Origin of the sequence: Limnobacter thiooxidans (genome assembly GCF_036323495.1) — a bacterium.
In the GTDB taxonomy this organism is placed as follows: Bacteria; Pseudomonadota; Gammaproteobacteria; order Burkholderiales; family Burkholderiaceae_B; genus Limnobacter; species Limnobacter thiooxidans.
The window spans coordinates 686188-916873 of sequence record NZ_AP028947.1 but is presented as its reverse complement, the minus strand read 5'-3'; the positions used below and the strand labels follow the sequence as shown (position 1 = coordinate 916873).

Annotated in this window: 211 protein-coding genes, 3 tRNA genes, 3 rRNA genes and 1 riboswitch (2 of these 218 running past the window's edge); of the genes, 115 read left to right on the top strand and 102 right to left on the bottom strand. The window is 53.5% G+C overall.

Annotated elements, in window-relative coordinates; all coding sequences use genetic code 11:
• Positions 1-312: the 5' portion of an S-(hydroxymethyl)glutathione dehydrogenase/class III alcohol dehydrogenase gene (locus RGQ30_RS04150; protein ID WP_338284875.1), read on the bottom strand. The gene continues 798 nt to the left of window position 1, outside the view; 312 of the gene's 1110 nt are visible here — the first part of the coding sequence; the start codon lies at positions 310-312; the stop codon falls past the left edge of the window.
• Between the two features lie 168 nt (positions 313-480).
• Between RGQ30_RS04150 and RGQ30_RS04145 the strand changes: the two genes are divergently transcribed.
• Together RGQ30_RS04145 and RGQ30_RS04140 are read left to right on the top strand one after the other, a co-directional pair.
• A complete protein-coding gene (locus RGQ30_RS04145; RefSeq protein ID WP_130558191.1) occupies positions 481-1062 on the top strand; it encodes a sigma-70 family RNA polymerase sigma factor in 582 nt (193 codons plus the stop codon).
• A complete protein-coding gene (locus RGQ30_RS04140; RefSeq protein ID WP_130558192.1) occupies positions 1059-1694 on the top strand; it encodes an NrsF family protein in 636 nt (211 codons plus the stop codon). The genes RGQ30_RS04145 and RGQ30_RS04140 overlap by 4 nt, the downstream gene beginning before the upstream one ends.
• 6 nt (positions 1695-1700) lie before the next feature.
• Here the strand turns inward: RGQ30_RS04140 and RGQ30_RS04135 are convergent, their stop codons facing one another.
• From RGQ30_RS04135 to RGQ30_RS04100, 8 genes are all read right to left on the bottom strand, one after another.
• On the bottom strand, positions 1701-2363 hold the full coding sequence (locus RGQ30_RS04135; RefSeq protein ID WP_130558193.1) for a 2OG-Fe(II) oxygenase: 663 nt from the start codon (positions 2361-2363) through the stop codon (positions 1701-1703).
• A 54-nt stretch (positions 2364-2417) separates the two neighbouring features.
• On the bottom strand, positions 2418-3329 hold the full coding sequence (locus RGQ30_RS04130; RefSeq protein ID WP_338284777.1) for a chemotaxis protein: 912 nt from the start codon (positions 3327-3329) through the stop codon (positions 2418-2420).
• A gap of 122 nt (positions 3330-3451) precedes the next feature.
• Positions 3452-4384 carry a hypothetical protein gene (locus RGQ30_RS04125; protein ID WP_130558195.1) on the bottom strand — a complete coding sequence of 311 codons (933 nt, stop codon included), beginning with the start codon at positions 4382-4384 and terminating at the stop codon, positions 3452-3454.
• A gap of 45 nt (positions 4385-4429) precedes the next feature.
• Positions 4430-5413, bottom strand: coding sequence for a M14 family metallopeptidase (locus RGQ30_RS04120; protein ID WP_298215470.1), 984 nt, complete (start codon positions 5411-5413; stop codon positions 4430-4432).
• Between the two features lie 127 nt (positions 5414-5540).
• The gene (locus RGQ30_RS04115) at positions 5541-7907 is read right to left on the bottom strand and encodes an efflux RND transporter permease subunit (RefSeq protein ID WP_130558197.1); all 2367 of its coding nucleotides are present in this window, start codon (positions 7905-7907) and stop codon (positions 5541-5543) included.
• Between the two features lie 14 nt (positions 7908-7921).
• Positions 7922-9082, bottom strand: coding sequence for a WD40/YVTN/BNR-like repeat-containing protein (locus RGQ30_RS04110; RefSeq protein WP_130558198.1), 1161 nt, complete (start codon positions 9080-9082; stop codon positions 7922-7924).
• Positions 9083-9185: 103 nt separating this feature from the next.
• Complete coding sequence (locus RGQ30_RS04105; RefSeq protein WP_130558199.1) at positions 9186-10529, bottom strand: DUF1329 domain-containing protein; 1344 nt, start codon at positions 10527-10529, stop codon at positions 9186-9188.
• Positions 10530-10553: 24 nt separating this feature from the next.
• The gene (locus RGQ30_RS04100) at positions 10554-12536 is read right to left on the bottom strand and encodes a DUF1302 domain-containing protein (protein WP_130558200.1); all 1983 of its coding nucleotides are present in this window, start codon (positions 12534-12536) and stop codon (positions 10554-10556) included.
• A 254-nt stretch (positions 12537-12790) separates the two neighbouring features.
• Between RGQ30_RS04100 and RGQ30_RS04095 the strand changes: the two genes are divergently transcribed.
• Entirely contained in the window at positions 12791-13666 is an 876-nt protein-coding gene (locus RGQ30_RS04095) for a methylated-DNA--[protein]-cysteine S-methyltransferase (RefSeq protein ID WP_130558201.1), read from the top strand.
• 8 nt (positions 13667-13674) lie between these two features.
• Here RGQ30_RS04095 and RGQ30_RS04090 read toward each other — a convergent pair whose 3' ends face one another.
• Positions 13675-14736: an SDR family oxidoreductase gene (locus RGQ30_RS04090; protein ID WP_338284772.1), complete on the bottom strand. Its 1062-nt coding sequence runs from the start codon at positions 14734-14736 to the stop codon at positions 13675-13677.
• An 86-nt stretch (positions 14737-14822) separates the two neighbouring features.
• On the opposite strand from RGQ30_RS04090, the gene RGQ30_RS04085 reads away from it, so the two are divergent.
• Both RGQ30_RS04085 and RGQ30_RS04080 read left to right on the top strand, forming a co-directional pair.
• The gene (locus tag RGQ30_RS04085; protein ID WP_338284771.1) at positions 14823-15749 is read left to right on the top strand and encodes an alpha/beta hydrolase; all 927 of its coding nucleotides are present in this window, start codon (positions 14823-14825) and stop codon (positions 15747-15749) included.
• Between the two features lie 96 nt (positions 15750-15845).
• Positions 15846-17105 (top strand): serine hydrolase domain-containing protein, encoded by a 1260-nt coding sequence (locus tag RGQ30_RS04080; RefSeq protein ID WP_130558202.1) that lies wholly within the window; start codon positions 15846-15848, stop codon positions 17103-17105.
• 108 nt (positions 17106-17213) lie between these two features.
• Here the strand turns inward: RGQ30_RS04080 and RGQ30_RS04075 are convergent, their stop codons facing one another.
• From RGQ30_RS04075 to RGQ30_RS04050, 6 genes are all read right to left on the bottom strand, one after another.
• Positions 17214-20885, bottom strand: a complete 3672-nt coding sequence (locus tag RGQ30_RS04075; RefSeq protein WP_130558203.1) for a Mur ligase family protein — start codon at positions 20883-20885, stop codon at positions 17214-17216.
• 114 nt (positions 20886-20999) lie between these two features.
• Positions 21000-21112 (bottom strand): 5S ribosomal RNA (gene rrf, locus RGQ30_RS04070).
• Positions 21113-21355: 243 nt separating this feature from the next.
• Positions 21356-24238 (bottom strand): 23S ribosomal RNA (locus RGQ30_RS04065).
• A gap of 427 nt (positions 24239-24665) precedes the next feature.
• Positions 24666-24741, bottom strand: a tRNA-Ala gene (locus RGQ30_RS04060).
• A 30-nt stretch (positions 24742-24771) separates the two neighbouring features.
• Positions 24772-24848, bottom strand: a tRNA-Ile gene (locus tag RGQ30_RS04055).
• A 161-nt stretch (positions 24849-25009) separates the two neighbouring features.
• Positions 25010-26538 (bottom strand): 16S ribosomal RNA (locus RGQ30_RS04050).
• The 16S, 23S and 5S rRNA genes sit together here with 2 tRNA genes alongside, the layout of an rRNA operon.
• A gap of 270 nt (positions 26539-26808) precedes the next feature.
• On the opposite strand from RGQ30_RS04050, the gene RGQ30_RS04045 reads away from it, so the two are divergent.
• From RGQ30_RS04045 to RGQ30_RS04030, 4 genes are all read left to right on the top strand, one after another.
• Positions 26809-27645, top strand: a complete 837-nt coding sequence (locus RGQ30_RS04045; protein ID WP_130558204.1) for a pseudouridine synthase — start codon at positions 26809-26811, stop codon at positions 27643-27645.
• Positions 27646-27769: 124 nt separating this feature from the next.
• A complete protein-coding gene (efp, locus tag RGQ30_RS04040; protein WP_130558205.1) occupies positions 27770-28330 on the top strand; it encodes an elongation factor P in 561 nt (186 codons plus the stop codon).
• 65 nt (positions 28331-28395) lie between these two features.
• Positions 28396-29466, top strand: a complete 1071-nt coding sequence (earP, locus tag RGQ30_RS04035) for an elongation factor P maturation arginine rhamnosyltransferase EarP (RefSeq protein ID WP_130558206.1) — start codon at positions 28396-28398, stop codon at positions 29464-29466.
• A gap of 72 nt (positions 29467-29538) precedes the next feature.
• Complete coding sequence (locus RGQ30_RS04030; RefSeq protein ID WP_130558207.1) at positions 29539-30198, top strand: hypothetical protein; 660 nt, start codon at positions 29539-29541, stop codon at positions 30196-30198.
• Between the two features lie 10 nt (positions 30199-30208).
• On the opposite strand, the gene RGQ30_RS04025 is transcribed toward RGQ30_RS04030, so the two are convergent.
• From RGQ30_RS04025 to RGQ30_RS04005, 5 genes are read right to left on the bottom strand one after another with little or no spacing between them, the layout of a single operon-like run.
• Positions 30209-31105, bottom strand: a complete 897-nt coding sequence (locus tag RGQ30_RS04025) for a tyrosine recombinase XerC (RefSeq protein ID WP_130558208.1) — start codon at positions 31103-31105, stop codon at positions 30209-30211.
• A complete protein-coding gene (locus RGQ30_RS04020; protein ID WP_130558209.1) occupies positions 31066-31713 on the bottom strand; it encodes a DUF484 family protein in 648 nt (215 codons plus the stop codon). The genes RGQ30_RS04025 and RGQ30_RS04020 overlap by 40 nt, the downstream gene beginning before the upstream one ends.
• Entirely contained in the window at positions 31710-32585 is an 876-nt protein-coding gene (gene dapF / locus RGQ30_RS04015) for a diaminopimelate epimerase (RefSeq protein WP_130558210.1), read from the bottom strand. Before dapF ends, RGQ30_RS04020 begins: the two co-directional genes overlap by 4 nt.
• Positions 32586-32624: 39 nt before the next feature.
• On the bottom strand, positions 32625-33500 hold the full coding sequence (locus RGQ30_RS04010) for a lysophospholipid acyltransferase family protein (RefSeq protein WP_130558211.1): 876 nt from the start codon (positions 33498-33500) through the stop codon (positions 32625-32627).
• Positions 33497-34357, bottom strand: a complete 861-nt coding sequence (locus tag RGQ30_RS04005) for a lysophospholipid acyltransferase family protein (protein ID WP_130558212.1) — start codon at positions 34355-34357, stop codon at positions 33497-33499. Before RGQ30_RS04005 ends, RGQ30_RS04010 begins: the two co-directional genes overlap by 4 nt.
• A 178-nt stretch (positions 34358-34535) precedes the next feature.
• On the opposite strand from RGQ30_RS04005, the gene metK reads away from it, so the two are divergent.
• The 4 genes from metK to metF all read left to right on the top strand — a co-directional run bounded on the left by metK (position 34536) and on the right by metF (position 38977).
• Positions 34536-35702, top strand: a complete 1167-nt coding sequence (metK, locus tag RGQ30_RS04000) for a methionine adenosyltransferase (protein ID WP_130558213.1) — start codon at positions 34536-34538, stop codon at positions 35700-35702.
• A gap of 77 nt (positions 35703-35779) precedes the next feature.
• Positions 35780-35861: riboswitch (S-adenosyl-L-homocysteine riboswitch) on the top strand.
• A 31-nt stretch (positions 35862-35892) separates the two neighbouring features.
• Positions 35893-37320, top strand: a complete 1428-nt coding sequence (gene ahcY / locus RGQ30_RS03995) for an adenosylhomocysteinase (RefSeq protein WP_130558214.1) — start codon at positions 35893-35895, stop codon at positions 37318-37320.
• An 18-nt stretch (positions 37321-37338) separates the two neighbouring features.
• Entirely contained in the window at positions 37339-38136 is a 798-nt protein-coding gene (locus RGQ30_RS03990; protein WP_130558215.1) for a TlyA family RNA methyltransferase, read from the top strand.
• A gap of 19 nt (positions 38137-38155) precedes the next feature.
• Positions 38156-38977: a methylenetetrahydrofolate reductase [NAD(P)H] gene (metF, locus tag RGQ30_RS03985; RefSeq protein ID WP_130558216.1), complete on the top strand. Its 822-nt coding sequence runs from the start codon at positions 38156-38158 to the stop codon at positions 38975-38977.
• On the opposite strand, the gene RGQ30_RS03980 is transcribed toward metF, so the two are convergent.
• Complete coding sequence (locus RGQ30_RS03980) at positions 38971-39543, bottom strand: 5-formyltetrahydrofolate cyclo-ligase (RefSeq protein ID WP_130558217.1); 573 nt, start codon at positions 39541-39543, stop codon at positions 38971-38973. The genes metF and RGQ30_RS03980 overlap by 7 nt on opposite strands.
• Before the next feature lie 10 nt (positions 39544-39553).
• On the opposite strand from RGQ30_RS03980, the gene RGQ30_RS03975 reads away from it, so the two are divergent.
• The 6 genes from RGQ30_RS03975 to RGQ30_RS03950 all read left to right on the top strand — a co-directional run bounded on the left by RGQ30_RS03975 (position 39554) and on the right by RGQ30_RS03950 (position 47534).
• Positions 39554-41533 carry a lytic transglycosylase domain-containing protein gene (locus tag RGQ30_RS03975; RefSeq protein ID WP_338284766.1) on the top strand — a complete coding sequence of 660 codons (1980 nt, stop codon included), beginning with the start codon at positions 39554-39556 and terminating at the stop codon, positions 41531-41533.
• Positions 41534-41552: 19 nt separating this feature from the next.
• Positions 41553-42527: a complex I NDUFA9 subunit family protein gene (locus RGQ30_RS03970; protein WP_130558219.1), complete on the top strand. Its 975-nt coding sequence runs from the start codon at positions 41553-41555 to the stop codon at positions 42525-42527.
• 124 nt (positions 42528-42651) lie between these two features.
• Positions 42652-43833, top strand: a complete 1182-nt coding sequence (locus tag RGQ30_RS03965) for an aspartate aminotransferase family protein (RefSeq protein ID WP_420915165.1) — start codon at positions 42652-42654, stop codon at positions 43831-43833.
• 37 nt (positions 43834-43870) lie between these two features.
• Positions 43871-44782 (top strand): ornithine carbamoyltransferase, encoded by a 912-nt coding sequence (gene argF / locus RGQ30_RS03960; RefSeq protein ID WP_130558220.1) that lies wholly within the window; start codon positions 43871-43873, stop codon positions 44780-44782.
• 34 nt (positions 44783-44816) lie between these two features.
• Positions 44817-46046: an argininosuccinate synthase gene (locus tag RGQ30_RS03955; protein ID WP_130558221.1), complete on the top strand. Its 1230-nt coding sequence runs from the start codon at positions 44817-44819 to the stop codon at positions 46044-46046.
• A gap of 129 nt (positions 46047-46175) precedes the next feature.
• Positions 46176-47534, top strand: a complete 1359-nt coding sequence (locus RGQ30_RS03950; protein WP_130558222.1) for a hypothetical protein — start codon at positions 46176-46178, stop codon at positions 47532-47534.
• Between the two features lie 10 nt (positions 47535-47544).
• On the opposite strand, the gene murB is transcribed toward RGQ30_RS03950, so the two are convergent.
• The gene (murB, locus tag RGQ30_RS03945; protein ID WP_130558223.1) at positions 47545-48564 is read right to left on the bottom strand and encodes a UDP-N-acetylmuramate dehydrogenase; all 1020 of its coding nucleotides are present in this window, start codon (positions 48562-48564) and stop codon (positions 47545-47547) included.
• A 51-nt stretch (positions 48565-48615) separates the two neighbouring features.
• Here murB and RGQ30_RS03940 point away from each other — a divergent pair, with 51 nt between their 5' ends.
• The 4 genes from RGQ30_RS03940 to RGQ30_RS03925 are packed head-to-tail and all read left to right on the top strand — an operon-like array spanning position 48616 to position 53506.
• Positions 48616-49101 carry a YajQ family cyclic di-GMP-binding protein gene (locus tag RGQ30_RS03940; RefSeq protein WP_130558224.1) on the top strand — a complete coding sequence of 162 codons (486 nt, stop codon included), beginning with the start codon at positions 48616-48618 and terminating at the stop codon, positions 49099-49101.
• A gap of 42 nt (positions 49102-49143) precedes the next feature.
• Positions 49144-49758: a UreE family protein gene (locus tag RGQ30_RS03935; protein ID WP_130558225.1), complete on the top strand. Its 615-nt coding sequence runs from the start codon at positions 49144-49146 to the stop codon at positions 49756-49758.
• A gap of 33 nt (positions 49759-49791) precedes the next feature.
• The gene (pepN, locus tag RGQ30_RS03930) at positions 49792-52506 is read left to right on the top strand and encodes an aminopeptidase N (RefSeq protein ID WP_130558226.1); all 2715 of its coding nucleotides are present in this window, start codon (positions 49792-49794) and stop codon (positions 52504-52506) included.
• Positions 52507-52537: 31 nt separating this feature from the next.
• On the top strand, positions 52538-53506 hold the full coding sequence (locus RGQ30_RS03925; RefSeq protein ID WP_298219177.1) for a class 1 fructose-bisphosphatase: 969 nt from the start codon (positions 52538-52540) through the stop codon (positions 53504-53506).
• Positions 53507-53529: 23 nt separating this feature from the next.
• Here the strand turns inward: RGQ30_RS03925 and RGQ30_RS03920 are convergent, their stop codons facing one another.
• Positions 53530-55071 (bottom strand): M48 family metallopeptidase, encoded by a 1542-nt coding sequence (locus RGQ30_RS03920; RefSeq protein WP_338284762.1) that lies wholly within the window; start codon positions 55069-55071, stop codon positions 53530-53532.
• 230 nt (positions 55072-55301) lie between these two features.
• Between RGQ30_RS03920 and moaC the strand changes: the two genes are divergently transcribed.
• Entirely contained in the window at positions 55302-55775 is a 474-nt protein-coding gene (gene moaC / locus RGQ30_RS03915) for a cyclic pyranopterin monophosphate synthase MoaC (RefSeq protein WP_130558229.1), read from the top strand.
• Here moaC and RGQ30_RS03910 read toward each other — a convergent pair whose 3' ends face one another.
• From RGQ30_RS03910 to miaB, 14 genes are all read right to left on the bottom strand, one after another.
• A complete protein-coding gene (locus RGQ30_RS03910; protein ID WP_338284760.1) occupies positions 55776-56309 on the bottom strand; it encodes a pilin in 534 nt (177 codons plus the stop codon).
• A gap of 173 nt (positions 56310-56482) precedes the next feature.
• On the bottom strand, positions 56483-57370 hold the full coding sequence (gene sucD, locus RGQ30_RS03905; protein WP_130558231.1) for a succinate--CoA ligase subunit alpha: 888 nt from the start codon (positions 57368-57370) through the stop codon (positions 56483-56485).
• An 88-nt stretch (positions 57371-57458) separates the two neighbouring features.
• Positions 57459-58625: an ADP-forming succinate--CoA ligase subunit beta gene (gene sucC / locus RGQ30_RS03900; RefSeq protein WP_130558232.1), complete on the bottom strand. Its 1167-nt coding sequence runs from the start codon at positions 58623-58625 to the stop codon at positions 57459-57461.
• A 268-nt stretch (positions 58626-58893) separates the two neighbouring features.
• Positions 58894-59454 carry a regulatory protein RecX gene (locus tag RGQ30_RS03895; RefSeq protein ID WP_338284759.1) on the bottom strand — a complete coding sequence of 187 codons (561 nt, stop codon included), beginning with the start codon at positions 59452-59454 and terminating at the stop codon, positions 58894-58896.
• The gene (gene recA / locus RGQ30_RS03890) at positions 59432-60511 is read right to left on the bottom strand and encodes a recombinase RecA (protein WP_130558234.1); all 1080 of its coding nucleotides are present in this window, start codon (positions 60509-60511) and stop codon (positions 59432-59434) included. The genes RGQ30_RS03895 and recA overlap by 23 nt, the downstream gene beginning before the upstream one ends.
• 61 nt (positions 60512-60572) lie before the next feature.
• The gene (locus tag RGQ30_RS03885) at positions 60573-61070 is read right to left on the bottom strand and encodes a CinA family protein (RefSeq protein ID WP_130558235.1); all 498 of its coding nucleotides are present in this window, start codon (positions 61068-61070) and stop codon (positions 60573-60575) included.
• A 17-nt stretch (positions 61071-61087) separates the two neighbouring features.
• Positions 61088-61555 (bottom strand): phosphatidylglycerophosphatase A family protein, encoded by a 468-nt coding sequence (locus RGQ30_RS03880; protein ID WP_130558236.1) that lies wholly within the window; start codon positions 61553-61555, stop codon positions 61088-61090.
• Positions 61556-61590: 35 nt separating this feature from the next.
• The gene (gene thiL, locus RGQ30_RS03875; protein ID WP_338284756.1) at positions 61591-62670 is read right to left on the bottom strand and encodes a thiamine-phosphate kinase; all 1080 of its coding nucleotides are present in this window, start codon (positions 62668-62670) and stop codon (positions 61591-61593) included.
• 19 nt (positions 62671-62689) lie between these two features.
• The gene (nusB, locus tag RGQ30_RS03870; RefSeq protein WP_130558722.1) at positions 62690-63178 is read right to left on the bottom strand and encodes a transcription antitermination factor NusB; all 489 of its coding nucleotides are present in this window, start codon (positions 63176-63178) and stop codon (positions 62690-62692) included.
• Positions 63171-63677 (bottom strand): 6,7-dimethyl-8-ribityllumazine synthase, encoded by a 507-nt coding sequence (gene ribH, locus RGQ30_RS03865; RefSeq protein ID WP_130558238.1) that lies wholly within the window; start codon positions 63675-63677, stop codon positions 63171-63173. Before ribH ends, nusB begins: the two co-directional genes overlap by 8 nt.
• Complete coding sequence (gene ribBA, locus RGQ30_RS03860) at positions 63674-64798, bottom strand: bifunctional 3,4-dihydroxy-2-butanone-4-phosphate synthase/GTP cyclohydrolase II (RefSeq protein ID WP_130558239.1); 1125 nt, start codon at positions 64796-64798, stop codon at positions 63674-63676. Before ribBA ends, ribH begins: the two co-directional genes overlap by 4 nt.
• A gap of 24 nt (positions 64799-64822) precedes the next feature.
• Complete coding sequence (gene lnt / locus RGQ30_RS03855) at positions 64823-66355, bottom strand: apolipoprotein N-acyltransferase (protein WP_130558240.1); 1533 nt, start codon at positions 66353-66355, stop codon at positions 64823-64825.
• The gene (locus RGQ30_RS03850) at positions 66355-67272 is read right to left on the bottom strand and encodes an HlyC/CorC family transporter (RefSeq protein ID WP_130558241.1); all 918 of its coding nucleotides are present in this window, start codon (positions 67270-67272) and stop codon (positions 66355-66357) included. The genes lnt and RGQ30_RS03850 overlap by 1 nt, the downstream gene beginning before the upstream one ends.
• A gap of 90 nt (positions 67273-67362) precedes the next feature.
• Positions 67363-68703, bottom strand: a complete 1341-nt coding sequence (gene miaB, locus RGQ30_RS03845; protein WP_130558242.1) for a tRNA (N6-isopentenyl adenosine(37)-C2)-methylthiotransferase MiaB — start codon at positions 68701-68703, stop codon at positions 67363-67365.
• A 219-nt stretch (positions 68704-68922) separates the two neighbouring features.
• Here miaB and coq7 point away from each other — a divergent pair, with 219 nt between their 5' ends.
• Positions 68923-69543 carry a 2-polyprenyl-3-methyl-6-methoxy-1,4-benzoquinone monooxygenase gene (gene coq7, locus RGQ30_RS03840; RefSeq protein ID WP_298219176.1) on the top strand — a complete coding sequence of 207 codons (621 nt, stop codon included), beginning with the start codon at positions 68923-68925 and terminating at the stop codon, positions 69541-69543.
• On the opposite strand, the gene RGQ30_RS03835 is transcribed toward coq7, so the two are convergent.
• Entirely contained in the window at positions 69540-69962 is a 423-nt protein-coding gene (locus RGQ30_RS03835) for an OsmC family protein (RefSeq protein WP_130558244.1), read from the bottom strand. The genes coq7 and RGQ30_RS03835 overlap by 4 nt on opposite strands.
• Positions 69963-70497: 535 nt before the next feature.
• Between RGQ30_RS03835 and rplM the strand changes: the two genes are divergently transcribed.
• The 7 genes from rplM to RGQ30_RS03800 all read left to right on the top strand — a co-directional run bounded on the left by rplM (position 70498) and on the right by RGQ30_RS03800 (position 74988).
• Positions 70498-70926 (top strand): 50S ribosomal protein L13, encoded by a 429-nt coding sequence (gene rplM / locus RGQ30_RS03830; RefSeq protein ID WP_008251461.1) that lies wholly within the window; start codon positions 70498-70500, stop codon positions 70924-70926.
• 8 nt (positions 70927-70934) lie between these two features.
• A complete protein-coding gene (rpsI, locus tag RGQ30_RS03825; RefSeq protein ID WP_105027036.1) occupies positions 70935-71327 on the top strand; it encodes a 30S ribosomal protein S9 in 393 nt (130 codons plus the stop codon).
• 100 nt (positions 71328-71427) lie between these two features.
• The gene (argC, locus tag RGQ30_RS03820) at positions 71428-72471 is read left to right on the top strand and encodes an N-acetyl-gamma-glutamyl-phosphate reductase (RefSeq protein WP_130558245.1); all 1044 of its coding nucleotides are present in this window, start codon (positions 71428-71430) and stop codon (positions 72469-72471) included.
• Positions 72472-72620: 149 nt separating this feature from the next.
• The gene (locus RGQ30_RS03815; protein WP_298219106.1) at positions 72621-73208 is read left to right on the top strand and encodes a DUF6776 family protein; all 588 of its coding nucleotides are present in this window, start codon (positions 72621-72623) and stop codon (positions 73206-73208) included.
• 12 nt (positions 73209-73220) lie between these two features.
• Positions 73221-73622 carry a bactofilin family protein gene (locus tag RGQ30_RS03810; protein ID WP_130558247.1) on the top strand — a complete coding sequence of 134 codons (402 nt, stop codon included), beginning with the start codon at positions 73221-73223 and terminating at the stop codon, positions 73620-73622.
• 21 nt (positions 73623-73643) lie between these two features.
• A complete protein-coding gene (gene erpA, locus RGQ30_RS03805; protein WP_130558248.1) occupies positions 73644-73997 on the top strand; it encodes an iron-sulfur cluster insertion protein ErpA in 354 nt (117 codons plus the stop codon).
• Positions 73998-74082: 85 nt separating this feature from the next.
• On the top strand, positions 74083-74988 hold the full coding sequence (locus RGQ30_RS03800; protein ID WP_130558249.1) for an AEC family transporter: 906 nt from the start codon (positions 74083-74085) through the stop codon (positions 74986-74988).
• Positions 74989-75692: 704 nt separating this feature from the next.
• On the opposite strand, the gene miaA is transcribed toward RGQ30_RS03800, so the two are convergent.
• Genes miaA through tsaE form a run of 4 tightly spaced genes read right to left on the bottom strand, consistent with a single transcriptional unit; the run spans position 75693 to position 80475 of the window.
• A complete protein-coding gene (miaA, locus tag RGQ30_RS03795) occupies positions 75693-76652 on the bottom strand; it encodes a tRNA (adenosine(37)-N6)-dimethylallyltransferase MiaA (RefSeq protein WP_130558250.1) in 960 nt (319 codons plus the stop codon).
• A 16-nt stretch (positions 76653-76668) separates the two neighbouring features.
• Entirely contained in the window at positions 76669-78579 is a 1911-nt protein-coding gene (gene mutL / locus RGQ30_RS03790) for a DNA mismatch repair endonuclease MutL (RefSeq protein WP_130558251.1), read from the bottom strand.
• A gap of 30 nt (positions 78580-78609) precedes the next feature.
• Positions 78610-79962: an N-acetylmuramoyl-L-alanine amidase gene (locus RGQ30_RS03785; protein WP_130558252.1), complete on the bottom strand. Its 1353-nt coding sequence runs from the start codon at positions 79960-79962 to the stop codon at positions 78610-78612.
• A 3-nt stretch (positions 79963-79965) separates the two neighbouring features.
• Positions 79966-80475, bottom strand: a complete 510-nt coding sequence (tsaE, locus tag RGQ30_RS03780) for a tRNA (adenosine(37)-N6)-threonylcarbamoyltransferase complex ATPase subunit type 1 TsaE (protein WP_130558253.1) — start codon at positions 80473-80475, stop codon at positions 79966-79968.
• Here tsaE and queG point away from each other — a divergent pair.
• From queG to RGQ30_RS03765, 3 genes are all read left to right on the top strand, one after another.
• Positions 80474-81562: a tRNA epoxyqueuosine(34) reductase QueG gene (queG, locus tag RGQ30_RS03775; RefSeq protein WP_130558254.1), complete on the top strand. Its 1089-nt coding sequence runs from the start codon at positions 80474-80476 to the stop codon at positions 81560-81562. The genes tsaE and queG overlap by 2 nt on opposite strands.
• A 182-nt stretch (positions 81563-81744) precedes the next feature.
• Positions 81745-82161, top strand: a complete 417-nt coding sequence (locus RGQ30_RS03770) for a hypothetical protein (RefSeq protein ID WP_338284751.1) — start codon at positions 81745-81747, stop codon at positions 82159-82161.
• Between the two features lie 2 nt (positions 82162-82163).
• The gene (locus RGQ30_RS03765; RefSeq protein ID WP_130558256.1) at positions 82164-82658 is read left to right on the top strand and encodes a hypothetical protein; all 495 of its coding nucleotides are present in this window, start codon (positions 82164-82166) and stop codon (positions 82656-82658) included.
• A 99-nt stretch (positions 82659-82757) separates the two neighbouring features.
• On the opposite strand, the gene purM is transcribed toward RGQ30_RS03765, so the two are convergent.
• Positions 82758-83798, bottom strand: a complete 1041-nt coding sequence (gene purM, locus RGQ30_RS03760; protein ID WP_130558257.1) for a phosphoribosylformylglycinamidine cyclo-ligase — start codon at positions 83796-83798, stop codon at positions 82758-82760.
• 231 nt (positions 83799-84029) lie between these two features.
• Between purM and RGQ30_RS03755 the strand changes: the two genes are divergently transcribed.
• From RGQ30_RS03755 to panD, 8 genes are all read left to right on the top strand, one after another.
• Positions 84030-84725, top strand: a complete 696-nt coding sequence (locus RGQ30_RS03755) for an HdaA/DnaA family protein (RefSeq protein ID WP_338284749.1) — start codon at positions 84030-84032, stop codon at positions 84723-84725.
• Positions 84706-85371 carry a histidinol-phosphatase gene (locus RGQ30_RS03750; RefSeq protein WP_130558259.1) on the top strand — a complete coding sequence of 222 codons (666 nt, stop codon included), beginning with the start codon at positions 84706-84708 and terminating at the stop codon, positions 85369-85371. The genes RGQ30_RS03755 and RGQ30_RS03750 overlap by 20 nt, the downstream gene beginning before the upstream one ends.
• A complete protein-coding gene (gene pcnB, locus RGQ30_RS03745) occupies positions 85368-86825 on the top strand; it encodes a polynucleotide adenylyltransferase PcnB (protein WP_130558260.1) in 1458 nt (485 codons plus the stop codon). The genes RGQ30_RS03750 and pcnB overlap by 4 nt, the downstream gene beginning before the upstream one ends.
• Positions 86822-87304: a 2-amino-4-hydroxy-6-hydroxymethyldihydropteridine diphosphokinase gene (gene folK, locus RGQ30_RS03740; protein ID WP_338284748.1), complete on the top strand. Its 483-nt coding sequence runs from the start codon at positions 86822-86824 to the stop codon at positions 87302-87304. Before pcnB ends, folK begins: the two co-directional genes overlap by 4 nt.
• A 73-nt stretch (positions 87305-87377) precedes the next feature.
• The gene (locus tag RGQ30_RS03735) at positions 87378-88019 is read left to right on the top strand and encodes a deoxynucleoside kinase (RefSeq protein WP_130558262.1); all 642 of its coding nucleotides are present in this window, start codon (positions 87378-87380) and stop codon (positions 88017-88019) included.
• A 35-nt stretch (positions 88020-88054) separates the two neighbouring features.
• Positions 88055-88885: a 3-methyl-2-oxobutanoate hydroxymethyltransferase gene (panB, locus tag RGQ30_RS03730; protein WP_130558263.1), complete on the top strand. Its 831-nt coding sequence runs from the start codon at positions 88055-88057 to the stop codon at positions 88883-88885.
• Positions 88886-88892: 7 nt separating this feature from the next.
• Positions 88893-89744: a pantoate--beta-alanine ligase gene (gene panC / locus RGQ30_RS03725; protein WP_130558264.1), complete on the top strand. Its 852-nt coding sequence runs from the start codon at positions 88893-88895 to the stop codon at positions 89742-89744.
• Positions 89744-90124 (top strand): aspartate 1-decarboxylase, encoded by a 381-nt coding sequence (gene panD / locus RGQ30_RS03720; protein WP_130558265.1) that lies wholly within the window; start codon positions 89744-89746, stop codon positions 90122-90124. The genes panC and panD overlap by 1 nt, the downstream gene beginning before the upstream one ends.
• Before the next feature lie 10 nt (positions 90125-90134).
• Here the strand turns inward: panD and RGQ30_RS03715 are convergent, their stop codons facing one another.
• The 9 genes from RGQ30_RS03715 to RGQ30_RS03675 all read right to left on the bottom strand — a co-directional run bounded on the left by RGQ30_RS03715 (position 90135) and on the right by RGQ30_RS03675 (position 99169).
• Positions 90135-90752, bottom strand: a complete 618-nt coding sequence (locus RGQ30_RS03715; RefSeq protein ID WP_130558266.1) for a DUF1989 domain-containing protein — start codon at positions 90750-90752, stop codon at positions 90135-90137.
• Positions 90749-91534 carry a guanitoxin biosynthesis heme-dependent pre-guanitoxin N-hydroxylase GntA gene (gene gntA / locus RGQ30_RS03710; RefSeq protein ID WP_130558267.1) on the bottom strand — a complete coding sequence of 262 codons (786 nt, stop codon included), beginning with the start codon at positions 91532-91534 and terminating at the stop codon, positions 90749-90751. Before gntA ends, RGQ30_RS03715 begins: the two co-directional genes overlap by 4 nt.
• A 158-nt stretch (positions 91535-91692) precedes the next feature.
• Positions 91693-92742, bottom strand: coding sequence for an L-threonylcarbamoyladenylate synthase (locus RGQ30_RS03705; protein ID WP_130558268.1), 1050 nt, complete (start codon positions 92740-92742; stop codon positions 91693-91695).
• Positions 92729-93904 carry a 5-(carboxyamino)imidazole ribonucleotide synthase gene (locus RGQ30_RS03700; protein ID WP_130558269.1) on the bottom strand — a complete coding sequence of 392 codons (1176 nt, stop codon included), beginning with the start codon at positions 93902-93904 and terminating at the stop codon, positions 92729-92731. The genes RGQ30_RS03705 and RGQ30_RS03700 overlap by 14 nt, the downstream gene beginning before the upstream one ends.
• Before the next feature lie 17 nt (positions 93905-93921).
• The gene (purE, locus tag RGQ30_RS03695; RefSeq protein ID WP_130558270.1) at positions 93922-94443 is read right to left on the bottom strand and encodes a 5-(carboxyamino)imidazole ribonucleotide mutase; all 522 of its coding nucleotides are present in this window, start codon (positions 94441-94443) and stop codon (positions 93922-93924) included.
• A 4-nt stretch (positions 94444-94447) separates the two neighbouring features.
• The gene (locus tag RGQ30_RS03690) at positions 94448-95344 is read right to left on the bottom strand and encodes a phosphoribosylaminoimidazolesuccinocarboxamide synthase (RefSeq protein ID WP_130558271.1); all 897 of its coding nucleotides are present in this window, start codon (positions 95342-95344) and stop codon (positions 94448-94450) included.
• A gap of 89 nt (positions 95345-95433) precedes the next feature.
• Positions 95434-96498, bottom strand: coding sequence for a class II fructose-bisphosphate aldolase (fba, locus tag RGQ30_RS03685; RefSeq protein ID WP_130558272.1), 1065 nt, complete (start codon positions 96496-96498; stop codon positions 95434-95436).
• A 35-nt stretch (positions 96499-96533) separates the two neighbouring features.
• Positions 96534-97988 carry a pyruvate kinase gene (pyk, locus tag RGQ30_RS03680; RefSeq protein ID WP_420915164.1) on the bottom strand — a complete coding sequence of 485 codons (1455 nt, stop codon included), beginning with the start codon at positions 97986-97988 and terminating at the stop codon, positions 96534-96536.
• Positions 97988-99169, bottom strand: a complete 1182-nt coding sequence (locus RGQ30_RS03675) for a phosphoglycerate kinase (protein ID WP_298219063.1) — start codon at positions 99167-99169, stop codon at positions 97988-97990. Before RGQ30_RS03675 ends, pyk begins: the two co-directional genes overlap by 1 nt.
• A 67-nt stretch (positions 99170-99236) precedes the next feature.
• Here RGQ30_RS03675 and RGQ30_RS03670 point away from each other — a divergent pair, with 67 nt between their 5' ends.
• Entirely contained in the window at positions 99237-99812 is a 576-nt protein-coding gene (locus RGQ30_RS03670) for a rhomboid family intramembrane serine protease (RefSeq protein ID WP_298219061.1), read from the top strand.
• Here RGQ30_RS03670 and RGQ30_RS03665 read toward each other — a convergent pair.
• From RGQ30_RS03665 to tkt, 3 genes are all read right to left on the bottom strand, one after another.
• Complete coding sequence (locus RGQ30_RS03665; RefSeq protein ID WP_130558274.1) at positions 99766-101772, bottom strand: S8 family peptidase; 2007 nt, start codon at positions 101770-101772, stop codon at positions 99766-99768. The two genes, RGQ30_RS03670 and RGQ30_RS03665, sit on opposite strands and share 47 nt — an antisense overlap.
• A gap of 155 nt (positions 101773-101927) precedes the next feature.
• A complete protein-coding gene (gap, locus tag RGQ30_RS03660) occupies positions 101928-102938 on the bottom strand; it encodes a type I glyceraldehyde-3-phosphate dehydrogenase (protein ID WP_130558275.1) in 1011 nt (336 codons plus the stop codon).
• A 39-nt stretch (positions 102939-102977) separates the two neighbouring features.
• Entirely contained in the window at positions 102978-104978 is a 2001-nt protein-coding gene (gene tkt / locus RGQ30_RS03655; RefSeq protein ID WP_338284743.1) for a transketolase, read from the bottom strand.
• A gap of 137 nt (positions 104979-105115) precedes the next feature.
• On the opposite strand from tkt, the gene RGQ30_RS03650 reads away from it, so the two are divergent.
• The 14 genes from RGQ30_RS03650 to ruvB all read left to right on the top strand — a co-directional run bounded on the left by RGQ30_RS03650 (position 105116) and on the right by ruvB (position 118406).
• Positions 105116-105892 carry a 16S rRNA (uracil(1498)-N(3))-methyltransferase gene (locus RGQ30_RS03650; RefSeq protein ID WP_130558277.1) on the top strand — a complete coding sequence of 259 codons (777 nt, stop codon included), beginning with the start codon at positions 105116-105118 and terminating at the stop codon, positions 105890-105892.
• A gap of 21 nt (positions 105893-105913) precedes the next feature.
• Positions 105914-107380 carry an NAD-dependent succinate-semialdehyde dehydrogenase gene (locus tag RGQ30_RS03645; RefSeq protein ID WP_130558278.1) on the top strand — a complete coding sequence of 489 codons (1467 nt, stop codon included), beginning with the start codon at positions 105914-105916 and terminating at the stop codon, positions 107378-107380.
• Between the two features lie 89 nt (positions 107381-107469).
• Positions 107470-108396 carry a glycine--tRNA ligase subunit alpha gene (gene glyQ, locus RGQ30_RS03640; RefSeq protein ID WP_130558279.1) on the top strand — a complete coding sequence of 309 codons (927 nt, stop codon included), beginning with the start codon at positions 107470-107472 and terminating at the stop codon, positions 108394-108396.
• Positions 108397-108401: 5 nt separating this feature from the next.
• Positions 108402-110486, top strand: coding sequence for a glycine--tRNA ligase subunit beta (gene glyS / locus RGQ30_RS03635; protein WP_130558280.1), 2085 nt, complete (start codon positions 108402-108404; stop codon positions 110484-110486).
• Between the two features lie 27 nt (positions 110487-110513).
• Positions 110514-111077, top strand: coding sequence for a D-glycero-beta-D-manno-heptose 1,7-bisphosphate 7-phosphatase (gene gmhB / locus RGQ30_RS03630; RefSeq protein WP_130558281.1), 564 nt, complete (start codon positions 110514-110516; stop codon positions 111075-111077).
• Positions 111078-111102: 25 nt separating this feature from the next.
• A complete protein-coding gene (locus tag RGQ30_RS03625; protein ID WP_298219053.1) occupies positions 111103-111870 on the top strand; it encodes a lysophospholipid acyltransferase family protein in 768 nt (255 codons plus the stop codon).
• A 2-nt stretch (positions 111871-111872) separates the two neighbouring features.
• A complete protein-coding gene (locus tag RGQ30_RS03620; protein WP_130558282.1) occupies positions 111873-112622 on the top strand; it encodes a M48 family metallopeptidase in 750 nt (249 codons plus the stop codon).
• Positions 112619-113005 carry a lactoylglutathione lyase gene (gloA, locus tag RGQ30_RS03615; RefSeq protein WP_130558283.1) on the top strand — a complete coding sequence of 129 codons (387 nt, stop codon included), beginning with the start codon at positions 112619-112621 and terminating at the stop codon, positions 113003-113005. Before RGQ30_RS03620 ends, gloA begins: the two co-directional genes overlap by 4 nt.
• Positions 113006-113192: 187 nt before the next feature.
• Complete coding sequence (gene dusB / locus RGQ30_RS03610) at positions 113193-114242, top strand: tRNA dihydrouridine synthase DusB (protein ID WP_298219051.1); 1050 nt, start codon at positions 113193-113195, stop codon at positions 114240-114242.
• Positions 114239-114493, top strand: coding sequence for a Fis family transcriptional regulator (locus RGQ30_RS03605; protein WP_130558285.1), 255 nt, complete (start codon positions 114239-114241; stop codon positions 114491-114493). Before dusB ends, RGQ30_RS03605 begins: the two co-directional genes overlap by 4 nt.
• 23 nt (positions 114494-114516) lie before the next feature.
• Positions 114517-116109 carry a bifunctional phosphoribosylaminoimidazolecarboxamide formyltransferase/IMP cyclohydrolase gene (gene purH, locus RGQ30_RS03600; protein ID WP_130558286.1) on the top strand — a complete coding sequence of 531 codons (1593 nt, stop codon included), beginning with the start codon at positions 114517-114519 and terminating at the stop codon, positions 116107-116109.
• A 27-nt stretch (positions 116110-116136) separates the two neighbouring features.
• Positions 116137-116685, top strand: coding sequence for a crossover junction endodeoxyribonuclease RuvC (gene ruvC / locus RGQ30_RS03595; RefSeq protein ID WP_130558726.1), 549 nt, complete (start codon positions 116137-116139; stop codon positions 116683-116685).
• 62 nt (positions 116686-116747) lie between these two features.
• Positions 116748-117338: a Holliday junction branch migration protein RuvA gene (ruvA, locus tag RGQ30_RS03590; RefSeq protein WP_130558287.1), complete on the top strand. Its 591-nt coding sequence runs from the start codon at positions 116748-116750 to the stop codon at positions 117336-117338.
• A gap of 12 nt (positions 117339-117350) precedes the next feature.
• The gene (gene ruvB, locus RGQ30_RS03585; RefSeq protein WP_130558288.1) at positions 117351-118406 is read left to right on the top strand and encodes a Holliday junction branch migration DNA helicase RuvB; all 1056 of its coding nucleotides are present in this window, start codon (positions 117351-117353) and stop codon (positions 118404-118406) included.
• A 756-nt stretch (positions 118407-119162) separates the two neighbouring features.
• Here ruvB and RGQ30_RS03580 read toward each other — a convergent pair.
• A complete protein-coding gene (locus tag RGQ30_RS03580; RefSeq protein ID WP_130558289.1) occupies positions 119163-120659 on the bottom strand; it encodes a WS/DGAT/MGAT family O-acyltransferase in 1497 nt (498 codons plus the stop codon).
• 133 nt (positions 120660-120792) lie between these two features.
• Here RGQ30_RS03580 and ybgC point away from each other — a divergent pair, with 133 nt between their 5' ends.
• From ybgC to RGQ30_RS03525, 11 genes are all read left to right on the top strand, one after another.
• Entirely contained in the window at positions 120793-121197 is a 405-nt protein-coding gene (gene ybgC / locus RGQ30_RS03575) for a tol-pal system-associated acyl-CoA thioesterase (RefSeq protein ID WP_130558290.1), read from the top strand.
• A 43-nt stretch (positions 121198-121240) separates the two neighbouring features.
• A complete protein-coding gene (gene tolQ, locus RGQ30_RS03570; RefSeq protein WP_298219042.1) occupies positions 121241-121918 on the top strand; it encodes a protein TolQ in 678 nt (225 codons plus the stop codon).
• A gap of 19 nt (positions 121919-121937) precedes the next feature.
• Positions 121938-122366 carry a protein TolR gene (gene tolR, locus RGQ30_RS03565; protein WP_130558291.1) on the top strand — a complete coding sequence of 143 codons (429 nt, stop codon included), beginning with the start codon at positions 121938-121940 and terminating at the stop codon, positions 122364-122366.
• Entirely contained in the window at positions 122363-123268 is a 906-nt protein-coding gene (locus tag RGQ30_RS03560) for an energy transducer TonB (protein ID WP_338284740.1), read from the top strand. The genes tolR and RGQ30_RS03560 overlap by 4 nt, the downstream gene beginning before the upstream one ends.
• Before the next feature lie 14 nt (positions 123269-123282).
• Positions 123283-124620 carry a Tol-Pal system beta propeller repeat protein TolB gene (tolB, locus tag RGQ30_RS03555; RefSeq protein WP_130558292.1) on the top strand — a complete coding sequence of 446 codons (1338 nt, stop codon included), beginning with the start codon at positions 123283-123285 and terminating at the stop codon, positions 124618-124620.
• Between the two features lie 56 nt (positions 124621-124676).
• Positions 124677-125204 (top strand): peptidoglycan-associated lipoprotein Pal, encoded by a 528-nt coding sequence (gene pal, locus RGQ30_RS03550; RefSeq protein ID WP_130558293.1) that lies wholly within the window; start codon positions 124677-124679, stop codon positions 125202-125204.
• Positions 125205-125222: 18 nt separating this feature from the next.
• The gene (gene ybgF, locus RGQ30_RS03545; RefSeq protein ID WP_130558294.1) at positions 125223-125972 is read left to right on the top strand and encodes a tol-pal system protein YbgF; all 750 of its coding nucleotides are present in this window, start codon (positions 125223-125225) and stop codon (positions 125970-125972) included.
• A gap of 96 nt (positions 125973-126068) precedes the next feature.
• Positions 126069-127184 carry a YeeE/YedE family protein gene (locus RGQ30_RS03540; RefSeq protein WP_130558295.1) on the top strand — a complete coding sequence of 372 codons (1116 nt, stop codon included), beginning with the start codon at positions 126069-126071 and terminating at the stop codon, positions 127182-127184.
• Between the two features lie 78 nt (positions 127185-127262).
• A tRNA-Met gene (locus RGQ30_RS03535) sits at positions 127263-127339 on the top strand.
• 288 nt (positions 127340-127627) lie between these two features.
• Positions 127628-129907: a galactose oxidase-like domain-containing protein gene (locus RGQ30_RS03530; protein WP_130558296.1), complete on the top strand. Its 2280-nt coding sequence runs from the start codon at positions 127628-127630 to the stop codon at positions 129905-129907.
• An 18-nt stretch (positions 129908-129925) separates the two neighbouring features.
• Positions 129926-130894, top strand: a complete 969-nt coding sequence (locus RGQ30_RS03525) for a hypothetical protein (RefSeq protein ID WP_130558297.1) — start codon at positions 129926-129928, stop codon at positions 130892-130894.
• Positions 130895-131502: 608 nt separating this feature from the next.
• On the opposite strand, the gene RGQ30_RS03520 is transcribed toward RGQ30_RS03525, so the two are convergent.
• From RGQ30_RS03520 to fabR, 3 genes are read right to left on the bottom strand one after another with little or no spacing between them, the layout of a single operon-like run.
• Positions 131503-133059 (bottom strand): ArnT family glycosyltransferase, encoded by a 1557-nt coding sequence (locus tag RGQ30_RS03520; RefSeq protein ID WP_130558298.1) that lies wholly within the window; start codon positions 133057-133059, stop codon positions 131503-131505.
• An 11-nt stretch (positions 133060-133070) separates the two neighbouring features.
• Entirely contained in the window at positions 133071-134483 is a 1413-nt protein-coding gene (locus RGQ30_RS03515) for a UbiA family prenyltransferase (RefSeq protein ID WP_130558299.1), read from the bottom strand.
• 10 nt (positions 134484-134493) lie between these two features.
• A complete protein-coding gene (gene fabR / locus RGQ30_RS03510) occupies positions 134494-135195 on the bottom strand; it encodes an HTH-type transcriptional repressor FabR (RefSeq protein ID WP_130558300.1) in 702 nt (233 codons plus the stop codon).
• 320 nt (positions 135196-135515) lie between these two features.
• On the opposite strand from fabR, the gene RGQ30_RS03505 reads away from it, so the two are divergent.
• Positions 135516-136187 carry a response regulator transcription factor gene (locus tag RGQ30_RS03505; RefSeq protein WP_130558301.1) on the top strand — a complete coding sequence of 224 codons (672 nt, stop codon included), beginning with the start codon at positions 135516-135518 and terminating at the stop codon, positions 136185-136187.
• A gap of 47 nt (positions 136188-136234) precedes the next feature.
• Positions 136235-138034 (top strand): sensor histidine kinase, encoded by a 1800-nt coding sequence (locus tag RGQ30_RS03500; protein ID WP_298219026.1) that lies wholly within the window; start codon positions 136235-136237, stop codon positions 138032-138034.
• A gap of 26 nt (positions 138035-138060) precedes the next feature.
• Here RGQ30_RS03500 and RGQ30_RS03495 read toward each other — a convergent pair whose 3' ends face one another.
• Together RGQ30_RS03495 and RGQ30_RS03490 are read right to left on the bottom strand one after the other, a co-directional pair.
• On the bottom strand, positions 138061-139179 hold the full coding sequence (locus tag RGQ30_RS03495; protein WP_130558303.1) for an anhydro-N-acetylmuramic acid kinase: 1119 nt from the start codon (positions 139177-139179) through the stop codon (positions 138061-138063).
• 3 nt (positions 139180-139182) lie between these two features.
• Positions 139183-140370 (bottom strand): peptidoglycan DD-metalloendopeptidase family protein, encoded by a 1188-nt coding sequence (locus RGQ30_RS03490; RefSeq protein WP_298219024.1) that lies wholly within the window; start codon positions 140368-140370, stop codon positions 139183-139185.
• Positions 140371-140700: 330 nt separating this feature from the next.
• Here RGQ30_RS03490 and tyrS point away from each other — a divergent pair, with 330 nt between their 5' ends.
• Genes tyrS through RGQ30_RS03460 form a run of 6 tightly spaced genes read left to right on the top strand, consistent with a single transcriptional unit; the run spans position 140701 to position 146293 of the window.
• Complete coding sequence (tyrS, locus tag RGQ30_RS03485; RefSeq protein ID WP_130558305.1) at positions 140701-141972, top strand: tyrosine--tRNA ligase; 1272 nt, start codon at positions 140701-140703, stop codon at positions 141970-141972.
• Positions 141969-142694, top strand: coding sequence for a histidine phosphatase family protein (locus RGQ30_RS03480; RefSeq protein ID WP_130558306.1), 726 nt, complete (start codon positions 141969-141971; stop codon positions 142692-142694). The genes tyrS and RGQ30_RS03480 overlap by 4 nt, the downstream gene beginning before the upstream one ends.
• A gap of 53 nt (positions 142695-142747) precedes the next feature.
• A complete protein-coding gene (gene glyA / locus RGQ30_RS03475) occupies positions 142748-143992 on the top strand; it encodes a serine hydroxymethyltransferase (RefSeq protein WP_130558307.1) in 1245 nt (414 codons plus the stop codon).
• 18 nt (positions 143993-144010) lie between these two features.
• Positions 144011-144520, top strand: coding sequence for a transcriptional regulator NrdR (nrdR, locus tag RGQ30_RS03470; protein ID WP_130558308.1), 510 nt, complete (start codon positions 144011-144013; stop codon positions 144518-144520).
• 4 nt (positions 144521-144524) lie between these two features.
• Positions 144525-145658, top strand: coding sequence for a bifunctional diaminohydroxyphosphoribosylaminopyrimidine deaminase/5-amino-6-(5-phosphoribosylamino)uracil reductase RibD (ribD, locus tag RGQ30_RS03465; protein WP_130558309.1), 1134 nt, complete (start codon positions 144525-144527; stop codon positions 145656-145658).
• Positions 145659-145666: 8 nt separating this feature from the next.
• Positions 145667-146293 (top strand): riboflavin synthase, encoded by a 627-nt coding sequence (locus tag RGQ30_RS03460; protein WP_130558310.1) that lies wholly within the window; start codon positions 145667-145669, stop codon positions 146291-146293.
• Between the two features lie 22 nt (positions 146294-146315).
• On the opposite strand, the gene RGQ30_RS03455 is transcribed toward RGQ30_RS03460, so the two are convergent.
• The 7 genes from RGQ30_RS03455 to RGQ30_RS03425 form a co-directional block, all read right to left on the bottom strand.
• The gene (locus RGQ30_RS03455) at positions 146316-147056 is read right to left on the bottom strand and encodes a DUF3047 domain-containing protein (protein ID WP_130558311.1); all 741 of its coding nucleotides are present in this window, start codon (positions 147054-147056) and stop codon (positions 146316-146318) included.
• Positions 147057-147065: 9 nt separating this feature from the next.
• Positions 147066-148439, bottom strand: a complete 1374-nt coding sequence (locus tag RGQ30_RS03450) for a TIGR04283 family arsenosugar biosynthesis glycosyltransferase (protein ID WP_298219013.1) — start codon at positions 148437-148439, stop codon at positions 147066-147068.
• A 12-nt stretch (positions 148440-148451) separates the two neighbouring features.
• Positions 148452-149948: a magnesium transporter gene (mgtE, locus tag RGQ30_RS03445; RefSeq protein WP_298219011.1), complete on the bottom strand. Its 1497-nt coding sequence runs from the start codon at positions 149946-149948 to the stop codon at positions 148452-148454.
• 21 nt (positions 149949-149969) lie between these two features.
• A complete protein-coding gene (locus RGQ30_RS03440; RefSeq protein ID WP_130558313.1) occupies positions 149970-151229 on the bottom strand; it encodes a putative Na+/H+ antiporter in 1260 nt (419 codons plus the stop codon).
• A gap of 22 nt (positions 151230-151251) precedes the next feature.
• Positions 151252-153051, bottom strand: coding sequence for a chorismate-binding protein (locus RGQ30_RS03435; protein WP_130558314.1), 1800 nt, complete (start codon positions 153049-153051; stop codon positions 151252-151254).
• Between the two features lie 60 nt (positions 153052-153111).
• Positions 153112-154314 carry a patatin-like phospholipase family protein gene (locus RGQ30_RS03430; RefSeq protein ID WP_130558315.1) on the bottom strand — a complete coding sequence of 401 codons (1203 nt, stop codon included), beginning with the start codon at positions 154312-154314 and terminating at the stop codon, positions 153112-153114.
• 85 nt (positions 154315-154399) lie between these two features.
• Entirely contained in the window at positions 154400-156715 is a 2316-nt protein-coding gene (locus RGQ30_RS03425) for an NADP-dependent malic enzyme (protein ID WP_338284734.1), read from the bottom strand.
• Between the two features lie 123 nt (positions 156716-156838).
• On the opposite strand from RGQ30_RS03425, the gene RGQ30_RS03420 reads away from it, so the two are divergent.
• Positions 156839-158008, top strand: coding sequence for an aminotransferase class I/II-fold pyridoxal phosphate-dependent enzyme (locus RGQ30_RS03420; protein WP_338284732.1), 1170 nt, complete (start codon positions 156839-156841; stop codon positions 158006-158008).
• A gap of 50 nt (positions 158009-158058) precedes the next feature.
• Here RGQ30_RS03420 and RGQ30_RS03415 read toward each other — a convergent pair whose 3' ends face one another.
• Positions 158059-158907: a lytic transglycosylase domain-containing protein gene (locus tag RGQ30_RS03415; RefSeq protein WP_130558316.1), complete on the bottom strand. Its 849-nt coding sequence runs from the start codon at positions 158905-158907 to the stop codon at positions 158059-158061.
• Positions 158908-159328: 421 nt separating this feature from the next.
• On the opposite strand from RGQ30_RS03415, the gene RGQ30_RS03410 reads away from it, so the two are divergent.
• The gene (locus RGQ30_RS03410) at positions 159329-160912 is read left to right on the top strand and encodes a UbiD family decarboxylase (protein WP_130558317.1); all 1584 of its coding nucleotides are present in this window, start codon (positions 159329-159331) and stop codon (positions 160910-160912) included.
• 15 nt (positions 160913-160927) lie between these two features.
• Here the strand turns inward: RGQ30_RS03410 and RGQ30_RS03405 are convergent, their stop codons facing one another.
• From RGQ30_RS03405 to RGQ30_RS03385, 5 genes are all read right to left on the bottom strand, one after another.
• Positions 160928-161338 (bottom strand): hypothetical protein, encoded by a 411-nt coding sequence (locus RGQ30_RS03405; RefSeq protein WP_130558318.1) that lies wholly within the window; start codon positions 161336-161338, stop codon positions 160928-160930.
• Positions 161335-161745 (bottom strand): phage holin family protein, encoded by a 411-nt coding sequence (locus tag RGQ30_RS03400; RefSeq protein WP_298218999.1) that lies wholly within the window; start codon positions 161743-161745, stop codon positions 161335-161337. The genes RGQ30_RS03405 and RGQ30_RS03400 overlap by 4 nt, the downstream gene beginning before the upstream one ends.
• A gap of 14 nt (positions 161746-161759) precedes the next feature.
• The gene (locus RGQ30_RS03395; protein WP_130558320.1) at positions 161760-162059 is read right to left on the bottom strand and encodes an ElaB/YgaM/YqjD family protein; all 300 of its coding nucleotides are present in this window, start codon (positions 162057-162059) and stop codon (positions 161760-161762) included.
• A gap of 103 nt (positions 162060-162162) precedes the next feature.
• Entirely contained in the window at positions 162163-163662 is a 1500-nt protein-coding gene (gene dacB / locus RGQ30_RS03390) for a D-alanyl-D-alanine carboxypeptidase/D-alanyl-D-alanine endopeptidase (protein WP_298218997.1), read from the bottom strand.
• Positions 163663-163737: 75 nt separating this feature from the next.
• On the bottom strand, positions 163738-164325 hold the full coding sequence (locus RGQ30_RS03385; protein ID WP_130558322.1) for a hypothetical protein: 588 nt from the start codon (positions 164323-164325) through the stop codon (positions 163738-163740).
• 386 nt (positions 164326-164711) lie between these two features.
• Here RGQ30_RS03385 and RGQ30_RS03380 point away from each other — a divergent pair, with 386 nt between their 5' ends.
• Both RGQ30_RS03380 and RGQ30_RS03375 read left to right on the top strand, forming a co-directional pair.
• Complete coding sequence (locus tag RGQ30_RS03380; RefSeq protein ID WP_130558323.1) at positions 164712-166610, top strand: DEAD/DEAH box helicase; 1899 nt, start codon at positions 164712-164714, stop codon at positions 166608-166610.
• A gap of 155 nt (positions 166611-166765) precedes the next feature.
• Positions 166766-168163: a chloride channel protein gene (locus RGQ30_RS03375; RefSeq protein ID WP_130558324.1), complete on the top strand. Its 1398-nt coding sequence runs from the start codon at positions 166766-166768 to the stop codon at positions 168161-168163.
• Between the two features lie 5 nt (positions 168164-168168).
• Here RGQ30_RS03375 and RGQ30_RS03370 read toward each other — a convergent pair whose 3' ends face one another.
• Both RGQ30_RS03370 and RGQ30_RS03365 read right to left on the bottom strand, forming a co-directional pair.
• The gene (locus tag RGQ30_RS03370) at positions 168169-168837 is read right to left on the bottom strand and encodes a response regulator transcription factor (RefSeq protein ID WP_338284729.1); all 669 of its coding nucleotides are present in this window, start codon (positions 168835-168837) and stop codon (positions 168169-168171) included.
• Positions 168824-170815 (bottom strand): two-component system sensor histidine kinase NtrB, encoded by a 1992-nt coding sequence (locus tag RGQ30_RS03365; RefSeq protein ID WP_130558326.1) that lies wholly within the window; start codon positions 170813-170815, stop codon positions 168824-168826. Before RGQ30_RS03365 ends, RGQ30_RS03370 begins: the two co-directional genes overlap by 14 nt.
• 112 nt (positions 170816-170927) lie before the next feature.
• Between RGQ30_RS03365 and RGQ30_RS03360 the strand changes: the two genes are divergently transcribed.
• Entirely contained in the window at positions 170928-171956 is a 1029-nt protein-coding gene (locus RGQ30_RS03360; RefSeq protein WP_130558327.1) for a TRAP transporter substrate-binding protein, read from the top strand.
• Between the two features lie 28 nt (positions 171957-171984).
• Here RGQ30_RS03360 and RGQ30_RS03355 read toward each other — a convergent pair whose 3' ends face one another.
• Complete coding sequence (locus RGQ30_RS03355) at positions 171985-172806, bottom strand: peroxiredoxin family protein (RefSeq protein WP_338284726.1); 822 nt, start codon at positions 172804-172806, stop codon at positions 171985-171987.
• A 241-nt stretch (positions 172807-173047) separates the two neighbouring features.
• Here RGQ30_RS03355 and RGQ30_RS03350 point away from each other — a divergent pair, with 241 nt between their 5' ends.
• From RGQ30_RS03350 to RGQ30_RS03325, 6 genes are all read left to right on the top strand, one after another.
• Positions 173048-173338, top strand: a complete 291-nt coding sequence (locus RGQ30_RS03350) for a co-chaperone GroES (RefSeq protein WP_130558329.1) — start codon at positions 173048-173050, stop codon at positions 173336-173338.
• Positions 173339-173368: 30 nt separating this feature from the next.
• Positions 173369-175015, top strand: a complete 1647-nt coding sequence (gene groL / locus RGQ30_RS03345; RefSeq protein ID WP_130558330.1) for a chaperonin GroEL — start codon at positions 173369-173371, stop codon at positions 175013-175015.
• A 219-nt stretch (positions 175016-175234) separates the two neighbouring features.
• Entirely contained in the window at positions 175235-175540 is a 306-nt protein-coding gene (locus RGQ30_RS03340) for a hypothetical protein (RefSeq protein ID WP_130558331.1), read from the top strand.
• A gap of 315 nt (positions 175541-175855) precedes the next feature.
• Positions 175856-176107, top strand: a complete 252-nt coding sequence (locus RGQ30_RS03335; RefSeq protein WP_130558332.1) for a type B 50S ribosomal protein L31 — start codon at positions 175856-175858, stop codon at positions 176105-176107.
• 108 nt (positions 176108-176215) lie between these two features.
• Positions 176216-177991, top strand: a complete 1776-nt coding sequence (locus tag RGQ30_RS03330) for a hypothetical protein (RefSeq protein ID WP_130558333.1) — start codon at positions 176216-176218, stop codon at positions 177989-177991.
• A gap of 16 nt (positions 177992-178007) precedes the next feature.
• Positions 178008-179420, top strand: a complete 1413-nt coding sequence (locus tag RGQ30_RS03325; RefSeq protein WP_130558334.1) for an MATE family efflux transporter — start codon at positions 178008-178010, stop codon at positions 179418-179420.
• On the opposite strand, the gene orn is transcribed toward RGQ30_RS03325, so the two are convergent.
• Complete coding sequence (gene orn / locus RGQ30_RS03320) at positions 179371-179994, bottom strand: oligoribonuclease (protein WP_130558335.1); 624 nt, start codon at positions 179992-179994, stop codon at positions 179371-179373. The two genes, RGQ30_RS03325 and orn, sit on opposite strands and share 50 nt — an antisense overlap.
• 62 nt (positions 179995-180056) lie before the next feature.
• On the opposite strand from orn, the gene RGQ30_RS03315 reads away from it, so the two are divergent.
• The 3 genes from RGQ30_RS03315 to rsgA are packed head-to-tail and all read left to right on the top strand — an operon-like array spanning position 180057 to position 182706.
• Positions 180057-181343 (top strand): M48 family metallopeptidase, encoded by a 1287-nt coding sequence (locus RGQ30_RS03315; RefSeq protein ID WP_338284725.1) that lies wholly within the window; start codon positions 180057-180059, stop codon positions 181341-181343.
• Complete coding sequence (locus tag RGQ30_RS03310; protein ID WP_130558336.1) at positions 181344-181721, top strand: 4a-hydroxytetrahydrobiopterin dehydratase; 378 nt, start codon at positions 181344-181346, stop codon at positions 181719-181721.
• On the top strand, positions 181714-182706 hold the full coding sequence (gene rsgA / locus RGQ30_RS03305) for a ribosome small subunit-dependent GTPase A (protein ID WP_130558337.1): 993 nt from the start codon (positions 181714-181716) through the stop codon (positions 182704-182706). Before RGQ30_RS03310 ends, rsgA begins: the two co-directional genes overlap by 8 nt.
• Before the next feature lie 45 nt (positions 182707-182751).
• Here rsgA and RGQ30_RS03300 read toward each other — a convergent pair whose 3' ends face one another.
• The 6 genes from RGQ30_RS03300 to RGQ30_RS03275 are packed head-to-tail and all read right to left on the bottom strand — an operon-like array spanning position 182752 to position 188646.
• Positions 182752-183723, bottom strand: a complete 972-nt coding sequence (locus RGQ30_RS03300) for a CobD/CbiB family protein (protein WP_130558338.1) — start codon at positions 183721-183723, stop codon at positions 182752-182754.
• Between the two features lie 3 nt (positions 183724-183726).
• The gene (locus tag RGQ30_RS03295; protein WP_130558339.1) at positions 183727-184338 is read right to left on the bottom strand and encodes an NUDIX hydrolase; all 612 of its coding nucleotides are present in this window, start codon (positions 184336-184338) and stop codon (positions 183727-183729) included.
• Positions 184339-184355: 17 nt separating this feature from the next.
• Entirely contained in the window at positions 184356-185546 is a 1191-nt protein-coding gene (locus tag RGQ30_RS03290; protein ID WP_130558340.1) for an FAD-dependent monooxygenase, read from the bottom strand.
• Between the two features lie 2 nt (positions 185547-185548).
• A complete protein-coding gene (locus tag RGQ30_RS03285) occupies positions 185549-186937 on the bottom strand; it encodes an aminopeptidase P N-terminal domain-containing protein (protein ID WP_130558341.1) in 1389 nt (462 codons plus the stop codon).
• A complete protein-coding gene (gene murU, locus RGQ30_RS03280; RefSeq protein WP_130558342.1) occupies positions 186934-187635 on the bottom strand; it encodes an N-acetylmuramate alpha-1-phosphate uridylyltransferase MurU in 702 nt (233 codons plus the stop codon). The genes RGQ30_RS03285 and murU overlap by 4 nt, the downstream gene beginning before the upstream one ends.
• Positions 187636-188646: an aminoglycoside phosphotransferase family protein gene (locus tag RGQ30_RS03275; RefSeq protein ID WP_338284723.1), complete on the bottom strand. Its 1011-nt coding sequence runs from the start codon at positions 188644-188646 to the stop codon at positions 187636-187638.
• Between the two features lie 155 nt (positions 188647-188801).
• On the opposite strand from RGQ30_RS03275, the gene RGQ30_RS03270 reads away from it, so the two are divergent.
• The 4 genes from RGQ30_RS03270 to rsmA are packed head-to-tail and all read left to right on the top strand — an operon-like array spanning position 188802 to position 194245.
• On the top strand, positions 188802-191063 hold the full coding sequence (locus tag RGQ30_RS03270; RefSeq protein ID WP_338284722.1) for an LPS-assembly protein LptD: 2262 nt from the start codon (positions 188802-188804) through the stop codon (positions 191061-191063).
• A 9-nt stretch (positions 191064-191072) separates the two neighbouring features.
• The gene (locus RGQ30_RS03265) at positions 191073-192446 is read left to right on the top strand and encodes a peptidylprolyl isomerase (RefSeq protein ID WP_298218968.1); all 1374 of its coding nucleotides are present in this window, start codon (positions 191073-191075) and stop codon (positions 192444-192446) included.
• Between the two features lie 9 nt (positions 192447-192455).
• Positions 192456-193466 (top strand): 4-hydroxythreonine-4-phosphate dehydrogenase PdxA, encoded by a 1011-nt coding sequence (gene pdxA / locus RGQ30_RS03260; protein ID WP_130558346.1) that lies wholly within the window; start codon positions 192456-192458, stop codon positions 193464-193466.
• A complete protein-coding gene (gene rsmA / locus RGQ30_RS03255; RefSeq protein WP_130558347.1) occupies positions 193463-194245 on the top strand; it encodes a 16S rRNA (adenine(1518)-N(6)/adenine(1519)-N(6))-dimethyltransferase RsmA in 783 nt (260 codons plus the stop codon). Before pdxA ends, rsmA begins: the two co-directional genes overlap by 4 nt.
• Here rsmA and murI read toward each other — a convergent pair.
• Positions 194227-195069, bottom strand: a complete 843-nt coding sequence (gene murI, locus RGQ30_RS03250) for a glutamate racemase (protein WP_130558348.1) — start codon at positions 195067-195069, stop codon at positions 194227-194229. The two genes, rsmA and murI, sit on opposite strands and share 19 nt — an antisense overlap.
• A 112-nt stretch (positions 195070-195181) precedes the next feature.
• Here murI and RGQ30_RS03245 point away from each other — a divergent pair, with 112 nt between their 5' ends.
• Both RGQ30_RS03245 and RGQ30_RS03240 read left to right on the top strand, forming a co-directional pair.
• Positions 195182-196039 carry a phosphate/phosphite/phosphonate ABC transporter substrate-binding protein gene (locus RGQ30_RS03245; RefSeq protein WP_130558349.1) on the top strand — a complete coding sequence of 286 codons (858 nt, stop codon included), beginning with the start codon at positions 195182-195184 and terminating at the stop codon, positions 196037-196039.
• Positions 196036-198318 carry a response regulator gene (locus RGQ30_RS03240; protein ID WP_130558350.1) on the top strand — a complete coding sequence of 761 codons (2283 nt, stop codon included), beginning with the start codon at positions 196036-196038 and terminating at the stop codon, positions 198316-198318. Before RGQ30_RS03245 ends, RGQ30_RS03240 begins: the two co-directional genes overlap by 4 nt.
• On the opposite strand, the gene RGQ30_RS03235 is transcribed toward RGQ30_RS03240, so the two are convergent.
• Positions 198319-198666, bottom strand: coding sequence for a RidA family protein (locus RGQ30_RS03235; protein WP_298218955.1), 348 nt, complete (start codon positions 198664-198666; stop codon positions 198319-198321).
• A 12-nt stretch (positions 198667-198678) separates the two neighbouring features.
• Between RGQ30_RS03235 and RGQ30_RS03230 the strand changes: the two genes are divergently transcribed.
• Positions 198679-199197 carry an SRPBCC family protein gene (locus tag RGQ30_RS03230; RefSeq protein WP_130558352.1) on the top strand — a complete coding sequence of 173 codons (519 nt, stop codon included), beginning with the start codon at positions 198679-198681 and terminating at the stop codon, positions 199195-199197.
• Positions 199198-199215: 18 nt separating this feature from the next.
• Here RGQ30_RS03230 and RGQ30_RS03225 read toward each other — a convergent pair whose 3' ends face one another.
• Positions 199216-199554 carry a protein tyrosine phosphatase family protein gene (locus tag RGQ30_RS03225; protein ID WP_298218953.1) on the bottom strand — a complete coding sequence of 113 codons (339 nt, stop codon included), beginning with the start codon at positions 199552-199554 and terminating at the stop codon, positions 199216-199218.
• A 120-nt stretch (positions 199555-199674) separates the two neighbouring features.
• Here RGQ30_RS03225 and RGQ30_RS03220 point away from each other — a divergent pair, with 120 nt between their 5' ends.
• The 4 genes from RGQ30_RS03220 to RGQ30_RS03205 all read left to right on the top strand — a co-directional run bounded on the left by RGQ30_RS03220 (position 199675) and on the right by RGQ30_RS03205 (position 203200).
• Positions 199675-200874, top strand: coding sequence for a multidrug effflux MFS transporter (locus RGQ30_RS03220; protein ID WP_130558354.1), 1200 nt, complete (start codon positions 199675-199677; stop codon positions 200872-200874).
• 146 nt (positions 200875-201020) lie between these two features.
• Positions 201021-201890, top strand: a complete 870-nt coding sequence (locus RGQ30_RS03215; RefSeq protein WP_130558355.1) for an alpha/beta hydrolase — start codon at positions 201021-201023, stop codon at positions 201888-201890.
• A gap of 91 nt (positions 201891-201981) precedes the next feature.
• Positions 201982-202278, top strand: coding sequence for a hypothetical protein (locus RGQ30_RS03210; protein ID WP_130558356.1), 297 nt, complete (start codon positions 201982-201984; stop codon positions 202276-202278).
• A gap of 19 nt (positions 202279-202297) precedes the next feature.
• Complete coding sequence (locus tag RGQ30_RS03205; protein WP_130558357.1) at positions 202298-203200, top strand: NAD(P)-dependent oxidoreductase; 903 nt, start codon at positions 202298-202300, stop codon at positions 203198-203200.
• A 623-nt stretch (positions 203201-203823) separates the two neighbouring features.
• On the opposite strand, the gene RGQ30_RS03200 is transcribed toward RGQ30_RS03205, so the two are convergent.
• Positions 203824-204777: a CysB family HTH-type transcriptional regulator gene (locus RGQ30_RS03200; RefSeq protein WP_130558358.1), complete on the bottom strand. Its 954-nt coding sequence runs from the start codon at positions 204775-204777 to the stop codon at positions 203824-203826.
• Positions 204778-204901: 124 nt separating this feature from the next.
• On the opposite strand from RGQ30_RS03200, the gene RGQ30_RS03195 reads away from it, so the two are divergent.
• From RGQ30_RS03195 to cobA, 7 genes are read left to right on the top strand one after another with little or no spacing between them, the layout of a single operon-like run.
• The gene (locus tag RGQ30_RS03195) at positions 204902-205687 is read left to right on the top strand and encodes a sulfite exporter TauE/SafE family protein (protein WP_130558733.1); all 786 of its coding nucleotides are present in this window, start codon (positions 204902-204904) and stop codon (positions 205685-205687) included.
• Positions 205688-207367, top strand: a complete 1680-nt coding sequence (locus RGQ30_RS03190) for a nitrite/sulfite reductase (protein ID WP_130558359.1) — start codon at positions 205688-205690, stop codon at positions 207365-207367.
• Positions 207367-207915: a DUF934 domain-containing protein gene (locus RGQ30_RS03185; RefSeq protein WP_130558360.1), complete on the top strand. Its 549-nt coding sequence runs from the start codon at positions 207367-207369 to the stop codon at positions 207913-207915. The genes RGQ30_RS03190 and RGQ30_RS03185 overlap by 1 nt, the downstream gene beginning before the upstream one ends.
• Before the next feature lie 2 nt (positions 207916-207917).
• Complete coding sequence (locus RGQ30_RS03180) at positions 207918-208718, top strand: phosphoadenylyl-sulfate reductase (protein WP_130558361.1); 801 nt, start codon at positions 207918-207920, stop codon at positions 208716-208718.
• Positions 208719-208771: 53 nt separating this feature from the next.
• Positions 208772-209695: a sulfate adenylyltransferase subunit CysD gene (gene cysD / locus RGQ30_RS03175; RefSeq protein ID WP_130558362.1), complete on the top strand. Its 924-nt coding sequence runs from the start codon at positions 208772-208774 to the stop codon at positions 209693-209695.
• 38 nt (positions 209696-209733) lie between these two features.
• Entirely contained in the window at positions 209734-211083 is a 1350-nt protein-coding gene (locus RGQ30_RS03170) for a sulfate adenylyltransferase subunit 1 (protein ID WP_420915158.1), read from the top strand.
• Positions 211084-211138: 55 nt separating this feature from the next.
• Positions 211139-211921 (top strand): uroporphyrinogen-III C-methyltransferase, encoded by a 783-nt coding sequence (cobA, locus tag RGQ30_RS03165; RefSeq protein WP_130558364.1) that lies wholly within the window; start codon positions 211139-211141, stop codon positions 211919-211921.
• A gap of 69 nt (positions 211922-211990) precedes the next feature.
• Here cobA and RGQ30_RS03160 read toward each other — a convergent pair whose 3' ends face one another.
• The 4 genes from RGQ30_RS03160 to lptF are packed head-to-tail and all read right to left on the bottom strand — an operon-like array spanning position 211991 to position 215075.
• Positions 211991-212251, bottom strand: coding sequence for a hypothetical protein (locus RGQ30_RS03160; RefSeq protein ID WP_130558365.1), 261 nt, complete (start codon positions 212249-212251; stop codon positions 211991-211993).
• 18 nt (positions 212252-212269) lie between these two features.
• The gene (locus tag RGQ30_RS03155) at positions 212270-212650 is read right to left on the bottom strand and encodes a sirohydrochlorin chelatase (RefSeq protein ID WP_130558366.1); all 381 of its coding nucleotides are present in this window, start codon (positions 212648-212650) and stop codon (positions 212270-212272) included.
• Entirely contained in the window at positions 212647-213870 is a 1224-nt protein-coding gene (gene lptG, locus RGQ30_RS03150) for an LPS export ABC transporter permease LptG (protein WP_130558367.1), read from the bottom strand. Before lptG ends, RGQ30_RS03155 begins: the two co-directional genes overlap by 4 nt.
• Complete coding sequence (gene lptF, locus RGQ30_RS03145) at positions 213867-215075, bottom strand: LPS export ABC transporter permease LptF (RefSeq protein WP_338284718.1); 1209 nt, start codon at positions 215073-215075, stop codon at positions 213867-213869. The genes lptG and lptF overlap by 4 nt, the downstream gene beginning before the upstream one ends.
• 41 nt (positions 215076-215116) lie before the next feature.
• Between lptF and RGQ30_RS03140 the strand changes: the two genes are divergently transcribed.
• Genes RGQ30_RS03140 through RGQ30_RS03130 form a run of 3 tightly spaced genes read left to right on the top strand, consistent with a single transcriptional unit; the run spans position 215117 to position 217386 of the window.
• Positions 215117-216718 (top strand): leucyl aminopeptidase, encoded by a 1602-nt coding sequence (locus tag RGQ30_RS03140; RefSeq protein ID WP_130558369.1) that lies wholly within the window; start codon positions 215117-215119, stop codon positions 216716-216718.
• Positions 216719-216729: 11 nt separating this feature from the next.
• Entirely contained in the window at positions 216730-217152 is a 423-nt protein-coding gene (locus tag RGQ30_RS03135) for a DNA polymerase III subunit chi (RefSeq protein ID WP_130558370.1), read from the top strand.
• A 15-nt stretch (positions 217153-217167) separates the two neighbouring features.
• Positions 217168-217386: a hypothetical protein gene (locus RGQ30_RS03130; RefSeq protein ID WP_130558371.1), complete on the top strand. Its 219-nt coding sequence runs from the start codon at positions 217168-217170 to the stop codon at positions 217384-217386.
• Here RGQ30_RS03130 and RGQ30_RS03125 read toward each other — a convergent pair whose 3' ends face one another.
• On the bottom strand, positions 217387-219012 hold the full coding sequence (locus RGQ30_RS03125; RefSeq protein ID WP_130558372.1) for a methyl-accepting chemotaxis protein: 1626 nt from the start codon (positions 219010-219012) through the stop codon (positions 217387-217389).
• A gap of 237 nt (positions 219013-219249) precedes the next feature.
• Between RGQ30_RS03125 and RGQ30_RS03120 the strand changes: the two genes are divergently transcribed.
• Positions 219250-222126, top strand: a complete 2877-nt coding sequence (locus tag RGQ30_RS03120; RefSeq protein ID WP_420915170.1) for a valine--tRNA ligase — start codon at positions 219250-219252, stop codon at positions 222124-222126.
• A 118-nt stretch (positions 222127-222244) separates the two neighbouring features.
• Here RGQ30_RS03120 and RGQ30_RS03115 read toward each other — a convergent pair whose 3' ends face one another.
• From RGQ30_RS03115 to RGQ30_RS03085, 7 genes are all read right to left on the bottom strand, one after another.
• Positions 222245-223210 carry an MBL fold metallo-hydrolase gene (locus tag RGQ30_RS03115; protein ID WP_130558373.1) on the bottom strand — a complete coding sequence of 322 codons (966 nt, stop codon included), beginning with the start codon at positions 223208-223210 and terminating at the stop codon, positions 222245-222247.
• Positions 223211-223226: 16 nt separating this feature from the next.
• Positions 223227-223706 carry a BLUF domain-containing protein gene (locus RGQ30_RS03110; protein WP_298218921.1) on the bottom strand — a complete coding sequence of 160 codons (480 nt, stop codon included), beginning with the start codon at positions 223704-223706 and terminating at the stop codon, positions 223227-223229.
• A 54-nt stretch (positions 223707-223760) separates the two neighbouring features.
• A complete protein-coding gene (locus tag RGQ30_RS03105; protein WP_130558375.1) occupies positions 223761-224432 on the bottom strand; it encodes a PIN domain-containing protein in 672 nt (223 codons plus the stop codon).
• Positions 224433-224449: 17 nt separating this feature from the next.
• Positions 224450-224677 (bottom strand): sulfurtransferase TusA family protein, encoded by a 228-nt coding sequence (locus RGQ30_RS03100; RefSeq protein ID WP_130558376.1) that lies wholly within the window; start codon positions 224675-224677, stop codon positions 224450-224452.
• Positions 224678-224717: 40 nt separating this feature from the next.
• The gene (locus RGQ30_RS03095; protein WP_338284715.1) at positions 224718-225236 is read right to left on the bottom strand and encodes an NUDIX domain-containing protein; all 519 of its coding nucleotides are present in this window, start codon (positions 225234-225236) and stop codon (positions 224718-224720) included.
• Positions 225237-225291: 55 nt separating this feature from the next.
• Positions 225292-227919, bottom strand: coding sequence for an alanine--tRNA ligase (gene alaS / locus RGQ30_RS03090; RefSeq protein WP_130558377.1), 2628 nt, complete (start codon positions 227917-227919; stop codon positions 225292-225294).
• 71 nt (positions 227920-227990) lie between these two features.
• Positions 227991-228725: a glycerophosphodiester phosphodiesterase family protein gene (locus RGQ30_RS03085; protein ID WP_130558378.1), complete on the bottom strand. Its 735-nt coding sequence runs from the start codon at positions 228723-228725 to the stop codon at positions 227991-227993.
• 153 nt (positions 228726-228878) lie between these two features.
• Here RGQ30_RS03085 and RGQ30_RS03080 point away from each other — a divergent pair, with 153 nt between their 5' ends.
• Complete coding sequence (locus RGQ30_RS03080) at positions 228879-229196, top strand: EthD family reductase (protein WP_130558379.1); 318 nt, start codon at positions 228879-228881, stop codon at positions 229194-229196.
• Positions 229197-229201: 5 nt separating this feature from the next.
• On the opposite strand, the gene RGQ30_RS03075 is transcribed toward RGQ30_RS03080, so the two are convergent.
• The gene (locus RGQ30_RS03075; protein WP_130558380.1) at positions 229202-229660 is read right to left on the bottom strand and encodes a YaiI/YqxD family protein; all 459 of its coding nucleotides are present in this window, start codon (positions 229658-229660) and stop codon (positions 229202-229204) included.
• 195 nt (positions 229661-229855) lie between these two features.
• Between RGQ30_RS03075 and RGQ30_RS03070 the strand changes: the two genes are divergently transcribed.
• Positions 229856-230686, top strand: partial view of an NAD(P)-dependent oxidoreductase gene (locus tag RGQ30_RS03070; protein ID WP_130558381.1) — the 5' portion only. The gene runs 33 nt beyond the window's last position; 831 of the gene's 864 nt are visible here — the first part of the coding sequence; it begins with the start codon at positions 229856-229858; the stop codon falls past the right edge of the window.

Below are 230686 nucleotides of genomic sequence, written 5' to 3'. Positions count from 1 at the left end.
GTTGGTTTTGCCCGACATGCAAAACTTGCACGTGCGGCATTCTGCTGTGTACAGGGGAATGACATGGTCACCCACCGCCAGGCTGGTGACACCTTCGCCAATCGCCAGCACGATGCCCGCGCCTTCGTGGCCCAGAATCGCCGGGAAAATGCCTTCAGGATCGTCGCCTGACAAAGTGTACGCGTCGGTGTGACACACGCCCGTGGCCACAATTTTGACCAGTACTTCGCCCTTCTGGGGCGGCATCAAATCCACTTCTTCAATGGAAAGTGGAAGGCCTGGACCCCAGGCCACTGCGGCGCGTGTTTTCATGGATTGCATTTTATTCCCCCAATGCTGGCGAGTGTTTTAAACAGAACCTCATTATAGGGGCACTGCTTTGCAGAACCAGTGCATGTTAAGCAACTGCGACGCCTTCGCGGGGCAAATTGAAGTGTGGTAGTGTCTGTCATCAACAATCTGGTTTGCCTTTGTAACCGAATGACCCCTCCCAACGAATTCACTCCAACGGCGCCTTACGACGACTTTGAGCGAACACTCAAACCCTTGTGGATGCGCGGCCAGCGTGGCGACTCATCAGCCTATCGGGAGGCATTGGCCACCATTGCGCAACGCTTGCGCCGGTTTTATGGCAGGCGACTGCAGGCACTGCCTGACGAGGTGGAAGACCTGGTTCAGGAAACACTGCTGGCCTTGCACCTGCAACGTGGCACTTACGATGAAACGCTGCCGGTGAGTAGTTGGGTGTTTGCGATTGCCCGTCACAAATTGGTGGATTTGTGGCGCCGACGAGGACGAAAAGAGAGTCTGAATGATTCGCTGGATGAACTGACCGAGGACCAACATCCTTTCGCTCCCGAAGAATTGCCCTCGAAGCGGGATTTGTCGGTGTTGCTTGAGCAATTGCCTGAATCGCAGAAACAGGCCATTTTATTGACCAAAATTGAAGGGCTGTCCATGGTCGAGGCATCGAATCGAAGCGGTGTTTCTGTAGCAGCGCTTAAGGTTCAAGTGCACCGTGGCCTGAAACAACTGGCCGCTTTGGTAAGGGAAGAATCATGAAAACTGTGGATCTGATTAACCTGTTGAGCAGCGAGGCTGGACCTGCCCCGAAAGTCTCCATGGCGCGTCGGCTAGTTCCCGCAGCTTTGTTGGGTGGGTTGATCGCCGCCATTCTGGTGCTTGCAGTGCTGGGCCTCATTCCTCAAACCATGTTTGCCGAGCCCGGCCCCTGGATCAAAATAACCTATGCAAGTGCCTTGGCCTTTGCCGCAGCCTGGCTGGTGGCTCGCTTGGGCAAACCCGGAGCATCTGGTCAGCAGGCATTTCTGGCTGTTTTGGGTGTGGTCGGGGTGATGGCAATGGCTGGTATCATTTCCTATCTGGGCACACCAGAACCTGAGCGTGCCGCAGCACTAATGGGGCACTCCTGGCTGGTTTGCCCTTGGGCAATTTTGAGTTTGTCCGTGCCGGTGATGGCAGGAGCTTTTTGGGCGATGCGTGGCCTGGCGCCAACCAACCTCACACTGGCAGGCGCAGCATGCGGCGTATTCTCTGGAGCAGTGGCTGCTTTGGCCTATGCCCTGGCCTGCACTGAACCGGCCGCGCCCTTCATCGCGATCTGGTACACATTGGGAATCGCCCTGGCTGGCGCATTGGGCGCGCTTTTAGGCCCGAAGTTTCTGCGCTGGTAGCCTGTTTCAGGCGGGTGGATCCACCTTGTTACCAGTGGATGTATTGACCCGGTACCAACCAGCAATACTGTAACGGTCGCGCTTGGCCGGCAGCACTTCATGCGGAAACTCTTCACTCAGAAACACAGCCAGTGTGCCCAACTCGGGCTTCACGGTGAACAGTTTTTGATTGGGTTCTGTTTCCTGGTACAAAACCATTTCACCGCCTTCATCGTCTGCCCAATCCGGGTTCAGGTACAGCACCACAGACAGTATGCGGTTGGCCTGCCCCCGAAACGCATCGAGGTGGGTTTTGTAAAAAGCCCCGGGGGCGTAATGTGCAAAATGAGACTCAAACGTAAAAAGACCAAGCATTAGCTTACGGTTCAAGTGCTGTTGCAAACGCGAGCTAAACTCCAGCCATTCATTTTTTGGCCCCTCACCGGGTTCAATCCAGACTATCTCGTCCCGGCGTAAATCAGCGTTGGTTTGATTGCGCACGTCACGGCCAACACCTGCTTGCTTGAAAGCGGATTTGTCCAGACTCAACAACGTCTGCCTCAAGTTCAGGCACAAGTCATTGGGCAAGGCATTGGGGCGAACACTGAAACCGCTTGAGCGCAAGTCGTCGGCGATGTTATCGAACAACACGAACAGGTCAGAGGAAAGCGAGGCCAAGTTGGTCATCATGAAAGTCGCATCACGGGAATGAAACGAAGTGTAGCGCTTCCATGATGGTGAAAATCAGGCGTGTGTCAGAAGCTGCCCAATCGCGTTGGACAAGGACGCGGAATCAAACTTCTTGACGTAAATATTGACGCCCGCATCAATGCCGCGGCGCGCATTCTCCTCGGAAGTCAGCGAGGAATACATGATGATCGGGATGTTCTTGAAGCGCGGATCGCCCTTGAGTTTTCGCGTCAGGGTACATCCATCCATGATTGGCATTTCCTCATCGACCAAAACCAGGGAAACGCGTTGTTGAATGGCAACGTGACTGGACTCGGCCGACGAGGCCATGGCCAACAGCTTTTGTTCAGCCTCAACCCCGTTGACCGCGTGGCTGTGTTGTAGCCCCATGGTGTCCAGTACTTCGCCAATTTTCCGTCTGGCTACCAGGGAATCATCCACGAAAAACACCGGGCCGACCTGATTCAGTTCAAATCCGGTGCTGACTGCTGTAGCTTCTTTTTCCGGTAACACCCGATGACACACGCTTTCAATGTCCACCAGCGAAACAAGATTGCCGTCGGCCAGCATCACTACGCCAAACACTGCGCCCTGCTCTGCATCGTACCGCTGGGGAGGTTTTACATCCGACCAGGGCACGCGAATGATCTTGTCGACGTCTGTTACGGCGAAAGCCACAGACCTTGACGCAAACTCGGAAATGATCATTTTGGTATCGGGTTGATCAGTCGACATGCCAATGGCATTGCCCAGTGACACAACGGGCAACACCTGTCCACGCAGGGAAATCACGCCGTTCATTGCACCTTCTTGACCTGGAATCTGGGTGACCTGACTCATTTCGGTCACCTCGCGTATCTTGAATACATTCAGGCCAAAGGTTTCCTCGCCACCCAGCGAAAAGAGAAGAATTTCGATCATCTCGGTGGAGGATTCAGTTTGAGTGCGTCGATTGTTGTAGTTCATGCGTAGCAGGACCGGTGACTTTGACCAGTATTCATTCTGACGCATGCCAGTTCAATTCAAATCCTTAGGAAGGGGGATAAACAAGGCCCTTTATCTGGCTTGGAGCGATTGGATTGGAACGGTTAAACAGCAAGGCCCGCTAACTCACTTTTCAAGTCACCCACAAAAGGGCCGATTTGCGGCAATGAAATAGACCCTATTGGCTGACCAATACTGTCCAAAGTACCATTGATCAAGGTGGCAAACTCGCCGTAGTAATCGATGGCCAGCAGTGGTTCTGTTACGGAACTCAGTGGATCAACTCCTGTGCGGTCGATCACCTGTGAGGCCAGTTCGCGGCCAACTCCAGCCACATTGTCCTGTAGCTCTGCCCGCACGGAACGTGACAACTCGGACCCAAGTTCAAGAACAAGTTCACGAACCGCGCCTTGAGTGCTTCCATCGAGTTCTGTAGAAACATCGCTGGATGCTGCCTCAACCTTTGCTAAAAGCTGCTCCAGAAAGCTTGCCATGGAATTTGTGGAATTGCTGGACGCAGCGGGTTCACTACCCACATCCAAGGCCCCACGAGTGTCATTGGACTGGGTGCCCGATAACGCGGAATTGTCTGCATCAGACGTCTGAAAACGTGTCATCAGTTCAGCGTCGAGGGGGACTTGACGCAATAGGCCGGGACCAAACCCTGTTGGCTCGTCAACCAACCCATTCAACATATTTCCGCTGCGCACCTGTGTGGAAGCAACTTCAACAATTGATTTTTCATTTGAGAAGGCTGCATCCAAATCAGATGAATTGGGATGACTCTCATTAACTGACTCTAAGCCGGTCAACGGCAATCCCAAGGCGGATTCCAACGAACCGATGTCATTGTGCAAACTGACCGCTTCGTAGGATGGAGACGTTGCTCCACCAAGCACAGCGACTGCTTGGTTCAAGCGATCTACACCGTAAACGTCTTGCAAAAACCTGCTCATTGGGAATACGTTAATTGAATCGAGGCTCCCATTTAAACAAATCGCAACTTGGTATTCAATCCGGAAAATGATATTTTTCAAACACTTGATTGTAGGTATTTGATGTGATTTGCTAGGAAAAATTACCTATACACCGGATTTTAAATATGAATTATTGTCAATCGCCAGATAGAACCATTCTTGCCCTGCTTGCGACAGGGTGTTTGGAAACACGATAAAACCGTCCCGAGTGGCCCGCACTTCCTCACCACTTTTACGCACCCCGATCAATTCACCTTTTTTTACTGAATCAAAACTGGACCAGGGTCTGGAAAACGTGTCATCGAAATGCTGCTTGTCATTGACTTCGACCAAGCTTAAATGTTGATATTCCGTTACCGCAGGCATCGCCACGCCGTCAATCAGGCCAAGGTGAACCAGGGTATTCTCAATGGCCGCATAAGCAATGGCTGGTCCATTTGGGTCTTCGTGCTGCCCACATTCCAATGTCACGGCGTAACCGCCATTTGAACGCATGCATTCGGTGGTGCCCATGCCGTAGCGTGGGTCAGTGTTCAAGCCCTCGCCTGATTGTCCGGTGGCTTTCAAATGCGCCACCCGGTTGGCCACACCTTTCGCATACGTATCCAGCCATCCGTCCACAAATCGGGAAACACCCAAACGCAAAGCCAGCCCTCGCTCGGCATTCTCATGCTTGAACGATTCCAGCTCGGTATTGTTGTTCTTGGGGCCGAACAAGGCAAAAGGCACATCGCCTTTTTGAAAGGTGTGAATGTCCAGCAGCACGTCGTGCGCAGCCAGTAGTGGACACAACCAGTTGGCAACGTGGTCCTCGAAATCCTGAGGGTTGTCGGTCGGTGTCAGGTTCCTGTTCAGGTTCCGGTCACCGTTGCGCTGTTTTCTGTTGTAAGCCAAGGGGTTGGTGATTGGCACAAAAGTCACTTGGCCGTTTTGAAGCAGCCTTTCGCCGGCTTCAAACTCCTGAATCACTTTTAAAATGGCCTTGCTACCCGACACTTCATTGCCGTGGACCGCGCCCAGCACAATCAGCCTGGGGCCAGGCTTCAAGGCCGTAAACGTCACCGACTTGAACTGTAAGGGATGTGGCATGGCGGGAAGATCAGGAAAATGCATGGTGAGCTGACTGAGTGGATCTGTGATGCGAGGAGATTAACACAAACCGACCCACGTAAAAAAAGGGCAGCCTGAGCCGCCCTTGAGTTCGTGATCACGGCAATTATCGGGCTGGGCCTTCGACGGAAGGACCGAACCGCTTTTTGACCGCACCGAATGCGAACAAACGCACCAACGCCGGAATCAATACGATGGCGCCCACCATGTTCCACAAGAACATGAAGGCCAACAACATGCCCATGTCAGCCTGAAACTTGATGGCTGAAAACGCCCAGGTAAACACACCCAAGGCGAGGGTTACCGCCGTCAATGCCACCGCCACACCGGTGGAGCGCAAAGTTTCGAAGTAAGCGTCCTTGAAATTCAAACCCTTGGCCAGGAAGCTTTCCAGGCGGTTGTAGATGTAAATACCATAGTCCACCCCAATGCCAACACCGAGCGCAATCACTGGCAAGGTCGCCACCTTGATACCCAGGTTCAACTGCACCATGATGACCCGGCACAGCACCTCGGTGATGAACAAGGGAATCATAATGGCCAACATCACGCGGAAACTCTTGAATTCCCACCACACCAATGCACCAATAATGCTGTAAACCAGCAGCAGCATAACGCGCTGGGCTTGTTCCACCACAATATTGGTTGCTGCTTCAATACCGCTGTTCCCGGCAGCCAGAACAAACTTGGCGTCAGCAGAATCATTTTCAGCAGCAAAGACCTGTACCTTGGCTACCACACGTTCCAAGGTTTCCGCTTTGTGGTCGGACAGGAACAAAATCACCGGTGTCATGGAACATTCCGAGTTGTACAAAGTGGTCGGAATGTTCTTGTGTGCGCCGTTGGAAATGAAGCGGTCGCGGGAAATGGCCAGCCACTTGGGATTGCCACCGTTAAAGCCCGCGATGATGTTCTTCATGATGGTGAACAGCGACATTGTGCCTTCAACACCTTCCACGTTTTCCATTTCCCACTGAAAACGGTCTACTACCGACGCAACCGGGTAGGCACCACATTCACCCACAGGTGTTTCCACCATCACCACGAATACGTCAGAGCTGGTGGAATAGTTTTCCACCAGAAACTTCACATCCTGGTTGTACCGTGAATTCGGGCGCAGTTCAGGTGCACCTGGATCAAGGTCACCGATCTTGATATCGGCTGAAGCGAACAGGCCAAGGACCAAAATGACCCCAGCCACAGCGGCCACGCCATACGCCACTTTCTTTTCGGTCAACCGGGAAAGCAAATGTGACACGGTGTGTTTACCCGCCTCTTGCTTGGCCACCCGACGCAAACCACTTTCAGTCACGTCGGTGTAGCTCATCAACACTGGTAACAAAAACATTTTGGTGAAAATAATTACCGCCACACCGATGGAGGCACTGATTGCCAATTCGCGAATCACCCCGATTTCAATCACCAGCAGGGTAGAAAAACCTACAGCATCGGCCAATAAGGCAACCGAACCCGGAATGAACAGCAACCGGAATGTGGCCTTGGATGCATCAATCTTGTTGGCTCCCTGGAAGCGCTCCGCTGCCATGGTACGCACGTTCTGAATCGCATGGCTTACACCGATCGCGAAGGTCAGGAACGGCACCAGAATAGAATAAGGATCAAGACCAAAACCCAGCAGGCTGACCGCCCCCAGGTGCCATATCACAGCAAGCGAACAGCAAAAGATTGTGGCTGCAGTACTCTTCCAGCAACGGGAGTACCAGAACAGCAAAATCACCGTCAGGATAAAGGTGATCGCGAAAAATCCGGCGATGTCTTTTGAACCGTCTATCAGGTCGCCCACCAGCTTTGCGAAGCCGGTGATGTGGATGTCAATGCTGTCACTTTGATACTTGTCTCGAACAAGCTCCTCCACCTGCGTGGCCAGCTTGCCGTAGCTGAGTTTCTCGCCAGTGTCGGGGTCCACTTCCAGCAAGGGGGCCAGAATGATTGCAGAACGCTGGTCATTGGAAACCAGCGAGCCAATTCTGCCCGACCTTTCGACGTTGGCCTTCACCGCCTCAATTTGCTCGGGCGTGCCAGCGAAACCCTGGCCAATCACCGGCCCCATGCGTAGGCCTTCTTCGGTCACCTGCCGCCACATCACGTTTGGCGTCCAGATGGAACTCAGGTTGCCGCGGTCCACACCTGGAATGTAAAACACCTCATCGGTGATCTGCCGCAACTTCTCAAGAAACTCCGCGTCGTAAATCGTGCCGTTCTTGTTGTGCACGGCGATCCGCAACACGTTGCCCAAAGGGCGCAGCTCATTCTCGTATTTCAAATAATTGGCAATGAAGGGGTGTGTCACCGGCACCATTTTCTGGAACGATGCATCTGGCCGCAACTGCGTGGCGTGGTAGGCAAAAAACACCGACAACACGGCAAACACGGCAATGACCAGCTTTCTGTGGCCAAACAGGATTGATTCAAAAAACCGCTCAACCTTGCCCATTTCTTGTTGATTACTCATTTCCATTTATCCAGTTAGCGTGGCAGCGGGAGGGTTCGGGGGCCATTCTGACCACTCAATATCAAGGCGTTGCCAACGAGGGCCATGCCGGTCACGGGCTTGCCCTCCGCAGCGCTCACCATTTTCAATACGGTGCCAGTTTCATCAGTGCTCACCAATCGACCCTTCTGGTCAACAAACAGCAGGGTTTTCCCAAGATGCAAGCCTTTCACAAAGCTTTCCTTGCTTGGGCTCATCAACTTCCACCAAGCCTGTGCACCTGCCCCCAGTCGATAAATGTTGCCGCCAAAACCGTAGGCAAACACGATGGGTTGTCCTGCCTCGTTCCGGGTTACCACGGTGCCATAGAAATGCCCGTTGTAGCCTGTGTCGAAGCGCGTCCAGGTCACGCCAAAGTCCGTAGACATGTACACGCGCCCTGCCTCGCCGGCGATCAGCATCAAACCGGTCTCATCGCCATACAAGCCGTTGTAATGGCGAAAATCCGGATTGTCCAGACGATCAGCAATCAGCAGCCAGTTTGCCCCACCATCGGTGGTCTCAAAAATCTGCCCGTAACTGCCCACGACCCATCCCGTCTTGGAATCCTTGAACCACACGTCCAGCAAAGGGCGTGCCGGACCAAACCTTGCGCCCGCTTCTGCATCTTCGAATGCAAAAACAGCTGCCTCCAGGGCCTCGTTCATCTTTTCCTGGTCGGCAGGCTTTGCCGCATCGTAGCGGCTTTGCATGTCATCCATTTTCTTTTTGGCAGCCGCCACCACTTGCTGGTTGGCCTTGATGCCATCAAATACCTTGACCCAACTTGCGCCGGCATCCGTGGACTTCAATACCACACCATCGTGCCCCACCACGAATGCCAGTGAATCAGTCACAAACTCCACGCCGGTCAAATTGACCGACACAGGGACCTTGGCCTGGGTCCAGACCTGGCCCTCGTTGTCTTTTACACCTTGAGCCGCATTGCCTGCGGAAAAGTCACGCTTCAGGACAATGCCCCGTTCACCCACAGTCAGCACCTGGCTGCCTTTGGACGCCACGTTCAGCGACAAGGCCTTCGCGGCTTTGGGTGCCTGGATCGCCGGCAACTCCAAAGGATCTTTGAATGCGTAACCCGGCAGTCCGATACCCAGACCTACAACCAAAAGGGCAACGCGCAACAGCGGCTTGTTCATGCCATCTCCAATTTAAAAAACCCAGAGAAAAGTTCCTCTGGGTCAAACCTGCTTGAATACATGTGGAGAAGATCTTCAGCGCACCCTCTCCACCGAGAAAAGATTACCGTCCCATGCGACGCAAAGCCGCGGTGGAAAAATCGGCATTGGTGTATTTTTTACCAAACTCTACCGGCTTCTCTTCGTTGGTCAAAGCGTTGACCAGGTAGCGTCTGGCTTGCAGGTCATAAATCACTTCACCTGCAGGTCCAAATGCCGGTGCGTCGTACAACTGCACGCCGTACACTTCACGCACTCGCCACAAACCACCTCGGGCATCGTACTGGTCTGCATGCAAAACAGACCATGAATCTTCATCAATGAAAAACACACGCTTGGAATAAATGTGGCGTGCGCCTGGCTTCAGCGTGGCCTCGACAACCCACACGCGGTGCAATTCATAGCGCAAGTGGTCCGGGTTCACATGATTCGGCTTGATGATGTCGCTGTATTTGAGCGCCTTGCTGGTGAGCTTGTAGTTGTTGTAAGCCACGTACATTTCTCTTTTGCCCAGCAGCTTCCAGTTGTAGCGGTCAGGGGCGCCGTTAAAGCCATTGAAGTCGTCGTTGGTACGAAGACCATCGGCACCAATACCAGGGGAGTCATACGCCAACTCGGGAGCACGAATGACACGTCGCTGGCCCGGATTGTACTGCCAGGCCAAACGCGGCTCCTGCACTTGGTTCAATGGCTCGTGAACCAGAGCGACCTCACCGGCCGCATTGGCAGGGGCTGTTGTCTGGTTCAGGTAATAGAAAATCCGGTTGGGTTCCGGTTCAGCCATGAATGATGCATAAGAAATGGTTTCCGTACGCTTTCCAACAGTAAAGCTGCCGTTGGTTTGAACAGGAAAGTCTGCAGAATGACGCGTGATCGAACCACCCAGGTCTCGCATCAAGTGATTCCAGATCACCTGAATGCCGTCTGCAGGAACCGGGAACGGCACGTTGGACTTCTTCAAATTCAAGATGCCATTGCCACCTTCCGCCAGCTTGATACCCGCCGCTTCTTCCTTGGCAAACTTGTAAACATCAGCGCGATAGGCCGCCGTACGCTGGGTTGGGTACACATTGATCTTGTACGTGGGATAACGCTTCATCATTTCCATCTGACCCGGTGCCAGCTTGTCCTTGTGCTGTTCCATGTTGGCAGCAGTAATGGTCAGGACAGGTTTATCTGCGGCAAAGGGATCAAGGTAGCCTTTGGCTGGGTCGAAGCCTGCTGGTGGCTTGGACAAGCCACCATTCCAGGCCGGGATGGTACCAGCCGCATTGCCTGCTTTTTCAGCACCGATTGGGGTTAAAGTCGATCCCAGTTTCGACAAATCTGCGGTTTGCGCCTGTACCGCAAGGCACGTTCCAAGCATGGCCAAGGACACAGCCAAATGCTTCATATTGCTCAACTTCATTTCAAACATCTCCTAAAACAACCATTACAGATTCGCGCCTACGACCAACGACAAAAAGTCACGGTCTTTGAATGGATCAAAATAAGCCTTGTCATTGAACATGCTGTAGTTCATCTCGGCGAAATACTTTGCGGACTGCATTTCAGCCCTCAAGCCAAGCCCCAGGTTCATGCGGTCTTCAAGAAACACGCCATCTGCTGAAAACCCCTTGAAATCGTGCGAGAAAAACAGTCGTGGAATCAAAGTGACACCAAACAAGGCATCGGGATAAGTCAAAGCCGTCAGAATTCGATAGCCAAAAGCCGTCTCGGTGGCATATCCATCCACGGTACAGTTACGCGGATTGGGGTTGATGGCTGCATCGCAGTTACCACCGTTGTAAGTAATGTGTGAACCCGCACCAAAAGCAGGGGAGCGCCCAAAACGCTCGCCGGTGAATGGATCACCAATGCCACGCCACATTTGGGCACCCAACTCACCCACCACCGCAACCTGGCTAGCCCCCAGGCGACGAGGGAACAACGCAATGGTTGAAATCTGCGCCTGAATCTTGTCAAGTGGCTTGTAACCTTGCAACACAGAGCCCACAGGGAATTGAGCAGCATCACCATATCGGCCCAGTGGCCCATCTCCCGTTGCGCCGCCCTTCAACAAATCCGCAGTGTTGTAACCTGCCGGATAGTCTTTGGTGTAGCTGATTTCACCGAAGACGGAATAGCCAAACAATTCCGTTGCAGCAGAAAGGCCCGCCACCTGAATATTCTCTTTGCTGTAATCAAAGAAATAAGACAAGGGATTCACTACATTCTGCCCCCCCACGCCGATCCCATTGAAAGCGGAGTTGCTGATACCCGATGGTGTTTTGACCAGGCTCAGTGCCGGAATACGCTGGTGATAATTCACAAAATAGGCACCAAACTCTGTACCGATTTCCCCTGCATAGTAACGTGCAGCCAGGCCCGCCTGCCCACTGTCTTTGGGTCGGCCATCTGCCAGTTGAGCCATACGGAAATTCAAACTACTTAAATCTGCTGGCAAACCCGTGAGACCACCGAGTAAGTTGGTCAGAGGACCCAAACCAGAAAATAAAGTTGTGTTGATCGGCAGACCACCCGCGTTGATCGTGCCACCACCCGAAAAAGTCTGCTGATCGTTGTAGCCCGTGAAATCAATGTTGGCACCGCCCAGGCTCAAAACACCCGGGTTGATTGGTGCCCCCTGAAAATTACAGTTCAACAGATCGGCTTGAGAGAAAAATGTGCCGCAACCATCAGCCACAACTTTTTCATGATTCAGCTGAACAAAACCCTCAAGCGACAAAGTTTCAGTGGCCTGCAAGTTTGCATAAATCTGAGGAATTGGCAGGAACACTTCTTTCAACTGCGCACCGGGCCGGCGCAAGGCCGCTGAGTCGAAATTGGAATACTGGTTCACCCCGCCTAATATGAACAGTGCCTCGCCCCACGTCACCACCTGATTACCCACTTTCAGGGTCAGGGGTTTGCCAAGTGGCTCAAAGTCGGCAAATACATAAGCGTCAAGAAACTGCGCATCTTCAAACTTGGTGCCTTTGTCGAAGCCGTCGTCATTCAGTGCTTCATTGGATCTGAATCCATTGTTGGACGACCCATGGGCCACCCGGTTGCTGCGGTTGTGAAAATCCGAGAACGCCTTGGCCCGCACAAACAAACCATAGTTGTCTTTTTTCAGCTCAAGTTCACCAACCGCCTTGGCCACCGCATTGAATACATCGCCCTTCTGGTAATTCAAATTACCATCGTCCACAGTTCCGCTGGAGGCTGTACCGCCGTTACCAATGAATATCAGCGATTTGTCCGCATCCTTCATACGCATTGAAGCACCCACGGTCACTTCCATCGCCCAGCGGCCTTCGATACCAGCGGGACCCTCAAAGGCCCCGGCGGCAACGGCCCCGCCTTGCATCGACACAAGTGCAGCAGCAACAGCAAACTTCAACAGGGAATTTTTCGGCAGAAAACCGACCATGTATGTCTCCTCTGGGCCTTATTGACCTCTTGAATTCATCGCGAACAGCGCGATAGAAATGTGTACCGGTTAGCCTTGTTACTAAGTCACACAATTTTCAGATTCACAAATCGAACAATACCCACAAGAAATAGAAAAGCCCTTGCGAATATCAATGTAACTTGTGAGTAAATTGCCAACTTCGCAAGAAACAGATTGCCTCACACGCCCTTCAGACAGAAACTGTCCCCGTGATCATTCCTTTGCATCCAACCGTGAAATCACCTGAATCCGACAAAAACTTCCAGCTCATTGAAAAAGCAATTCGGTACCTGGAGCATTGCGTAAGTCCGACCACCGAAACAGACACTGCGCCTTCATTTGCAGATCTGGCGAAAACTCTCGACATTTCCCCGACGCACTTGCAGCGCTTGTTTACAAGCTGGGCTGGAATCAGTCCAAAGCAGTTTGTAATGTGCCTGCAAAAAGATCACGCCCGCCAATTAATACAGACCGGGATGAGTACCCTGTCGACATCCAATGAAATGGGCTTTCGAAGCACCAGCAAATTGCATCGGCTTCTGGTGCAATTTGAAGCCATGACCCCGGGTGAAATCAAAAGTCAAGGCGCTGGCCTCACGTTTTCTATCGGGCAAGGGGAGAGCCCATTCGGTCAAGCCTTTGTGTGCCTGAGCAACAAAGGAATCAACAGCCTTGAGTTTCAAACAGAGAATCTGAGTTACGAACAGTGGCGCCAAGGTATTCTACAGTTGTACCCCAAGGTGCAACTCATCCAATCCGACCCTGTTGCACTGCAGGTGATTGAACAGATATTTCACCCACACCAAGATGCCACTGCTTCATTTGGCCTGCACCTGCGGGGAACACCTTTTCAGTTGCAGGTTTGGCAAGCGCTCATGCATCTGCCGCCCGGCCACTTGGCCAGCTATCAACAATTGGCGGCGTTCATCGGGAAACCTGCTGCCTGCCGGGCAGTGGGCAGTGCCGTTGCAAAAAATCCGATTGCCTATCTGATCCCATGTCATCGGGTCATTCAAGCGACCGGCGAACTCGGCAACTATCGATGGGACAGCACCCGAAAAAAAGCCCTGCACATCTGGGAACAGGGCTTGATTACAACTCGACGATAGAGAAGAAACTAGCGTTTTTTCAACAAACCGTCTTCGATCATTTGCGCAAAATGTTCCGCCAGCGTATCGGCCAAAGGCCTGTATTGAACGCCGAGATTTTTCACGGATCTGCTGTTGTCAAAGCGCAGGGTGTACCCCACATTCCTCTGGATGAACTCGCGGCTCACGCCGGCGGCAATCGGCGCGACTAGCTTTACCAAAAACTTGGGCAACTGCATCGTTGGCAAGGGATATTTTGGAAACCGTTCACGCAGCAGGCTAGCCATTTGTAACAAACTGGCCGTGTGCCCACTCAAAATATAACGGCCCTCAGAATTTTCGTTCAGGCCGGCAAGCACATGGGCGCGTGCCACCTCACGCACATCCACAATCCCGAATTCCAGCATGGGCACACCAGTTCTCTGGCGGCCACTACCCAAATCGCGCATCACATCGATGCTGGTGGATTGGGTTTGAGCGGTCAGTGAAGGCCCCATCACCAGGCTTGGGTTAATGGTCACCAAATCCCAACGGCTTTGCCTTTTACACATTTCCCATGCTTTGCGCTCAGCCATCACCTTGGAATAGGAATACGGCTGGTGACTTTCGCTGCTGGTGTTGTTCCAAAGCTGCTCAGTGAATACACCTCCGGGTGCTTTCAAAATCTCAACTGCGTCTCCATACACCGACGCCACTGAACTGGTCAGCACAACTCGCTTCACCGACTCCACTGCATTGCAAGATTCCAGCACATTCGCAGTGCCTTCCACGGCCGGGCGAATCAGCGCCTCGTGTGCATCTTTAAAACCCTTGATCACGAAAGGCGATGCAGTGTGAATCACCCAGTCGCATCCCTCAATGGCTTGCGTAAAACTACCAGGCTTCAGCAAATCCGCATCAAACAGTTTCAAGGTGCCCTTGGTCCCTTGCGCCGCTTTCCACAAATGAGCCACTGAACTGGCTTTTTTCGAATCACGTACCGTGGCATGCACGGTCAAACCCTCTTCGAGCAAATACTTCACAATCCAGCCCGCGATATAGCCGGATGCGCCTGTTACGCAGACAGGCTTGTTCAAATCAATTTTGTGCATTGTCTCTACCCTGCAATCAATAGGTTGTTTTATATTAGGTCAGTGTCGCGGCTGGGCCGCCAAATCAACCTCAAATGTAGCATCCCATGAAATCACTCCGACTCGTCCTGCGCGCCTTCAAAGTCTTGCCACTGGTTTTATTGGGCGGTTGCTCGGCACTGCAAGTGGTCAACTCCGTATCAAAAATCTACACTGTCGATGTGAAGGAAAACATCGCATTTGGTGAAGACCCAAAGCTAAAGTACGACCTGTATCTGCCAGACACCGCCAGCGAGGAGTTCGATGCCACACCCGTCATCGTGTTTTTCTATGGGGGCAGCTGGAATCGGGGCGACAAATCTGAATATGAATTCGTCGGTCGCCGCCTTGCGTCCATGGGCTATATCGCGGCAATACCCAATTACCGGCTATACCCGGAAGTCAAATATCCCGCGTTTCTTGAAGATGGTGCATTAAGCATTGCTCACCTGAAAAAAGAACTGGCCAAGCCTGAATACAAGAATCGAAAACCGGCGCAACAGTTCATCATGATGGGACACAGCGCAGGCGCCTACAATGCGGCCATGCTCGCCCTCGATCCGCGCTGGCTTGAATCATCCGGGCTAACGCATCAAACCAGCATTCAGGGTTTTATCGGACTGGCTGGTGCCTACAACATTTACCCTATCAATGATGTTGAAGTGCGGCCCGTGTTTGATCACCCAAATTATCCACCCAAATCACAACCGATCGATTACACGGCAAAAGCCTCAGTTCCGTCTCTGATTCTTACGCCGGAAACCGACACCCTCGTCAGCATCGAACGCAACAGCGAAGCGTTGCACACCGCACTGAAGTCAGCGGGCAATCAGACCATTCTCCAGACCATCGAGGGCACAGATCACGTCACCATTGTAGGTACTCTCTCACCGCTGTTGTTTTTCAAGGGCAGCACTTCAAAACCCATCGAAAAATTTGTACGTACACTTCATAAACCTGCAACAGATCGCACTGCAACCGCATCCGAAAGATAGAGACTGGCCCCTAAAATCCAGGTTGACCGAAACTTTCGCTTGGAATAATACTTGTTTGCCAAATCAAAACCAATAAAACCGAGACAAAGCATTCCTATGTTCAAAAAAGCAAACACAGTGCCTGTGCCCAAAAATTTGGGTGGCGTCACACAAATAGATTCAAAAGCAGAAGTGAGTCCGTACGATGTCAGCATGACCCGCGACAATGTCGAGGCCATCTGGAACAGCGTAGAAAGTTTTTACAGAACCGGACTTCAGCCAGGCATGACCATGGTTGTGCGTCGCCAAGGTGAAATCGTATTGAAACGATCCATTGGTCACGCTCGGGGCAATCCGCCCCCACAACATCCCGATCAAGATGTCGATCAAGTCCTGATGACTCCTGATACACCGATCTGCCTTTTTTCAGCATCCAAAGCCATCACCGCCATGCTGGTGCACAAACTCCAGGAACAGGGAAAACTTGATCTTAACGACACAGTTGGCAAGTACATCCCTGAATTCGCCTGCAATGGAAAAGAAGGTATTACGATTGCCCATGTACTGTCGCATCGGGCAGGCGTGCCACAAATACCCATCAGCAATCCTCATCCGTCGCTTCTCTTTAAATGGGATAGTGTCATTGATCTGATCAACGCCGGATACACCAAACGCGGTGATGGCAGCCAGCAGGCCTATCATGCAATCGTCGGTGGTTATATCCTGGGGGAATTGGTTCAACGCATCACGGGTGAAAGCATTCAGGCCAATTTGCAAAAATTTATTGCAAAGCCACTGAACGCAAAATACCTCACTTATGGCTTGAACCCAGAGCACCACGATTCGGCCGCCTACAACTACAGCACCGGCGCTCTGCCCGTGTTTCCGATCAATGTACTGGCGAAACGCGCACTCAATATTGATTTCGAAAAGATTGCCAGTATTTCAAATAGCACCGACTTTTTGAATGCCAGTATACCGGCCGGTAATATCTATGGCACAGCCGATGAAGTCAGCCGTTTCTATCAGATGATGCTGGATGGCGGCCAGTTTAACGGCAAACAACTTTTCGAAGCTGAAACCATCAAGTTGGCTACCAAGCCCGCTGGCGGATTGTCAATCGATCAAACCCTGATGATCCCAATTCGTTTCTCCACAGGCTTCATGCTGGGGGAAAACCTGTTTTCCCTCTTCGGCGTCAAAGCACGCAAAGCGTATGGACACTTGGGACTTATCAACATCGTCACTTGGGCCGACCCCGCACGCGACATATCGGTGGCTTTCCTGAACACCGGGAAATCACTCGACCCGCGGTCAGTTCCTGCACTTGGAAAAATCCTGGTGTCGGTCAGCTCAAACTGCAGTGTATTGAAGTAACTACAACCGAAAGGAAGCTGCAAATCGTTGCAGCTTCTGAAGCCACATATCGCTTTCCGACCGGCTGCGACGATAAGCTGCTCGGAAAAAGCGATTGATCACATTCACCTACCCAAGACTTGAGGTCAACAACGAAACCAGCCGGTGCAAGCCTGTACCGTGAGATCCTTTTACCAACACTTGGTCACCATCCTGCAACAACTCGGCAAGCACCAAGGTCAAATCCTCAACATTCGAAAAGACAGCCACATGCGCTATTCCTGCCGCCAGAAGAGGTTCTTGTAAAACCCGGATCAAATTTCCACACAACACCACCAAATCGGGTTTCTGCTGAATCAAAACCTTCTCAAGCGCACGATGAAGGGTATCGGAATCATTTCCAAGCTCCAGCATGTCGCCCAAAATCATCACATTCCGTTTCGCCGCACTTTTCGTAGACAAAAGACCAGCAAGTTCAATTGAAGCTTGCATCGAAACCGGGTTGGCGTTGTAACTCTCGTCAATCAAACTAATCTGCTTTGAGTGAAAGGCAATGTCATGCACTTTTCCTCTTCCAGAGACTGGGGAAAAATTGCTCAGACCGGAAAGGAACACATCGACATCCAACTCCAAAGCCAACCCAACCGCCACACAGGCCAGCGTATTCAACACCATGTGTTTCCCTTCCAACCCTGATCTTAGAGTGTGCATACCCTTCGGTGTGTGCAGCAGCAATTCACCGCCAACAGGATCCCATCTTTCAACCCAAACAGTCGCCTGTTGACTGAATCCGTAGGTCAACACCCTGAGTCCTTGAGTTTGGGCCGCCTTGACCAGCAGATCTGAGTGCTCCGTATCAAGACAAATGACGGCCGCGCCACCATCTGGTACCCCAGTAAAAATCCTGGCCTTCTTGAGAGCCACATTTCTAGTCGTACCATGAAACTCAAGGTGGGAAGGCCCAATATTGGTCACCACTGCCACATCAGGTCGGGCCATACGGGTATTCTCGGCCATAGAGCCAATCGCCAATTCCAACACGGCGTAAGGTGTGCTCCAAGGCACTTGACAAAGATTCCACGCAACACCTGCCGGTAAGTTCGCGTTGCCCTTGGTACTGAAAACATCGCCAGATAGATGCGTCAAAGCGTGGGCGATCATACCGACAGTCGTTGTCTTGCCAGCAGTTCCTGTAACGCCAATCACTTTGCCGCGGAAGTGCCTGCGTGCAAGATATGCCAAATCAATCAAAGCCCTACGATTTGAAGACACACGATAAACAGGCAAGGCAGTCGGCACTGCAAAACTGGCCAACTCCTGATCCGACATCGAAGTAACAAGACCTGCCGGTGTAAAAGGCAATTTTGCCAGCCTTTCCACGCGAATACCCCGCTCCTTCGGGTCAGCAGCCACAACAGCAACCTGACCCTCTTTCATGGAGCCTTCCCACGTGAACAAACCTGTTGCTGACCAACTTTCCGCAGGTGACTGAATCCAATGGCCTGGCGTAGCTCTCGAAATGAAACCTGAATCCCAGGTCTTGAAATCCGACTCTGGGGTAGCAAGGGCGGGCAAAATTTCAGTGACATGATCACCTGCGAAATAAACTAAACGCCAAGGCTTATCTTGTTCATGCCAACAAAATCCGTAGCGGTGCGCATGTTTGCTTAGCCACTCGACTATTCGACCACCCTGGTCTTGGATTACATCGATTGCAATACCCCAGCCATATATCGACTTACCCGGAACAGCAGTCAACGATTGACCAGATTTCAACTTCCACTGACATCCTGACCAATGAACGGATAAAGCTGCCTCTACCCCACAAGGCTCAAAACGAGAGAAAAACAAGCGTTTCTGCACTTCAAGTGTGCGATACGTGTCGGCATCACTGACTGGCAACAGGATCAGCCCGACTCGGAGGGCATCCGTCCGCATCCGATTCCAGCATTCAGCAGCGCGCCAAAACAGTTTTCCACCGCGAATAGGCAAGAGAAGTTCCGGGTGTATCTCTCCATTCGCCTCACCCGACAAAGCAGCCGGCAAAGACACTGCTCTGATCGGCAGAGGCTTAGGATCAAGCTGCGAACCAAAAGAAGGTGGCACGAGTTCTGCAGAAGTTTCCGCTTCGAGGGGCAGGAAACGGACAGGCTTTCGCTCGAGCAAAAACTTTCGATACGCGATCAACCCTGAGAGGTAGTGTTCTACATCATCAATCCGCACTCTGAATGCCTGATGTCGTATGAAAAACGACCCTTCTATTCGCTGTGGATTGGCAAAAAACATCGCCAACTCTGGCCAAAAATGACCAGCAATCAATCGATTTGCCCTGATATGCAATGCCCGATAAAACTTCTCAAGATCCACTTCTCCAAGCAAATCCTGAAGCTCAGGCAAATCTCTCATACGCTGCAACATCTGCTCGGCTGCCATCATCAACTCAAGCAGAGTTGGAAAGGTAGTGATTCGTTCGAGAACAAAATCAAGGTAATCCTGAAAATTCCGAACGCCGAACTCAAAGTACTTGCGCAGAGGCTTGTATACAGTTAATTCGTTGACACAATAACTCAACCAATGGTCATGGCTACGGTCGTGCCTTGCATGAATAAAATACTCAAACGCACGTTCAACCAGTTCTAAATAAGCAGGTTTTCGGGTCAAACGATACAAGCGCATTAACGCAAATGCTGCTTCACCGTCGTAATAAATAATGCGGAAAACTTCCTTGACGCTAAGGTCAGGAAAATTCAAGACATGGACAAACTGACCCGTATTGGTATTGAACATTGCAGCCATACCGTGCGCCAGGCGCTCAAGCAACTGCATGTACTGCCTGTTTCCAGTCAACTCGGTGTATTTGCACAAAGCCAATACACAAACAGCATTGCCCCCCAACTTAACTTCATTGCCAGTATCGACAAGGAACGCCATTTCGTTGCCTGGTGGTAAGCTGGGTAAACTAACCACGTGAATTAGATTCTTGACCAAATAGTTCAGAGCGAGCTCGATCGAATTAAACAGCTCTGGACTTCTACTTACTTCCCAGGCTTCCAGCATGGCATAAGTAGAACTCGCGTGACGCAAAGTGTTATAGCCACTCACTTCGCGATCAAAACAAGGAAACAACCCGTAGACGAATCGACCGTTCTGATTGACCTGCCTCGATAAAAAATCTGACCCTTTGGTTACAAACCGTGTGGTGCTGTCAACATCAAGTTCTGAAATGATGCGATTGCCAACAAAGGGCCCATCCTGATGCAGCCTTACGGGATCCAGGGCATCTGGCCCAAGATAAACCCCGACAGTATTGAATAGCCAAACAGGTTTGTGATCAGAATCGTCCAATACAAATGCCTGTCCGTACTTACGACGTGCATACCGATTGAAGTTGCCAATATTCAACTGGGCTGTTTCAATGTCACTACCCGCAATTAGCATCGCATTGGCGTTTAACTCTGTTTCCAAAAAAAGGCATTCGAAATCCAGATCTAAAACCACACCTCTGCGGAAATAGTTACGCTTGGTTTTACTCAGCTCTTTCTTGAATTGCGCCCAGCTGTATTCCTGAACATCAATCAAACAATCCAGGCGGACATGAAGATTTTCCGAAGTGCTGCTCAAACACAGGGAACGAGATAACTCCACCACCAAAGGCCAGCATTCGTCGAAATTCTTAGCCAGCACGTGTCTTGAGGACGCACGGGATTGCTGCTCACCAACTGAAACAGCGATACAAAAAGGATCGCTTGAAATCTGACCAAATACTTTTTGAAAGAAATTCCGATGTGGCTGAAGGTCCAAGGCAACATTACCCAAGCAGTTATGACGACGAGAAAGTATAGCGGCAATTGAGTTTTTAGCAGGAAATAAAAAACCCCGCCTCTTTCGAGTACGGGGTTTTTCTTGAATTGGAGAGCCTGACGATGTCCTACTTTCACATGCGAATGCACACTATCATCGGCGCTAAGGCGTTTCACTGTCCTGTTCGGGATGGGAAGGAGTGGTACCACCTTGCTATGGTCGTCAGGCAAAGAGGGTTGGCTGTAAGTGCGGTGCTCTGCACGTACTTGTTAGCTAACCAGCATTGCGGCTGATTGGCTCGATTTGGATCTGATGAGTTATCGGTCTAGAGACTATTCTGGCTTGATGCGTATTGCGGGTATTTCTGTCTTTCACTACAAACTACCTTGACTAATTTCAGGGTTTTAAACCTGGGTAGATTTACTGTGTGTTGTTTCAAGTGCGTATCTTTAAGCAAGGCTCAATGCTATAGAGCCAAGCCGCACGGGCAATTAGTACTGGTTAGCTTAATGCATTACTGCACTTCCACACCCAGCCTATCAACGTCGTGGTCTTCAACGGCCCTTCAGGAGGATCAAGTCCTCAGGGAAATCTTATCTTAAGGCAAGTTTCACGCTTAGATGCTTTCAGCGTTTATCTCTTCCGTATTTAGCTACCCGGCAATGCCACTGGCGTGACAACCGGTACACCAGAGATACGTCCATTCCGGTCCTCTCGTACTAGGAACAGCCCCCTTCAAATTTCCAACGCCCACGGCAGATAGGGACCAAACTGTCTCACGACGTTTTAAACCCAGCTCACGTACCTCTTTAAATGGCGAACAGCCATACCCTTGGGACCGGCTACAGCCCCAGGATGAGATGAGCCGACATCGAGGTGCCAAACACCGCCGTCGATGTGAACTCTTGGGCGGTATCAGCCTGTTATCCCCAGAGTACCTTTTATCCGTTGAGCGATGGCCCTTCCATACAGAACCACCGGATCACTATGTCCTGCTTTCGCACCTGCTCGACTTGTCAGTCTCGCAGTCAAGCACGCTTATGCCATTGCACTATCAGTACGATGTCCGACCGTACTTAGCGTACCTTCGAGCTCCTCCGTTACTCTTTAGGAGGAGACCGCCCCAGTCAAACTGCCCACCATGCACGGTCCCCGACCCAGCTAATGGGTCAAGGTTAGAACCTCAAACAGATCAGGGTGGTATTTCAAGGATGGCTCCATGAGAACTGGCGTTCCCACTTCAAAGCCTCCCACCTATCCTACACAAACCGGTTCAAAGTCCAATGCAAAGCTACAGTAAAGGTTCATGGGGTCTTTCCGTCTAGCCGCGGGGAGATTGCATCATCACAAACACTTCAACTTCGCTGAGTCTCAGGAGGAGACAGTGTGGCCATCGTTACGCCATTCGTGCAGGTCGGAACTTACCCGACAAGGAATTTCGCTACCTTAGGACCGTTATAGTTACGGCCGCCGTTTACTGGGACTTCAGTCAAGAGCTTGCACCCCATCATTTAATCTTCCAGCACCGGGCAGGCGTCACTCCCTATACGTCCACTTTCGTGTTTGCAGAGAGCTGTGTTTTTATTAAACAGTCGCAGCCACCATTTTATTGCAACCCCTTCGTCCTTCCATTGTTCATGGTCAAACTACAAGGGCGTACCTTCTCCCGAAGTTACGGTACCAATTTGCCGAGTTCCTTCTCCTGAGTTCTCTCAAGCGCCTTAGAATACTCATCCCGCCCACCTGTGTCGGTTTGCGGTACGGTCAACGTGTAACTGAAGCTTAGAGGCTTTTCTTGGGACCACTTCCAATGGGTTCGTAGCCGTAGCTACTTCCCCCCACACCCTTGAGTATATGACAGCCGGATTTGCCTAACTGTCCTCTATGATGCAGGGACCAGGATATCCAACACCTGGACCACTTTCCACGATCCGTCCCCCCATCGCATTACACGTCGGTGCAGGAATATTAACCTGCTTCCCATCGACTACGCATTTCTGCCTCGCCTTAGGGGCCGACTAACCCTACGCCGATGAACGTTGCGTAGGAAACCTTGGGCTTACGGCGACAGAGCCTTTCACTCTGTTTATCGCTACTCATGTCAGCATTCGCACTTCTGATACCTCCAGCATGCTTTACAACACACCTTCGCAGGCTTACAGAACGCTCCCCTACCACATACACTTACGTGTACATCCGCAGCTTCGGTTATCTGCTTAGCCCCGTTACATCTTCCGCGCAGGACGACTCGATCAGTGAGCTATTACGCTTTCTTTAAAGGGTGGCTGCTTCTAAGCCAACCTCCTGACTGTTTTAGCCTTCCCACTTCGTTTTCCACTTAGCAGATATTAGGGACCTTAGCTGGCGGTCTGGGTTGTTTCCCTCTTGACACCGGACGTTAGCACCCGATGTCTGTCTCCCGAGATTGCACTTACAGGTATTCGGAGTTTGCCATGGTTTGGTAAGTCGCGATGACCCCCTAGCCATAACAGTGCTCTACCCCCTGTAGTGAGACTCGAGGCACTACCTAAATAGTTTTCGGGGAGAACCAGCTATTTCCAGATTTGTTTAGCCTTTCACCCCTATCCACAGCTCATCCCCTAACTTTTCAACGTTAGTGGGTTCGGTCCTCCAGTTGGTGTTACCCAACCTTCAACCTGGCCATGGATAGATCATCTGGTTTCGGGTCTACACCCAGCGACTAGACGCCCTATTCGGACTCGCTTTCGCTACGCCTTCCCTACTCGGTTAAGCTTGCCACTGAATGTAAGTCGCTGACCCATTATACAAAAGGTACGCCGTCACGGAACAAGTCCGCTCCGACTGTTTGTATGCACACGGTTTCAGGATCTATTTCACTCCCCTCCCGGGGTTCTTTTCGCCTTTCCCTCACGGTACTAGTTCACTATCGGTCAGTCATGAGTATTTAGCCTTGGAGGATGGTCCCCCCATATTCAGACAGGGTTTCTCGTGCCCCGCCCTACTTGTCGTACGCTTAGTTCCACAACTGAGTTTTCACATACAGGGCTATCACCTTCTATGGCCGGACTTTCAAGACCGTTTTGTTAACTCTGATGCTAAATCGTACAGGCTCATCCAATTTCGCTCGCCACTACTCTCGGAATCTCGGTTGATTTCTTTTCCTCTGGGTACTTAGATGTTTCAGTTCTCCAGGTTCGCCTCGCACAGCTATGTATTCACTGTGCGATACCCCTAAAAGGGTGGGTTTCCCCATTCGGACATCTACGGATCAAAGCTTATTTGCCAGCTCCCCGTAGCTTTTCGCAGGCTACCACGTCCTTCATCGCCTATGACTGCCAAGGCATCCACCATGTGCACTTATTCGCTTGGCTCTATAGCGTTAAGCCCTGCTTCAAGTTATTCACTCTCAACAACACTGTAATCACCATAAAAAGCAAAGTAGTTTGTGTGTATTCTAAGATTCAAGCGCCGATATGCATTAGGAACAACGCACATCAACTTCTTGAGAAGAACGATGATGCAATCGCATCAATCAAAATATGTACACCTTAATTAAAAGGAGTATCTATCTCGATATCTCATCATTTCCAAATTGTTAAAGAACAAGTCCAAACCCTAGGGGCTTGGCGACTCTTACAGCCAAATGAATAAACATTCAATATGCTCATTCATTTGACCGCAAGGGCAATGCAACATTGTGCGCATTGCTTACTTGCCAACTTATTAACAGCCAATCTACTTAAAGACGCTTTACTTAAACACTCGATACAAACTCAACTTTCATTGAGAGCAAAAGATTGGTGGAGGTGAACGGGATCGAACCGATGACCCCCTGCTTGCAAAGCAGGTGCTCTCCCAGCTGAGCTACACCCCCAGGTATTTTCTAACTACCATTTGAAATCAATGGTGGGTCTGGATGGGCTCGAACCATCGACCCCCGCCTTATCAAGACGGTGCTCTAACCAACTGAGCTACAGACCCTAAAAACTTTTCAACCCCAGGGCCCTGACCTCTAGTCAACGTTAACCACATCGACTGAAGGCCCTCTCATTTGCTGCTTGTATCTAATATTTAAACAAACCGATAAGTGTGAGCACTAGTACCAGACACATTCAAGACTTGATCTACTTCTCTTTCTCTAGAAAGGAGGTGATCCAGCCGCACCTTCCGATACGGCTACCTTGTTACGACTTCACCCCAGTCATGAATCCTACCGTGGTGACCGTCCTCCTTGCGGTTAGACTAGCCACTTCTGGTAGAACCCACTCCCATGGTGTGACGGGCGGTGTGTACAAGACCCGGGAACGTATTCACCGCGGCATTCTGATCCGCGATTACTAGCGATTCCGACTTCACGCAGTCGAGTTGCAGACTGCGATCCGGACTACGATCGGTTTTCTGGGATTGGCTCCACCTCGCGGCTTGGCAACCCTCTGTACCGACCATTGTATGACGTGTGAAGCCCTACCCATAAGGGCCATGAGGACTTGACGTCATCCCCACCTTCCTCCGGTTTGTCACCGGCAGTCTCATTAGAGTGCCCTTTCGTAGCAACTAATGACAAGGGTTGCGCTCGTTGCGGGACTTAACCCAACATCTCACGACACGAGCTGACGACAGCCATGCAGCACCTGTGTGCAGGTTCTCTTTCGAGCACCAATCCATCTCTGGAAAGTTCCTGCCATGTCAAGGGTAGGTAAGGTTTTTCGCGTTGCATCGAATTAATCCACATCATCCACCGCTTGTGCGGGTCCCCGTCAATTCCTTTGAGTTTTAACCTTGCGGCCGTACTCCCCAGGCGGTCAACTTCACGCGTTAGCTACGTTACCAAGGAAGTAAATCCCCAACAACTAGTTGACATCGTTTAGGGCGTGGACTACCAGGGTATCTAATCCTGTTTGCTCCCCACGCTTTCGTGCATGAGCGTCAGTGTTATCCCAGGGGGCTGCCTTCGCCATTGGTGTTCCTCCACATATCTACGCATTTCACTGCTACACGTGGAATTCCACCCCCCTCTGACACACTCTAGTCGTGCAGTCACAAATGCAATTCCCAGGTTAAGCCCGGGGATTTCACACCTGTCTTACACAACCGCCTGCGCACGCTTTACGCCCAGTAATTCCGATTAACGCTCGCACCCTACGTATTACCGCGGCTGCTGGCACGTAGTTAGCCGGTGCTTATTCTTCAGGTACCGTCATCCCCCTAGGGTATTAGCCCAAAGGATTTCTTCCCTGACAAAAGTGCTTTACAACCCGAAGGCCTTCTTCGCACACGCGGCATTGCTGGATCAGGGTTTCCCCCATTGTCCAAAATTCCCCACTGCTGCCTCCCGTAGGAGTCTGGGCCGTGTCTCAGTCCCAGTGTGGCTGATCGTCCTCTCAGACCAGCTACTGATCGTCGCCTTGGTAGGCCTTTACCCTACCAACTAGCTAATCAGCCATCGGCCGCTCCAATAACGTGAGGCCTTGCGGTCCCCCACTTTCCCCCTCAGGGCGTATGCGGTATTAATCCGGCTTTCGCCGAGCTATCCCCCATTACTGGGCACGTTCCGATGTATTACTCACCCGTTCGCCACTCGTCAGCATCCGAAGACCTGTTACCGTTCGACTTGCATGTGTAAGGCATGCCGCCAGCGTTCAATCTGAGCCAGGATCAAACTCTTCAGTTTAATCTCTGCAAAATTTACTAAACTCGACGGAGTAGATGTTTGTATCGGCCTTGACGACCTTTACATTCACTTACTTTATTCCGTGAGCACTAACTCTGAATCGTGATTCAAAGTCATTCTTTTTGAGAAAAGAACAAACCTTAAACCTATCTGGTCAGTGCCCACACTTATCGGCTGTTAACTTGTTAAAGATCGCTTCGAAATTTCCGCTACAATCACTGTTCTTCGTACTGCCTTATTTACTACTTAAGACCCTGAAGAACCGCTTGCTTGCTTCGTTTCGCGCTGCTTGTCGTGCAGCAGAGAAACGAGATTATGCACATCAATCCGAAACCTGTCAAACACTTTTGGCAAATAAATTCAAAGAATCTTCAAATGAAAGTTAGACCAAGCGTAAAAATCCTGCAATCACAAGGACTTGGAAGTCGTCGTGAATGCGAAAATATTTTCTGGAATTCCGAAATTTTTCGCAACGGAATTCAGATCGACCCCGAAATAGATGAAATTTCATGGGGAGACACCCTTTTAATTGATGGAAATACCTTCGAAATTACTCAATACAAGTACGTGTTGATGCATAAACCTGCTGGATATGAGACTTCTCACCTGCCCAGCCACAACCCTTCGGTTTTCGACCTGCTGCCGAAGCACTATATAAAGCGAGGTTTGCAGGCAGCGGGGCGCCTTGATCTGGATACAACGGGGTTGCTGCTGTTCTCCGATGACGGCCAGTTCATCCACCGCCTTATTAGTGGAAAAGTCGGCACCAGGCAGGAGATTGAAAAGATCTATGTAGTAAAAGGAGCAAGACCGTTTACTGAATTGCAATTGAAGCGGCTTGTTGAGGGGGTGGATCTGGACGATGAGCCGGAGATCATCTATGCCAGCCGAGCCAACTTGCTACCTGACGGGCAGTTGGAACTGGGCATCACCACAGGCAAATATCACCAGGTCAAACGAATGGTTGCTGCGGTAGGCAATCATGTGGATGCACTGCATCGTAGAGTGGTAGGCCCCTACGAACTGCCCGTTGATCTGGCCCCTGCCTCTTATGTAGAAGTAGATCCAGCCCCGGTTCTTAGTAGAGCGCCTGACAAAGTGGCCTGAATTAAAAGGGATTCCTAGGCGTTCATATCGATTGCCCTCATCCTGATCACATTAGAAAGAACCTTGTGCGATCAGGCACTTCGAGTACAATACGGGGCTTGAATTTTAAATCCTCATCAAACTCATGAAAACTGCACAAGAAGTTCGCCTAGGCAACGTAGTAATGGTTGGCAAAGACCCCATGGTGGTTCTGAAGACCGAATACAACAAGTCCGGCCGCAATGCCGCTGTTGTGAAAATGAAAATGAAGAACCTGCTGACCGGTGCAGGCATGGAAAGTGTTTTCAAGGCGGACGAAAAGTTCGAGTTGTTGATGCTGGAACGCAAGGAAGTAACCTACTCTTACTTTGCCGACCCCATGTATGTATTGATGGACAGCGAGTACAACCAGTATGAAGTGGAAGCCGAAAACATGGGCGACGCACTGAATTACCTGGACGATGGTATGCCCTGCGAAGTGGTGTTTTACGATGGCAAGGCTTTGTCCGTTGAATTGCCCACCACTGTTGTTCGTGAAGTGGAGTACACAGAGCCAGCTGTACGAGGCGATACATCAGGCAAAATCATGAAGGCTGCGCGTATCAAGCCAACCAGTTTCGAAATTCAGGTGCCTGCGTTCGTTGAAATCGGTGACAAGATCGAAATTGACACCCGCACTGCTGAATACCGCAACCGCGTGAAGTGATTTGATTCGCTGCATGTGTTGAAACAGGGCCCCTTTGGGGCCCTTTCCATTTGAGCCAAGAAAATATGCACATTGGGATAATTTGCAAAGTTATCGACAACTATGGAGATGCTGGCTTTTCATTACGCCTGGCCAGAGCTTTGGCTACGCAAGATCATGAAGTGGTTCTTTTCCATGACAGTGCTGCGACATTTTCACGCTTGTATCCATGCCAACAAACTGAAGGCCTGACTCTGGTTGACGCAACGCAGGCTGGTTTTTCTGCGAAGGAATACGCTGCGCTGGATTTGCTTCTTGAACCATTTGGCACGTCCAGTGAACAAACCGCACACCGGTTTGATTTGGCATTGAAAGAGACATTCCCGAATACGCCTTGGCTCGTGATTGATTACCTGTCAGCAGAAACCTGGATCGAAGAGTTTCATGGCGGCGACTCGGTGTCCCCTAGTTCCGGTCACAAGACAAGTTACTTCTACCCCGGATTCACAAGCCGAACAGGAGGAGTTGTTCATTGTGATTACCCTGCCCGCCTGAAACACAAGCGCAGCGTTAACCCAACAGAAGGCCTGCGCCTTTTCGTGTTTTCGTATCCTGACGCGCCGTGGCTCAGGTTGATCGAATGGGCTGAACAGAGAGAAAGTTGCGACCCGCCTATAACGATCGACGTGGCAGGCAAAGAATCTGAAGAAACTGAATTTAGCGGTGTGAATTGGATACCTTTCTGCGCACAAAGCGAGTTTGACGATTTGCTGGCGCAATACGACGTGCTGTTTGTTCGAGGTGAAGACTCTTTTGTTCGCGCCCAATTGGCGGGGCTGCCATTGATTTGGCAAATTTACGCCACAGGTGACAATGCCCACGAGGAAAAGCTGGCGCATTTTTTTAAAAGATACTCGGCAAGATTAAGCCCAGACTGTGCAGCGGCATTGTGGAATTGCTGGGCCAGTTGGAACAACCTGGAAGGAAGTCGCGACTTTTCGGAAACCTGGCCAGTTTTGCTGGCTTACTTGAACGAGCTGCACATGAACGCAATCCAGTGGCGAGACCATTTGCTGGAAGGTCCAGAGCTTGTAAAGGAAGTTCTGACATGGCGTGCCGAGCAGACTCCTACTTTGACAGAAAAGACTGATTTATAAGGCTTTTCTCCTCAAAATCAATTCGAGGGCATTAAAAGAAACTGAATTCAAGTTCAACGCTTGGATTCTGCAATGCTTTCATTTCTTCTCTCTCTGGGTTTGGGTTTTGGGTCGATAGATCAAAACGAACTGTCCGCACAGTATGTCGAACAAATTGCCAGGGAAGTCATTGTTGAAATGCGAGCGGAGATGAAAACCGAGCCTACTTTGGTTGTAACGGAACGGCCAGAAAAAACTCCATTGGCTGCAATGGCTTATGCGAATGGCAAATGCGTGGTGATTGTGAACACCAACGAAACCGCTTGGGCGCAATGGGGACGATTCTTGAACGAACGCAACAGACCTCAATGGCCAGAGATTGTGGCCGCCTCAGTGGCCCATGAGATGGGACATTGCTTGAGGGAAAGTCGCCAGTTTACCGCCAGTTTCGAGATCAATGAAGACGAGTTTCGAGGTATTCAAAGCACGGGAAATCTTGGTCCAAAACCAGCAACTGTTTACAAACAAGAGCTGTTTGCAGACACAGTGGCAATTTTGTACGCAAGAGAAAATGCCGGGGAACAAGCGGATGAAGTGATCGAAGCCATGATCAAGGCACGCGAGCGGTACAGCGCCAATGAACCCACTCACAACACAGCCAAAATGCTGCATCGCTTGATTGCGCAGGACACTAACCGCCTGGAGAACGAACGCATGGGTGTGGCCGCCACACGCCTGCTTTCAATGCTCTGATCTCTTCAATTCAGCGTGCTCGGGGAAATGTTTTGTCATAAACGCTGGAAAGGTGATCAAAGTCGAGCGCGGTGTAAACCTGGGTGGAAGCGATGGATGCATGGCCCAGCAATTCCTGCACAGCCCGAAGGTTTTGCGTACCCTGTAACAGGTGGCTTCCGAAGGAATGGCGCAGCATGTGCGGGTGCAGATGCTGATCTAGCCCCTTGAGTTTTGCATAGTCGGCCACGTCTTTCTGTGCTTGACGAACTGACAAATTGACTCCCTTGCCGGAGACAAACAAGGAGGGTGTACCACCAATTGATTTGCTCGCCAGATGAATTTGCCTAATTGCAGCGAACTGTGCCAAACGCTGCGAAAGATTGTCAATGATGGGGACAATTCTTGCCTTATTCCCTTTGCCTACGACCCGGAGTTCTGAAGTTCCGCTCAATATTTTTTCATCCAGAGACAGGGCCTCGCTGATTCTCAGACCCGTGCAATACAGCAACTCAACCAACACATGAGCCTGTGCAAATCGAAACTCAAGGGGCAAATCCCCTTGCAGCAATGCGAGCAGTTGATCGACACCGACGGCCTTGGGCAAAGACCTTGCGAGTTTGGGCGTTTTCAATCCAAGTGCCGGGTTGACTTGAATGAGCTGCTCTTTCAGCAGAAAAGAAAAAAATCCGCGCCAACTGGAAGCGGCACGTGCCAGTGAGGCCGGGGCCGACCCACTGGCATGGCGCTTGGCCAGCAACAGCTTCAAATCTTGTGAAGTCACAACATCAACAGCTTGCGAAACAAGTGCGAGATCCCGCTTCACGGCAGAAACAGAGTTCTCGCTGTAACGCCGCTCCAGACGCAAATACTGGAGGTAGCGTTCGATCAAGGCTGTATTGCTTGAATTCTGCTCAGGGCTGCGCATGCAGTTTCAGCCAGGGTATGGAGAAAATCAGTTTCAAGTGTTGGCGAGAACCGATCTTTGTCGGGAGAACCAAACCCCAAACAACCAAAGGTCTGCGGACTTACGCCCACGCGCAGTGGAATGACCACCACGGAACGGGGAGCGATTTCTTCTGCTTCAAATACCTTCAAGGTTGGAGCATTTTCGGCAAAACCACAATAAAGACCTTTCATCTCATCCAGAACAAGCTTGTCGGTGTTATCGGTTTCGTCACCCTGCCCCCACAATTTCAGACACACCATCGGCACCATGAACTGACGCCGAATTTTCTCCACCAGCACTTCGGGAAGGTCGGCCGCATTTTTGACGGTGAGCAACGCCCGCGTCAGGGACTGGAGATTGTCGATAATTGCCTGGTTTTCGACAGCGGCATGCGTCATTTCGACAACGCGCTGTTCAAGCGATTTGACTTTTTCACGCATGGTTTGAACTTGACGCTCATGAAGCGAAGCCACATTGCCGGTGCTCTGCTCAGGCAATTTGACGAAAGCCAGAATGCCTGGATTTTTGATCAGGAAATCAGGATGTGCCTTTAAAAAATCAGCGACCTGAACGGCTTCTTCAGTCATAAGTAAAACTCCCCTTCAAAAACGGTTTGTGCCGGCCCGGTCATCAACACATCACTGTCGCTTTGGCCGCTCCACTCAATTGTCAATGTACCGCCCGTTTTAACCACATCCACACGTTCCGCGAGCAGGCCCATTTTCATGCCAACCACCGCCGCAGCGCACGCACCAGTTCCGCAGGCCAAAGTTTCACCGACTCCACGCTCATAGACGCGCAAATGGGCGCGGGCGCGGTCAAGCACATTCAAAAAACCCACGTTCACTCTTTCAGGAAAACGGGGATGAGATTCAAGTACAGCTCCAAGACGCTGCACCAGCTCGTCAGAGGCTGGCTGTTCAAGCAACAGGACGACATGAGGATTACCCATGGAGGCAACACCCACCCAAAGCTCATTAACATCGGCACCGGCATCCACAGGCAACTTGTATTGGGTCAGTCCGCCTATCGATCTGCTGAGCAAGCCCTCTGACACAAATGGTACTTTGGCTGGCTCAAACTCGGCCGGGCCCATGTTGACTTTGACCCAATTGTGTCTGATTAGCTCAGGCTGAATGATCCCGGCCAATGTTTCAACCGTGATCTGGTTTTTTTGAGTAAGCCCTTTGTCGAATACATACTGGGCAAAACAGCGGGCACCATTCCCACACTGCTGAACTTCCTGACCATCTGCATTAAATATGCGGTACTTGAAGTCCGCTTGGGTGGACGATTCAACCACGAGAACCTGATCAGCTCCGATACCAAAATGGCGATCAGCCAACCGCTTGATGAGCGCAGGATTTAACTGGAGTTGATCGGCACAGTTGTTCAGCACAATGAAATCATTGCCTGCGCCGTGCATTTTGGTGAATCTGAGTATGTTGGGTGTTGTCATGACTGGCCAATCAGGCGGGCTCGCCGCATTAATACCCGCTCAGTATATTCTGGACTCGCCTGCAGGACGGGTTTTGAAACGCTTGTGTAGCCACAAGTACTGTGGAATGTTGTCTTTCACCCAAGTCTCAATGTGGTGATTCATGGCTTGGGTTGACTGCACATCGTCATCCATTGGGAAGTCAGGCAAGGCTTGGTGAATTCGAATGTGATAGCGACCGTTGCGGTAAACAGTGGTCACGGGAACCACCTGCGCTTGAAGCATTTTGGACAAACGGGCCACTGCTGTGACGGTAGCAGCCTGAACACCAAAGAAGGTAACGAAGACAGAATCACGCTCGCCAAAATCCATGTCCGGCAGATAGTAAAGCGGACGTCCTTTCTTCATCGCTGTAAGCAAAGGGCGAACGCCTTGCTGACGTGACAGCAACAATTGATCACCGAACTTTGAGCGCCCTTGAAGAATCAGGTCATTAAGAACCGGATTTTTCTGGTTTGAGTACATGGTGACCATGTCCACCTCGAGACACAACCGGCTCCAGGCTGCGTCCAGTCCTAAAAAATGGGGTGCGAGAAAAATCGTGGGGGGACCGCCTTTCAGCGCAACGAGCGCATCCAGATTTTCAATACACACGCGATCACGCACCGTTGCCGCGTTGCCAGACCACAACCAGGCTCGATCAAGGAAGGTTCGCAAGTAAAAATAGATGTGTTTAACGGTCCAGAGTAATCGCTGGGTGACGGACGTTTCGGGAAAGCAAAGGGAGAGGTTGGTCAGCGCAACCATACGCCGCTCGCGGGCAAACACAAACAACACCAGCGCGAGCAAAGCGGACAATGCAGTTGAAGCGACGCGGTAGAGGCCAAAGGGGAGTCGCCCCAAAGCGAACCAGACACCAATCAGAATATGAGTCATTGTTGTCCTTCCTGCAGGCCTTTGGGCGCCTTGTAGCGTTCATACCCCCAATAATATTGCTCGGGACGCATCAAAATCAGTTTTTCCATTTCAGCATTGACTTGTGTGGCTGCCTGAACCGGGTCTGGGCTAAGCGATTCCGGGCCTTCATGCAATTCAAGGCAAAACCCTTTGCCATTGGGTTTCCTGAAACCTACAGCCAGCACAATTGCAGCACCGGTGGCTTGGTGCAGGCGGCCGGGCAAAGTCATGGTGTAGGCGGGTTGGCCAAACATGTGGGCCCAAACGCCCTCGCCCCAGGCAGGTACCTGGTCTGGCAACATGCCCACAGCTTCCCCCCTCTTGAGCGCTTTCAACAATATTTTGACGCCCGACATGTTGGTGGGGGCCAAGGCCACGTTGTCACGTGCGCGGCTGCCTTCAATAATTTCCTGCAATTCCCGATTGCGATTAGGCCGGTACAACACCGTGATGGGCGCGCGCGTGGAGAAAATTTGGGCGGCCGACTCAAAACTTCCCATATGGGGGGTCAGGAAAATCACGCCCTTCCCTTTGGCATGCGCACGTTCCATCACATCCCAACCGGAAATTTCGGTGCAGGCTGCTGCGCCTTTTTGAGTGGACAATCCCCACAAAAAAGGCAACTCAAGCAGGGCCATTCCGGCATGCTTCACTGAACCATAAACAGCTCGAAGACGCAGTTTTTCATCGTTCGGACATGCGATTTTCGAGTGCACGTCAATTTTACGTCGATAGCTTGCGGACAGGCCGTAGACCGTCCACCCCAGCCATGCGCCTAGAACGTGCAGCACAGGGAGCGGAAACGTGGAGAAGAGTTTGAACAGAAACTTGATCATGGTGCAGATTGTAACCAGTACACGCTTTTCCTTGACACACAAATGTTGTATATTTCACGAGTTCGCTGAGTTAAATGACAACTTGCGGGGCGAACTGAAAAAAATTCCGCTAAAGCGTCGCCCGGCTTCAAACGAACAAGGCGGCAGCACCAACCCTTTGTTTTTTGGAGATTTTTTTATGTCAAACGACTTTTTCTTCACATCTGAATCCGTTTCTGAAGGCCACCCCGACAAAGTCGCCGACCAAATTTCAGATGCCGTTTTAGATGCAATTCTCGAACAAGACCCCAAAGCCCGTGTGGCTGCCGAAACACTGACCAACACTGGCTTGGTGGTGATGGCCGGTGAAATCACGACCACCGCCCAGGTCAATTACATTGATGTGGCCCGTGAAACCCTGAAGAAAATCGGCTACGACAACGGTGACTTCGGCATTGATTACAAAAGCTGTGCCGTCATGGTTTGCTACGACCGCCAAAGCCCGGACATCGCCCAAGGTGTGGACAAAGCCCATGACAACGACCTGAACCAGGGTGCCGGCGACCAAGGCTTGATGTTTGGATATGCGGTAAATGAAACCCGTGAATTGATGCCTTTGGCCATTAGCCTCTCCCACCAGCTGGTACAGCGTCAAAGCCTGCTGCGCAAGGATGGCCGTTTGCCCTGGCTGCGCCCGGATGCCAAATCACAAGTGACCATCAAGTATGTAGACGGCAAGCCCTACTGCATCGATACAGTGGTGCTATCGACCCAGCATTCACCTGACATCGAATTGGCCACCCTGCGTGAAGCCGTGATCGAGGAAGTGATCAAACCCGTGTTGCCGAAAGAGCTGATCAAGGGCGACATCAACTTCCTGGTCAACCCCACAGGCCGATTTGTAATTGGTGGCCCACAGGGCGATTGCGGCTTAACTGGCCGCAAGATCATTGTTGACACCTACGGCGGCGCAGCCCCTCATGGTGGCGGTGCGTTTTCCGGCAAAGACCCGTCCAAGGTAGACCGCTCTGCCGCCTACGCAGGCCGTTATGTGGCGAAAAACATCGTGGCAGCAGGCTTGGCCGAGAAATGTCTGGTGCAGGTCAGCTATGCCATTGGTGTGGCGCGCCCCACTTCGATCATGGTCAACACCTTTGGTACCGGCAAGATTGACGATGCGGCAATTACCGAGTTGGTCAGCGCACACTTTGACCTACGTCCCAAGGGCATTGTTCAGATGCTGGATCTGCTGCGCCCGATTTATGCGAAAACAGCAGCGTATGGCCACTTTGGCCGCGAAGAGCCAGAATTCACATGGGAACGCACCGACAAGGCCGATACGCTAAAAGCGGCTGCAGGTATTTAAAGTAACGCAGATTTGATTTCAGGGGGCTGGGTTGAAATGAACTTGGCCTTCCTGATCGAACCCTGCTACAATCAAGCCAGTTCGAGGAGCGTTGCGACACACCCATGTATTTTGGGGTGCTAGGCTCGAACAAGAAATAAACAACGGCGCTCACGCTTCTTTCTTTTTGAACTTTACAAAGGAGGGCGTGATGAACGCCATTGCAAAACCTATCACCGCCAACGGCGACAACGATTTTTTCGTAGCCGACTTGTCTCAGGCCGATTTTGGCCGCAAAGAAATCGCGATTGCAGAAACCGAAATGCCTGGCTTGATGGCCATTCGCAAGGAATTTGCTGCATCCCAGCCTTTGAAAGGCGCCCGCATTACCGGTTCACTGCACATGACCATTCAAACAGCCGTGCTGATTGAAACATTGGCAGCACTGGGCGCAGAAGTGCGTTGGGCCTCTTGCAACATTTACTCTACACAAGACCATGCAGCCGCCGCGATTGCAGCAGCAGGCATTCCTGTGTTTGCGTTCAAGGGCGAATCACTGACTGACTACTGGAATTTCACACACCGCATTTTCGAATGGGCAGACGGTGGCTATTCCAACATGATTCTGGACGATGGCGGCGATGCCACCATGTTGCTGCACCTGGGCACCAAGGCTGAGAAAGACCTCAGCGTGTTGAACAACCCCGGCAGTGAAGAAGAAATTTGCCTGTTTGAGTCCATTAAAAAGACATTGAAGACAGACCCAACCTGGTATTCCAAGCGCCTGAAAGAAATCAAGGGTGTAACGGAAGAAACAACAACTGGTGTGCACCGTCTGTACGAAATGCACAAGAAAGGCGAGCTGGCCTTCCCAGCCATCAACGTGAATGATTCTGTAACCAAGTCGAAGTTCGACAACCTGTATGGTTGCCGTGAATCACTGGTGGACGGTATCAAGCGCGCAACCGATGTGATGATTGCAGGCAAAGTGGCTGTTGTTGCAGGTTACGGTGACGTGGGCAAAGGTTCTGCACAGGCTTTGCGTGCATTGTCTGCTCAGGTTTGGGTTACTGAAATTGACCCGATTTGCGCATTGCAGGCTGCAATGGAAGGCTATCGTGTTGTGACCATGGATTACGCTGCCGACAAGGCAGATATTTTCGTAACCGCCACTGGCAACAAGGACATCATTACCCACGATCACATGGTCAAGATGAAGGACCAGTCGATTGTTTGTAACATTGGTCACTTCGACAACGAAATCGACATTGCCAGCGTGAAGAAGTACCAGTGGGAAAATATCAAGCCGCAAGTTGACCACATCATTTTCCCGGATGGCAAGCGCATCATCATGTTGGCTGAAGGCCGCCTGGTGAACTTGGGTTGTGGCACAGGCCACCCCTCTTTCGTGATGTCTTCAAGCTTTGCAAACCAGACAATTGCACAGATTGAATTGTGGCAGCACATCGAGAACTATCCAGTGGGCGTGTATGTATTGCCCAAGCACCTGGACGAAAAAGTGGCACGCTTGCATCTGGAAAAAATTGGTGCCCAGTTGACCGAACTGAGCCCCGATCAAGCCAGCTACATTGGTGTGAAACAAGTCGGCCCTTACAAGCCTGACCATTACCGCTATTAATCAGGACAGATTAGCACCTTGCGCGCAGACCTGGCCCTGGTTGACAAAGGCCTGTGCCCATCAAGGGCACAGGCACAAACTTTGATCGAACAAGGCAAGGTACTGCTTCGCAACGGTGTGAATACCCTGCCTGTTGTTGTTAAAAAAGCATCGCAGCGGATTGAGCCCTTCATGACGCTGGAATTGATTCCCTGCGATGGCCCCAATTTCGTTTCCCGAGGTGGACTCAAACTACACCATGCTCTGGAACATACCCATATTGAAGTAGAAAATAAAAAGTGTATTGACCTTGGTCAGTCCACTGGCGGTTTTACCGATTGCTTGCTCCAGCACGCTGCGCGAAGTGTGGTTGGTGTGGATGTGGGCAAAGACCAACTGCACCCAAACTTGAAAGAAAACAAGCAGGTTTTAGCCTTGGAAGGCATCAATCTGTACAAGGTGAACGCTGGCGAATTGCAGGCTGAGATTCAGTCGAGAGAACCGTATTTCCTGCCATTCGAATTGGCAGTGGCGGATTTGTCTTTCATTTCCCTGCGCAAGGTGTTGCCGAATGTGACTGAATTACTGCCCGACACGTGCGAGGTGCTTTTCTTGGTTAAACCGCAGTTTGAGCTAGGCCCGGAGCACATTGGCAAGAACGGATTGGTGAAGAACCTGGAAAGCCTGATCGGTACACTAGAAGACGATATAAGAAACACGTGCGCCAATTTGAACTTGCAGGTGATTGACTTCTTTCCCTGTGCCTTGAAAGGCGGTGATGGCAATCAAGAATATTTTGTGCATGCAGTAAAAAAAGACACTGCTGCGAAACAATAAATCCGCGAACTGACAAACCATGATGAATATCAGCTTTGAATTTTTCCCAGCAAAAACCGAGGAAGGTGCCCAAAAATTGCGCGCCACGCGTGAGCTGCTGTCCGAACGACAACCCGAGTTTTTCTCAGTGACTTTTGGTGCAGGCGGCACTACGCAGGACGGTACACTTTCGACAGTACTGGAAATCAAATCCGCAGGTGAAGAAGCAGCCCCGCACCTGTCTTGCGTTGGCTCTTCAAAAGACAATGTTCTCGCGTTGCTGAATCAATACAAAGAACACGGCATCAAACGAATCGTTGCACTTCGCGGCGACCTGCCTTCGGGCATGCTGGAAACCGGGTCATTTCGCTATGCCAGCGAATTGGTGGAATTCATCCGCAAGGAAACAGGCGATCACTTCTTCATTGAAGTGGCTGCTTACCCTGAAACTCACCCTCAGGCCAAGAGCCCAGCAGCCGACGTGGATGCTTTTGTGCACAAGGTAAACTGCGGTGCTAACTCTGCCATAACCCAGTACTTTTTTAATGCGGATTCATTTTTGTATTTCCGCGACCAAGTACAAAGCCGCATTTCGATTCCACTGATTCCAGGCATCATGCCGATTACCAATTTCAGCCAACTGGCACGGTTCTCGGATGCCTGTGGTGCAGAGATTCCTCGCTGGATGAGAAATCGTCTTCAGCACTTCGGGGACGATCGGGAGTCAATCCGCTCATTCGGGCTGGAAGTCATCTCCAACCTGTGCGAGCAACTGATCAAAGAGGGTGCACCAGGCCTTCACTTCTACACAATGAACACGGCACAGCCGACTTTGGCCATTCTGGACAGAATTGGCTATTGAGACTTTCTACCGGTACAAGTAATGGCGGACTTTTCTGTCACCACGAAATCCAGCAAATGGTCGTGGTTTTCAGCGAAATCGTCAGGTGATTCGGTGGCGGAATATGCCACACCTACCGCCATGGGTTGAGTAGCCAGTTGAGCCAAAGTGCGGTCATACCAACCCGCGCCATATCCCAAACGCGCACCGTCACGATGAAACGCCAGGCAGGGTAACAGCAAAAGGGTGGGTTGAACCCAATTTTTGCAAACGGGCACCGGAATGTTGTAACGCCCTGCCTCCAGTTGATCACCCCGTTGAAAGCTGGCAAAACGTAGAATGGGACCTTTCGAGGACTCACTACACACAGGCAAAGCCCATGCGAAGCTCGACAGCCCGGAGTTCTCGAGGATGTTCAGTATTTCTGGCTCACCTTTTGTAGGGTAAAACAGGCCCACAGTGCAGGGCTCGAAGGTTTGGAGTAAAGTTGACAATGACGCGGTGATTTCTTGCCCCAAGGCCCGTAAATCATCCCCGGCCAATTGCTGGCGGTAAGCCATGCCCATTTGCCTCAAAGTATTTTTCATGACACGAACAATGACGATATTTCAGAACATTTCACGTTGGATCAGCTTTCCCTTGATGGCAGCAGGCATTGCACTATCCCAGCCCGCGCTTGCAAACAAGGAGGTGGAAGCGGAGCTGATGAAGCAGATCAAATCAGCTTACGTCGACGGCGCTTATGACAAGTTTAACCGCTTGGCTGCCCAGATGCCGGAAAAAAGCGTATTCAGACCCCATGTAGAAATCTGGCAATTCCGTTTTTTCCAGAAAGGTGTGGAGAAGAAATTCCCCGACCGTGAAGTTGTCTGGAGTAAATCCGAGATATTGCCCTTGCTGAACAAGCATGAAAGCAGCTGGCCAGCTGAAACCTTGCGCAGGGATTGGCTGGAACAACTGGCACGTACTGCGCAATGGGATGAGTTTGCGGCGCAACGATCACAACTAAGATACCGCCCAGACCAAGGTGTGGAATGTGCAGACCTGATGTACGCTGCCGAACAGGGGCAGCTTGTTCGCTACAAATTGAATGCTGTTTTGAGTGCCGACAAACGCCTGCCCAGAACTTGCCGCGTGATGTTGAAAAATCTGTACAAGGTTGGAGGCGTAAGTGCCCAGGACCTTGACCGACATGTTTTACAACTGGTTGCCAACAACCAACTAAGTGAAGCCGTTCGATTCGTAGAGGATTTTTCCGAAACTGCGTGGGGCAAAGCGATTGTCAGCAGCAGCTTGCGCGAAGCAACCACCAACCCCGACAAAACTCTCAAAGCTGGCTTGACCATCACGGGTACTGACCTTTACCTTACAAGCGCGCTGGCTCGTCGTGCGGTACAAGATTACAAAGATGTTGCCGGACTGCTTGAAGGCACACTTTCAGGCAAGCTTTCCACCAGCTCTGAACAATGGCTGTGGTCCCATGTGGGTTACAGGGCCGGGCTGGTTTGGGATCGGAATGCCTTGGTTTATTTCAAGCGCAGCAACCCGGAACTGATGAGTCAGGAGCAACAGGAGTGGAAAGTTCGGTCCGCATTGCTGCTCGAGGACTGGCCGGCCGTGCTGCAGGCCACCAACGAAATGAATCCCGTATTGAAAGAGGACAAGGCGTGGGTGTATTGGCGAGGCCGAGCCTTGGCCAATACCGGAAAAATGGTAGAGGCGCGACAGGAGTGGATCAAGGCCAGAAGTCCGTTTTCCTTTTACGGCAAATTGGCAGATGAAGAATTGGGCAATGTAGTGACAGCCCCCAAACGCCCTGAGTTACTGACTGCAGCAGAACTGGACTGGGCTAAAAAACACCCTGGCTTGGTGCGTGCCCTGGCCCTTTACGATGCAGGGCTTAGAACAGACGGCTTCTGGGAGTTCAATCTCCAGGTTGCGCAAATGAAAGACCGTGAATTGTTGGCCGCGGCCACTTGGGCGGAGCGCAATCAGCTTTATGACCGCGCGATTGCAGCTGCGGATCGAACCGAGATCGAACATGATTTGAGCCTGCGCTACCTGACGCCCTTTCGGTCAAACATGCAAGCGAAAACCCGGGAAATTGGTGTTGACGAGTCTTGGGTGTACGGCTTGATCCGGCAAGAATCGCGATTCGTCACGATTGCAAGATCTGGTGTAGGTGCAAGTGGCTTGATGCAGGTGATGCCCGCCACAGCCAAGTACGTGGCGAAGAAAATCGGTCTGTCCGACTTTCAGCCAGCTGACATCACCGAAATTGAAACCAATCTCACTTTGGGCACCAGCTACCTGAAAATGGTTTTTGAGCAACACGACCAATCCCCTGTACTGGCCTCAGCCGGCTACAACGCAGGCCCGAGCAGGCCGGCGCTTTGGAAACGCAGACTGGGGGACAGGAAAGTGGAAGGTGCTATATTCGCCGAACTGATCCCCTTTGATGAGACGAGGGGCTATGTGAAAAACGTGATGTCCAATACTGTGGCTTATTCCTTGCTATTGAACAACGCGTCGACCCCTTTGAAACAAAGACTCGGTATGATCTACGGATCCAAGTAAGCAGGTTAATTCGGTTTCCATGAGTAAATCAAAAAATGTGTTGGTAATTGGCGGGTCCGGGTTTCTGGGCCAGGCCGTGTGCAATCAATTGGCGCAAGCTGGTTACAAAATTACTGCACCCACCCGCAGATATGACAAGGCAAAACACCTGCTCACCCTGCCTACATGTCACATTGTGGAAGCCAATATCCATGACCGGGCTACATTGGGACGCCTAGTCACTGGTCAGGACATTGTAGTTAACCTGCTAGGTGTGCTGCACAGCAAGCCGGGTAAGCCCTATGGGCAAAGCTTCCGTGTGAATCATGTCGAGTTTCCAAAGGTGCTGTGTACAGCCATGTCTAAACATGGCGTGAAAAGAATCGTGCACATCAGCGCGCTGGGCGTTGGAGTTCAGAACCCGGCACCTTCCATGTACCTGCGTTCCAAAACCGATGGAGAAGCAATTGTCAAAGACAGTGGCTTGGCCTGGACAATTCTTCGTCCATCCGTCGTGTTCGGGCGGGAAGACAACTTTCTGAATACTTTTGCCTCGCTGGCCAAAATCGCGCCCTTTATTCCACTGGCCGGTGCTGAAGCACGTTTTCAGCCCGTTTCCGTAAGTGACGTGGCCAAAGCAGTGATGGTTTGCGTGGAAGACCATGGCAAAGAAACGGTGCACAACACCTATGACCTGACCGGACCTGAAGTGTTTACCTTGAAAGAACTGGTTCAAATTTCGGCCCGGGCTGTTGGGAAAAACCCTGCGGTTTTCGGCATTCCAGAATTTGCAGCAAAAGCTCAAGCGTTGCTGATGGAGCTTGCTCCTGGTGAGCCGCTGATGAGCCGCGACAACGTAGACTCCATGAAAATAGACAACATTCGGACTTCAGGACGGCTGTTTCCACTGGCTGGCTACGAGAGTTTGTCCATCGTGGCACCTGAATACCTGCGAGCCAAACATTTACCTTCGGATCTGGACGAATTTCGAACCCGCGCACACCGCCGGGACTAGCCCTTAAGCCTTGATTCGTCGTACAATTTCGCTTTGCACCACGCAGCCGCACGTCAATCGATTGGCTGCGTTTGTTTTTAAAGCCCCGCGTTTTGCCTGAACACCGCTGATAGAGAGTTTTACCGTGACAGACCACCTGATGAAAACCTACGCCCGCCAGCCCATTGCCTTCACCCATGGTGATGGCGTGTGGATGTGGTCCACAGACGGCAAGAAATACCTCGATGGTTTGGCCGGTATTGCGGTCAACGGATTGGGACACAACCACCCTAAATTGGTGAAAGCCATTGCAGAGCAGGCTGGAAAACTGATCCACACTTCCAACCTCTACGGCATTGTTGAACAGTCCCAACTGGCCGACAGGCTGTGCGAAATTTCCGGCATGGACGAGGCGTTCTTCTGCAATTCTGGCGCGGAAGCCAATGAGGCCGCTATCAAGCTGGCCAAACATTACGGCTACAAAAAAGGCATTGAAAACGCCAAGATCATTGTCATGGAACGCGCCTGGCATGGTCGCACGCTGGCCACCCTGGCAGCAACGGACAGCCCCAAGGCCAAAGTGGGTTTTGGTGAACTGCCTGGCGGCTTTGTGCGCGTACCCTACAAGAACTTTCCAGCCATTGAGCAGGCTGCTGCAGAGAACCCCGACATACAGGCTGTGTTGCTGGAAGTACTTCAGGGCGAAGGCGGAATCAACGTGGCCGATACGGAATACCTGCAAGCCTTGCGCAAACTTTGCACCGCCAAGGGTTGGTTGCTGATGATTGACGAAGTTCAAAGCGGTATTGGCCGCACTGGCAAATGGTTTGGATACCAGCATGCAGGCATTGAACCCGATGTCATTACGCTGGCCAAAGGTTTGGGTTCTGGTGTACCAATCGGCGCATGCCTGGCAGCCGGGCCTGCCGCGGGCGTGTTCACGCCGGGCACACATGGAACCACATTCGGTGGTGGCCCGCTGGTGTCGGTTGCTGCATTGGCCACCATTCAGATCATGGAAGAAGAAGGCTTGCTGGCGCATGCAGAACAGATGGGGCAGTTGATCCGCGCTGTGTTGTCGCGTGAACTTGCTGGTGTTGCAGGGATCAAGGATATTCGGGGACGTGGCCTGATGGTGGGCGTAGAGCTTTGGAAGCCCTGCGCCGAACTGGTTGCAATTGCGCGCGACAAAGGCTTGATCATCAACGTAACACGCGACAATGTGGTTCGTCTGCTGCCCCCACTGGTGATTAAAAAAGAAGAAGCAGAAACGCTGGCCATGGAACTGGCCCCATTGATCAAAGCGTTTCTTGAACAATCCGCATAAAGAGGAACCGGCCTGCAAGGCAAGCCGGTATAGAAAAATGCCTATCAAACATTTTTTGCAGTTCAACGACATTTCGAAAGACGAATTTGACTACCTGATGAAGTCGTCTCGCGACATCAAGGCACGGTTCAAGCGGTACGAGCCGTACTATCCCCTGCAAGATCGTACGTTGGTCATGATTTTCGAGAAGGCTTCAACCCGAACACGTCTGAGCTTTGAAGCAGGCATGCACCAACTGGGCGGCTCTGCGATTTACCTGAACACCAAAGATTCACAACTGGGCCGTGGCGAACCCGTGGAAGATGCGGCGCAGGTCATTTCCCGCATGTGCGACATCGTGATGATTCGTACCTACGAGCAGGAAATCATTGAACGTTTTGCGGCCAATAGCCGTGTGCCTGTTGTCAACGGCTTGACCAACGAATACCACCCCTGCCAAATCCTGGCTGACATTTTTACCTTCATTGAACACCGGGGCAGCATTCAAGGCAAAACAGTGGCATGGGTAGGTGACGGCAACAACATGTGTGCCACCTGGCTACAAGCCGCAGAAATGCTGGACTTCAAGGTCAACATATCAACACCCAGCGATTACAACATCGACCCTGCGAAAACCAACATCAAGGGCACACACCACGAGTGGTTTGAAGACCCGATGGACGCCTGCAAAGGCGCTGACCTCGTAACCACCGACGTGTGGACCAGCATGGGGTTTGAGAACGAAAACAAGGCACGACGCCGGGCCTTTGCAGACTTCCAGGTGGATACCGAGATGATGGACGTAGCCCACCCAGAAGCATTGTTCATGCACTGCCTGCCCGCCCACCGTGGCGAGGAAGTGGCTGCCGAAGTGATAGACGGGCCGAAAAGTGTGGTGTGGGACGAGGCGGAGAACCGCCTTCACACCCAGAAGGCCCTGATGGAATTTCTTTTGTTGGGCCGCAAGTAAGCGGACCTTTAACTACCCTTTTGAATAGAGAATCATGAGCGACATCAACAAAGTAGTACTCGCCTATTCTGGCGGTCTGGACACCTCTGTCATTTTGAAGTGGCTGCAAGACAACTATGGCTGTGAAATCGTGACCTTCACCGCAGACCTGGGCCAGGGTGAAGAACTCGAACCTGCACGCCAAAAGGCATTGAAATTCGGGATCAAACCCGAAAACATCTACATCGATGATGTGCGCGAAGAATTCGTGCGCGACTTCGTGTTTCCGATGTTCCGCGCCAATACGGTTTACGAAGGTGAGTACCTGCTGGGCACCTCAATTGCCCGCCCATTGATCGCCAAGCGCCTGATTGACATTGCACGTGAAACCGGCGCAGACGCCATTTCCCACGGTGCAACCGGCAAAGGCAACGACCAGGTGCGTTTCGAGTTGGGTGCCTATGCGCTGATGCCCGGTGTAAAAATTATTGCACCATGGCGGGAATGGGATTTGCTAAGCCGCGAGAAATTGCTGAAGTATGCGGAAGACGCTGGCATTGAAATTGACATGAAACACAAAAATGGCGGTGCACCCTACTCCATGGATGCGAATTTGCTGCACATCAGTTTTGAAGGCCGTCACCTGGAAAACCCCAGCGCCGAAGCCGAAGAAGGCATGTGGCGCTGGACAGTCAGCCCCGAGGCTGCCCCGGACCAAGCTGAATACCTGGACATTGAATACGAGAAGGGCGATATTGTGGCTCTGAACGGTACCAGGATGAGCCCAGCCACTGTGCTGACCGAACTGAATCGTTTGGGCGGCAAGCACGGCATTGGTCGCCTGGATCTGGTTGAAAACCGCTATGTTGGCATGAAGAGCCGCGGCTGTTATGAAACGCCGGGCGGTACCATCATGCTGAAAGCACACCGCGCGATTGAATCCATTACGCTGGACCGTGAAGTGGCTCACTTGAAAGACGACTTGATGCCCCGCTACGCCAGCATGATTTACAACGGTTACTGGTGGGCACCTGAACGGGTTGCATTGCAAACCCTGATTGACCAAACTCAAAGCACAGTCAACGGCTGGGTGCGGGTGAAACTGTACAAGGGCAACGTCATTGTAGTTGCACGAGACTCCAAAACAGATTCCTTGTTTGACCAGAACATTGCAACTTTTGATGAAGACGGTGGCGCCTATAACCAGGCTGATGCTGGCGGTTTTATCAAACTGAATGCGCTGCGCATGCGCATTGCGGCCAACGCGAAGATCAAGCGCGGCTGATCCTCGCCACACATTGACGCAACAAGAGACCGCTGGCTAACCCCCAGCGGTTTTTTTATTCCCGCAAGCACGGAACATTCGCTGCAACTCACACCACTCACTTCATGGAGTCATCAATATAGACAGGCCATGTATACCCCCAACCCGTTGCACCGCACCTCATTCTTTTTGATTGGCACCTTGCTGCTGCTTGACGCACATTTAGTACATGCAAATAGCTGGGCAGCAAACCGACACCACGTGGCATCACCGGCAGGGGAGCCATTGGGGTTTGTGGCGCCCCCCCAGTCCAGAGTGGTCGAAGCTGGAAAAACCACTTACCTGGCCGTGCTCACCAAGGGTCCGGTAAAAACCATACAGTGGCGAAAAAACGGAACTCCCCTTGAGGGGGAGACAGGTCAATATCTGGAGATAATTGCCAACCAATCACCCAACCAGATTGAACCCGATCGGTACGATGTGCTGATTCAGGATGCATTTGGAAAACAGGCGGTCAGCCAGGCGGCCACCGTGACCATTCACGCGGCGGATTCCCGCAATGTGAACACCAGCCTTCAAATGGAAGAATCACTGAAGCTTCAAAGTCTTTTGAATGTGGTCGACCTTTTCAAGCAGGCAACATTTCGGATTGAGGAAGCCTGGGATGGTGTGCCCCTAACCGAAACAGTACTGCATCGCTATGAGGTCTGCCCTGGAGAGGTCACCTCCGAGTTAATGCCCACGGTGGAAGACACCAACACTTCACACAAGGCAGTGAAACTGGAATTCAAGAACTGCCACATTTCCAGCACAGACTTCATGGGCAATGAAGCAGGGACACTTGTTTCCGGTACATACATCCATTCAGCGAAAAAAACGACCTTGCTTAATGCTGAAACCTTGCAAACAGAACTGTTTGCCAAAAATCTGAGCTTGCGGTTTCCCTTCACGAACAGCACCCCAGACAGATCAACAATTGACTTTGACATTCGACTGGACGGCAAGTTGATTCAAACCATTCACACCACCTATGTCGGTGAATTCAATCAGCGAAGCCTGGACGAGTACCAATGGACCTCAGGCACTCGAATTGAAAACCCGCAAACTGGTGTGGTCGCCACGATTTTGTCTGGAAAGTATTCAATCGAGAAGTTTGGTGAAGAAAGAGGCGGTCGGTACATCCCGCTTCGCGAAACTCGTTATTTCAACAATCTGAAACTGAAGCTTGGCGATGACAATGTGATCATTCGTGGACTTGTCAGCAAAATGGGCGACAACACCGAGCCGCAACGAAGTGGAAACTTTGAAATTTGGGTGAATGGCAAAGCTGCGGTAAAGGCAGCCAGTGCGGTGTCACCCATCAAGAAGCTGGATGTACAACTGCCCTACAGCCCAAAGTTGAACGGATTTTTCAACAATGACCACCGGATCGTGAAAAGCAAAAAATCAAAAACGAACGAAACCGAGCGAAAAACAACCAAGGAATTGCAGGTGTCGAAAGCCCAATAAAAGTAAAAACTTAAATCAAATTGGGTTCTGGCTCCAACTCGACACCAAACCTGGCCATTACAGTCGCCCTTACATGCTCAATCAATCCCTTCAGTGCTGGGCCTGAACCCTCACCCAGGTTGACCAGAATCAATGCCTGGTTTTGATACACCCCAACCCCTGCCCTCTCAAAACCTCGAAGTCCGCATTGGTCGATGAGCCAGCCTGCGGCAAGCTTTTCCAAGCCGTGGCCAGCCGGGTAATGCACCAGGGCCGGAAAAAGCGCAGACAATTCCTGCGCTTGTCCGCTGGGAACGACCGGGTTTTTAAAAAAACTGCCGCTGTTACCCAGAACAACTGGGTCAGGCAGCTTTTGGGCGCGGATTGAGCACACTGCTTTCATCACGTTCATTGGTGTAATCGCACCCAGTTGCTCCACACATTTTGCCACGTCGCCGTAACCCAGAACAGCCTGCCATTTCACAGGCAAAGCGAAGTCCACAGCAGTAATGACATAACGCCCTTGGCCAGACCGCTTGAAAATGCTGTCGCGGTATCCAAATTCACAATCATCGCGGGAAAAAACGCCTGTTTCAGCGGCATCCAGATCAAACACATGAACCGCAGAGACCCGGTCTTTCAGCTCTACACCATACGCACCGATGTTTTGCACGGGGCTTGCGCCCACGCAACCGGGAATCAAGGCGAGGTTTTCCAGCCCCCCCCAACCTTTGGCAACGGTCCATTCAACAGTTTGATGCCAGTTTTCACCCGCCTGAACGCGCAGGTGGTGATGCACACCGTCACATCCAAGGTACTGCCGACCCTTCAAGGCCACTTTCCACACCGTTGCATTGAGCTGCGGGTTGACAAAGACTGTATTGCTGCCTTCTCCCAGTAAAAGCCAAGGCTGCCCTGCTTGCCTGGCTTGTGCTAGAGCCTGGAGGTCTTCGGCTGACGACAGCAAACGCAAGTCACTGGCTGTGGCTGGCAGGCCAAAGGTGTGCAGGGGTTGCAGATCGACGCGGTGGGTGGCAGTGAGGGCTGACATAGAGGAGGGTCTAGCGATTACAATGGGGCATTATGCTTGAAGGAATAAACTATGCCGTCTTTTGATGTGGTCTGCAAACCGGACTTGATCGAATTGCGCAATGCAGTGGATCAGGTGAACAAGGAAATTGGTACGCGCTTTGACTTTAAGGGCTCCGATTCCAAGGTCGAATTGAATGAAAACACCATTCTGGTGTTCGCCGACGATGACTTCAAACTTGAGCAGGTTGCTGAAATCATTCGCAACAAGTGCGCCAAACGCAATGTGGATGTTCGGTTCCTGGTGTTCGACAAAAAAGAAAAAATGTCGGGCGATAAGATCAAACAAACCGTGACGGTCAAAAACGGTCTGGACAAAGACTTGGCCAAACAAGTGGTCAAGGAAATCAAGGACAGCAAGATGAAAGTGCAGGCCAGCATCCAGGGCGACACGGTTCGCATTCAAGGTGCCAAACGTGACGACCTGCAAGGTGCAATCGCGCTGCTGAAACAGAAAGTGACTGAAACACCGCTGGGTTTCGAAAACTTCCGCGACTAACTTCAGCAACTGAGAAATACACAACACACCCAAGGATTAGCCATGAGCGCAGAGCACTCGCACGATCACAACCACGATCACGATCATGACCACCCACATGAACATGGCCCGGATTGCGGCCACAACCATGCCGTGGTTTACAACAAGGTTGTGAAAGCGGAGCACAAAGTGGCTTCCGTACTGCTTCGCAATGCAAAAACCATTGAGCTGACATTCGATGAACGCCAGGAAGTACCTCACGATGTGAAGGCGACTGATGGCAGCACACTGATTTGCCACCTCCACGACACGGTGGAAGTGGGTGACAAACTGGTGTCCAACACCAACGAATGGGCAATTGTGGCCGCTGCTGCAGAAGAGTTGTTTGAGGTGAGCAGAGGACAAAAAGGCTTTGAGGAGTTTCTGCATGTGGCAGGCCTCGCCTTTTGGCCAGTGCAGTTAACTGAAAACGGTCTGCGGGTTGTAGCGAGCCACGAGTGCATGCACATGCTGGAACACTTTGAACTGAAGTTCGATACCGTTACAGCAGCGATGCAGGAAATCAGCGTGCCGGAGATCAAACACCATGATTGTTGTGACCACGATCATGACCACAGCCACGCACACGACCATTCGAATGAACACGTGCACGGGCCCGATTGCGGCCACGACCACTAAGCCAAAACCACGCAGCAACAAGGATTTTCCGGCATGAGAGACGCACAAGCACCGATTACCTTCTATCGCAAAGATTACACGGCGCCGAACCATCGAATCAAAAGTACCGATTTGATCTTCACGCTAAACCCTTCGCGTACCAAGGTGGAAAGTCGCCTGCAGTTCGAAAGTTGGGGCGAAACCAACCCGGATAACCTGCCGCTGGAACTTGATGGCGAAGACTTGGAACTGGAAAAGGTGTTGCTGAATGGCAAACAGCTCACAAGCGAAAGCTACACGCAAACCGCATCCGGCCTGACCATTCACAACCCGGGACGAGAAGGTCTGCTTGAGTTGACGGTTTACATACAACCGGACAAGAACACGCGCCTTGAAGGCTTGTATGTATCAAACGGCAATTTTTTCACGCAGTGCGAGGCGCAGGGGTTTCGACGGATCACCTATTTCCCCGACCGCCCAGATGTACTGAGCCAATTCACAGTCACCCTGATTGCCGACAAAACCACGCACCCGGTTAGCCTGTCCAATGGCAACTTGATCGAGGAAAAGTCGCTGGACGATGGTTTGCACCAAACCCGCTGGGAAGATCCGTTTCCGAAACCAGCTTACCTGTTTGCCTTGGTGGCCGGGCGCTTTGTTTGCCAGGAAGAAACCATTCAAAAAGGCGACGGGAAGCCTGCCCTTCTTCAAGTATGGGTAGAGCCAGGGAACCTGGACAAAACAGACTTCGCCATGCAAAGCCTGAAAAAATCCATCGACTGGGATCGCTCACGTTTTGGGCTGGACCTGGACTTGGACCGCTTCATGATTGTGGCCACCGCCGACTTCAACATGGGCGCGATGGAAAACAAGGGCTTGAATATTTTCAATACCCGGTTTGTATTCGCAAATCCCGAATTGGCAACCGATGTCGACTTCGAGAATGTAGAAAGCGTAGTGGGACATGAATACTTCCACAACTGGACGGGCAACCGGGTCACTTGCCGGGACTGGTTTCAACTGTCATTGAAAGAAGGCCTGACCGTGTTTCGGGACCAGGAATTTTCTGCGGACATGATGGCCGAGGGATTGGATGTAAAACAGGCAGAATCAGCACGCGCTGCAAAACGAATTGACGATGTGAAGGTACTGAGGGCCGCCCAGTTTCCAGAAGATGCAGGCCCCATGGCACACCCCATTCGGCCTGACAGCTACCAGGAAATCAACAACTTTTACACGGTGACCGTGTACGAAAAAGGTGCTGAAGTCATTCGCATGCAGCATACGCTGCTGGGTGAAACACTGTTTCAGCGCGGAATGAAGATTTATTTTGACCGCCACGACGGACAGGCTGTGACATGTGAAGACTTTGTCGCTGCCATGGAAACTGCACTGCAGGAATCCCATCCAGAACTGGATTTGAAACAGTTCAGGCACTGGTATGCGCAGGCAGGTACTCCCGAAGTGTTCGCAAGCTGGAAACAGGCTGATGACCGCCTTGAACTGACACTGAAACAAAGCTGCCGACCCACGCCTGGGCAGGCGACAAAACCCGCGTTTCACATCCCGGTGAAACTTGGCTTTGTGGATGTGGCCAGTGGCAATGACATGCCATTGGTGCTTGAAAGTAACGCCGCTGCTTTGCACGGAGATGTCCTTGACTTCACGCAGGCCAGCGAAACGTTTGTGTTCACGGGTTTGAGCAAGCCGGTTGTGCCCTCGCTGTTGCGCGGATTTTCTGCACCGGTGATTCTGCACACCGCGCACAACACGGAAGACCTGATTTTTCTGGCAGGTCATGACAACGATCCATTCAATCGCTGGGATGCCTGTCAGAAAGTTTACGGCAAAGCAATTGTCGACATTTACAAGTCTGCGGGTGACACCGGCAGCGCAAACACACAGGCGGCTGTACAAGTCGTTGGCAGCTTGTTGCAGGATGCGCAGTTGTCAGACGGATTTTTGGCCCTGGCGTTGCAACTGCCAGGTGAAGGCACCTTGCTGGAAGCTTTTGAAGGCCTGGTTGACCCGGTTGCCATGCATTTTGCACGCACCACACTGCGTGACCTGCTGGCCTGTACCTATGCAGCCGAATTCAATGCACTGTATGCAGAACGCAATCTGAATGGCCAGCCCTACGAATACAACGCCATTGCTGCAAGCCAGCGGGCTTTGAAAAATGTAGCCCTGAGCTATCTGCTGGCCGCGGGCAGTGAAGAAGAACTTGCAATTGCCCAGGCCCAGTATGCCCAAGCGAACAACATGACTGATCGCATGGCGGCACTCAGCAACCTGGTCCACACCAGCGCTGAAAAACCGGCAGAACTGGCTGATTTTTTCGAGCGCTTCAAGCTGGAACCATTGGTAGTTGACAAGTGGTTCATGCTGCAGGCGACAATACCTGCCAGCAATGAGAATGCGGACACGCTTCAAATCATTCGCGATTTGCTAAAACACCCGGCGTTCACGTTGAAGAACCCAAATCGTGCACGTTCAGTACTGGCTGCTTTCGCCATGCAGAACCCCAGCGTGTTTCACAATCACGGGGGTGAAGGCTACGCACTGTGGGCCGACCTGGTCATCGAGCTGAACACCATCAACCCGCAGGTGGCGGCACGCATGGCACGTGGGCTGGATCGCTGGACCAAACTGGTACCGTTGCTCCAAGACAAGGCACGCGTGCAACTGGAGCGTATTTTCAACACCGATAAACTCTCGCCCGATGTGCGCGAAGTGATTGGCAAGGCGCTGGACGCAGCCACCCATTAATTTTGAATTTGAACTGAGGACAAGAATGAGCATGAATTTGGCGCAGTACCTGGAACACAACACGGATGCACACATGAATGTGCTGATCTCTGCAATCGCAGAAGTGTCGCAAGCCATTTCGGCTGCAGTGCACAAAGGTGCTTTGGGCGGTGTGTTGGGAAGTGCGGGTTCTGAGAACGTGCAAGGTGAAACCCAGAAGAAACTGGACATCATCGCCAATGACATGATTCTGGATGCCCTATCAGCCACCGGTGTAGTGGCTGGCATGGCCTCCGAGGAACTGGACGATTGCTCGCCAGTGCCAGGTCATTCGGACAGGCCCTTTCTGGTCTTGTTCGATCCACTGGACGGATCCAGCAACATTGATGTTAACGTGTCGATCGGCACGATTTTTTCCGTTTTGCCTAATCCTGATGTGGGCGAGATTACCAATGAGAGTTTTCTGCAACCGGGTACCGAGCAACTGGCTGCAGGTTACGTAGTGTACGGTCCCCAAACATCGCTGGTGCTGACGTTTGGCAAAGGCGTTGTGGCGTTTACCCTGGATCGGGAAGCCGGCGAATACATCCAGACCAGCGAAAGCATGGACATTCCGGAAGACACCAAGGAATTTGCAATCAACATGTCGAACCAGCGCCACTGGTATGCGCCTGTGCAAGGCTATATTGCGGAATTGCTGGAAGGAAAAACCGGTGTGCGGGGCAAAGACTTCAACATGCGCTGGATTGCATCCATGGTGGCCGATGTGCACCGCGTGCTGACACGTGGCGGTATTTTCATGTATCCCAAAGACCTGCGCGACCCGAACAAACCGGGCAAGCTGCGCTTGATGTACGAAGCCAACCCGATGAGCCTTTTGGTGGAACAGGCGGGCGGCAAAAGCTTTGATGCCACGCAACGCATACTGGACATTCAACCCACCGACCTGCACCAGCGGTGCGCGGTGATGCTGGGCTCAGCCAATGAAGTTCAGCGGGTCAGCGACCGTCACCACAACTGATTTCCGGCGACCGCCGGGATCAATCAATTGCCAAACTTCGTAAACTCGCGCTCGGCATCTGCCTTGCGCTTGTATTCACGTTGTTTGGCGTCAATCTCTGCAAGCAGGTAATAATTGTCACTCGCGAAACGCTTGGCAATTTCTGCCTGCTCAATGGCGGGAAGGTAAGCCCCGCGAATGTTGTACGATTGTGCCAGCGCCATGTGATGGTCAGCTGGCCTGCGCAACGCCAGTGCGCTTTGTGCCAGCAAGTCAAAAACTTCGGGTACTGATCGATAGGCTTGCGACAAATCTTTCAAGTACACATCCGATTCAGCAAACAGGCCCAAGCGCTGCAAACCCTCTGCATACATCAAACGCACCGACATCTCATTTCTGAATTCGTTGCGCAGCTCAGTCAATTGCCCCAACAGTACCGTTTCCTTGGCATTCAAGGCAGACCGGTCGCGAACCGGCCGTTGATCAAGCGGCGCCATCGCCAAAGGCAAACTTAAATCCATGGCCATGCGCATGCGCTGACTTTGCAACAACAAGGGCACTTCTGATTTTTTGATGACTGGCTGGCCGGCCTTGTACAATTCAATCGCCTTTTCACCAGCAACCAAAGCGTCCTGTTTCTTGCCCATGGCGTTCAATACCAAGGAGCGGCCATACATCAATGCTGCTGGGTCCTTGATGCCGTCCTGCTCATTGGCCGATTCAAAGGTTCGCAACCGATCTGCCAATTGCTGGTTGCTTCTTTCAGCAAATACAAGCGCCTTGACCCTGATCAGCTCAAACCCCAGGCTTTCCTGCTTCAGGTTGCGCGCAGGCTTGCTTTCAAGCCCGGCCCTATTTCGAATGTCCGCAATTCGTTCGGTGGTGAGTGGGTGGGTACGCAGATACGATGGCGCGTTGTTTTCATACAGTCGGGAAGCCGATTGCAAACGTCCAAAAAAGTCGACCATCCCTTGAGTATCAAAACCTGCTTGCTGAAGCGTCAGGAAACCGACCCGGTCTGCTTCCCGCTCCGCATCCCGTGAAAAGGACAATTGCTGATCAATCGAGTAACCTGCGCCCGCAGCCATCAGGCCAGTCGCAGCTTGCGGGTTGGAACCTGCGACCAGCAAGGCCGCAATCATGGCCGCTGTCGCCACCAGGCTGCTTTGCCTTTGCTGTCCAAACCGGCGGGCAATATGCCGTTGGGTGACGTGCCCTACTTCGTGGGCCAACACAGAAGCCAATTCAGACTCGGTTTGAGATGCAGCAATCAGCCCGGTGTGCACACCGATGTAACCACCCGGCATGGCAAAAGCATTGACTGATTTGTCGGTGACCAGGAAAAACTCGAAGTTGGAAGGTGATTCCGAGGCAGCTTGAATAATCTTGTTACCCAGTCTGCTGATGTAGCCCGTCACCTCTGGATCCGTATTCACCGCGCCAAAGGTGCGGTAATCTTTCATGATCAGTGCGCCCAAACGCCGTTCATCCTGAACAGAGAGTTCAGCACCACCTGCATCGCCCAAACTGGGCAAGTTGCTTAACCCATCCGCGTACACTGCAGGCGAAAGCGATGAAGACAGCATCAAGACACTGCACAGGGTACTTGCAACACTTTTACGAAAATCAAAACGCATGTCGGGCTTTTTGCGGTGGTAGTGTAGGTATGATAGCGCGATGAAAAACAAGTTCAACCAACTTCAAGAACCACAGGTGCATTCTTGAGTAAAGTTGGGTAAATGACGTTCGGTAAGTGACGTTCGGTAAGTGACTCCCACCGATAAGCTTAACAAGAATGCATGGATGGAGTAAAAGTATGACCGGTTTGACACATTTTGATCAGGAAGGCAATGCACACATGGTGGATGTGGGCGGCAAAAATGAAACAGAACGCAAGGCCGTAGCCATCGGCACGATTCAACTGGGTGCTCAAGCCTACGCGGTCTTGAAAGCAGGAAGCAGCAAGAAAGGTGATGTGTTGGGTGTAGCTCGAATTGCGGCCATTCAAGGCGCGAAGCGCACTTCTGATTTGATTCCATTGTGTCACCCCCTGCCCTTGACCCGACTGGCAGTTGATTTTGAGCTGGATGACGAGGCCTGTGAAGTGCGCTGCACCTGCACGGCGCAAACAGTTGGAAAAACAGGGGTGGAAATGGAAGCCCTGACCGGTGTTCAGGTAGGGCTTCTCACCATTTACGACATGCTCAAAGCGATTGACAAAGGCATGGTGATGCGTGACACGCGCTTGCTGGAGAAGCGCGGTGGCAAAAGCGATTTTGATGCGCTGTAATTAGCTTGTTGCCACAGAATTGCGGCAAATGGCGGGGACGAATTCCCGTACATTGGCTGCTGCGGCGGCCCCGCCAGTTGTGGTCAACGAACAGCGCCAGTTTTCTATTCTCTCGCCGATGTCCACCAAGCCATTGCTCGGATCCAACGGTTGAATCACGATCACATGGTTTCGAACATCATTGGGCAAGGGGGCCGCGTTGACCAATTGAACCCGAATGGCCGGCGCACCTGCCGCGCCTGTGCCCGAGGTGATGGTAACCGCTTGAACATTGTCAGTGGTGATGGTGGGGCAGTTGGCCTCGTCGTTGCTGGTGGGCAAAGTACCACTGGTTGCATAGTATTCCATGTAACCGGTCTTGCAGCTTTGTGCATAATTGATGGCTTCCGCAATTCGGGCGCGCGCCAAGTAGTTTGAAAATGCCGGTACAGCAATAGCCGCCAGCACACCCACAATTGCAATGGCAATCATCAATTCAATCAAGGTAAAACCTTTGGCATTTTTAGGCCGTTTAAACGTCATCAGAGTATTCATTTGAGCATTCCTCACATCGGAGTGGTGTTGAATGCCCATTCTTCGATGTTCGGTGGGCAGGAAAAACCCCCACAGGAGTTAAAAACAAACACCCCACCATTCAGAGTGAATAATGGGGTGTTTGTCTTTAGCCCGACCTACAGAAGCAGGCTGGGTAAACTACCGAATGAAAATCAGGCGCCGATGGCTTTCTTCAGCAACTGACCCATCACGGATGGGTCTTTGGTGACGGTGATACCGCACTCTTCCATGATGGCCAGTTTTTCCTGGGCAGTGCCCTTGCCGCCAGAAATAATCGCACCAGCATGGCCCATGCGTTTTCCGGGAGGTGCGGTTACACCAGCGATGAAGCCCACAACCGGCTTCTTCATGTTGTCCTTGACCCACAACGCGGCTTCTTCTTCGTCGCTGCCACCGATTTCGCCGATCATGACCACTGCGTCCGTGTCAGGATCTTCGTTGAACAGGCGCATCACTTCGATGTGCTTCAAGCCATTCACAGGGTCACCACCAATGCCCACAGCGGTGGACTGACCCAGGCCCAATTCAGTCAATTGACCAACGGCTTCATAGGTCAGCGTTCCTGAACGGGACACCACACCGATGCGGCCTTTCTTGTGAATGTGACCGGGCATGATGCCGATCTTGATTTCATCAGGAGTGATCACACCAGGGCAGTTTGGGCCAACCAGAATGGTTTTACGACCTTCACGACGCATGCGCTCACGCACTTCCATCATGTCGCGCACTGGAATACCTTCAGTGATACAAATCACGAGGTCCAGGTCTGCTTCCACAGCTTCCCAGATTGCAGCAGCAGCGAAGGGAGGTGGAACATAAATAACGGATGCGTTGGCACCTGTCTGCTTTTTCGCGTCGGCCACGGTGCCGTAAATTGGCACACCTTCAAAGTCCTCACCAGCTTTCTTGGGGTTCACACCCGCTACGAAACAGTTTTTTCCGTTGGCGTATTCACGGCACATGCGTGTGTGAAACTGGCCTGTTTTCCCGGTAATACCCTGCGTGATTACCTTGGTGTCTTTGTTAATCAGAATAGACATTGTCAAAATCCTTTTTAGTGGCAACCCCATTCAACAGGGGTTGCTTTCAATCGTGTTGGATGGCTGTCAAATACACTGCACCGAAGGCTTAAGCGCCCTGGGTCGCAGCCACCACTTTTTGTGCGGCCTCACCCATGGTGTTGGCAGCAATAATAGGCAAGCCGGATTCAGCAAGAATTTTCTTGCCCAAATCTTCGTTGGTGCCCTTCATGCGCACAACCAGCGGCACAGTCAAGCCCACTGCCTTTGACGCCGCCACAACACCGTCAGCGATCACATCGCAACGCATGATGCCGCCAAAGATATTGACCAGAATGGCTTTCAGGTTGGGGTTTTTCAACATGATCTTGAAAGCTTCTGTCACTTTCTCGGTGGTTGCACCACCGCCAACATCCAGGAAGTTTGCAGGCTCGCCACCAAACAACTTGATCGTGTCCATGGTGGCCATGGCCAAGCCAGCACCGTTGACCAGGCAACCAATGTTGCCGTCCAGGCTGATGTAGCTCAAATCAAACTTGCTGGCTTCGATTTCTGCTGGGTCTTCTTCATCGAGGTCACGCAGCGCCACGATTTCGGGGTGGCGGTGCAGTGCGTTGGAATCAAAGTTCAGCTTGGCGTCCAGCGCAATGATGTCGCCTGAACCCGTCAGAATAAGGGGGTTGATTTCGGCCAGGCTGGCGTCTGTCTCCCAGAATGCCTTGTACAGCCCCTGCAAAGCCACACGTGCTTTGGCAACAGAAGCCGCAGGAATTCCAATTTTTGTGGACAGATCATCAGCTTCAGCATCAGTCAGACCGGCAACCGGATCGACGTACACCTTGTGAATCAATTCCGGGGTGTGCTCGGCCACTTCTTCAATGTCCATGCCACCTTCGCTGGAGGCCATGACACACACACGCTGCGTAACGCGGTCAACAACCATGCCCAGGTAATATTCTTTCTTGATGTCTGCACCTTCCTCAACCAGCAAACGGCTTACCTTCTGACCTTCCGCTGAAGTTTGGTGGGTGATCAACTGCATGCCCAGAATTTGGCCTGCATAAGTTTTCACATCGTCCATGCTCTTGGCGACTTTCACGCCACCGCCCTTGCCGCGGCCACCCGCGTGAATCTGGGCTTTCACAACCCACACCGGTCCGCCCAGTTTTTCAGCGGCTGCAAGAGCCTCATCGACTGAAAAACAGGGATAACCGGTGGGCACAGCCACGCCGTATTTCTTCAGAATTTCCTTGCCTTGATACTCGTGAATCTTCATTTGAATTCCTTGCTGGGAAAGTTAATGCAAATCGGCTAGACGCGACAAGGCGGCTGAACTGACAACATCGTAAAGTGGAGAGTGTTTTTTTCGCGTGACAGCGCAAGCGGGTTCTCGGACGTAGAGCCGAGGCAAGGACAAGGCATGACGGGCATGCTGTGAAGGGTTTTATCCATCTCTTTCTTTGCTTCTTGTGTCGTTGAATAACGCTTCGTTATTAAACTAGACTATCACTTCTATGGAAACACATAAGCCGGGGAGGATAATATCACGCATTGGATTTGAACTCAGCTAAAATACGACGCCACGCACGATCGATGTTGCCAAATTCAAACCCACGCGACGACAGACCCCGAAATACTTTCGCTTTCAGTGCCATTTCATCTTGAGGGGTGGAACAGGTCTCTTCACCGAAAAGTTGCTGCAAACCCGCGTGTTGTCGGCGCTTGATCCAGTCGTAAGCGCGGTCTTCTTCAGATTCGAGAGGAATGTCATTCTCTTGCGCCGGCTCCATTGATTTGAGATCACCCAAACCATGCTGCCCCAATTCAGCGGAAATTGCACGATCACCGAAGGTGGGCGCGCGCCGCCTGAACAAACTAAGCTTGAAACGTTCATCCGATTGAAACTGGTGGGAGTTAGCCCACTGAATGGCCTGCTCCACTTCATCCGTGGAATAGCCTCGTTGCAACAACTTGGCTCGCAATTCAGATTGGCTGTGTTCGCGCCGGGCAAGCAATGACACCGCTTTTGACTTGGCCGAACCCAAAGGCTTTTTAGGGCCCTTGGTTGCGGAGGAACTTGAATTACTCGCTGTCTTCGACTTCATTCTTCTTTTTTGCCACCGGCGCTTGAGCTGCTGCATCGAGGAGACGAACACCAAGCTTTTCACGAATCTTGTTCTCGATTTCAGCAGACATAGCCGGATTCGCCTTCAGGAAGTCGCGAGCATTGTCTTTACCCTGCCCGATTTTCTCGCCGTTGTAGGAATACCAGGCACCCGCCTTGTCGACAAAACCGTGCAATACACCCAGATCCACCACCTCACCCTCGCGGGAAGTGCCCTGACCATACAGAATATCGAATTCGGCCTGTTTGAATGGCGGACTGACCTTGTTCTTGACCACCTTCACCCGCGTTTCACTGCCAATGACTTCGTCCCCTTTTTTGATGGAACCAACCCGTCGAATATCCAGACGAACTGAGGCGTAAAACTTCAGGGCGTTACCACCTGTGGTGGTTTCAGGACTACCAAACATGACGCCAATTTTCATGCGGATCTGGTTAATAAAGACCACAAGGCAATTGGTACGCTTGATGTTGGCCGTCAATTTGCGCAGTGCCTGGCTCATCAGGCGGGCCTGCAAACCGGGCAAGGAATCGCCCATATCGCCTTCAATTTCCGCTTTGGGTGTCAATGCGGCAACAGAGTCGATGACAACCAGATCAACAGATCCAGAACGCACCAGCGCGTCCACGATTTCTAGTGCTTGCTCTCCCGTATCGGGCTGGGAAATCAGCAGGTCAGGCAGATTGACGCCCAACTTGGCAGCGTATTGCACGTCAAGCGCATGTTCGGCATCGATGAAGGCACAGGTACCGCCCAGCTTCTGCATTTCCGCAATGACCTGCAAAGTGAGGGTAGTTTTGCCTGATGATTCAGGACCATAAATCTCAACAACCCGGCCGCGGGGTAAACCGCCGATACCAAGCGCTACATCAAGCCCCAAGGAACCAGTTGAAACAGACTGAATGTCATCGATAACCTCGTTTTCGCCGAACCGCATGATGCTGCCTTTGCCAAACTGCTTTTCAATCTGGCTAAGCGCGGCGGCCAATGCCTTCACTTTTTCCGAGGACTGGTTCTTGGTTCTGAGATCTTCCATGGTTGCCTTCAACTAAATTGGGTTTCGATGTTCGGATTATTGCACAACTTTTACTGTAAATCTATACAGCCTTTTTGAGTGACACATTCGATAGAATGGTTAACCCTTCTTGTACCGCCTGAGCGCGCACGGATTCCCGGTCGCCTGCAAATACAAAGTGATAAGCCTCGATCGACTGGTGCCGGACGGCCAAGCCAAACCACACAGTGCCCACAGGCTTGTCCACCGAGCCACCGCCGGGCCCGGCAATCCCGGACACGGACAGGCAGCAATCAACGCCCAGGGCGATCATGCCACCATTGGCCATTTCCTTCACACACTCTTCGCTGACCGCGCCGTGCTGATCCAGTGTGGACTCACGTACATAAACCGATTTGCTCTTGACCCTGTTCGAGTAAGTAATCAAGCCACCCTCAAACCAGTCGCTGGAGCCGGCGATGCTGGTTAGCGCCGCACCGATGGCACCACCAGTGCAGGACTCCACAACGCCGAGTTTCGCGCCAGCCGCATTAAAACTGCCGGCGATTTGAATCAGTAAGGGGTTAATAGAATGACTCACAAAGGATCTCCGTCAAATCAGTGAACGAAGTGCGTATAAACGGCGAGAGTTAACAGCGTCATGAAGGCTGCAACGATGTCATCAAACATGACACCAAACCCATTTTTCCAGTGACGGTCAAACCAACGTATGGGCGGCGGTTTGACCATGTCAAAAAACCTGAAAAGGAGAACACAACCCAACTGGGCAAGCGGACTTTGAAACTGCGCCGAAGCGACGAGCAACACCACCCAGATTGCAACAATTTCATCCCAGACAATACCACCATGATCGATTACCCCCAACGCTTTGCCAGTCATCTGGCAACACACTGCACCCAGAGCAAAGGCACCAAGAATAACCAAGGCCCATTGCGCATCCTGCAGATGGGGATCCATCCACACATACAACAACCAACCCAACAGGGTGCCGAATGTACCGGGTAAGAACCAGGCCAAGCCACTGCCAAAGCCCAGCGCGAACAGGTGCGCAGGGTGAGACATCATAAAGCGCCAGGTAGGGCGTTTGGGAAAGACTGGATTCACGTCAGCCCTTGAGAGAAATGAACATACGATCGGGATTCCAAACGGATGGGTTCACTGTCTTGATGCTGCATCAGCCAGACGCCCTCCCCAGCTTCCAGCTTGCCCACGCAACTTTGCGCTACACCCGCAGCGACTTTTGCCGCGCGTTGCCCTGACGGGCAGGTCCAGCACAGTTCAAAGTCATCGCCGCCCTCAAGGGTAGTGAACACCAGAGTTTCCAACAAACTGTCGGCATCGATATGTTCCGACAGTTCAGGCCATTTCCTCAGCCACAAGGCTTGCAAAGCAGTCAGTGACAAAACAGCACGCAAGTTGCTGGCTTTGGTGATGTGGAGCAAGTCACCACTCAAGCCATCAGACAAATCCAGGCAGGCACGCGCCACACCGTGGAGTCGCTGCCCCAGTTCAAGTCGGGGCAATGGACGTTGCAGAGCCTGACATGCGGAATTTTTCAAAGCCTCTGGCAAAACGCCCAGCAAAGCTTCAACGCGCTGCAGACTGGAAGGTTCGCAACACCGGTCAAGCTGTCCGCGGCACTGGTATTCCAGCAGAAGTCCAAGTCGGGCAAGGCCTGGTGTACCACTGACCCAGACCTCATCATCCGCGCGTGCAAGCGACCTGTGAAAACCCGTGTGAGTACCAACGGCTTGGCCAAATACTGTAATGGAAATGGTTTTGAGAAGATTAGTACCGGCCGAGGTCGTGTCACCGCCGACCAATGGACAGTTGTACTGAGCGGCCGCTTCAAGAAGTCCACTTGAAAAGCTCGCCAACCAAGCCTCCTCGACATGAGGCAAGCTGAGGTTCAAGGTAAACCCCAAGGGGTTTGCACCACAGGCTGCAAGGTCGGACAAATTGGACACCAGGGACTTCCAGCCAACCACCGCTGGAACATCGGTCGTGAAGAAATGGACTGACTCAACCAGGGTGTCAGTAGACACGTACAACACATGATTGGCGGCGGGCCGCAAAGCGGCACAGTCGTCACCGATACCCGCGATCACCGTTCCGCCGTTTGCTTGGGCAAGGGCGGAAAACGGTGTAGCAAAGTGTCGGTGAATGAGGTCGAACTCCACGCCTCTCCCTGTATTGTGCTCAGTCTGGCTGAACGTTGGACTGTGCCTTGATTTCCGTGTCGCGCGCTTGTGCCGCCACCTTGTCCAATACACCGTTGACGAACTTGAATGCGTCGGTACCACCAAAGGTTTTGGTGAGTTCGACAGCTTCGTTGATTACCACCCGGTAAGGAATCTCGGGATGGGTGTTCATTTCGTGACTGGCCAACACCAACACTGCTTTTTCAACAGGGCTGAGATCGATCCATGGACGGTCAACAAAAGGCTGAATTTGTTGCATCAAACTTTCAAGGTGATGCACGGAGCCATGCAAGAGCGACTCGTAGTGTTCACGGTCAGCCTTGTCGAAACCAGGCGCATCGCGAATGTGTGCATCAATTTCACCCACTTCACTAGGATTGAGAAACCACTGGTACAAGCCCTGTACAGCCAATTCTCGCGAACGGCGGCGCGCGTTACGAGTGTGTCCCTGTCTTTTTCCTGAATCAGGCTTACCCACTTCACTCATCGTCTTCGACCTCATCGTCTGCACCAGGCAAGTTGTCATCGAGCGTCATCATGAGATTGCCCATTTCAACTGCTGCCCGGGCAGCATCAACGCCTTTGTCTTCAATGCGCTCGATGGCCTGGTCTTCGGTGTAGGTAGTCAGAACCATGTTCACCACGGGCACGTCGTGCGCCAAGGCAACGCTGGAAATACCACGCGCGCTTTCTGCGCACACGATTTCAAAGTGATAGGTGTCGCCCTTGACCACTGCACCCAAGGCTACCAAGGCGTCAAATTCACCGGAAAAGGCCAAGCGTTGCAAGGCAATTGGAATTTCCATCGCGCCGGGCACAGTAATGTGGAGGATGTCCTCGTTGAGCACTCCCAAACGCAGCAACTCGCTGCAACACGCTGCCCACAGGCCATTGGTAATTTCTTCGTTGAAGCGGGCCTGAACCACACCCACACGAATGCCATCGCCATTCAAATTAGCAGGCACACTTCCTGGACTGTTGCTCATTTCGTTTCTCCGTTGACATAACCTGATACTTCCAAATCAAACCCGGTCATGCTCGGCATTTTCCGTGGTCGGGACAGCAATTTCATTTTGTTCACGCCCAGTTCACGCAAGATCTGCGCGCCGATTCCATAGGTGCGCAGGTCTGGGCTGGAACCCGCGCCCTTGCGCGCCGTGGTACCACGCTGTTCGATTTCATCCAGCGAGGCGAACTGGCCCAACAAGCGGTCGGACGACACGTCGCAATTCAGCAGCACGATGACACCTGAACCTTCTTCGACGATTCGTTTCATCGCGGCGGGAATCGAGAATGAATGTTCCGACAGGTTCACTTCCAGGAAATCAATCAACGAGGTGGGTTCATGCACACGCACCAGGGCTTCTGTATCAGGATTCAACTGACCATACACCAGCGCGAAATGGGCGCTGCCTGTTGGTTTGTCGCGATACGAAATACATTTGAACTGGCCCTGCACAGTGTCGATGACACGCTCATGCATGCGCTCAATCAGCGATTCCTTGGTGCTTCTGTATTGAATCAGGTCAGCAATGGTGCCGATTTTCAAATTGTGTTCGCGGGCAAACTCGACCAGGTCGGGCAAGCGGGCCATTGTGCCGTCGTCTTTCATGATTTCGCAAATCACGGAAGCTGGGCTCAAACCAGCCATGGCAGACAGGTCGCAACCGGCCTCGGTGTGACCGGCCCGCATCAGCACGCCACCATTGACGGCGGTCAGCGGAAACACGTGGCCAGGCTGCACCAGGTCTTCGGCTTTTGAATTCTTGTTGACTGCCACACGGATGGTGTGGGAACGATCGGCAGCGGAGATGCCGGTTGACACGCCTTCAGCCGCCTCGATGGACACTGTGAAGTTGGTACCGTGAGACGAACCGTTGGCAGCCACCATCGGGCGCAAACCCAATTCACGGCAGCGTGCTTCGGTCAGGGTGAGGCAAATCAGTCCACGGCCGTACTTGGCCATGAAATTGATGGCTTCGGGGGTCACGAAATCGGCTGCGAGCACAAGGTCGCCCTCGTTTTCACGGTCTTCTTCGTCGACCAGAATGACCATGCGACCCGCGCGCATTTCTTCAACAATTTCGTTGATTGGACTAATTGACATGGCTGTGCGGCTTTTCAGATTTATTTAATGGGCTCTATTGTAAGCCTTCAAGCGCCATTCACGCACGCACAGCAGTAGAAGGACTGCTCCCCAAATTGAAAACCACAACCGATCGCCCCACTTTGCAAAGAAGGTTTGCCCCAGGCGGCCTTCAATTTGCCCAGCCCAGACCTTGGACTGGCCAGATTCTACCCGTGTCGTCCATTGCCCGTATTCGTCCACTAGACCAGACAAACCGGTGTTGGTGACACGCAACCCAGGTTTTCTGTGCTCGGCCGAACGGGTTCGGCCCATCTGTGCATGTTGATCCAAGGCCCAGGATTGGCCAAACCAGGCAAGATTGCTCAGGTTGACAAATGCTGTTGGTTCTTGGGTAGATTTGGCAACCAAACCTGCAAACTCACCACTGAAAATGTCTTCGTAACACACCGTGGACGCCAGTGCATTGCCTTTCACCACGAAAGGCTGCAGTGGCCCGGAACCCGATGTGAATTCCCCCATGGGCATGTTCAACATGGCCACAAACCACTTGAACCCCAAGGGAATGAACTCGCCAAAAGGCACCAGGTGACGTTTGTCGTGGCGTACGCTGGGAACAGCCAGGTCTTCGAGGGCTTCATCGCCATTGAACATGACGATGGAATTGAAATACCGCGTATCTTCTTGAATGGCAGAGCCCATGATGACCGTGGTGTGCCCTGGCACTGCGAAATCGCGAAAGCGAGTTTGCCATTCCACGGGCGTGTCAGTCCACACCAAAGGGTTGACGGTTTCCGGAAACACCAGCAATCCACCCGTATCCGCCAGGCGCTGTTTGGCTAAATCGCCCAAGGCAAAGGCTTTTTGCATGTTGGACACAATCAGGTCGGGATCAAATTTGATGCTTTGGTCAACATTTGTTTGAACGCCGACCACGGGCAGTTGGCCCGCGCTTTGAGTGTGAACAGGCAATTGAATCAGCAGAAATACACAAAGAGAACCGCTGGCAAGGGCCATCGCAATGCGCGCTTTGCGCTGCAGCAACAACGACACACCCAGATGCCCCAACACCATCAGAATAAACAAGCTGCCATGGCTGCCTGCCCAGGGCAAAAGGCCAGCGAACGGCGAATCCACTAAGGAATCACCCAAACCCAACCAGGCAAAACCGGTCATGAAAGTGCCACGAGCCCACTCAAAAAATGTCCACAGTGCAGCCCACAACAAGGCATTGAACACGGCGCCATTTGCCGATTGAGCAGGCGCAGAAAACCGGGCGTAAGCCCACAATGCAAGCGCCGGGAAAATAGCCAGGTAAAAAGTGAACGCGGCAATGGCCGCCCAAGCCAGAATTGAAGGCAGGCCACCATAGGTGTGCAAACTGATGTGCAGCCAGGACACCCCCACCCCGTAAGCCGACCAACCGAAGGCCAAGCCAGCCAAGATTGGCCTGCTTGTTCGAAGCGTCACAAAGGGCAGCACCGACACCAGCAGCAGGCCCAGCCACCAAAGTGACATGGGCGCAAATGACAGCACCCACGGCGCACCCAGTGCGGCCCCCACGAAGAAAGCCAGCATCAGGATAGCCTGTCGGGCGGAAGCGACTGCGCGGCCACCAAGGAATCTACGGGGTGATCGGAAGGTTCTTCAATGCGTTCCACTTTCAGCAAATGAACCTGACGGGCATCGGCCCGTAAAACTGCAAAACGGAATGGCGGCAGGTCTACGACATCGCCGCGAACAGGCAGGCGAGCCAAGTGATCAGTCAACAAGCCACCCAAGGTATCTGCATGCTCATTCGAATAGAAGGTGCCAAAGGTTTCATTGAACTGGTCAATGGTGGTCAACGCTTTCACTCGGTAGCGACCCAACTGGTCACCACCCAGGCTGATGATGTTGTCGGCTTCCTCATCAAAATCGTATTCGTCTTCAATATCGCCCACGATTTGCTCAAGCACATCCTCGATGGTCACCAAGCCAGCCACACCGCCATATTCATCAACTACCAGCGCAATGTGGTTGCGGTTGAGCCGGAAATCATGGAGCAACACATTCAAACGCTTGCTTTCCGGAATAAATACCGCTGGGCGCAACATGTCCCGAAGATTGACCTCGGCGTTGGCGTGAATGCGTAACAAATCTTTGGCCAATAAGACACCGATAACGTTGTCGCGCTCGCCTTCATACACTGGAAAACGGGAATGGGCTTTTTCAACGGCAAACGCCACGATTTCATCAATGGAGTCTTCTGCGTTGATGGCATCCATTTGGGCCCGGGGCACCATGATGTCGCCTGCGGCCAAATCACTGACCTGCATGACACCTTCAATCATGGAGAGTGCGTCTGCGTCCAGCAGGTTTCGCTCATGGGCCTGCTGCAAAACCTCTAACAGTTGTTCCCTGTCCTCGGGTTCGCGTAACAACAGGGAGGAAAGGCGTTCTAGCAGGCCCCTTTCTTTTTTGCCGGGGGCCTGCAAAGGACTCGATTCTGACATACGGGAGGATGAACCTCTGTAAAAGATAACGCCCTAAGAATAACCGAAAAAAATGACAAATATCACCGCATCGAAAGGCGCTTGGCAAGCTTACTGCGCAAGTGGAACGCGCCCACGCAAGGAATTGGGATAGGCCTCGACAATGTCAAGCACGACAATTTGCCCTAGCATTCTGGGATTGCCCTGAAAATTCACGACCCGGTTGTTCTCAGTACGCCCCGCCAATTCGGCGGGGTCCTTTTTGGAAGGCCCTTCCACCAATACCTTTTGACGGGTACCCAACATCGAGTGACTAATGCTGGTGGCATGGTCCTGAATGGTCTTTTGTAACCGGGCCAGCCGTTTCAGTTTTGTGACCTGATCGACGCCATCTTCCAGGTCAGCCGCCGGGGTGCCCGGGCGCGGGCTATACACAAACGAAAATGAGGTATCAAAACCTACAGACTCAATCAAATCCATGGTTTTTTCAAAATCCACCTCGGTTTCGCCGGGAAAGCCAACGATAAAGTCTGATGACATCGAGATGTTGGGGCGAATGTCACGTAGCTTTCGCACAATCGACTTGTACTCCAAGGCTGTGTATCCACGCTTCATGGCGGCCAGAATACGGTCAGAACCTGCTTGTACAGGCAGATGAAGGTGATCTACCAATTTGGGCAACTTGGCATAGGCCTCAATAAGCCGGGGACCAAACTCTTTCGGGTGCGACGTGGTGAAGCGAATACGTTCTATGCCAGGCACCTCCGAGACGTATTCAAGCAGCAAGGCGAAGTCAGCAATTTCAGCTGTGTCGCCCATCTTGCCCCGGTAGGCATTCACGTTTTGCCCAAGCAGGTTGATTTCCTTGACACCTTGATCTGCCAAATCCGCAATTTCGGTGAGCACATCATCGAAAGGACGAGATATTTCCTCACCCCTTGTATAAGGCACCACGCAGAAGCTGCAGTACTTGCTGCAACCTTCCATGATCGACACGAACGCCGTGGCACCTGTGTTTTTGGCCAAAGGCAAATTGTCGAACTTTTCAATTTCAGGAAAAGAAATGTCCACCTGCGGGCGATGGGTGTCCCGGCGTTTCTGGATGAGATGCGGCAAACGGTGCAAGGTTTGCGGACCAAACACCACGTCTACATAGGGCGCCCGCTCGACAATTGCCTTGCCTTCCTGGCTGGCCACGCAGCCGCCCACACCGATAATCAGGTTGGGGTTGAGCTTTTTCAGGTGCTTGACTCGGCCAAGGTCACTGAACACTTTTTCCTGCGCCTTTTCACGCACGGAACATGTGTTGAACAGGATAACGTCCGCATCTTCCGGTGTGTCTGTGCGCTCTAGCCCCTCAGAGTCGCCAAGCACATCGGCCATTTTGTCGGAATCGTACTCGTTCATCTGGCAGCCAAAGGTTTTGATGAAGAGCTTTTTCTTGGAAGTCATGGTTTGCCTGAAAAATTGCCACCATGAAGCAGACCGATTTCCGAACGGAAACCAGAGCAAACACGGGGACGTTGTAAATCGTTGCGCGTTGGGGCGGATTTTACTTGCATCCCTTGCTAAAATGAAGACCTCGTTGAAAAAACACAGGATTGGTGCGTAGTAATGCCAAATCAGCCCCCCCGTTTTCCGAAGTTACCCGCCTTGCCCAAGCTTCCTTCCATCGACGCTGTACTTGGCGAAGTGGACAAAGCACTGAAAACCCTTGCGGCGACACCAGTTGCACAACGCCCTAACCCGGCTGGTCGCAATTTGCCAACGGACCAATTAAGCGAATCCGAGAAACAACAGGTCATTGGTTTGATGCGCGTAAATCACGTCGGCGAGATTTGTGCGCAGGCCCTTTACCAGGCGCAATCGCTGGCCAGCAAGAATCCAGATAAAAAAGCCCTTTTCGACCACGCCGCCAAGGAAGAGGCTGATCACCTGGCGTGGACACAGGAAAGACTGGATCAACTGGGCGCACGGCCAAGCCTGCTGAACCCACTTTGGTACGGCGGCGCATTTGCACTGGGCTTTGTCGCGGGCACATTGGGTGACAAGGTAAGCCTTGGATTCATGGCGGAAACTGAAAAACAGGTGGAGAAACACCTGAACGACCACTTGGGTCGCCTGCCTGCCGGGGACCAACAGTCGCGGGCCATTCTGGAACAAATGCGGCAGGATGAAATTGAGCACGGACAAAGTGCGATTGATGAGGGTGCCCATCAACTGCCTCTGCCGGTGAAGCTGGCCATGACCGCCATGTCGAAAGTCATGACCACGCTTGCACAGAAAATTTAATCTTCAATAATTTCGTGCGTGAAAACCAGCTCGGCGGTTTTGCCCAACATGGCAGACGCAGAGCAGTATTTCTCATGCGACAGCTTGATCGCACGATCTACCAGGTTGGGTTTTAAACCGCGCCCTATCACCTGAAAGTGAAAATTGATGCGAGTGAACACCTTGGGCGCCTCATCGGCCCGCTCAGCACTCATCTTTACTTTGCAATTGCGGACGTCTTGCCCACTTTTACGCAAAATCAGCACCACGTCATACGCGGTGCATGCACCTGTGCCAGCAAGCACCACTTCCATTGGGCGAGGTGCCAGGTTATTTCCACCGCCATCGGGTGCGCCGTCCATACAGACCATGTGACCGCTCCCCGTGGTGGCCACAAAGGACATCCCGGGTAACCCGGACCAGCTAACTTCCGCTTCCATAACACTCCTTCTTTATGATTAATCACTCATTGTGCCACGCACAATAAACTCTAAACTGAAACTGAAAAGATGCTCTATTTTTAGTTAAACAACTTAACAAATAACTCGTCAGTCATTTGTACTAAAAACAAGTGTTTGTTTTTATTGGTTTTATTTTAACCACTTTGAAATTGTGGAATAAGTTGCTTTTTTCGGACAACGAAGTTTTACTCTTGCGCTGCAACAGAAAACTCACTAGAATTTTAATTGTTGTCACCGAGATGAACCACAAAGCAAGCTTTGAAGAGATTCTTCTCTGGTGCAAGATTGTCTCCTCCACCCTCCTCCTTTGGTGGATTAAACCCAAGCGCCTTACCGCGCTTGGGTTTTTTTTATCCCGAAGCTGAAAAAGTTTAACCGAAAGCTTAAAACTTTGCTAAAATCGCGGGTTACCTGTTGGGAGAGCCCTTCGGCTGCCGACCTGCATTTTGATTGCGGGCTGCATGTACAAGTGGGGAGACAGGTAAAAGCACTTTTTTATCTTTAAGGAAAAATCATGAAAACCTACTCAGCGAAACCCGGTGAGGTTAAACAAGAGTGGTTTGTGATCGACGGCACCGACAAGGTGTTGGGACGTGTAGCCAGTGAAGTTGCACGCCGCCTCCGTGGTAAGCACAAACCTGAATTCACACCGCACATCGACACAGGCGACTTCATTGTTGTTGTAAATGCCGGTAAATTGCGCGTTACAGGTACCAAAGGCCTGAACAAGAAGTATTTCCGCCACTCTGGTTACCCAGGCGGTATCTACGAAACGAACTTTGACAAGATGCAGGAACGCTTCCCTGGCCGCGCGCTGGAGAAAGCTGTGAAAGGCATGTTGCCAAAAGGTCCTCTGGGTTACGCGATGATCAAGAAATTGAAGATCTATGCTGAAGCCGAGCACCCGCATTCCGCACAACAACCCAAGCCACTTGAAATCTGAGGTGAACCATGATTGGTGAATACAATTACGGAACCGGTCGCCGCAAAAGCTCAGTGGCCCGTGTTTTTATCAAGAAAGGTACTGGTCAGTTCATCGTGAACGGCAAGCCTTTGACTGAATACTTCGCTCGCGAAACTGGCCAGATGGTTGCTCGTCAACCTTTGGTACTGACCGAGAACGTTGAAACTTTTGACATCAAAGTGAACGTGCGCGGCGGTGGCGAAACTGGCCAGGCTGGCGCAGTTCGTCACGGCTTGACACGTGCTTTGATCGACTTCGATGCAGAACTGAAGCCAACCCTGTCCAAAGCAGGCCTGGTTACTCGTGATGCACGTGAAGTTGAACGGAAGAAAGTGGGTCTGCGTGGCGCGCGTCGTCGCAAGCAGTTCTCCAAGCGTTAATTTTCAAAGTACGCTTACACCCGGCAGCCCTCCCAGCTGGGTTACAATCGAAAGCCGCACAAATGTGCGGCTTTTTTTCTTTTCAGCACAAGGATTTCTCATGATCAAGGTAGGCATTGTCGGCGGAACCGGTTACACAGGCTCTGAACTTCTTCGCCTGTTGGCATTGCACCCACAGGCCGAACTGAAAGCCATTACATCGCGTGGCGAAGTCGGTCAACCCGTGGCGGACATGTTCCCGGCCCTGCGCAAGCGCGTGAATATTGCTTTTTCCGAGCCTACCTTTGAATCGCTAAAAGATTGCGATGTTGTTTTTTTCGCGACTCCCCACGGCGTGGCAATGGCCCAATCGGCTGAACTGGTGAACGCCGGCATTCGCGTGATTGACCTGGGGGCAGACTTTCGCCTGAAAAACACGACCGAGTTCGAAAAATGGTACGGCATGCCCCATTCCGAGCCCGAACTGCTGGGCCAAGCCTGCTACGGACTGGTTGAATCCGCGCGCGAAGAAATCAAAAAAGCAAAGCTGGTGGGCCTGGCAGGCTGCTACCCCACCGCCGTGCAATTGGCACTGAAACCCCTGATCAGCCACGCGACCCCTTTGATAGACGAAAGCAGCATTGTGGCGGATTGCAAATCCGGAGTGTCCGGCGCGGGCCGCAAGGCTGCAGTTGGATCCCTGTTTTCCGAGGCCAGCGAAAGTTTCAAAGCCTATGGTGTCAGTGGTCACCGCCACTTGCCTGAAATCGAGCAGGGGCTTGAGCTGATTTCAGGACGCAAGGCGCAAATCACGTTCACACCCCATTTGGTACCCATGGTGCGCGGCATTTTGGCCACCACCTATGTGAAGCTGAATGAGCATGGTTTGAACACCGACATTCAAAGCCTGTATGAACAGCACTATGCCAATGAGTACTTTGTTGACGTGATGCCGAAGGGTTCGCTGCCTGATACGAAATCGGTTCGCGGGTCAAACTTTGTGCGCATTGCGTTGCATCGACCACAAGGCAGGGACACTCTGGTTATTGTTTCCGTAATCGACAATCTGGTGAAAGGCGCGGCGGGTCAGGCCGTTCAAGCCATGAATGCGATGTTCGACCTGCCTGAGCACACAGGGCTGGAACAACTGCCTCTGTCTCCTTGAAACACAAGGACACCAGGGCCTTGAATCCAAAGAAAACGCATCATTCACGCCGCACCTTGTTGCCGGGAGTTCGAAGATCCTCCCGGCTCGCATTCGTTTACGGATTGTTGCTTGGCCTCTCCGTTCTGATAGTTTGTGCGGCGTTTGCTGTGTGGGGCCCTCAAGGAAATTACATTCAAGGCCTGTTCTCAACGCAGGAAATCGCACTACTGAATGAACAGGTCACCGAATTGCGCGCAAAAACAGCCGACCTTCAGGATGAAGTGTCCCGCAGCAACGAACTGATCAAACTGGACAAGGAAGCGCGGAGCACCCTGAACCTGCTGATTACCAACCTTGAATCTGAAAATGCAAAACTGAAAGAAGACCTGGCATTTTTTGAGGGCTTCATACCGGGAAGCTTGCAAGGCGGTATTTCGCTAAAGCGCTTGCAAGTGACAAAAGACACCGTTCCAGATCAATATCGATACAAGGCACTGGTTATTCAAGGTAGCCAGCGCCCCGAGATCAGCCTGGATGTGCAGGTTTTGATTAAAGTGTTGAGCAAAGGGCAATCCAGTGTCATAGTTTTACCCAGTTCAGGAGACATGGACGACCCACAGTTCAAGATCAAATTGACGCGCTTTTCCAGAATCTCCGGCATGTTTACCTTGCCGGAAGACGGCAAACTTCAGAGTGTCGAAATGAGAATTCTTGAAGCAGGAGCCATCCGCGCCCAATCTACAATCAAATTTTGAAGGGATATTGAGATGTTTTCCAAGAAAAACACAAAACGGCTGTTACCTATCCAGAGCTTGGTGGGCGCTGACATGGTCCTGAAAGGCGACTTAAGCTTTCAAGGTGGCTTGCGCATTGATGGAGAGGTCATCGGCAATGTCACTGCAGATGAAAATGCACAATCGCTGCTGGTAATCTCGGAGACCGGTAAAGTACGCGGCAGTGTTCGCGTTGGGCACGTGGTGGTCAGCGGATTGATTGAAGGCCCCATCCAGGTTAATCAGTTGCTGGAACTGCACCCTTCCGCAAATGTGTCAGGTGACGTAAGATATAGGGCATTGGAGATGCATCCAGGCGCCGTGGTTCACGGCACCTTGCATCATGAAGGTGAAGAAGTGATGCCGGGTAAGCTGGCTTTGGCATCAAGCAATTAAAACTCAGCAAAAAGGCAGGACATGATGGACGTAACTACAGAACAACCCAGCGTACTGGTTTTCACTGACGCAGCGGCCGCCAAAGTGCGCGATCTGATCAATGAAGAAGGCAACCCCAACCTGAAGCTGCGCGTTTTCGTGCAGGGTGGTGGTTGCTCCGGTTTCCAGTATGGCTTCACTTTTGACGAAGATGTGAACGACGACGACACGGCGCTGGACAAGGCGGGTGTGACATTGTTGATCGACTCAATGAGCTACCAATACCTGACCGGTGCGGAAATTGATTACAAAGAGGACATCAACGGTGCACAGTTCGTGATCAAGAACCCGAACGCCACGACCACTTGCGGTTGCGGTTCATCTTTCTCTGTTTAAGTTGGCGAACGAAACAACTTGATCAAGATTGATCTTGAAAACCCACCTTCGGGTGGGTTTTTTATTGCCTGAATGATGAAAGCCATTGTCACCACTTCTTCTATTTCCTGATTTCGCCATCATCGCTCTGGGCTACCTGCTTCGGCGTTTCTGGATGGCACCCGCTGCATGGGCGACGATTGAAAAGCTGGTGTACTTCGTGCTGTTTCCCTGCCTGCTGTTTTTTTCGGTGGTGTCCAGCAACCTGGATGTGAACACATTGGGCGCATTTGCCCTGGGTGGTCCGGCGGTGATCTTTTCCGCTTTCCTGTTGGGCTGGCTTGGTTTGCTGGTCAGCACCATGGGCCGGGTGGATTTTGCGTCGGGACTACAAACAGCCTACCGTTTTAATTCCTACATTGGCCTGGCCTTGGTCAGCCGCTTGGGCGGCCAAAGTGCAGTGGCCAACCTGGCCATTTTGTTGGCTATTTGTGTGCCGCTTTGCAATGTGTTGGCTGTGAGCACCATGAGCAAAGGCGGCCGCGTGGGCGCCTTGCTCGATATTTTGAAAAACCCTCTGATAGTGGGCACAACGTTAGGCGCTGTGGTCAAACTGACAGGGGTTCAGATGCCAGAACCTGTGATGCTGACTTTGGAGCGACTCGCCCAGGCAGCAGTGTCGCTGGGTCTGCTGGCTGTGGGCGCGGGGTTGGTATTCTCAGGACTTCGGGGTAACTGGGCGGTGTCGATTTGGTGGCTCGCAATCAAGTTGCTAGTTTCGCCTTTGGTGGCAGTCATGTATGCCCATTTCACGAATCTGAACGACGCCCAAACCATGGTTCTTTTGGTGTTTTCAGCCATTCCATCCGCATCGAGTGCGTACATTCTGGCAGCGCGCATGGGAGGAAATGCCCCCTTGGTGGCTTGCCTGATTTCCATGTCAACGGTGGGGGCGGCGTTCACGCTACCAATGGTGTTTGCTATGCATCAACAGTTTAACCACTGGTTCTAGGCCCAGTCAGCTTCAGCTGTGGGCAGGTTTGGGCCGAGTCAGATTCAGCTGTGGTCAGATTCAGGCCGAGTCAGCGTGAACCCCATTTGCTTCGCCAGAAAACCTGTACATCCCTTTTTGCCCCATCATGCGGCTCAGCGAGCTCGTCAAAAAAGATGGACGAGCTCGTTATTGCCCTTCGGGCACACGCCGCACCCTGGGCAAACGGGCAGGTTTTCTTGAAGACGAAGCAATTTGGGGCATCACTGCCGACTAGGCTTAAACCTGACCGAGGCATCTCTGCCGACTGGGCTTAAACCGAACCGAGACACCACTGCGGACTGGACTTGAACCTGCCGGAGATTACTGCACTATGGCATGCACCGAGAGGTGATAACACTCGACCGTCCCCCGCGGTGGATAAGCCGACTAACGAGAGTCTGCCCTGCGATGCACTTGCTCATCCCACACTTTAGAGAAAACCGCCCTGATTGAAAAAGGCTTGAATGTTCGCGCACGGCGCGACACCCAAACCCGACCGTATTTTTTGTCGGGCTTGGGTGAATTCAAAGCCTTGGTTCAAGAAGGGATAAGCGGTTTTCTGTGTGGGATGAGCAAGGCATGCTGGGCAGACGTGGAAAGAAGGCAGAATCAGCAAAGCATGCTGGGCAAACATCGATAGAGAGCTGAACCAGCAAAGCATGCCGAGGTACAGCCATGACTGATCACTTGGGCAGTAAGGAGTCCATTTGCTGCTCTAACCATGGCTTCACATTTTGCAGCCAATCTGCTTGCAGCGGATCGATAACGTGCTTGTTGGGTGTAGAACGCAACCAGGTGATCTGCCGTTTGGCGAGTTGCCGGGTTGCAGCAATACCCCTGTCGATCATCTGTCGCCGTGTGCTGTGCCCATCAAGAAACTCCCACACTTGCCGGTAACCCACGCAACGCATGGAGGGCATTTCAGCATCGAGCACATACCTGCGGCGCAGATCTGCCACCTCTTCGACCAGTCCTTGCGTCAACATGTCATGAAAACGGGATTCGATCCGCTTGTGCAGCACTGCACGGTCCGAGGGCTCTATGGCCAAGGTGGGAATCAAGGCGTCGGCATTTTGATTGCGCTGGTGAAAACTGGACAACGGTTTGCCCGTGATTTGAAACACCTCCAAAGCACGCTGCAAGCGCTGGGAGTCATTGGGCTTTAAGCGCTCAGCAGTAACTGGATCAATTTCAGCGAGCTGGGCGTGCAAGGCGGGCCAACCTTCAAGAGCGGCCTGTGATTCAATGGCTGCGCGAATGTCGGGGTTAGCTGGTGGCAAGTCGTCCAGGCCACTGACCAGCGTCTTGTAGTACATCATGGTTCCACCCACGATAAGCGGAATTTTGCCGCGAGCTCGAATGTCCGTAATCAACGCGTTGCACGCGCCCACAAAATCAGCCGCACTGAATGTGTCGGTGGGCAAGATGATATCGATCAAGTGGTGGGGCACTGCGGCAAGTTCCTGTGGGTTGGGCTTTGCAGTGCCGATGTCCATGTCACGAAACACCAGCGCAGAATCCAGGCTGATAATTTCGATGGGAAAGCCGAGATCAGCCAGCCACAGGGCCAAGGCCGATTTGCCGGAAGCGGTTGGGCCGAGAATGGCCAACGCAGGAATAGTTGGGACAGGAACAGGGTTCATTCAGGGAATTTGCCTTTCATTGGCCACGCAAAAACCATTTGTCCATTTCAGACAAACTGAAGTGACGCCAAGTGGGTCGGCCGTGATTACATTGGTCGGACCGCTCGGTGCTCTCCATGGACCGCAACAAGGCATTCATTTCCGGCAGGGTCAATTTCCGGTTGGCGCGCACAGCCGTGTGGCAGGCCAAGCCAGCCAACCATTCGTTGCGCTGGCGCTCCAATACATGGGCAACGCCGTACTGATGCAAATCTTCAAGCCACTGTTGCAACAGGGCCGAGAAGTCTTGCCCAGCCAGCATGGTAGGCACTGCACGCACGGCAATTTCCTGAGTTGATATCAGGCTGAGCCGAAAGCCAAGCTTTTCCCAAAGGTGTTGCCCGTTGTCCACTTCACTGGCCAATCGAGGGTCGATCTGAACCAGAAGTGGCACCAACAGTTCCTGAGATGAAATTGTTTTCTGGGAATCCAGTGCATTTTTGAACTGTTCATACAGCACCCGTTCATGGGCGGCGTGCATGTCGACAACGACCATGCCATCGGGACGCAAGGCGAGAATGTAAATACCATGCACCTGCGCAATGGCTTGCCCCAGGTACTCCGTATCTGTCGCGACCGCTTCTTGAGCAGAATTCGGAAAGGGCTCGCTATTGGGTTGGCCAACAACCACCTTCGGCTGGACAGTAATTTGCGCTGGCCGGGAAACGGGCGAATGAGATGGCTCCAACGGCCGGTAAGCCTGAATGTAATCGGCCAACTCCTCCCGCAGAAATGGCAACGCAGCACTTTTGGCTTGTGCGGGCATGGCACCAAACGCCCCAGGGGGGCTGGATGAAGAACGCCAGGCGTGGCTGCTGCCGGTTGAAGAAGGAACAGCGGAATATTCAGCATCAACTTGGGCTGGATCTGCCCCTACCCCGCTGACTGGCACCACGGCGCGGGAGGGTGCCAGGCAGGCTTGTATGGACTGACGCACCCACTGGTGCACTGCCCGCGCGTTTCGAAAACGTACCTCTGTTTTGGCGGGGTGAACATTCACATCCACTTCGGTAGGTGGCAGGTTCAAAAACAACACAAACGACGGGTATTTGTCACCGTGCAGAACATCCTCATAAGCCGAACGCACAGCGTGGGCAATCAACTTGTCTTTAACGAAACGCCCATTGACGTAAAAAAACTGCATGTCGCCTTTACCGCGTGCCGCATCGGGCAAACCAACCGCGCCATGCAATTGCATGTCTGCTGCCTGTACCTCAATGGGTTTGGACGCACCGTTGGCCATGGGCTCCAGGATGCTGAATACGCGTGCACTCCAACTGCTTTCCTGAAAGCGACTTTGCAGTTTTCCGTCGCGGTACACAAGCCAGGTGACACTGGGGTTGGCCAAAGCCATGCGTTTCACCACATCCAGGCAATTGAAAAACTCGGTTTGCTCGGTTTTCAGGAATTTACGGCGCGCCGGGGTGCTGAAATAGAGAGACTGAACGTCGACAGTTGTACCTGGGCTGGCCGGGGATGGTTCTATTTGCCATTGCCCACTTTGATTGCTGATGCAGTAGGCGCTGGCCTGCCCCGCCGGGTAGCTGCTCAAACTGAACTGGCTGACGGAGGCGATAGAAGCCAGGGCCTCACCACGAAACCCAAGACTCAGCACGCTTTCCAGTTCATTCAACGATTGAATTTTGGAGGTGGCGTGGCGAGTGACCGCCAATTCCAGTTCGTCTTTGGGAATGCCCTTGCCATTGTCTTGGATACAGATCCGCTGAATGCCACCGCCATCAATCCGAATGGTGATTTCTGTGGCACCAGCGTCTAAGGCATTTTCAAGCAGTTCTTTGACTACAGAAGCTGGGCGGTCAACCACCTCGCCTGCGGCGATCTGGCTGATGAGGACATCGGGCAACAGGGAAATGGGGCGGTGTGTCATTACCCCATTATAAGTGGCTACAAGTGCTGTTTAAGTCAGAGGCGTGCGAGCCACGGGCGGGTTCTTCGCAAAGTACTTGGCTATGCCTTGGGCAATGGCCTCCGCCAATTCCTGCTGGTGGGCCGGGTTAGCCAGTTTTTTCTCTTCTTCCGGATTGCTGATGAACGCGGTTTCGATCAGGATGGAAGGAATGTCTGGCGCCTTCAACACAGCGAAACCAGCCTGCTCTACCTTGGGTTTGTGCAGGCGATTGACTTTACCCAGGTTGCCCAATACGGCATCCCCCAATTTCAGGCTGTCGTTAATTTGGGCTGTGGTAGAAAGATCAAGAAGCACCTTGGCCAATTGAGAATCGGTGCCCTTGATATTGACGCCACCGATCAGATCAGACGCATTTTCCTTGTTGGCAATCCATTTGGCCGCCGTGCTAGACGCACCGCGCTCGGAGAGCACGTAAACCGATGAACCACCCGCCGTGGGGCGAATAAATGCATCGGCATGAACTGACACAAACAGGTCTGCATTGACACTTCGTGCTTTTTGAACGCGTGTATTAAGTGGTACGAAGAAATCGCCATTGCGGGTCAGCATGGCGCGCATGCCCGGTATTTTGTCGATTTCGGCTTTCAAGCGCTTGCTGATGGCCAATACGACGTTTTTCTCGTAGGTTCCGCCCTTGCCCACTGCGCCGGGGTCTTCACCACCGTGCCCTGGGTCAATCGCAACGGTCACCATGCGTTTCATCTCAATGCTTGGCTTTTTCTCGACTGGCGCGTTGGGTTGCGCTTTGGCCACTTCAGTTTTTGAGGATTTGTCGACCGCTGGTTTCTCGGGTTTATCGGATTTGTCGGTTCCCTTGGTCTCAGATTCCGCCAAACGCAGTGCCCGTGAAATTTCATCTTCCCGCATTGCCGGATCTTCCGATTTATCCAAGAGTGACAGCAGTGGATCCACGCTTTTCTTGGGATAAAAATCGACAACAAAACGGTTCTTGTATTCAGCAATCGGATCAATCGTGAAAATTTCAGGCTTCACTTCTGCTTTAAGGTCGAACACCAGGCGTACGGTATTGGCATCGTATTGGGCGACCCGAATTTGTTGTACATATGGGTCATCTGGATGAAGGCGACTGGTCAGTTCTTTCAGCGTGCTGTCCAGGCGCAGATCGAGCAAATCAATGACCATGCGCCACGGATTTTCTATCAGGAAGTGCTTGTATTTGATGGCCCCGGCGTGCTCAAGCGTAACCCGGGTGTATTCATCGGCAGGCCACAGGCGCACGTCGACGAACTTGACCAGGTCGGCTGCGTAAGCACCGACGGGAATCAGTTTCAGGAGCATTCCTGCCCCAACGGTTTTCAACAAATCGCGACGTGACTTCATAAGCTATTGTTGTTCGTTCAATTGATCTACCAACATTTGCCCTTTGTCAGAAAGGGCGCGAATTTCTACACGCCGACCTGCGGTTTCAGCACCATTTGAAGTGACCCCGTCTGGGCCAGTTTCAAAATGATAAGCAAGCTCGATTTCCAGATCGGCTGTGGGCAACAAGCCACCCGCCTTTTCAGGCCATTCCACCAAGCAAACGGCATGTTCTTTAAAATAGTCCCTGAAACCAGACTCTTCCCATTCATTCTGATCGAAGAATCGATAAAAATCAAAATGATACACCGAATAATTCGATAAATTGTAAGGTTCTACCAACGCATAGCTTGGGCTTTTGATGGCGCCCCGTACACCCATGGCACGCAGAAAAGCCCGCACCAAGGCGGTTTTCCCGGCACCCAGAGGCCCGGAAAGGTAGACGCGAAGCGGTGCCACAACAAGCTGGGCCAGCTTTTCCCCTACACTGTCGGTTGCGTTGTCATCGGGCAAATAACGGATATACATTTTCATGCAGGCTCATCAAGAACAAGAAAACTGGGCATTGTTGCAACGCGTCGCACAAGCGCAGGGGCTTGGCTGCCTGGGCGTGAGCGACACCAACCTGCAGGCCTGCGAACCCCATTTGCAAGCCTGGCTGGACCGGGGCATGCATGGCGAAATGGCTTACATGGAACGCCACGGCATGAACCGCCTGAATGCGGACATTGTGTTTCCCGGTGCGATTCGAATCGTATCATTGCGAATACCTTATGTGCCTGTAGAAACGCTGAACCAGCCCGATGCGGCGACATACACCGAAAAAACCCTGACTGAACTGGGGGAGCTGAAGAACCCCTATGTCAGTTTGTACGCCCGGGGACGGGACTATCACAAGGTCATTCGGCAACGACTGAAACGATTTGCAGAAGCGGTGAATGCCGAACTCGCAGGTTTTGGGTTTCGCGTAACTGTGGACAGCGCACCGACACCCGAAGTTGAAATTGCCCGCAAAGCGGGCCTGGGTTGGCGAGGGAAGCACACCCTGCTGATTCACCCCGACGAAGGTTCGCTTTTCTTTCTCGGCGAAGTGTTCACCAACCTGCCCCTGCCGGTGAGCGACGAATTTGCCAAAAACCACTGCGGCAGTTGCCACAGCTGCATGACCGCCTGCCCCACCAAGGCGATCGTAAAACCTTATGAGGTAGATGCCCGCCTTTGTATTTCCTACTTGACGATTGAACACGACAGCGAAATTCCGCTTGAATTGCGACCCTTGATTGGCACCCGCATTTATGGATGTGACGACTGTCAGCTGGCCTGCCCGTGGAACAAGTTTGCCAAGCCAGCACAGTTCGCTGACTTCAACCCACGCAAGGAGTTCGATGAGCCAGATTGGTTTGCAATGATGAAATGGACCGAAGACGAGTTTTTGAAGTTGACCGAAGGCAGTGCAATACGACGCATTGGTTACCGACGTTTCAGAAGAAATTTGGCCGTGGCTGCGGGAAACAGCCAGGGTGTTGCGGGCATTGAAAGTGCATTGCGCGAAATGCGGGGAAGTGCAGATGCGTTTTTGAGCGAACACATTGATTGGGCACTTGAGCAACTACGTTGTTGAGAGTGTTTACTTAAAGATGTTTACGTACGCAAGCATCTTTCATCTTCTCTCCAACTTGCAACAACACAGTTAAACATACTCCCGGGTGTAATCAAGTCGAGCGACCGTCACTGCCTGATTTGTCAACTTACCGCCTCCTATTTAAGCTCATCCCCTTAAATATTCGTGCAAGAGGTTTCCACATGGCAATCATTCCGGGTCAGATCAATGATGTAAGCATTCATTTTGGCTTGAATGTTCACAACAGCGTTGACCCAAAATTGCTGGGCTTTTTACAACACACCATCAGACCAAACATAGTTAACGGACCAACCCTGACTTCAATTTATATTTCATCATTGAAAGATCAGCACAATCTACCCAGTCGACACATGCAAGGTTCAGGCAAGGCCATCGATATTTCGAGAATCAATGGCATGCGAATGTCAACTCACTACCCGAGCGACCCCACTGTTGCCCAAGTTACCGAAGCATTACAACGCGCCTTCGAGAATTGGGAAGGGAGACGAGAAAACTTCGGACCCTTGTTCAAAAGAAAACATGGCAAAAATCATCCGGTTGGCGGGCACAACGATCACATACATTTCTCCGTGGATTGAAGATGAAATTGATTAATCAGTTTTTACTTGGAAGCTTTTTACTGTATGTAAACGGTTTCTGTTTGGCAAATGAACTTGACAAACAAACGCTCCAAAATAATCTTGCTTATGGGACAGTGATTGAACTGAACCAATACGGTCCGGGGCAAGAAAAGGGTTTGTTGCTGCGTCTATTCAGTACACGCGATCAGAATGAGGAATGTGGACTGGAAACAAGTGGAGTTTGTAAAAACCAGTATCTTCTTACCAGCTCAACCTTCGATGAAATGCCTGAAACACAGGCACATTCACTTCGGGCAAAAGGTGAATTCGTGAAGGCCAAATGGATTAACCAAAATAGCGATTTGGCAGGCCCGGACCAAGCTGAGTTGACACTTACCTTTCGCGAATACTCGCGATCAGCCACCCGCACAAACAACAAACTGGCCAGAAAATTTTTTCGTGTGAAGCTGAAAGTGACCCAAGACGGCATCGAAGAGACCAGGCTTCCCAACTGAATTTCAGCAACTTTGTATAGTGCCTTGAGCCTTAGTCAGTCAAGCCCTACGCCATTCAAGTGAATTGACTGGAGTAGGGCCTGGGAAATATCGCGCTAGTTAGTGAGCGGGCGTAACAATGGTGTGTGCTTCACCCTCAACACGCGGGCGCACAACACCCACCTGGTACACCTTTTCACCAGCGGCAACCAGCAAGTCCATGGCAGGCTTCGCTTGTTCTGCCGGCAACACGATGACCATGCCAATGCCACAATTGAATACACGGTTCATTTCATCAAATGGCACCTGGCCATTTTCCTGAAGCCATTTGAACAGTTCTGTTTCAGGCCACGACCCACGGTCCAGTTCGGCGACCAGGTTCTCGGGCAATACACGCGGAATGTTTTCAACCAAGCCGCCGCCTGTAATGTGCGCCAAGGCATGTACAGGCACTTTCTTGATCAATTCAAGTACAGGTTTCACGTACATGCGGGTGGGCGCCATGATGGCTTCGCGCAAGGGCATGCCATCGCACAACTGATTCAGGTCGGGCTGGGCGCGCTCCAGAATTTTGCGAACCAGCGAGAAGCCATTCGAATGAATGCCGTTAGACGCCAGACCCAGTATCACGTCGCCGGCCTTGACCTTGCTGGCGTCCAGAATCTCGGATTTTTCAACAATACCCACAGCAAAACCAGCCAGATCGTATTCGCCATCGGGATACATGCCAGGCATTTCAGCGGTTTCACCACCAATCAGGGCGCAACCTGCCTGCTCGCAACCGTAGGCAATACCGCCGACCACACTGGCCGCGGTTTTGACATCGAGCTTGCCACAGGCAAAGTAGTCCAGAAAATACAAAGGTTCGGCGCCTTGAACCAGAATGTCGTTGGCGCTCATGGCGACGAGATCGATGCCCACCGTGTTGTGAATATTCCACTCAAAAGCGAGGCGCAGCTTGGTACCCACACCGTCAGTGCCAGAAACAAGCACAGGCTCACGATAACCCTTGGGCACTTCAAACATGGCGCCGAAGCCGCCAATGCCTGCCAACACACCTGGGCGCATTGTGCGTTTGGCGAGGGGTTTGATGGCATCTACCAGGTCATCACCGGCTTGCATGTCCACGCCAGCGTCTTTGTAGGTCAAGGGAGAATTCATTGAAATTCAATCCGAAAAAATGGGGGTCGGGTAGCTTGCATCAGGTTTCAGGCCACAAGCGCGAGAGTCGATATTTTAACCGAGACAAGACTTAAAAAGTGTCATTCAAGGGTATTATTGGGGGTTGCTTGATACGCCCGGCCCCCGAGTGGACCGCCTGCCTGAACCGTCGCCCAAAAGCGCCCTTGAAAGTTCAATTAATTTCCACAAAAGCCCAGCTCAGCAATGCCCATGCAACAGTTGCTTCTTGATGTCTTCACGCCGCCCCGGCCCACACTGACCAACTTCCTGGTGGGTCAGAATGGTCAGCTCGTGCATGAACTTCAGCAACTGATCAAACTCGAAAGCCTTAGTCCTTTCATGTATGTCTACGGGCCTGCGGGTTGCGGAAAAAGCCACTTGTTGCGTGGCGTGGCCGCCGAAATGGGCGTCAATGTGGTGGCTGGCGGCAACAGGTTTGTCTTCAAACCTAGTGAACAGGCCTTGGTGATCGACAACATCGATCAACTAACGCCTTACTCCCAGGTTCAGCTGTTTAATGCATTCAATTCAAGCCTTGCAGAGAACAAACCCGGTAAAATCATCTTGGCCAGTGAATTTCCACCGGCCGAGCTCAAGCTGCGGGATGACTTGCGTACACGAATCGAAGCGGGCTTGTGCCTTCGGGTTCAACCCTTGAGCGACCATGAAAAACACGAGGCCCTGCAATCCATGGCGAAATCTCGCGGGCTGCAGTTGAGCGAAGAAGTGATTGAATATGCACTGCGCTATTTTCAGCGCGACATGGGTTCGCTCATGGCCGTCATGGATGGATTGGATCGCTTCTCCCTTGAACAACAAAAACCAGTGAGCGTGAATTTGCTGCGACACTGGATGAAACGACGAGAAAGTCTGGTAATTCGGGAATATGAAACTCGCACTGTTTGACCTTGACAACACCCTGTTGCCGATTGATTCTGATCACGGCTGGTCGCAATTCCTGATCAACAAAGGGGTGCTGGACCGCGCCGAATTTGAAGCCCGGAACGACCAGTTCTATGCTGACTACAAAGCCGGCACGCTGAATATTGACGAATTTCTCGACTTTCAATTGCGCCCCCTGCGCAACAACACGCGCGCGCAGTTGGCCGTATGGCACAACGAGTTCATGGCTGACGTGATTCGCCCGAACATCAAGCCCTCTGCGATCGAGCTGGTCAAGAAGCATCAAAATGAAAACGCCGTGTGCGTCATCATCACTGCGACCAACAGCTTCATCACTCAACCGATTGCTCAGGCCTTTGGCATTGAAGCCTTGATTGCCACGGAACCTGAACTGATTGATGGCGAGTACACGGGCAAAGTCAGCGGGCTACCCAGCTTCCGGGAAGGCAAGGTGACCCGCCTGAACGAGTGGCTGGCCGAAAAGGGGTGGACGATGGAAAGTTTCGAGACCAGCCACTTTTACAGCGATTCAATCAATGACCTGCCGCTGCTGGAATGCGTCAGCCACCCCGTGGCAGCGAACCCCGACGAGAAACTGGCCGACATCGCGAAGTCGCAAGGCTGGCCCGTATTAGAGCTGTTCAAATGATCAAAAAACTATTCAAACGCATGTTTTCAAAACCGGTCACGCTGGGGCGTGAGGCTCCTGGACCTGCTGCGCACTTGAACCTGGGTACACCCAAAAAAGTCAAGGCGAGCTATGGTGTCCACAAACCAAAAGTATGGAGTGTAGCCGAACACAAAATAGACAAGCGATTGGTCAGTCACAATGCCATTCGTGTTTGCGAGACCCTGCAAAGCAAGGGCTACAAGGCCTTCGTGGTGGGGGGTGCGGTGCGTGACCTGCTGTTGGGCATGCGCCCCAAAGACTTTGACGTGGCCACCGACGCCAGCCCGGAACAAACCCAACGTTTGTTCCGCCGGGCCCGTGTGATTGGCCGACGTTTCCAGATTGTCCATGTGATGTTTGGCCCGGAAACGATTGAAACCTCCACATTTCGTGCACTGGCCAGCGCCAGCAATGAAAAAGATGAACATGGCCGTGTGCTGCGCGACAACGAATTTGGTCGCCAGGATGAAGATGCATCCCGCAGGGACTTTACCGTCAATGCCATGTACTACGACCCCAGCACGGAAACCGTGTGGGATTACCACCATGGCATGGAAGACCTGCGCGCCCGGTTGCTGCGCATGATCGGTGAACCCAGCTTGCGCTACCGCGAAGACCCGGTGCGCATGCTGCGCGTGGTGCGTTTTGCAGCCAAACTGGATTTCAACATTGAGCCGGCTACTTACGCGCCAATCGCTGAAATGGCTGATTTGTTGCGCAACGTGCCTGCATCCCGGCTGTTTGATGAAATGCTCAAGCTCTTGATGAGTGGGTCCGCCCTGGCTTGCCTGAAAGGCCTGCGCAAAGCGGGTTTGCACCACGGCGTGTTTCCATTGCTGGATGCGATCCTGGAACACGAGCGAGGTGAACCCTTCCTGACCGAAGCGCTGGCACGAACCGATCAGCGTGTGAAAGACGGAAAGCCCTTGAGCCCCGGATTTTTGTTTGCCTGCCTGCTGTGGCACCTGGTGCTGGAAAGCTGGGAAACCAAGCTGGAGCAAGGTGAACTCAAATTCCCTGCCCTGTTTGCCGCCATGGATGAAGTGCTGGCTGAGCAGGCCGAGCGCACAGCCATTCCCCGCCGCCTGACTGGCGACATGCGGGAAATCTGGGCGTTCCAGCCCCGTTTTGAAAAGCGGGCGGGCAAAGCGCCCTTCCGCATGCTTGAACAGCAGAAATTCCGCGCATCGCTTGATTTTTATGAATTGCGCGCCAAAGTGGGTGATGTAGATGCGGACACTGAACTGGCCGAATGGTGGCGTGAATTCAGTGACGGTGACGCCAACAACCGCCAGAGCATGCTTGATGGCTTGCGGGGCACACCCGCGGGCCAGGAAGGTGCCGCACGCAAGAAAAAACGCCGCAGAAAGCCGAAGAGTAGACCCACAGGCCAAGGTGGCGGGTCAACTGAGCAGGGATCGTCTGGCGAGTGAGCAACAGCACGCTTTGCTATTTGGGCTTGGGTGGAAATCTGGGTCATCCGCTGGCTTTGTTTGACGAGGTGGTACAACACTTTGCGGCACATCCGCTTGCCGCTGGCACACGGGAATCGCCGCGCTATCGAAGTGCGCCGGTGGACGCCACAGGACCAGACTACGTGAATTCGGTCCTGGAAATCCAGTGGCTGGGCAACGCCGAATCATTGCTTCAGGCCTGCCTGGCCTTGGAAAACACCCTGGGCCGGGTGCGAACCACCCGCAATGCGCCCCGCCCGATTGATGTTGACGTGCTCCTGGTTGGCAATGAAACCCGAGACACTGAGCAACTGACGGTGCCCCACCCCCGAATGCACTTGCGCCGGTTTGTTCTTGAGCCGCTCCTGGCATTGAACCCTGCGGTTGAAATTCCCGGGCTTGGTCTGGCAAGTGTTCATCTGCCTGCCACGCTGAATCAGGAAGTCAACCTGATTTGAACTGTTTTTCCAATTCCAATTTTACCCGTGCGCTACACTGAGGCCGCACGCAGCCATTCACTGGAGAGCCAAGTTGTTGTCAGAGAAATATCGCCACATCGTGATTGAAGGGCCCATTGGCGTGGGTAAAACCTCGCTGGCCCGCTTGATTGCCCAGCGATTCCAGGCCGAAGTGCTGCTTGAAAAGCCGGACGACAATCCCTTTCTTGAGAAGTTTTACCAAGAGCCAGCCCGCTACGCCTTGCCTACCCAGCTGTTCTTTCTGTTTCAACGAATCGGGCAGTTGCGTGACCTGACTCAACGTGATTTTTTCGAGAACATGGTCATCAGCGATTTTCTGCTTGAAAAAGACCGCATGTTTGCCAGCCTGACGCTGGATGAGGAAGAGCTGAAGCTGTATCAGCAGATTTATCAGCACCAAAGCCCGCAGACCAGCACGCCGGACCTGGTGATTTACCTGCAGGCATCGCCACAGGCATTGATCGAACGGGTTCAAAAGCGCGCCACGCCCTATGAAGCCAACATCACCGAAGCGTATTTGTCACAGCTGAGCGATGCCTACAGCCGCTTTTTTTATCACTATGACGACGCGCCGCTTTTGATTGTGAATACAGAACATTTGAACCCGATTGATCACGCAGAGGACTTTGACCTGTTGCTGAACCAGATCGACGGCATGAAAGGCCGGCGAGAATTTTTCAATTGGTCTGAATAAGATCCCCGAGCAAAGACAGCACTGAGAGAAGCACGATGAGCGCACAACCCCAAGGTACAGGTAACAGCCCCCGCAAGGCAGTCACTTTGCCCGCACTGCTTGAAATGAAAAAAAATCAGGACAAGATTGCGATGTTGACCTGCTATGACGCTTGCTTTGCAAGCGTTCTGGATGCCAGTGGAGTGGACATTCTTCTGGTCGGAGATTCCCTTGGCATGGTGTTGGCAGGCATGCCAAGCACCTTGCCAGTGAGCATGGACATGATGGAGTACCACACCCGCTGCGTTGCTGCGGGCAATCAAACTGCCTTTGTAGTGGCTGACATGCCCTTTGGAAGCTACCAGGAAAGCATGGAACAGGCTTACCGCAACGCAGCGCGTTTGATGGCCGCGGGTGCCAACATGGTGAAGCTGGAAGGCACTGCCTGGTTAGCCCCAACTGTGGAGTACCTGACCACGCGCGACATACCCGTTTGTGCCCACCTGGGCTTGACACCACAATCCGTCAGCGCGCTCGGTGGTTACCGGGTGCAAGGGCGAGACGCCAAAGCGGCCAAGGTGCTGAAGTTGAATGCCAAAGCCATGCAGGATGCAGGCGCCCAACTGGTGCTGTTCGAACTGATACCCGGAAAACTGGCTGGGGACATTTCCAAAAGCCTGACCGTGCCTACAATTGGCATCGGTGCCGGAGTTGATTGTGACGGACAAGTTTTGGTGCTGCACGACATGCTCAATGTGTTTCCAGGCAAAAAACCCAAGTTTGTCCGCAATTTCATGGATAATCAGCCCTCAATTCAAGCGGCTGTGCAGGCCTATGTGTCAGCTGTGAAAGAGAAAACCTTTCCAACTGCCGACCACACATTCTGAGTATTTGATGAGACAGATTTCTTCCATCACCGAATTGCGAGATCAGCTGCGCGGGCAAAACCGGGTGGCCTTTGTGCCCACCATGGGCAACTTGCACGAAGGACACATGTCGCTGATGCGAATTGCCGCCACACATGGCGACCCGGTTGTGGCCAGCGTGTTTGTCAACCGCCTGCAATTCGGGCCGAATGAAGACTTCGACAAATACCCGCGCACCATGCAGGAAGACGCGGAAAAGCTTGAAAAGGAACATGTGTACGTGATGTTCGCGCCCACTGAGCGGGATTTGTACCCAGAGCCTCAGGACTACCGGATCAAGCCGCCCGATGATTTGGGCGGAACACTGGAAGGGGAATTTCGCCCCGGCTTTTTCGAAGGTGTTTGTACGGTAGTCACCAAGCTGTTCAACTGCGTGCAGCCGAAAGTAGCGGTGTTCGGGAAGAAGGATTATCAGCAGTTGATGATTATTCGTCGGCTGGTGGCGCAATTGGCCATGCCCATTGAAATCATTGCGGCACCCACGGTACGTGCTGAAGATGGACTGGCCCTGTCATCCCGAAACCGCTATTTAAGTGAAGAACACCGGGCTGAAGCACCATTTTTGTATCAACTTTTGAATGAACTTTCAAATCAGGTGAAAACCGGTCGCCCGAATTTGGACCAGTTGGTACAATTGGAACAAGATTGCGCCAAAAAATTGGTCAGCCGAGGCTGGAACCCTGATTATTTCGAGGTTCGCAGACAAGCCGACTTGCAACGCCCCACCAATCAAAACCTGTCCGATCAAACACCGCTGGTCATTCTGGCTGCGGCCAAATTGGGACAAACCCGTTTGATCGACAATCTGGAGATTAACTGATGCATCGTGAGATGTTGCTTGGAAAAATTCACCGAGCCAAAGTAACCCACTGTGAACTTCATTACGAAGGTTCCTGCGCGATTGACGAAAACTTGCTGGAAGCGTCAGGCATTATCGAGTTTCAACGCATTGATATTTATGTCATTGACAACGGCGAGCGTTTTTCAACTTACGCCATCAAGGGTGAACGCGGAAGCGGCATGATTTCCCTGAATGGCGCAGCGGCCCGCCGTGCGCAAAAAGGCGACTTGGTCATTATTGCGGCCTATGGCACGCTAGATGATGCGGAATGCAAAACATTCCAGCCCAAACTGGTTTTCGTTGATGACAACAATGTGATGGCCGAGCAACGCGGCCACATCCCAACCCAGCAAATGTAAGCAGCAGCCTTCAGGCCGGCGACTCTATCCTGAAGTCGATCGGCTTGTAGCTGAAATTGTTGGACTGCCCCGCCGAACAAGCAGTAAGGCCAACCACCAAATCCATCTCCGCCTTGAATCGAATAAAGTCCCCGGGTTTACTCAACGGTGGGAGCACTGCGATCGCGCCGGTAGATGGATCTATACCGACATTCATGAATACATTGAATGCGGTAGGAATGCAGTCGCGATCGATGCCATATTTTTCCAGCACCTTTTCCAGATTTCCCTCACAGCCGGGGCGTTCTTCTTTCTCGCCATAGATGGTTTCGAACATTTCCCGGGAACAGGGTGCCAAGGTGAAATCATGGCGGCCACAGGTGTCTTCCAGAATGGTGAACATGGGTGCGCTGCGGTTTGAGTACAACAAATCGCCGGTGCTTAGCCACAGCTTGGACGCATAGTCCAAGGTGCGCCCTGAAGAGAGGTATTCCCGAACATCCGACTTGGCAAACGCAACCAGATCGCTGACCTGCTGACCTTGTGGATCAACCACAACCAATTCATCACCCGCGTTCAATTCGAAGGCATGGGCAGAACAGGGACGAATACGGGTGTTGACTTTGAATTCCACCAAGAGATCGTTCATGATTTGCGTGCCTTCTCGAAATCAAATGGACATTTCCAGTTTGCATCCACCTTGCGGCCACTGTATTGACGGGCTTCGCTGTTGGACCCAAAGTCGGCCAGGTTGGGGTTGATGGAACCCTGGAGGGCAATTTCACGCTTGCGAATTGCTTTTTGCATCTTTGGATAACGCCCATCGGCGCGCAAGGCTTCAAATTGCCGGTGGGAGTTAAAGACCAACACCGGGCTGCGAAAGGTTCTGGCCAGCCTGGAAGCACCGGGATGCAAACCGATCACAAAGAATGGGTGACCCGCCAGGCTTAAACTGAAATGGGGACTTTCAGGATTGCTGCTGATGTCGGACGCAGCCGAAAAGCCACGACTGACATCAAGAGTATGAAGATTGTACAACTGCGTCCACAACAGGTTTTCAAACTGCAATTCACTGGTGATGAAAGGTCCTTTGAACACCGCCACGAAGGAATGCACTTTCAAGGGGTCTTCATCGGCCGACTCCATGGTTTTGACAAACAGTTCAAGTGAATTCAGCAATTCTGCGTCATGAGCGGCGTCATTCAGCATGCCAAACTCATGAACAAACATCTCACCCCTGGCCAGTGCTGCCTTGGCCCCCACACAGGGAAAAGAATCGTCATCGATAAAGCTCAAAAATTGCTCGGCCAGCGTTTCATATTGATCTGAACGCCCACAGGATCGATTTCCGCCACGCAGTGGCAACTTGGGGACTGGCGATGTCGATGAAACTCGACGGGAAGACCCAGCTGTTGGGTTGTTGGGAAGCATGCAAACTCCTTTCGGTTCGAAGCACAAGCCACGCATGGAAGCCGCTGTGGCTCAAGCGTTGGGCAAAGTGAAAATCATGAACTGATCGTAGCTGGCAGCCAAAGCTGGGTATGTGGGAATAATACGAAATGCGTGTAGGCGAATTCTTGCAAAGCAGATCAGGCGGAGGCTCTTTTTAGGCGGTCTGCAACCGCTTCCCAGGCAACTTCTGCTGCGGGACATTCAAACAACACTTGCTGACAACCCAATTCATCGGCTTGCCGAAGTGTCGCATACAGAGCTTGGGCCACGGCTGAAGGGTGATTGCCAAGAACTTCAACCAACACACCAGGGTTGCTTTCTCGCAGCGCACGGGCCTGCTGCAAATAGGCATCGGTCCAGCCCACGCAAAGCAGCGTTGCTGAGTGGCCGCTGGATGAAGATGCGAGCCAGTTCCGCAACTGACTTGCAGCGACAACGCTCACTTTGGCGTCCGGGCTGTAATGTTTCTCCAGCGCACCGGAAACTCGAGGATTGCCTAGAGGGGTTCTCGATACCTCGGCGTGGGGTATCACTGATACACCCAACTCTGCCTCGATTTGAGCTGCAGTGATTGCGCCTGGGCGAAGTATCGCCGGCTGCGCATTCAACAGGGAAACAATGGTCGATTCAATGCCCACTTCGGGCACTTCACCATCCAGCACAAATGGAATTCGATCACCAAGCTCGGCCAATACATGGATTGCCCGAGTGGGGCTGACTTTCCCAAAACGGTTGGCCGAAGGAGCAGCCACAGGCACACCAACAGCTTTCAACAACTCAATTGCCACGGGGTGCGACGGGCAACGGACACCCACAGACTGTTGACCACCGGTGACCTCAAGGGGCATGCGTTCACCCTTGGGTACAACCAATGTCAAGGGACCAGGCCAAAAGGCATTCATCAGTTGTTGCATGACCGGGGTAATTTCAGCCACCCAGCCATTCAGGTCTGCACCCGGCGCCACATGGGCAATCAAGGGGTGTTCAGAGGGACGACCTTTGGCCTTGAAAATGGATTGAACAGCCTTTAGATCGGTTACCGCTGCACCCAAACCAAACACGGTTTCGGTGGGGAATGCTACCAGGTGACCGCTCAGCAAGGCATCTGCGCAGCGCTGAATGTTGCCGGAACTGGGTTCAAGCAATTCAGCTTGCTGGGGTGACCCAGGCTGATCAGTCGTCGTCATCACCAATGCCCAGAATGTCTCGTACTGTTTGGGCCACAATCAACGCCCGCTCCATGGTTTCTGCAATCACGGTGATGTGACCCATTTTGCGACCCACGCGGGCTTGCTCTTTGCCGTACAGGTGCAACTTCACTTCAGGAATGGCCAAGACCTTTTCCCAAGCCGGTTCATTTTCGCTGCCATCCTCGCCGTACCACAGGTCGCCCAGCAAGTTCACCATCACGGCTGGGCTGTGCTGGCGGGTATCGCCCAAAGGCAAACCGGCCAGAATGCGGGCCTGCTGTTCAAACTGGCAAGTGACACAGGCATCGATTGAATAATGACCGCTGTTGTGGGGTCTAGGTGCAATTTCATTGACCACCAGGCCCAGTTCATCGACTACGAAAAACTCGACACACAACACACCCACGTAATCCAGTGCTCCAGCAATGGAGATGGCATTGGCGCGGGCTTGTGCAGCCATGGCGTCATCAATGCGTGCGGGCACAATGGTGGTGGCCAAAATGCCTTTGCGGTGGTGGTTTTCGGCCACGGGAAAAGTTGCACATTCACCCTTGTGGTCACGGGCCACAATCACGGACATTTCCTTTTGCAGGGTGAGGCGCTTTTCCAGCACGCATTCCACTTCATTCAGGTCTGAAAAGGCTTTGCGTACCTCGTCCAGGGTTTTGACACGAACCTGGCCCTTGCCGTCGTAACCCAAACGGGCTGTTTTCACGATGCCAGGCAGCAAATAGGCGAGCGAATCGTCAATGTCAGCCGACTTGCGAATGGCCGCATGGGGTGCGACTGGAACACCACAAGCACTGATATACGCTTTTTCTTCCAACCGGTTTTGTGCCACGCCAACGGAAAATGCTGATGGGCTGACGGGAATGCTTTTGGACAGGTTGTCCAATGCCAATGCAGGTACGTTTTCAAACTCGGTGGTGACACCCACACAACGCTGCGCAAGCCGAGCCAAACCTTGATCGTCCATGTAATCAGCGAGAATCTGGTCATCGGCCACGGAGCCTGCAGGGCCATTGGCCACCGGGTCAAGTACAAGCACGCGGTAACCCATGCTTTGTGCGGCCATGCAGAACATGCGCCCCAATTGGCCTCCACCCAGAAGGCCCAACCACTGGCCGGGCTTCACTGTTTTGAATTCGATCTTGCTCATGTGTGTGGCTTAAAAAATCAAGGCGTTGGGGGCAAAGTCATTTCGCGCGCCACATTGGATTGGGCAACGCGAAATTCCTGCAGTTTCTGGTTCAAGTCGGCATTGGTCAAGGCGAGAATGGCCACCGCGCCCAGTGCAGCGTTGGCCGCACCTGCTTCGCCAATGGCAAAGGTATGTACCGGAATGCCCTTGGGCATTTGCACAATCGACAGCAGCGAATCTTCGCCCCGCAGGTACTTGGAAGGCACAGGCACCCCCATCACCGGCACAATGGTTTTGGCAGCCAGCATGCCTGGCAAGTGGGCTGCACCACCCGCTCCGGCAATAATCACCTGAATGCCACGGGTGCTCGCAGTTTCTGCGTAAGCAAACATTTCGTCGGGCATTCTGTGGGCTGAAACCACGCGCGCTTCATAGTCCACGCCAAAATCGCGCAGCACTTGAACAGCATTTTTCATCACGTCCCAATCCGAGGACGAGCCCATGACCACGCCCACTTTGGGCTGGTCGGAAGTGTGCAGGTGTGTGGCGTCAGTCATTTCTTTATCCAATCCAGAGGCGGCCAGTCAGAATTTCATAGGCCTGACGGTATTTGGCTGCTGTTTTGTCGATGATGTCCTGGGGCAGTACAGGGGCTGGTGCTTTCTTGTTCCAGCCAGGCACGCTTTCCAGGTAATCGCGTACAAACTGCTTGTCGTACGATGGGGGGGAAATACCCACCTGGTATTGGTCTGCAGGCCAGAAACGGGACGAATCCGCGGTCAGCACTTCGTCCATCAAAGTCAGGGTGCCATTTTCATCCAGGCCAAACTCGAACTTGGTGTCGGCAATAATGATGCCCTGGCGGGACGCGTAGTCGCTGGCCTTGGTGTACAGCGCGATGGACACCTCGCGAATCTGCTTGGCCAAATCACGGCCGACCACGTCGCTCATGGTGTCGAAATCAATGTTTTCATCGTGTTCGCCCATGGCGGCCTTGGTGGCAGGCGTGAAAATGGGTTCTTCAAGCTTGGCAGCCATTTGCATGCCGGAAGGCAACTTGATGCCGCACACTGCACCTGTCGATTGGTAGTCTTTCCAGCCAGAGCCAATCAGGTAGCCGCGCACAACAGCCTCAATCGGCAGGGCTTTCAGCTTTTTGACCACCATCGAGCGGCCCTTGATTTGCGGCGCCTCGGCAGCGGACACCACGGTTTCTGGGTCAATGCCGGTCAAGTGATTGGGCACCACATCGGCCAGAATATCGAACCAGAACTGGGCCATTTGAGTCAGCACCATGCCTTTCTCGGGAATGGGCTGGTCCAGGATGACATCGAATGCAGACAGGCGGTCGCTGGCCACGATGAGCATTTTGTCATCGCCGACCGAGAAGTTTTCCCTCACCTTTCCTCGATGCAACAACGGCAGGGATGTCAGCTTGGTTTCAAACACAGTACTCATTCAACAGGCCTCTTGCGGATTCAGGCTTTAAAAAACAAAACACGCGGGGCGCAGCCCGCGTGAGCTTCTACTTGCGGATCGAACCGCTGTTACTGCACGATCTGGGCCAATTCGCCCTTGGCGTATTTTTGAGCGATTTCGCTCAACGCGATTGGCTTGATCTTGGCACCCTGGCCTTCACAACCGAATTCCATGTAACGCTGCTTGCAAATCTGCTTGGCTGCTTCACGGGCTGGCTTGAGCCATTCGCGCGCATCGAACTTGTCCGGATTTTCAAACATGAATTTGCGCACGGCACCTGTCATGGCCAGACGAATATCTGTGTCAATGTTGATTTTGCGAACACCGTACTTGATCGCTTCCTGGATTTCTTCCACAGGCACGCCGTAGGTTTCTTTCATCTTGCCACCGTATTGGTTGATGATGGCCAACAAATCGGCAGGTACCGATGAGGAACCGTGCATCACCAGGTGCGTATTGGGAATGCGGGCGTGAATTTCCTTGACTCGGGAAATCGCCAGAATGTCGCCTGTGGGCTTGCGGCTGAACTTGTAGGCACCGTGGCTGGTACCAATGGCGATGGCCAACGCGTCCAATTGGGTGGCTTTTACAAACACAGCGGCTTCTTCGGGGTCAGTCAGCATTTGGCTGTGATCCAGCTTCACATCGGCGCCAATGCCGTCTTCTTCACCAGCCTCACCAGTTTCCAAATTACCCAGGCAACCCAGTTCGCCTTCCACGGTCACACCAACCTTGTGCGCCATGTCCACGACTTTGCGAGTCACTTCCAGGTTGTAATCGAAAGACGCAGGGGTTTTGCCGTCTTCCATCAAAGAACCATCCATCATCACTGAGCCAAAACCAAGGTCAATTGCGCCCTGACAAATTTTCGGGCTGGTGCCGTGATCCTGGTGCATCACCAATGGAATGTGCGGGAACGCTTCTACCGCAGCCTGGATCAGGTGCTTGATGAAGGGCTCACCTGCATACTTGCGGGCACCCGCACTGGCTTGCAAAATGACGGGAGCACCCACTTCATCGGCCGCCGCCATCACAGCTTGGACCTGTTCCAGATTGTTGACGTTGAAGGCAGGAATACCATAACCATTTTCAGCGGCATGGTCCAGCAATTGGCGCATGGATACGAGAGGCATTTCAAGGTCTCCAAAAAATAAAATTAGATAATCAATTAGTTAAGCAGGCCAATGTGTTCGCCAACGCGAACAATTTTCATGGTGTTGGTACCGCCAGACTTTCCAATCGGTTCACCAATGGTGATCACGATCAGGTCACCAAGTTCCACCACTTTGGCATCGAGCAAGGCTTTCTCTGACTTGGCCAGCAAGAGCTCGCGGTCTTCTGTTTCGTACTGCATCATCACCGTGCGCACGTCGCGATACATCGACAGGCGGCGGCGGGTTTTTTCTTCGGGGGTCAGCGCAAAAATTGGCACGCCGCTGTTCAAACGCGACATCCACAAGGCCGTTGACCCCGACTGGGTCAAGGCAGCAATCGCTTTTACTTCCAGGTGGTGTGCAGTGAACAGTGCAGCCATCGCGATGGACTGATCCACACGCTTGAACTTGCGGTTCAGAAAATCAGTATCCAGGCTGATAGTGGCTGATTTTTCGGCTTCAACACAAACCCGGGCCATGGCTTGAATGGTTTCCACCGGAAACTTGCCGGCGGCTGTTTCTGCGGACAACATGACTGCATCTGTGCCATCCAGCACGGCGTTGGCCACGTCCGACACCTCAGCACGGGTGGGCACGGGGCTTTCAATCATGCTTTCCATCATCTGTGTGGCGGTGATGGTCAACTTGTTGGCTTCGCGCGCTGCGCGAATGAGACGCTTCTGGGCTGCGGGCACGGCAGCGTCACCAATTTCCACGGCCAGGTCGCCACGGGCCACCATCAGGCCGTCGCAGGAACGGATCAGGTCATCCAGATTTTCAAGGGCTTCGCAGCGCTCAATCTTGGCAATCATGAAAGCATGGCCGCCTGCTGCGCGAGTCAACTCGCGGGCCATGTACATGTCGGCTCCGCTTTTGGGGAAGCTGACTGCGATGTAATCGGCTTCAAACGCCACGGCAGTACGAATGTCTTCCATGTCTTTGGAAGTGAGCGCCGGCGCGGACAAACCGCCACCCAGCTTGTTGATACCCTTGCGGTTTTTCAACACGCCGCCCACTTCGGTTTCGCAATGAATCTGGCTGGGGCCAACTTTCTTGACTTTCAAGACGATTTTGCCGTCGTCAAGCAAGAGTGTGTCGCCAGTTTTTACGTCGTTCACAAGTTCTGGATAATCCAGGCCCACACGCTCGTCGTCACCCAGATCGCATTTGGTTTCCAGCACAAAGGGCTGACCATTCACCAGAGTGGTTGAACCGTTTGCGAACACGCCGATTCGAATTTTCGGACCCTGCAGATCGGCCATGACCGCGATATCTCGACACAGGCGTGCAGCAATTTCACGCACCGTTTTGACCCGGTCAATGTGTTCCTGGGCTGTACCATGCGAGAAATTGACCCGCACCACATTCATGCCCGCGGCAATCATGCGCTCCAGCACGGCTGGCTCGGTAGACGCTGGGCCGAGCGTGGCGACAATTTTGGTTTGACGGGGCACGAATACGTTGGACATCAAGCGGCTCTCTGCTGAAGAATTTCAACGGCTGGAAGTGTCTTGCCTTCAAGAAATTCGAGGAATGCTCCACCACCAGTTGAAATGTAACTGACCTGTTCACCGATGTTGTATTTTGAAATGGCCGCCAGGGTGTCGCCACCACCAGCAATTGAAAACGCCTTGGACTTGGCAATCGCCATGGCCAGGCGCTCGGTGCCTTTGCCGAACTGATCGAATTCGAACACGCCCACTGGGCCATTCCACACGATGGTGCCAGCCTTGTCCAGAATAGCCGCCAGTTCCTCAGCGGTGTTTGGACCAATGTCGAAAATCATGTCGTCTGCGGCCACATCCGCCACTTGCTTGACCGTGGCTTGTGCGGTTGGGGAAAACTCCTTGCCCACGACCACGTCTGTTGGAATGGGCACGGCTGCACCGCGTGCTTTCATGTTGTCAATGATGGTTTTGGCCTCGCCGAGCAATTCATGTTCTGCCAGCGATTTGCCGATTGGCAAGCCCAGTGCTGCCATAAAGGTATTGGCAATGCCTCCACCCACAATCAGCTGGTCCACTTTGTCAGCGAGGCTGTTGAGAATAGTGAGCTTGGTCGACACCTTGGAACCCGCCACAATGGCCACCATAGGGCGCTTGGGTGCTGACAAGGCGGCACCCAGGGCATCCAGCTCCGCGGCCAACAGTGGGCCAGCGCAGGCAATGGGGGCAAACTGGGCTGCACCGTGGGTTGTGGCTTCAGCGCGATGCGCTGTGCCAAATGCGTCGTTGACGTAGATGTCACAAAGCGCTGCAATTTTCTGAGCCAGTTCCGGGTTGTTCTTTTTTTCGCCCTTGTTGAACCGGCAGTTTTCAAGCAGCAGGACTTCGCCCGCTTTCACATCCACGCCGCCCACCCAATCTTTGACCAGGCGAACCGGACGGCCCAACAGCTCGCCCAATCGGGCGGCCACGGGAGCAAGGCTCAGCTTCTCATCGTATTCACCCTCGGTAGGGCGACCAAAATGGCTGGTCAGCATGAGCGCAGCATTGTTGTTCAAGCAATATTCAATACCGGGCAGGGATGCACGAATTCGGGTGTCTTCCGTGATGTTGCCACTTGCGTCCACAGGCACGTTAAAATCGACGCGAATGAGCACGCGTTGGTTGGATACGTCTTGGTCGGTCAGGCGCAGGAAACGCAACATGCTTTTCAACTCTCAAGGAAGGTTATTGGAAACAATCCGCGATTATAACGCCACCAGAAGACTTTTCATGGGGTATGCCTCGTCCTTTGTGATCGGAATATTGGCAATTGCGGGCCAATTTCTGGCGCCTGAATTCCCTCAGCAAGGGCTTGATTTAATTGACTCATTTTTTATTTATGCCCTGTTGGCACAATTCACGCACCTCGGTTGGGCACACCTTGTCCTGAACCTGCTGGGCCTCGCGATTGTGAACTGGGGGTTTACGGGACAGTGCACCACCCGCGAATGGGCGGCCATTCAATTGGCCTCGCTGTTGTGGGTCGCTTTTTACCTGAGTGGCGTTGAAAGGCTGGACTGGTACTGTGGGCTTAGCGGGGCCTTGCATTTCCAGTTTGCGTGCTGCCTGCTTTTGGCCTTCAGTCGAAGCGCGCATGGCCTTCGAACTAGCTGGCCATTGTGGGTACTGCTGGCAGGCTTGTGTGCGAAACTGCTGCTGGAATGGCATTCGGGCCCAAGCACCGATGCACTGGTGGGGGGCCCTGTTGCCCACGCTGCGCACCGGGGTGGCGCATTGGGCGGATTTCTACTGGGTTTGCTTATGCTTGCTTGGTCATTTTTCTCAAGGCGACGCTATTGCGCCTGAAGGCAATAAGTAGCAAGCTCAAGCCCAACAAGCCTGGCAAGGTATTTGAGCCCCCGCCGCCGCCAGCGGAAACACTGCCTGCCGAGCCAGCACCATTGTCTGAGGCTGGTGGAGAAGAACCTCCGGACGTGCCGCCCGTTGTGCCGCCCGAACTGACACTGGCAACCGAAGTGGGTGAGCTACCATTGGCGCCACTGGCCAACACACGGATAGCCGTGTAGCTGGAGTGACTTTCGCCAACCGAATCAGTCACAGTCAACTGGAATACCAGGTCGGATGTAGAACCTGCAGCAGGCAGATCGACATCTGCAGTGGTCGATGTTCCCACAAGGACCTGCTCACCTGATACCTGCGACCAACTGTAAGACGCCACACTTCGGCCTGCAGCCACACTGCTCGCAGAACCACGCAGGCGGACCGGATTTAAGCCTGTTGCATTTTCCTGGAAACCGCTGCTGATCAAGCCATTGGCAGACACAGAGGCATTGGCCACCGGGCGAGTACCCTTGGCAGCGGTGACTGCGGCAAATGCATTCAACATGCCTGTGCCACATACGGCGCTGGTGCAGTTGCAGGCACCTGAACCCTGATTGGCCGTGCAAGTGCTGCTTCTTGGGGTTAAAAATGCTGAAGTTGTGGAAAGAATCTGACTACTCAGTTGGGCAGGCGTCAAAGCAGGGTTGATGGCACGCATCAAGCCCGCTGTGGCGGCCACCAGGGGTGAGGAAAATGAGGTTCCGGTTTTATTCACCAGGCTGGCAGAAGTTGGTGTGGTAGTACCGGAATTGCCCAGACCTACCAAACCATTGCTGAAGCCGCCGGGAGCCATCAGGCTGACCCCGGTACCAATCGCGCTATAACTGGCGCGGCTTCCGTCGCGATCAAGCGCCCCTACGGACAGCACACTGGCACAGTTTGCCGGGGAATCTACAGCCCCACCGCTGTTACCGGCTGCAGCAACCACCAGAGTGCCTGCTGAATTCACACGATTCACGACCGTTTGCTCAAATCCACTGCACGTGGTTGAACTGCCCAAACTCAAGTTGATGACATCGGCCGGGTTGTTGTTGCGTGGAATGCCCGGCACATCAAGACCAGCGGACCACAACATGGCATCCAGAACATCCGACAACAGTCCACCGCATTTTCCAAGCACGCGCACAGGCAACACTTTGACGTTCCAGTCGGCGCCGGCCACATCGGAATCGCTGTTGGTATTGGCGGCAATTTGACCCGCCACGAATGTGCCATGCCAGCTTGAATTCTTGACACTGCAACCTGAAAAAGTGGCCGTTTGCGCATCGGCACTGCTGATCCAGTTGCCGGGGTCAGATGCATCGGAATCACGGCCATTGCCATCGTTGGCAGTGGACACACTTGAGATAAAGTCATAACCGCTCAACAGCCGACCCATCAAATCGGGGGTTTCAAAAACCACACCTGTGTCCAGCACGGCCACAACCACGTCTGCACTGCCACGAATCACGTCCCAGGCCTGGTCAAATTTGGCGCCAGCCGTGTTCACGGTCGATCGAAGTGCCCATTGATTGGCAAAGGTGGGGTCATTCGGTGTTGCAAAGGCACGCATGGGGCGGTCTTCAATTGCAAATTCCACTTCCGGATCACTGGCCAATCGGTTCAACAAGGCCTGCTTGTCGGAGAAACGAACACTGCTGCCCCAACGCAACACATGCGTACCCACAGACCCTGCACGCAACCAAGTGGCATCCAGGTTGTTTCGGGTCAACACACCAGATAGAAACTCGCCCTCCTTTTCAAGGCGGCGAACCGTGGGGCTGCTGCTCAGCTCAACCGAGTTTTTAAGCTTGAGAATGAACTGGGGACTGTCCGATTGCGCATAAGCCGGATTGCTCAAAAGTAACCACGCCAGGCAGAACATGAAAATGCCCAAGAACCGGGGTACGGTCAGATTTGATTTGTGCAGAGGAAAAATCAACATGGCATAACTCACTGATAACAATGAGTTCAGAGTACCGAGCCAGGTCAACAATCAATTGCCGGAAAAGAAAGCAGAACGGAGTCTACTTCTCAGAGGAAGAAAACAAAAAGCCGGGCACATGGCCCGGCTTTTTTTACCTTGGGAAACGCGAGGGTTTACTTCGCGTTCATCAGGGCCACGGTGGTGTCCAACATGCGGTTAGAGAAGCCCCACTCGTTGTCGTACCAGCTGGATACCTTGACCAGCTTGCCGCTGACCTTGGTCAATGTGGCATCAAACGAGCTGGAAGCCGGATTGTGGTTGAAGTCGATCGACACCAGGGGTGCTTCGTTGTATTCAAGCACGCCTTTCAGGGGGCCTTCAGCAGCAGCCTTCAGGATGCTGTTCACTTCGTCAACCGTGGTGTCGCGCTTGGCGATGAAAGACAAGTCAACCATGGACACGTTGATGGTGGGAACGCGCACAGCGTAACCATCCAGCTTGCCGTTCAGTTCTGGCAGAACCAGGCCCACAGCCGCAGCCGCACCGGTTTTGGTGGGGATCATGGACATTGTGGCAGAACGTGCGCGGCGCAGGTCTTCGTGGTAGACGTCGGTCAAGACCTGGTCGTTGGTGTAGGCATGAATGGTGGTCATCAGGCCAGTTTCCAGGCCAATGGCGTCATTCAGTGGCTTGACCAGCGGGGCCAGGCAGTTGGTGGTGCAAGAGGCATTGGAAATCACTGTGTCAGTGCTTTTCAACACACCGTGGTTTACGCCGTAGACCACTGTAGCATCCACGTCTTTACCGCCTGGTGCGGAAATGATGACTTTCTTGGCGCCGCCTTTCAGGTGGGCAGATGCTTTTTCCTTGGAGGTGAAAAAGCCAGTGCATTCCAAAACAACGTCCACGCCCAACTCGCCCCAAGGCAGTTCAGCGGGATTGCGGTTGGCCAGTACCTTGATCTTGTCGCCGTTAACTACCATGTAGTCGCCGTCAACCGTCACGGTGCCAGGGAAACGGCCATGTGCCGTGTCGTACTGGGTCAGGTGAGCATTGGTGTTGGGGTCGCCCAAGTCATTGATGGCCACGATTTGAATGTCGTGTTTCTTGCCACCTTCGTAATGGGCACGCAGTACATTTCGGCCGATGCGGCCATAGCCGTTGATCGCTACGCGAATAGTCATGACAAATCTCCTTGAAAGTAAATCAGTGTTCCGTGTCTCTTAAGCCGTGACCAAAGCCAGTGCAGCCTCGGTGAATTTTTCTGTAGTCAAACCAAAATATTTGAACAGTGCTCCTGCCGGTGCAGACTCGCCAAATGTGCTCATGCCCAACACGGTGCCTTTGACACCAGCATGGGCGATGTACTTGTACCAGCCATCCGTGATGCCAGCTTCAATCACGGCAATCGGGGCTGAACCCAGCACTTGCGCTTTGTAAGCTGTGTCCTGGCGGTCAAATACATTGGTAGATGGCATGGACACCACGCGGGCAGCCACACCCTTCTCAGCCAAGGCCTTTTGGGTGTTCATGGCAATTTCAATTTCAGACCCGGTCGCAATCAGGGTGACCTTGGCGTTGGGTGTATCCACCAACACATAGCCGCCCTTGGCGACAGAAGCCAGCACGTTTTCAGAACGAGCCAGGAAAGGCAGGTTCTGACGGCTGAACAACAGTGCACTCGGGCCATCCTTGCGCTGAACAGCCGAATTCCAGGCTGCCATGGACTCAACCGTATCGGCAGGGCGCCACACATCCATGTTGGGCAGCAAGCGCAAGGTTGCTGCATGCTCAACAGGCTGGTGGGTTGGACCGTCTTCACCAAGACCGATTGAATCGTGGGTGAATACGAAGATATTTCGCTTCTTCATTAGTGCTGCCATGCGCAAGGCATTGCGGCTGTAATCGGAGAAGGTCAGGAAAGTAGCGCCGAAAGGAATGTAGCCACCATGCAGTGCCACGCCATTCAAGGCTGCGCTCATACCGAACTCACGAACACCCCAGTTGATGTGGTTGCCGGCAGTGAAACCGTCCGCATTGCGGCGAACAGCCACGCACTTGGGCCAGTTGGTCAGGTTTGAGCCTGTCAGGTCAGCAGAGCCACCGAGCAGTTCTGGCAATTCCGCAGCCAACAAGGTGATTGCATTCTGGCTGGCCTTGCGGGTGGCAATTGTTTCGCCCTTGGCGGCCACTTCGGCCAGCAAACGCGCAGCAGTTTGTTCAAACTGGGCAGGCAGGTCACCAGCCATGCGACGCTTGAATTCAGCGGCCTTGGCCGGGAATTTCGCGCTGTAGGCATCGAACAGCTTGTCCCAGGCGGACTGGCGGGCGGCCCCTTCAACTTGAGCGTCCCAGGCGTTGTAAACCTCGGCAGGAATTTCAAACGGAGCGTGTGCCCAACCAATGGCTGCTCGTGTGGCTGCAATTTCAGCGTCGCCCAGTGGGGCGCCATGCACCTTGTCGGTACCAGCCAGATTGGGCGAACCCTCACCAATATTGGTTTTGCAACAAATCAGGGTTGGGCCCTTGTCCAGCGCAGCGTTCTGCTTGGCCTGCGCGATTGCAGCGTCTACGGCATCCACATCGTGGCCATTGACATCCGGAATCACGTTCCAGCCATAAGCCTCGAAGCGCTGGGGCGTGTTGTCGGCAAACCAGTGTTCCACTTCACCGTCAATGGAAATGCCGTTGTCGTCGTACATCACGATCAACTTGGACAGACCCAAGGTGCCAGCCAGTGAACAGGCTTCGTGGGAAATGCCTTCCATCAGGCAACCGTCGCCCAAAAACACGTAGGTGTTGTGATCCACAACCGGGAAACCTGCTTCATTGAACTCGGCAGCCAAGAGCTTTTCAGCCAGCGCCAAGCCCACGGCGTTCGCAATACCCTGCCCCAAGGGGCCTGTCGTGGTTTCAACTCCGGGGGTAATGTCCACTTCGGGGTGGCCCGGTGTTTTAGAATGCAACTGGCGGAAGTTTTTCAATTCCTCGATTGGCAGGTCGTAACCGGTCAAGTGCAGCAGCGCGTAAATCAGCATGGAGCCGTGGCCATTGGACAACACGAAGCGGTCGCGATCAGCCCACAGCGGGTTTTGCGGATTGTGCTTCAGGTGGCGTGCCCACAAGGCTACAGCGATTTCGGCCATGCCCATGGGCATGCCGGGATGACCGGATTTGGCGGCTTGAACTGCATCCATGGCGAGCGCGCGAATCGCGTTGGCCATGTTCTTTGACGAAGAGGACATAGGTATGGGGATTGAGGGTTATGCCTGTGGCAAAGTTGGAAAAAAATGAATTTTATCAAAGCTATCCCAATAAAGCGCCCCCATGCGGACAAACCACTGAATAAAGACAGGGAAACATGAAACAAGAAAAGGGCAAGCGCTTGCCGCGTTTCCTTCTAGAACACTGCAATAGTGAAGGCCAAGTGCTTGATCTGACTGATGACTTGATGCATTACGCTTCACGGGTTTTGAGAATTCGCGATGGAGAAGCACTTCGGGTCTGGAATGGACAAGGCGGGGAATTTCAGGCCACAGTTCAATACCTGTCCAAAAAACTGGCCCAGGTTCACATTGGCGACAGGCTCGCAGTGCACGACACTGAACTGCGCAGAACTGTGCATGTGCTGCAGGCCTTGCCGGAAGGCGACAAGATGGACTGGATTCTTGAAAAATGTACGGAATTGGGCGTGGCCGGCTTTCACCCTGTGCAGGCCCAGCGCAGCGTGGTTAAACTGGAAGGCGAACGCGCAAGCAAGCGCCAGGTCCACTGGGAACGGGTGGTTTTGTCAGCCAGCCTGCAAAGTGAACGGGGTACATTGCCGATGGTCGAGCCTGTCCGCCCGCTGAGGGATGCACTTGAACAGATTTCACGCAACTGGCCCGATGCCCAAGTGCTTTGGTTCACCCCGCACACTGAAATGCGGTTGACAGCATGGGCACAAGCTACCCGGCCAGAAGGACCTTTGATCATTTGCGTAGGCCCCGAAGGGGGCTGGACCCCGGAAGAGACTTTGCTTGCAACTGAGTCAGGTGCCGTGCCGCTGCGTTTTTCGCAGCGCGTGTTGAGAACTGAAACTTTCGCCATGGCCTGCGTGGCGCAATTGACCGCCCTGCTGAGCCTGGAACCCAATTAATTAATTAAAAACGAGACAGAAATGAGCAGCACCTTTCAATTCAAAAACCCCAGCCTGTTACAAACCAATCCATTTGTGTATGGCAGTTTCCACGCCTGCGAAACAGATTTTGAGGTGGACAACCCCTCGACGGGTCAAACCATTGCGCAAGTGGGCAACACGTCGATCGCCCTGGCACACGATGCCATTCTGTGTGCTGAAAAAGCCCTGACCAGCTGGCGCAACACCACGGCCAAAAGCCGCGCGCAAATTCTGCGCAAGTGGTTTGACCTGATTGTTGACAATGCCGACGACCTGGCCTTCCTTATGACCCTGGAACAAGGCAAACCATTGGCTGAAGCCAAAGGCGAAGTAGTTTATGGCGCCAGCTTTGTGGAATGGTTTGCAGAACAGACCAAGCGAATTGAAGGCAGCGTACTGGAATCGCCCCAACTGGGCCGGGAACTGCTGGTGTTGAAACAAGGCATTGGCGTGTGCGCAGCCATTACCCCCTGGAACTTTCCGATTGCCATGATTACCCGAAAAGTGGCGCCAGCACTGGCAGCTGGATGCACTGTGGTCGTCAAGCCTGCAGAGCAAACTCCGCTCAGCGCACTGGCCTTGGCTGAACTGGCACGCCAGGCCGGCTTTCCAGCAGGGGTGTTGAACGTGCTGACAGGCGATGCAAACCGGTCCATTGAAATTGGCAAGGTACTTTGCGAAAGCGATGTGGTACGGAAACTGACCTTCACGGGAAGCACAGAAGTGGGCCGAATCCTGATGCAGCAATGCGCCCCCACCATCAAGAAGCTCAGCCTTGAGTTGGGTGGACACGCACCGTTTATCGTGTTTGAAGATGCCAACCTGGACAAGGCCGTGGAAGGCCTGATTGCCTCCAAGTTCCGCAATGCCGGTCAAACCTGCGTGTGCACCAACCGCATTTATGTGCACCGCAGCGTGCAGCAGGCTTTTGCAGACAAGCTGCTGGCCAAAATTTCAAAACTCGATGTTGGCGATGGCATCAAGACCAAGGCCAGTATTGGCCCCATGATCGACGAACAGGCCGTGGCCAAGGTTCAAAAACACGTAGATGATGCAATCGAGAAAGGAGCTACCCTGCTCCACGGCGGGAAACCACATGCTCTGGGTGGCCGGTTTTTTGAGCCGACACTGATCAACAATGCCGACCACCGCATGCTGGTGGCCCAGGAAGAAACCTTCGGGCCCCTTGCCGCAATTTTCCCTTTCGACACAGAAGAGCAAGCCATCAACCATGCCAACAACACCCCTTACGGTTTGGCAGCCTATTTCTACACCGAGAATTCCGCGCGCACCTTCCGCGTGGCCCGGGCGCTGGAATATGGCATGGTCGGGATCAATGTGGGCGTGTTTTCCAACGAGGTGGGGCCTTTTGGCGGGGTCAAACAATCGGGCCTTGGGCGTGAAGGTTCCGTCTGGGGAATTGAGGAGTTTCTGGAAATGAAGTACCTGTGCATTGGCACGCTTTAGGACCACGAGCCACAACCAAAGCCCCGGCAAGCCATTACAATACGGGGCAATTGACGTACAAAACACCGAACAAGTAAGGACCGGCGCACATGCAAAAGAAACCGCTGACGTTTCAACAGGCCATTTTGACCCTGCAGAATTACTGGGACCAGCAAGGTTGCGCCCTGCTGCAGCCTTTTGACATGGAAGTGGGTGCGGGCACCAGCCACACTGCCACATTTTTGCGCGCCTTGGGCCCCGAGCCCTGGAACGCTGCTTACGTGCAACCGTCACGCCGCCCCAAAGACGGCCGCTATGGCGAAAACCCCAACCGCATGCAGCATTACTACCAGTTCCAGGTGGTGCTCAAGCCCTCCCCTGAAGATATCATTGAACTGTATTTGGGCAGCCTTGAAGCATTGGGCATTGACACCAAGCAGAACGACATCCGTTTCGTGGAAGACAACTGGGAAAACCCGACACTGGGTGCCTGGGGCCTGGGCTGGGAAGTCTGGTTGAACGGCATGGAAGTGACGCAGTTCACCTACTTCCAACAAGTGGGCGGACTGGATTGCGCCCCAATTTTGGGCGAAATCACCTACGGCATTGAACGCCTCACCATGTACCTGCAAGGCAAGGAAAACGTGTACGACCTGGTATGGACCGAGCGTGAAGAAAAAGGCGTGAAGAAAGTGCTGACCTATGGCGATGTGTTCCACCAGAACGAAGTGGAACAATCCACCTACAACTTCGAGCACAGCAATGCCGACATGCTGTTCCGCCACTTTGGTGAATATGAGGCTGAAGCCAAACATTTGATTGAAGTCGGCCTGGCCCTGCCCGCTTACGAAATGATTTTGAAAGCAGCTCACACCTTCAACCTGCTGGATGCACGCGGCGCCATTTCCGTCACCGAACGCGCTGCCTACATCGGCCGCATTCGCAATTTGTCACGCGCAGTAGCGCAAGCCTATTTCGAGTCCCGGGAAAAGCTTGGCTTCCCCATGTGCAACACCCCCAACACACAAGCTGCCTGATCACAATGAACCCAACACTACTGGTTGAGCTGTTTACCGAAGAGCTCCCACCCAAAGCCCTGCAAACCTTGGGCAACGCTTTTTCTGAACTGATGAGCAAAACATTGCGCGATGAAGGCCATTTGGCCGAAAACAGCGTGGTCGAAAGTTTTGCCAGCCCTCGTCGCCTGGCTTGCCGCATTACCCAGGTGGCAGGCTTCAGCCCCGAGAAAAAAATTCAGGAACGTTTGCTGCCAGTCAAGATCGGACTGGATGCAAATGGCCAACCCACCCCGCCCTTGCAGAAGAAGCTTGATTCATTGGGCCTTGGACTGGTCAACGTGGACCAACTGGAAACCATCAACGATGGCAAACAGGATGTGCTGCACATTTCGCGCACCCAGGCTGGCAAGGCACTTGAAGAATCGCTGAACAAGGCGCTTGAGGTGGCCACCACCAAACTGCCAATTCCAAAAGTCATGAGTTACCAGCGGCCTGATGGCAGCACTGTGCATTTTGTTCGCCCTGCGCACCGCCTGACCTGCTTGCATGGCGACAAGGTCGTGCCCGCACAAGTACTGGGCCTGGAAAGCGACCGCATCACATTGGGTCATCGCTTCCTGAGCAATGGCGTGGTGAACATTGCCCATGCCGACACCTATGAAGCGCAGCTGGAAACCGAAGGCAAGGTGATCGCAAGTTTCGAGAAGCGAAAAGCCGCCATCGAACAGGCACTGGCCGCTCAAGCCGCTGGTGACAAGGTGGTCCAACCCGCGGACCTTGTGGATGAAGTGTGCGCGCTGGTTGAATGGCCCGTGGTGTATGAAGCAGGTTTCGAAAAAGAATTTCTGGAAGTACCCCAGGAATGCCTGATTCTGACCATGCAAGCCAACCAGAAATACTTTGCGATTACCGACCAGAACGGCAAGATGAAAAACCGTTTTCTGCTGGTGTCGAACCTGCTGACCAGCACGCCTGCGCTGATCACCACGGGCAATGAACGCGTACTGCGCGCCCGTTTGGCCGATGCAAAATTCTTCTTCGACCAAGACCGCAAGAAAACACTGGAAAGCCGTCTGCCTGGCCTGGCCAATGTGGTGTACCACAACAAGCTGGGCACCCAGAAAGACCGCAATGGTCGACTGGTTGAGCTGGCCGCAGCGCTTGCGCCAGTCTGTGGTGCCAACGTTGAGCAAGCCAAACGTGCTGCCTTGCTGTGCAAAGCCGACCTGCTGACTGACATGGTGGGCGAGTTCCCTGAACTGCAGGGCAATATGGGCGAGCATTACGCCCACCACGATGGTGAAGCTGCCGAAGTAGCTCAAGCTATTGCCGATCATTACAGCCCCCGCTTTGCGGGCGACAACCTGCCCCGCAACCCCGTGGGTTTGGCGGCGGCACTGGCCGACAAGCTGGAAACCCTGGTGGGTATTTACAGCATTGGCTTGGTACCCACAGGCGACAAAGACCCCTTCGCCCTGCGCCGCCATGCGCTGGGCGTGATCCGAATGGTCATCGAAAAAAATCTCAAGCTGGATTTGATTGAAGCACTCACTCAAGCCAGCAGCCTGTTCACCGCATTCCCTGATTTCAAACCCAGCGTGGAAGGCATTGCCAGTTTCATTCAAGACCGCTTGCGCGGATACCTGAAAGACCAGGGTTATTCCACGGCAGAAGTGGAATCGGTACTCAGCCAGAACCCCAGCCAGTTTGCCGACCTGCCCAAACGACTTGAAGCAGTGCGTGCTTTCTCGCAACTGCCGGAATCGCAAGCATTGGCTGCAGCCAACAAGCGGATCACCAACATCCTGAAGAAAACCGACGTGGCTTCTTCGGACGTGAATGAAAGCCTGTTGCAAGTCGATGCCGAGAAAGCATTGGCTGCCCAGGTCAGGGAAGTCGCCCCCCTTGCCACACAGGCTTTTGATCAAGGCAACTACCAACAGGCACTGCTGGTGCTTGCACCATTGAAAGCCAATGTGGATGCGTTTTTTGAAAACGTGATGGTGATGGACAACGATGAAGCGCTGAAAAACAACCGCTTGGCACTGTTGAAACACATGCACGGTTTGATGAACCGGGTGGCCGACATTTCCCAACTGGCCTCTTAAACAAAGACACAGAGCAAAGGGCAAGACATGAAACTCATCGTGCTGGATCGGGATGGTGTAATCAACGAGGACTCGGATGAATACATCAAGTCAGTGGATGAATGGATCCCGATTGCCGGCAGCATGGACGCGATTGCCCGGCTGAACCGTGGCGGCTACCGCGTGGTCGTTGCCACCAACCAAAGCGGCGTTTCACGTGGCATGTTCGACCTGGAAACCTTGTCGGCCATGCACAAGAAAATGCATGAACTCGCCAATGAAGCAGGCGCGCACATCGAAGGCATTTTCTTTTGCCCCCACGGCCCGGACGACAAGTGCAACTGCAGAAAGCCCAAACCAGGCCTGTTCCAGGAAATTCAGGCACGCACCGGCTTCAAGCTCGAAGGTGTGCCTTGCGTGGGCGACTCGCTGCGAGACCTTCAGGCCGGCGCAAGTCAGGGCTGTGCAACCTTTCTGGTGAAAACCGGCAAGGGCAAGAAAACGCTGGAGACTAAAAAAGAGGAGTTGCCCAAAGGTACCCTGGTGTTCGACAATCTGGCAGCAATTGCTGAGCACTTGGTGCCAGACGATCCGTTTGCAAACAATCGATAAAAACTAAAATTCTCGGAGGCCTGTGGTGAGATCCTTCATCGGTTCTATCCTGTTTTTCATTTACGTCGTCGTCTACACCCCCATTCACGCAACCCTGTTGTTGCTCGTCTCCCCATTTATTTCCATTCGCAACCGATATGTGTTTGCCTGCTGGTGGAACGCCCTGAACATCAAGATGCTCAGGCTGCTTTGCAACATTCAATACAACGTGGAAGGCATGGAGCACCTGCCCAACACCGGCGCGATCATTCTGGCCAAGCACCAGTCCGCCTGGGAAACTTTTGGAATTCCGGCCAACCTGCTGCCCCGCCAACTGTGCCTGGTGTACAAAAAGGAACTGCAATATGTGCCTTTTTTCGGCTGGGCACTTTGGGTGTTGCGCATGGTGCCTATTGATCGGAAAAACGGGGTTGAAGCGTTTGAACAGGTCAAGACCATGGCCGGCCAGCGCATGAAGGAAGGGGCGTGGATGATGTTTTTCCCCGAAGGCACGCGAGTACCGGTTGGCTACAAACGCCGCTACAAAACCGGCGGTACGCGCCTGGCTGTAGCAACCGGCACACCAGTGGTACCAGTTGCACACGACGCTGGGGAGTACTGGAAACGCAAAGGCTTTTTCAAGAAGGCCGGTACGGTCACTTTGCGCTTTGGCCCGCCGATTTCACCGGAAGGGCATGACGCCGACAGCCTGATGAAAGTAGTTGAGGACTGGATTGAAGGCGAAATGCACAAGATCAGCCCGAACCGTTACACCAGCGCCGAAACCCCGCTGGTTGCCAAAGGCGACAAATAAGTATGGGTGCAGCACCGCCCGCCATGGAAGTTTGTAGCATTGAACTGCCATGGGGCGTGTGCACCTATAGCCTGAAACGCAGCAACCGCAGGTCAGTGGGGTTTCTGATTGGCGACAACGGCCTTCAAATCTCAGCTCCGCTTCGCCTGCCACTCAACCAGTTACAGGGCATCATCCAGACCAAATCCCGCTGGATACAACAGCGGCTCAAGCAATGGGAAACTCGAAGCAGCCGCACGGTTCAACTGTCGTCCCTGCTGGACGAAGGCAAACCTATCCCGATTCGCGGCGAGCACTATTGCCTGGAAAACCTGCCCCCCCGCAGCAAAGCCCTGTTGAACCCCTGGACTAAGAGTATTGCCTTGCCGGTTTTCGACAACCCATTGCAACGCGACAAGGCCATCGAAAAACTGCTGAAGACCCATGCCCGGGAAGTGTTTGTCCACATGGCCGCGACACTGAAAAATCGCCAGGGTGATGCCAATCGGCTACCCGACTTTTCGATTCATCTGTCCAGCCCGAATTCACGCTGGGGTTCTTGCAACAGCAAACGGGAAGTTCGCCTGAACTGGCGACTGGTGCACTACCCGCCCCGCATGATTGAATACGTGATTGCGCATGAACTTGCACACCTTGTTGAAATGAATCACAGTGCCCGCTTCTGGGCTGTGGTGGAAAGCCTCATGCCCGATTACAAAGAACCCCACAAATTGCTGTCAAAAATGAATCCTTCGGAGGTACCCGTACTATGAGAATTCTTCACACCATGCTGCGCGTGGGCGACCTGCAACGCTCAATCGATTTCTACACCCAGGTCATGGGAATGAAGGTCATTCGTACCACTGAACGTGCCGACCAGGGTTACTCGCTGGCCTTCGTGGGTTACGGTACAGAACAGGACGGTGCTGTCATTGAGCTGACCTACAATCATGGCGTGAGCCAATACGAACTGGGCACTGCTTACGGCCACATTGCGATTGCGGTTGGTGACGCAGCGGCGCAGTGTGAACGGATCACCCAAGCGGGGGGAAAAGTGACCCGGCCTGCAGGCCCTGTAAAGGGTGGCAACACGGTCATCGCCTTTGTTGAAGACCCTGACGGCTACAAAATCGAACTCATCCAAACCAGTCACTGAGCCAATCTTCCAGCCGTTTGACCAAGGTTTGAACCTGCCCGCCAACTCAGCGGGCAGCGCATTGAAGCCCACTTTGACAAACAGAAGTCAAGTAAAAAATTTCCTTTTATTTCAGAATTTAGGGTCGAATAAAATAGCCCCGCCCGTTACAATGGGCTGCTCGAAATTTGCTTAAATTTTGTGCAACGTGCAGATCGCCCATTTAACACTCCCAAACAATTTGTTCCTGGCCCCCATGGCTGGCGTAACAGATCGCCCCTTCCGCCAGCTGTGCAAAAAGCTGGGGGCGGGGCATGCCGTTTCGGAAATGGCCGCGAGCAACCCGGCACTTTGGAAAACAGACAAAAGTACTCGCCGACTAAACCACTACGGTGAAACCAAGCCAATTGCCGTACAAATTGCAGGATCTGACCCAGACATGATGGCGCACGCAGCGGCCTACAACATTGAACGTGGCGCGCAAATCATCGACGTCAACATGGGCTGCCCAGCCAAGAAGGTGTGCGCAGTGGCAGCGGGGTCCGCGCTTCTGCAGAACGAGCCCCTGGTGGAAAGCATACTGAAAGCAGTGCATGCGGAATGCGCAAAGCGGGATGTACCGCTGACACTTAAGTACCGCACAGGCTGGTCGCCTGAACACAAGAACGCCATTCACATTGCGCAAATGGCAGAATCAATCGGTGTTTCGCTGTTGACCCTGCATGGCCGCACACGGGCCTGCGGCTACACTGGCGATGCCGAATACGACACCATCCGGGCGGTAAAGCAGGCTGTGAGTATTCCAGTGATTGCCAACGGCGACATCACCACGCCTGAAAAGGCAAAGTTCGTGCTGGATTACACGGGTGCCGATGGCTTGATGATCGGCAGGGCCGCCCAAGGCAATCCGTGGATTTTCCGGGAAGTGCTGCATTACCTGAAAACCGGTGAGGCACTTGAAGCACCCACGCTGGAAGAGGCGCATGAAGTGATGATGCATCACCTGCGCGATCACCATGAATTTTATGGAGAGAAAACGGGCCTGCTGACTGCCAGAAAGCATTTGCAGTGGTATCTTTGCGGCCCTGCCGGAAAAAACAACGCCGTGGTCGACCAACTGATGCTGGCACAAACCACCGACGCTCAATTGCGCATTGTCGATGATTTTTTTCGGGCCTGGAAACAAAGTGGCCAGCAGTACTTCGCCGCAGAAAACGACTCAATTCAACACACACCAAAAAGAAGATTGGCAGCATGAAACCCAATGACAGCGATCTCAGTCCCGTCACCATTTCTGAGTGCATTCGAAGCAACCTCGACAAGTTCTTCGACGACCTGGAAGGCGAGTGTGCCAAGTCTGTTTATGACATGGTGTTGTCTGCGGTCGAACGCCCCATGCTGGAAGTGGTCATGGAAAAAGCCAATATGAACCAAACCATCGCCAGCCAGATGCTGGGCATCAACCGCAACACCTTGCGCAAAAAGCTGCAACAACACGGCCTTATTTAATTTTTTCTTTTCCAGCCAAAGCCATGACATCGAACCCAACCATCAAACGCGCGCTGCTGAGCGTGTCCGACAAAACAGGCATTCTCGAACTGGCCAAAGCCTTGGCTGATCGCGGTGTTGAAATCCTGTCCACTGGCGGTACCGCCAAGCTGCTGGCCGAGAAAGGCCTGGTTGTGAAAGAAGTGAGCAGCCACACCGGTTTTCCGGAAATCATGGATGGCCGGGTCAAGACCTTGCACCCGAAAATCCACGGCGGCATTCTGGCTCGGCGTGACCTGCAAAGCCACCTGGATGCCATGGAAGAACACGGCATCGGAGCAATTGACCTGGTGGCTGTGAACCTGTACCCCTTTGACCAGGCCACGGCTGGCGACAACGTGAAGCTGGAAGACGCGATTGAAAACATCGACATTGGCGGCCCAGCCATGGTGCGCGCATCAGCCAAAAACTACACCGGCGTGACCATCATTGTGGACCCATCCGATTACGTCAAAGTGATCGACGAAATCAAGAGTAACGATGGCGCCACCACATTGAAAACCCGCAGCGGCCTGGCGGCCAAGGCCTATGCACACACTGCGCGCTACGACGGCGCCATTGCAGCATTCCTGACCAGCCTGCAGGGTACTGAAGGTGCATTGGAAGACACGCCCGCGCGCATTGAATACCCGGAAGTGCTTTCCATGCAATTCCACAAGGTGCAAGACATGCGTTACGGCGAAAACCCGCATCAAAGCGCAGCGTTCTACCGCGAAGCGAAGGCACCCGTAGGTCTGCTGGCCAACTACCGCCAGCTGCAAGGCAAGGAATTGAGTTTCAACAACATCGCTGACTCCGATGCCGCCTGGGAATGTGTCAAAACATTTGATGCCCCGGCCTGCGTGATCATCAAGCATGCCAACCCCTGCGGCGTTGCTGTAGCGGAAGGCTCATTGAATGCCTATTTAAAAGCCTTGAAAACAGACCCCACTTCGGCATTCGGCGGCATCATCGCATTCAACCGCACAGTGGACGAAGCCACTGCCCAAGCCGTGGCCAAGCAGTTCGTTGAAGTGGTCATTGCGCCTGCATTTGATGAAGCAGCGCGCGCCGTGTTCTTTGCAAAACAGAATGTTCGCCTGCTGGAAATTCCAGTAGAAGCTGGCATGCACAAATTCGATTACAAACGTGTGGGCGGTGGTCTGCTGGTTCAAAGTCCGGATGAGCGCAATGTGCAACAAAGTGAAATCAGGATTGTCAGCAAGCGCCAACCCACTGAACAGCAATGGGCCGACTTGATGTTTGCCTGGCGCTGCGCGAAGTTCGTGAAAAGCAACGCCATCGTGTTTTGCAAAGACGGCATGACCATGGGTGTGGGCGCAGGGCAAATGAGCCGCGTAGACTCCGCGCGCATCGCCTCCATCAAGGCACAAAATGCAGGCCTGACCTTGGCCGACAGCGCAGTAGCCTCTGATGCCTTCTTCCCCTTCCGCGATGGCCTGGATGTAGTGGTGGATGCCGGTGCAAGCTGCGTGATCCAGCCTGGCGGTTCCATGCGGGATGACGAGGTCATTGCCGCTGCCAATGAGCGGGATATTGTCATGGTGCTGACCGGTGTGCGCCATTTCCGCCACTAAACTGGTCATCAAGCGCCTGCCATGGTGATGCGCATCCTCGGTATAGACCCAGGCTTGCGCGTCACTGGCTATGGTGTGGTTGACATTGTTGAAAGCCAGCAAATCTACGTGGCCAGCGGAGTGATCCGCTCCAATTCCGACGCTTCACTGCCCGACCGTTTGCACACCCTTTTTTCAGGGCTGTGCGAACTGGCTGAACTGTACAAACCCCAAGTGGCCGTTGTTGAAAAAGTGTTTGTGAACGTCAACCCGCAATCCACTCTTCTCTTGGGTCAGGCTCGTGGCGCAGTGCTCACTGCATTGACCCACAGCGGTTTGGCTGTGACTGAATACACCGCGCTTCAAATCAAGCAGGCCATTGTGGGGCATGGCAAAGCCAACAAGGAACAGGTGCAGGAAATGGTCAAGCGCTTGCTGAAACTGCCTGCCCACCCCTCAGCGGATGCCGCAGACGCACTGGCCGCCGCACTGACCCATGCACAAAGCAGCAAACTGCTTGACGCATTGGCAGCCAAAGACCTGCCCACCAGTATTTTCAAAACCCGCACCCGAAAGGGCCGTACCAGCTGGAAATGAAGTCGCTTGTCGTATAATCGAATTCAGTTTACTGTGAATATGAACAGTGTGGAGAAACTGCAATGATTGGTCGCCTGAAAGGCACTTTGCTGGAAAAAAATGCGCCGTGGATATTGATTGATGTCCAGGGCGTGGGGTATGAACTGCAAGTGCCGATGAGCACGCTGTTCAACCTGCCAGAAATCAATGCCGTGTGCACCCTGCTCACCCACCTCGTTGTTAGGGAAGACGCGCACACCCTGTACGGATTTCAAAACGCCGCAGAAAAAAATCTGTTCAAAACACTGATCAAGGTGTCCGGTATTGGCCCGCGCACTGCACTGGCCATTTTGTCCTCCATCTCCACCCAGGAATTTTTGCTGGCGGTACAAAGCCAGGAAACAGGCAGGCTTGTGAAAATCCCGGGCATTGGGAAAAAAACGGCGGAACGCTTGCTACTCGAATTGAAAGGCCAGATCGTGGCCTTGGGCGGTACAGCCAATATTGCTGAGGGCATGCCTATACCGGTGGCCAGCCAAAGTGACATTGTGCAGGCACTGTGTGCCCTCGGCTATTCCGACAAGGAAGCCACCCTCGCCTGCAAAGGTCTGCCTGAAGGCACCAGTGTCACCGATGGCCTGAAGCTGGCCTTGCGCAACCTGTCCAAAGGCTAAAGGCAAACCCACATGATTGAACCCGATCGCCTGATCAGCCCGACCAAAACCACACCCGCTGAAGAAGCTTTTGAACGCGCATTGCGCCCAAAGCACCTGGACGAGTACGTGGGGCAGCAAAAAATTCGCGATCAACTTGATATTTTCATTGCCGCTGCAAAAGGGCGCAACGAAGCACTGGATCACGTGCTGCTTTTCGGCCCGCCTGGTTTGGGTAAAACAACCCTGGCCCACATTCTGGCCCGCGAAATGGGCGTGAACTTGCGCCAAACCTCTGGCCCCGTGCTGGAACGCCCAGGCGACCTGGCAGCCTTGCTCACCAACCTGGAAGCGAACGATGTGCTGTTTATCGACGAGATTCACCGCTTGTCCCCGGTGGTCGAAGAAATTCTGTACCCGGCACTTGAAGACTACCAAATCGACATCATGATTGGCGAAGGACCAGCTGCACGCAGTGTCAAGCTCGACTTGCAGCCTTTCACCCTGGTGGGAGCCACCACCCGCGCGGGCATGTTGACCAACCCGCTTCGCGACCGGTTTGGTATTGTGTCGCGGCTTGAGTTTTACACACCGGAAGAATTGTCCCGCATCGTGGCCCGTTCAGCGAATTTGTTGGACACGCCAGCCGAGGCCTCGGGTTGTCTTGAAATTGCACGGCGATCACGCGGCACCCCTCGCATTGCAAACCGACTGCTGCGCCGGGTTCGTGATTACGCGCAGGTGAAAGCCAATGGTGTGATTACCGCGGAGGTGGCAGATGCAGCGCTGACCATGCTGGATGTGGACAAAGTGGGCCTTGACCCCATGGACCGCAGGCTGCTTGAAACCATCATCCACAAATTTGGTGGTGGGCCGGTTGGCCTTGAAAGCGTGGCCGCTGCGATTGGTGAAGAAAAAGACACCATTGAAGATGTGCTAGAGCCCTATCTGATTCAGCAGGGCTACATTCAACGTACCCCACGGGGGCGGATTGCAACGCTGAACACCTACGCCCACTTCGGGCTGACAGCGCCTGCGAGTTTGGCGGGCACACATGCGGCGAATTTGCAGCAAGGTGATTTGCTGTAAGGCGGCGCATTGAATTGCCTACAAGGAGTAGTGTGGCTATTCGGAGTTGTTTGCCACACCGGCAGGGTTTTAAGCCTACCCGGCGTGGCTTACTCGTTGCGCGAGTTGAACCTGGCCTCTGTTTGGGCCTACCCAGCGTGCCTTGCCCGATCCCGCACGAAAAACCGCTGATCCCTTTTTGACACACCCACTGCTCACAGCGCCTCGGCAAAAAAGATGGCCGAGGACTCTGTGGTGCCCTCCAGGCACACGCAATGGGCTGGGTCAAAAAGGGGCGGTTTTCCTGAATTTGCGGAACAGGCAAGCGCACTGCCGGGGAGGCCAAGCCGGCAGGCTGGTCTTGCGGGCAGCGGGTTCAAAGCCACACCTATGGAGACCTCACCAGCTCCGGTTCTTCAACGAGCACGGCCAACTGAGCGCTGATGTAGCCCGATCACCCCGCAGACCAACGCACCGCCAGTGTCAACCCCGTCACAGTTGCTGCCCACACATGTGCGATCAATTACCGACACCTTAGCGCACACTCAGCAGCGAGACTCCAATCGCTTCGCCATTCAAGAAAACCTGCCCGTTTGAAGTTCACATGCAACGTTCGGCTGCAAGCCGACAACACACTCGACCATCTCTTTTGTCGAGTGTGTTGAGTCAATATGAATTTCAAAAAGGGAAAACCAGGTTTTCAGGCGAGCGATTGGAGTTCGCGCTGAGTGGGCTTTAAGCCGTGTGGGCCCAAAAAACCACCCGGCGTTAGTCGACTCAAGCCTTGCGGGTTGCAGTCTTGCGGGTTGCAGTCTTGCGCGCTGCAGGCTTGGCCGCAACTGGTGCAGCCGTGGGCTCGGCAGTCTTGCTTTCCCACTTCACCCCAAGCACCGATTCCAGTTCCTCAAGCGCTTCACCGGTGTAAACAGACAAACGCTGCATGGATGGCAATGCATCGTGGTCACCCGTAAACGCCACGTTGAACTGCCCGGAATAACTCACCACAGTGATATTCAAAGCCTGCCCATGCGGAATCAGCGAAATCGGGTAGAACTGTTCCAACCTGCAACCGGAGAAATACAAGTCCTGGGACGGGCCAGGCACGTTTGAAATCACTGTGTTGAAAATTGGCCGGGTCAAACCACCCAGCCCTGAAACCAGTTGCAACATCATCGGTGCCATCAGCATGATGGTGTAGTTGTTGATGGCCTCTTTGGGCATGGCCTGCAAATTGGTCTTGGCCAATTGCGTGGAACGGTGAATTTCATTCAACCGCACCAAGGGATCGCTCTCGGTGGTGTACAGGTTGGCAATGATGAAACTGATGGCATTGCCGCCGTCCAGGTCATCTGCCGGGCGAACAGACACAGGCAAACCAGCCGTCAGCGATTCCGCAGGCAGCGCGTCCCGTTCCAGCAGATAACGGCGAATTGAACTAGAGCAAATTGCCAGAAAAATATCATTCACACTGACCTTCGCCGCATCTGCCACAGCGCGAACGCGCTCCAGCGGATAGGTCTGGGTAGCCAGGCGACGCGCGCCCCCCACCCTTCTGTTCACAATCGAACGGGGGCCTGAGAACGGAGTCGCCAGGGCCGGGTCGGTCGGCTTGACAGCCTCACGCACCAAATCCATCAGCGCGCGCCCCGCTGCAGGCAGGGACTGACCGCTCAGCTTGGCAGCCTCCCAGGCCTCACGGGCCTGGTCCGCAAAATGTTGCGGCTCGGTGCTCTTTTTCTTGCGGCTGACTGTGCCTACAGACCAAGGCGCTGGCAAGCCCATGCTTTCCTTGGCCGACTTGCCAAAAATTCGTTCCATCAGACGCATACCGCCCACACCATCCATTAGCGAATGGTGCATCTTGGTGTACAGCGCGAATCGGTTGCCATACAACCCTTCAATCAGGTGCATTTCCCACAGCGGTTTGCGGAAGTCCAGTGGGTGAGAGTGCAAACGCGAAATCAAGGTACCCAACTCGCGCTCTCCGCCGGGTGCTGGCAAGGCGCTGTGACGGAAATGGTAATCCAGGTCAATCTTGTCAGCCTCAATCCACTTGGGCATCAAAGTCAACAAGCGAGGACTGGACAAGCGATAGTTGAAGGGGGGCGCGAACTCCACGGAGGCACGCAGCATTTGAACAATTCGTGCAATGGCCTGCTGGGATGTTTCGCCCTCAGGCACTGTGAAAATCGCCATGCTGCCCACATGCATGGGCGCTTCTTTGGACTCAACATACAACCAGGATGCATCCAGCAAAGGGATATTTTTTGCCATCTCTGTAGTCTCCGCTTCTCTTTGTAATTGATATAGTCGGTTAATCATTGGGTTGCGGCAGGACCCTTCAACCCCGAGGGGCAGTTCCTCTCCTGCTTACAATACCGTTAGCATACTAGACCTAGGTGGTGTCATGACATTCAAGTTTTCCCTGCGCGTGTATTTTGAAGATACTGATGCTGGTGGCATCGTGTATTACGGCAACTACCTCAAGTTCATGGAAAGGGCTCGAAGCGAGTGGTTCCTACAAGAAAGTATCGGCATGAAATCGCTCATGAATGACCATCAAATGGTCTTCGTTGTCAGCCGGACAGAGTTGAACTACCTGCGGTCTGCTAAACTTGAGGATGTACTTGAAATATCAGTGGAACTTGCTGAACTTAAGCGTGTTTCGGCTGTCTTCAAGCAAACAGTAACGCGCAATGGCGAGGTCCTTTGCGAGGGAAAAACCAAGGTGGGCTGTGTCAATACGCAAACCTTGAAACCCAGTGCAATACCACCCGCTGTTTTCGCTCAACTCAACCAATTGATGCTTTAGTGCGTTACTCGGAACAAATCATTTTCCTTACCGCGGATTGTTAATGGATATCTCTACCGACATGTCGTTCATTTCCCTGATCGCAGAGGCCAGCCTGGTTGTCCAGTTGGTCATGCTGATTCTGGTCATGATTTCTCTTGCTTCCTGGGCCACCATTTTCAAGAAATGGGCTGTGCTCAAACGCACCAAGCAACAAGCTGACAAATTCGAAGAAGAGTTCTGGTCCGGAGGCGACTTGAACACGCTGTTTCAACGTGCGGGAATGCGCCGAAATGAAGCCGGCCCACTTGAGCGAATTTTTGAAGCCGGCATGAGCGAATTTCTTCGCGCCCGCGACAAAAAAGGCTTGACCGACTATTCCCTGATCATTGACGGTTCCCGCCGCGCCATGAAGGCGGCTTTTCAGCGCGAAAACGAAATTCTTGAACGCAACCTGCCGTTTTTGGCTTCTGCCGGATCAGTCAGCCCCTACATCGGCCTGTTTGGCACGGTGTGGGGCATCATGCACGCCTTTGTTGGCTTGGCCAATGTACAACAAGCCACGCTGGCCTCGGTTGCGCCGGGTATTGCCGAAGCGCTGATTGCAACAGCAATTGGCCTGTTCGCAGCCATCCCGGCGGTGGTGGCGTACAACCGCTATGCGAACGACATAGACCGCCTTTCCACACAGTTTGAGTCTTTCGTCGAAGAGTTCTTGAACATTCTGCAGCGTCAGCACTAATCCACAGGAAGTCTATTCAATGAAAGCCGAACTTGGACGCAAATCCAGACGCGCCATGAACGAGATCAACGTGGTGCCCTACATCGATGTGATGTTGGTGCTACTGATCATTTTCATGGTCACGGCCCCCATGATCACACCCTCGGTGATCGACCTACCATCGATGGCGAACACCAACCCGCCAAAGCAAATGCGCCCAATTGAAGTCACAGTGCGGCAAGTCGGGAACTTGGTCGTCAAAGACATGAAAACCAACAAAAGCACCGAGGTAGCGCTTTCAGATCTGGCTGCGGAAGTGAAAAAACTGCAAGGCGATGAGCCCGATCGGCCGGTGGTAATTTCTGCCGAAAAAGCAATTCAATACCAGTCCGTAGTGGACGCCATGGACGCCCTGCAAAGCGCACAAATCCAGAAAGTCGGCCTGTTGGTGAAGCCCAAAAGCAAATGAGCTCTGAATTGACACCGCCCAGCAGGGGCTGGAACTTCACCACAGCCCACCAGGACCTGCTTTCCAAAATGAGCAAGGAAAGCGGGCTCCAGTCGCGCCTGGACCCGCCAGTGGACCACACCGGTGAAAAAGCCGGTTTAACCGCTTCACTGCTGGCACACTTGGCCTTGGTCGCATTTTTCGTGGTAGGCCTCAACTGGAACACGGAAAAGCCCGCCGCATTTGAAGCAGTGCTCTGGTCGGAATTGCCCGCCAATCAACCGATTGCCGTGCCCCAGCCAAAACCCGAACCGGTGCCTGAACCACCAAAACCCGAGCCGGTGGTTGAAACACCACCGCCACCCAAGCCGGTTCAACCCCCAAAGGCGGACATCGAACTTCCCAAAAAGGAAGTCAAACCAAAACCCGAGCCCAAGCCAGAGCCCAAAAAGCCCGAACCGAAACCTGAGCCCAAGAAACCTGAGCCGAAGAAGCCCGAACCAAAGCCAGAGGCCAAAAAGCCAGAGCCAAAGCCCGAACCGAAAATTGACCCTGAACTGGCCAAAAAACTTCGGCAGGAAGAATTGGCGCGTATTATGGGCGGCGCACCCAATACGGGCAGCACATCCGCGGGCAGCAGCAGAAACAAAGCCCAATACAGCGACAAAATTCGGCAATATGTTCGCAGTAAACTGGTGTTCCCGGGCGCAGATTCTGTCAGCGGAAACCCGGAAGCCGTTTTTGAAGTCAAACAACTTCCAAGCGGTGAAATTGTGTCGATCACTCAGAAAAAAAGCAGTGGGTTGCCAGCATGGGACAGCGCTGTGGAACGTGCACTTCAGCGCTCAAGCCCCTTACCCAAGGCTGACGATGGCTCAGTGGAGCCTGTGCTTGTCCTCTCATTCCGTCCAAAAGACGTTTAATTTTCAGTGAAACAATGAACTACGTAAAACCATTCATGCATCCAAATCTCTTTTTTGCCCTGCGGGGGCGCCTGCGCCAGCTTGCTTTTGCGCTGCTGGCGACCACCGCTTTCATGCTTTTGTCCAACCAGGCACACGCCCAGTTGAAAATCGACATCACCGGTGTGGGCACCAACCAGATAGCCTTCTCCGCTGCCCCATTTCAGGGCAACCAAGGCTTGCCAGAAGACATCAAAAAAGTCATTGAGAGCGATTTGGTGCGCAGTGGGTTTTTTCGGGCCATCAACACGACCAGCAATATTGAGCTAAATGAAACAACCATGATCGACCCCAGTGCGTGGAAATCGATCGGCGTAGATGCGCTCATCGTGGGTTCAGTCAAAAAACTGCCCGACGGCCGGTTGGATCTGCGGTTTAACCTGCACGATACCGCACAGCAAAAATCCCTTGGCAAATTCAGCTACGTCATTGCACCATCGGCGTTGCGCCTGCATGCCCACAAAATTGCCGATTTCGTTTACGAAAAACTTTTGGGTGAAAAAGGTGTGTTTTCAACTCGCCTGGCTTATGTTGAAAAGTCCCCAGGCCGGTATCGCCTGATCATTGCGGATGCTGACGGTGCAAACCCACAAGTTGCACTTGCCTCTAAAGAACCCATTATTTCCCCAGCTTGGTCGCCAGACGGTACACAACTTGCTTATGTTTCGTTCGAAACCCGCAAGCCGGTGGTATTTGTACACACATTGGCCACCGGGCGCCGCAAGGCGCTTGCAAATTTCAAGGGTAGCAACAGCGCGCCGGCCTGGTCAGCAAATGGCCAACAGTTGGCTGTGGTGTTGACCAAAGAAGGTGGATCCCAAATATTCTCGATGGATTCTGACGGATCTGGTCTTAATAAATTGACGAACACAAGTGGAATCAATACGGAACCTGCCTACAGTCACGACGGTCGAAGCATTTACTTCACGTCGGATCGCGGAGGCGGCCCCCAAGTTTATCGAATGGGCACAAATGGCGGTGATGCATCACGCGTGACATTCGAAGGTGGATACAATATCTCCCCTCGGATCAGTCCCGATGACAAAACTTTGACATACGTGACTCGTCGAGACGGGCAATTTAAAATAGCGGTTCTGGACTTGGCAGGCGGCACTGAAATGCTGCTGACCAATACGGGTCGCGACGAAAGCCCAAGCTTCTCGCCCAATGGACGCTATATTCTGTATGCGACCAAAGCGGGGGGCAAAGGGACCCTGGCTGTGGTGTCAAAGGACGGACGCATCAAGTACAGCTTGAGCAGTTCAGGCGCTGACATTGCGGAACCCACATGGGGCCCTTTTTTAAACGATTGAATTTGAATTTGTTTTAACTAGTTTTAAACTGAAAACCTTTAGGTCTGGAGATAGAAATGAAACACTCAATGGTCAAGTACTTGGCGATTTCAGCAATGGTGGCCGTGTTGGCCGCTTGTAGCTCTGCCGTTCCTTTGAACGACAAGCCTGCTGTGGAAACAAAAACTGGCAAAGCACCCGATGGAACGGACGGCCGTGCAGTTCCCACCGTAACCCCAGGTGATGCAGATCCACTGAACGACCCACAAGGTGTTCTGGCCAAGCGCAGCGTTTACTTTGACTACGACAGCTACACTGTCAAGTCAGAGTACCGTGAACTGGTACAAAACCACGCCAAATACCTGGTTGCCAACCCCAACCGCAAGGTTGTAGTACAAGGCAACACTGACGAGCGTGGTGGCGCGGAATACAACCTGGCATTGGGCCAGCGCCGTGCAGACGCAGTGAAAACATTGATGTTGGCTTTGGGTGTGAAAGAAGCCCAAATCGAAACAGTAAGCTTTGGCAAAGAAAAGCCAAAAGCAACTGGCAGCAATGAAGCAGCGTATGCTGAAAACCGTCGTTCCGACATCGCTTACCAGTAATCAAGGATTTCCATCGAGATGACTTTAAACTTCAAGCAAACAGCCTGGGCTGCAGCCCTGTTTTGCACCCTTGCATCAAATTCTGCTTTCGCAATTTTTGATGACACGGAAGCTCGCAGGGCCATTCTGGAATTACGCCAGCAGGTCAAGGTGCTTGAAGATCGAGTCGCCCGAATGGAGTCAGCCAATCAGGGTCAGGTTCTTTCACAAGCCCAGACCCTGACTGAAAAAGACCGAGAGATCGCCCGCTTGCGTGGCGATCTTGAAGTTGCCAACAACAATATTCGCAAGCTGCAAGAAGACAACAAGGTGCTTTACCTCAACCTTGACGAGCGTATCAAAAAGCTTGAACCCAAGCCCGTACAGCTTGACGGTGAAGAATTATCAGTACCCCCCGAACAATTCAGCGACTACCAAGCTGGCCTTGACCATTTCAAGGCAGGCAACTACAAAGACGCTGCTGCGCAATTCCAGCAATTTCTGGCCAAACATTCAAAAAGCAGGCTTGAGCCACAGGTTCGCTATTTTTTGGGCAGTACCCAGTTTGCCCTGAGCGACTACAAGACGGCATTGATCACCCAGCGTGATCTGGCCAAAGACTTCCCCGACAGCCCGCGCGCACCCGATGCACTTCTCAGCATGGCCAGCTCACAACTTGAACTGAAAAGCATCCCTGGCGCCAAGAAAACATTGAACGAGCTGATCACCAAATACCCTGACAGCCCCGCAGCTGCAAGCGCTAAAACACGCTTGGCTGCCTTGAAATGAACCTCGGTAAACCTCGCAAATAAAACACACTGGTTGCGGACACAAACGCGCGACCGTGGTTAAAATACGGGCACTTCACAACAAAGGTGCCCAGTCATGGAAGAAATCAACGTCAGCCATATTCAAGACACTGTGCTTTGGGCAACCTTTGCCGTTGGCCTTGCATTCGGTGCTGTCTCGCATCGAACCCATTTCTGCACCATGGGTGCTGTGGCTGACGTAGTCAACTTTGGTGACTGGAACCGAATGCGCATGTGGGTTGTAGCCATCGCGGTGGCGGCCCTGGGTCTGCAATCGCTCAGCATTGCCGGCCAGGCAAACCTGAACGACACGATTTACCTTGGCACGCAGTGGTCCTGGCTTTCTGGCATTACTGGCGGGCTGCTTTTCGGCGCGGGCATGGTTCTAGCATCCGGTTGCGGCAGCAAAACCCTGATTCGACTGGGTGCGGGCAACTTAAAGGCACTCATGGTATTTGTCATCATGGGGCTCACCGCCTACATGACGTTAAAGGGCGTTTTTGGTGTGTTACGCGCCAACTTCCTCGACCCGGTTAAGTTTGAGTTCAGCGCAAGCCCTTACCTACCAGAAATGCTGGCAAGCCTGTTCGCTGCAGACACTACATCCCTTACAGCCGTGTTCGCCATAGCGCTGCCCTTGATCATGCTGGCCTGGGCATTGGCCAGTAAATCGGCCTGGAACAAAGAAGTTATTCTGGGTGGTGTGGGGGTCGGCTTGACGGTGGCAGCCGCCTGGTGGGTGGTTTTTCAGGTTGCTTACATTCCGGAACACCCAGACACCCTGGAAGCGGCATACCTTGGAACTTACGCCAACAGGGCAGAAGGCTTCAGCTTTGTAGCGCCCTATGCCTACACGCTGGAATGGCTAATGTTCTTCTCGGATATATCGCGTGTACTCACCGTGGGGGTTGTGGCCTGTTTTGGGGTCATCCTGGGCGCTGCTGGCAGCTCCCTGACTGAAAAATCATTTCGTTGGGAAACTTTCCAAGGTGTAGAAGACACGGCCAACCACACAGTTGGTGCGGTCTTGATGGGCGTGGGCGGTGTACTCGCAATGGGATGCACAGTGGGCCAGGGTCTCAGCGGTGTTAGCACCCTGTCACTGCCCTCCTTCGTGGCCTTGGCGAGTATTGTTGGTGGTGCAGTGCTGGCGTTGAAATATCAAACCTGGCGCGTTGAACGCATGTTTTGATTCAACACACAAAGACTGCGCAAGGAGTGACAATTCCCCTTCTTTTTTTAAGAAAGCTCGGTTATACTCTTGGTCTTCGGCGAATTAGCTCAGCCGGTTAGAGCGACGGAATCATAATCCGCAGGTCCGGGGTTCGAATCCCTGATTCGCCACCAAACAAAAAACCCCTCAGTGAAAGCTGAGGGGTTTTTTCATTTGTCTGCCGCCAACTTCAGTTCAAAGCGCCTCATCTCCCCCCACTCATTCGTCAAATTACATAACAAAAATAGTAAAACAACGATTGTACAAAACCATAATCACGGTTATTATTTTTTAGAGAAATGCATCTAAAAATGCATCTGAACAGTAACAGCTGTTAACAAGAAAAAGAAAGGAGACTGGTGGCACCCCGTGACAACATATCTCCTTTCCCGACATAAAAGCTTGCCAGGAGGAGATGACACGTGTTCAAGCTGAATAAACTAACTGCAGTAATCGCCATCGGATTGGGATCTGCACTGCCCGTACAAGCCGGCCTATTGGATGATCTGATCGGCGCCAAATTCAACCCGGTCAGCTCCAGCAAGGGAGTTGCCCCAGAAGGTCAAAAAGGCTCATTCACCAAGCCTTTCTCCGAACCATTTGTCTATGAACGTTCAGTCGCCAACGACAACAATCCAGACCTGAAAGGCTTCCGCACTGACAACAAGTGCGAAGGCATTGGTCCAAACGGAAAACTTCGATGCAAACCCGCAGCCGGCACAATTTCCATGCTGCCCAACGGCGACTTCCTGTATTTCAATGCACTGGAAGGCACTGAGGACTTCGAATTCAGCATTCTGGTCGACTTTGGACAAAAGGCCATCAATGACCAAACGCGGGTCATGCGTATTCCTGATACCTTGAGTACAACCAGGCCAGCAAATGAACAGGTCATGTGGACTCGTCCAATCGACGTGGACTCTGGTGCGAACCCAGACGGATATGAAATTACCGAACTGCTGCCCGGACTTGGCCTGACCAACAAGGAAACCAACAGCGCAGACGGCGCCCTGTTCTGTGCCGACGTGGCCATGCTGGCAGATGGCCGAATCATGGCTGTAGGCGGCACCGCCTATTACAGCGAACCCGGTAGCAACTTGATCGGTTATGGCTTGACAGAACTCGAAGGCCTGAAAAATAGCCGTGTGTACAACCCCAACACCAACATGTGGAGCCAAATGGCTGACATGAATTTTGGCCGTTGGTACCCCGCGCTGATCACATTGCCTGACAGCAAAATGTTCGTGGCCAGTGGTGTGACCAAGCTGTTGAAGCCCATTTATCCACAAGCACCTGAACAAAGCGGTCGCAATGTGGTGCAAACCGAAACGTATGACCCGGTTGCCAACAAGTGGACTGTGAATGGACAGGCGGCCCAGCGGTCACTGCCCCTGTACCCCCGTCTGCACCTGTTGCCCAACGGCCACGTGTATTACAACGCAGGTGGACAGGCATTCAACCCTTTTGGCCAGTCCTATGACCAGCCTTTGTGGAACATTTCGGCGACCTACAACCCGGCCAACCAAACCTGGTCTGATCTGGCTTATGCAGGTTTCCCGTTGAAATTCAGCGATGCAGGACTTGAGTCTTTGACACAGATCCTGAACCCGTTGACAGCGCCCAATGCAGCAATGAGCGCACTGACAAAGACATTGACCAGCGTACCGACAAAAAGCCCACAGGCCTTGCAGAAATTGCTAGGTACACTGACCACCAGCAACCCTGAACAGCTGTTGCAAAAGGTCGTGGGTGCGGGCATGCGCGGATCCACATTCTCCATCATGATGCCGCTGCGCCCCAATGCACAGGGGCAGTACAAAGACGCCAGTTTCCTGACGGCGGGCGGTGTACTTCCGCTGGTCGGTGCAGCATCGCCAGGTGGATATGTGGCTGTTGCATCGTCACGCATCGACACGGTGAAAACTGATGGCGACAAAATCACCACCTATGAAAGTGAAGTGACCGGCTCACTGAATGAGACACGGTGGTACGGTTCAGGTGTTCTGATGCCTGATGACTCAGTGATGGTGTTCAGCGGTGGTGACCGCGATGGTGTTGTTGCACCTGGTATTGAGTTCCCGCGCAAAACGGCCGAACGCTTCAACCCGGTGACCAAGAAGTGGACACAGATGGCTGTAGCCAACAATCCGCGCACTTACCACAACACAGCTTTGCTGATGCAAGACGGTCGGGTATTGATTGGTGGCCATGCCCCGATTTCAACCCTCTACCTGAAAAACATCAACCTCGCAGCGTTTGGATTTTCACCCAATGACGGACGTGATCCATCGTTCGAAATTTATTCACCACCCTACGTCACCAACCCGAATCGTCCAACCCTGGTTGGCTTCTCAGGCGGCAATTCGACTCCGGCGGGAGATGGCAAAACCATGTTGCGCCAGTTCATGAAAGGTCAGCAGGTCACCATGCAGATGGCGCCGGGCACAGACATGAGCAAGATTGATTCGTTCACCTTGGTTCGTCACACCGTGACAACCCACTTGACCGATGCAGATCAGCGCACCGTGGTGATTCCGAAAGCCCAGTTGACCATCAATGGCAACAACGTGTCTTTCAACATCCCGAATCAGGCCGCCGTGCTACCACAAGGCTCCTACATGGTGTTTGCCCGCACCAAGCAGGCCGATGGTTCTCTGCTGCCATCCAAGTCAGTCAGCTTCATGTTGAAGCATGGTGCTTGAACGGAGAGTTGAATAACAATGCCCATCGTTAAAGCGAACTGGGTGAAGAAAACGCTAGGCCTCGGCCTGGCGTTTTTCTTCTCAGCCCTCACAATTTACGCTCCTTTCTACAGCGAACCCGCGCTCGCCCATGCTGAACATGGCGACGAAGGGGGAATTCCAGCAGTTAGCCTCAAGGCCAAACTACCCGCAGGAGTTTCGCTTCAGGTTGTTAAAAGCACTGCCTACCAATTTGCAATGTCAACAGACGGCCAGCAGAAAATTGAGATTCTCGGCGAGGACAAACGCGCGTTTCTTCGATTCGATGGCAACAAGTTATTTGCTGACCTTAACGCAACAGGCTGGCATCGATCCCGCCAACCCGGTGGTGGACCTGTTCCCGACCGACTCAAGACAAAACCAGCGCCCAAACCCAACTGGGTGCTGCTGGATCAGCAGCCCGGCTATGGTTGGTATGACCCGCGATTGCTGAATGAAGAAATGGCGCACTTCAATCTGGGCCTCCGCGTCAACGGCAAACCGTTGAATGTTCGAATTGAGCGGCGAGAGCCCACGCCAATGACAGGTTATTGGCGCCCAAACCTGCGCACGGAAAACATACCGGAAGGGCTGAACGCCATGGTCCCCGGGCTGAGCGGTAACATGTTCATGCTGAGCCGACTGGCCACGGCTGAAGGTGACTTTCAGGTTCTCGACACCAAAGGTCAACCTTTTCTGGAGCTTCGTGAAGATGGAGTGTGGCTGGACAGCAAGCACCCTTGGGCCAAGCAGACCGAGCTTTTTTATACACCGGTAGCCGACTCAGGTTGGGTAAAAGTATCTGAAACAGGCACTATCACCTATGCAGAGCCCAGACTGGATGCCAAGCCGAAAAAGGCCAGTCAAACTGGGGAGTGGGCCGTGCCAGTCAAACTGAAGGGTAGTGACAAAACCAGTTTGCTGGAAGGGGAATTGAAGTGGCAGCGGATCGAAGAGCCGAAACCTTAAAGCGACCCGTCTGTGCTGGCGCACTTTTTTGCTCGTCTGCTCTGGCGCATGCCCTTTCGTTCGTTCGCAAGGCGCATGCCTTTTCTATCGTTTGCAAGGCGCACACGTTTTCTATCGATTGCAAAGGCTCATACCCTCTTCCGCCGAAAGCCTGTATTTCCCTTATTTGAAGTTCACACTCACTCACCGGGTTCGGCAAAACACACGGCCGAACCCAGTGTCGGCTTGCAGCCGAACGTCGCGTGTGAATTCAAAAAAGGCAGGCTTTCTGAATGGCGGTGCGAGGGCAATACTGCCTTCGCAAACGTGAAGGGGCTACGCCCGCGACTCGCTTAGCGCGGATTGCGGCTTTCATTGGATCACCAGCCCATTAACCGGCGAAAGTTCGCAGCCTAGGGGAAGTGTTCGTTTGCTGCATCATCTTGCCGATTCAGGGCAAGGCTTCCCGGCTGATTCGCAGCGCGGGGCGATTGCGCTAGCAATCGATGCGAAGACGCTTTTGCGTTTCGCATTCCCCAAGCCAGAATCATGAAGACGGGAAATCAGCCTTGTCCAAGGCGAGATGAGCAACAAACGAACACTGAGCAAAGCCTGCGCAACAAAACCTTTCAAGGCTTCGCAATTCGGCATTCCGCCTCAAACCCGTACTTTCGCGCAAACGGACAGTCCAGCACCGGCAATATCGTTGGGATCTGGTAGTACTTGTCCACAGCTTCCCGCAACACCACATCCCGGAATCGCTGGTAATTGAAGTCACTGCCATCCACGATGGTAAAGGGTACCCCTTGCACCACCACATTGCTCACACGTGTGTTGCTCAGATACGCAGAATACAAACCAGGGTCTATTGGCTTGGCCTTGGCCACAATCCGGATCGATTTCCCATCCATTTGCCGCCAGTCCACGAAGGTGTCGTCATTTCGGGCGTGGTACTTGCCGGGCCCAAACACGGGTACCACCTGACCATAGTGGTAGGTCATCAGGGCAGCAGGGGAATAAGCCACTGTGGTCAACACGCCGTCGCTGGGCATGTCGCGCGTCAACTCGGCAAGAATTGCGGGCATTTCCCGGTGAAACAAGACATCTTCCTGAAAGTCTTTCTTGGGCCATACAGACACGCCTGCATGCATCAGCAAACCAAACACCACAAGATGTGGCACCGACAGCACCGCGTTGAAACCCACAAACCGCTTTAGCCAGGCACCTGGGGTACACAAAGCGAGCAACACAAAAGCGACTGGCAAAAAACCCAGCACCCAATGCAGGCCCACTGTTTTTTCAAGTGACACCAGCAAGAACAACGTCAGCGGCACCAACAGTGCAAAAGCCAATGCACCTTCCCGGCCCCAGATACGGGCGCCCTTGATCAAACGCCACAACGCCCATGGAGTAATCAAGTAGACCATCATCCCCAGATAGGTCAGTACTGTCCCCCAACCCAGCCGGGCGTCTTCGTGCCGGTTGATCAGATTGAACATGATGTTGTTCCAGCAGTTGTGCAGGTTGTATCCAATGTTGATACTGGCAAAAGGCATGACCCCCGCCAACAACAGGAACAGGTACTTGAAACGTTGCTTGTGAAACAGCAAGTGAAAACCAAAGGCAAAGCCCAACAGCACCGCAAAATACTTGGACAGGAAAGCCAGCCCCAAAAAGCACCCAGCGAGAAATATGCCAGTTCCCGATTCAGCCCGAATCGCACGGGTATAGGTAAAAATGGCCAAACCCATGAAGAAAATCAGTGGCGTGTCGGTGGTAACAAACACAGCAAACCACGACACGGGCATCGAGAGATACACTGCACCCGCAAGCCAGGCGCGGGCCTCGTGTTCCTTGGACAGCAGGTCGCGGGCAAGGAACACAATGCCCAGGGCAATGACGGTGGTCAACAACAGGGTCAGACTGCGAACAACAATTGGCGAATCACCAAGGTGACCAAGCGCCCAGAGCCACCAGCCGATCATGGGGGGGTGGTCGTAATACCCCCAATTCAGATCCGTCGACCACAGGTGGAAAAACGCTTCATCCCCGGTCATTGGAAAAAACCACGCCAGCCACAGTTTGATGACCGCAGTCACCAGCACGGTGCACACAAAAACCTTTTTTGCCTGATTCAGCGGCAATTCCAGCTTGTCAGCGGACATTGAAAGAATGTTCTGCATCATGCAATTCCGGTTCAGGAGGCCAAAAACACCAGCACGGCTACAGCAATCACGAACCCCCAACTGATGCGATCATGAATGGCAAAGTGCACTGGATCATCAATCATTTCCTTCCGGGAAGTCAGTATCCAGATGCGCATCAACCAGTACAGAAACAAGGGGCAAACACCCCACAGGTATTCGGGCGTGTTGTACAGCATGTTGCCGTTCTGGCTGTCCACATAAAGTGCAAGCACCAGAACAGCCACAAAACCGCTGGATATGCCCATTGACACCAGGTAGCTGAGATCGCTCATCCGGTAACCCCGCCCCTGCGGTTGCGTCCCCTCCAGTTGGAGAAACTCAAGCTCCGCACAGCGCTTGACCAAAGCGAGACTTAGAAACACGAACAGCGAAATAGCCAGCAACCAGCTCGACAGCTCAATGCCCGTTCCAACCCCACCCGCTATGACCCGAACCGTGTACAACAGGGCCAGCAGAAGCACATCAACAAACGCCGTGCGTTTGAACACAAAGGTGTACAGCAGGGTAACCACGGTGTAAATCAGAAGAACCAGGGTAAATTGCCAGCCCACCGCCCAGAACGCCAGCGCAAAGCCGAACAAGCCGAGCGCTTTCATGAACAGGAACGCTTTCACAATCGACAAGGCGCCGCTGGCCATGGGTCTGTGTCGTTTGCGCGGGTGTTGTCGATCCGCACTCAGATCCATCAAATCATTCCAGATGTAGGTGGCCGAAGCTACCAACCCGAACGCGACAAAGCCCCACAGCATGGTCAGCCACAACACCGGGTTCAATTCATGTGCTGCAATCAGGGGTAAAAACAGCAAACCATTTTTGGCCCACTGCTGTAAACGCATGGCCTTTAACCAAACCTTGAAACCGCCGCGATTTGAATCAATCCGATTCAGAGACACACCGGCGGCTGCCGCTTTTGCACGTGTCCCCGCCGAGGTGTTGACGCCAAAAGCCACGGCAGCCTGCTTCCAAACCGGAATATCCACCACCGAATCACCAAAGTACACAAATGGCTGACCGTGGCTGTCTGCCCGAATGGCTTGCAACTTGCGCAGCCCCTTCAAATTGGAATCCTGACTGGCGATAATCCGGTCAAAGAGGCCCAGGCGCGCAGCCACCTTTTGAACATCGCGATACACACTGGCACTGGCAAGCACCAGCACATGCCCCGCTGACTTCAACTGATTCAAACGCTCGAGTACAGCAGGATTAATGGGCAGATGGTCCAGTACCGGGTCAACACGTTTGCTGACTTCGGTCTTGAAAACCCAGGCACCCTGTAAAGCCCACCACAGCATGGGGAATGCATAAAAAATGTTTTGCTTGAGCAAGAGCAAACAGCATTCCAGCAAGACATCCGATGGACTCAGCGTGCCGTCCAGATCGACGTAAACAATTGGCTTGCTCATTTCGGCTTGCTCATTTTGGCTTGGATATGCCACTGAGCAGCGACTTGGTCGGCTCTTCTTCCCAGTGTGCGGCCCCCAGAAATACCATCACGATCTGCTTGACGAAATTGTCGAGCATTTCTCTTTCAATCTGGGGTTGATCTGCGCGGGCATCCAGAAAATCGGTGGCCGAATTCATCATCAGTGTCACGACCAGGCTGCATATCAGCGTCAAAGTGTGCGTAGACAGGCCAGGGAAAATATTCAGCAAACGCAGGTCACTGGCCATTTCATTGGTGAAATGGGCAATCTCATTTCGAATGGCATTGCGCAACAATTGCGATCCGCCAGAACGTTCCGAACTGATGAAGCGCCACTCGAGGTGGTGTTGCTTGAGGTAAGTCACAAAGACACTGACCGAATGGCGGATCATGTCCTCGCCCGGCAGACTGGCCTGCCTCGCCTCACGAAGCAAGCGACGTAACGTAATTCCGCCGTCTTCAACCAGGGCAAGACCCAATTCGTCCGTGGTTTTGAAATGTCGGTAAAAGGCAGTTGGCACCACACCGGCTTCACGCGTAATTTCGCGAATGCCAAGCGCAGTGAAGCTGCTGCCATTTCCCACCAGGGTCAGGGCGGCCTGCATCAGGTTCTGGCGGGTTTGTTCCTTGCGGCGAACCCGGGCTTGGGTTTCGTCTGCCGGCTTGGAGGCACCACTTAATCTTGCTCTCATTTATTCTGCTCGAACCTTGTGTTCGCACCGTTCAATCGACTGTTCTTTGGGGTTATTGTAATGAAAAGCGGTGCAGTCGACACCGAGTCGTCCCCAACCCTGTCAATTTGACTGGTGGAATCTGAGTAATTGAGCAGACAGAACGAAGGTACATGAGCATAAACGGAAACTTTTGCGGACAATGCCTATTGACTGGGTGAGCTCAAAGCGATTAACTCCCCCTAAAGAGGGTTGGAAAAAAGTGTTAATCCAATAAAGATGTTCATATGCTCACATCTGGTGACACCTTTTAAACTAGCAACTCCTCGGGAGGAGACACAATGCCGTCAAATCAAATTCTGGTGATCGAAGATCATCCCCTTTTTGCCACAGGCATTAAAGACTTGGTGGAATTTGTGGCCACCAATGCAGACATCCTGTGCGCAGCCAGTGTCGCCCACGCCAAGGACCTGTGGAGCAAAAACTCGCCAGCCCTGATCATTACTGATTTGCGCCTGCCCGACGCGCAAGGTCAGGAGGTTATTGACACCCTGAGCCAGCTAAACCCCAACTTGCCCATGCTGATCATGAGTGGTGACGACAATCTGCTGGCTTCCATTGTGCCCAACCAACAGGCCCCCTCCTGGACACTGTCCAAATCAGAAGGCTTTGAACAAACCTCCTCGGTATTGCTCGAGGCATTGACCCGTGCAGGTGTTCAGGTTCAATGGAGACCCAATGCCCTGTCCAATCGCCAAACCAACGGTGAGCACATCACCGGGCGTCTGGGTCAGAACAACGGAATTCAGCTGACGCACAAACAGCAGCAGGTGATGCACTACCTTGCGTCGGGTCTTTCGAACAAAGAAATTGCAAGGAAACTTGATCTGTCCCCTGAAACAATCAAGACCCACTTGCGTGAAATCTTTACCCGCATGAATGTCAAGAACAGAACTCAAGCAGTCAGTTTGTATCGAAAAATTCCCCGCCTGAATGCGGCGGCTTTGGTTTAACGACCTAACCCGCTGACTTGTTCAGCGGGTCACACAACAACAAGATGATGCCCTACTCATTTACAGCGCTTGCCATGTTATTGGGTATTGCAACTTACCCATTTTTTGCCAACCACCTGCCCAATCAGCGCCAGAATGCCTGTGCAGTGATTGGTATTCTGCTGCTCGGCTTTTTGGTATTCGGACATGAGAACTTCAGCGAACTTGCGCCGAACACGCCACTACATGCTGGCCTGAAGCTGCTGTCATTCCTGTTTTTCGCCTGTGCATTTCTGGGGCGCCGGCGGGGAAAAGTAGGTGCGGAAAAGTCAGCCTTGCTTCCATTCGGAATTGGTTGCCTGGCGGCACTGGCCAGTGCGCCAGGGGAGATACCAGGCTTTTCACTGTGCATGATCGCCCTTCAAACGTTGTGCCTGTTAGCCATCACGAAAAGCTACAGTAACCTGCCAAAGATCACCTTGGTCAAGGCAGTCTATTTCAGCCTGTTTTATGGCTTCGTCAGTTTTGCCTTTCATCTTCATATTTACGATCTACCCCCTGGTTGGCTCACTCATTCCTCGGTGAATGGTTTCTACAACCTGCTTCTGGTGACCTGTGTATTTCACATGGGTTTTCAGGACTTTTCACGAACACGAACCAGAAGACGAAAGAATGCACAACAGAAAGTGGACCAGGAAGTCATGAAGCTTGCATTCAAAGGGCGACGCGTCTTGAAAGATTTTCGCCACGATTTGCGTCAGCCCTTGAGCACCCTAGGAATTCTTGCCAGTGTGGGCAAAGCCATATCCAAAGACCCTGAAGTGACAGCACGCTACCAGCACATTCAAACCGCCCAGAAAGCCCTCAAAAACATGCTGGAAGATTTTTTTGACCAGTTGGGCAATGCCATTCGGTACCCCTCGGAAGACAACAGTACCGCACTTCAAAACGTCTCCCTGAACGAAATTGTTGCGCCCTTGATTGAAGAATACCGACTGTTGGCTGAAGTCAAACAGCTGCAAATACGTTACGTACCCAGCGAGTTGACTGTATTCAGCAACAAGGAAGCCTTGTCGAAAATCATCCGAAATGGCTTGGACAACGCAATCAAATACACCGACAAAGGGGGCGTAGTGGTCGGCCTTCGCAGGCGAAACGGGAAATTGTGCCTTCAGATCGCAGACACCGGCTCTGGCATCGAAAACGACAAAGTCGCCCTGCACAACAAGGGCTGGGGGCATGGTTCGAACATCGTGCGAGATTTGAGTGAACAGATCCTGGCCAAGACCGAGTGTCGCAACCGATACTTCAACGGCAGGCTGGCGGGGTCTGTTTTCGAGGTTGTTTTGCCTTGTGAAGCAGAAGTGTCCCAGCGCTGGAAACTTCCAAGCTACCGCAAGGAAAGCGTGTTTGATGTGCAAGTCATGGCCATGACTCCGGAGCATTTGCTTGAAATTCAGCGGAGACTGCCAACCAACGGATTTGACCGAGTTGACTTCAACCTGCATGGTGCTTATCGCGCCTACCTCAGCGCCTTGAGAAAGGGCATGTCCCCTGTTTATATCTTGTATGCGGGCGATTCGAGCCAGAAAACGAATGCGATTGACCAACTCAAGCTGCTTGGGTCGCTTCTGGATTACGAGCCCTGTTGCATCCTGATTTACAATGCCAGCCAGGAAAGCAATGCCCAGATTGAGTTTTACAAAGAAATGATCCGGATTCCAATGAATCCCAATCTGCAGGACGCGGGGCTCCATGTAATCACTGAGCTTTTCCCAGCCCGTGAAAAAGGCTTGGCTGGCGAACACATGTCCGTACAATTCGGCGCAAGCAGTGCCCCACAGGCCAAGGCGGCCATGTCCATCTGATTCACGGAATTTGGTGCCAGCCCGGGTTAGCGGGCTAGGTGAAGTGCACCCAGCACAGCAAACCGCTCTGCCCCGGTTACGGCTGGACAATTGCCATGTTGCCCGGTGATATTCTGACTGGCCAGCCATGCAAACGCGGCGGCTTCAACCGCCTGCGCAGGTAGACCCAGATTTTCAATTGGCAAGAATTCCACCGGGGCACAATCGAAGCGCAGTTGATTCATCAGGGCAGAGTTTTTCGCACCCCCACCGCATACGTACACTTGATCGATGTCCTGTGGCAGCGTCAACTTGATTACTTTGACCGCAAAAGCCAACAGTGTTGCCATGACGTCTTCATCAGACAAGCCCGAGTGGGCGGCAAGGCAGCCGTCAAACCATTGTTCGTTGAAATCGTCACGGCCTGTGCTTTTGGGCCATGACTGAGCAAAGAAAGGATGTGCCAAAAACAAGTCCAGCAAAGGCTCCGACGGTTGCCCGCTTGAGGCGATAAGTCCATCCTCATCCATCGGCAAGCGAAAGGCTCGCTGGGCCCACAGGTCCATCAGACAATTGGCAGGACCACAGTCGCCACCAGTCACCGGCGAATCATGTCCGTTGAGTATGCTCAGGTTGGAAAATCCACCCAGATTCAGCACGCCTGTACGACCAAAAACACCCTTCGCATTCAGCCACGCTTGGTGAAAAGCGGGCACCAGCGGCGCCCCCTGCCCACCCAGTGCAACATCTTTGGATCGCAGGTCACAAACCACATCCACACCAAGTCGGGTAGCCAGCAGCGCACCGTCCAGCATTTGGTAGGTGTATCCCAGATCCGGACGATGCCGAAGGGTTTGTCCATGGGCGCCAACAACACGAACATCACGAGCCTCAAGGCCTAACAATGCCAGTAGGTCGTTGCAGGCCTCTGCGTACACCAATGAAAGGTCACGCCGGGCAGTCAACAAAATTGAAAGGGGATCAGAGCCGTCGGGAAACCGGGGGGGGATTTGCTGCAGGGCAAGCAAATCTTGCCGCAACAAAGGTGGGAATTCCAGACTGGCAACCCCCAGAAAACGCATTTCGGCGTTCCGGGGATCAATCTGTATGGCTGCAACATCCACACCGTCAGTACTGGTACCAGACATTGCGCCAAAAACAATCATTGCTTACTGCGCACGCGCCACGCTTTGTGCTGTGGCCAATTCCATGCGGCGATCCAGTGCAAGCTGAACGCGCTTGAATTCGGAAATGGCTGCACGATCCAAAGGTTCAGACTGGGCTACAGTAATGCTCAGCGGGTTCTTGGGAACCCGGTTCACGCGGAACTCGTAGTGCAGGTGTGGGCCTGTTGCCCAACCTGTTGCCCCCACGTACCCAATCACATCGCCTTGCTGCACTTTCTGGCCCACTCGAATACCACTTGCGAAACGGGACAAGTGCGCATACGCCGTGCTGTAGCCACTGTGATGCTGGATTTCCACGAAGTTGCCGTAGCCATTCTGCACACCAGAAAACTTCACAGTGCCGCTGGCGGTCGCCATGATGGGTGTGCCTGTGGGTGCTGCGTAATCGACGCCATTGTGCGCTTTCCAGCGTTGTTGAATGGGGTGGAAGCGGCGCGTGGTAAACCCGGAGGAAATTCTGGAAAAGGCCAAAGGAGAACGCAAGAATGATTTCTTCAGGCTACGGCCGTCCTCGTCATAGTAGGCAGCAGACTGGTTGCCATTGGGTTTGAACCAGTACGCTTTGTATGGCTTGTTGTTGTTGACAAACTCAACCGCCAGCACACGCCCGGCACGGGCTGAGCGCCCTTCCAGAGTCATGTCCTCATAAACCACCTTGAACTCGTCGCCCTTGCGCAGTTCACGGTGGAAGTCAATGTCAGAGGAAAAAATTTCGGTCAACTGAATGGCCACGGAGTCTGGTAAACCAGCCTTGTCTGCCGCTGCAAACAGGGAAGATTCAATCTGCCCCGCACGAAACACCACCTGCTTCTCAAAGTTGACTGACTCAAGTTTGGCGGTAAATTGACCATTCATCTTCTGGATCAGGATTGACTCTTGCTTGTCTTCATCCAGATCGCTTTTGTAGCGCAACCACTTCAGATCGCCATCGGCGCCTTGTTGAACGCTCAGCACACGCCCTGCACGCAGGTTGACAAGGCTTTTTGCAATTTTGTCTTGCGCCATGAAGGGACCCAAACCCTGGGTATTGACGCCCATGCGATCCAAAAGGCTCACCAAGGTGTCGCCACGACGAATGCGCTCTTCGGCAACCAACGGCTCGAAGGTAAAAATACCCTGATCGGCCAGATTCAGTTCAACTGCCTCGATGACCACTTCGGAATTCGACAAAGCAGAATCCACGGGAGAATTTTGAACAGACCCCGCGATTGCAACCACTGCGCCGAGAACAGGGAAAGAAAAAAACCCTACAATGACCCACTTTCTGTGGTTGTGTGATTCAGGTAAGGCGTCGTCTGCGTACTGCAGACCCGACTGCACGAGGCGTCTGGAAACATCGAAACCCTTTCCACACGCGGCGATTGCTCGCTCTAAAAATTTCTGAAGCATCATGTTTTAGTTTTAAAGGTGTGAAATTTCACGTTGCCGATCGCCCACAATCAGCACTATTTTCAAAAATACAACACTACGACCAGCCAGAGTGTAACAAAGGATTGCAATATGAACCAGTCACCTGATAGAAGCACACCGATTAATACTGACATTACTGACAATTTGTCAGAATCTGTTAAACACGCTCTGGCCGTAACCAAACGCGGGTTTGAAGAACTGCTGATTGAATCGGAATGGATCAAAAAGCTGGTTCAAAGCGAAACAAGTGGCAAACCCCTTCGTATCAAACTGGGCCTCGACCCCACAGCCCCTGATATTCATTTGGGCCACACAGTCGTGCTCAACAAGCTGCGTCAGTTGCAAGATTTGGGCCACCAGGTCATTTTCCTGATCGGTGACTTCACGTCGATGATCGGCGATCCATCGGGCCGGAACAGCACCCGCCCCCCCCTGACACGCGAACAAATTCAGGACAATGCAAAAACCTATCACCAGCAAGCCGTAAAAATTCTGGATGCCGAGAAAACCGAAATCCGTTTCAACAGTGAATGGTGCATGCCTTTGGGTGCAGACGGCATGATCAAACTGGCATCCAGCTACACAGTGGCCAGGATGCTGGAAAGGGAAGACTTTACAAAGCGCTACCAGGGCGGCGTGCCCATTGCCATTCATGAATTTCTGTACCCCTTGATGCAGGGCTACGACTCAGTCGCACTTAAATCCGACCTGGAAATTGGCGGCACAGACCAGAAGTTCAACTTGCTGGTTGGTCGTGAATTGCAAAAACAACATGGTCAGGCCCAGCAGTGCGTGCTCACCATGCCACTGCTGGTGGGCACGGATGGGGTGGACAAAATGTCCAAGTCCAAGAACAACTACGTGGGCGTTACAGAAACGCCTTCCAATATGTTCGGCAAGGTCATGTCCATTTCCGATGAATTGATGTGGAACTGGTACACCCTGCTCAGCTTTAAATCCACTGCTGAAATTGAGGCCTTGAAAGCAGCCTGCGCCAACGGCGAGAACCCGCGCAACGCCAAGGTGGCCTTGGCGCAGGAACTGGTAGCACGTTTCCATGACCAGCAGGCCGCAAGCGAGGCATTGGCCGAGTTCGAAGCCCGCTTCAAACAAGGGGCCTTACCCGACGACCTGCCCGAAGTGAATCTGGATTTGCCTGCCGGTGAAGCCGATGCCGGCGTGGCATGGGTACTGAAAGCTGCGGGCCTGTGCGACAGCAGCAGCGACGCCAACCGCAACATCCAGCAGGGCGGTGTCAAAATTGAGGGCGAAAAGGTCTCTGACAAGGCAATTCGTCTGGGGAAAGGCAGTTACGTGATCCAGGTCGGCAAACGCCGCTTTGCCAAGGTGCACCTGAATTGAACACCCAAGCCCTTGATTTTGGTGCAGTTGTCGGTAAAAAACCGGTGAGCACCCGCTTTATTTTGGTGCGCCATGGCGAGACAGACTGGAACCGCGAAAAACGGTTTCAGGGCCACACGGACATCGCATTGAACGCACATGGCTTACGCCAGGCAGCACACATCAGGCGCTACTTCGACCAATTGGAGTTGGCGAACACTGCCCTTTACCAGCACTGCGTCAGCAGCGACCTGAACCGGGCCCACACCACTGCCAAGGCCATCCATGGCGAGAAGATACCCCCCATTGAGCTGAACGCCAGCTTCAGAGAGCGTCATTACGGACATTTGTCAGGCCTGACTGCCGATGAAATGCAGGCCAAAAGCCCCGCGGAATACCGGGGCCTTCGTGAACGCACACCCGAAGCATCTCTTGCCGGAGGTGAAAGCCTTGCCGGGTTTTATCATCGAGTAACAGCAGCTTTTGAACAAATTGCGCACGAAAGGCATGGCGAAACAGTTCTGCTGGTGGCCCATGGCGGTGTACTCGATTGTATTTACCGGCATTGCCTAGGGGAACCCCTCCAAAAGCAGCGGAGCTGGCAATTGCCCAATTGTGCGCTGAACGTGATAGAGCTTGATTCTCAGGGTGTTTGGAACATCCCGGTCTGGGCCTGGACGGGGCATTTGAACCTTGACGCCTCGGGCCAAAACATGGACGAAGTCGATGGTCGAATCGCTTGAAATCAATTAGAATAACGGGCTTGTCTTGAACCCAATCCTTTCCGGAAATCGTTATGTTTGACCGCCAAAAGGGCATCGCCCAAACCGACCCCGAATTGTGGACTGCCATGCAGCAGGAAACAACCCGCCAGGAAGACCACATCGAGCTGATCGCGTCTGAAAACTACGCCAGCCCAGCCGTGATGGAAGCACAGGGTTCACAACTGACCAACAAATACGCCGAAGGCTACCCCGGCAAGCGCTACTACGGTGGCTGCGAATACGTGGACGTGGTGGAAGATCTGGCCATCGAACGCCTCAAAAAGCTGTTTGGCGCAGAAGCGGCCAACGTACAGCCAAACTCCGGCTCACAGGCCAACCAGGCCGTGTTCTTTGCCCTGCTTCAACCCGGCGATACCATCATGGGGTTGTCATTGGCTGAAGGGGGTCACCTGACCCACGGCATGCCACTGAACATGTCTGGCAAGTGGTTTAACGTGGTGTCCTACGGTTTGAACGAGGACGAAGCCATCGACTATGACAAGATGGAAGCTCTGGCGCGTGAACACATGCCAAAAATCATCATCGCCGGTGCCTCGGCCTATTCCCTGCACATCGACTTTGAACGTTTTGCAAGAATCGCCAAGGAAGTCGGTGCCTACTACATGGTGGATATGGCCCACTATTCAGGCCTGATTGCAGCCGGCGTGTACCCCAATCCTGTACCACACGCCGATGTGTGTACATCCACCACGCACAAGTCGCTGCGCGGCCCACGTGGCGGCATCATTTTGATGAAAGAAGAGCTGGCCAAGAAAATCAACAGCGCGATTTTCCCCGGTATTCAGGGTGGCCCCTTGATGCATGTCATCGCCGGCAAGGCTGTTGCCTTCCACGAAGCACTGCAGCCTGAGTTCAAGGCCTACCAGCAGCAAGTGGTGGCCAACGCCAAGGCTCTGGCCGAAACACTGGTTGAACGCGGACTGCGCATTGTGTCCGGCCGTACGGAAAGCCACGTCATGCTGGTGGATCTTCGTGCCAAAGGCATCACTGGCAAGGCTGCTGAAGCCGTGTTGGGCAGTGCACACATCACCGTGAACAAGAACGCAATTCCAAATGATCCTGAAAAGCCATTTGTCACCAGCGGTATCCGCTTGGGCAGCCCGGCCATGACAACACGCGGTTTCAAGGAAGAACAGGCCCGTGCAGTGGGTCACCTGATTGCCGACGCGTTGGAAAACCACGACAACGAAGCCGCATTGGCTGAGGTTCGAGCCAAGGTCAAGGAATTGACCAGCCAGTTCCCTGTTTACAAGTAAGTCAGGAAACGCGGCGTTATGAAATGCCCGTTCTGCAGCAACGCCGATACCCAAGTGGTCGATTCGCGTACTTCTGAAGAAGGAGACGCGATTCGCCGCCGTCGGCAATGCGGCAGTTGCGGCAAACGGTTCACTACCTATGAGCGGGCAGAACTGTTTCTGCCCGCCATTGTCAAAAAAGACGGCTCACGGGTCGATTACTCCAAAGACAAATTGCGTGGAAGCCTGATGTTGGCTCTGCGCAAGCGGCCTGTTCCGGCAGAGGCCATTGACGAAGCCCTGTCCAGCATCGAAGAAAAACTGCTGATCAGTGCGGTCCGCGAAGTCAGCACCAAGTTCCTCGGCGAACTGGTGATGCAACAACTCAAGCAACTCGATACCGTGGCATACATTCGTTTTGCATCGGTTTACAAAAGCTTTGAAGACTTGCAAAGCTTTTCCGAAGAAATTGCCCACCTGACTGCACCTGCGGAAAATGCCAAAGGTCACACCAAGCCCAAAGCCAGCACCGCCAAAAAAGGCGCTTGAGACCATGGGTACTCCACACCCCAACGATGAACACTGGATGCGCCATGCATTGAACCTGGCCTGGAAAGGCCAGTACAGCACCACACCCAATCCGCGTGTGGGTTGCGTGTTTGTGCGCGATGGTGTTGCCATTGCAGAAGGCTTCCATGTTCGTGCCGGTGAGGGCCATGCCGAGGTGCAAGCCATTGCCCAAGCCCGTGCACAAGGCGTGTCGCTTCAGGGCAGCACGGCCTATGTCACCTTGGAGCCCTGTGCCCACCATGGCCGCACCGGACCGTGTGCCGAGGCCCTGGTGGCAACCGGCGTCGCCCGCGTGGTGGCCGCAGTACTCGACCCCAACCCTTTGGTTGCAGGCAAAGGCATGGCGATACTGAGGGCCGCAGGAATTGAAACGGTACAAGGTGTGCTGGTTGAACAGGCACGCTGGATCAACCGCGGCTTTTTCAGCCGCATGGAGCGCAAGCGCCCTTGGGTACGCCTGAAAGTAGCCAGCAGTGCGGATGGCGTCACCGCGCTGAACAACAGCACAAGCCAATGGATCACTGGCCCCGAAGCACGGCTGGACGGACATCACCTGCGCGCCCAAGCCTGCGCGGTGCTCAGTGGTATCGGCACGGTAAAGGCAGACAACCCGCAACTGAATGTGCGTGGCATAGAGACAGACCGCCAACCACTGAAAGTGATTGTGGACAGCAAACTGGAAATTTCACCCGATGCGCTGTTGCTGCAAACAGGTCGGGTGCTGATTGCGCACACAGAGCCACAATTGCCGGCTTGGCTGAGCACCCACCCCAATGCAGCCAACATCGAGGCGCTCAATGTTGCGCCGGTCGCGGCAGGCCTGCATGCTGGCAAGGTAAAAACAGACCTGCTCCGCCTGCTGCAGGAGTTGGCGCGGCGCGGCATCAATGAACTGCACCTTGAAGCAGGTTTTGGCCTAAACGGATCATTCATGCAAGCCGGGCTGGTGGATGAAGTTGTGCAGTACGTGGCCCCCCGCTTCCTCGGTGCAGGCCTTGGCCTGTTTCGTCTGCCTGAACAAGAAACTTTGCCGGCCACCCTTGACTGGGCAATCCATTCATTTGAACAAAAAGGACGAGACCTGCTCATTGTGTGGGTCCGCAACAATCAGGAGTAGTAGCACACATGTTCACTGGCATCATTGAATCCATCGGCAAGATTGAATCCGTAGAACCCCTTCAGAACTCCGCCTATGCGGGTGTTCGCCTCGCCGTGCATGCCCCCACCCTTGATTTCTCGGATGTCAAACTGGGCGACAGCATTGCCATTCAAGGCGCCTGCATGACCGTGGTGGCCATGGGCAACCACACTTTTCATGTGGATGTGTCGCATGAAAGCCTGTCAAAAACTGTGGGCCTAAGCCAGCCCGGCGAGGTGAATCTGGAAAAAGCGATGCGGCTGTCTGATCGCGTGGGTGGCCACCTGGTCAGCGGGCACGTGGACGGGCTAGGCAGCGTGGTCGAATTCGAGCCCGTCGGCGAAAGCTGGCACCTGCAAATTCGCGCACCCCAAATGCTGGCCGCTTTTTTTGCCTACAAAGGCTCAGTGACTGTCAATGGCGTCAGCCTGACGGTGAACAAGGTTGATGACCACGCAAGCGGTGAATGCGACATTCACATCAACCTGATTCCGCACACTGTTCAAATGACCACGCTGAAACATTTGAAAGCGGGAAGCCCTGTGAACCTGGAAATCGATCAGATCGCCCGCTACTGCGAGCGCATTGTGAAGACCATGAATTTGAGTCAGTAACAACTCGACACTGACTTGTTATTCATTTGGCACTGACTTTACCAAACAACGCCCTCGCCTTGGATTTGGTGTTGTCTGAATCGGCACCCAGCGCAATTCCGGTGAACTTCACCGGCCCTTCGGGCAACTCCTTGCCAAAGGCCTTGCGCGCGTCGGCTTGCAAATCCCGGTTCTCGGCGATCAGTTCGCTGGCCGTGGCTGTGTCGCGAACCACGATATTTTTCACCCGTTCTGTGTAAGGGTTGTCAAACACCTGGCCTACCTTCTCACCGGGTGCGCCCCACACATAGCACAGGGTTGCGGCAGGCAGCCGCTCACCGGACACAGTTCGGGCCGCGGCCAATGCCAAACGCGTGCCCAAACCCAAACGGGATTCGTCAATTTGCACAAAGGCACACAACTTGGCCCCAGCGTCATCACCTGCCTTGGTTTGCAAGTTTGCCTTCGCGGGGTGGGTCAACACTTGCCATTCCCAACCGAGGACTTTCAATTCAACTGGCTTGGAAAAGGCGTGGACCAGCGTGCCGTAGGCGCTGTCTGCATCCGCTTGCAGCAGGGTTTTGTCGCCTTGCCTGATGAATTTGAATTGGGTGTGGGCTGCAATATCCGGGTGGTACTGGGGTTTCCAGGCCGCAGGCATGTTCGCGGCCGGGTCGGTGGGCCAAGGGGCCAAAGCTTCTGCCGCATGGGCAACACCCAAGCCAAAACCAAAAACGGCAAACACTGTCAGTACACTTTTAATCGGGGTATTCAATAAAAACATGCCGGCTCCTCAAGAATAGTGCGTGGCCCAATCTTCGGGCACAAACCCATGTTGTATTGCGGCTTTCAAATCATCGGGCTCATCAATGTCCATCTGGGCTTGAAACCATTGTGCAGAAATGCACTGCATGTGCAAAGCGGCTTTGGTCTGTTCCGCCACACTGGCCGTACCCCAGCGAATGGTTTCTGAAAATACTGCGGGCACGCACCGGGTGCAGGCCAGGGCCACGTAACCCCCATCCAGCGCGGGAACAAAAGCCATGCTGTGGGTTTGCGCGGCACGCTCCAGTTGCTGAAGATCAGTCTTGCTGAACTGCACCGCATCAGGCCCCAGCAACACCACCACGCGGGATTCTTTCAAATGTGTTTGCACCGCGCATTCCATGCGTAAGCCCAAATGCCCGGTCGGTTGAATATGGCGCTGAACGGGCCCGGAAAATTGACTCCCTTCAAGCAAAGCGTCCCATTCCGCATCGGTGCCGCCATCGGTCCACAACACGACATTCACACCATGCAGTTTGTCCAGAGTACTCAACAGCAGGTAGCGGGCAAATTCGGCGCACTGATCAGCGCCTAACAATGGCTCCAAACGGGTCTTGACCCGACCTGCTTGTGGGTACTTGGCAAACACAGCCACAGTCAAGGACCGCTTTTCTCGCGTGTCGGCATATTGCCTGGCCAGTTCTTGTGCAGAAACACCTCGCCAATATTGATAACGAAACCGCCACATCAGCACAATGGTTTTCCAAGCACCGTGCACATCCCAGCGTCGGCCAGAGGTCACCAACGGTTTGCGGATGGGCACAAACTGTCGGGGTGCAATGCGCTTCAAGCGCTTGCACAGCTCAATGTCTTCCATCAGGGGTTGTTCAGGAAAGCCGCCCACGCGTTCAAACAGGTCACGCCCAAGAAACAAGCCCTGGTCACCCGTACCAATTTTGCTCAAACGCGATCGCTGGTTCATGAACCAGGCCACCATGGGAAGCCACTTGCTCTCGCCGCTGATGCGCACATCGAAACGTCCCCAAAATGCAGCATTGCCGTTCGCACCCAGCTTTTGAATGAATTCCTGCCAGGCCTCAATTTTCAATACAGTGTCTGCATGCAGGAACAGCAGCACATCGCCATGTGCTTTCGCCGCGCCTGCATTCATTTGCCGCGCCCGGCCTTTTTCACTTTGAATTGCTGAAACTTGAGGATGGGATGCCAATGCCTTAATGGTTGGCCAACTGAAATCGATTGACCCGCCGTCTACCAGCACCAACTCATCACATGGGCGAAGCAAGGCCAGCAAACCTTGAATCCGCACTCGAAAGGAATCATCGTGCTGGTTCGGAACCTCGTTGTAAACGGGTACGACAATGGAAACGGACGGCTGCTGCATCAAATGCATGTTTTAGAAAAACAGGGAGGCAAGCCCCAGGAAAATGAAGAACCCCATGCTATCGGTGGTGAAGGTCAACAACACCGAAGAACCCATCGCCGGGTCGCGCCCCATTTTTTCCAGGCCCAAAGGCACCATGACCCCCACCAGCGAACCCACCAGCAGATTCAACATCACGGCCAGGGTCATGAGCAGGCCCAGCATGACAGCATTGGGCGAGCCAAAGTACAAGCCGAAAGCTGCAAGCCCGGCCAAACTTCCCCACACCAACCCATTCAGGCCGGCAATGGCCAATTCCTTTTTCAACAGCAACTTGAAGTTGGCGGCCGTCACCTGTCCCAAGGCCAGAGAGCGAATCATCAATGTCATGGTCTGGTTGCCGGAATTGCCTGCAATACCCGCCACAATCGGCATCAGGGTAGCCAAGGCTACGACCTTGGCAATCGTGCCTTCAAAGGTGTCGATCACACGGCTGGCAAAAAACGCCGTGCACAAATTCAGACCCAGCCACAACCAACGGTTTTTGGCCGACTCCCACACCGAGGCGAACAAATCTTCCTCTTCACGCAAACCGGCACTGGAAAGCAGGTCAGCCTCGCTTTCTTCGCGGATCACATCGACCACTTCATTCACCGTGAGCCGCCCGATCAGCTTGCCGGACGGGTCGAGCACCGGGGCAGACACCAGGTCATAACGCTCAAACGCCTGGGCGGCCTCGTAGGCATCGTCCAGTGCCGAAAGCATCAGCACTTCCCGGCTCATGACTTCGCTCACCAGCGTTTCCGGCTCATTCACCAACAAACGGTCCAGCGGCAGGCTGCCCTTGAAGTGATCAAGACGGTCAACCACAAACACTTGGTCAGTCTGATCGGGCAATTCATCAAATCGGCGCAGGTAGCGTAATACCACTTCCAGGGACACATCGTCACGGATGGTCACCATGTCGAAATCCATGCGTGCGCCCACGGTGTCTTCGGGGTAGCTCATGGCTGCGCGCAGCTGTTCGCGCTCTTCCAGGCTTAGGCTACTGGCCAGCTTCTCCACCACGTCGCGTGGCAGATCCGGCGCCAGCTCCGCAATTTCATCGGCATCCAGCGACTCGGTGGCAGCGAACAGCTCTTCGCTGTCCATCGATTTGATGAGGGTTTCACGGACCGCATCGCTGAGCTCAAGCAGAATGTCGCCGTCGCGATCAGACCGCACCAAACCCCACACCAGCATCCGCTCTTCCTGCGGCAAGCTTTCCAGCACGTAGGCCACGTCAGCCGGGTGAAGCAGGTACAGCTTGTTGCCCAGTTCGGTGAGGTGCTGGCGATGCACCAACTCCTCGACCAAACTTTGCCGCTCGGGGTTGACTGTGTTTTGATGGTTATGAACGACGCTTTCAATGACTTTCTGTTTACGCAACAAGGCCTGCACTTCGGCCAACGCCCGCTGTGCATCGTCAAGATCATGAGGCAGCTCGATGGCTGGCTCCTGATTATTGAAATTGACGTCTTGTTCGTTCAAACCAATTGTCCTGAAGGCAAATTACAAAAACTGGAAAGCCACAACAGCCACCAGCGTTGGGCCCAAGGCAGCGATAAACAGCTTGCCCGGGTTGATGGCCCCGTCATTAAAATACCTTTGCAAAATTGCGAAACCAGCCGGGTTGGGTGCATTCGCAATCACGGTCAAGCCACCGCCAGTCACAGCACCAGCCACCAGTGCATACTTGAACTGGTCGTCCACGCCCTCCACCAGAGAGCCCAGATAAGTCAGGGCTGCATTGTCCGTAATCGCCGTCAGCGCAGTTGCACCATAGTACAACGCAGTGGGACTCATTTCCTTCAACACGTCCTGTAACCACCAGGCCTGCATCCCGCCAAGCACCACCAAGCCGGCCAGGAAAAAGGCAACCATCAAACCTTCCTTTAGAATCAACTTGTCCTGATAGCGACTGTACGCAGTGGTGTAGCCCAGGAAAAACAAAAACAGCCCCATGAACACGGCGGGGTGATGCGCAAACACTACCACGGCAACCAAAAACAATAAGTGCGTGCCGATCACCCAGAATGGCATGTCTTCCTTGGGGCCATTTTCCGAAGGCTTTTTCATCGCGGTCAATTCCTTGGAAAACAGGAATGTGAGCACCGCCGCATTCACAAACACGGCTGTGGCTGCGCGCCAGCCAAAGGTGGTCAGCATGAACTGCATGTCAAACCCCCACTTGGCGGCCACCATCAACACAGGTGGTGCGGCAAAAGGTGTTAACGTGCCACCAATGGAAATGTTCACAAACAACACGCCCAAGGTACCGTACATCAGTTTGTTGCTGATGCCCTGTGAATAAAACCGGTCGCGCAACAGAAATGCGGCCAGGGTCATGGCTGCGGGTTCGGTAATGAATGAACCCAGCAAAGGCACAATCGACAAGGTGGTGAAAAAGTACGCCACCTGCCGGTCAATCGGTATGACCGATGCAACCACACGCACAATTCGACCAGCCAGCACCAGGATCGGTTTGCTGGCCGCAATCACCATGATGGCGAATACGAAAAGGGGTTCGGTGTAATTGCGCGTGTCCACGTAATCAATCGCGCTGTCTTTGCCGACCACGAAAAACATGAACACCACTAGTACCATGGCCCAGAAACCAAACACCGCTTCGACTTCACCCAGCAAATGCCAAAGCCCGGAATGATTGGGGTGGGTGTGGGCGAGCCGCTCAAAATACTTGGTTGAAAACGTGTGGATCACCGCAATGGCGAACAGGCTTGCGCCGATGATTTCAATGGTGGTCGGGTTCATGTCAAGTCCCTTGGATTTTTGTTTATTGTGTATTGTTTGAAAAAATCAGCTTGCCGTCACTTCTCACTATCGTTGACACCGGAACCCAGCCGCGCAGGCTATTGATCAACCAGACTTCCTCTGCACGCTGCAAATCCGCCACATTCAACGTGGCCTGCCGAATGGCATTTTCTCTTAAAAGTTGTTCGCGAAACACCCCGGGCAACAAATAAGTCCCTGTACTTTCAGAAATTTGTGACGTCAGCAGCTCACCGTTCATTTTAAGAACAATGTTGCAACGACAGGTCTCCGTCAGGTTGCCTTGCGCGTTGAACAGCACAACATCAAAAGAGTTGCCTGCCTCGCGTTGAAAAGCGTCGTATTCCGGCCGATGGGTGGTTTTATGCAGCAAAAATTCCGGCGAAGCGTCCATCGGCTTTGATGCCAAGCGTAACTGCACCGGTTTGTTCGCTTGCTCAAAAGCATGCAACTCCAATTCAAACCCGCCGGTTGCGCTCAACAAGCAACGCGCGCGGTACAGCCCGGCTCGATTGGCTTGGGCAGCCGACATCAAAGCCTGTCGAACAGTGTGTTCATCCCACACGTATGAAAAATAGTTGGCGGTGTTCGACATGCGCTGCAAGTGCGCGTCCAGATTGTGCCATTGGCCGTTTTCCAGTCGCAAGGTTTCGAGTACGCGAAAATCTGCGGTCGATTCCCGAAGAAAAACTGTCTTTTGCCACCATTCCTTTTTCTCATCAACAAGCGTGGAGTACCAGGTAATTCCGCTGCCGACACCATATTCCAGCTCGCCCCTGTGCTCGATTACTGTTCGAATTGGCACATTGAAATGGGCAGCACCACCAGGGCTGAGCAGGCCCAAAGCTCCGCAATAAAACCGGCGCGGTGCCTTTTCCCATTGCGCAATTCGCATCATCGCCTGTGATTTTGGCGCACCCGTTACGCTGCCACAGGGAAACAATGCGGCAAACACGTCCTTCAAACCAGTACCCGGCAAGGTTTGCCCGGCAATGCTGGATGTCATTTGGTCTACAGTGGGTAAATGCATCACATCAAACAGTGACCGCACCTGGACAGACCGTGGCTGACAAACCTTGGCCATGTCGTTGCGCAGCAAATCCACAATCATCACATTTTCTGCACGGTCTTTTTCACTGTCACTTAACACGTCAAAACTGCCTGCAAGTGGCTGACGTGTACCTTTCATAGGGGCCGTGGTCAACGACTTCCCATCCCAGTGAAAAAACAGCTCAGGCGACAGGCTGATCACATTGAATGCACTGCCCCGCAGAAACACGCTTTGTGGCGCGGGCTGGGTCAGATACAAATGTTGAAACAACTGCCATGCATCGATCTGTCCGCTTTTCGCTTTCAAACGAGTAGTCAGGTTGATCTGGTAAAACTCGCCCGCTTCTATTGCCTTGCGAACCTTCTCGAACGATTCAACATACTCCACATGGGTTTGCTCATCACACCAGGGGTTACAAGCCACGTTTGAAGACAAACCTTGCAGTTGGTTAAATGGCAAAAGTGAAATTTGATCCGCATTGAATGCCTGAAACTCAAGCAATGGGAACCCTGAACCGGACTGAACTGCCAGTGACTTGTCAAATGCCGGGGCAGCTTCATACGTCAACCCACCCACAACTGCCATGCCCTGCAAGGCCAATGCATGGGCTTGTTCAATCCTGGAAGGCACATCGTGGAGATCAAAAGTGGTGATGATCTTGGCCGGCAACCCGCTAGCAATGCACAAACCTTCAGGCCCATCGGCCTGGGTCATTCTGGCATGCCAGGCTGCAGATACAATTGATGAAGACATGGAAGAAGTGCGCCCGAACTACCTTGGAAGAACCCATTGTAACTTGGCTGGGCAATCAAGTTAGCCGCCAGACTTTCCCAAATGAAAGAACGCGTAGACCTCTTCGCGCTTGGCGATGGTGTCGGCAATTCCCATGCGAATCAACTCGCGGGTGTAGTTGGCTTCGAACAGCAAATAACTGGCCAGTGATGAACCGCTTGCCTCGGTCGCACCCAGGGCCGACATCAATGTGCGCACGGGGCGTGGCAAGTCTTGCGTGTGCTGCGCCGCGATTTCATCAATACGCTCTGAGGGTGAAATCACCAGCAACTCAATCGGCTTGAGCGTGGTACGGGTTGCCATTTCCGGTGGCAACAAGCCCAGTGTTTTGTTCACCCGGCTCAAACGTTCAATATCAATGGACAAACTATCCAAAAATATGGAGGCCATGGCGTGCCCTGCAATTTGCGCCAAGCTTGGGTAAGCATTCTGCATTTCGATGGCAGCAGTGTGATCTTTCTCGGATTGACTCGACCCGATCACCATGACCCTGTTGGCCCCCAGGTGAATCGCCGGGCTGATGGGTGCCAATTGGCGAATGGAGCCATCACCGAAGTATTCCATTTTTCCTTCAATGTCCAACTTGATTGAAGGAAATACAAAGGGAATGGCAGCCGACGCCAGCAGATGTTCCACAGTAATACGATCAGGTAAAGCAACGCGCTGCGTTCTGGCCCAGGACTCAATCACTTTTTGGGTTTGGAAGAACGTCACACTTCGACCCGAGCTGTAGCTGGACGCAGTCACAGCCAAAGCGTGAATGGTGCCGTTTTCAAGGGCTTCATCCAATCGCCTGAAATGCAGCAGTTGGTTCAACAAATGGGACAAAGGCGAGTTGTCGAGCAAACACTTGGGGCGCTTGCGCAACATCCAGCCAATCGACAGGGCGGAAAGCCAGCGTGCGCCTGTTCGAATGATGCCCAGTGAATCCGATCTGAATACCTGGTCGGAACTGAAGTTTTCCCAAACCCTCATCATGCGTTCGGTGGACTGGTAAAAGTTGCGCCCAGCACAGGCCAGTGCTGCAGCATTGATCGCCCCTGCGGATGTACCGCACAAAATTTTGAAGGGGAAATCGAATTCGCGCTTGTTTTCCTGCTCAAACCACTTGGCCAGCTGATGAAGCACCCCGACTTGATAGGCAGCACGTGCTCCACCGCCCGACAACACCAAGCCAGTGATGTCTTCGTCTTCTTCAATTTGAAATGGGTTTGGATCGCTCATGAAATCAGTGTGCGACACAAACCACAAAACCAAAAACAAAAAAAGGCGTGCCTTGCACGCCCATTTTTTGCTTTAACACAGAGGTTTAAATTGAACTGACCCGCTCTGAGTTGGCATCCAGCACGGCCAGTGCAGCCATGTTGACAATACGCCGTACGGTGGCAGAAGCCGTAAGAATGTGGACAGGCTTGTCCGAACCCAACAAAATCGGCCCTACTGCAATGCCATTGCCAGCCGCTGATTTCAACAGGTTGTAAGAAATATTGGCTGCATCAATGTTGGGGCAAACCAGCAGGTTGGCCTCGCCTGTCAGGGTGGAGCCCGAGAAGATGGTGTTGCGCACCGCCTCATCGATTGCGCAGTCGCCGTGCATTTCACCATCCACTTCAAGCCAGGGTGCAATGTCACGAAGAATTTGCAAGGCCTCTCGCATTTTCACAGCTGAAGGTTGATTGCTTGAACCAAAATTTGAATGCGACAGCAAGGCTGCTTTGGGCTGCACACCCAGACGCAGCATTTCTTCCGCAGCCATCAAGGTAATTTCAGCGACCTGCTCGGCTGTGGGGTCGTAGTTCACATGCGTGTCCACCAAAAACACTTGGCGATTGGGCAACATCAAACCATTCATTGCACCATAAGTGTTGCATCCCGCACGCAGGCCAAGCACCTGGTTCACGTAATGCAAATGCAGGGAATGGGTACCGAATGTGCCGCAAATCATGCCGTCTGCATTGCCCTTGTGGATCAGCATGGAGCCAATCAAGGTATTGCGGCGACGCATTTCAATTTTGGCATAAGCTTCAGTCACGCCTTTGCGCTTGGTAAGGTCGTGATAAGTGCGCCAGTAGTCTTTGTAGCGTTCATCGTATTCCGGGTTGATCAACTCGAAATCAACGCCGGGCTTGATGCGCAAACCAAAACGCTCCAGCCTGCGTTCAATAACAGCAGGGCGTCCGATCATGATGGGTTTGGCCACGCCTTCATCGACCACCACCTGCACTGCGCGCATTACGCGCTCGTCCTCACCCTCGGCAAACACGATGCGCGAGGTTTGAGGGGTTTCAGCTACACAGCGCTTGGCCACCGCGAAAATCGGCTTCATGAAAGTACCTGAGTGGTACACAAATTGTTGCAGCTGATCTTTGTAAGCTTCCAGATCCGCGATAGGCCGCGTGGCCACACCGCTTTCCATTGCAGCTTTGGCCACAGCAGGGGCAATGTGCACAATCAGGCGTGGGTCAAACGGCTTTGGAATCAGATATTCAGGGCCAAAACTCAAATTCTGGGTGCGGTAGGCTGAAGCCACGACATCAGACTGCTCCTTGCGGGCCAGTTCAGCCACTGCACGAACTGCTGCGATTTCCATTTCCTTGGTAATGGTTGTGGCACCCACATCCAGCGCACCCCTGAAAATGAAGGGGAAACACAGCACGTTGTTCACCTGGTTCGGGTAATCCGTGCGCCCGGTACACATGATGACGTCGTCACGTACTTCCTTCACCAACTCGGGAAGAATTTCAGGGGTTGGGTTGGCCAGTGCCAGGATCAGGGGTTTGGGGCCCATGGCACGCACCATGTCCTGTTTCAGTACGCCACCGGCAGACAGGCCCAAAAATACATCTGCATCCTTGATGACATCGGCCAATGTGCGGGCAGTGGTATCCTGTGCAAACAGGTCCTTGTCCGGGTCCATATTGACCGGGCGGCCCTTGTAAACCACGCCATCAATGTCAGTCACCCACACGTGCTCGCGGGGCAAGCCCAATTCCACCAGCAGTTCAAGGCAAGCCAATGCCGCAGCGCCCGCGCCCGACACCACAAACTTCACCTCATTGAGCTTTTTGCCGATCACTTCCAGACCGTTCAGGATGGCTGCACCCACCACAATGGCGGTACCGTGCTGATCATCGTGAAACACAGGAATGTTCATACGGCCACGCAAGGCCCGCTCGACCTTGAAACAGTCAGGAGCCTTGATGTCCTCCAGATTGATGCCACCGAAGGTCGGCTCAAGCGAGGCAATGATTTCAATCAGCTTGTCGGGATCGTTCTCATTGATTTCAATGTCGAACACATCAATACCCGCAAACTTCTTGAACAGGACGGCTTTGCCTTCCATCACAGGCTTGGCGGCCAATGGGCCTATGTTTCCAAGGCCCAGCACAGCCGTACCATTGGTGACCACACCGACCAGGTTCGCTTTGGCGGTGTAACGTACTGCCGTAGAGGGGTCGGCTTCAATTTCTTCACAAGCTGCCGCCACACCCGGGGAATAGGCCAGGGCCAGATCGCGCTGGTTGACTAGGCTTTTTGTCGCCGAAATCTGCAATTTCCCAGGCTTTGGAAATTCGTGATATTCAAGGGCGGCCTGCCTGAAGCGCTGATCCATTGGTTGAGCCATATAATCTTCTCTTTGAGGTGAACAACAGAACCGAAAATTATAGGCTCAGCCAGTAAGGCTGTCGCTAGGGGTTTCCACAAATCGGTGAACTTGTTGCCCCCTCTCACTAACTAGGGTGATGAATTGAAGCAGTCTGATCTCAGCAACTTGGTCCAACCCTTCCATGTCATGGAATTGGTCAAGCACGCTAACGCACTGGAAGCGCAGGGCAAACCGGTGATTCATCTGTCCATTGGGGAACCCGATTTCCCAATGCCAGAGCCCGTGCAACAAGCGTTGATAAAGGCTGTTGCCGACAACAAGACCCGTTACACAGCCGCACTCGGCCTGCCAGAACTTCGCGAGGCCATCAGTACTTACTATCGCACCGCCTTTCAGGTTACGGTACCGGCCCGGCAAATTGTGATTACCTCGGGTGCGTCCACCGCATTGATGTACGCCTGCCTCGCATTGATTAATCCGGGCCAGGAAGTCATGCTGGCCGACCCCGGATACCCGTGCAACAAAACATTCGTGCAAATGGCCGGCGGCATTCCCCGCTTTGTACAAACCCGGGAAGAAAACAACTTTCAACCCAGTTGGGATGAATTAAATCAGAATTGGAAGCCCCAAACCGCTGGCGTGCTGCTGGCCTCGCCGAACAACCCCACGGGCACACAATTAAGTAGCTCCGACATGAAGGAAATTGTGCAAGAGGTCGCGCATCGGGATGGATTCACTATCGTTGACGAAATCTACCAATCCCTGTGTTACGACAACACGGCGCAAAGCGTGTTACAAATCACGGGCGCACCATGTGCACAGTGGCCACTGGTGGTGATCAACAGCTTTTCAAAATATTTTGGAATGACTGGTCTTCGGCTGGGCTGGATGGTTGTACCCGATGCATTGGCTCCAGCCATTGAGCGCTTGGCGCAAAACCTCAGCATTTGCCCGAATACACCTGCCCAATGGGCTGCGCTGGCCTGCTTTCAAGATGACACCCTGAAAATTTGCGAACAACGTCGGCAAATATTCAAGGCCAGGCGTGACTTCATGATGCAATCCCTGCCCCTGGCAGGCATCGAAATTCAATCCACACCCGATTCCGCCTTTTACATCTATGCCAAAGCACCCTTTGACAGCGAGCGTTATTGCAAAGAGCTTCTGGAAAAGGCATTGGTGTGTGCGGTACCCGGCAAAGATTTCTCAGAACACCGGGGAACAACCATGATGCGATTTTCTTACGCCAACTCGATGGAGAACCTTGAGCTTGCCGTGGAAAGAATTCGCCGGTTCAATTCACAAACTTAATCTGCAAACTTAATTTGCAGACTTGATTTACAGACCTGGCCGGCAACCAATTAACCTTCGGAATCAGGACTGACGACAGTGACAGCAGTCACTTTCTCGGCCTTGGGTCGCGAAGCCACCAAATGGCCTTGCTGATAGACTGAGTCAATCCTGGACTTCAAGCCCAGCACCTTGTCGGGATATCCACCGTCATTGCCGTGTACAGCCGCACCCACATACCAGCGCAAACCTGCATTCACGGATCCCGTCCGACGTGTGTATTCGCGAATGATTTTCGCACCCACACGCATGTTCATCTCGGGGTTCAATGGGGACCAGTCGCCGGGCGACAGGGCCTCAAACTTGTCCTTGTGAATTTTGGGCATGATCTGCATCAGACCGCGCGCACCCACAGGACTGGCTGCAAACGGATTGTAAGAAGACTCAACGCCAACAATGGCCAGGATAAGTGTGGGTTCAACTTTCTCTTCCTTGCCCACCTTGTAGGCCAGTCGAACAATGGACTCGACTGCCTCAGGTGAAACGCTGTAACGTTTGGCCAAGTATGAGGTAATTTGACGTTGCCCCGGTGTTAGCGGTTTGCTGACATCAATTGAGTTGAATTTCACCGGAATCAGGTTTTTTGAACCTGAGTTGACCGGTGCCTCGGCGCTGGCATCACTGGTAGCAAGACCAGTACTGAGCAAGTCGATTTCGGTGGCAAAAACAGCTTGCACAGGCGCCGAAAAAAAGACCTGACTGCGAAGCTCGGCATTGGACAACAAAATTGCCACTGCGCCTGCGACCAGAACTGATGTCGCTACACCTAGACCTGAGACCGCGTTTTTGAATGACTGGATAAAACTCTGAGGTTCAGCCTGCTGGCCATTAACGCTCAGAACGGTTTCGTACTGCTTCATGCAACCTCCTCTGCTACGCAAACGCAGGCTTAACCCTGCATTGTTTGACTCAGCGGTGCATCTGCCTCCATTTTGTCCGTGAGGCAGAACGTTCTGCTTTAACCACCCTGTAAAACTGGCACTGCATGGTCAAAACACTCTTAAGATGAAGTTAGGTTTGCTTAAGTTCCCTTAAGTTTCACCCTCCAACTGCGTTTGTGTGACCTGCTTGATGCCTGTCACAAAGCTGAGCGGATTCTAGGGTCAACGTGTTCGGTGGTCAATCCAAAATCTGGTAGAGTCTTTCTACCCAAAACATGGACTGACCCCACATTGCCAAGCCCAGTGCCCGGTCAAGGCGCATCTGGAAACGCTTTAAAGGTGGGTTGTAGTTTCTTGTCAACTGTTCCTTTTGGACGACAACAGGTCGATATTTTTCACAATGCGATATAAAAACCTTCGAGACTTCATTGATTTACTTTACAAAGAAGGTGAACTTCAGCGCGTACCGGAATCCGTAAGCCCAGTTCTCGAAATGACCCACTTGTGCGACAAGGTGCTGCGTGCACAAGGCCCAGCCTTGTTGTTCGATGCGCCCGCGGGTTACAAACACCGGGTGTTGGGCAATCTTTTCGGGACACCCAGGCGCGTGGCCATGGGCATGGGCGCCAGCAATACCGAAGCGTTGCGGGAAATCGGTCGCACTTTAGCCTACCTGAAGGAACCGGAACCCCCTAAGGGCCTGCGCGATGCCATGGACAAATTGCCATTGGTGAAGCAGGTGCTATCGATGGCCCCCAAGGTGGTCAGCAAGGCGCCTTGTCAAGAGAACACCATCGAAGGCCCGGACGTCGACTTGAACCAGATTCCAATCTGGACCTGCTGGCCCGACGATGCGGCGCCCTTGCTTACCTGGGGACTGGTAATCACCAAAGGCCCCAATCGCAAACGCCAGAACCTGGGCATTTACAGGCAACAGCAGGTCGGCAAAAACCGCCTCATCATGCGCTGGCTTGCCCACCGGGGGGGTGCGCTCGACTTTCGGGACCACGCCCTGAAATACCCTGGGCAGCCCTTCCCTATTTCCGTGGCACTGGGTGCAGACCCAGCAACCATTCTGGGGGCTGTTACCCCGGTACCCGACACCTTGTCTGAATACCAGTTTGCTGGCCTGCTGCGCGGTAGCCGTACCGAACTGATCGCCTGTAAAGGCAATGATCTTCAAGTACCCGCTGAAGCAGAAATGGTACTGGAAGGTCATATCTACCCCTATGACCACCCCATCGCGGTAGCGGCCCGAAAAGGCCGAACCGATGGCCAAGTGCCAGAACTTCGAGCCGGGGTAACAATATTGCGTGAACCACCACCCGTGCCTGAGTATTTGAAGGGCTGGGATTGTGCGCTGGAAGGCCCTTACGGTGACCACACTGGTTATTACAACGAGCAAGACTGGTTTCCGGTGTTTACGGTGGACCGAATTACGCTGCGTGATGATGCAATTTATCACTCCACCTACACGGGCAAACCGCCCGATGAGCCCGCAGTGCTGGGTGTGGCACTGAACGAAGTGTTCGTCCCAATCCTGCAAAAGCAGTTTCCGGAAATCGTGGACTTTTACCTGCCGCCCGAAGGCTGCAGTTACCGCATGGCGGTCATTTCCATGAAAAAGGCTTATGCAGGCCATGCCAAGCGCGTGATGATGGGTGCATGGAGCTTCTTGCGTCAGTTCATGTACACCAAGTTCATCGTGGTGGTAGATGACGATGTGAATGCGCGGGACTGGAAGGAAGTGATTTGGGCCATCACGACCCGAATGGACCCGGTACGGGATACCGTGTTGATTGAAAACACCCCGATTGATTACCTTGACTTTGCAAGCCCGGTCAGTGGTTTGGGTGGAAAAATGGGATTGGACGCCACCAACAAATGGCCAGGCGAAACAACAAGGGAGTGGGGTCGCAGTATTCAGCCAGACCCGAATCTGGATGAGCGGGTCCGAGAACTGATGACCCGACTCGGTTTGTAGCTTGGAGGCTGAACTTTAGTCGGAAAAGTGGTCGGTAGAGTGTCTGATTTGCGAACGGGAAGCCCAAGGGCTTTTCGTTTGAAACCAGAATACCCCTGCCGCCAAAACAGCTGCACCCACACCCGCCCGCATGGCCAATTTTGAAAGTGGCTTGCTGAACCGTAGCAAAGCTGTTGAAGCCAACATACCCAACAATGGATGTCTTCTCAAACGCTCCTGCCAGACTGGCCCGCCCAAGCTGGCCACGGGTGACAATGCACGGGAATTGAAACGCCCAATCCAGTTGGCAAGCTGTTTGAATGTATTGATCCAGGCGAACTCTTTCCTGAGCGCATCAACCTGCCCGCCAAATTCCATGCGTTCAAGTTCGGCTTTCATCATCAGGAGTTCTTTGCGAGCCTCCAGGGCATCAAACTTTTTGCTCATCGTGGTCCCCGGCTTGTCTCTGCTTCTGTGTCTTCCGCCAGGCTATCCAATATCGCTTGCCGATCCCGGCCCAATTCAGCCAGAGTGGCCTCGAACAGTGGAGGCTGTGCAGACAAAGTGTCTTTGAGCTTCACATAAAAGTAGGAACCCAAAACCAGATAGAACGCGGCACAGGCTGCGATGGCGGTGAATCGGTAAGATTCCCAAGACAGGGCTATGACCAATATGCACAAAAACACGGACGCAAATGACAAGGCCAGTGCGGTCAGCAATGACCACAACACTGTACGCACAGCCGATTGACGCGCCTGAGCCAGCTCAACGCCCGCCAGTTCAAGGCGGGTTTGCCCCATGCCTAACAAGCTTGAAACCACCCGCTTTAGTGCGGCCCTTGCATTGGAATTCAACACCTTGCGCCTTGTTATCGACGGTTGATGATCAAGCCCAACACAAAACCGACGGCTGCGGCAATGCCCACAGCTTTCCAGGGATGATCATGAACATAATCGTCAGTGGCGCGAGCGGCTGCCTTGCCTTTTTCGAGCACGGCGGATTGGGCGTCCTGCATGACTTCCTTGGCACGACGCAAACTGATCAGCGCTTTTTCACGCAGCTCTACAGCGCGCTCCCCTGACGATGAAGCAGCAGCTTTCAACAAATCTTCCGCGTCACTCAATACGATTTTCATGTCGCTAAACAGCTTGTCTTTGTTGTTGTCCATATTCTTAGCTCCGTTCAGGTTATTGGCATCAATAAATCAGTCTAACAAAGGAAAACCTTGCTTGCACAAGGCTTGCAGGCAAGACCTGTTTTTTTAACCCGATTCACTCCGGTCTGTACAAAAACTCAAGCAGACTTTCCATGGGCGGCCAACTTTCGTTGGCCTTTGGGCTTTCCACCAAAACCCCCACCGCCCACAATTGGCCCTGCGTGTCGCGAAGGTAGCCACCCAAGGAACGAACCCCATTCAAACTTCCGGTTTTCAGATAGGCAAAACCTTCCACCCCACCCACCCGACGCTGCAGTGTGCCGTCGGCACCAGCACGCGGAAAACTGGCAAGGAAATCGGGGAAGTCTGCCCGGTTTGCCATGTTGGCCAGGAACTCAGCCAAGCCCTTGGCGTCGATGCGGGTGGTGCGGGATAAACCAGACCCATTTTCGAAGAACCAGTCATTCACCCCAATACCCTGTGATTTCAACCAGTCCAGCATTTGCCGGTTGAATGCCTCCGGGGTACCCGCCACCGCCAGCTCAAGGTGCCTCGCCATCACATTGCTCGACCATTTGTTGATTTGCCGAATCAACTCGCTGAGGGGTTTTCCAAAGTGGGTGTACAAAGCAATCGTGTTGGTTGGGGAAATACCTTTAATCACCTGCCCGCCTTGCGGCCCGGCAAATTTCCCACCCAACTGAAGCCAGATTTCTTTCACCCAGGACTCCCAGAGCCAGTCTTGGGGAGGAATTCGTATGGGCAAGCGGGAAAGACCACAACGACGGGGGTAATTACCCTTTACAGTCACAATCACGTTCTGCTTGGCGCGGGTAAATTCCACGCTCATGCCGTTTTTCCATGCACCACAAGCGCCTTGAGTCAAAACAATGTCGGAAACAAAAGCCCAGTCCTTCGGTGCTTCTTCAGGCACCACAATCACTGTATTTTCATTGATCTTCAGATCAATAGACATCGCACCATAGTTGAGCAACAGCGCATCGGGCTGGGCATGATAGGCCCGGTGAGGTGCATCATCAAAAGAATCTTCTTCGGCCAATCCCAGACTGGGCACCTGCTCGGCGAAGGCCGAGTCGTCAAAAACCACAGGGCCGTTGATCACATCGACTCCCATGCTTCTCAATTGACGCAAGGAAATCCACAAATCAGCAGTCTGAAAGGCCGGATCTCCGCTGCCCTTGATGTACAAGGGGCCGTTAAGCACGCCATCGACGGGTTCTGCCTGTGCGTGAAAGCCCGTTTTGAAGCGGTAGGTGGATTCCAGCCTTTGCAAGGCGAGGCCCGTGGTAAACACCTTGGCCACAGACGCCGGGTTGACGAGGCGACTCGAACCATGCGCGTAAGCTTGCGGCTTGCGGTGCGCATACGGTGCAACAGGCAGGGCATAAGCGGTGAAATCTGCACTGGCTATGCCTTTCTTGACAAATGCCTGGGTGACTGATGAGGGAAAAATTCTAACGGTGGGTTCAAGCTCAGTAGCCGATCCGGCTTGGCTGAAGAACAACGAAGCCACACACAACACGGCAGGCAACAACACTGCGGGCATCAAGCTGGAAGAAAATTGGGGATAAAACCGGCAAACCTTGAGGTGCACGCTGAAGATCCTGAAAGTCCAAGGGAGCTGTTCAGGATAGCATCCGCGCCCCTCGATGGGCGCGGCAAGATCACGTCAGGTGTGTTTCTTGGGGTCTTTCTTGCGTTCCCAAGGTCGGGGGGGCGCCTCGGTTGCGGGTGCATTTGCACTGGCTGGTTTTTCTTTCTCAGGAGTAAGCTCCGCGGCATCCTTGGCTGGAGCCTGCGTTGATTCTGAGGGGGCTTGGGCTGAAGGCTCGGAGACTCCTTTTGGCGTCCAGCGTTGTCGTCCTGCAACTGGCGGAGCCGATTCAGCCGACGACCCAGGCGGGGATCCGGCCGGCACCCCTACTGCCGGAGCAGATGAATGCCCCGCATCCTCCTTGCCTGAAGGTTCATCCTGCTTGTACGCTGAATTACGAACCTCAGGTTTTACCACCTCGATTTCATTGGCCAGCATGTAGTCATTCATGTCACGCCAGCCGTCAAAAACCCCTGCCGGGTGCGTTTTTGGATTCATGAGAAAACAATCTTCAAGTGCCCTGCCCGAATGTCGGCAAGCGGCACCCACAGCTTTGCTGTCCTCAATCGACAATTTGCCGTCGAGCCCTGGAATCTGGGACAGATCGCACGAACTCAACATAGTCGCCGCGCCGGCCACCATCAATATCTTCAGTTTTTTCATATTCCGGTCCTGACAGAAATGCAGATGCATTTCGAAAAATCGACTACCTCTGCAGGTGATAACGTCCGGATTCGGGAAATATTGATAGGCATTAATGGGTACGTTGGTGTTTTTCTTCTAATTGTGGTTTTAACTCCAATCTTTTCTTGTGCATTGCACCCAAAACAAGTAGACTTCGCTCCAGATTGCAAATCAACGGGTCGTTTTACGATTCTCACCATTGGACCGCGTTGGGTTGCCTTTGTTGGCACAAGCTTTTGAAGCTGTGCTTTGCCCATCGCCGCCAGTTCTCTTGCGACCATCCGGAACAACTAGTTCCCAGCCGCGTCGTCTTATTTCTGTTCGTCGATGAATTTTTAAGTCCACATCGAATTGGAACTTTTATCATGTCTATGTCATTTGATGACATGGGTCTTGCCGCGCCTTTGCTGCAAGCCCTGAATGCTTTGAACATTACTGCCCCTACACTCGTACAACAAGAAGTCGTGCCACTGGGCAAAGACGGCGGCGACCTTATGGTTTCCAGTCAGACCGGTAGCGGCAAAACTTTTGGCTTCCTGCTGCCTGTCATGCACCGCATGATGGTTGGCGAACAAAGCCCCATGGAAGCAATGGCCGGCCCCGAATGCCTGGTACTGTGCCCTACCCGTGAATTGGCCCAACAGGTTAGCCAGGATGCGATCAACCTGGTGAAATTCACCAAGGGTGTTCGCGTTGCAACCGTGGTTGGCGGCATGCCCTACGGCAAGCAAATGGCCAGCCTGCGCGGTGCACGCATTGTTGTAGGCACACCGGGCCGCCTGCTCGACTTGGCCCAGCAAGGCAAGTTGAACCTGAGCACTGTGACCACCCTGATTGTTGACGAAGCAGACCGCATGCTTGACCTGGGCTTCTCTGAAGACCTGGAAGCCATCGACCAGCTTTGCGGCAACCGCATTCAAACCCTGATGTTCTCTGCCACCTTTGCCAAGCGCATTATCGGTTTGGCTGAAAACATCATGAACAACCCCAAGCGCATTGAAATGGCGGCTCAGAACGAAGCCAACACCGACATCGCTCAAAAACTGATGTGGGCTGACAACCGTGGCCACAAGCGCAAGCTGCTGAACCACTGGCTGGAACACCCAGACATGGTACAAGCCGTGGTTTTCACCAGCACACAGATTGATGCTGAAAACCTGGCCCGTGACCTGGCCGACGAAGGCGTACGTGCCTGCGCCCTGCACGGTGGCATGCCACAAGTTGTGCGTAACCGCCGTTTGGCCAGCGTTCGCAAAGGCGACATCAAGGTACTGGTTGCAACCGATGTTGCAGCCCGTGGCCTGGATGTGCCCGCGATTTCACACGTGATCAACTACGGTATGCCCATGAAGTCGGAAGACTATGTGCACCGCATTGGCCGTACTGGCCGTGCTGGCCGCACTGGCGTGGCTGTTACCCTGGCTGAAGCCTGCGACATCGTGAGTGTTCGCGGTATCGAGCGTTTCATCAATTCCCGCATTCCTGAAGAGCAGGTCGAAGGCCTCGAGCCACGCGGCAACTTCACACAGGCCCCACGTGGCGGCAAGCCAAGTGGTGGCGGTCGTGGCCGTCCAAGTGGTGGCGGCTATGCCGGCAACGGCGGTGGCCGTTCAGAAGGTCGCAGCTTTGGTGGCGGCGAGCGCAAATCGTACGGCGACAAGCCTTCTTTCGGTGACCGCAAGCCCTTCGAAGGCCGTGAAGAGCGCAGCTTCGGCGAGCGCAAATCCTACGGCGACAAGCCTGCCTTTGGTGAGCGCAAGTCCTACGGCGACCGCCCAGCTTTTGGCGAACGCAAATCGTATGGCGACAAGCCCTCTTTTGGTGACCGCAAACCCTTCGAGGCCCGCGAAGAGCGCAGCTTTGGCGACCGCAAGCCGTTTGTTCAAGGCGAAGAGCGCAGCTTCGGTGACCGCAAGCCTTTCGGCGACCGCAAACCTTTCGGCGACAAGCCTTCATTTGGTGACCGCAAGCCCTTCGGCGAGCGCAAGTCATTTGGTGACAAGCCATCATTCGGCGAACGCAAGTCGTTTGGTGATCGCAAGCCAGCAGGTTTTGCCGGCAATTCCGATGCGCCCAAGAAGTGGAACCGCGATGCAGAACGCCCAAGCTTCCCACGTTCAGAAGAGCGTGCACGCCCAGCTTTCCGCGCCGAAGGTGCTGCACCTGCAGGTCCCAAGCGTGAGCATGCTTCCGGTGCCCGCAAGGAACAGGCTGCCCGCAACATGGGTGACCGCGGTGGTTTCAGCCGTCGTCGCGCAGACTAATTGCCGACTTAAGGTGCAGTAACTGCACTTTAAAAAGCAAGCTGGAGGAAACTCCAAACAAAAAACCCTCAGTTGAATGACTGAGGGTTTTTTGTTTTTATGCGACAATTTGTATGTAATTCCAATTAACCCCAAATCCAGGACCTCCTTCCACAGTGCCGTTCAATTCCAAAAGCAAGTGGATCGCACAAAGCGCCCGCCTATCCCGGTTCATGGCAGACCGGGGCATGATCGTGTCCGTCATTTATGCCTTCTCCCTGCTGGTGGGCTTTCTGGCGGTGGGTTTCGCCTGGATGTCGGATTTCGCCGGGGAATGGAACAAGGAACTGTTTGCCGAACACATGTGGATTGCGCTGGCCTTGCCGCCCATCGTGTTGCCTGCTGCATTGTGGTTGGTCAATACTTATTTCTGGGGAGCTGGCGGCAGCGGCATACCGCAGGCCATCAAGGTGACTAAACACCCCAAGCCCAGACTGATACAGCATTTGCTGGGGCCCCGTGCATTTTTCGGAAAACTGCTGGTGACACCCTTTGTGATTGCAGCCGGTGCGGCGGCCGGGCGTGAAGGCCCCACCGTGCAAATTGGCGCTGCATTGATGGCCTACACAGGCAGGTTTCCCGGCATTGCCAAATTGTTTGACACGCGTTCGCTGATCATTGCCGGCGGGGCCGCGGGTGTAGCGGCAGCGTTCAACACGCCTTTGGGCGGGTTGATGTTTGCCTTTGAAGAACTTGGCCGCAGAAAAACCATGCGGCACACCTCGGCTCTGCTGATGGCGATTGTTCTGGCTGGCTTGGTGGCGCTGATCCTGCAGGGAAATTACTCGTACTTTGGATACTCGAATGCCACCATAGACTGGGGCGAAGAGTGGTTCACCATCTTCTCGCTGGCCATACTGACAGGCATCGTCGGTGGACTGTATGGCCGCAGCATGCTGATCCTGGTTTCCAGTAAAAGCAGGCTGGGTGCGCTTCGAAGCAAGTACCCATATCGGTTCGCGGCATGTTGCGGGCTGACACTTTCCGCCATGGCACTGGTATTCGGAGCAGAGGTATTTGGGGCCGGTTACGAAGAAACGAAAGCTGCGCTACAGGACAGTCAGGATTTGTCACCCATGTTCTGGCTGACCAAAATGGCGGCTACCGTGATCTCGTTCGCCAGTGGTGCACCGGGGGGGGTGTTCTCGCCCACCCTGTCAATTGGAGCCGGCTTTGGACACTTTTTTGCCAACCTGACCAACAGCGAAACAGCACCCCTGATGTTGCTCGCCATGGTGGGCGTATTATCCGCAGTCACACACTGCCCCATTACTGCATTTGTTATTGTGCTGGAGATGGTGGACAACCATGACCTGGTGATGCCCCTGATTTTTGTATCAGCAATTTCCACCCAGGTCAGCAAGCGGATTTTGCCCGCGTCGATTTATCACTTGCTGGCCAATCAGATCAAGGTGAACTTCGCAGCCAACGAAACACCGGCACCGGCACAAACGGTGATAGATTCACCGAAAGACGCAGCCGCTGATTCAACGCCAGCTGTGGAAAAAAAGTGAATTGCTTATTCGAGCCCGGCCAACTGGTCGAAACCAAGCCGGTCGCTCAAGCGGCTCAAGAGGGTTGCCAGTTCAGCCGCTGAACGAACTTTGAGTTTTTCAAATACATTGGCACGGTGAACTTCCACTGTACGCATCGAGATATCCAGCTCGGAAGCGATGACCTTGTTCAGCTTGCCCTTGGCCACCAGGAACATGACTTCCCTTTCGCGGGGTGACAAGCGGTCGATTCGTTCCGACCATTGTTTGAGCACTTCCAGATTGGCGAGAAACTCCCCGGACTTTTGCAAAGCCTGCTTGACCCGCTCAACAAGCCGTTGGTCGGTGGTGGGTTTTTCGTAAAAATCAAATGCGCCGTTTTTGACAGCCTCCACGGCTGTGGAAATGTCGCCATGCCCGGTCAGGAAAATCACGGGCAGGCGGTCAAGGCTGTAGCCTGAACGCTTTAACCAGGCAAAAACCTCAAGCCCCGACATGTCGGGCATGCGCAGATCCAGCAGCAAACACAATTCGGCTGTGCTGTTGACGTATTCATCAAGACGCACGCGAAACTGCTCGAAACTTGCGAAACCTTCCATGGGCAGGTCCATGGTTTCAAACATCCACTTCATGCCTTCGCGAAGGTCATCGTCGTCATCCAACAGCAACACTTGCACGTTCTTAGCTTGCTCCAACTGACTGCTCCCCATCCATGGATTCTTTGATTGCCATCGGCAGGTCCATTGTAAAGCAGGTACCCCCGGTGGGCACAGCCTCTGCTTTCAAACGCCCGCCATGTGACTCGGCCACGGATCGGCAAAGACTTAACCCCAGGCCCAAGCCATCGGGTTTTGTAGACACCAGGGCTTCAAACATTTTTTCCGCGTTGTTGAGGCTTAAACCGGGGCCGTCGTCACGCACTGAAAACTCGAAAGAGTGGTCCAGCAATCGGGTCTTGATCCAGACATTGCGAATGCGCTGCGAAGCAGTGAAGGCCTCTGAAGCGTTCTTGACCAGATTCACCAAAGCCTGCTCGACCATGATGCGGTCAATGTACAAATCAAAATTGGGCGTGCCGATGTCAAAGTGCAAGCGCACCTGGTGCAACATGGCCGTGGAATTGACCATGAACCGAATGGAGTCAATGAGATCAGAGACCCGCACATTCTCCCGGGTGGGCCGACGTTTCCGGACAAGGTTCTGCACCGAACCCACCACGCGCCCGGCACGCTGGGCTTGATCCCGCAACTTCTCAAACAACTGGGCATAGGTTTCCACATTGCCCCCCCGCTGGCTCAGATTCATGCCGGCCTGCGCGTAAGACACCATGGTTGCAAGCGGCTGATTCAATTCATGGGCAATGTTGGAGGCCACTTCGCCCACCAGTGCAAACCGTGAAGCCGACTGCAGCTTTTCCCTTTGTTCTGCAATCAGTGATTCCGAACGCTTGCGGTCCGTGATGTCAATCACGGAACTCATCCAGCCGGTGTGGCTGCCGCGGACATCTTTCAGTGGGGCCTCCACAATCAGCACATCAATCAACTTGCCATTTTTGTGCTGATATACCGTTTCAAAACCTTCGGGTGGAGCATTGCCGGAAATGACGTCTGCCACAAGGCGCTTGTATTCTTCAGTACTTTTACGGGGCCAATAGGGCAAGGGCTGGGGCACACCGATCAACTCGTCTGGTTTGTACCCCACCATGTTACAAAAGGCCGGGTTGACGTAACGGATAACCCCTTCGAGATCCCAGACCCGCAACCCCACAGCCATGGAGTCCTGCATGGACTGCCGGAACAGCTTTTCTTCTTCCAGACGCGCCTCGATTTCGAGACGGCGCCGGGAATCGCGCCACAGCATCACGAAACTGAGCAACAAAAGCAACAGCAAGAAGGCCAAAGCGCCAGTGATGCCGTAATTGAACAAACGGGGTCCTTCCTGAATGCTGTTGACCCTGAGTTGAAATTGAAGCCCACCGAGTTCCAGCGAGGTGGTGTGCATGTACACACCCGCCCCGGGGCTGGCCTTGATCAGGCGTGAAAGCGTAGCCCCGCTTGCATCGAGCAGCTCCACCTGGTTGTCCTGGGCGAACCACCAAGGCAATTCACGCTCCAGCATCAAGTCCAGGTCGATAAGACTCGCGGTTACTGCATTGCCACGCTGACCAATGCTGACGTTAACCACGTAGTTTCGGCCCCGAAACAGAAACGGCCCGACCAAGCCGTCCAGACTAGAATCCACCCTTTGAAGAGCCGCACCGGAAATCAGCTGACGAACCGCTTCGAGATCGTACTCGTCAAATGCTTCTTCAATATTGACCAAGGGTGACAATTCTCGACCGCGAAATACGGCCACCAATTCGCCAGAGCTGCGCCCCAGTTGATTGAGGCTGGATGCCATGCGGCTGGAGGGATAAAGCACTGGGTCGTTCGTGAGCGCTTCAAGCGAATTGATTAACCCACCCACCTGGAACTGGATGTTTTGGCGAGCCCAAAGCGCGTCTGCAATCAGCTTTGCCTGGTTTTCGTCACGCTCGTCTTGCTGGGCGTAGTACACTGCCGCCACCAACAGAGCCATCAACAGGGAAAAGACGAGTACAGGTACGCCGAAACGCACAGCCTGTCTGCGCTTGATTTTCTTGAGATTGGGCTCGTGTGGGGCGAATACTTGCATCGCAGGATAGTGCCACGAAACCACGGAAGTTTTCAGTGGATGTGGAAACCCACAATGGTGTTGCTTGTCTTACTCTGCAAATTTCGATGAATACACAGAACCTGCCCACTCTATGAACGTTCCGTCAGTCTTTGCGCTATTACTTGGATTTGCAGTGATGACTTTGCAGCCTGCAATTGCTGCGCCACCCATCCTCATCAAATTCAGCCATGTGGTGGATGAAAACACCCCAAAGGGCCTTGCAGCACTGGAATTCAAGCGACTGGCCGAAGAGCGGACACGTGGAAGGGTCAAGGTTCAGGTTTATCCCAACTCCTCACTGTACAAAGACCGGGAAGAACTGGAAGCCTTGCAGCTTGGTGCAGTACAGATGCTGGCGCCCTCCCTCGCAAAGTTTGGTCAGTTGGGTTTGCGCGATTTCGAAGTGTTCGATCTGCCGTACATATTTCCGAACCGCCAGGTGCTGAAAACAGTGACTCAAGGTGCAATTGGTCGCGAGTTGCTGTCCCAGCTTGAAGACCGGGGTATTTTGGGTCTGGCCTACTGGGACAATGGTTTCAAGGTAATGAGCTCAAATTCTCCCATCAGGCTACCCGAGGATTTGAAAGGCAAGCGCATGCGGATACAACCCTCCCGGGTACTGGAGGCCCAAATGGAGGCGCTTGGTGCCACGCCTCTGCCCCTGGCGTTTTCGGATGTCTACACCGCGCTAGAAACCGGCCTTGTGGACGGCACGGAAAATCCTCCCTCCAACCTCTATTCCAAAAACATGCACGAGGTACAGAAGTATGTGGCTGTGACCAACCATGGCTACCTGGGCTACGCCGTCATTGTGAACCGCAAGTTCTGGAACAGCCTGCCCGCAGACCTTCGGCTGACCCTTGAGCGATGTATTGTGGACGCAACCCGCAAGAATGACGACGAAGCAGAAAAACTGAATGCGATGGCCTTGGTCAAAGTGAAACAGTTTAAAAACACGCAGGTGCACACATTAAGTGCGGTGGAATTAGAACTTTGGAGAAAGGCATTTGAACCTGTCCACCGCCGCATGGAAAGCCGTATCAGCAAAGACCTGATCAATAGCATCCGCAAGGCAGCTGCCACCCAGGCTGCAGCATCGGCAGCCATGGAATTGCGTTGAGCGTCGCCCCAATAGGTCATGGATTGAATCAGGCTTCAGTCACGGCCAACTTCTGACGAGCCACCTCGAGAAACTGATCGGGTTCAGGACGAACCCGGTAGTTGGAGGTTTGATCTGAATACACAATGCGCCCGTGTTTGTTGATGATCAACACGGTGGGCAACACGGTGTGTTCGCCATGCCCGAACCACTTCAAGCCAAATGGAACGCCATTATCGGCAACGAGATTCAGCTTTTTGCTGGTCTTGAAATCGACATCCACAAAAAAGGCCATGGGCACCTTAAAGCGCTTGGCCAGGTCTTGGGTTTTGGTTTCAGGCTGCGGGCTGATGAGTGCAACCTTCACACCCAAGCGGTCAAGCTCAATGTAGCGGCCAGCCACTTCGCGAATTTGGGTCATGCACAAAGGGCACCAGTTGCCCCTGTAGAAAATCAGAAGCCAGGCTGCTCCCTTGAGCTGCTCGCTGGAAAAACGGGTACCTTCCAGCGTTTTCAGCTCGAACGCCGGTAGCTTTTCACCCTCTTTCAACTGGACATTGTTGCGCTCGCCCAAGTGCGAATACCAGAAAATGTAGGCAATGCTGCTGAAGAAAATCAGGTTGCCAAGGACGAGCGGCCAAGGATTGGCTTCCATGGCGGGGTCGGTTAACACCAGTGCAATGCCCATCAGGTTCGTGGCCATCAAGAGGTGCAGGTTACGGGAGGTTCGTGCCCGTCGACCCATGAACATCCAGACAAACAGGTAGAAATTGGGCAAAGCCAGCACAAAGACACCCATCCAACCTGCACCCAAGGGGCTATGCCAACTGAGAGTGGCCACATGCAACAGGCTGAGATTGATTAACAGCAAAAAAAAGACAATGAATAGGGACTTTGCTTTGTTCATCGGACAATACACGCATTGGGATCGAACCACAGTGTAAACAAATGTGACTTACGCTCCGCTTGCTGACAACTTTTTTTAGGCATGCCCCTTGAAATAGACCCACCCCACCCCTATTATTAGCACTCGATGGCAGCGAGTGCTAGCAACACACCTGCCAGTTTGACCAAGCAATTCATTTTAAAAGACAAATTTAGGAGTGGTATCCATGAACATTCGTCCGTTGCATGATCGCGTGATCGTGAAGCGTCTCGACAGCGAGCGCACAACAGCCTCTGGCATCGTGATTCCAGAATCCGCAGCCGAGAAGCCCGATCAAGGTGAAGTTATTGCAGTAGGCCCAGGCAAGCGTGATGACAGCGGCAAGCTGATCGCCATGGACGTGCAGGTAGGCCAGCGCGTGTTGTTCGGCAAGTACGCCGGTCAAGCCATCAAGGTGGATGGCAAGGAAGTGCTGGTTATGCGCGAAGAAGACATCATGGGCGTAATTGAAGCCTAATTATTCAGAATAGAAAAAGGAAGATTAATCATGGCAGCTAAAGAAGTATTTTTCGGCGACGACGCTCGCAGCCGCATGGTGCGTGGCGTAAACATTCTGGCCAACGCAGTGAAAGTGACTTTGGGCCCCAAAGGCCGCAACGTGGTGCTTGAGCGCTCATTCGGCGCCCCCACAGTGACCAAGGACGGTGTGTCCGTGGCCAAGGAAATCGAACTGAAAGACAAGTTCGAAAACATGGGTGCACAGATGGTCAAGGAAGTTGCTTCCAAGACATCCGACAACGCAGGTGACGGTACAACTACTGCGACAGTTCTGGCCCAGGCCATCGTGAAGGAAGGCATGAAGTTTGTTGCCGCCGGCATGAACCCAATGGACCTGAAGCGCGGTATCGACAAAGCAGTGACAGCCGCTATCGGCGAACTGCGCGCATTGTCAAAGCCTTGCTCAACGACCAAGGCTATTGCACAGGTTGGCTCCATTTCCGCCAACAGCGATGAATCCATCGGCAACATCATTGCCGAAGCCATGGAAAAAGTAGGCAAGGAAGGCGTCATTACTGTTGAAGACGGCAAGAGCCTGGACAACGAACTTGACGTGGTTGAAGGTATGCAGTTTGACCGCGGCTACCTGAGCCCCTACTTCATCAACAACCAGGAAAAGCAGGTTGCCGCTTTGGACAACCCGTTTGTTCTGTTGCACGACAAGAAAATCAGCAACATTCGTGACCTGCTGCCCACACTGGAACAGGTGGCCAAAGCTGGTCGCCCCCTGTTGATCATTGCTGAAGACATCGAAGGCGAAGCCTTGGCGACTTTGGTTGTGAACAACATTCGCGGCATCCTGAAAACTTGCGCAGTGAAGGCACCTGGTTTTGGTGACCGTCGCAAAGCCATGCTGGAAGACATCGCCATCTTGACTGGCGGTGTTGTTATCGCTGAAGAAACCGGCATGAGCCTGGAAACAGTAACCCTGGAACACCTGGGCCAAGCCAAGCGCATTGAAGTGGGCAAAGAAAACACCATCATCATCGACGGTGCTGGCGACGGCGCAAACATTGAAGCCCGTGTGAAGCAGATTCGTGGCCAGATCGAAGAGTCTTCTTCGGACTACGACCGTGAAAAACTGCAAGAGCGCGTGGCCAAGCTGGCCGGCGGTGTTGCAGTGATCAAGGTAGGTGCTGCCACTGAAGTGGAAATGAAAGAAAAGAAAGCACGCGTTGAAGATGCATTGCACGCAACACGCGCTGCTGTTGAAGAAGGCATTGTGCCAGGCGGCGGCGTAGCCCTGCTGCGCGCACGCGCCAAGATTGCTGGCTTGAAGGGTGCAAACCCCGACCAGGACGCAGGTATCAAGATTGTTCTGCGTGCCATGGAAGAGCCACTGCGCATGATCGTGACCAACGCAGGTGAAGAATCATCTGTTGTGGCCAACAACGTGATGGGCGGCGAAGGCAACTACGGCTACAACGCAGCCACTGGCGAGTACGGCGACATGGTTGACATGGGCGTTCTGGACCCAACCAAGGTAACCCGCACTGCTTTGCAAAATGCAGCGTCAGTTGCTTCCCTGATGTTGACCACAGACTGCATGGTTGCAGACCTGGCGGAAGACAAGCCTTCAGCACCTGACATGGGTGGCATGGGCGGAATGGGTGGTATGGGCGGCATGGGCATGTAATTGCCTCTGTAGCTTTTCTTCGGGCTTTCGGGCCCGTTGGAATGAGAACCGCTGGCTTGGTGAGAACCGGGCTGGCGGTTTTTTTTTCGCAGGTCTTTTGTCGGTATTTGGTGCTGCTCATTTCGCTTTTGTTGCGCAGGCCTTTGGGTCGAAGTTCTTTACTGCTCATCTCGCCTTGGTCAAGGCTTGTTTCCCGGCTTATTGATTCTGGCTTGGGGCATGCGAAACGCTAGCGCGTATTCGCATGCCCCAAGCCAGAATCAGCCGGGAAGCCTTGCCCTGAATCGGCAAGATGATGCAGCAAACGAACACGTCCCCCAGGCTGCGAACTTGCGCCGGTTGAAGGCTGGTGACAACGAACACCCTCAGACTGCGAACTTGCTTTGGTGGAAGTCAATTGACTTGAGCAACGCCGCAGCATGCAAGTCGCACATTGCCCACAGAAAGTCACAGACGCAGCCCGTTCAAGTTTGCGAAGGCAGCATGGCCCTTGCACCGCCATTCAAGAAAGCCTGCCCGTTTTGAATTCACACGCCACGTTCGGCTGCAAGCCGACACCGTGTTCGGCCATGTGTTTTGCCGAACACGGTGAGTCCGTGTGAACGTCAAAAAAGGGAAATACAGGCTTTCCGGCGGAAGGGGGACTGCGCCTGAGTGAACGAGGAACGTGGCATGCGCCTGAGCAAACGAAGCACCTACATGCGCTTGAAAAAACAGCGGATAAACAATCGCTTGACCCATTCGACCGGCGAATCTATAATTCGCGGTTACCTAATTAACCAGCAAGTGACTCGGCCTTGTCGAACAAAGACCGCTGGGTTGGCTGCAACGGAGAAACTCATGAAAGACGGAATTCACCCAAACTACCGCGAAATGTTGTTCATCGACATGTCCAATGGCTTCAAATTCATCTGCCGTTCCACAGCATCAAGCCGTGAAACAGGCGAGTTCGAAGGCAAAGAGTACCCAGTAATCAAGCTGGACGTGAGCTCCGAATCACACCCCTTCTACACCGGCGCGCAGAACACCATCGTGGACACCGCAGGTCGCGTTGAGAAGTTCCGTCGCAGATTCGATCGCTTCAAGAAGTAATTTGTGCAGGCTCAGTAATGATATTGAGCTGAATCAGGAAAGTCGTTCAAAGAAAGGCAGCTCAGGAAAACTGGCTGCCTTTTGTTTTTCCAGACACAATAAGAACTTATGGTCATCACTGCTGCCAATAACACACGCTTGTCACGCAGGCTACTGTGGGGCTTGATTCTGCTCTACATCTTGCCTGGACTTTTTGCGCGCACGCCCTGGAAACCCGACGATGCGGCCGGGTTCGGGCAAAGCTTCACTTTTGCGCAAACTCCCTTCTCTGAGTGGGCATTTTCCTCGATCGGAGACAGGCTGTACGTGGAAGGCGGATTGTTGTCCGCCTGGCTTGCAGGACTGCTGGGCAAACTGGCACTGGTCGTGGGCATTCCACACAATTGGCTGGACGACGCCATGCGCTTGGGCAATGTGTTCTGGCTTGTTCTGGCTGGATGGGCCATCTGGAACGCCACCTATCGGCTGGCCAAACGGGTTGAACTTCAACCGGAAGACCCGCTGGGCACAGCACCGACCCGGGTGGATTACGCCCGCTCGGTGGCGGATGCCTCGGTACTTTGCCTGTTGGGCACCTTGGGCTTGCTGGTGCGTTCGCACATGCAAGTACCAGAATTGGCTGAATTGGCAGGTATTTCCATCATGTTGCTGGGTGCCGTACGCTCACTAGATCGACCAATCGGTGCAGGCTGGATGCTGGGTGTCGGTATTGCCATCGCATTTTTTGCCCGTGGCTGGGCTCACTGGTTGCCTTTTCTGTTGCTTCTGTTAATCAGCTCGACTACTCACAGTTCACTGCGATTTGGCCTGTTGCGCCGCATGACCCGGGCTGCCGCGGTGTTTTGTGTGGCTTTCGCAATCTGGTTTTTCTGGTTGATGAGCCAGAAGCAAGGTGAGATATGGTGGAACGCGTGGAATGAATGGAACGTGCGGCGCTTCCTGATTCTGGACCCCACCAAGTCGTTCGATCTTCCAGCATTGATCGTGACCTTGAAAACTCTTAGCTGGTTTTTATGGCCGATTCTGCCCATGGCCTGCTGGACGGTGTGGCGCTACCGCACGGCACTAAGCGAACCCTCCATTCGAATTCCATTGGCAGGCGCTTTGGCGGGTATTGTGGTTTTATTCATAACAAACCCTGCCGATGAAGCCAACTACTTCCCGCTGCTTGCACCTTTGTCCATACTTGCAGCAATTGGTCTGTCGACCATGAAACGCGGCTTGATTGCCTTGATCGACTGGTTCGCTGTGCTGTGGTTCACCTTTGCGGCGGTATTGGTTTGGCTGGGCTGGACCGCAGCAACATTCGGATTTCCAGCCAAGATTGCAGCTAATTTCGAGAAACTGTCGCCTGGCTATGTGCCTGACGTCATCGGGCTTGAACTTGCGCTAGCTGTTGTGGCCAGCATGGCCTGGGCCCGTTTGATCATTTGGCGTACCTCATCAACTCGTAACCGGGCCTTGTGGCGCCCCATGGTATTGTCCAGCGGCGGTGTGATTCTGCTGTGGTTGTTGATGATGACACTGTGGATTCCAAGAATTGATTATGCAAAAAGCTTTAAATCATTGGGCGAAGCGGTTACACGTGCAGTCAACAATCATCCGTCGCATGGCGATTCTGAATGTGTTGCCGATTACAACCTGGGCTATGCCCAACGGGCAACACTGCAATATCATGCAGACGTGAATTTTGTTCGCAAGGGCTTTCGAGCAGAAGCGCCCAAGTGCAATTACCTGTTGCTGCAAGACACCACTCGCCAAGGCCTGCCTGTGAAGGTGGACTTTGAGTCGAAAGCCTCGGACCGTTGGGAATTGATCTGGACCGGCAACCGAAATTCGGACCGGCACGAGTTTTTCTTTTTGTACGCCCGCTCGGGGCGGTAGTTGTTGAAGGTGCGGCATGGCCAGTAGTACAGCGGTTTCATTTGCACAAACCCGGCCACGTCGGGCTTTGTTGAACCAGGCCCTGCCAATTTTGTTGGGTCAGTTGGCCGTGATGGGCAACGGTCTGGTCGACACCCTGATGGCGGGCCAGGCTGGGCCAGATGTGTTGGCAGCCATGGCCGTGGGGTCGTCGATCTATGTCAGCCTTTACGTGGGCCTGATGGGTGTGATTATCGGGCTGACCCCGATCTGCTCAGCGCATTTTGGCGCAGGCGAATATCGCAAGGTGGGGGAAGACGCGGTCCAGGGTGTGTGGCTTGCACTGACCATGAGCTGCATTGGGGTTCTTGTCCTGCTGAACCCTGATCCGATTTTCTCCCTGACCAATACCCCGCCCAGCATTGCCCAAGACACGCGCGGTTATCTTCTGGGCATTGCCTGGGGGCTGCCCGCCGCACTGGTTTTCAGGGTGTTTTACGCGCTGAACCAGTCCATTTCCCGCCCACAGGTTGTGGTGGCGCTTCAAGTGCTGATGCTGGCTTTGAAAATTCCCTTGAACATCTGGTTCATGAATGGCGGCTTGGGCTTGCCTGCCCTGGGTGCTGCGGGCTTTGGATGGGCCACTGCAGCCACCATGTGGCTGGTATTGGGCATTTCGGCCTGTATCTGGCTGTTCGACAAACATTACACCGCATTCAAATCCATCCAGAGCCTGAAACCAGACTGGACCCGACTGGGTCAAATACTTAGGCTGGGACTGCCCATTGGCGGGTCGTACCTGATCGAGGTCAGTTCATTCACGGTGATTGCACTGCTGGTGTCGCGCTTTGACGTGTATCAGCTTGGGGGGCATCAAATTGTGTCCAACATGGCAGCCATGGCCTACATGGTGTGCCTGTCGCTGGGCAATGCCACCACGGTTCTGGCATCCCAGCAAATTGGCGCGGGTTACAACCGCCACGCCAGCATATTGATCAAGCGCGGCATTGAAACCGCGGTGGTTGTGGCGGCCTGCGTTTGCCTGGGGCTGTACGTCTTTGACCGGGAACTGGTTTCGCTGTACACCAACGACGAGCGAACCATTGAAGTGGCGCTGGGGCTAATGCCTTGGGTGATTGCTTACCACTTCATTGACGCCATACAAACGCTGTGCTCGTTTTCCTTGCGGGCTTACCGCGTGTCAGCGCGCCCCATGCTGATTTACCTCGTCAGCCTGTGGTTTGTGGGCATTGGTGGGGGCATGTGGCTGGGGGTTTGGCAAACAAACCCATTGAAATCAGAAGGATTCTGGATGGCCAGTGCCGCAGGCTTGCTGCTGGCTGGCGTGTGCCTGGCGCTGCTGCTGGCGCATGTGATGCGCCAACGCAATGCACTGGAAGTCAGGCCGCCGGCGTCGACTGACCTGCCTTCACCTCTGGCGCCACAATAAAGTTCTCTCGGTAAAAACGCAATTCATCGATTGATTCGTGAATATCCGCCAAGGCGGTGTGCTTGGTTTTCTTGATGAACTTGCGCGCAGTGGTGGGGTTCCAGCGCTTGCACAATTCTTTCAGCGTGCTCACATCCAGATTGCGGTAGTGAAAATAGGCTTCCAGTTTTGGCATGTACTTGGCCATGAAGCGACGGTCCTGGCAAATGCTGTTGCCACACATCGGACTTTTGCCGGGGCCAATGTATTTCGCCAGGAATTCGATCAACAAGACCTCTGCCTGGGCTTCGTCAATGGTGGATTCTTTCACGCGGGCGGTCAGCCCTGATTTGCCATGGGTGCTGGTATTCCAGGCATCCATGCCGGCCAGAATTTCATCGCTTTGGTGTATGGCCAGAACGGGGCCTTCCTCCAGCACATTCAGCTCGCTGTCGGTCACGACCACAGCCACCTCGATGACCTTGTCATTGAAGGGGTCAAGGCCTGTCATTTCCATGTCAACCCAAACCAGGCGATTGTCGTCGCGGGGAATCTTCGTTTCATCGGCTGTGGAACTTGGCGTGGCTTGTGACATAATTTGAAGTGCTTAAAGAATGTTGAATCTGTTGAAGAAACAATTGTCTCACAGGCAGATCGATGCAAATTAATCAAGGGTGGTTGCAGGAAATGGTTTTTACTGAAGTTTTTGTAGTGGCTGTTGTGTTGAGTGTGACCCTTCGCCTGTACCTGGCCAGCCGCCAGGTGCGGCACATTGCAGTAAACCGCACACAAGTGCCCGCAGAATTCAGGGAACAGATTGGCCTGAAAGACCATCAAAAAGCGGCCGACTACTCGATTGCCAAAACACGTTTGGGCATGATCAATGTGCTACTTGAGGCGGCCATCCTGATTGGCTTCACCCTGCTGGGTGGGCTTGAATGGATTCAAAGCCACACCAGCACGGCTGCAGAGGGCATCTTTGCCGGCCTGCTGTTGATCGCCGTTGTTGGCTTGATCTGCAGTGTGCTGGATCTCCCATTGTCGTATTACAAGCAGTTTGTGCTGGAAGAGCGCTTCGGCTTTAACCGGATGAGCAAGGGCCTTTTTATCGGCGACTGGTTCAAAGGCCTGTTGGTGGGTGCGTTGATTGGTGGCCCACTGGTACTGGCCGTGCTTTACCTGATGCGGGAATCCGGCCAGCAATGGTGGCTTTATGCCTGGTCGCTGTGGTTCGGTTTCAGCCTACTGTTGATGTGGCTGTTCCCCACGGTCATTGCGCCGATTTTCAACAAATTCACACCACTTGAAAACGGTGCCACGCGGCAGCGAATCTTGAACCTTCTGCAACGCTGCGGGTTTGATTCCAGCGGCCTGTTCGTGATGGACGGCAGCAAGCGTTCCAGCCACGGCAACGCCTACTTCAGCGGCATGGGCAAGGCCAAACGAATCGTGTTTTTCGATACCCTGCTTTCGCGCCTGAACGACGACCAGATCGAGGCGGTGCTGGCCCACGAACTGGGTCATTTCAAGAAGAAGCACATCATCAAGCACCTGGCTTTTTCCGGTATCGGCAGCCTGGTGATGTTTTTCATCTTGGGGATGTTGGCCAACACCGCGTGGTTTTACACCGAACTGGGCGTAAACCCGGATTTGGCCAATGGACCGCAAGCCATGGCACTGGTACTGTTCATGATGGTACTGCCCTACTTCACATTTCCAACCCGGCCCGTGATGTCCTGGATGAGCCGCAAACACGAGTTTGAGGCAGATGCTTACGCAGCCCAGCAAAGCGCACCCCAGCACTTGGTCAGCGCACTGGTCAAGCTGTATCAGGACAATGCTTCCACATTGACACCCGACCCGTTGCACTCGGCTTTTTATGACAGCCACCCACCTGCCTCTATTCGAATCAACCGGCTGAATGCCTTGCAAGGTGCACAATAAATGCAGCCACATCCCGCACTCCCTGTTTCAGACTGGTTGCAGATCCACAGCAAACATCTTGGTGAAGATCAGGCTTGGTCGCCAGACGACATCGAAAGGCAACTTGGCGAGTTTGAATACTGGTCAGTGGAGTTTGATGAGAAAGGCCAGAATGCACGTGTGCTTTGGCGTCAGTACACATTCGCCAATTTTGAAGGGGTGAAGCTGGCCGTGCATGCCATCACGCACCTGGCCGATGATGAAGACCACCACCCCGAGGTGACATTCACTTTCAACCGGTTGAAGGTGAAATGGAACACCCACAGTGCCAATGGCATCACCAACAACGACTGGGCCTGCGCGGCCAAACTTGACGAAGCGCTGAAACACATTGGCTGATTCTTCCCTGCACAAAGTGCGCCTTGCTTCCAAAGGCAAACAAACCGCCCAGCATGCGAAAAACGTTGGCAGCCCGGACTTGCTGAACGCTCTCGTGGTGGCCAGTTATGGCCGTCACTTTTTGGCGCGCGACGCGGAAGGTGAAATTTGGCAGGTTTACGGCAAAGGCAAGCGCCGGGACGTTGCGGTGGGGGATGAAATCTCGATTTTACCCAGTGGCGACAAGCAGGCGTGGATAGAGGAAATTCAAACCCGCCGAAACCTGGTGTACCGTTCGGACGCACTGAAAAGCAAGATGTTCGCAGCCAACCTGGATGGGGTGTTGCTGATATTGGCCATCAGCCCGCCCTATTCCACCGAGTTGCTGGGGCGCACGCTCACCGCCTGCAAGCATGCGGATGTACCACTGACCATCTTGTTCAACAAGGTGGATATTCTGGAGGGCGATCAGGAAACGCTGGACGCTGTAGAACAGGAGTTGTTCGAGATCACACTGGGTGAGGTGCCCACGCATTACATCAGTGTGACCGAGCACCCACAGGAAACAGAAGCCCTACTGCGTCCTTTGCTGACGGACAAGCGAACGCTGATTCTGGGTCAATCTGGCATGGGCAAGTCCACGCTGATCAACTTGCTGATTCCCGATGCGCTGGCAGCAACCAATGAAATTTCCATGGCATTGAATGCAGGCAAGCACACCACCACGCACACCCAGATGCATTTTGGGGACGCGGGCCTGGAGCTGATTGATTCGCCGGGCTTTCAGGCTTTTGGTTTGCATCACCTGACTGAAGCCGATTTGCTGAATGCGTTTTCCGATCTGCGCGATGAAGGCAACAAGTGTCGGTTTGCCAACTGCCAGCACAAGCGCGAACCCGACTGCGCTGTGAAAAATGGCCTGGAAGACGGCACGCTGAGCCCTGCACGTTATGAGCTGTATCAAATGCTGAAAGCGGAACTTGAAGAGGCGCAGTCGCAGTATTAGGCGATCAACCAGTTATTTGAAATTTTCAATTGAATAATTGAGACTTTAAACAACGTTACTTGGCAACCAACCCAGCAATGCAAACACCAGGGCAACAAGCAACCAGACAACCGCACACCTGAAAACCAGCTGGCGAAACTGTTGCAAAGCTTGAACCTGATTTTCGTCGTTCAAGGGTTGCGCATCAGGAGTCAAACCTTGGGATAACCCCACCGCCGTAAAAACCACGGCAGTCAATGGCGCGCGGTTTGAAAAACGGCTTTGGGCCTTGGCGGCACGCCAGGCCAAGGCCGCATCGTCAAGTTGTGAGACCAAACCAACGGTCAGTGCCAACAACCTGGCAGGCAGCCATTCCATGGCAAACAACACAAACCGGGGAGTTTGAATGGCACGCCACTTGTTGTGATCCCATGCCTCTTGCATGGAAGGCAGGTCGTGAGCGAAGGCCTGTGCTTGCCAGGCGTCACGCTCGCGAACAACACTCCAGTGCACCATCAGGTAAGTCACTACACCCATTGGACCCGGCATGAGCAGGAACCAGAAGAACAGGCTGAAGTACTGGCGCAATGCCCTTTCAGTTCCGTGGTAAATCGCATGAAACACCAGCTCACTTGGGCGGTGTATGACAGGTTCGCTGCCATCGTAATCTTTCATCCAAAGCAGCAACATTTCCCGGGCACGAAAAAAGTCACCCTGATTCAAAAACAGCTGTGTATTCGTGAACACCAAGGCAAAATGACGAAAGCGCAAGCCATAAACCAGCACCAATACGCTGAACGCACCTGCGGCCATGGGTGATACCACCCACAACACCTTGTAAACAAAATACACACCCAGGTACCAAATCAGCAAGGGTGCAAGCCATTGCAAATGCGCATAGCGCGGCGCACCCAAGGCTTCAAGATTGATCTCCAGTTCTTGATGGAATTGACGAAACCAGTCGCGAACGCGAGTAAAGAAACCATCGGGCAGGAAGGTTTCAAGCACAACGGCAATCAACAGGGCGATGTAAGCCACGATTCAAGCCTTCGCATTCAGAAAGTGATACAGGTTTCGAAGCATGGCCGCAGTGGCACCCCAGATGAAATAGCTTTTCTTCGAGGCGGGCGAATCATAGGGCATGGCGTAAAAAGTGCGCTCGCCCAAGGGGGTGTGCAGGCTACGTTGCTGGTGATTGGCAACATCCATCAGAAATGAAAACGGCACCTCAAACACCTCTTCTACTTCAAAGGTGTCTGGCTGCAATTGAAAGCCAGGCTGTATCAGGGCGACCACCGGGGTTACCAAAAAATTGGTCGCGGTTTGGTACACAGGCAGGGTGCCCAATACTTCGATGTAATTGCGGGTTAAACCCGTTTCCTCAACCGTTTCACGCAAGGCAGTTTCGATCGGGTTCCCGTCTTCAGGCTCACATCGGCCACCGGGAAAGCTGATTTGCCCGGCGTGATCATTCAGATGGGCGGTGCGAAGGGTCAACAGCACATGCAGGCCGTCTTCGCGTTGAACCAAAGGAACAAGCACCGCTGCCTCTGCGGGCTCGCGGTCTTTGAAAAATCGTTCTTCAAGCGGTTCAGGGTGCCAGGGCAAATCGGCCATGGCAAAGCGCGCCCGCAACAATTCGGCAGACCACATGGGAAAAACACTCCAGATTAAACAGCCAGGCCGAACAACATCAATTCTGCAAACTGCTTGCGCAGCGGTGGGGTGAATTCCATCACGTTCAAGGCCATTTGCCGCCCAGCACCCAACAAGGGGTTGTGATTGGAAAAACCCTTCACCATCCAGTCTGTCATTTTAACCACCACCTGCCGATCTGCCACTCTGGATTTTTCAAAATCATGAAGGGCGGTACTCAAGCGATGCTCCACCGCAACAGTCGAGGGGTCAATACTGCGGCAAAGCTGCATGGCATCGCGCAATCCCAGGTTCAGGCCCTGCCCGGCGACCGGGTGCAAAATTTGAGCGGCATTGCCGATGGCGACCCGCCTGCCCTGTACCAGTTTGTCGCGCCAATTCATTCCCAACGGGAATGACTTCCTCGGGCCGATGTGTTCGATTGAAATTCGCCTGCCAAACTGCTGGCGCAGTTCGCTGGAAAAGTCATGCTCACTGCACGCGAGCCTGCGTTGCACTGTTTCCAGCGGGGCACACCACACCAGCGAGTACTTTCGCTGATCGGTCGAGATGGGAAGCAAGGCCAGGGGCCCTTCCGAGGTGAAGCGTTCAAAAGCCAGCGTGTTGCTGCCACTCAGCAGGCCTGGCTCGACATTCAAGACCACTTCACTGACCAAGGCCCATTGCCCATAGTCGACAACCTGGTCACGTTCTCCCGCTTCGCCATATAAACCGCCCTCGGCATCCACCCGCAAACCCACCGTGAATTCGGTGCCGTCTTCGAGCTCCAACACTTCCAATGACTCCACTGCGCTTCGGTGGGCATATTTCACATTGGCCGGACGGAAAATTTTGACGCCACGACGTTCAAGTGAATCGGACAGACAGGTCACCAGTTCACCATAGCGGACTGTCCATCCTAGTGCGCGCAAACCCAGCTCGTCGGCCTTCATGCGAACCTGACCAAAGCGCGACTGCTCTGAGACATGAATGTGGTGAATGGGAGTTGCATTCGAAGGAAAAGCCAGACTGCCGAGTCTCAATCGGGTTGCATCAGACAAAGCTAAAATACGTGGGTCTTGCGCTGAAGCCTGCAGCGGCTTTGCATCAAAAATGGCAATGCGGTTTGCACGATCGCCCCAGGCATTGGCCAGCCAACCGGCAAAAGCCAGCCCGACCGGGCCTGCGCCCACAATGGCCACATCAAAATCAGTGTGCGAAGTCATGCTTAGGCCGCCTTGCTACCTGATTTTTTGTGGGCTTTCATGGTGGCGTGAATTTCATTCACGGTTTTGGGTGCATCCGACGTATAAATATCGCAACCTTTTTGAGTGACCAAGGCATCGTCTTCGATACGAATGCCGATGTTCTCAAACTGCTTGGGCACACCTTTGCCGGGCCGGATGTAAAGGCCTGGCTCAATGGTCAACACCATACCGGGTTCCAGCTTGCGGCTGGTGTGCGGGGCAACGCCGTCTTCCGGTTTGGCCGAGGGGTCGCGGTAACTGCCGCAATCGTGCACATCCATGCCCAGCCAGTGGCTGGTGCGGTGCATGTAAAAACGCTTGTAGGCACCGCTCTCAACAGCCTCACTCAATCCCATTTTCAGCAGCTTCAAATCGATCAGGCCTTGCGCAAGCACCCTCACGGCGGCATCGTGCGGATCATTGAAACGGGCGCCCGGTTTGGTGGCGTCAATCGCAGCGTATTGCGCGTTCAACACCACCTCGTACACGGCTTGCTGCGCCTTGCTGAATTGACCATTCACGGGAAAGGTGCGGGTAATGTCAGAGGCATAGCAATCCAGCTCGCAACCTGCGTCAATCAGCAACAGATCCCCATCACGCATCTTCGCGTCGTTGGCGCGGTAGTGCAGCACACAGGCATTTGCGCCTGAAGCCACGATTGAACCGTAAGCCGGGGCTTCAGAGCCGTTCTTGCGGAACTGGTACAGCAACTCGGCCTCGACTTCAAATTCGAACTTGCCCGGTTGGCAAACCTGCATCGCGGCCATGTGGGCATGGGCCGAAATATTGGCCGCCCTTCGCATGATCTCGATTTCGGTTTTGTCCTTGATCAGGCGCATTTCGTCCAGTGAATGGCTCAAGTCCAGCACAGCATGCGGCGCTGAAATACCCATGCGGGCCTTGCCACGGAGGGTTTTCAGCACATCTGCCACGGCGGATTCCAGGCTGTCGTCTTCACCGAGGCGTAAGAACACGGCGGGCTGGTTAGCCAGTGTTTCTATCAGGTGTTCTTCAAGGTCTTCAATGCTATGGGCTTCGTGCATGCCGAATGCGGATTGCGCTGCCTGCGGACCAAAGCGGAATCCTTCCCAAATCTCGCGTTCTTCGTTTTTGTCACGACAGAACAGCACGGCACGGGAATCTCCGTTGGGAGGCACAACCAAGGCCAGGCAGGCCTCGGGTTCGGGAAAACCGGTGAGGTAATAAAAGTAACTGTCGGATCGAAACGCGTAGTCCGCGTCGCGATTGCGCATGACTTCCATGCCCGATTGAATCAACGCCACGCCACCGCCCATTTTTTTCAATCGGCGGGCCAGTTGCTCACGGCGCTTGGCGTAGATCAAGGGGTTGTGGGTGGGGTACCTGCTCATGCTGAATGTGTCCTTCCTGAATGCAATCGTTGGTTGAGTTCTTCAAGCCGCTCCGGTGTACCTATGTCCATCCAGAAGCCGTCGAACAACTCACCTTGTACTTTGCCTGCTGCCATGGCTTCACGCAACAGGGGCGCCAATTTGGCCACCTGCCCAGCTTGCAGGCCTTTGAATAAATCGGGGTGATACACACCAATGCCTGAAAAGGTCCAAGCCGCCTCGTCGGGTGCGGGTAGCTGTATGGTGTTGCCTTGCAGCGCAAAATCACCTTTCGGGTTGTGGGTCGGGTTGGGCACCATGACCAAGTGCGCCAACTGCCCGCTCTTCCAGTTCTCAGCGATTTCCAGCGCTCGCCTCATGGGCCAACCACAGGCCACATCGCCATTGACCACCAAAAGCGGACCACCGCCCAACAGGTGCAATGCCTGCCGAATACCACCCGCCGTTTCAAGCGCAGTGGCTTCTGGTGAATAACTTAATTGCACGCCAAGGGCAGCGCCGTCGCCGAAATGGTTTTCAATCTGGTGGCCCAGGTGCGCGTGATTGATCACGATTTGACGAATACCCACTGCCGCCAAGGCCTCAATATGCCACTGAAGCAAGGGCTTGCCCCCAGCCTGCAAAAGGGGTTTGGGGCAGCGGTCCGTCAAGGGGCGCATGCGTTCGCCGCGCCCTGCGGCCAAAATCATCGCTTTCATTTAAAAGGTGTAACCCACTTTGACAGCCTTGTTTTCAAGCCGGTCCAGCAACAGCAGCAAAGGCTTGAATGCAATATAACGCCCGGCAACCAAACGCACGTAGCGCAGCACCATGGGCAGGTCATTTAAATACTGTGCCTTGCCATCGCGGTAATTCAGGCGGGCGAAAATACCCAGAATTTTCAGGTGGCGTTGCAGCCCCATGAAATCGAACTGCCGGTAAAACTCGCCCGGGTCTTCACAGATAGGCAAGCCCGCCTTGCGCGCGGCTTCCCAATAGCGGACTGTCCAGTCCAGCGTCTGTGTTTCAGGCCATTCGATGTAGGCGTCGCGCAAAATACTGACCAGGTCGTAACTCAGCGGGCCTTTAACAGCATCCTGAAAATCCAGAATACCAAATTGGGGCGCAGCGTCAGGTTCACTGATCAGCATCAAGTTTCGGCTGTGGTAATCGCGGTGAACAAATACTTGTGGCTCGGCCAGGGCGCTTTGAATCAGCATGCCCTTGATGCTGTCGAGCCAGTTGCGTTCCTGGTCTGTCATCTCTGCACCGAAGTGGCGGCCCACGTACCATTCATCGAACAGGTTCATTTCCTGCAACAATTTGTCAGCCCCGTAAACAGGCAAACCAGCCGTTGAAGTGCTTGACTGCAGGTGTACCAGATCGTGAAGCGCCTGCATGTAGAAGGCGTCTTTGGCCTCCGGTTGGGCATTCAAACCCTGCAACATGGTGGTGTTGCCGAAGTCCTGCAGCAGCAGAAAACCTTCCTCCGAATTTTCGGCCAGTACCTCGGGTGCGTTGGAACCCCCGCGCCGCAACAGATCTGCCACCTGAACAAACGGGCGCACATCTTCCTTTTCCGGCGGTGCATCCATCACAACATAGGTTTTCTGGCCATCGGCCGCTTCAACCCTGAAGTAGCGCCGAAAACTTGCATCGCTTGAGGCAGCCTGGAGGGTTTCAAGATTGAAATCGAAACCAGTCAGTCCGACCAGCCATTTTTTTAACATTTCTTGACGCAAGGCGCTCATCAAACAGTCCAATCTCTTTAATGTAGTGTTAGTTGCCTATAATAGTAGGATCCAATGGCGCTTGATCGACCCGTCACCTATTTGAGTACATACCCAGCTTGAAGAAGAGCAAAAATTTACCGCAAGTGCACACCGTGCCCACCCGCCCCACCGCCATCGCACTGGCGTTGTGGTGCCTTGGTGCACCCGTGTTTGCACAAACGCCTGGTCAGGCCCCCGCGACAGCGGAAGCCCCTACCAAGCTTCGAATCGATGGCGGGCTTCTGGGTGTTCGCTCCCCAATACCCGAGGACGAGGCTACCTACATTTCGGCTGACAGGCTTTACGGCAACAATGCGGAAGAAACATTTCTCGAGGGCAATGTTGAAATTCGCCGCAAAAAACTGCGCTTAAGCAGCGATGCGATCAATTATTCGCCAATTACCGACCGCGCCACAGCCAAAGGCAACCTTGTGATTGAGCAGGAAAGCATGCTGCTCAAGGCACCCGAGGGTTCGGTGAAGTTGGGTACTGGTGAAAGCCAGATGAAAAATGCAACCTTCGAACTGAGAGACATCAAGGGCAAAGGTCGGGCAGACCGAATGCAATACGACGGCATTTCCAGCCTCACCCTTGAGAACCCGAACTACACGGTGTGCGAGGTGCCCAATGCGGGTGCGGCAGATCAAGGTGACTGGTACATCACCGCCGACTCGCTTGAAATCGACCAAGCCTCGGAAGTGGGTCGGGCACGGGGTGCCAAGGTGGTGTTTCAGGATGTACCCATTTTAGGCGTACCTTACTTTTCCTTTCCCACCTCGGACCGTCGCAAGAGCGGCTTTTTGCCCCCCTCCTTCGGGACGGTCTCCAACAGTGGGTTGGAGGTCACGGTTCCCTATTACCTGAATATCGCACCTGACAAAGACCTCACGCTGTTTCCCAAAGTCATTTCCGGACGCGGCTACCAGTTGGGTACACAAGGTCGGTACCTGACTCCCAACAACGAAGGCGAAATAAAATACGACTTTTTGCCCAGCGACGAGAAAACCGGTACGGATCGATCTGCCCTGTCGCTATTGCACAAGTTCGAGAAAGGCCCCTTTTATGCCGGGGTCAACTTCAACCAGGTTTCAGACGACAATTATTTTGTAGATTTTTCAAGAACGCAGGCTGTGGCCTCGCAAAGGGTGCTGGTGCAGGAAGGATTCTTGTCCTATCGGCAAAAAAACTGGAGCGCCAATGTTCGAACAGTGGCACACCAAACTCTGCAACTGTTCAACGATGTCATCGCCGAGCCCTATGACCGACTGCCGGAAGCTACAGTCGAGTTGACCCCAACGCGAATTGGCGATGCCAATGCGTTCGTATCGGTTTCAGGCCAATACACGGACTTCGCACGCCCTAGTTCTGCACCCGCGCGGGTTGAGGGCTCTCGGGGAGTCACCAGGGCCCGTGTGTTCATGCCCATTCAACGTTCCGAGTTCTCATTCACACCGGCGTTGTCGGTGCAAAGCACAAACTACGACTTGAAAGGCCAAGCCACCGGCTTGCCTGGGGGGCCGAGCAGTGTGATCCCCACTGTTTCGCTAGACAGTACAGTGTACTTTGACCGCAAAACCAGCTTTTTTGGTCGAAAGGTGAATCAAACCCTGGAACCGCGTATTTTCTATTTGTACACGCCATTCAAGGACCAGTCTGACCAGCCAATTTTTGACACCACGGTCACTGACCAAAGTCTGAGCCGCATTTTTGCTGAAAACCGCTACTCGGGTCTGGACCGTGTGGGCGACGCCAATCAATTGACACTGGCGGTTACGAGTCGTTTTTACGATGAAAAATCCAGCGAAGAGCTGTTCAGCGTCACTGGTGGCCAACGCTTGAACCTCACAGCATCGCGCGTTATCTTGCAAGGCTTTGAAGCGCCAACCACCAGCGACTCCGACTTTTTTGCCAATGCACGGGGTCGAATCAGCGGCTCAGTATTCCTGGACGCAACAACCCAGTTGAATGCGGAAAGCGGTCGCCACGAACGCGGAAACATATCACTCAGCTATGCGCCATCCATTGGCAAACAGTTGAACCTGGGCTACCGTTACACCCGTGCTCAGATCGACCAGTTCGATATCTCGGGCCAATGGCCCATCTCCGATCGCTGGAGCGGTGTCGGTCGTCTAAACTACTCGATGCTCGACAATCGTTTGATTGAAGGTGTTGCCGGCCTTGAATACGGTGAAGGTTGCTGGGCGGTGCGGGTCATCGCACAACGATTTGCCACCGCCCCCCAACTGGAAACAACCTCGCTGTTTGTACAACTGGAACTCACCGGACTGGGCCGACTGGGCTCAAACCCGGCTGACCTGCTGTCGAGAAAGGTACCTGGGTACACACCATTCTCGACCTCACAAGCCACCCAATAAGCTATGAAAATGAAGCAAATTCAACACTGGTTATTCGCAGCCACTACACTGGCCACCTTGGGACTTGCACAGGCACAAGGTCTGAAAAACCCAACGCCCAAAGCTCCTTCCGGCAAGCTCAGCGCTGAACTCGGCGCCAGCAACGACACATCGGGATCGTCAGCCATAGACGGCATTGTGGCTGTGGTCAACACCGACATCATCACCCGCAGCGAGCTGAATCGACAGGTTGCGCTGATTGAACGGCAAATGACTCGCCGGGGTGCTCCGCTGCCCGACCGCACCGAACTGCGCAAGCAAGTACTTGACCGCATGGTGCTTGATCGGGCTCAGTTGCAAAAAGCTGAACAGCTCGGCATTCGAATTGAAGAGGCCCAAATTGAAGCAGCCATGGCGCGTGTGGCCGACCAAAATGGCTTGTCACTCGAAGACTTTCTGGCCCGACTGAAAGACGAAGGTGTTTCGCCAGCCCGGTTCCGCGAAGAAGTGAGAAGCGAAATTACCCTGGGTCGATTGAGGGAACGCGAGGTGGAATCGAGAATTCAGGTCTCCGACGCCGAAATTCAAGGCTTCCTGGCGGCCCGCACCAAGGGAGCAGTTGCCACCAACCAACCCGAAGTCAACTGGATACAGATTCTGGTGAAAGTTCCCGCTGATGCCAATGCGGGTGTAATTGGGCAGGCCCGCGCCAAAGTTGAGGTTGTTGAAAAAGCCTTGAAAGCGGGCAAAAGTGCCGAAGATATCCTGAAGAGCAACCCCGAACTCAAGCTGGACGGAACAGGTCAAATGGGCTGGTCGGGCTTTGACAGTGTACCTTCCCTGTTTTCCGAATTTCTGTCCAAAGGCCAGCTCGACGCAGTTCAAACCGTGCGCAGTCCGAATGGGTTTCACGTCCTGAAGGTGTTGGGTCGCCGTGAGGGAGGCCCAGCCCTGGATTCCACGCCGGTTACACAAACACGGGCTCGCCACATTCTGATTCGCCCAGGCCCCGATGTTTCCGAAGCGGAAGCCAAGCGACGCCTGAACTTTGCGCTGGAACAACTGCGTGGTGGTACAGCCAACTTTGAAACACTGGCCAAACAGTACTCTCAAGATGGTTCGGCCTCCAAGGGTGGTGATTTGGGTTGGCTTTACCCGGGCGATACAGTGCCTGAATTCGAGCGCGAGATGAATCAATTGGGAACAGGTGAAGTCAGCCCTGTTTTTCAAAGCCGATTCGGATTCCACATTATTCAGGTGGCCGAGCGCAGACAACAGGCCGCCTCTGAAGAACGCCAGCGCCAAGCTGCACGCCAGGCCATACGAACCAACAAGTCCGAAGAAAGCTACCAGGAATGGCTGCGCCAGTTGCGCGACGCCACTTTCATTGAAATACGGCTTTAAACACAAGGCATGAACAAGTCTGACTTGCGCCCGATACTGATTACCAGCGGTGAACCCGCAGGCATCGGGCCAGAATTGTGTGCCCTGCTGGCTGAAACAGACCTGGCCGCGCGCCTGGGCAGGCCATTGGTAGTTCTTGGCGATATACCTCTGTTGACGCAAAGGGCAAAATCGGCCGGAATGTTGCCAACATGGACCCAGATCGGGTCTCTGAGTAACATCGAATTGACACCAACATGCCATGTGCTTCACCGGGCGCTGAATGTGGCCTGTGTAACGGGAAAACCCAATCCGGAGAATGCAGGCTATGTGCTGGACTTGTTGAATACCGCTTGCGATGCAAGCTTGAACGGCTTGGCGGCCGCCATGGTGACTGGCCCCATACAGAAATCGGCAATCAGCCCGCACTGGCCTGGTTTTATAGGCCACACCGAATACCTGGCACAGCGCTGTGGCCAGAATGATGTGGTCATGATGCTGGTAGGCGGCCACATGAAAGTGGCATTGGCCACAACCCACATTCCGCTGGCAAAAGTATCTGCTGCCATTACACAGGATTCGTTGACCCGTACCTTGCAAATCATGTTGAAAGACCTGTCGACTTACTGGGGCAAACCCAAGCCTGTGGTGCTCGTGGCGGGTCTCAACCCGCACGCCGGGGAATCTGGTGATTTGGGGGTGGAAGAAATCAACACCATTTCACCTGTCATTCAAGCCTTGCAAGCACAGGGGCATGATGTTCGCGGTCCTTTTCCGGCTGACACCCTTTTTCAACCCAAGTATCTAGAACAATGCGACGCCGTGCTGGCCATGTACCACGACCAGGGATTGCCCGTGCTGAAACATGCCAGTTTTGGTCAAGGCGTGAATATTTCACTGGGTCTGCCCATTGTTCGCACCTCGGTAGACCATGGAACGGCGCTTGATTTGGCAGGCACACGCAATATGGATCCCAGCAGCCTGTTTGAAGCCATAGAATGCGCTCACCACATGGACCTTTGTCGCAGGAACGCGCAATGAAACACCAAGCCAGAAAAAGATTCGGTCAGCACTTCCTGACCGATCAAAGTATTTTGTCCAACCTGATTGGTGAAATGCGTCCCCGCCCCGACGACACGCTGGTTGAAATCGGCCCCGGTTTGGGTGCCCTCACCTTCTGGTTGTTGAAAGCGGTCAATCACCTCCAGGTCATTGAAATTGACAGGGACCTTGCAGAAAAACTGCGCACGGGCCCCTGGAAAGACAAGCTGACCGTACATGAAGTGGATGTGCTGAAATTTGACTTCACGCAGCTTGAAGCACCGTTTCGCGTGGTGGGCAATCTGCCTTACAACATTTCTTCGCCCATACTTTTTACCCTGCTTGATTTTGCAGACAAGGTGATTGACCAGCACTTCATGTTGCAAAAGGAAGTGATTGACCGAATGGTGGCTGCGCCAAAAACCAGCGACTACGGGCGCTTGTCAGTGATGCTGCAAGCCTATTACCACATGGATCATTTGTTCGATGTGCCACCAGAATGTTTCGACCCTCCACCCCGTGTGATCTCGGCCATTGTCCGAATGTCACCCAAGCCGGCACAGGAAAGAGCAGCCATACCCCACGCCCTGTTCAGCAAAGTAGTCAGCACAGCGTTTTCACAACGGCGAAAAATGCTGCGTAACACCTGGAACGGGGTGGTACCTGACCACATCGCCCAAGAGGCGGGGATAGCACTGACCGCGCGTGCAGAGGAAATCTCGGCAGCCCAATTTGTAGACGTGGCGCAGCGGCTGTCGACCTACACAGCCAAAGCCTGAATACGGGCATCAGCCCATTCTTGGCCCAACAAATTCAGCAATTTGGCCTTGAACGCCACAGGGTTGCCAGTGGTGAAAAAGTTTACCCGGTCATTCACAGGGTTGCCCTGCTTTTGGGTTACAGACCCATCGACCAGCAAGCCTTCCGAATCCAGGCGCGCCTTCAACTGTTTGGCAACAGGCAAACCTGTTTCAATAACTGCCACACCCGGGCCTGCCAAACGGGCAATGATCGGGGCTACAAACGGGTAATGCGTGCACCCCAAAACAATCACATCGGCTTGGTGGTTCAACAAATCATGCACCAAGGGTTCTAACAGATTTTCGATGTCAGTCTGTGGCAAAGGGCAAGTTTCAATCAACTCCACAAGCCCGGGGCATGGCTTGGCAATAACGCGTGCCAAGGGCTCGTAACGCTCAACCAGGTTTTTAAAACGCGCGCTGGCCACCGTGTTGGTTGTGGCCAGAATACCCACCACACCCGTGCGTGTCATTAAACTGGCAGGTTTAACAGCGGGCTCCATGCCGACAATCGGCCAATTGGCATACGTGGCCCTGGCTTGACCCGCGGCAGCGGCAGTGGCTGTGTTGCAGGCCATTACCATGGCTTTACAGCCCCTGTTGTGAAGCCAGTGGGACAGGGTCAAGACCCGGTCCGAGATTTGATGCTGGGGTTTGTCACCATAAGGCAGATAACGTTCATCGGCGACAAAATCAAAGCGTTCATGGGGCAAATGGTCAAGCAAGGCAGCAAGCACTGAAAGTCCGCCCACGCCGGAATCGAACACGCCTACAGCCTGGCAGTTCAGGTTTGTTTCAGCCATGCCCTACAGATCCCCGAGAATTGTCTGGCTTAATCGTGTTTGTTCTCATGATTCAATGGCCCAATAAAACCTTAAACTACAGGATGAAATACAAATTGACATTCAAAGACTCATGAACCCATTCAGACGTTGGTCATTCGGCAATATGCTTTGGAGTATTGTCACACTGTTTGGCCTGTGTAGTTTTAATGCGGCCCACAGTGCTGACAACAATTCAACGCTTCGCCTTCTTGTGGTCCCCCAGTTTCCGGCCACTGAAATAAATGCCACTTGGAGCAAAGTGCTTAAAGGCATTGAAAGCGAGAGCCTGCCCAAGATCGAGTTGATTTTCAGCAAAGACATTACTGAATTTGAATCGATGTTTTTGTCGGGGCAAGCCGATTTGATTTACTGCAATCCGTACCACATGGTGATGGCAAAAAAAGCACAGGGCTATGTTCCAATGATCCGTGACACCAAACCCATGAGCGGTATCCTGATCAGCCCAAAAGGGGGTCAGTTTGACAATATTCGCACCTTGACGGACCTCAACGGAAAAACCTTGCTGTTTCCATCACCCAATGCATTCGGTGCCTCTCTTTACATGCGGGCACTGCTCAAGCGTGAGAAGGGTTTGAACTTTGTAACCAGGTACGTTAAAACCCACCCGAACGTCATTCGGGGTGTGGTGCGAAATGAAGGCCAGGCCGGCGGCATGATCAGTGCGACGCTGCTGGCTGAAGACCCGGCCTTGCGTGAGAAGGTCAAAGTCATTTATGAAACTCCCCCCACTGCCCCGCATCCCATTGCTGCCCACCCCCGGGTGGACGCGGTAATGCGAGAAGCGATTTCACAGGCCCTTCTCAATTATCTGAAGCAACACAATGCAGAAGGAGCAGATATACAGATTGCAAATCCAATACGGGCCGTTTACAACCGGGATTACCAGCCACTCGAATTGCTGGGGCTTGAGGAATTTGTATCCAATTGAAGCCGAATTTCCACAGCATCAAGTACCCAAGCCTCGGCACCCAGCTACTGGGCCTTGGGGGCGGCATTGTGTTGCTGCTGGCGCTGGCATTCACTTGGTTCAACACCCAGACACAACGCGAAGAACTGCAGGACGTTTTTACCAAGCAGGCGCGTGCGTTGGCTTTCAACCTGGCTGTATCCAGCAGCAGCCATTTGCTGGAACGTGATTTCTCGGTAATCGAGAATCTGCTCTTGAAAACAGATGGTTTTGAAGACCTTCATTCGGGCACTGTACTGGATCCCACTGGACACATTCTGGCCCAGGTCATTCGAGACCAGGAAAGCAGGCGCCTTAAAGCACACTACAACTCGCAAACCATGATGCTGGGCACATCACCCAGCATCAGTTTCAAGAAATCTCAAAACGGAAAAGTGAAGTATCTCTTGGTGAGTGAACCGGTCGATTCGGGCGGTGTTATTGGCATGGTGGCGCTCGAATTCGATTTGTCTTCGTTGCAGGCCAGCCAGACTGAGTTGATTCAACGCAATATCCTGCTTGCCATCGCCCTGATTGTTCCCGCTACCTTTGCGTCGTGGCTATTCATACGCAAGGTCATTCTTGAATTGAACTCACTCACCGACTTTGCGCAATTGATGGTCAATGACGAGGGGATCAGCCACAAAGTGTCGCCCAGCTCCCGTGAACTGGCGATGTTGCACACAACATTGAACTGGGCCTCCGGGGCGCTTGCCCGCAAGAACAGGGCATTGGAGGAAGCCCGCGTGAAAGCAGACAAATCCAATGACCTGAAATCACAGTTTGTGGCGAACATGAGCCATGAAATTCGTACCCCCCTGAACGGCATTCTGGGGCTAACCGAAATTACACTGGGCACCACCACGCTAGGAGACAAACCCCGACGGAATCTGGAATTGATCCAGTTAAGTGCAGACCATTTGCTGCGGGTGGTGAACGACATTCTGGACTTCTCGAAAATTGATGCCAACAAGCTGGATATTGACCCGATACCTTTTGCGCTAAGGGCCAATGTGCAGGCCATGATCAAAACCGTGTCCAGCGCCTATTCCAAACCCAATGTCAAACTGGTGCTGGAAATTGCGCCCGAGGTACCCGACCACCTGCATGGCGATTGCGCACGAATTCTTCAGGTGTTGAACAACCTGCTCAGCAATGCGCTGAAGTTCACCCAGCAAGGTGTCGTGACGCTGAATATAACGCTTGAGGAATCAAGGGGCCCGAGTCAGCCTTCTGACACCGCACGTGTACATTTTTCGGTTCGGGACAGCGGGATGGGTATATCGGATGCAGCACGCTCGGAAATTTTCAAGGCATTCTCCCAGGCTGAACCTGGAACAGCCCGCAAATATGGCGGCACCGGGCTGGGTTTGACCATAAGCCAGCGTTTGCTGGAATTAATGAACAGCGGCATTGATTTGTGGTCTGAGGAAGGTGTGGGCAGTGAATTCAGTTTTACACTTGCGCTACCTGTGGCGCATGCGCCCAGTCCGGTCAACAACGATGTCGCTCACAACAACATGGAATCAGTACAACTCAAAGACCTGCCAACTCCCGGAATGGGACAAGCCTGTGACACCTTGAGAATTCTCGTGGCCGAAGACAACATGGTGAATCAGGCCTTCATTTCCCATGTGCTGACCCAACTGGGCATTTCCTACCGTTTTGCCGACGATGGCCTTGCTGCGGTGAAGGCCGTTGAAGAGGAAACTTTCGACCTGGTTTTCATGGACATGCACATGCCCAACATGGGCGGGCTGGAAGCGTGTAGAACCATCCTGACGCAACCCAAACATCACAAGCTGCCTATCGTGGGCCTGACTGCGGATGCGATTGCAGACACCCGTGAAGCCTGTATGGCAGCGGGCATGAAAGAATACATTTCCAAACCGTTCAAACGCAGCGACATCGAGAATGTACTGACCCGGCTGAATTTCAAGATTTCGCCCATCCCCATGCAGAATTTTGACCATGATCGGGAGCTGCTGAAGACCACGATGGAAATGATTGTGGCTGAAATTCCCAATCTGCTTGAGGAAATCGAGTTGCGTTTGCAACAGGCACAATGGCTTGATGCAAAACGGGCATTACACACCTTGAAAGGCCATTGCAAACTGATCGGTGAAATGGACTTCGCCAGTTTCCTGCAAGGACTTGAAAACCAACTTGCCAACAGCCAAAGCCCGGCAGAACAGGAATTGAGTCACTTGCGAGTCAACATCAAGGCCTTGCAACACCGGCTAAGGATGTTGAGTCAATAATCAGGCTGCTGCAGCGGTCAACACCAACTCCACTTTCCATCCCTTTCGGGCCAAGCCTTTCACCTCAACACAGGCTCGGGAAGGCGCGCAACCATTGGGCAGCCAAGCCTCCCACACTGCATTGAACCCCTCGTAATCGGTCATGTCTGTCAAAAAGACCTGTACTTGAAGCAGGCGACTTTTGTCCGTACCCGCCTTGGCCAAAACCTTGTCCAGGTTGTTCAGCAAATCCTCGGTTTGTGCAGCGATGTCACCGGTTTCAAGCGTTGGCACTTCAACCAGGTAAACCACGCCGTTGAAGCGAGTGGAATCGGAATAACGTTTTGTAGTACCTTGTCGATCTATCACAGGATCTCCTTCATGAAATTTGAACATTTGGTGCAAATCAACGACCCGGCTTTGCCCGGTGTGGACTGGATGACTCGCCAGCAACTCTGGTTCGGCCTGGTCGCGCGGGCCTGGAAGCCCACCCGATTCATTCTGGGGCTTGAAGATGCGCAGGTCATGGAAACCGGCCAACAAGGCACAGTCACGACGCTTTCACGGGTATTGAACTATGGGCCTTTCCAGATATCTGACATCACTGAACTTCACGAGGAAGAGCGTACCGAAACACGAATTGCAGCGAATCAGTTTTGCGGCGACAGCACCCTGACCATTTCCATCGAAGAACCGGTTGAAGGTGAGCTGTGGCTCAGGTTCAAGTACCAGGTCAACGATGCGCCGACTTCAGACGGCGTGCCAGGTGCCTCATCCAGCGACATGGATGAGATGCGCAAGCAGGCCTACAAGGCTGCCGACATCGACACGGTTCAAATGATCCGGGAACTGGCCTTGGCCATGCCCCAGCACACCCCTGGCCAGCGGAAAGACCATTGAGCAGCGCACAGTGCCGTTTTACCGCAAGGCGCTGGCACCCATGTAAATCTGCCCGGAACGGTTGCCACTTCGGCAATAGGCCAGCACCGGTTTTTCTGCTGCGTCAAGAATGCGGTTGAATTCCTCCAGCAAAGCCTGGGAAGGTGGCTGACCCACATCCATGGGCAGGTAATGAATGGCCAACCCCAGGCTTTTCGCCTTCGCCTCAATGTCAGCGCGGCCGAAGTCACCCGACATTTCATGGTCGGGCCGATTGTTCACAATGGTTTTAAAGCCCAGCTCTGCAATGGTCTCCAGATCGTTCGGGGTGATTTGACCGCAAACGGCCACATCGTCACTCAGTTGCCTGATACTCATTCCGCATTTCCTTTTCAACATTGACAATGGACGAGACACTAATCCGAGTGCTCTGCCCCTGTCAAACTTCATTGTGATAGAGCCAACGCATTGAACGCGTACAATGCCTGAACCCACTGTATGAACACGCTGTCTGGAAATCCTGTTTTGATCAACCGCCCCCTGTTTTTTCTTCTGGCTGCACTGTCGGCATTTGCTCCACTGGCCATCGACCTGTATTTACCCAGCCTCGCCGCAATTGGTGACGAATTACAAGCTTCATCGGGGCAGGTGCAACAGACAGTGACGGTGTTTCTTGCTGGTTTTGCGCTCGGCATGCTGTTTTATGGGCCGCTTTCTGACAGGTACGGGCGCAGGCGTGTCATTTTTGCCGGTACCACCGTTTTTGTGGCAGCCAGCGTGGCTTGCATGTTGGCACAAAGCATTGAACAACTTCTGGTGTTCCGTCTGCTTCAGGCTTTTGGCGGCGGAGCCGCGGCAGTCATTTCTCGCGCTGTGGTCCGCGACCTGTTTGGCGAAACCGACTCAGCCCGGGTCATGGCCATGATCGCAATGGTTACGTCATTGGCTCCCATGGTGGCCCCGCTGCTTGGCGCCTACATTCTCGAATTGGGCAGTTGGCGCTACGAATTTCTGGCACTTGCCTTGTTCGGGCTGGCTTGCACCGTGGCCACCTATGTCCTGTTGCCTGAAACCCTTGGCCAGGGGCGAAGCCAAAGTTCAATAGCCCATGCTTTTCAGGGCTATTCAATTGTGCTGAAACAGGCCAATGCACGAATGCTTATTTTGGCAGGCGGCGGGCACTTCGCGGCAATGTTTGCCTACATCACGGGCACGCCGTTTGTGTACATTGAATTCTTTGGGCTCAGTGAAAAAACCTATGCCCTGCTTTTTGGTTCCAACATTTTGACGTTGATTGCTTTCGGATATGTGTCAACGCGGCTGGTGAAGCGTACTGGCACCACACTACTGATTCAGGTGGGTTCCGCACTGGGTTTACTGGGTGCACTGTTCGTGCTGGCCAGCGCCTGGAACGGTGGCAACCAGCCGTGGAACCTGGGGCTGATGGTTTCCGGTTTTTGGCTTTGTGTGGGTTCGCTGGGACTGGTTGCACCGAATACCACCGCGCAGTTGCTGGGCAAAAACCCCAACAACGCTGGTGCGGCATCTGCCCTTTACGGCTGTGCCCAGTTCGGGCTGGGTGGCTTGGCCAGCTGGGCAGTGTCGCTGGTGCATGATGAAACCGCCTTGCCAATGGCCGGCACAGTGCTGGTTTTTGCAGCGCTGGCCTGTGCATCAAGCCAACGATTGAAACGCTGAACTTTTCATTGTAATCACAAAATTATTGCCACTGCGTTTAAGCACGAGTGAAATTGGCCTGAAAATTGGACTTTTTGGTCCCTTTACGGTATGTTGTGACACAAATTTATCTGTTCAACAACCCAATCAAACATTCGCACTGCCATATGGCCGACACAAAAGCCCAGAGTGGCGAGAACCAACCCGATGTGGATTGGCTCGAGAGCCAATACAACGTTCGCTCTTACCTGCCCGACCACCCCAAAACATTCGCTCGCTGGGCCGAACAGTCCCGCTACGCCCGTTTTGATCTGGACGGCTACTGGAATCAGTATTTCGGAGAGTCCGAAGCAGAAACCGTTGACGTAATTCCCGGGAAGCCCGGCAAGCCCCTGCTGATCTTCATTCATGGTGGCTACTGGCGCTCGCTCGACAAATTCGATTTCACCTACCTGGCCAAACCTTACGTGGCCCGGGGTTACTCGGTTGCCCTGTTGAATTACGGGTTGATCCCCCGTGTCACCATTGAGGACAGCGTGCGTCAAACCCTGCGGGGTATTGAGTGGCTGTATCGCCAGGCAGACCGGTTCGGCTTTGATGCCAACCAGATCGTGGTGTGCGGTCACTCAGCCGGCGGCCATTTGGGCGTGATGAGCGCCTTGGCATTCTGGCCTTTGTGGGCATCCGATCTTCCACAAGACCTGGTGAAGTCCGTGATTGCCATTTCCGGCATTTACGACCTAAGCCCCTTGGTGCACACACCGTTTATCCAGAAAGACCTGAAACTGAACCAGAAGCGCACCCGCATGGTGAGCCCGGCCCTCATGCCCAAGCCCACCATTCCGGTTCACCTGGCTTTTGGAACCAAGGAAACAGACGCGTTCAAGGAGCAGAGTGCTTACCTGGCTTCGCACTGGGGTCTGAACCCGCCTTTGCAAGTGAATGCGGATCACCTGAGCATTTGTGACAGCATTGCGGACCCCAACAGCGAGCTGTTCATGCTGATTCAAAACCAGTTGCTGCTGCCCTCGCATTAAGAACTGAATGGGTTATCCACCCATGTTCGGTAAACTGCTTTTCTGGCCGGTGTCGTATAAATCAAATGTACACACCAGCCAGGAGGCAAAAATGCCCCTCACAATCGCATACTCCAACGCAGCCAACGCACTTGGCCGGCGTTACCCCGACGGCCAAACACTGATGCGCCGCCGCACACTTCGTCAAACTGCAAAACAGTTCAAGGTGGGCACAGAGGTGTTAATGGACAACAAGCCTGCCACGGTGATTGCCTACAACATTGCTGAATTTGGCCGCTGGATTTCAACCAGTCACCCGGTGCTGGTCCGACTGCACACCGGCCAGTTGCAGTACTGCCGCTTGAGCGACCTGCAAATTGCTGAAAACCCGAGCATTCACGCCCACTGAAGCTGTCTATAATCCGGGGATGACTACATCATCCCCCACATCAAACACCATTGGTTTCATTGGGCTGGGCAACATGGGTTCCGCCATGGCCAGCCACCTTTGCAAGGCTGGCTACACCGTGCTGGCCTGGGCCAGGAGTCCAGCAAGCTTTGAAACACTCGCGCACCTACCATTGCAGGCTCAAAGTAGTATTGAAGCGCTGTGCGCCAATACCAAACTCATTGCCCTGAATGTCACCAACACCGCTGACGTGGAGTCTTTGCTGTTTCGCCAAGGCGGTATTGCGCAACACGCGCAGCGCGGAAGTATCGTCGTGGACTTCAGCACGATTGACGCGGCCGCAGTGGCTGAATTTGCCCCCCGCCTGAAAACCCTCGGCATTGATTACATCGACTGCCCTGTTTCTGGCGGCGTTGCAGGCGCACGCGCCGCGACATTGAGCATGATGGCGGGCGGTGACTTGGCTGCATTTCAGCGCATTGAACCCATGCTGCACCACTTGGGAAAAACCATTCGCCACGTGGGACCTTCCGGTGCGGGGCAAGCGATCAAAGCCGCCAACCAGATGGTGATGTGCATTCAACTTGCGGGCATTGCCGAAGCCATGAACTATGCGCTGGAGCAAGGTGCTGACCTGGCCATTGTGCTGGAACTGTTACAGGCAGGTTTGCCGGCCAGCCGTGTGCTGGATTGGGCAGGCCCCCACATGGTGAAAGGTTTTTCCGACCCGGTTTCAATTGAAGCGCATTTGCATGCGAAAGACATGCACATGATCGCGGATGCAGCCCGCAAGCAGGGTCTGCATTTGCCACTACTGTTCAAGACGGCGGAACTGCTTGATGAACTGGTGGCCAATGGGCCGCCGAGCCAGGACACATCGCGAGTATTTCAGATCGTGCAAAAGCACATGCGAGGCGAGTAGCCCCACAGCTCCAATCGTCAAGCAGCACAACCGCACTGGTCGCACATCACAACCGCCGCCGTCACAGCACAACCGCCGCCGTCACAGCACAACCGCCGCCGTCACAGCACAACCGCCCTGGTCGCACAGCACAAGCGTGGCCTTCACAGCACAACCGCCCTGTTCGGGTCTTGGCACAGCCCGAATTCCCCCAACCAATCTTCTGGCTCGGGTCATGCAAAGCGCAATGGCGCCTTTGCATCGGCTCTACAAGTCGAGCCGCCCCTCGCTGCGAAAATGTTGGGCGGGCTGGCCTTGAATCGACCCAAACAGGGCAGCATGTGCTGCTTGTCGCGTGCTGCGCGATGCAGTGTGCGATGTGCGATGTGCGGTGTGCGGTGTGCAGGTTTGATTGGTAGCGCAGGTGCTTGTTGCGACAGTCGGGAAAATCTGCCCAAGCGTGCCAAGCCGGGCCGGTGCCCCAAAGGGGCGGAATCCGCCCCGAGCGCTTTTTTCGAGGGGCGGTTTCAGGCTAGGCAAGGCTCAGCTTGGGAGAAACAGATTTTCCGTCGCAACAGCCACTGCGCTTCAGTCAAACCCACCTCGCCGCATCATCAAAACCTCCTGCTCACACTCCACCTATCTCAAATATCGTAAGCATCCCCACCGCCAAGAACACGGTCAATCAGCTTCGGTGTCAACATCGGCGCAAACACGGCAATGAATTCGTACATCAGCGTACGCATGAACACACCCTGCCGCAAGGCAATCCGGGTGGTGTTGCGGCCAAACAGGTGATCTACCGGCACAGCCACAAGTCCCTTGTCTTTTTCAGCGTCAAAAGCCACTTCGGCAATAATGCCCACGCCCAGCCCCAAGCCCACGTAGGTCTTGATCACGTCTGCGTCAATCGCTTCCAGTACCAAATCAATCGTGACGCCTGCCTTCTGAAATGCCGCGTCAATTTTCTTGCGCCCGGCAAAGTGGGTTTCGTAGGTGATCACGGGCATGTTGTCAAAATCAGCCAGTGCAATTTTCCGTTTACCCTGCGCAAACTCCTTGAGTAAAGGCGAATCAACAGGCGCCACCGCCACATGCCCCCAGTCGTAGCAGGGGAATGTGACCAAATCCGGCTCATCGGCCAGGGCTTCTGTGGCCACTGCCAAATCCGCCTGGTCTTTGCGCACCCACTGCGCCAATTGTTCGGGTGTCCCCTGGAGGAGAATCAACTTCACCTTCGGGAATTTCTTGCGAAATACGGCCACGGCTTGTGGCAATACGTAACGGGCCTGGGTGTGGGTCACTGCCACAGTCAACTGACCGCTTTCACGCGCTGCAAATTCCTCGCCCACCCGTTTGATGTTTTCCATTTCGGCCAACACCCGCTCGCAAGCTTGATACACCAATTCGCCTGGTGGCGTCAGGCCTTTGATCCGCTTGCCATGGCGCTTGAAAATCTGAAAACCCAGTTCCTCCTCAAACTCGATGATGGCTTTGGACACGCCGGGCTGCGACGTGAATAGCGCTTTGGCTGCGTCAGTCAGGCTGAAGTCGTGGCGAACTGCTTCCCGAACAAATCGAAGCTGGTGCAAGTTCATAAAAACCCTTTATTCCGCAGGGGAATATATAAATGGAAATACTATCGTTTGAATTATAAGGCGATGCGCCTACACTTCAAGTCCCAAAAAACCATTTTGATCGAGCTTTCACGTGCCTTTCGACATCAACATAGTCTATGTAGCTTCTGGCCTGGCGGTCGGCCTTCTGGTCGGCCTTACTGGCGTTGGGGGCGGCTCTTTGATGACACCGCTGCTAACTGTACTGTTTGGCGTGCCCGCCACCACGGCGGTGGGCACCGACCTCGCGTTTGCCGCAATTACCAAGGGCGCTGGCACCGTTGTGCACCGTCTACGCAATACAGTTAACTGGAAAATTGTTGGCTTGGCCTGTTTGGGAAGCGTACCGGCTTCTTTGATTACCATAGCGGTGCTTCACGGGCTTGATATTCAGAATGCCGGCAAAGGCAGCCCGATTGATGTGTTTATCCGCTGGTCGATTTCAATCTGCGTCATGCTGACCGTTGGTGTACTGATTTTTAAAACCAGGATTGTTCTGTGGCTGCAGAACACGCCAAAGGCGCAACTGCAGGAAAAAACCCGTACCATCGCCACCGTGGTAGCCTTCGCCCTCATTGGCATGCTGGTCACAGTGTCGTCGATTGGCGCAGGTGCAATTGGTGCCATGGTACTCATCATGTTGTATCCGCACCTGAAGGCCTCTGAAATTGCAGGCACCGACATTGCCTATGCAGTACCACTGACTACTGTGGCTGCTTTCGGGCACTTCAGCCTGGGCACGGTTGACTTTGGCTTGTTGGGTGCGTTGTTGATCGGCTCCATTCCCGGCATAACGATTGGCAGTTATTTAAGTCGCGCGGTACCTGAAAGGTTCTTGCGCGGGGTATTGGCCACGACCCTCACCGCCGTGGCCGCAAAATTGGTGATGTAAATGTACAAATACGACGACTATGACCACGCCCTTGTACGCGAACGCGTGGCCCAGTTTCGCAACCAGACAGAACGCTTCCTGAAGGGCGAGCTGACCGACGAAGAGTTCCGCCCTCTGCGCCTGCAAAATGGCCTGTACATCCAGCGCCATGCACCCATGTTGCGCGTGGCCATTCCTTACGGATTACTCGGTGCGAAACAGTTGCACAGGCTCGCCGACATCTCGGCGAAGTACGATAGAAACTACGCCCACTTCACAACCCGTCAGAACATTCAATACAACTGGCCGACCCTGGAAAGCATTCCCGACATTCTGGCTGAACTGGCCGAAGTCGAAATGCACGCCATTCAAACCAGCGGCAACTGCATTCGCAACACCACCAGCGATCCATTTGCCGGCATTGCGAAAGACGAATTCGTGGACCCACGCCCCTTCTGCGAACTGATTCGCCAGTGGAGCACCTTCCACCCGGAATTCGCCCACCTACCCCGCAAGTTCAAGATTGCGGTCAATGGCGCGGCTGTAGATCGTGCTGCCGTGCAAGTGCACGACATTGGCGTGAACCTGACCCGCAATACTGCTGGCGAAGTGGTCGCGCAAGTATTGGCAGGTGGCGGCCTGGGCCGTACACCGGTGATTGGCTCGGTCATCAAGAACGACCTGCCCTGGCAGGAACTGCTGACTTACATTGAAGCCGTGATGCGCGTGTACAACCGCTACGGCCGTCGCGACAACCTGTACAAAGCCCGCATCAAAATTCTGGTGCGTGCCATTGGCCCCGAAGAATTCGCCAAACAGGTTGAAGAAGAATGGCAGCACATCAAGGGGGGGGGGTCGGTGATTCCGCAGAAGGAATTTGACCGAGTTTCATCTTTCTTCACAGCGCCCGCCTACACAAAATTCAGCGCCGAGGAAGTTGCAAAAACCGCCGAGCACAACAAAAACCTTCGCGCCCAGCATGTTGGTTTTGACCGCTGGTTGATCCGCAACGCGCGTGAACACCGCCAGCCGGGTTACGTGGCCATCAGCATTTCCCTGAAGCGCCCCGGCATTGCCCCAGGCGACGCGAATACCGAAGAAATGCACCTGATTGCCGATTTGGCTGAACAGTATTCATTCGGTGAACTGCGTGTAACGCACGAACAAAACTTCGTGTTGTCCGACGTGGCTGAACAGGATTTGTTCGAGCTGTGGAGCACCCTGAAAGAACACAACCTGGCCATGCCCAACATTGGTTTGGTTTCAGACATGATTGCCTGCCCCGGCGGCGATTTCTGCTCACTGGCCAATGCCAAGTCCATCCCGATCGCACTGGGCATTCAGGAAGCCGTGGACAACCTGGACTACCAGTTTGACTTGGGCGACCTCAGCCTGAACATTTCAGGTTGCATCAACTCCTGTGGCCACCACCACATCGGCAACATCGGCATTCTGGGTGTCGACAAAAACGGGGAAGAGTGGTACCAGGTCACCTTGGGTGGCCGCCAGGGCAATGACGCTTCAATTGGGAAAGTGATTGGTAAATCGTTTTATGCCGAAGACGTACCCGGTGTGGTCGTGAAGCTGCTGGAAGTGTTTGTCCGTGAGCGTCATGAAGACGAACTGTTCATCGACACGCTCGACCGCATCGGTGCAGACCCCTTCAAAGACCACGTGTACGCCAACAAGGAGGCTGCATAATGTCTTCTACTGAAAACAAGATCATCTCCAAGCCACTGAACGGTCAGGCTCAAATTGTGGCCGACCAATTTCTGGTGGTTGAAGCCGGTACAGCCGAGGCACCTGTGGCTGTTCCAGCTGACGGCAAAGTGCTGGTGCACTTGTCTGTTTGGGAAGCCCAGAAAACGGAATTGACAACACGCGCTCAGGCGGGTGAATTGGGTGTTTACCTGAACCCGGAAGACAACCCCGAGCAGTTACAAGGTGACGTGAATGTGTTGAAGCTGATTGCATTCAACTTCCCGGTGTTCAAGTACGGTCAAGGCTATTCAGGCGCGGTGCTGTTGCGCACACGCTATGGTTTCACAGGCGACATTCGCGCTTTTGGGGACATTTGGCGCGACCAGTTTTTTTACCTGGCGCGCTGCGGTTTCACGCAATTTGACATCAAGGAAGGCAAATCGCTGGAAGACGCATTGAATGCGTTTGCAGACTTCACCATTCCTTACCAAACCAGTGCCGATGGTTCTTTGCCCGTGTTCAACCGCCGGGCGGCAGCAGGAGCGTAAGCATGAATGCAGTGAATTCCCAAGCACGCTTTCACAGCGTGGACGCTGTAGTGGAAAACAAGGTCTTAACTGAACAACCCATCGCCGTGTTTCGTGGCCCGCACCAACCAGCAACAGAGATTGCTGAAAAAGTGAAAGCCCTTGAAACCTTGCTTACCGATGCTGCCAGTGAATTCGATTCAATTGCATTGGCCAGCAGCCTCGCTGCCGAAGACAATGTGCTGTTTGATGCCATCGCCCGCCTGAAGCTGAATATTCGCGTGTTCAGCCTGAACACAGGTCGCCTGAACCAGGAAACACTGGATGTGGCGCCTGCCTTGCTGGCCAAATATGGCCACACGGTGCAGTGGTTTGAACCACAAGCCGAGGCAGTTGAAAACTATGTGAACACCAAAGGCCTGGATGCTTTTTATGAAAGCACAGCCCTGCGCAAGGAATGCTGCGGCATTCGCAAGGTAGAACCCCTGGCCCGTGCGCTGAAAGGTGCAAAGGCCTGGATTACAGGGCAGCGCCAAGCGCAAGCAGCCACACGCGCCACCTTGCCTGTGCGGGAATTCGACGCCGACCGCGGCATCGAAAAATTCAACCCGCTGGCGGATTGGAGCGAGGCCGATGTGTGGACCTACGTTCGCCAGTACGATGTGCCGGTCAACAAGTTGCACTTCGAAGGTTTTCCTTCAATTGGTTGCGAACCCTGCACACGCGCAATCACAATTGGCGAAGACATTCGCGCAGGTCGGTGGTGGTGGGAAGACCCCACCAGCAAGGAATGCGGTTTGCACAATGCCAACCTGAAAAAATAAGCCTGAGCGCTAAACACTGAACACTTGAAACGACTAACAAGCTGAGAACAATCATGAGTACCCAAGCTAGTACGCAACTACACACCATGTCCCACCTGGACTGGCTTGAAGCAGAAGCCATTTACATCATGCGCGAAGTGGCAGCCGAATGCGCTCGCCCCGCCATGTTGTTCTCGGGTGGCAAAGACTCCATCGTGATGTTGCGCTTGGCTGAAAAGGCATTTCGCCCAGGCAAGTTTCCGTTCCCGCTGGTGCACATTGACACCGAGCACAACTTCCCTGAAGTGATCGAATTTCGTGACTGGAAAGCCAAGCAACTGGGTGAAGAACTGATCGTGCGTTCACTGGAAGGCTCGATCAAGAAAGGTACCATTCGCCTGCCCCACCCTGACGCCTCGCGCAATGCATTCCAAAGTGTGACCTTGCTGGAAACTCAAGAGGAATTCGGCTTTGACGCCCTGATGGGCGGTGCCCGCCGGGATGAAGAAAAAGCCCGCGCCAAGGAACGTATTTTTTCTTTCCGCGACGGTTTTGGCCAGTGGGACCCAAAAAGCCAGCGCCCTGAACTTTGGGACCTGTACAACACCCGCGTGCACCCCGGTGAACACATGCGCGTATTCCCCATTTCCAACTGGACTGAACTGGATGTGTGGCAATACATTGAACGTGAAAAGCTGGAACTGCCCAACATTTATTACGCCCATGAACGCGAAATCATTGAGCGCAATGGCCTGCTGGTTCCAGTGACTGAAATGACCCAACCCAAGGCCGGTGAAACCGTGACCACCCGCACAGTGCGTTTCCGTACCGTCGGTGACATCACATGCACCTGCCCAGTTGCCAGCACTGCTGCCAACCCGATCGAGATCATTGCTGAAACCGCAGTGACCGACATCACCGAGCGCGGCGCAACCCGCATGGACGATCAAACCTCCGAGGCCTCCATGGAGCGCCGCAAGAAAGAAGGTTATTTCTGATCCCCGGGCCCACGAGAAAATACAACGAGATGAACACCATGAATGCAATCACTGAAGCCCTGAAACTGGGCACCCAAGAGCACGGCGTGCTGCGCTTCATCACCGCCGGTTCTGTCGATGACGGAAAGTCCACCCTGATCGGCCGCCTGCTGTTTGAAAGCAAGGGCATTTTCGCTGACCAGCTCGCCGCGATTTCCAAGGCAAAAAACAAGCGCACCGCGGGCGACACCATCGACTTTTCTCTGCTGACCGACGGCCTGGAAGCAGAACGCGAGCAAGGCATCACCATCGACGTGGCCTACCGCTATTTCGCCACGCCCGTGCGCAAATTCATCGTGGCCGACACACCGGGCCATGAACAGTACACACGAAACATGGTTACTGGCGCTTCCACAGCAGACGTGGCAATTGTGCTGGTGGACATCACCCGCGTGGCGTTCGAGAAAGGTGAAGAAGGCCTGAAAGCAACATTGCTGGCCCAAACCAAGCGCCACAGCGCGATTGCCGGCAAGCTGGGCATTCCAGCCATTCTGTTTGCCGTGAACAAGATGGACTTGGTGGATTTTGATCAGGAAAAATTCATCGCCACTGAAAAAGCAGTGCGTGAACTGGCTGTCACTGTCGGTGTTCAGGAAGCCCTGGTACTGCCGATTTCTGCGCTGACTGGCGACAACGTGGTCACTGCAAGCCCCAAAACACCCTGGTACACAGGCCAGCCCCTGTTGCCCATTCTGGAAAACATTCCCAGCCGTGCAGACCGCGCGGAAGCCGCACACAAGGTGGGTTTCCGTTTCCCGGTGCAGTTGGTAGCCCGTCATGACGGCCACAAGGCCGACGACTTCCGCGGCTACATGGGCCGGGTGGAAGGCGGCAGCGTGAAAGTGGGCGACACAGTGGTGGTGCACCCTTCAGGCCAAAACGCCGTGGTGTCGCGCATCGTATTCCTGAATGAGGACCTGCCAGAAGCTCTATTAGGCCAATGTGTTACCTTGGTACTGGACCGCGATGTGGATGTTTCCCGTGGCGACCAGATTGTGAGCAGCGTAGACACAGTTAGCCACACACCGGTGAGAGCACTGACCGCCGACATTTGCTGGCTGGACAACGAACCCTTGAACCCGGCCCGCAAATACTGGATCAAGCAGACCACCCGCCAAACCCAGGCCAAGATCAAGTCAGTGAACCAGGTGCTCGACATTCACACCCTGCTGCATGGCGAAAGCACCAAAACGGTGCAAATGAATGACATTGCGCAGATTGAATTGGTGCTTGCCCAGCCCATCGTGGCAGATTTGTACACAGAATGCCGCGCCACAGGCAGTTTTATCCTGATTGACAGTGCCACCAACCAAACTGTGGCAGCTGGCATGATCGTTGCAAAGCAGTAATCAACAACCCATCACCCGGTTGTTGGTTGCTTGTTCTTAAATAGGGACTTTTGAGATGGGACGCGTTGTATTGATTGGTGCAGGTCCAGGGGCGGAAGATTTGATCACCGTTCGTGGCTTGAAGCTGTTAATGCAGGCAGACTGTGTGTTTCACGATGCATTGGTCAGTCCCTCTCTTCTTTCTGAAGCCCACCCCGATGCCAAACTGGTCGCCGTTGGAAAACGTTGCGGCCAAAAATCCACTGCCCAGCACTTCATCAACAAACAGCTTGTTGAAGCCGCTGAACAATACAAACTGGTGGTTCGCCTGAAAGGCGGAGACCCCATGGTATTTGGCCGAGCGGATGAAGAAATTACTGCGTTGAAAGCCGCTGGCCACACCGTGGAAGTGGTGCCCGGTGTCACTGCTGCACTGGCTGCTGCAAGCAGCTTGCAGGCCTCGCTCACCTTGCGTGGCGTTGCCCGCAGCCTGACCCTGACTACACCGTCTGTCGGCAGTGACGAAACACCAAGCACAGACCTGTTTACCGGCACGGAAAACGACACAGTAGCCGTGTACATGGGTTTGCGTCAGGCGGGCCCTTGGGCAGCCGCATTGCTTGAAAAAGGCAGGAATGCCAACACACCGGTTATTCTGTGTGAAAGCGTGTCCTTGCCTGCAGAAAAATTCACACCCTTGAACCTGGGCCGACTGCCCTTGTTTTCTGCAGAACAACTAACGGATGGGCCTTGCCTGATCCTGATCGGCAAGGCCTTGGCCAAGGCATGTGTCGAGTTGCAACTGCTGAAACACAACCCAGAAGAAATCGCGTTGCCTGACTTCTTCCGGGCGGCCTGAATTATCAGGCTACCTCAACGAATCGACCGATCAATCTCGGTTGCTCTGCCTCAGCCAAATAGCCGCAGCTTAGCCTGCTGAAGCCTCGCATTTTTTCATGAAAGAATTTTTGGCGGCCCCTGCCAGTTTCTTGCCGTCTTTGCTGAGGGCACGTTCTTCGCATGACGCCTTCATGTCAGCCAGGCATTTTTTCACGAAGGAATTTTTTGCAGCCCCAGCCAAGGGCTTGCCTTCCTTGCTCACCGCCTTGGCCTGACAGGCCGCCTCAGTGGACTGCGCATACGCGGGCACTGAACAACACAGAACAGCCAACACCAACCATTTCTCCATGATGAATCTCCAGTTTGTTTATTGAACCTGCTGAACAATTTCCGTGGCAATGGCTTGCCACACTGCGTCCCACTGCCCCACCGCTGCAGTGGCCTCGATACTCAAGCCCGGGTGCTTCTGCTTCATTTCTGCCATGATTACCGGAAAATCATTTTTCAGATGACCGCCCTTGCCGAAGAATATCGGTACTACCTGGATGTACTCTGTGCCACCCAGGGCCATGCAGTCGACCGTGTCGGGCAGGCTGGGGGCCATCAGTTCCAGAAAGGCAAGCTCAATTTGAACATCGGGCAGTTGCGCTGTCAAAATACTCTGCAGGCGTTTCATGGGTTCGGCCCACTGGGGGTCGCGGGCGCCATGGCCAAACAGGACAATTGCTTTTTTTCCGGTACTGCTCATCGATTCCTCAATACATTCAAGGTGCGCCATGGCGCGGGCTGGGACACCCACCACAAGGCGGCCATACCCACCACAAAACCGATCAGGCTGGGCAAGGCCGCGCTGATGAAGGGCGGAAAACTGGCCACCATGCTGAGGTGGGAAAACAGGTTATTCACCAAGTGAAAACCGACACCAATCATGATGCCCGCAAACACCTTCACGCTGACACTGCCCGACCTGAAATGCAGATAAGCAAACGGAAGGGAAATCATCATCATGATCAGGATGGCAAACGGGTACATCAGCTTTTTCGCCAGGGCAAGGTCAATGTTGCCCGTGGCCTGCAGGTTGCTGCTTAGGAATCGGGAGTAGTTGTACAGCTGCCAGGCGCTCATTCGATCGGGACGCACAAACAGGCCTGTCAGCAACTCTGGGGACAAGTTCGAACGCCAACGCAGGGCTTCCAGCTTTTCAACCGGGCTGGCGTGAATGGTCAGGCCAGAACGGGCAGCTTCCTCATTTTGCACGGCGTCATCGAAATAGCGCTGCATCAGCACGTTGCGCAGAATCCAGTCACCGACTTCAGGGTCAAACCTCGCAGTTTCAGCGCGGACCCATGCACGAATTCGGAAGTCGGCATCCAGCTCGTAGTACTCGAGCTTTCGCAAATCACCTTCTTTGTCGAACGAATCGAAGTTGACGAAACGCACGCGAGGGCCCGTTTGCGGGTCGGTGTAAGTGTCTCGCATCCAGTAACCACTGCGGAAGTCACGGTCCACTTCGTAGCCCAGGGCCTTGGCACGCATGGGCACAGCGGCCCGTTCAGCCAAGGGGGCCACGCCCTCACCAAACAGTACAGTGACCACCACCACACCGGTGGCAATGCGGACCAGCATTTTCAGCATACTGGTGGTGCTCAAGCCGGCCGCACGCATGGCGGTCAATTCGCTGCTGGCGGCAAACTGCACCAAGGCATAAATTGAACCGATCAAAGCGGCGATGGGTGCAATTTCGTAGACACGCGCAGGCAAACCCAACATCACAGCCACGAAATAATAAAACCAGCTGGTACCGGGCAGGTTCAGTCGATCCACTTCGGCAATCAGGTCAAAGAATGCGAACAGGCCTACAAATGCCACCATGACAAAACTGATGGCCTTGTATAGTTCACGGCGAAAATACACCAGCAGGGCATGCGGTACAGCGAATGGCTTGGTTACGCGCCTGGATACCTTCATCGCTTCAGCTCCTGTGCGTCAACCACGTCCTGCAAATCAAGTTTTCCCACCGGCTTTTGAAACAGGAACAGCGGAGCACCTGCCGGGCGGTTGCGCTGAACCATCAAAAGATAGAACAGCAGCAATATGCAGGCATGGGGCAGTATCAAGGCCACCCAGAAATTCAGGGTTTCCTTGACCACCATGCTTTGGGTTACTGAAACAATGTTGCTGTAGGTCAGGTAAATCAGGAGGGCGAACAACTGGTTCAGCGAATTTCCGCCACGCGGATTCACGAAAGCCAGGGGAATGGCCAGCAAACCCAGCACCAACGCGGACAAAGGCAAGCTGATACGCCACAGCAACTCACCCTGAGCACCGGGAGAAAAGTCAGCGATCAAAAGGTCAACTCGGCGGTGTTGCAATTGAAAACTAGGGGCTGCCCCCAAAGTATTGTCAATGGCCAAACCATAGGTTTCAAATTCGGTGGAGGTAAACCGCTGGCCCGTGCCATCCAGCGTGGCGCGGCGCCCGCCGCTCAGCACCAGGTAGGGTTGACCACTGGCATCCACTTCCACACTGCCTCGCGAGGCAGAAACCACGGTGCGGGTTTCGCCCTTGGCATCGACCACAAATACATTTTCAACCTGCTTGGTCACCTCCGACTGGCGTTCAACAAAAAACACCCGATTGCCCTCGCCTGATTCTCGAAATTGGCCGGCACTGACCTTGCTGACATCACTGCGCTTGGCAAAACGATCTTTCGCGGCGTCGAGCTCGGCCTTGGCCCACGGGGTCAACCAGATCGAACACACAAGCGCCAGCAGGGTCAGGGGAACGGCAAAGCGAAGCACAGGCCGCGTCAGGGAGAAAAGCGACACACCAGCTGCAAACCAGGCAGTCATTTCCTGTTCCTTGAATGCGCGGGAAACCACACCCATGACTGCAATGAATACGGTGATCACCAGGGCGGCTGGCAGATATTGCAGGCCCCCCAGGAGGATGAGGGAAAAGACTTCGGCATTGTCCACCTTGCCGCCAGCGGCTTGTCCCAAAGTACGTACCAGAACAGTGGTGACGATGATGGTAAACAGGGCCACGAAGGTGGCACCAGCGGTTTGTGCAAAGTCTTTTCGAAAAGTCGATCGAAACAGCATGCAATCGCGGCGGGCTGCGCTTTGACTCGCCAACCCGGCTTGTTGATAATGGTAGATTGTCGCATGCATTCGTTTTGAATGGTCGAGCATTAATCGCAAGAAGGAACACCATGACAGCCACACCCGCAGTTTCAAAAACAAAAAAGCCTGTTGCAGCCAAACCGGCCAAAAAAACAGCCCCTACACCACCGCCGATGTTTTCTTACAAGGCTGGAACCGGGCTTGTTGCCCATGTGCTGGCTGGCGGCCCTGTACCGGGCAAAGGCTGTGACGTGGCGGTAGTGGCTGTTTACAAGGGTGGTGAGCTCAGCGCGTCAGCAAAGCGGGCTGATATTGATACCGATGGCTTGGTCAGCCATGCCTGCAAAACCGACAAGTCACTGGGCAATTCGGGCACATGCCGCGTGGTGTTCAATTCCGGCAAGGAAGGTGCGCCCGTGTACGTGCTCGCCGGCCTTGATGACGCGGAAAAACTCAATGCAAAAACCCTGCGTAAGGCTACCACCGCCGCATGCGACGCTTTGAAAAGCCTCAAACCGGCGAAAGTGTTTTTTGCATTGAATCAGGAAGTGCCCAAGAAAAGCGATGACAAAGACATCGCTGCCCTGTGCGCCCGCACCATCACCGAAAGTTTTTACAGCTTTTCAGCCTGCAAGAAGCAGGACGATGATGTGGCAGCCCCCCCCACATTCGAATTGGCCTGTACCAAGTCCACCCAGTCTGCGGTAGAAAAGGGCGCAGCAATTGGCCTGGCGATTGGCACTGGCATGCAGCTGACCAAAGACCTGGGCAACCTGCCGGGCAACATCTGCACCCCCAACTACCTGGCAGAAACCGCAAAAGCCATGGCCAAACAGTACAAACTGGCTGTGGATGTACTGGACCACAAAAAGATGGAAGCATTGGGCATGTTCAGCCTGCTGTCCGTGGGCAAGGCTTCCAGTGAACCCCCCAAGCTGATCGTGCTGAAGTACAACGGCGCCAAAGACCCCAAGGAAGCACCTGTGGTGCTGGTGGGCAAAGGCATCACTTTCGACACCGGCGGTATTTCATTGAAACCCGGCGCAGGCATGGACGAAATGAAATACGACATGTGCGGCGCAGCCAGCGTGCTGGGCACCATGAAAGCAGTGGCTGAAATGAAGCTGCCCCTGAACCTGATTGTGGTGGTGCCCACCGCCGAAAACATGCCTGCAGGCAATGCCAGCAAGCCTGGCGATGTGGTGGTATCGATGAGCGGCCAGACCATTGAGATTTTGAATACCGACGCGGAAGGCCGTTTGATTCTGTGCGACGCTTTGACTTATGTCGAACGCTTCAACCCCGCAGCAGTGGTGGATGTGGCCACCTTGACCGGTGCCTGTATCGTGGCGCTGGGTCATGTAAACACCGGCCTGTTCAGCCCCGATGATGACCTGGCCAACGAATTGCTGAAAGCAGGTCAAAGTGCTCTTGACACCGCCTGGCGCATGCCGCTGGACGAGGAATACCACGAACAGCTGAAAAGCAACTTCGCAGACATGGCCAACATTGGCGGACCACCCGCTGGCAGCGTTACCGCGGCCTGTTTCCTGCAAAAATACACCAAGGCTTATACTTGGGCACACCTCGATATCGCAGGTACGGCTTGGCATTCCGGCAAGGCCAAGGGTGCAAGTGGACGGCCCGTGCCCATGCTGGCCGAGTTCGTGATGAAACGTGCGAAATCCTGAGCGAGCCTGAATTGACTCGAATCGACTTTCATTTGAATGTCTCCGACCACCTGTTGTACACCTGTCGGCTTGTCCGCAAGGCGTACAGCAGTGGCCTGAAAATCGTGTGTTACAGCACGCGCCCCGAGATACTGGAACAGCTCGACAAGTTGCTGTGGACTTTTTCAGAAGAAGACTTCTTGCCGCATGTGGTCACTGGGCACCCGGGCCTGGCAGAGACCCCCATCGTGTTGACCGACAAGGCAGACGACATTCGCCATTACGACTTGTTGATCAATCTGGATGAACAATGGCCACCGTTTTTCGCCCGCTTCGACAGGTTGGTTGAAATTGTGGGCAATGACGAAAACAACAAAGCGGTTGCGCGGCAACGCTACAAGTTTTACAAGGAAAGGGGGTACCCCTTAAACACGTTTGACAGGGCCAAGGGCTAAGGAATCTGTAAACCGATGAGTGAACATTTTGATGGTGGTCCACCCCTGTTGACCGAAGTGATTGAATCGGGCCTTCAGGAAATTGAACAATCCACCGGTGGGCGCTTGAGCGACCCTCAGATTGAGATTTTGAGAGCACAGTTACCGGAGCTGTTCGAGCGCGCCCTGCTTCGGATCAAACCCCAACTGATGAAAGAGTTTGAACAGGTAGTGCTGGACGCGCTAAAGAAATAATCAGGTTTTGAACACCGACACTGCGCCCGACAGGCTCACGGCCAAGTCAGAAATCTGCTCGGACACATGCCTGTTTTGGGCGATCGTGGCTGTGTTTTCTTCAGTCATCTGCGCCACGCGTTCCACATTGCGGCTAATCTCGACGCTGACATTGGATTGTTCCTGCATCGACACGGTGATCGACTGGATGGCTTCGCTGACCCGGTCGGCATTCGCCTTGATGCGCTCAATGGTCGTAGACACCGAATCCGCCTGCTGAATACCCGCCTGCACAAGCTCAACCGAGTCTTCCATGGACTTCGAGGCGTCTTGCGTGACACGCTGAATCTGGAACACCATGTTGGAAATTCGTTCGGAAGAACCCTTGGTCTGTTCGGCCAGCTTGCGAACTTCGTCGGCCACTACCGCAAACCCCCGCCCGCTTTCACCAGCGCGCGCTGCCTCAATGGCTGCATTCAGGGCCAGCAAATTGGTTCGGTCAGCAATGTCGGTAATGGTCGAAATAATTTCAGAAATTTCATTGGACTGGGCTTCCAGAGAACGCACCGTGGTGGCGCTGCCCTGCACCGATTGTGCAATTTTGCGAATGCCCTCAACCACCTGGTTCAAAGTAACCATGCCTTGATCGGCCGACACTTTGGCTTCCATGGCCGTGTGGGATGCATCGTTCGAGTTCTCGGTGATCTGGCTGATGGACACGGTCAATTCCTCCACCGCAGCTGCCATCGATGCCGTAGCGTCCGATTGCTCGGTGGCCGCCTTGCTCATTTCCTCGGAGGCCACTCGAACTGAACCTGACCCTTCGGTCAGGGTCACCGTGGAGGTGCGAATGCCATCAATCAATCCTTTCAAATTGCCTTGCGCTTTTGCGAGCGCACTTAACAAGCCATCCACTTCGTCCTTGCCGGAAATCTGGATTTTGCTGTTCAATTTGCCTTCGGCCAGCTCATTGATGTGCAAGGCAGCAATGCCCACTTTTCGCTTGAACATGCGTGAAATGGCGAAGTTCAAACCCAGACCCACCACAGCAGCAAACAGGGTAATCAACACGGACACCAGAATTGATTCCTCGTACGTGGCCAGGCTTGCCGCCTTGCGCTCGGCAAGCAAACGAAACTCTTCTTTTTCGACCTCGGCCAGTTCAGCGCGCATCTGGTCCATCAGTGGCTTGCCAGGGCGGGCCTTCACCTCGGCTTCAAAATCTTCAGGGGTAATCTGCCCGGCCAGTTGAGCACGCTTGGATTCAATCAATGGGTCGATCACCGTGTCCAGCCACTTTTTGTAGTGCGCATTGAACAAACGCAGCTTGGTGGTCACAAATTCATTTTTCTGGGTCAGCTCCATGGCCTTGTTCAAGTGAAGTTCCACCTTCTGTTTGCCCTCGGTGTAGGGGGCCAGGTAGTCTTCAGAACCGCGAAGCAAAAACCCTCTCTCGCCGGTTTCGATATTGAACAGGTTCTCGCGAACACCCAACACATTTTCAATAATTTCATGCGTGAAATCATTTTTGGAATTGGCATCCATGATGTGCTTGCTGTTCACAAAGCCCATCACACCCACCACGATGGCCAGGCCGATCACAGCGATCAGGCTGGCACTGAAACGTGAACTGATTGTATTCAACATGGAAGGACCTTTATTTTCGGAGTGCGATGTGTATGAAGTTAAACCTGGCACGAGATAAAACACTCCCCCTCGCGCACTAACCCCATCGTTTGGCTGCTGGCATCATTGTCTGAGAATGGATAAATATTCATTTTGTGGAATAGAACAGGAATTTCCGGCAGGCGAAATGGATTGCCCCCCCTCCCAAACAGCAAGCCTTCCCTGAAAGGCTATAATGTTGGGCTGACTTTCCTGTTGATGTTGTTCATTTTTGCTGCCGACGCCATGACCCTTGCCAAAAGTTTTGATCCGAATGCCATTGAATCCCACTGGGGGCCCGAATGGGAACGCCAAGGCCACGCCAAGGCCAGCACCGTGGATGGCAAACCCGACTTTTGCATTCAACTGCCCCCACCCAATGTGACGGGCACTCTGCACATGGGCCATGCATTCAACCAGACCATCATGGACGGACTGACCCGCTACTACCGCATGCGCGGACACAACACCCTGTGGCAACCCGGCACTGACCATGCAGGCATTGCCACACAAATTGTGGTTGAACGGCAATTGGCGGCGAAGAACATCACCCGCCACGACCTGGGCCGCGAGAAGTTTGTCGAAAAAATCTGGGAATGGAAGAATGAGTCCGGCAGCAAGATCACCGAGCAAATGCGCCGCATGGGCGCAAGTGTTGACTGGCAGCGTGAGTATTTCACCATGGACCCTGCCCTGTCCAAGTCGGTTACCGAGGTGTTTGTACGCCTGTTCGAGCAGGGCCTGATTTACCGGGGCAAGCGCCTGGTGAACTGGGATCCGGTTTTGAAAACTGCCGTGTCTGACCTGGAAGTGGAAAGTGTGGAAACCGAAGGTCAACTGTGGGAACTGAAGTACCCACTGGTTGAAGCCGACACCGTGAAAGGCCTGACCCACCTGACCGTGGCCACCACCCGCCCCGAGACCATGCTGGGCGATTCCGCCGTCATGGTGCACCCCGATGATGAACGCTACCAGCACCTGATCGGCAAGAAAGTAACCTTGCCCCTGTGCAACCGTGAGCTCGTGATTATTGCCGACGAGTATGTAGACAGCTCCTTCGGTACAGGCGTTGTCAAGGTCACGCCTGCCCACGACTTCAACGACTATGCAGTTGGGCAGCGCCACGGGCTTGAGCTGATCAATATCCTGACGCTGGATGCAACAATCAACGACGACGCGCCAACTGCCTACGTGGGCATGGACCGCTTTGTTGCGCGCAAGCAGATTCTGGCAGACCTCGAAGCACAGGGCTTGCTGGGCGAAATCAAGCCCCACAAGCTGATGGTGCCCAAGGGCGACCGCACCGGCGTGGTGATTGAACCCATGCTGACCGACCAATGGTTTGTTGCCATGAGCAAAGTGGCCGACGGTGATGAAAGCGGCAAGAGCATTACCCAAAAAGCGATTGACGTGGTTGAGCAGGGCCAGGTCAAGTTTGTACCCGAGCAGTGGGTGAACACTTACAACCAGTGGCTGAACAACATTCAGGATTGGTGTATTTCCCGCCAATTGTGGTGGGGTCACCAGATTCCCGCCTGGTATGGTGAGAACAGCGAAGTGTTCGTGGCCCGTACTGAAGAAGAAGCCCGAAGCAAGGCCAATGCCGCAGGCTACAACGGTAGCCTGAAGCGCGATGACGATGTGCTGGACACCTGGTTCAGTTCCGCCCTGGTGCCTTTCAGCACACTGGGCTGGCCAGACGAAACACCCGAGCTGAAGCACTTCCTGCCCTCTTCCGTACTGGTGACTGGCTTTGACATTATTTTCTTCTGGGTTGCCCGGATGATCATGATGACCACGCACTTCACCGGCCAGGTGCCCTTCCACACCGTGTACGTGCATGGCCTGGTGCGCGATGCCGAAGGCAAGAAAATGAGCAAGTCGGTGGGCAACACGCTCGACCCGGTTGATTTGATTGACGGTTGCGACCTGGACACACTGCTGGTTAAACGCACCACCGGTTTGAGCAAGCCGCAAGACGCACCCAAAATCGAGAAAAAAACCCGCAAGGAATTTCCGGAAGGCATTCCCGCCTACGGGGCCGACGCGTTGCGATTTACTTTCGCCAGCCTGGCCACGCTGGGTCGCAACATCAACTTTGACCAGAAACGCTGTGACGGTTACCGCAACTTCTGCAACAAGCTGTGGAATGCCACTCGCTTCGTGTTGATGAACACCGAGGGGCAAGACTGCGGCCTGAGCGACCACGACGCCGATGCCTGCACGCCCGGCGGTTACCTGGACTTTTCACAAGCCGACCGCTGGATCACCAGCACCTTGCAACGCGTGGAAGCCGACATTGCACAGGGTTTCGAGAATTACCGGTTCGACCTGATTGCCCAAAGCATTTACCAGTTTGTGTGGGACGAGTACTGCGACTGGTACCTTGAAATTGCCAAGGTACAAATTGCCAATGGCACACCAGCCCAGCAGCGCGCAACGCGCCGCACACTGGTACGGGTGCTGGAAACCATTTTGCGCTTGGCCCACCCAATTATTCCGTTCATCACGGAAGAGTTGTGGCAAACCGTCAGCGTGGTGGCAGGCCGCCGCGGGGAAGATGAGCAAACCAACCTGATGATTCAAAGCTACCCGGTGTGTGTTCCTTCACGCATTGATGAACAGGCTGAAGCCCATGTGGCCCAGTTGAAAGCCACAGTCGACGCCATTCGCGCCCTGCGGGGTGAAATGGGTTTAAGCCCTGCAGAAAAAGCTCCCCTGATTGCCAGTTGTGAAGGCAATGCTGAACAACGCGCGTTTCTGGAAAAAACAGGCCCTGTGTTGGCGGCCCTTGCCAAGCTGACTGGCGTTGAAGTGGTCGATGCACTGCCAGCCAATTCAATGGCGCCTGTTCAAATTGTGGGTGAATTGAAGCTGATGCTGCATGTGGAAGTGGATGTGGAAGCCGAGCGCAGCCGCATTGGCAAGGAAGCGGAAAGAATACGCGTCGAGATTGCCAAGTGCAACGGCAAGCTGGGTAATGCCAGCTTCGTCGACCGCGCACCGGCTGCGGTGGTGGACCAGGAAAAAGCAAGATTGGCTGAATTCACAGCCCTGCTTGAAAAGCTGGAAAGCCAACTAAACAAGTTGGGCTGAAAGGGTTGAGCTGAACCGTTCAACCGAATAAGTATTTCCAGCAAAAATGAGCACATCGCGGTGCTCATTTTTATGGGGTTCACTGCCAATCCCTATTTGCTCGACCTTGGGTAAAGAATCAGCAACCTGCCGCGCACTTGCCCTTGCTGTCAAAACTCATGGTTTTGCCACTCAAGGGCACATGCACTGGTACGTTGGTGGCTTTGATGAACTGCTCGGTTTTTGTACCTGCAATCACTTTGCCGTTTTGGGTCGCCACCTCATTGGCATGGGATGCAATCACCGCCTTGGGCTCAACCAACTCGTTGATGACATAGGCCGCCTCGCGCGGGCCGGTGGTAAAAGTGTCACCAATATTGATCACGGCCAGTTGCGGCTTGTAATACTTGCCCACCACGTCTTTCTGTTCACTGGTAATGCCGGTGTCCCCGCTCAGGTAAACCACCAGCCCGTTGCTGAACTTCAGCACATAGCCAGTGGCAGGCCCTGCTTCGGCCGTAACACCCGCTTCTTTCATCAGTTCACCCAAACGCTGCCCCACGAAGTCGCCTGAAATACCGTTGCTGTGCGCCGCCGGCACCGTGGTAATGCCCACACCACCGATGGTTTGCATGCCACCAAAGCGCACCAGCATGGAATTTTTCTCATCACCGCCAGCAAGCTTCAGCTTGTTGGCCAGAAATGAAGGCATCTCGCTGCCAGTGACTATTTTTGCACCAGTTTTCACCGCAATGTTCACGCTGCTGGAATTGGGCAAGGCACTAACCGAAATATCGGGCTTGTCGCAACTGCCCGCATTCGGAACAGGGTTGTGCCGGTCACCCAAGTGATCCCCATGCATGTGGCTGACCAACACCACATCAATTTTGCCCAGGCGCAGGTCGTCTGCGCCAGCTACAGTGCGGCCCGCATCGTACAAAATCCGGGTGCCATTGGGGTCTTCAAAAACCAGGGCTCGGTCGAAACGACAAAATTCACCGGCTTGTCCACCCAAAGGCGTGACCTTAACAAGATTTTGAGCTTGAACAGAAAGGGGAACCAGTGCGACCAAGAGGGCCGTGGAGAAAAAAGAGCGAATTGTCATACTGCACCTGCTTACATCAAGGTTGATACACGTCGAATACTTTGCTGAGCAAAGTGATTTCACCGGCTTTTTCGAGCTCGGCCTTCACCTTGGCATACTCATAAATCAGGTCCGCTGCACCGATGCCCAAGGACTTCCAAGGGCGGTACAGTCGGTGGTCAAGCAGGGTGTAGGCGATGGATTCAGCGCTCAACACAGCTTGGGGTTTGGTCGCCAGGCCCACCATCGACCATTGCTTGAACAACAACTCATCAGTTGTCTCAGAAACCAGAAGACGAATGTCGGAGTGTCGTGAATCAATGACAATTTTGCGGTAAATGGCAGCAACAGATTCTCTGGAGCCCTCAAGACACTGCATGAACTCGACACCGTTATTGAGCAAGAGACCTTGTACACCAAGCTCTCTGTTTTTTTGGGCAGCCTGATTACACAAGCGTTCAAAAGAAGCTCGGTCGAAACCCGGCGTCTGAACTGAAGTGTAAATTAGGCGAAGCATACGGGCCTCAAGATGACGGTATACCAATGATAGGACGATCATCATCCCACAGGACTAACCAGAACGGGGTAGATTATTTTGCCGACACAAACTCCTGGCTGTACGGTGCATTTTATTACGTGCCAGAAAGTCCAGCCACTCTTCAAGCGCTGTGGGCAGTGGCTGAGCCCGCAACTGATACACGGTTGGGTTCAGGGGTTTGTAGGTATTTAACCCACTCATCATGGCGCACACCGTTTGATCAAGGCAAGCCTGGGCATTGCTCTGGGGCTTGGTCAATTCCTCACACAGCTCATCAGGGCTGTAGCGCACCACGCCCAACTTCAACAGCTGCTTTCGGGGAAAGTCTTTCAGGTTCCAGGTAATCAAACCGACGGGCTGTTGCAATTGGTGTTTCAAGGCCAAGGCAGAGGCCGCCACATGACGATCTTTCTCATCCACTTGGGATACATCCGCCAGGTAGGGCAAGTGATTCTGGGGCAACAGTTCGGCGTTCAAACGTTGGGGCAGTGTCAGGCGATCGGCCTCAGCGTCATCAGGGTGCAAGCGACCCAGGCGCTGCAAATTGCGATAACACTCGTTTTCGATGTGGGGGGTCCAATACAGCCGAGCTTGGTGATTTTGAGCCAAAACCACCATCAACCAGCGGGTCCATTCTGAAAACAGCACATTGGCATCCAAAAGCCAATGGCGGGGCACCAAGGGTCTGCCAAGGACAATACTCACGAGGTGCCTGACCTGAATTAGCGGCGTTTCATGTAAAAGATGAATGCACCAGACTGATCAGCCTGATCGACCAATTCATTGCCTGTTTGTTTGGCAAACATGGCAAAGTCGCGCACTGAGCCTGGGTCGGTGGACGTGACTTTAAGCACCTGCCCACTTTGCATTTCAGCCAAGGCTTTCTTGGTACGCAGAATGGGTAGCGGGCAATTCAATCCGCTGGCGTCGACTTCTCGGTCAAAATTCATCTCTCTTTGCTCCTTGCTTACTACTTTTTATTGAATGCGACTATTTTAATTCAATCCAGTTGACAGGCAACTGACGCGCCTGCAGCCAGTCTGCCATGGCAAGCCCTGTGCCCATGCGCCACGGGCGCAAATCCGCAGGCTCCACCAGTTTGTAGTCGACCAGCTCCTCGGAAAGGTTGATCTGACCCACAGCCTTGATGTGATAGCAAATGATCACTTCATTTTTCATGGGAAAGGGGTACACACCAATCAGGCTGCTTTCCACAGCATCCAGGTTGGTTTCCTCTTTGAGCTCGCGGATCGCACCTTCCTGCGGTGTTTCGTTGCGCTCCAGGAAACCCGTAATCAAGGCAAAAAAGTGGGCTGGCCACGCTGCATTGCGAGCCAACAGCACTTTGCCATCGTATTCCACCAAGGCGGCAACCACGGGTACCGGGTTGCCCCACTGCACAAATCCGCAGTCGCTGCCCCCGCAGGCCATGCGTGTTTGGCCGGAGTGCTGCAGTTCGTGCAGCGGGGTGGCGCACATGGGGCAGTACTGAAAAACGGCTTTGCTCATGGTGCGCCCTGCTGCGGTTTGTGAAGTTTTGGCTTTTATTTGTGCTTACTTGCTCTTATTTGCTTTTAATCCAATCCACCACGCTGGCCAGCGCGGCGTCCAGGTTGGCTGGCTCGGTGCCGCCAGCCTGCGCCATGTCGGGTCGGCCACCACCCTTGCCACCCACCTGCTGGGCCACAAAGTTGACCAAATCACCGGCTTTCACTTTGGCTGTAGCCTCTTTGCTGACCGATGCAATCAGGCTGACCTTGCCGTCCAGCACGGTGGCCAACACCAATGCCGCGTTGCCCAGTTTGTCGCGCAGTTTGTCGGCGGCTTCGCGAAGCTGTTTCACATCGGCACCATCCAGCTTGGCTGCCAGTACCTTCACACCATCCACGTCAACCGCCTGCCCTGCCAGGTCATCGCCTTGCGATGCAGCGAGCTTGCTTTTCAGGCGGTCCAGTTCCTTTTCAAGACTTTTCACCTGGTCCATGATCTGGCCAATTTTTGCTGTCGCTTCCACGGCTGGCACACGCAGGCTTTGCGCAATGGCCTCAACCTGAGCTTGTGCTTTCTGCGCAAATTCCATGGCACCCAGGCCGGTGGTGGCTTCAACACGGCGAATACCCGCGGCCACACCACTTTCACTGGTAATCTTGAACAGGCCAATGTCGCCGGTGCGCTGCACGTGCGTGCCGCCACACAGTTCACGTGAACTACCGATGTCCAGCACACGCACGGTATCGCCGTACTTCTCGCCAAACAACATCATGGCACCCGCGTTTTTCGCGCTTTCAATGTCCATGACCCGCGCTTGTGTTTCAGCATTGGCAAGGATTTCCTCGTTGACCAAACGTTCCACCTGGGCAATTTGCTCCGGCGTCATGGCACTGTGGTGGGCAAAGTCAAAACGCGTTTTTTCGGCATCAACCAAGGAGCCTTTCTGGCTGACATGGTCGCCCAGCACCTCTCGCAAGGCCTTGTGCATCAGGTGGGTGGCGCTGTGGTTGCGAATGGTGCGGTTGCGGTGGTGCTGGTTGACCTGCGCACCCACGGCGTCGCCCACTTTCAGTTCACCGGCCACCAATTCACCATGGTGGCCAAACACATTGGCCTGTATCTTTAGAGTATCCGCCACACGGAACAAAGTTGACCCGATGGAAATGTCGCCTTGGTCGCCCACCTGACCGCCACTTTCGGCGTAAAAAGGCGTTTGGTCCAGAACAATTACACCTTCCTGCCCGGCCGACATGCTGTTCACAGAAGTGCCATTCACATAGATGGCGGTAATTTTGGCATTGCTCAATTCAAGCGCATCGTAGCCCTTGAACTCGGTGGCCACGCCACTGTAGGCAAGGTCTGCATCCATCTTGAACTTACCGGCAGCGCGGGCCTGCTGTTTTTGCTTGCCCATCGCTTCATCAAAAGCGGCTTCGTCAACGCTCATCTCGCGTTCGCGACACACATCGGCCGTCAAATCCAGCGGAAAGCCATAGGTGTCGTGCAGCTTGAATGCGGTTTCACCGTCCAGCGTGCCGCCTGCTGGCAATGCACCCAGGGCAGAATCCAGAATGGCCATGCCGTTTTCAATGGTCTCGAAAAAGCGTTCTTCTTCGGCTTTCAAGATGCTTTGCACTTGCGCAGCGGCTTTGGCCAACTCGGGATAGGCTTCGCCCATTTCAGCAACCAGGTCACGGACCATGGCGTTGAAAAATGGCTTGCGGCAACCCAGCTTGTAACCATGGCGAATCGCGCGGCGAATAATTCGGCGCAGCACATAGCCACGGCCTTCATTGCCGGGAATGACACCGTCGACCACCAGGAATGAGCAGGCACGAATGTGGTCAGCAATGACTCGCAGGGAATTGTTGCCCAGCTCGACGAGGTTGCCTTGGGCCGTGATTTCACGGGCGGCTGCCTTGATCAGCGCCTGAAACAGATCAATTTCATAGTTGCTGTGCACATGCTGCAACACGGCGGCAATGCGCTCCAGGCCCATGCCGGTGTCCACGCAAGGCTTGGGCAGCGGGTGCAACACGCCGTCGGCGCTGCGGTCAAACTGCATGAAAACCAGGTTCCACACCTCGATGTAGCGGTCGCCATCTTCCTCGGCGCTTCCGGGTGGGCCACCCCACACATCGGGACCGTGGTCGTAGAAAATCTCGGTACATGGGCCGCAAGGGCCGGTATCGGCCATCTGCCAGAAGTTGTCCGACGCATAGCGCGCGCCCTTGTTGTCGCCAATGCGGATAATCCGCTCAACCGGCACACCCACCTGCTTGTTCCAGATGTTGTAGGCCTCGTCATCCTCTTGGTAAACGGTGACATACAGCTTTTCTGCGGGCAGGCCATACACCTTGGTCAGCAGTTCCCAAGCGTACTGAATGGCATTTTCCTTGAAGTAATCGCCAAAGCTGAAGTTGCCCAGCATTTCAAAGAAAGTGTGGTGACGCGCGGTGTAGCCCACGTTTTCCAGGTCGTTGTGCTTGCCGCCCGCGCGAACCGAGCGCTGGCTTGATGTAGCGCGCGTGTAGGGGCGCTTGTCCTTGCCGGTGAAGACATCCTTGAACTGCACCATGCCGCTGTTGGTGAACAGCAGAGTGGGGTCGTTGCCGGGCACAAGGCTGCTGGAAGGCACAATGGTGTGGCCCTTGCTGGCAAAGAATTCAAGAAACTTTTCGCGGATGTCAGCGACTTTCATGTTGGGGCTACCTTCCTGGATTAAAGCGGAATCTGGTTTTTGGTCTAACCTTCGATTATAAGGCGACTGGCTCAAAAAGAGTGACTGGCAAAGTCCATTCGATCGGTGAAAAGCCCTTTGACACCCAAGGCTTGCAGCATTTTGGCCCGCTCAAGGTCGTTCACCGTGTAAACCCGAACCACCCGGCCGGTGGTGTGGATGCGTCGCAGGGCAGTGGGATCTGCTCCGCTGTAGTGCAGGTGAATGGCACTGACCTGCAAAGCGTCCGCATGCAAAACCCAGTTGTCGGGCAACTGTTCATACAACAATGCCAGATCGAACCCTTTCAAGGGCAACAGGCTGGCGTGGTAAAAGCTTGAAAACACCCAGTGTTGTTGAACATGGTTTTGCTGACCGGCGGGCAATTGTTCAATGGCAGCCCGCACCGCACAACCCAAGGCCCTGGCGTTGGCCGGGTGGGTGGCTTTCAATTCCACGTTAGCTTGCAAACCGTGTTGCAAACAAAACGCCAGTGCTTCGGCAAGGCTGGGCAGGGGTTCGCCCTTCACATCAAAGTGGCGTAGGTCGCGTGCTCGAAGGCTGTTAAACGGTGTAAGTGGGTCAGTTCCTGCCATGGCAGGGTCGGTGGATTGAGCACACCGCCCCATGACCCAGTCGTGGTGAATCATGGGCACACCATCGGCAGTCAGCATCACATCAAACTCTACAGCCCTGAAGCCCGCATTCAATGCGATTTCAAACCCCTTCAGGGTGTTCTCCAGTGCGCCTTTTCCGCTTCCGCGGTGCGCCCACCATTGAATTGCCATGTTGCCTCTATTGTGTGGAATGTCTCTGGATTGTATGAAATTTCAAGCCACCCGACCATGAAACTCGCAGGCCTGTTGGCAAAACAGGCACGTCCGTGTTAAACAGGAGCAAGATTACTACACCAACGAAAGCAGTCGAGGAGACAAATAAAAATGATCAAGGTCAGTGTGATGTACCCCAACGCAGAAGGCGTTTCCTTCAACCATGACTATTACAAAACCACGCACATGCCGCTGGTTAAAAGCAAGATGGGCAGCGCCCTGCGCTATTACACGGTAGACAAAGGTCTGGCTGGTGGCGCAGGTGATGCCCCCGCCTTTGTGGCCATGGGCCATCTAGTTGTGGATTCGGTCGAAGCCTTTCAGGCCGCATTCGGCCCACACGCGCAGGAAATCATGGCTGACATTCCGAACTACACCAATTCCAGCCCGGTGATCGTGATCAGTGAAATCACAGTTGAAAAGTCCTGACCCAGTCAGGACGCAGTTTTCGGAAACTTCGCGATAATCCGGTCGAACTGGCTGGCGAAAGTTTTGCGGTCTGCCTGGCTGTAGGCAGGCGGGCCGCCGGTATCAATACCACTTGCACGCATGGTGTCCATGAAGTCGCGCATGGTGTGCAAGGCCTTGATGTTCTCGGTACTGAACAATTCGCCACGCGGGCTCAAGACCTGCGCACCCTTGTCCACCAACTGGGCAGCCAGTGGAATGTCACTGGTGATCACCAGGTTCCCTGCTTCGACACGGCGCACAATTTCGTCGTCGGCCTCATCAAAGCCGCGCGGCACTTGCAACAGCTTGATGTAACGCGACGGCGGCGTTCGAATGTACTGGTTTGCCACCAGCGTGGTTTCAATCCCTGTGCGATCGGCCGCGCGGAAAATGATTTCCTTCACCGCGACGGGGCATGCGTCTGCGTCAACCCAGATTTTCATTGAAGTTTTTATTTCCGTAAACAAGGATCTGAACAATTCACGCTTTCACTGAAAATCAGCTACTTCAAAAATCATACCTGTCGAACCTATCTATATCTGCCTTGTTGTGACAAAACCTAGGGATGATCCGAAGCGCAATGCCCGGCTGAATCAGCTACAGTCTTTCCAACAACAAAAACTTTTCAGGTGGTTCATATGGGTTTCAAAGTCGCTTTTCTGGGTTTGGGTGTCATGGGTTATCCAATGGCAGGTCATTTGGTCAAGGCAGGTCACGAAGTGACCGTTTACAACCGCAGCGCGGCCAAGGCAGAAAAGTGGGTGGCACAGCACGGTGGGAAAATGGCAGCCACGCCCGAGAAGGCTGCTGCGGGACAAGACTTTGTATTCGCCTGTGTGGGCAATGACGATGACCTGCGCCAGATCTGCACCGGCATCAATGGCGCATTCCATGGAATGAAGCCAGGCGCCGTGTTCATAGACCACACCACTGCAAGCGCAAAAATTGCGCGCGAAATGTTTGAACAGGCCAAAGATGCGGGCTTTGGTTTTATTGATGCCCCTGTTTCAGGTGGACAAGCCGGTGCCGAAAACGGTCAATTGACTGTGATGTGCGGCGGAACCCATGGCGACTTCGAGCAGTCCAAGGATGTGATTGCGGCATTTGCCAAAGCGGTAACACTAATGGGCGAATCGGGTAGCGGCCAATTGACCAAGATGGTGAACCAGGTGTGTATCGCTGGTCTGCTGCAGGGCTTGTCTGAAGCGCTGAAGTTTGGCATGAACGCCGGGCTGGACGTGAACAAGGCACTGGACGTGATTGGCAAGGGTGCCGCGCAAAGCTGGCAAATGGACAACCGCGGCAAAACCATGGTGGAAGGCAAATTTGATTTCGGTTTCGCAGTCGATTGGATGCGCAAAGACCTGAGCCTAGTGCTTGAGGAAGCTCGCCGCAACGGTTCACAGCTACCAGTCACCGCATTGGTAGACCAGTTCTATGCCGAGGTTCAAGGCATGGGCGGTCAGCGT

Bases quoted from the DNA above. Each gene is read 5' to 3' on its own strand.
- RGQ30_RS03415 (WP_130558316.1), bottom strand. From the start codon at position 158,907: ATGAAGCAGTACGAAACCGTTCTGAGCGTTAATGGCCAGCAGGCTGAA.
- RGQ30_RS03675 (WP_298219063.1), bottom strand. From the start codon at position 99,169: ATGTTGCGTTTCCTGCGCCTGACCGACCAAGACGTATCCAACCAACGC.
- RGQ30_RS03210 (WP_130558356.1), top strand. From the start codon at position 201,982: ATGCCCCTCACAATCGCATACTCCAACGCAGCCAACGCACTTGGCCGG.
- gap (WP_130558275.1), bottom strand. From the start codon at position 102,938: ATGACTATTCGCGTAGCGATCAACGGCTATGGCCGCATCGGCCGAAAT.
- panB (WP_130558263.1), top strand. From the start codon at position 88,055: ATGAGCGCACAACCCCAAGGTACAGGTAACAGCCCCCGCAAGGCAGTC.
- ribH (WP_130558238.1), bottom strand. From the start codon at position 63,677: ATGAGCAACAGTCCAGGAAGTGTGCCTGCTAATTTGAATGGCGATGGC.
- orn (WP_130558335.1), bottom strand. From the start codon at position 179,994: ATGTCACAAGCCACGCCAAGTTCCACAGCCGATGAAACGAAGATTCCC.
- RGQ30_RS04005 (WP_130558212.1), bottom strand. From the start codon at position 34,357: ATGATCAAGTTTCTGTTCAAACTCTTCTCCACGTTTCCGCTCCCTGTG.
- RGQ30_RS03245 (WP_130558349.1), top strand. From the start codon at position 195,182: ATGAACCCATTCAGACGTTGGTCATTCGGCAATATGCTTTGGAGTATT.
- RGQ30_RS03605 (WP_130558285.1), top strand. From the start codon at position 114,239: ATGAAACCCAATGACAGCGATCTCAGTCCCGTCACCATTTCTGAGTGC.
- ruvB (WP_130558288.1), top strand. From the start codon at position 117,351: ATGATTGAACCCGATCGCCTGATCAGCCCGACCAAAACCACACCCGCT.
- RGQ30_RS03120 (WP_420915170.1), top strand. From the start codon at position 219,250: ATGTTGTTCATTTTTGCTGCCGACGCCATGACCCTTGCCAAAAGTTTT.
- RGQ30_RS03690 (WP_130558271.1), bottom strand. From the start codon at position 95,344: ATGAGTACTGTGTTTGAAACCAAGCTGACATCCCTGCCGTTGTTGCAT.
- RGQ30_RS03405 (WP_130558318.1), bottom strand. From the start codon at position 161,338: ATGAGCAAAAAGTTTGATGCCCTGGAGGCTCGCAAAGAACTCCTGATG.
- RGQ30_RS04100 (WP_130558200.1), bottom strand. From the start codon at position 12,536: ATGGTCGGTTTTCTGCCGAAAAATTCCCTGTTGAAGTTTGCTGTTGCT.
- RGQ30_RS03580 (WP_130558289.1), bottom strand. From the start codon at position 120,659: ATGGCAAAAAATATCCCTTTGCTGGATGCATCCTGGTTGTATGTTGAG.
- ribD (WP_130558309.1), top strand. From the start codon at position 144,525: ATGGGTACTCCACACCCCAACGATGAACACTGGATGCGCCATGCATTG.
- RGQ30_RS03925 (WP_298219177.1), top strand. From the start codon at position 52,538: ATGAATTTGGCGCAGTACCTGGAACACAACACGGATGCACACATGAAT.
- tkt (WP_338284743.1), bottom strand. From the start codon at position 104,978: ATGGCCAACGCGATTCGCGCGCTCGCCATGGATGCAGTTCAAGCCGCC.
- RGQ30_RS03910 (WP_338284760.1), bottom strand. From the start codon at position 56,309: ATGAATACTCTGATGACGTTTAAACGGCCTAAAAATGCCAAAGGTTTT.
- RGQ30_RS03450 (WP_298219013.1), bottom strand. From the start codon at position 148,439: ATGCAGCAGCCGTCCGTTTCCATTGTCGTACCCGTTTACAACGAGGTT.
- RGQ30_RS03330 (WP_130558333.1), top strand. From the start codon at position 176,216: ATGGTCATCACTGCTGCCAATAACACACGCTTGTCACGCAGGCTACTG.
- RGQ30_RS04090 (WP_338284772.1), bottom strand. From the start codon at position 14,736: ATGCACAAAATTGATTTGAACAAGCCTGTCTGCGTAACAGGCGCATCC.
- RGQ30_RS03215 (WP_130558355.1), top strand. From the start codon at position 201,021: ATGGCCGACACAAAAGCCCAGAGTGGCGAGAACCAACCCGATGTGGAT.
- RGQ30_RS03750 (WP_130558259.1), top strand. From the start codon at position 84,706: ATGAAACTCGCACTGTTTGACCTTGACAACACCCTGTTGCCGATTGAT.
- RGQ30_RS03180 (WP_130558361.1), top strand. From the start codon at position 207,918: ATGAATGCAGTGAATTCCCAAGCACGCTTTCACAGCGTGGACGCTGTA.
- RGQ30_RS04110 (WP_130558198.1), bottom strand. From the start codon at position 9,082: ATGAACAAGCCGCTGTTGCGCGTTGCCCTTTTGGTTGTAGGTCTGGGT.
- RGQ30_RS03715 (WP_130558266.1), bottom strand. From the start codon at position 90,752: ATGAACGATCTCTTGGTGGAATTCAAAGTCAACACCCGTATTCGTCCC.
- pyk (WP_420915164.1), bottom strand. From the start codon at position 97,988: ATGTCCAACGTATTCGTGCCCCGTCAAACCAAAATTGTCGCCACGCTC.
- dapF (WP_130558210.1), bottom strand. From the start codon at position 32,585: ATGACAACACCCAACATACTCAGATTCACCAAAATGCACGGCGCAGGC.
- RGQ30_RS03850 (WP_130558241.1), bottom strand. From the start codon at position 67,272: ATGTCAGAATCGAGTCCTTTGCAGGCCCCCGGCAAAAAAGAAAGGGGC.
- RGQ30_RS04140 (WP_130558192.1), top strand. From the start codon at position 1,059: ATGAAAACTGTGGATCTGATTAACCTGTTGAGCAGCGAGGCTGGACCT.
- RGQ30_RS03650 (WP_130558277.1), top strand. From the start codon at position 105,116: ATGAAACAAGAAAAGGGCAAGCGCTTGCCGCGTTTCCTTCTAGAACAC.
- RGQ30_RS04120 (WP_298215470.1), bottom strand. From the start codon at position 5,413: ATGCCACATCCCTTACAGTTCAAGTCGGTGACGTTTACGGCCTTGAAG.
- RGQ30_RS04080 (WP_130558202.1), top strand. From the start codon at position 15,846: ATGTTCAAAAAAGCAAACACAGTGCCTGTGCCCAAAAATTTGGGTGGC.
- RGQ30_RS03460 (WP_130558310.1), top strand. From the start codon at position 145,667: ATGTTCACTGGCATCATTGAATCCATCGGCAAGATTGAATCCGTAGAA.
- purH (WP_130558286.1), top strand. From the start codon at position 114,517: ATGACATCGAACCCAACCATCAAACGCGCGCTGCTGAGCGTGTCCGAC.
- moaC (WP_130558229.1), top strand. From the start codon at position 55,302: ATGACCGGTTTGACACATTTTGATCAGGAAGGCAATGCACACATGGTG.
- RGQ30_RS03115 (WP_130558373.1), bottom strand. From the start codon at position 223,210: ATGACAATTCGCTCTTTTTTCTCCACGGCCCTCTTGGTCGCACTGGTT.
- RGQ30_RS04020 (WP_130558209.1), bottom strand. From the start codon at position 31,713: ATGACTGAAGAAGCCGTTCAGGTCGCTGATTTTTTAAAGGCACATCCT.
- RGQ30_RS03975 (WP_338284766.1), top strand. From the start codon at position 39,554: ATGACGATATTTCAGAACATTTCACGTTGGATCAGCTTTCCCTTGATG.
- RGQ30_RS04105 (WP_130558199.1), bottom strand. From the start codon at position 10,529: ATGAAGTTGAGCAATATGAAGCATTTGGCTGTGTCCTTGGCCATGCTT.
- fabR (WP_130558300.1), bottom strand. From the start codon at position 135,195: ATGAGAGCAAGATTAAGTGGTGCCTCCAAGCCGGCAGACGAAACCCAA.
- ruvC (WP_130558726.1), top strand. From the start codon at position 116,137: ATGCGCATCCTCGGTATAGACCCAGGCTTGCGCGTCACTGGCTATGGT.
- RGQ30_RS03440 (WP_130558313.1), bottom strand. From the start codon at position 151,229: ATGAACCCGACCACCATTGAAATCATCGGCGCAAGCCTGTTCGCCATT.
- efp (WP_130558205.1), top strand. From the start codon at position 27,770: ATGAAAACTGCACAAGAAGTTCGCCTAGGCAACGTAGTAATGGTTGGC.
- tolB (WP_130558292.1), top strand. From the start codon at position 123,283: ATGAACTACGTAAAACCATTCATGCATCCAAATCTCTTTTTTGCCCTG.
- RGQ30_RS03705 (WP_130558268.1), bottom strand. From the start codon at position 92,742: ATGACGACGACTGATCAGCCTGGGTCACCCCAGCAAGCTGAATTGCTT.
- glyQ (WP_130558279.1), top strand. From the start codon at position 107,470: ATGCAAAAGAAACCGCTGACGTTTCAACAGGCCATTTTGACCCTGCAG.
- RGQ30_RS03080 (WP_130558379.1), top strand. From the start codon at position 228,879: ATGATCAAGGTCAGTGTGATGTACCCCAACGCAGAAGGCGTTTCCTTC.
- tsaE (WP_130558253.1), bottom strand. From the start codon at position 80,475: ATGAAAATGTATATCCGTTATTTGCCCGATGACAACGCAACCGACAGT.
- RGQ30_RS03700 (WP_130558269.1), bottom strand. From the start codon at position 93,904: ATGAGCAAGATCGAATTCAAAACAGTGAAGCCCGGCCAGTGGTTGGGC.
- pal (WP_130558293.1), top strand. From the start codon at position 124,677: ATGAAACACTCAATGGTCAAGTACTTGGCGATTTCAGCAATGGTGGCC.
- recA (WP_130558234.1), bottom strand. From the start codon at position 60,511: ATGGAAGATCTCAGAACCAAGAACCAGTCCTCGGAAAAAGTGAAGGCA.
- earP (WP_130558206.1), top strand. From the start codon at position 28,396: ATGCACATTGGGATAATTTGCAAAGTTATCGACAACTATGGAGATGCT.
- RGQ30_RS03315 (WP_338284725.1), top strand. From the start codon at position 180,057: ATGCAAATTAATCAAGGGTGGTTGCAGGAAATGGTTTTTACTGAAGTT.
- sucC (WP_130558232.1), bottom strand. From the start codon at position 58,625: ATGAAGATTCACGAGTATCAAGGCAAGGAAATTCTGAAGAAATACGGC.
- RGQ30_RS03785 (WP_130558252.1), bottom strand. From the start codon at position 79,962: ATGAAGTCACGTCGCGATTTGTTGAAAACCGTTGGGGCAGGAATGCTC.
- miaB (WP_130558242.1), bottom strand. From the start codon at position 68,703: ATGACTTCCAAGAAAAAGCTCTTCATCAAAACCTTTGGCTGCCAGATG.
- RGQ30_RS03220 (WP_130558354.1), top strand. From the start codon at position 199,675: ATGAACACGCTGTCTGGAAATCCTGTTTTGATCAACCGCCCCCTGTTT.
- RGQ30_RS03385 (WP_130558322.1), bottom strand. From the start codon at position 164,325: ATGAAAAAACTGAAGATATTGATGGTGGCCGGCGCGGCGACTATGTTG.
- tolR (WP_130558291.1), top strand. From the start codon at position 121,938: ATGAAAGCCGAACTTGGACGCAAATCCAGACGCGCCATGAACGAGATC.
- RGQ30_RS03430 (WP_130558315.1), bottom strand. From the start codon at position 154,314: ATGAGCGATCCAAACCCATTTCAAATTGAAGAAGACGAAGACATCACT.
- cobA (WP_130558364.1), top strand. From the start codon at position 211,139: ATGGGACGCGTTGTATTGATTGGTGCAGGTCCAGGGGCGGAAGATTTG.
- mutL (WP_130558251.1), bottom strand. From the start codon at position 78,579: ATGACACACCGCCCCATTTCCCTGTTGCCCGATGTCCTCATCAGCCAG.
- RGQ30_RS03835 (WP_130558244.1), bottom strand. From the start codon at position 69,962: ATGGAAGCGGAAGTTAGCTGGTCCGGGTTACCCGGGATGTCCTTTGTG.
- glyS (WP_130558280.1), top strand. From the start codon at position 108,402: ATGAACCCAACACTACTGGTTGAGCTGTTTACCGAAGAGCTCCCACCC.
- gmhB (WP_130558281.1), top strand. From the start codon at position 110,514: ATGAAACTCATCGTGCTGGATCGGGATGGTGTAATCAACGAGGACTCG.
- purE (WP_130558270.1), bottom strand. From the start codon at position 94,443: ATGACTGACGCCACACACCTGCACACTTCCGACCAGCCCAAAGTGGGC.
- RGQ30_RS03160 (WP_130558365.1), bottom strand. From the start codon at position 212,251: ATGGAGAAATGGTTGGTGTTGGCTGTTCTGTGTTGTTCAGTGCCCGCG.
- RGQ30_RS04025 (WP_130558208.1), bottom strand. From the start codon at position 31,105: ATGCGCAGCCCTGAGCAGAATTCAAGCAATACAGCCTTGATCGAACGC.
- RGQ30_RS03085 (WP_130558378.1), bottom strand. From the start codon at position 228,725: ATGGCAATTCAATGGTGGGCGCACCGCGGAAGCGGAAAAGGCGCACTG.
- RGQ30_RS03205 (WP_130558357.1), top strand. From the start codon at position 202,298: ATGACTACATCATCCCCCACATCAAACACCATTGGTTTCATTGGGCTG.
- murU (WP_130558342.1), bottom strand. From the start codon at position 187,635: ATGAAAGCGATGATTTTGGCCGCAGGGCGCGGCGAACGCATGCGCCCC.
- RGQ30_RS03275 (WP_338284723.1), bottom strand. From the start codon at position 188,646: ATGTTAAAAAAATGGCTGGTCGGACTGACTGGTTTCGATTTCAATCTT.
- RGQ30_RS03810 (WP_130558247.1), top strand. From the start codon at position 73,221: ATGTTTTCCAAGAAAAACACAAAACGGCTGTTACCTATCCAGAGCTTG.
- RGQ30_RS03560 (WP_338284740.1), top strand. From the start codon at position 122,363: ATGAGCTCTGAATTGACACCGCCCAGCAGGGGCTGGAACTTCACCACA.
- ybgF (WP_130558294.1), top strand. From the start codon at position 125,223: ATGACTTTAAACTTCAAGCAAACAGCCTGGGCTGCAGCCCTGTTTTGC.
- ribBA (WP_130558239.1), bottom strand. From the start codon at position 64,798: ATGTCAATTAGTCCAATCAACGAAATTGTTGAAGAAATGCGCGCGGGT.
- RGQ30_RS03350 (WP_130558329.1), top strand. From the start codon at position 173,048: ATGAACATTCGTCCGTTGCATGATCGCGTGATCGTGAAGCGTCTCGAC.
- RGQ30_RS03395 (WP_130558320.1), bottom strand. From the start codon at position 162,059: ATGGACAACAACAAAGACAAGCTGTTTAGCGACATGAAAATCGTATTG.
- RGQ30_RS03950 (WP_130558222.1), top strand. From the start codon at position 46,176: ATGTATACCCCCAACCCGTTGCACCGCACCTCATTCTTTTTGATTGGC.
- purM (WP_130558257.1), bottom strand. From the start codon at position 83,798: ATGAATTCTCCCTTGACCTACAAAGACGCTGGCGTGGACATGCAAGCC.
- RGQ30_RS03140 (WP_130558369.1), top strand. From the start codon at position 215,117: ATGACAGCCACACCCGCAGTTTCAAAAACAAAAAAGCCTGTTGCAGCC.
- argF (WP_130558220.1), top strand. From the start codon at position 43,871: ATGCCTATCAAACATTTTTTGCAGTTCAACGACATTTCGAAAGACGAA.
- RGQ30_RS03520 (WP_130558298.1), bottom strand. From the start codon at position 133,059: ATGATGCAGAACATTCTTTCAATGTCCGCTGACAAGCTGGAATTGCCG.
- RGQ30_RS03500 (WP_298219026.1), top strand. From the start codon at position 136,235: ATGCCCTACTCATTTACAGCGCTTGCCATGTTATTGGGTATTGCAACT.
- RGQ30_RS03880 (WP_130558236.1), bottom strand. From the start codon at position 61,555: ATGATGTCTCACCCTGCGCACCTGTTCGCGCTGGGCTTTGGCAGTGGC.
- fba (WP_130558272.1), bottom strand. From the start codon at position 96,498: ATGCCTCTCGTATCCATGCGCCAATTGCTGGACCATGCCGCTGAAAAT.
- queG (WP_130558254.1), top strand. From the start codon at position 80,474: ATGCAGGCTCATCAAGAACAAGAAAACTGGGCATTGTTGCAACGCGTC.
- RGQ30_RS03425 (WP_338284734.1), bottom strand. From the start codon at position 156,715: ATGGCTCAACCAATGGATCAGCGCTTCAGGCAGGCCGCCCTTGAATAT.
- lptG (WP_130558367.1), bottom strand. From the start codon at position 213,870: ATGAAGGTATCCAGGCGCGTAACCAAGCCATTCGCTGTACCGCATGCC.
- rpsI (WP_105027036.1), top strand. From the start codon at position 70,935: ATGATTGGTGAATACAATTACGGAACCGGTCGCCGCAAAAGCTCAGTG.
- groL (WP_130558330.1), top strand. From the start codon at position 173,369: ATGGCAGCTAAAGAAGTATTTTTCGGCGACGACGCTCGCAGCCGCATG.
- lnt (WP_130558240.1), bottom strand. From the start codon at position 66,355: ATGCTGGCTTTCTTCGTGGGGGCCGCACTGGGTGCGCCGTGGGTGCTG.
- RGQ30_RS03125 (WP_130558372.1), bottom strand. From the start codon at position 219,012: ATGTTGAATACAATCAGTTCACGTTTCAGTGCCAGCCTGATCGCTGTG.
- metF (WP_130558216.1), top strand. From the start codon at position 38,156: ATGATGAATATCAGCTTTGAATTTTTCCCAGCAAAAACCGAGGAAGGT.
- RGQ30_RS03365 (WP_130558326.1), bottom strand. From the start codon at position 170,815: ATGCAAGTATTCGCCCCACACGAGCCCAATCTCAAGAAAATCAAGCGC.
- murI (WP_130558348.1), bottom strand. From the start codon at position 195,069: ATGGCTGAAACAAACCTGAACTGCCAGGCTGTAGGCGTGTTCGATTCC.
- pdxA (WP_130558346.1), top strand. From the start codon at position 192,456: ATGAACAAGTCTGACTTGCGCCCGATACTGATTACCAGCGGTGAACCC.
- nrdR (WP_130558308.1), top strand. From the start codon at position 144,011: ATGAAATGCCCGTTCTGCAGCAACGCCGATACCCAAGTGGTCGATTCG.
- RGQ30_RS03075 (WP_130558380.1), bottom strand. From the start codon at position 229,660: ATGAAAATCTGGGTTGACGCAGACGCATGCCCCGTCGCGGTGAAGGAA.
- RGQ30_RS03920 (WP_338284762.1), bottom strand. From the start codon at position 55,071: ATGCTGTCTTCATCGCTTTCGCCTGCAGTGTACGCGGATGGGTTAAGC.
- ahcY (WP_130558214.1), top strand. From the start codon at position 35,893: ATGAACGCCATTGCAAAACCTATCACCGCCAACGGCGACAACGATTTT.
- RGQ30_RS03455 (WP_130558311.1), bottom strand. From the start codon at position 147,056: ATGTTTTTATTGAATACCCCGATTAAAAGTGTACTGACAGTGTTTGCC.
- RGQ30_RS03310 (WP_130558336.1), top strand. From the start codon at position 181,344: ATGCAGCCACATCCCGCACTCCCTGTTTCAGACTGGTTGCAGATCCAC.
- RGQ30_RS03955 (WP_130558221.1), top strand. From the start codon at position 44,817: ATGAGCGACATCAACAAAGTAGTACTCGCCTATTCTGGCGGTCTGGAC.
- RGQ30_RS03155 (WP_130558366.1), bottom strand. From the start codon at position 212,650: ATGAGCAGTACCGGAAAAAAAGCAATTGTCCTGTTTGGCCATGGCGCC.
- pcnB (WP_130558260.1), top strand. From the start codon at position 85,368: ATGATCAAAAAACTATTCAAACGCATGTTTTCAAAACCGGTCACGCTG.
- lptF (WP_338284718.1), bottom strand. From the start codon at position 215,075: ATGCATGCGACAATCTACCATTATCAACAAGCCGGGTTGGCGAGTCAA.
- tyrS (WP_130558305.1), top strand. From the start codon at position 140,701: ATGAACCAGTCACCTGATAGAAGCACACCGATTAATACTGACATTACT.
- RGQ30_RS03620 (WP_130558282.1), top strand. From the start codon at position 111,873: ATGGGTGCAGCACCGCCCGCCATGGAAGTTTGTAGCATTGAACTGCCA.
- miaA (WP_130558250.1), bottom strand. From the start codon at position 76,652: ATGAACCCTGTTCCTGTCCCAACTATTCCTGCGTTGGCCATTCTCGGC.
- RGQ30_RS03340 (WP_130558331.1), top strand. From the start codon at position 175,235: ATGCGAAACGCTAGCGCGTATTCGCATGCCCCAAGCCAGAATCAGCCG.
- RGQ30_RS03295 (WP_130558339.1), bottom strand. From the start codon at position 184,338: ATGTGGTCTGCCGAATTGTTGCGGGCGCGCTTTGCCATGGCCGATTTG.
- RGQ30_RS03225 (WP_298218953.1), bottom strand. From the start codon at position 199,554: ATGAGTATCAGGCAACTGAGTGACGATGTGGCCGTTTGCGGTCAAATC.
- RGQ30_RS03265 (WP_298218968.1), top strand. From the start codon at position 191,073: ATGAAGCAAATTCAACACTGGTTATTCGCAGCCACTACACTGGCCACC.
- tolQ (WP_298219042.1), top strand. From the start codon at position 121,241: ATGGATATCTCTACCGACATGTCGTTCATTTCCCTGATCGCAGAGGCC.
- RGQ30_RS03980 (WP_130558217.1), bottom strand. From the start codon at position 39,543: ATGAAAAATACTTTGAGGCAAATGGGCATGGCTTACCGCCAGCAATTG.
- RGQ30_RS04130 (WP_338284777.1), bottom strand. From the start codon at position 3,329: ATGAACTACAACAATCGACGCACTCAAACTGAATCCTCCACCGAGATG.
- RGQ30_RS03670 (WP_298219061.1), top strand. From the start codon at position 99,237: ATGGGGTATGCCTCGTCCTTTGTGATCGGAATATTGGCAATTGCGGGC.
- erpA (WP_130558248.1), top strand. From the start codon at position 73,644: ATGATGGACGTAACTACAGAACAACCCAGCGTACTGGTTTTCACTGAC.
- RGQ30_RS03495 (WP_130558303.1), bottom strand. From the start codon at position 139,179: ATGATTGTTTTTGGCGCAATGTCTGGTACCAGTACTGACGGTGTGGAT.
- nusB (WP_130558722.1), bottom strand. From the start codon at position 63,178: ATGAGTGAAGTGGGTAAGCCTGATTCAGGAAAAAGACAGGGACACACT.
- RGQ30_RS03435 (WP_130558314.1), bottom strand. From the start codon at position 153,051: ATGTCTTCATCAATTGTATCTGCAGCCTGGCATGCCAGAATGACCCAG.
- RGQ30_RS03380 (WP_130558323.1), top strand. From the start codon at position 164,712: ATGTCTATGTCATTTGATGACATGGGTCTTGCCGCGCCTTTGCTGCAA.
- RGQ30_RS03200 (WP_130558358.1), bottom strand. From the start codon at position 204,777: ATGAACTTGCACCAGCTTCGATTTGTTCGGGAAGCAGTTCGCCACGAC.
- ybgC (WP_130558290.1), top strand. From the start codon at position 120,793: ATGACATTCAAGTTTTCCCTGCGCGTGTATTTTGAAGATACTGATGCT.
- RGQ30_RS03970 (WP_130558219.1), top strand. From the start codon at position 41,553: ATGAGTAAATCAAAAAATGTGTTGGTAATTGGCGGGTCCGGGTTTCTG.
- alaS (WP_130558377.1), bottom strand. From the start codon at position 227,919: ATGAAAGTCGCTGACATCCGCGAAAAGTTTCTTGAATTCTTTGCCAGC.
- RGQ30_RS04030 (WP_130558207.1), top strand. From the start codon at position 29,539: ATGCTTTCATTTCTTCTCTCTCTGGGTTTGGGTTTTGGGTCGATAGAT.
- RGQ30_RS03170 (WP_420915158.1), top strand. From the start codon at position 209,734: ATGAATGCAATCACTGAAGCCCTGAAACTGGGCACCCAAGAGCACGGC.
- RGQ30_RS03360 (WP_130558327.1), top strand. From the start codon at position 170,928: ATGAACGTTCCGTCAGTCTTTGCGCTATTACTTGGATTTGCAGTGATG.
- RGQ30_RS04115 (WP_130558197.1), bottom strand. From the start codon at position 7,907: ATGAGTAATCAACAAGAAATGGGCAAGGTTGAGCGGTTTTTTGAATCA.
- gntA (WP_130558267.1), bottom strand. From the start codon at position 91,534: ATGCTTCCCAACAACCCAACAGCTGGGTCTTCCCGTCGAGTTTCATCG.
- cysD (WP_130558362.1), top strand. From the start codon at position 208,772: ATGAGTACCCAAGCTAGTACGCAACTACACACCATGTCCCACCTGGAC.
- RGQ30_RS03290 (WP_130558340.1), bottom strand. From the start codon at position 185,546: ATGACTTCGCACACTGATTTTGATGTGGCCATTGTGGGCGCAGGCCCG.
- RGQ30_RS03410 (WP_130558317.1), top strand. From the start codon at position 159,329: ATGCGATATAAAAACCTTCGAGACTTCATTGATTTACTTTACAAAGAA.
- RGQ30_RS03285 (WP_130558341.1), bottom strand. From the start codon at position 186,937: ATGAGCAGGTACCCCACCCACAACCCCTTGATCTACGCCAAGCGCCGT.
- RGQ30_RS04145 (WP_130558191.1), top strand. From the start codon at position 481: ATGACCCCTCCCAACGAATTCACTCCAACGGCGCCTTACGACGACTTT.
- rplM (WP_008251461.1), top strand. From the start codon at position 70,498: ATGAAAACCTACTCAGCGAAACCCGGTGAGGTTAAACAAGAGTGGTTT.
- RGQ30_RS03525 (WP_130558297.1), top strand. From the start codon at position 129,926: ATGCCCATCGTTAAAGCGAACTGGGTGAAGAAAACGCTAGGCCTCGGC.
- argC (WP_130558245.1), top strand. From the start codon at position 71,428: ATGATCAAGGTAGGCATTGTCGGCGGAACCGGTTACACAGGCTCTGAA.
- murB (WP_130558223.1), bottom strand. From the start codon at position 48,564: ATGTCAGCCCTCACTGCCACCCACCGCGTCGATCTGCAACCCCTGCAC.
- RGQ30_RS03190 (WP_130558359.1), top strand. From the start codon at position 205,688: ATGTACAAATACGACGACTATGACCACGCCCTTGTACGCGAACGCGTG.
- pepN (WP_130558226.1), top strand. From the start codon at position 49,792: ATGAGAGACGCACAAGCACCGATTACCTTCTATCGCAAAGATTACACG.
- RGQ30_RS03505 (WP_130558301.1), top strand. From the start codon at position 135,516: ATGCCGTCAAATCAAATTCTGGTGATCGAAGATCATCCCCTTTTTGCC.
- RGQ30_RS04135 (WP_130558193.1), bottom strand. From the start codon at position 2,363: ATGATGACCAACTTGGCCTCGCTTTCCTCTGACCTGTTCGTGTTGTTC.
- RGQ30_RS04010 (WP_130558211.1), bottom strand. From the start codon at position 33,500: ATGACTCATATTCTGATTGGTGTCTGGTTCGCTTTGGGGCGACTCCCC.
- RGQ30_RS03335 (WP_130558332.1), top strand. From the start codon at position 175,856: ATGAAAGACGGAATTCACCCAAACTACCGCGAAATGTTGTTCATCGAC.
- RGQ30_RS03940 (WP_130558224.1), top strand. From the start codon at position 48,616: ATGCCGTCTTTTGATGTGGTCTGCAAACCGGACTTGATCGAATTGCGC.
- RGQ30_RS03130 (WP_130558371.1), top strand. From the start codon at position 217,168: ATGAGTGAACATTTTGATGGTGGTCCACCCCTGTTGACCGAAGTGATT.
- sucD (WP_130558231.1), bottom strand. From the start codon at position 57,370: ATGTCTATTCTGATTAACAAAGACACCAAGGTAATCACGCAGGGTATT.
- RGQ30_RS03230 (WP_130558352.1), top strand. From the start codon at position 198,679: ATGAAATTTGAACATTTGGTGCAAATCAACGACCCGGCTTTGCCCGGT.
- ruvA (WP_130558287.1), top strand. From the start codon at position 116,748: ATGATTGGTCGCCTGAAAGGCACTTTGCTGGAAAAAAATGCGCCGTGG.
- RGQ30_RS03665 (WP_130558274.1), bottom strand. From the start codon at position 101,772: ATGTTGATTTTTCCTCTGCACAAATCAAATCTGACCGTACCCCGGTTC.
- RGQ30_RS03325 (WP_130558334.1), top strand. From the start codon at position 178,008: ATGGCCAGTAGTACAGCGGTTTCATTTGCACAAACCCGGCCACGTCGG.
- panC (WP_130558264.1), top strand. From the start codon at position 88,893: ATGAGACAGATTTCTTCCATCACCGAATTGCGAGATCAGCTGCGCGGG.
- RGQ30_RS03515 (WP_130558299.1), bottom strand. From the start codon at position 134,483: ATGAGCAAGCCAATTGTTTACGTCGATCTGGACGGCACGCTGAGTCCA.
- panD (WP_130558265.1), top strand. From the start codon at position 89,744: ATGCATCGTGAGATGTTGCTTGGAAAAATTCACCGAGCCAAAGTAACC.
- RGQ30_RS03935 (WP_130558225.1), top strand. From the start codon at position 49,144: ATGAGCGCAGAGCACTCGCACGATCACAACCACGATCACGATCATGAC.
- metK (WP_130558213.1), top strand. From the start codon at position 34,536: ATGTCAAACGACTTTTTCTTCACATCTGAATCCGTTTCTGAAGGCCAC.
- RGQ30_RS03755 (WP_338284749.1), top strand. From the start codon at position 84,030: ATGCAACAGTTGCTTCTTGATGTCTTCACGCCGCCCCGGCCCACACTG.
- RGQ30_RS03100 (WP_130558376.1), bottom strand. From the start codon at position 224,677: ATGAATTTTGACCGAGAAGTCGACGCCAGCGGATTGAATTGCCCGCTA.
- RGQ30_RS03645 (WP_130558278.1), top strand. From the start codon at position 105,914: ATGAGCAGCACCTTTCAATTCAAAAACCCCAGCCTGTTACAAACCAAT.
- glyA (WP_130558307.1), top strand. From the start codon at position 142,748: ATGTTTGACCGCCAAAAGGGCATCGCCCAAACCGACCCCGAATTGTGG.
- RGQ30_RS03110 (WP_298218921.1), bottom strand. From the start codon at position 223,706: ATGCTTCGCCTAATTTACACTTCAGTTCAGACGCCGGGTTTCGACCGA.
- RGQ30_RS03540 (WP_130558295.1), top strand. From the start codon at position 126,069: ATGGAAGAAATCAACGTCAGCCATATTCAAGACACTGTGCTTTGGGCA.
- RGQ30_RS03185 (WP_130558360.1), top strand. From the start codon at position 207,367: ATGTCTTCTACTGAAAACAAGATCATCTCCAAGCCACTGAACGGTCAG.
- RGQ30_RS03770 (WP_338284751.1), top strand. From the start codon at position 81,745: ATGGCAATCATTCCGGGTCAGATCAATGATGTAAGCATTCATTTTGGC.
- rsmA (WP_130558347.1), top strand. From the start codon at position 193,463: ATGAAACACCAAGCCAGAAAAAGATTCGGTCAGCACTTCCTGACCGAT.
- RGQ30_RS03095 (WP_338284715.1), bottom strand. From the start codon at position 225,236: ATGAGCAAAGCCGTTTTTCAGTACTGCCCCATGTGCGCCACCCCGCTG.
- RGQ30_RS04085 (WP_338284771.1), top strand. From the start codon at position 14,823: ATGAAATCACTCCGACTCGTCCTGCGCGCCTTCAAAGTCTTGCCACTG.
- RGQ30_RS03895 (WP_338284759.1), bottom strand. From the start codon at position 59,454: ATGAAGTCGAAGACAGCGAGTAATTCAAGTTCCTCCGCAACCAAGGGC.
- RGQ30_RS03765 (WP_130558256.1), top strand. From the start codon at position 82,164: ATGAAATTGATTAATCAGTTTTTACTTGGAAGCTTTTTACTGTATGTA.
- gloA (WP_130558283.1), top strand. From the start codon at position 112,619: ATGAGAATTCTTCACACCATGCTGCGCGTGGGCGACCTGCAACGCTCA.